Origin of the sequence: Paenibacillus silvestris, assembly GCF_009882985.1 — a bacterium.
In the GTDB taxonomy this organism is placed as follows: domain Bacteria; phylum Bacillota; class Bacilli; order Paenibacillales; family NBRC-103111; genus Paenibacillus_E; species Paenibacillus_E silvestris.
Window position 1 is genome coordinate 115,343 of the sequence record NZ_WTUZ01000040.1, and the last position, 230,686, is coordinate 346,028.

Sequence of the window (230,686 nt, forward strand, 5' to 3'; positions counted from 1 at the left end):
TGCAGCTTTTGCACGAAACGACGCTAGCCCAAGTTGCCTTTTTTCCATATGGAGAGGAAGCCCGGTTTATCCCGGAAATACCGAAGACGGAAGCAGATCTCTTTTATGAAAAATGGATATTTGGCGAAATCTTTCGACTACCTGATGTAAAAAGCAAGCTCGCTCATCGCCCTATTCTAGCACTTGAGCGCATGTTTGCGGATCTACTTTTGTACGGAGATCAAGAGTTGAGCGAATTTCAGATTCTTGCGTTAGACCGCTTCGCAACGGCCATTGCCCAAGAAATGATGCGCACGACCTACATAGAGGAGAAGAAACGGTACAAGCAGGATCTTTGGGTCATGGATTGGCTGAGCGGAAAGCATAACCAGCAAGTCATTCGAGACTATATGCTTGCCCTGAAACCCCATGTGAAGCTTGATCAAGCCGTTGTGTGCGTGTTTGAAAGCAGATCTGTTCGGGAAGACGCAAACGATCATGAAGCACACCTCCTGCAAAAACAGATGGTAGCGCGCTCCATTTTCGAAGGTGAAGGCTTCTACATGGTCCCTGCCTTTACCAATTCTCATTTTGTTTTCATCCTGCTTGATCAGCTTGGGGCAGCACCCTTTCAAGATCGAATGATAAGGGCCATCCAGCGCTTGCTTAAGACAGAAAACTTGCAAGAAACTGCGCTTTTCTCACCTTTTCTAGGAATTGGCAAAAGAATCAGTGATCCCTCTCTCCTTCAGATAAGCTATCAAACCGCACTCGATACGATTGAAGTTCAGAAAGACATCGGTGTACTGACCAAACCTTTCTACGATGAGCTTCACGTGGGCAAAGTCATTCTGACGATGAAACAAAGCGGTTCGCTAACCTCCTTTATTGAAGAATACCTTGGGCGTATCCTCCTCTATGATCGGGAGAAAAACGGCCAACTTTTGAAAACACTGAAAATGTATTTAGCTTTAAGCGGGTCGAAGCAGGAAACAGCGAAAGAGCTTTTCATCGTAAGGCAAACCTTATATCACCGTCTGGACAAAATCGCCCTACTATTAGGCGAAGACTACATGCGCCCTGACAAAAGGATGGCCATAGAGCTAGCGCTGCATGGTTACGAATATATGCATGGCATCATAGCTTAGAGCTGTTCCTGACCTTGCCGAATGAGCAGCGTGGCATAATACTTCCTCGCATTCGCTGTCTTCAGATGGAGAGTCGCTGTTTCACCACCGGGGTGTTCGAATTGCAGCCATGCGCCGCTCAAATCTTCTTTCACCCCAACGATCTTAAATTTCTGCGCAACGAAACCATCCAGCTTTTGCTTCTCCAGTATAAATTGTGCATGCTCAGACATGTGTTGCACCCCTTTGATCTACGGTAACTTGCTTAATTGAAACCTGTAGAGATTCGGATGGATAGGTATGCCGTTTCACAAACTGACCAACACCAGGCGTGCCCACGAATTGTTTATTCTGAATCACATACTCCCCTCTCGATAGCACAGTAACTGGCTCTCCAGTGATTTCAATTCCTTCAAACGGATTATAATCCACGTTCATATGATGCGTATCGGAGGAAATAACGCGAGTTACATTCGGATCAAAGATAACAATATCGGCATCGCAGCCCACGGCGATTGTTCCTTTCTGCGGGAATAAACCAAACAATTTGGCACTTCGCGTAGACACGATATCTACGAAATGGTTGAGCGTTATCCGCCCTTTCAGGACGCCTTCTGAGAAAAGAATCGAGAACCGATCTTCGATACAAGGTCCACCATTCGGGATTTTGCTAAAATCACCTAGCCCCAGCTCCTTCTGACCTTTGAAGTTAAAGGAGCAATGATCGGAACCCAACGTTTGAAGCTGTCCGTTCTTAAGTGCAGTCCACAGCGCATCTTGATGCTCTTGCGGGCGTAGCGGTGGCGACCACACGTATTTTGCACCTTCAAAGTTTGGTTTCTCTAAATACGTTTGATCTAACATTAAGTATTGCGGACAAGTCTCGCCCCAAATATCAACCCCCTGACTACGCGCTTGGGCAATCTGCTGAACAGCTTCCTCGCAAGTCACATGAACGACATACAGCTGAGAATTGGCTAATGCGGTTAGTTTGGCTGCGCGCCCCGTAGCTTCCCCTTCAATCAAGGATGGACGTGTCAGCGCATGATAGATCGGCTCCGTGTTCCCTGCTTCCAGCGCTTCCTTGATCAAATAATCAATCACGTCGCCATTCTCAGCGTGCACCATTACTAATGCTCCATGCCGCTTAGCTTCGAGCAAAGTTCGATAAAGCGTACCGTCGTCGGCTTGAAAAACATTTTTGTATGCCATGAATACTTTGAGCGATGTGATCCCTTCGTCATGTATCATTTTCGGTAGCTCAGCCAGCACCTCGTCGTTAATTTCTGCAATCATGAGATGGAAGCTGTAGTCAATTACAGCCTTGCCCTGCGCTTTGTTATGCCAGGTTTGAACGGATTGGCTCAGCGGTACGCCTTTATTCGTCAGACAGAAATCAATGATCGTGGTCGTTCCTCCGAACGCTGCAGCCTTCGTTCCTGTCTCGAAATTGTCTGCTGTAACTGTCCCCCCAAAAGGCATATCCAAATGCGTATGCGGATCAATGCCGCCAGGGAAAACATAAAGTCCATGCGCATCGATGATTTCAGCGCCTTCTACCTCGATATTAAGCCCAATCTGCGCAATGATGCCATTCTCGATTAGAACGTCCGCTTGATAGTGGTCAGCAGCTGTCACAACCGTGCCATTCCTAATAAGTTTGGCCATCGTTATACAGCCTCCTTTTTGTTGGAGTTTCCTTCGGACAGCTTAGCAATCGCCTCTTGTCTTTGGTTCCATGTCATGGGAGATTCAGTGCTAGCCATCTCAACCATTGTGATCGCACCTTCTACAGGACAAACAATAGCGCATAAGTTACACCCTACACAGTCTTCTTCTCGCACTTGCAAATAAGACTGTCCCTCATCGCTGGTCAGCATATCAATGCATTGATGAGAGGTATCCTCACAAGCAATATGGCACTTATTGCAGTTAATGCAAGTGTCGTTATCAATTTTGGCGACAACCGCGTAGTTAAGATCCAAATTTCCCCAATCTGAGTAACGGGGAACGGATTTTCCGATCAAGTCCGTAACGCTGGCGAGACCTTTTTCATCCAAATAATTGTTTAATCCGTCAATCATATCCTCCACGATTCGGAAGCCATGATGCATGGCAGCTGTACATATCTGCACCCCTGTAGCACCCATCAGCATGAATTCAACGGCATCGCGCCAGTTAGAGATACCGCCAATTCCAGAGATTGGAATGCCAACCTCGGAATTTCGCGCACAATCGGCGACCATGTGCAGCGCAATCGGTTTCACAGCCGGACCGCAGTAGCCGCCATGTGAGCCCTTTCCTCCGACATGAGGAATCGTATTCCATGTATCAATATCAACGCCAGCCAGCGAATTGATCGTATTGATCAAGGAAATCGCATCCGCTCCGCCTCGAACTGCCGCCTTCGCTGTGCTTGTTATGTCTGTGATATTCGGCGTCAGCTTCACGATAACCGGCGTCTTCGCCGCTTCTTTCGCCCACATCGTTTGCGCTTCCACAAGGTCGGGCTGCTGCCCGGATGCTGATCCCATACCGCGCTCCGCCATCCCGTGCGGACAGCCAAAGTTCAGCTCAAGACCGTCCACACCGACGGCTTCGACTTTCTTTACAATTTCATGCCACTTTTCACGTTTGGGTTCAACCATCAGCGATACAACAAGCGCATGATTCGGAAAGCGCTTCTTGGTCTCGTATATTTCTTGCAAATTAACCTCAAGCGGGCGGTCTGTGATCAACTCAATATTGTTAAACCCAGCAACACGTTGCCCATTGAAATGAACCGCTGCGAACCGCGAGGAGGTATTAATAATCGGGTCTCCGAGGGTTTTCCATACCGCCCCGCCCCAACCGGCTTCGAAAGCTCGTTGAACTTGGTAGCCTGTATTGGTTGGTGGTGCCGATGCCAACCAGAACGGGTTTGGTGAAGTTATGCCTGCTAGATTGATGCGTAAATCTGCCATGCAGTATCCCTCCAGTATGATGTACGATTAATGACCAGCTATTAGGCAGACTCGTTCTGAGCTATTAGCACTCCTTTGTAGATGGCGTAAGCGGCTTGTTTCCCTTGCTGAGCGGCTGAAACTACCATCGCCTCCCCTTGTCCTTCTCCGAAAATAACATCACCTGCCGCAAATATTTTGGGATTCGAAGTTTGACCTGTTTCTGGATTAACAGTTACTGTCCCTCGAATATGTGTCAGCTCGAATTGATCGATTAGAGATTCATGGCGCGTTTGTCCGATCGCTTTGATCACGACATCAACCGGTAGGACAAACTCAGATCCGGCTATTGGGAGAGGCCTCTTACGCCCAGCATCAACATCCACCAGTTCCATCCGCACGCATTCCAAGGCTGTTACGTTGCCGTTCTCATCGCCGATGATCCGTTTTGGAGCGGTAAGCCATCGGAACTCAACGCCATCCATCTTGGCAAAATCAAATTCAAAATCATACGCTGTCATTTCCGCTTGCGTTCGCCGGTACACAATTTGAACCTGATCTGCGCCAAGTCGTACTGAACAGGTAGCTGCATCAATAGCCGTATTTCCCGCGCCAATAACGGCTACACGCTTCCCGATCAGGCTCGTATCCAGATCGCCGCCTGATTTCGTAGCTTCAACGAAATCAATGGCATCGAAGACGCCTGTTAAGGCTTCGCCTTCAATACCGAGCATCGGCACTTTCGACATACCGACCGCCAGAACAATCGCGTCATAGTCGTTCAGCAGCGATTCAGCCGTAATATCCACGCCAACTCGCGTGTTCAATTTGAAATCAACACCAAGCTGGCGAATCTGCTCTACTTCCCAGAGTGAAATCTCCTGAGGCAATCGGAAAGAAACGATTCCATATGTATCTAACCCTCCTGCCTGATCTTTGGCTTCGAAAACCGTCACTTGGAAGCCGAATCGGGCAAGCTCTCGAGCTGCCGAGAGGCCCGCTGGTCCACTGCCAATGATGGCAACAGACTTCCCAATACTTGCTCCAGCTTTGAATAAGACAGGCTCATTATTCATTGCCCAATCTGTTGCATAGCGCTGCAATTGCCCTATTAGAATAGGCTTGGACGAATGATTAAGTACGCAAGCCCCTTCGCAGAGTTCCTCTGTCGGGCATACTCTAGAGCACGTGGCACCTACCGGATTGGCCTCCATAATTACGCGGGCAGAACCTTTGAGATTGCCAGAGGCGATCTTTTTAATAAAAGAAGGAATTTCAATCCCTGTCGGACAGGCGCGTACACAAGGAGCATCATAACAATACAAACATCGATTCGATTCTTCGATCGCCTCTTTGTGCTTCATGCCCGCTTTAACTTCGGCGAAATTACGTTTCAAATCATTTAGTGAAATAAATGATGTCCCCATTTGCCACACCTCCGCGCTTATAGGCTAACTATCAGGTAATCCTCATCTAGCCTGTGATCCTGGAATCTCCAAAGCAATTCGGCGCGCTGTGCGATAAAGAAGCTCTGTACCTAACGTGATGTCGTCAGGACTTGCAAACTCCTTGGGATTATGGCTGATCCCCTCCAAGCACCGTACGAAAATCATCCCGTAATCGCACACATGGGACATGGCAAGAGAATCATGAAACGGACCGCTCATGAGCTCCGGCGGAGAAAACCCCATCTCACCTGCCTCCTCACGCAAGAATTGCATGATCCAACCTGCGCAATAACGAGGTTCACTGTTCGTATCCTCGCGAATCGTATAGGTAAGCCCATGCTCCCTTGAAACGTTCTCAATCACACTCAACAATTCGGTTTCGAGCGCGTTGCGACGGGCTAAATCGATATCGCGCAGATCGATGGTGAAGGATACTTTCTCGGGAATAATGTTGCGAGAATCCGGAAAAACGGTGAGAGATCCTACTGTTCCAACGGTCGGGGCATCAGGTACTTGCTGGACAAGCTCATTGAGAGCAACGATAATCTTGGCGCAACCAAGCAAAGCATCATGTCGCATCGACATCGGGACAGAACCTGCATGACCCGCAAATCCGGTCATCTCAACTGTGAGCCATAACGGACCAGAGATGCCTGTAACGATACCGATTGGCGCATCCAACGCTTCAAGAACCGGCCCTTGTTCAATGTGCAGCTCCAGGAACGTCCCGATTCGTCCTTGCTGAAACACATAACCTTCGAAATCGGCCGGGTCACATCCGAATGCTATCAATGCTTCTCGGCGAGTAATGCCACTTTTATCCATTCGCTCGAGCTCATTGTCTTCTAGCTTGCCAGTCATTCCGCGGACACCGAACAAGCCTTTATTGAACCGGCATCCTTCTTCATCACAGAACGCCACAACTTCGATATCGCATTCAGGCGTTTGGCCTGAATCAACTAGAGTCTGTACCACCTCAATCGCGCCAAGCACGCCAATTGCCCCATCGAATCTTCCGCCGTATGGCTGGGAGTCGATGTGCGAACCAAGCATGAGGACTGGAGCATCTGGATTACGGCCTTTCAACATTCCAACGAGATTGGCGAATGGATCGATGTGAGCTTCCATCCCCGCCTCTTCCATCCACTGTTTTACAAGTTCCACGCCTTCGCGATCTTCCTTGGAGAGCGCCAAACGACATACGCCCGTTTCTCCGATTTTTCCGATTTGCGAAAGGTCATGAATATGCTGATGTAAGCGTGAAGTGTTGATTTGTATCCGAGGGGTTGTAGACAATGTCCTTCATCCTTTCTCCTAATTGGCTTCGAACACAGCAAGTAAAGTGTCTACGATAAATGAAATATCCTCATCTGTTGAAGAAAATGGCGGGCTTAGCGTAAGAATGTTTGCGTAACCTGGAACGGTATCCCCATTCTTGCCGATTAACAGCCCTTTTTGCTTGCATGCCGCAATAATGCTCATTACGCGCTCTGCCGATGCAGGCTCCTTGGTCATTACATCTTCAACGAGCTCAATACCCATCGCTGATCCAAAAATTCGAATCTCACCTATATGTGGATGTTTCTGTAGTGGCTTCAAGCCGTCTTTAAAGGCTTTTCCGATATGAGCGGAGCGTGCCACCAAATGTTCATTTTCTAGAATTTCAATGTTTTTCAAAGCGACAACACAGGAAACCGGATTGCCTCCAAACGTGTTAATATGGCGCAAATGGCTTGTGGGTTCTTGGCTGTTTTTGAATGAATCATACAATTCCGCTGAAACTGCCGTTGCTGATAGCGGAGAGTATGCGCTTGTCATGCCTTTGGCCATCGTGACAATGTCCGGCCTAACCCCATAATTCAGGTGGCCGAATTTCTCACCAGAACGTCCAAAACCGCAAATGACTTCATCTACGATGAGCAAAACGTCATACTTATCACATATGCTGCGCACCGCCTTCAAATACTCGTCCGGCGGAACAATCATGCCTCCTCCCGTAATGACTGGCTCCATAATGACACCAGCAACGGAGTCTGGACCTTCCCAAACAATGACATCCTCGATGGCTTTAGCGCATTGCAAGCTGCAGCTCCCTTGCTTTTGTCCAAAAGGACAGCGGTAGCAATAAGGTGGCGGAACGTGTTGGAATCCAACACCTAGTGGTTCATATTTCAGCTTTCGCTGTGCTTGCCCCGTTGCGCCTAATGCCCCCATCGAATTCCCATGATAGGCGCGATGCCTAGAAATGAACTTATGCTTCGTGGCCTTACCGATTTGGTGGTAATATTGCCTGGCGATTTTGAAAGCTACTTCATTGGCATCCGAACCTGAGTTAGAGAAAAAGATCCGATAATCACCATCCAGCCACTCGTTAATTTTTGCAGCAAGCTCGATGGACGGGATGTGAGATTGCACCATGGTGGCATAAGCGAGTTTCATCATTTGCGCAGCGGCGGCTTCGGCAATTTCCTTCCGTCCATGGCCTACATTCACGCACCATAACCCAGACATGCCGTCTAAGTAACGATTGCCGTCCACATCCGTCACCCAGCTCCCTTCACCGGAAGCAAGTATCATGGGGTTCTCGTTATGTGCAGACATATGGTGCCACACATATTTGCGATCTTTCTCAAGCAACTCCTCCTTGAACGACAGATCACTCATTTCTTCACTCGGCATAGACAGCCTCCTCTCCTCGTAATCCTTGCCAAAAAATCTCCTCTATTATTTCTATGTATATAAAGAGATAGACATCCCTTGGAGCCAATGTTAAATGTTTATTTCATTCCGCTTTATGAGATTGACCCTCGTACAAGCTCGTTCGAATTGCGGCGGATAACGCTTGGAACGGGTCCGAATCCCGTGTTTGAGCAGTTCGTTCCTCTCCAAAGCCGACGTGATGAATTGAATGTATACGTCCTGGATGAGCCGTCAGAATAATGACTCGATCAGACAGGAAGACGGCCTCGGAAACGCTTTGAGAAACAAAAATGATGGTTTTCTTCGTTTTTTTCTTAATCGCATACAGCTCAATTTGCAGCTTATCCTTCGTGAACTCATCCAGCGCAGAAAAGGGTTCATCCATAAATAAAATAGGCGGATCCAAAGATAGAGCACGAGCAATAGCGACTCGTTGCTGCATGCCTCCGCTCAGCTGCCAAGGGTAATAATCTTTAAACTTGGTTAAACCTACCGTGTCCAGCAGTTGATCGACCGTATGTCTATACTCCGAGCGGCTTTGGCCTAACACCTCGAGCGGAAGCTCAATATTCTCCTGTACGGTTCGCCACTCAAATAACGTTGGCTGCTGCAGCACGATTCCGAACTTTCTGCGCAAACGGACTTCCCGCGGATGCTCTTTCTCAATCAGAATTTGCCCGCTGGACGGTTGCAGCAAGTCTGCCATTATGCGCAGCAGCGTTGATTTACCACAGCCCGACGGACCAAGCAAGGATACGAATTCATTCTGGTGCACATCGAATGTGATGTCCTGGAGGACTGTCACTTGCCGCCCTTTTTTACCGAACACCTTGCATACGCCATCCAATGATATTTCCACCTTTTGCCGAGAAAGCTCTGAATTCATCCTGCTCCTCCTCAACTTGCCCTTATTAACCTGTTATAGATGTGTTATTTACAATAACTGTATATGTTATATTATATAACACCTATCAGTTATTACATTATACAAAGTGTTCCGAAATGCATGCTTCAACGTGACAGAGTGTAAAGTCTTCCCACTCGAATTCAAATAACCCTGTCTCCTAGTAGAGTCAGGGCTATTACATACATTACATAATTAATATTATGTAAACAAATTTTCATGCTACATTTTAACCGTTGGTTCAAGCACTGTAAGTGTGTTATTCGAGGTGTTGAGATCCACCATTGCTCCAATTGGAATTGCTGCCTTATAGGAACCATGCGCGGTGCTTAAATTCGTCATAAGTGGTTTGCCAAGCGGATAAATCAAACTGTTGATAATATCATCATACGAAGTTGAATACGAAACCGAACAATTCGTGCATTGACCCATAACAATCCCTTGGCAATGTTGGAATTTGCCAGCCATGATCAATTGCGTCAAATAGCGATATATCGTGTTCGTTGGTTCATGCGTCTCTTCGATAACCACGATTTTCCCTGTTGTGTTTATTTCATACGGTGTCCCCAGTGATCCTACGAAAGAGGTCAGATTTCCCCCAACAATTTGCCCACTGACATTGCCATGAACTAAACTTTTCAGCTGCATCCCAGGTGGATTTTGAATCACTCTGCTCTTGGATAATGTCGACGTCGCCGCGAAAAACTGATCAAAGTTATAAGCAGGTGTACTCGTATTAAAATCAATTAAAAGAAGGCTTTGAAAGGTAATTAAGTTTGCAAATTGGTTAAGCACGTTCAATAAAATGGTAATATCACTGTAACCAGTAATAATTTTTGGATTTCTGCTAATCAACTGATAGTCCAGATACGGTAAAATATCTCTTACTCCTGTGCCTCCCCTGGTTGGCAATATCATCTTGACCTGAGGATTTGAAATCATCTCCATAAAATCTTCAGCGCGCTGTGGAGCTGTGGAAGCTACGATCCCATCATAAGAATAGGCATATTTCCCCACTAGTACGTTAAAACCCATTCCTTCAAGCGTCTCAATTCTTGCATCAATGATACTCGCGTCAAGCGGACTTCCTAACGTAACAATGCCTATGGTGTCACCACCGCGTAAGATGGGGGGCTGTATGGCCATTTGGATGCCTCCTACCAATGCCCTTGTACGGCTAAGGTTTAATCTCTCTTTTGCCTTATGCGCCAAAAGTGAAAAATATACCATTGGTTGATCTCTTATATCCCCATCCCCGCCGGAATGAACGCTGTAACCCGATTCATTGCCTCTTGCTTCTGCTTATCCGCAACGTGCGTGTAGATTTGAGTTGTTTGTATGCTCGCATGACCCAATAATTCCTGCAAAGTTCGAATATCCGTTCCTGCTAATACCTGCATCGTAGCAAATGTATGCCGGAGCTTGTGACTGGAAATCGACTTCCCTTGCAGCTCCGCATAATGTTTCTTCAGTTCTTCAAAATGTTTCTCCGCGATTGTTTGAATCATCCGAATGCTAATCCGTCGCCCAAATTGCGAGACGAAAAATGGCTGCTCGGCTTTGCTGCGCGAATCCAACCGTTCTGTCAGTGCTTTACTAAGCACTTTCACTAACTCCTCAGGCAGTGGAATTAACCGCCATTTCCGCCCTTTGCCATATACCAGCAGTGACTTGGTCGTCAGGTTGAAATCTGATGTATTCAATCGGTGCAGCTCGCTTACCCGGAGCCCAGCGTAACTCATCAACAGAAACATAGCCACATTGCGAATTTGATATTTCCCCTCAATCGATTGCAGAAAAACAGACAGCAGCTGCTCACTTAGAAATGTAGGAATTTGATTCTTCTCTACTTTTGATTTCTTAATGTTCAGAGATGGATTGCTAGTCGCCAATTGCAGCTCGATCAAAGCGGAGAAAAAAGTCCGGATCGAAGACAAGTACCGATTACGCGCAGCATCCCCTGCTCCTCCCTGACGCATTTTCGTTAAAAAGCGCATTATATCAATGGCTTCAATGTTGTCTAGAGATTTGGTCATCGACGAAAGAAATAACCGAACATCACCTAAGTAAGCTTGCTGTGTTCTTTTGGTAAATCCCTGATCCTTCATCCAGGTATCAAAAAGCTCCAAATAGTCGTCGTCATACTCGAATCCTTGTCCCACCCTTGTTCACTCCGTCCATTAGAATCTAAGTTGCGTTAAATATAGATTTAGTGCAATTTTTTTAGTAGAAAAAAGCGGCCTAATTCGGCCGAAAAAGAGCTAATCTCTTGGGTATTCCACTTTCATAATATCCATAAAAGGTACTTTATCCAATTCCCCATTGCCGGTCTCCATATGTACTCGCCCTGTGCGTGAGTCCATCGTTTTGATAAGACCACGTACCGTTTCTACACGACCCCAAACCGTAAGGACAATCTCTGAATTTTCCATCTTCGCTTCCGATAGTTGATTCCCAATTTCCTCTAAAACAAACTCGTCGCGCGTTGGTCTTTTTGCAACTTTCGCTTTTGCCATTCTCGCTCCCCCTGCGTCCTAATCACCTAGCCGGCGATAAAATTTCTTTAACTCTACCTACTTGTCCATCGGTTAGTCTTACTTTAATGCCATGTGGATGTGTCGGTGAATTCGTTAATAAGTCTTTCACAATTCCTCTTGTTAGCTTTCCGCTCCGTTGGTCTTGTTTTAAGACAATATTGACTTCGATTCCCGGCAGGACATCTTTACGATTTTGCCCATTCATGCTGTTGGAGTCGCCTGCTTTCTTCTGAGATTGTGCTTCATTATAACATATATTTCACACATTCCCTACCCGAAGTGCCAACATAAGTAAAACCCATTACAACCGTTAAGATGACCCATACGATGATCGATATAGAAGATTTGGGTCATCTGAAGCACAATGACCTGCTCATACGTGAATAAAAACCAAAATTTCGCCCTGAAAATTAATTCATACTATTAATGATTAATGTCATTAAATATTATCATCCACATCTGACTTATACTTTTTTAGTTGAAATAATTATCTTTTTTTCATAGTTCCCATGGATGAAATATTCAGATACAATATAATTAGTTAACACCATTAAATTCGTGATAAATCAATAATAACAAGGACTTCTTACGGAGGTAATATACAAAATGCCAAGATTCATGGACTATATGATCAGTCCTTATCCACTGCGGATCATTACGCTGCCCATCGACTCCAGCAAACTAAAGCTGCAATCATTAATCATTTCCAACGTCGGACACTTGCCTGGACGCATCTCTTTCCGACATCAAGCCTCTTTCTCCAAATGGGCATTTATTTACTTGTCTGGTGGCAGTGGGTCCTATCAAGCCAATAATGGTCCTGTGCAACGTGTGGAGAGCGGCACTCTCCTCTTCTTGCGACCAGGCGTCATTTATAATTATGGCCCAGATCAGGGTGGGTATTGGGATGAGTATTATTTTACTTTTGAGGGAACTCGTATAGATGAATGGCTTAATAGTTGGTTAACGAATGTTGATGAAGCGAAGCAAGTCGGCCATGAGGATGCTACCCAACACAACCGAATTGAACGCATCTTCATGTTGATGGAGAGTGGATTACCAGATAACATTGACCGCGCGGCGCTGCTTGTGGAAACATTACTTTTTGAATTTATGCTGAAGGCGCAAGCTACGGCCCAAACGACAAAAACACAGCAAGTCATCGATATCATGGATGATCTCGGGGATTCCCTCTTCCAGCCTTTCGATGCGAAAAGTATCGCTAAGCGGCATCACATTTCAATTTCAACACTTCGTAGAGTCGTGAGTGAATATACAGGCTATCCGCTCAACGCTTATATCAACCGTTTGAAAATTGCTGAAGCGAAAAACATACTCCTGAATACGGAGGATTCTGTCAAAGAAGTGGCGGATTCGTTAGGCTTTAAAGATGTCTTTTACTTTTCACGATTATTCAAAAAGTACGTCGGCGTTGCCCCTCTTATTTACCGAAATAATATGCAGCTGTAAATTAGTTTACATAACATTAAATATGTAAACTAATTGCGTCCTTTTTTATAAAAATGAGTGCTTCGTCCTAGTACGACTTGTCATCGAGCTACATATGATAAATTAGTAGTAAATCTTCCCAATGGGGGGGTGAATCCAAATGACACTAGCACTTACAGGATGGATGCTCTACGCAATGTTTGCAGTTCTTGGTTTAATGGGCCTGAGCTTTTTGTTCAACTTATACAAATCTCTAAAAGCCGGTTCGTTCTCCAGTTCTTTATTTCTCTCTTATTTGAAAGACTTACTGTTCTACGTGTTCCCATTATTCATGCTTTCCAACATGATGGCTCTTGATCCTACAGGTTTCTTACTGTTAATCGGTTATTATCTTGGCGCACTCGGAGTCGTACTCAAATATTTGGAGAGCTTTAAAAAATAATTTGTAACCGCATTCACAAAATGCTCATGATATGGCTCATACAGAGAGCCAAAAGCAGCCATGGATTCATGGCTGCTTTTTTCATTATTATATAAATAAGCATTAAGATATTACAAGCCCGCCATCCACACCAATAATTTGTCCCGTGATCCAACCTGAGTCTCTGTCGGCCAAATTAACAACCCAACTTGCAACATCATCTGTTACGCCACGACGCCCAAGTGGAATCATCTTGCGCTCCTGTTCCTTCACTTCATTAATCTGCTCCTCGCTAAGTCCCATACGATCTCTGAGGAAAGCAGTTTCTACCGGTCCACTAGCAATGGCGTTCACACGAATCCCTTGCGGAGCGAGTTCAAGAGCCCAGCAGCGTGTCAGATGTTCTACCGCAGCTTTACTCGAAGCATAAAGAGATAAACCTGCCGCTGCTTTACTTCCGTAAGTGCTTGACATGTTGATGATGGCTCCCTTCGTTTTTTCGAGGTGCGGAATGGCAGCTGCAGCTAGCAATGTCGGACCAGTCACATTTACGGCAAAAATATCGCTAATTGATTTCGCACTTACATCTGCTAATGGTTGAATAACGCCGCCGCCTGCATTATTCACGACGATATCAATTCGTCCCCAATGTTCAAGTGCAGCTGCAACGGTTTTGTTTGCCGACTCCGGATCGCTGACGTCCGCTACAAATGCTTTAATGTTTGGATCGCTGGCAGCGATTTCTTCTAATGGGCCTATTTGCCGCCCTGTGATTAATACTTTTGCTCCTTTTGCAGAAAACATGCGAGCCGCGGCAAGCCCGATACCGCCACCGCCACCTGTAATAATGGCAACTTTATCTTTTAACATGTTCAGAACTCCTTTTGTTTAACAAATTTAAAATAGAATTTCATTAACTAACTAACAATTAATCAATTAACTATTAGGGAGACCTGTCCCTTTAAGGACAGAAGCTCTTGCTTACACCAACTTTTTCAACAACGTTGCCAACTGATTTTGTTCTTCCCGGCTAAGTTTATTACCGACATTCTGTGTAATAGTCTGTTCATATACAGGCCATACTTGTAATATGATTTCATGACCTTCTGGGGTCAAACTAACTAGAATTCTTCTCCTATTGGATGGATCGAAATTTCTTTGAATGCGTCCTGCTTTCTCCAAAGAATTTAATAAGTTGCTAATATTCGCTCTAGTAACAGCGAGATCATCGCTTATCTCCGATGGGACCATAGCCCTTCCACTTGACTTAAGAGCAACTAAGACGCACCAACGGCCCAACGTCAAATCGAACTTGGCGAGTTGCTCCTCTAATTGCTGAACCAAATGATGATTGGTTTTATATAGTGTCAAAAAGACATTGACCGGTTGAGGAGATTGTTCAAAAGGGTTCCACTTCTCTATAGGACATAACCTCCGTCTGAATAGTTAATTGGTTAACTGTTTGCCATTTAACAATACGTTTTTCATATGTACTTGTCAAGTCAACGAGTTATCCAAAATCTAACTTGTCCTGATTACAACGTCAGCGATCAAGCCGCCGCTCCTCTTTATGCCGCCTGTTACGAGATATAGGCAATTGTCTTTTCAACCAGACTACCTAATCGGCTTCGCCATTTTACCTGTAGAATTTCCTGTTATTTCACCCTTGAGCAATAAAAAAAGAGCAGCCCCTACTTGCACGGGAACTGCTGCTTCACTAGATCATGTCATAGATTCCGTTCATCTTCCCTTGTATATCAGGAAAAAGTTCGAACCGGTGATCCCGCTAAATAAGCTTTGATATCATCAACTACATCTCTATAAAAAGCCTGATAATTCGCCTCGGATACATAGCCGATATGCGGTGTAGTCAGAAGATTCGGTAACGATCTGTATTTATCAGCTTGCGGCAGCGGTTCTACCTCAAAGACATCGACTGCGGCTCCGGCGATCGAGCGGCTCTGCAGAGCTTCAGCAAGAGCTTCTTGATCAACGATCGGGGCACGGGACGTATTAATCAAATAGGCAGAAGGCCGCATATGCTTGAGTTCCGCCGCGCCGATCAGACCTCTTGATCGTTCGCTTAAAACAAGATGAATCGACACAAAGTCACTGCTTTCAAGCAGCTCTTCTTTGGAACCAGCTAATCTCACGCCAACTTCATCGGCCTTCTCTTGCGTTAGATTCTGGCTCCATGCTACGACATTCATACCGAACGCTTGACCGAACTTGGCGATCTTCGTGCCAAGGTTGCCTAAGCCTAGTACGCCAAGCGTCTTGCCGTATAAATCTGTTCCGATTGTGCTCTGCCACTGACCACCGCGAATTGCGTTATGCTCTTGCACGATGTTGCGAGCTAGTCCAAGAACCAAAGCCCAAGTGAGCTCGGCGGTTGCGTTGCCAGCGCCTCTCGTTCCACAAACGGTAATACCTTGCGAAGCGGCAGCCTCCAGATCAATGGAGGCATTCCGCATGCCCGTGGTAACTAGCAGCTTCAAGTGAGGAAGCCGCTTAAGAAGAGATGCGCGGAAAGGAGTCCGTTCGCGCATAATCACGACGATTTCGCAATCGGCGATTAGTTCGACAAGCTCATCTGGCGAATCGATATGGCGATTGATGGTTTTGACTTCCACTTGGTCCGTAATCGGTGACCAATCCGCAGCTGTTAAGGCCACTTGCTGGTAGTCGTCTAAAATTGCGCAGCGAAGCTTCATTATGTCATTGCCTCCTTCATCGTACATGTGAGTATACCAATTTCAAGTATATTCCTGTCGAGAGTGCCTTGCAAACTATTAGCTCCTATCAAGGCCTATTTTCAGGAGAATAGCCATAATAATTGCGAAAAGCTCTTGAGAACGAATAGAGACTTGGATAGCCGACACTATACGCGACCTCCGTGATTGTGCGGTCCTGCAAGGAGATCAACGCTGAAGCCTTTTCCATTTTGAGACGGTATAAGTAACGGTTAGGCGATACCCCTATCCGCTTCTTGAAGATATCAGAGAAATAGGATCTATGTACCCCCGCCTCCTCAGCAACCTCTTTGATGCTGATTCCTTCCATCGCATGCAGCTGCATAAAATCAAGCGAACGTTTCAGCCAAGGAATGTCATTTACGTTCCTATTAGGCTCATTTAAAGTCCTTCCTTCTTTCATAAGAATAGCGAAGATGCCATACAGCTTTTCCAGCAATTCCGCTGAGAATCCGATATCCTCATCTCCATCTGGCTGCTCATCTATGAACTGAAGGATAGCATATAGTTTCGCCCATACTTCCCTACTACACCTTGTACGTAAAATAGGAGAGGCTTGAGTTAGTCCTAGCGCGTGAAGCAGCGATAAAGCTTGGGGGCCTTGAAAAGCTATCCAAACAAGCTTTAATGTCTCCTCCGGTTTAAGAATGCGGTAGGAATACGATTCATCCGGGAAGAAGCAGCAGATGTCATCCGCTTGCAGAATCACCTCTCCGTCTTCGTATTGAAGAAGCAGTTGACCTTCAACTACGAAATGCAAGCTGTAGCACTCGATTCTTTTCGGACCGACCTGATAGTTCGGTTTGGCCACGTTATGCCCCATGCGGATACACCATAAGCCACTCATCTTAATAAACTCATTCGGATTCAAATAATAGTGCTGTGCATATTCATGCGCAAACTCCTGCATTGTATTTCACCTCATGATTCTTACTATACCTGACAAAATGTTAAATGAATACAAAACCGTGGTATTTCCAATTCTGCATCAAAACCTTATTCTTAATATATAAATATGATAATTGGAGGAGTCATCGGATGAAGAAACCTAATATCTTGTTAATTACAAGTGATCAGCAGCACTGGAATACGCTTGGTGCTTTTAACTCAGAAATTAAGACTCCCAATATAGATCGTTTGGTGAAAGAAGGAACGACATTTACACGTTCTTATTGTCCAAATCCCACCTGTACACCGACTAGGGCCTCCATCATTACAGGTATGTATCCAAGTCAGCACGGAGCATGGACACTGGGTACGAAGCTGTTAGAAAATGTGCATACGGTCGGTGAAGATTTTCGTGAAGCGGGTTACCATTCTGCCCTTATAGGAAAAGCTCATTTTCAACCTTTAGTTTCAACCGAACAATATCCCTCTCTCGAAGCCTATCCGATCTTGCAAGATCTTGATTTCTGGAAAAAGAATAATGGACCATTCTACGGCTTTGATCATGTTGAACTGGCACGCAATCATACGAATGAAGCACACGTTGGCCAACATTACGCCCTTTGGATGGAAGAAAAGGGTTGTATGAACTGGCGTGACTATTTCTTGCCGCCAACGGGTACGATGGATCGCTCCATTCTTCATAAATGGCCTATTCCTGAGAAATATCACTACAATACCTGGATTGCTGAAAGGACCAACGCACTTCTGGAGCAATATAAAGATGAAGATCAAAGCTTTTTCCTATGGTCCAGCTTCTTTGACCCACACCCGGATTATCTGGCTCCTGAACCTTGGGATACGATGTATGATCCGAATGATCTGACCATTCCGACCATCACTCCTGGTGAGCATGATCAGAATCCACCTCACTTTCAGTTAACGCAATTGGAAAATCCCGATTTCAAACCTTGGAAAGAGGGTGACTACGGGATACACGGCTATCATTCCCACTCAACTTTGTATGCTGAGCATGACCGTAAACAACTAGTAGCAACCTACTACGGCATGATTAGTCTGATGGACAAATACATTGGGAATATCCTGGACAAGCTCGATGAATTAGGGCTTGCAGACAATACAATCGTGGTATTTACAACGGATCACGGGCATTTCTATGGTCAACATGGCCTCCAGGCCAAAGGCGGCTTTCACTACGAAGACCTTATCAAAATTCCTTTTATTGTTCGGTATCTAGATCAAGTTCCAGCTGGCGTAACATCACCTGCCATTCAGTCATTGGTTGATTTGGCCCCTACCTTTCTCTCGCTATGCGGCATTACGATTCCTCACCATATGACAGGGTTGGATCAGTCACAAGTTTGGCGCGGTCAGAAAAGTCAAGCCCGCGACCATGCCATCTGCGAGTTTCGTCATACCCCAACGACGATTCATCAAAAAACGTATGTGGATGAAAGATATAAAATTACCGTGTATTATAACCAAACGTATGGTGAGGTTTTTGATTTACAAGAAGATCCAGGGGAAATTCGTAACTTATGGCCTCTTCCCGAATATCAAACCCTTAAATCGGAGCTTTTGTTGAAATATGCATGGGCGGAACTAGGCAAAGAGTCTATGGCGATGCCCCGAGTATGGCATGCCTAACGAGGATGAAGATATTGAATAACCTCGGAATGCATGGCCCATCTATCATCTGCCGCAGGAAGGGGACCCCCCTCCACTGAGCGTACAGTTCTTGGGGGTAAATTATTGTGAATCGGATTATTGCAATATTTGAATGCTTGCGAAGGATTCTTGAAGATTATCGATTACTTCCCCAATTTCTGGATACTAGTGTCCTCTCGCCCTTCGACGGGGTCCATCTCTCCTCATACGTTGGAGTTTCTAATAGACACCTGAATCGCTTGTTTAAAAAAGAAGTAGGAACTACCATCTATAACTATGCCGATCCCCATTATTTCTCGAACCTGTTTCGCAGCAAAATGAATGTGTGACCTAGTCACTTTCGCAATGCCCGCGAGGAATCATTTCTTCGCGGCTTTTTTTAACATATAAGATTTATAGCTTACCCCTTATTTATGTCACAAGTTATAAAATTGGGCGTTGGAGAGTGTTTTTCAACTGGTTTTTGTTCAGAGGGTCGATGAGGAGAGTCAAACTCATTGGATGAATTCCAACGAACATGCGATTTCTGACGCTTAAATGCCATTCTAGTTGGACAAAATCCAACGAAGAGATGAATTTTGTGGGGGTTCAGGGCCATTTTAGCCGACCAGGTTGGACTTCATCCAACGAAAAGTAGAATGAAAACGTCTTCACGGCGTTCTCAATGGATTTCGTCCAATGAGAGCTGGAAGCAGGCTAACTTCTAGCATGTTTAAGTGCTCATAAAAGGTGGGGTGCAGTAGATAGGTAAGGTGAGTGGGGCCATATAAGAGCAGGATCGTGTGGAAGGAGAAATAAAGAGTAAGTAAGAGACACTTATCTAATTCCTTCCCATGATCGAACATATGGGTTTAAACGAGGATCTAGCCGCAGGCCAGCTTTTTTTAACCTCGAATGGGCACTTCATTAACTCATTGGAGTAAGCTTACATGACATGTAAATTTTGATTGCTCAAATGCCTAGGATAAGGTAAAACTATTATAATAAACTTTTTTAACTATACTTGATTGCGAAGGCGGATGAGATTGTGATAGTTCAGGTCGACAACGAAACAGTTGCAAGAGAATACGTGCACGGCGTGTACGAGACAGTGGTAAGACGTAATCCTCATGAGAATGAGTTCCATCAAGCAGTGAAGGAGATTCTTGAGTCCTTGATTCCTGTTCTCTCCAAACATCCGAAATATATGAAACATGGCATCCTTGAACGGATCGTTGAGCCGGAGCGCTTAATTACTTTCCGCGTGCCTTGGGTAGATGATCAAGGGAAAACACATGTGAATCGCGGTTTTCGTGTGCAATTTAACAGTGCAATTGGACCATACAAAGGTGGTTTGCGGTTTCATCCCTCCGTTAATGCAAGCATTATCAAATTTCTTGGCTTTGAACAAACTTTCAAAAACTCCCTTACAGGCCAGCCAATTGGCGGCGGCAAAGGCGGATCTGATTTCGATCCCAAAGGCAAGTCCGATAATGAAATCATGCGTTTTACGCAAAGCTTCATGACTGAGCTTTATAAATATATGGGACCAGATACGGACGTCCCTGCTGGAGATATTGGCGTAGGTGCGAGGGAAATTGGCTTCATGTTCGGTCAATACAAGCGAATTCGCGGGGCACACGAGGCGGGTGTTTTGACTGGCAAAGGAATTATCTATGGCGGGAGTCTGGCACGTACAGAAGCGACTGGATATGGTTGCGTTTACTTTGTAAATGAGATGCTTCAAGCCAAAGGCCTTAGCTTTAACGGCAGCACTGTCGTTGTTTCCGGTTCAGGCAATGTGGCTATCTATTCCATGCAAAAGGCCACGCAGTTAGGCGCTACAGTCGTTGCTTGCAGCGACTCCAATGGCTATATTTATGATAAAAACGGGATCAACCTAGACACGGTTCGTCGCTTGAAGGAAGAGGATAGAAAGCGAATCAGCGAGTACGTCAATGAACACCCGACTGCCACTTACCACGAGGGTTGTGATGGCATTTGGACGATTCCATGCGATATCGCCCTGCCAAGCGCGACACAGAACGAGATTAATGCAGAATCGGCGAAAATTCTTGTAAGAAACGGTGTACAAGCGATTGGCGAAGGCGCGAATATGCCGTCCACGTTGGACGCGATTGACGTATTCCTACAGGCAGGCGTGCTCTTCGGACCGGCCAAGGCAGCGAATGCGGGAGGAGTTGCCGTATCAGCGCTTGAAATGTCTCAAAACAGCATGCGCTACTCCTGGCAGTTCCATGAAGTAGACGATAAGCTTCATGCGATTATGAAGAATATTTACAAAAGCGCTGTTCTGGCGGCAGACGAATACGGTCATCCGGGGAATCTTGTCGTAGGCGCCAATATTGCTGGCTTTACTAAAGTCGCTGATGCAATGATTGCCCAAGGGGTTGTCTAAAAGAATGGAGAAACAGGTTGCCACATGTGCTGGCAGCCTGTTTTTTAGTTTTCACTGAATGTCTTAATGAAATTTTTCTGATCCTTAGTAAATTTATAACCACGCTGTTCGTAGAAATGATGAGCTTGTACCCGTGATGGATGCGATAGCAGCTTAATCCCCGAGTATTCGGCATTCTTTGCCCACTGCTCAAGACTTTCAATCAACATACGGCCTATACCTTGATTGCGATATTCCTTCTTTACAACAAAACCTAGGACGTTTACTAAGGAGTCAGAAAAAAGCAGTTCATAAGGACTTCCATGAATATAGCCGATCACTTCGTTATTTTGCTCATAAATAAAGATGATATCTTTGGTTTTCGTTGTAAGGGTGACTAACTTCTCTTTCACTTTCTCTTCTGTAAATACAGATAGATTCGGATTAAAGTGTTGGTTCAAAATATAAATATCCTCATAATCTGAAATCCTAACTTCTCTGACATTGTTAGTTCCCACATTCAAACATCTCCATTCTTTACATGCTATGTCACTTTATTAGCCAAATGAGCTGCAACTCCATTTACTAGTTCGCCTTTCTTTTTCATTAACCTGCCTGGTTGTAGTCCATCCAATTCACTTTTCTTCTTGTCGTAAACTTGTCCCTTATCTTCATGATCGGTACTTCATAATACTTATGCATCAGATATGTAAAAGAAGTCATTAGAACCAGCGCAAATATCAGCAAGTACAAGCTGTGGCCGATACTAGCTGTCGTATTTTCCCGGCTGAACCAGACAAATATATTCCAGTGAAACAAATAGTAGCCATAGCTTTGGGAACTGATGAATCCAAAAACAGCACGGATTTTAGGAAAATGATCGATTCGTGGAATATGCACCTCCAAATAGGCGATCAACATCGCAATACATAAAGAAACAAAAGTAAATAAGAACGTACGGTTAAACCAGGAATGATCCATCGTTTGATTTTGTATACCAGTGTAGACCAAGTAACCGCTAAAATAGATGAGCCCTGCTAGTGCAAGGAGCAAGGAAGCTTTTCCAGCCATATATTTGTGGTAAAAATAGGTATGGAACGTTTTAATACCCGCAAGAATAACGCCAAACATGAGGCTGTCGAGCCGAAGCGGAATTTGTTTACGTACCCCGAAATCCCAAACAGGCTGACTGTGAGATACTTGATAGATGCGAAGAAGGAGCGGGATAATAAGGATTAGAGATGTCATGATGAAGAAGGCAGCGGATTTATTCCGGAATTTCCCAGTGATAAGGAGTGGCAGCGGGATTAGCAGATAGAACCACTCTTCTATCGACAAACTCCATGAGATCGGCAGGAAGGATAAGTCCTGCTCTTTAAAGTTTTGCAGGAAGATCAGGTTCGTGGCATCCATATGGTGATTAAAAAACATGTAGGTAGTGAGCAGCGCAAAATAATAGAGAGGCAGCGTCCGGAACCATCGGCGGAGATAGAAATTTTTCAATCCTGACAAAGAGCCGTTGTCAACGATGTCATGCAACAAAATCTGGCCAATTAAAAATCCGCTTAAAACGAAAAACAACTCCACCGCCAAATAGCCAGTTACATAATTGAGCGGATTAAAGTCATGATACTTCATGAAAAAGAACCCAAGTCCGTGACAGAATAAGACTAGCAAAATAGCGGTGCTGCGAACGATATCGAGTCCAGCGTTGCGTTCCATTCTCTCGTTCTCCTTCCCTAACTATAAAATAGCATCTTGTAATCGCTTACTTCCTACTATATAACAAATGAATTTTCAATATGCTAAAAATAGACCCACAGCTTCAGGCTGAGGGTCTACGTTAAATCTTGCTATAGTTAACTTAGTTCGTCTTCTGTGCGCTTCTCCCTACGAAACTCGCGTGGCGGCATCCCCGTGAATTTCTTAAACATTCTGTTGAAGGAATTAATGTTCTGGTATCCTGCATGGCTGGCGACATCTTGAATTCTAAGGTCAGTTTCCAGGAGCATCTGCTGTGCTACTCGGATTCGCACTCCGTTAATATAATCAATGAAGTTCTCCCCCGTCTTATCCTTGAAATACGTGGATAGATAACCTCCTGTAATATGAAGATGCTCAGCTACGATATCTAGCGTAATATCTTGAGAGAAATGCTTATTTACATAGTCCACTACAAAATCAATGACAGGATCTTCCTCTTTCTGATTTCCTCGAATCTCCTCACAGGCAGCAACAAGCAGCTGGCTGAAAAATTTACGATAATGACGCCCCGAATAGAAACTTTGACTCGTACTTAGTCCAGCTAAGACGGGTTGTATGGCTCGTTCATCTAAACGTAACACATGGAACGCTTTACGCACCTTTTGGACGATATCAATTAAAAACTCTTGATATTGCAGCACCGTTTCACACTTGCGTTCCATAAGAGCAAGCTGGCGATCAAGCAGATGAAGCAACTCCTGTGTATTGCCTGCAGCCAGATTACAGTCGAATTGCTGTTCTTGCGCAGGTGTAAACAAATGGACGGATTGACGACCAGCAAGCTGACGGACAATTTGGGTATCTTCGTTAAGCTTGCGCTCTTGCAGCAGCTTAACCGTCTGCTCATAGGCCTCAGTGAAATCAAACAACTGTGGAAATGCCGGTGAAATCGCTATGGTTAGGAAATAAAAGTCAGCATCATGAGCTACGACCTGCAGTAACTCTGACATATAGGAATTCATACGGGACTCGTCAATCTCATTAAAGACGGATAGCATTTGTCGACTCTCAATCTGAATGGTTAATGAAGCGGGGAAAACTTTTAACAAACTATGATTGATAAAAGTATAGATGCTGTACGTTAGGGGGCCAGGCTCTTCTTTCATTTCCTCCCAGAACCTATCCTTGTATGTAATCTCGTACACGACGAAACGATATTCCTGTGCAGAGATCATATCAAGCGCTCCTGGTGAGCCGCTGTATATTTTCTTTAGTTTATTCAAGTAACCGTAAGACAAAAGTTGGATATTCTTTTGAGCAAGATCCGATTGTATCCTTGCATTCGTCTGCAGCATATCATCCATCTTCTGGCCGATTAATTCAAACTCGCGAATATTACTTTTGAATCGAACATCCTCGCCTCTTGACGTCTGCAGGGAAGAAACCAGTTGCTTAACCGGACGGTTAAAGCGAACACTGAACAACACGGAAACAATAACACTGACTATCAATGTAAGAATAAGCACAAATAATAAGGTTAGATTCAGTTTAGAAATCTGCTTGGAAATACTAGCACTCGGTATGATATTCAGATACGTATACCCGCTGTTCTGTCCAATCTGATAAAAGTAATACGTATTGTCACGCAGCAAATAAGTTTTGTCTGTTGGAAGCTCTGGAAGCTCCTCTCGATTAGCCAAGCCTCCCGTTGAGAACAGGGGTGAACCCTGCTTGTCCAAAATAATGAAATTGGCATTCACAGAACGATGGAAAGCATCGAATAATTGATTAGCATCCATCATCGCAACCAGGTAGAAGTCATCATTTTGCCAGTGTTTAAGAACATAGGGGATGAATAGTCCTTTGGTTGTCACATCACCTGATTTGTGAAAAGAATACTCATAAAATTTGGACATGGGAAACATCTTGGCACTATACGTTTCTTGAAATTGCTTTTGCCAAAAAGAATCCGGGTAATCGGTGCTGGCATAGAACTTTTCGAACATGGATACTCTGTCATTGGTTCCAATTCTGCTTAATGTAAGAGAACCTTCCTTAAATACGATAATGGCATTGTCTACATAGATTAGAGGATTACCGACAACCTTGATAATCTCCTGCTTCACCCTATCGAGCAAAGCGAAACGAGCATTCCCGCTAGCTTTCTGAAGGCGATCGACATCATCGTTAAAATACAGTGCATACATTTGCTTTTGGACGAGTTGGAAATGTTCCTCATATCTCTCCGAGGTAAATCGAATGTTCTGCGCATTATAACGAATGATTTCATTTCGAATATTGTTCTGGAAAAACGTAAAAGACAAGTAATTAAAAGACATAAGCAACACAATGACCGTGAGGAAGCCTAGCAGCAATCGAATGAGCAAGGAAGACGTTCTAGATTGAACTTGCGTAATTAAACGTATCCTACTCCCCTCCAGACCTATTTTTATGGTCTTACCTATCTCTATGTACTTATCACATGCGATAAGTCTTACTTAAATAATACGGAAAAAAGCCTATTTTGCAAATTCACTTTTTCACGAAAACTTAACATATTTACGAATTTCAAAGAAGAATCATAGATGAGGGGAAAATTCGGAATTATTATGGATTACATTCCATACGAACGGTGCTATGCTAATTTCGAAATAACAATAACGCTTACACCAAAATGATGCTCGGCAATGACAAATGACAGCACTATCAAGTCGCACTCATGATCGGGGGGGATACACAAATGAATAAGTTAGACGCTGCTGGAGCAAGTCCGGATACTTCTTTGCCGGTCGTTCCCGGTCGAACGCGGATGATGTGGAGGAAAATCGCCAAAAGTAAAAGTTTGCTTCTCATGTTCTTACCATGCTTGCTCTATTATTTAATTTTCAAGTATTTGCCCATGTTTGGCATTGTCATTTCCTTCAAGGACTACAACTTGTACAAAGGCATATGGGCCAGTGAGTGGGTTGGACTTAAGTATTATAAGATGTTTTTCAATAGTCCGGATTTCTGGATCCTATTGCGCAATACATTTTTACTCGGCATTAATAAACTTATATTCGGATTCCCTGCCCCTATTCTATTGGCCTTGCTTCTTAATGAGGTCAAGCATATGGTATTCAAGCGCTTTGTTCAAACAGTTAGTTATTTACCCCACTTCATCTCCAATGTTGTTGTTGCTGGAATGGTCGTTATGTTCCTTTCACCTTCTCAAGGATTTATTAATCAAATGATTCATTCCCTTGGCTTTGAACCGATTCATTTTATGATTAAACCGGAGTTGTTCCGCTCGATTTATGTCAGTTCGGAAGTATGGCAGCATATTGGATGGGAGGCAATTATTTATTTAGCCGCACTTTCATCCATTGATCCTTCCCTCTATGAAGCAGCTGATATGGACGGCGCGAGCCGCTGGAGGAAACTATGGAACGTCACACTGCCGGGAATTTCCACGACAATCATCATATTGTTCATCCTTAATGTCGGTCGAGTGCTGGAAATAGGATTTGAGAAAGTGTTCCTGCTGTATAACCCTGCTACCTATTCTACCGCAGATATTCTAAGCACCTATGTGTACCGAACAGGGCTCGTTAGCGGTAACTTCAGTTACGCTGCTGCGATAGACATGTTCACTGGGATTGTATGTTTCTTCTTCATCTATAGCACGAATGCATTAAGCCGGCGTTTATCGCAAACAAGCCTGTGGTAAATCCTGATCTTGCGAGGGAGGAGGATTTTTTAAAATGATACGCTCAAAAATAACTTTATTTTCAGTCATTAATATCTTAATCCTTCTTGGAGTCGTGCTGGCTACGTTGTATCCTTTCATCTATATGGCAGCTGTTTCCCTAAGCAGTAACATTCATGTGCTCAAAGGAGACATCAGCTGGTATCCCAAAGGCTTCACTATAGACATGTATAAGGTCGTTCTAAAGGACCCGCGAATTGGCACTGCTTACTGGAATACCATTATTTATGTTGTGTTGGGCACTTCAATTTCCCTTATTATCACATCACTTGGTGCCTACGCTCTTTCCAAAAAAAATATGGTATTTGGGCATGGATTCACTATGATTATTATTTTCACCTTATTCTTCGGCGGTGGAATGATCCCCACTTTTCTTGTTGTAAAAGAACTAGGCGTAATTGATACCGTCTGGGGGATGGTGCTTCCTGGAGCTGTGAGCACATGGAATTTGCTCATTATGCGTACCTTCTTCTCCAATATTCCTCCAGAACTAGAGGAATCCGGACAAATGGACGGACTGAGTGATTTCGGAGTTTTCTTCCGGATTGTTGTCCCTTTGTCACAAGCGGTATTTGCCACAATAGGTTTGTTCTACGCGGTAGGATTATGGAACAATTTCTTGCTGCCGCTGCTATATTTGCGAGATCAGGAGCTTTTCCCCTTGCAGGTCATCTTGCGCAACATCGTGCTGGCCGGACAAACGAACCAAGCGGACATTGCTGCAGTTGGCGATGCCAATGTTGTCCTGGAGGAGCCGCTTAAGTTCGCAACTATCATGGTTTCTACGGTTCCCATCCTCTTCGCCTACCCTTTCCTACAAAAGTATTTTGTCAAAGGCGTAATGATCGGGGCGGTCAAGTCTTAGCTATACGGAACACAGTGTTTTCAAACTCAGGAAGAAGTTAGAACAATGAAAAGGAGAGGTTAACGCATGAAGAAATGGACTACGACACTTGGAACACTCTTAATCAGTGCCTCAATGTTAGTTGGCTGCTCAGGAACAGAATCCCAGCCAACAGCTTCAGACGCAAGCGGTCAGCCAAAGTCTGCTGTTACTACAGAAAAGCCCAAAAATACGTTTACCATGTTGTTAGAGGTTCACCCGAATTGGCCGTATAACAAGGACTGGGTTGTCTGGAAGTGGATTGAAGAGAAAACCGGTGCCACTTTCAATGTTCAGCTTCCATCAGGTGAACTGAAAGATACCATTAATCTGAATGTTGCCTCCGGTAATATGCCTGACATCACCTTCTTCAACCCTCGGGCAGATGCCGATAAGTTCGGACAGCAAGGAGTACTCGCCAATATCCTGGATTATAAGGATGTAATGCCGAATTTAACAGCATGGCTGAAGAAATATCCAGACATTGCGAAAGCTTCTTTAGCTGCTGACGGAAAGATGTACATGCTTCCTAATGAAGGCTTCGGTGAAACGAATCGTGTCATTTGGATGTATCGAGAAGATATTTTTAAGAAACACGGACTTAACCCTCCTTCCAATTATGAGGAACTTATTACAGTGGGCAAAAAGCTGAAGGAACTATATCCGAACAGCTATCCATTTTCCTTCAGAAGCGGAGCTAATCTTGGAATCCTTAATTTCTCCACTGCACAGTTCGGCACAATGAATGGTTTGTTCCAAGATGAGAAAACGGGCAAGGTTCGCTACGGTCCGATTGAGAACGAGTATAAGAAAATGATCGAGTTCTTCCAACGAATGCAAAAAGAAGGACTTATTCCTCCAGACTGGCTAACTTTCAACGTACAACAATGGCAAAATGCCGTATCTAATGACCAAACGTTCATGATACTCGATTATATTGGTCGTCTAGATTTGTTCAACATCCCTATGAAAAAGACGAATCCTACCTTCAATCTTGCCTTCATGCCTCCTCCTGAAGGTGTACCTGGATTCAATGTAAACCCTTATACGCACATTCTAGAAACCGGCATGACCTTCTCTTCTAAATCCAAGAAAGTCAAGGAAGCGCTCCAAGCCTTTGATTGGTTTTATAGTGAGGAAGGTAAAGAACTTTTAAGCTGGGGCAAAGGTGATGAAGTGTATACAACGGAGAATGGGAAAAAGAAATTACGCCCTGAATATCTGGATATAACGGATGTTCGTAAGAAAACCGGATTAGCGACTAACGGTACCTATACTTGGTTTGATTATGACGCTCATCTAATTCCTGCAACACAAGAACAGCGTAATGCCTATGATTTGGCACGCAAGCATGACAGTGTCTACCATGTGAGACCACAGTACATTGAAAGCGAGCTGTCCAATGTCTCCTTACTGCAAGCTGCTGTAGACAAGCACCGCAACGAGCAAATCACCAAATTCATTCTGGGCCAACGCAGCATGGATGAGTGGGATCAATATGTCTCCGAAGCTAAGAAGTTAGGCGTAGACGAACTGATGAAGATTACTCAAACCGCTTACGATCGACTTAAATAATCAAAGAACGCCCTACCGGGAGCTATCATTTCCCTGTAAGGCGTTCTGTTTGATCAAGATAAGGAGAATGGCAGATGAATCCACTTTTAAGCATGAATCACGTTTTCACATTAGACGGAGCTTGGTGCTTTTTCGCCGACCCGCGTGCGCTCTACTACCTAGGTCAGCATCGTAGAACGTATGTCGGCTGGTTGAATAGCGCAGGAGACGTATGGATTGGCTATTACGATCATCTGCTGGCTGCCTACGATTCTTTCTTGATTCGCTCGGCTCTACAGCAGGATGATCACGCCAACCCCTCGCTATATATAGACGAATCGGGACATATCACGATTTTTTATTCCGCTCATAATGGGTCCACGATGTACTATCGAACAACAAGTTTACCGGAAGACCTCTCCTCCTTCGGAGCAGAGAGACAGCTCCCCGCGAATACCGATGGGCATTACGGCTACACTTACCCTAATCCGATCTATTTATCAGAGGAAAATCAACTCTATCTGTTCTGGCGTGGAGGCAATTTCAAGCCAAATTTCAGCGTCTGCTCTGATTTGGAGCACGGCGAATGGTCATCCGTGCGGACTCTGATCATGGACAGCGGCCAACGGCCTTATATTCGTTATGCGTCAAACGGGAAAGACACGATACATTTCTCTTGTACCGACGGGCATCCGAATATTGAACCTAATAATAGTATCTACTATGCCCGTTATCGAGAAGGTGCTATTTATCGGGCAGACGGTTCGCTAATCACGCAAACGGTAGATTTGCCGCTAGAACTATCCGAAATTGATGTCGTGTTCGATGGCAAAGAAGCTAAACGGAATGCCTGGATTTGGGACGTAACCGAGGATGAACAAGGACATCCTGTCATCGCCTACGTGGTCTTTGAGTCTTTGGAGGATCATCGTTACTACTACAGCCGCTGGAATGGCGTTCGGTGGCTGACGAATGAGATCACAACTGCTGGCCGTTGGTTCCCACAAACGCCTGACGGCGTTGTAGAGACCGAGCCCTACTATTCAGGTGGAATCATTCTTGATCACTCTGATCCATCCGTAGTTTATCTTTCTCGTGAAGTGCAGGGGACGTTCGAGATCGAACGGTGGTCCACCATAGATCTTGGAGTTACTTGGGTATCAGAATCGATAACCACAAGCTCTACTTGCCATCAGATACGGCCATACTTAACTCGTGGCAACCATGACGGGCAAGCGATACTATTTTGGATGAGCGGAGATTATACGCACTATACAAATTACAGGACATCTATAAGGTACAGATTAGTTCAAAGATCCTAAGAAATAAAGCTGAGAAAAAGAGAGGCATGTCCCACGGTCATTGCGTGACCGGAGACAGCCTCTTTGTTATGGAGCTGCAAGATTAGCAGGAAAACCTCCAGTTATTTCAAAGAATATCTCTCAGAAAATACAAATAACTGGAAAAAATACAGTTAATCCACCCCTACTTTCCGTCTCTATCGTTCCCATTAACAGGATAAATTCCATTTATTCTCTCTTTGGCTGAGTTACTAAATAAATTTGCGGTAGTATTTCCCGTTAACACTTGCTGTGCAGCACATTTGTCGGTGCTCGCGGGATACATCCAGTTGGTTTGAGAGACTACAACGTAATTGATGAACAGGCAAGAAAAGAGACTCCCCGCTTCCCATTGACTATTTGTTCGCAAGCCATTGCTCCAAATGTTTCGTGACAAACGCATCATCATTCAAATGTGGATACTCTGCGTACATCCGGTCAATCTCCTCAACTTGCCCAGGAGATAATACCTCATTCGGATTCAAGCACCACGTCCCTTTGAGCAGTCCTTGACGGCGCAGTACTTCATGAATCCCCGGAATGCAGCCATCAAAATGGTGAGCGGGGTCAAAGAATGCCGCATTAGCCTCCGTTACCTCGATATTTCGAGTCAACCACTCTTTGTCGATCTCTCCCCGGTTTCTCGCCTGCTTTATTTCCTCAAGCAATTCGACAGCCTTCTGTGTCCAAACTGCCCAATGCCCTAACAGGCCACCGACGATGTTTTTCTCTACAGGAGCACCATTGACTTGAAAGCGGTAAGTCGTCAACAAATCGTTAACAATGTTATCATCATTACCCGTATACAAAGCAATTTCATCGCGTCGGCTTGAATAGCAGACGGCTCGTACAACATCAATGGTTTGGTACCGATTAAAAGGAGCCATTTTGATCGCGACAAGACCTGGAATTTCCGCAAACTGCCGCCAAAAATCAAAGCTGAATATACGCCCGCCTACTGATGGCTGTAAATAAAAGCCGATGACCGGGATCTGACCGGCCACCGCTCTAGTTCGCTCCAAAATATCCGCTTCCGTCCAATCCTTCAGACCGCCCATACTAAGAAGCCCTGCATCATACCCTAGCTTAAGCGCCAGCTCAGACTCTTCAAGTGCCTGCTTCGTAGGACCGCAAATACCCGCCACCTTAATAAAAGGGCGCTGTAAGCCCGCCTTGTCTATTTCCTCTGAAGCCATCCGCAGCACAGGTTCCAGCAGGTTGACGTCTTTATTTCGAATTTCAAATTGGGTCGAATGTACGCCAACCGCAACCCCTCCAGCGCCCGCAGCCATATAGTACCGGGTTAATGCACGCTGATGCTGTTCATCCAGCTGACGGTTTTCATCCAAGGCCAGAGGATGAGCAGGAATGACCAGCCCTTCATGCAGCGCTTGCAGCTTTGACGTAGACAAGTCTCTGCGTAAATAGGAAGGCATTAGAATTTCCCCTCTCTTTCCTGGAAATGCGTTTCTTTGTTCCACGTTGCGCCATCACCTGCCACCCATTCAGCAATCCAATCCAACATTTGGAGTAACGTCACGCGTGGATATCCGAACAATTGAAAGGCTTTAGAAGCATTGTTTAACAACGCATCCTCAGCTTCCTGTCCAATAATGACAGGCTGAGTGCCAAGGCGCTTACCGAATTCATGAGCGATCCAGCGCATGGACATCGTTTCCGGTCCTGTTACATTTAATAAATTCGGTGGACTTGTACAGATTCTTAAACTCCTAAGCGCAATTTCGTTGGCGTCTCCCTGCCATATACAATTGACATGCCCCATGGTTACATCAATTGGCTTGCCGGATTTTACTGCTTTGGCTACCTCGAGCAGCACGCCATAACGAAGATCAATCGCATAATTCAGACGATAAATGACCATGGGAATATCATATTTCCGAGAAAAATAGTCAAATATACGTTCACGCCCAAGCGTTGATTGACCGTATTCGCCTAACGGAGATGGAGCCTGCGATTCTGTTGCACCGCCTTGGAACACGGGGGTAAACGGATATATATTTCCAGATGAAAAGACAACAATGCGGGAGTTTTTAAATTTCTCCGCTACGCGTCCTGGCAGGTACGAGTTCATTGCCCAAGTAAAATGCTCGCGTCCCGTTGTGCCAAATTTATTACCGGCCATGTAAATGATATTTTTCACATCAGGAAGTTTCTGCAATTGTTCATCATCCAATAAATCGCACGCAATCGTACGGATGCCTTCCTGCTCCAACTGTTCCTTTAAGCCAACCTCAGAAAAACGTGAAACGCCCCATATTGTTTTAGTCACACCAGCTTTCTTAAGTGCATTCCTAGCAAGTCTCGCTAAGCTTGGCCCCATCTTCCCGCCAATACCGAGCAGCATGATATCCCCGTCCACCGCAGAAATATCCTGAATTAATGCTTCTGACGGCTCAGCAAGTTGGGCTTCCAGTTCGTTGATGGATTTGATCATGCGTGACCCTCTCCTCGTCTTGATACCTGTAGTGGTTGTAGAAGTCCATAGGAATCTTGATCTACAAACAAAGTGCAATCCGGATGAGTGCGCAAGATGGATGCCGGACAGGACGTAGTTATGGGTCCGCGAAGCGTCTGTTCAATAGCAGCGCGTTTGGTAGATCCTGGAACGATGCAGAATAAGTGCGCACCAGACATCATTGTCGGTATGGTCAGAGTCAATGCGTGGGTAGGAACGGCATCAAAGTCTGGAAAACAGCCGTCATTAACCTGCTGTTGCCGGCAAGCAGCATCCAGTTCAACTGGCTTAAGGATAAGACTGTCTGCAAAATCAGCCACAGGAGGATCATTAAAAGCAATATGACCGTTTTCCCCGATACCAAGGCAGATGATATCAATTGGTGCAGCCGCAATTAGTTCACTATAACGTTGGCATTCCTGTTCAATTGTTGATGAGCTCTGGATCAAGTGAAGCTCCCCCGGTTTAACCATCTTGAACAACCTGTCACATAGAAACTGGCTGAATTTTTGCGGTGCATCATCGGAAAGACCGATATATTCATCCATATGAAATGCGGTGATACGCGCCCAATCGATGCCTTCCTGTTTCACAAGTTCAGCCAAAAATTCATTCTGAGAAGGGGCAGCTGCAAACACGATTCTCACATTGTCCTTTCGCGACTGCAGTTCTTTGATCTTCGTTCCTGCTGCCACGGCAGCTGCAGCTCCCATGATCTGGCGATTCTCAAATACCTTCACATTAAGCAGCTCAGCCTTCTCTTCAGTCAACGAGGGATAGCTAAACAACTTTCTTAATCCCTCTAAGGATTGCTTGGTCCCCTCCATTTTCGTGCCGCCAGGTGGAATATAATGAGTCTCAATGACATAAAGTCCTTGGTATCCCTCTCTCTCCAAATCAAGAATTTGTTGAACGTAAGGAACTCTACCGGATCCAATAGGCACGCAGGAGGGTTTGCCGCCGCTCTCAGTAAAAGCATCCTTCAGATGCACGTGGGCTAACAAGTCTTTGACTTCGTTATAAACTTGCGGATAAGACCAGTGCACTCCCAAGGCTTCATTGCCCGGGTCCCATAAGGCTTTTAAGTTTGGAGAATTGACCTCACGAATGAGCGATGCAACTTCGAAGGCATAACCTCCATTACAGGAGGCTTCATTCTCTAACAACAACGTAACGTTGTGCTGTGCAGCAATGTCTGCAGCTTTTTTCAAATGGGTTGCTACCACATCTGCGTACGCTTCCGTTTCCCTCTCTCTCCAAAAAGAGAATATCCGAATCAGACTCGTGCCGAGCTTCTGCGCAATCTCTATCGTTCGCTGAAGCTTGGCAAAATGCGCATCAACACTCTCCTCTGCTTGCCCGAACCTATCCCCTGCTTCAACGGGCCGAGATGGATCAAGTGCACATTTAAATAGTGGCGAAGCCAATGCCGATATGTGCAGGCTTCGATTAACGACTTCCGTACGAACCCGCTCTATCTGATCATCCGTCAGGTTGGCAACATTTATTCCGTCCACCACTCGAATTTCCACGTATTTCAAACCTTCGGCTTGTATCCAATCCAGAGCTTCTATGAAATCATCGCTTACTTCATCACTAATGACGCCAAGTCGGTCCACTATCATAAGTCATACACTCCTTCAAAAATGCAGATTCTATATGTGCAGAAAATAGGCTATAGCCTTACCGTTTTTCCAGTTGCCCTGCTCTCATTAGCAGCTTCCAGGAAACGAATGATTTCTATCGTTTCTTGAGGAGCAATAGACGGAGTTCCGGATTGAAACATGGCAACAGCCGCCTCAACTAGCCCGGCATATTTCGGTTTTGGATGCTTATCGCCATCTACGAATTCCGTTTTATTCGCGCGGTGTATGACGGCACCGAATGATTTATTTCCCTGCCGGTTGCCCCGGATTGTCCCCATTCGACCATCCTGCCAAACACCAACAACCAGTTCATGGAACTCGCTCGTGCTTGCTGTTACCTGCACACAGCCTTGACCCAAAATGCGATACAACATCTCTGCAGCGTGAATACCGTACCAGAACAGGCCTGGCTGTGTTGACTGAAGCTCCGCCGGTCCGTAGCAATCAGCGCCAATAATATCATCTGTCCCCTCTGAAAGTGCATTAACCAACCCTTGTTCATAACGCAGCGAAGATGCACTCATCAACGGCACGTTATGTTCGGCAGCGAGCCGCAGCATTTCCTTGGCATCCGAAGTCGAAACAGCAAACGGTTTATCAATGAACACGGGCTTGCCAAAGGGAGCAATTCGACGAAACTGCTCCAGATGAACGCGTCCATCCACAGAAGTGAGCAGGACCGCATCGGAGTGTTCCGCTACTGCCTCGGGAGAATCAAGCAGCTGCACACCGTACTCATCCCGAATCGCACTTGTGAACCGCTCCAGCCTTGAATAACTCAGTTCAAAATCAGGGGACCCACCGGGAAAAGCATACGTGACCTTCCCCCCGCGAACATGAAACTCATTATCTTGCTCGTTTAAGAGCTTAGTAAAAGCAGTGCAGTGTGAGGTATCCAATCCGATCATTCCGATAATCAACGATTTTGGTGTCGTCATGACAGTCAGCCCTTTCTGTACTTTTTTGCTATTCTCGCGCTTGTGATACAAGTTTTCCTTCTTTATAAGTGCTCAAAATATGTAATGAGCGGTCGTCTTGATACTCAAATAACACGAGATCCGCCGGAGCATTTTGTTGAAGTCCTTTGGCTATTGGCAAGCCCATTAACTCTGACGGCCTGATAGATGCCATATCCCATGCATCGGCCAAGCTGCTTAAGCCTTTCTTCACCAGATGCTGAATGCCCCATAACAGCATTTGTGCAGACCCAGCCAGCAAGTTGGCATTCTCAGCTAGATGCAGCTTCCCATTTGGTGCTAGCACGACTTCGCCGCCAATATGCGTTGTGTAGCGTCCCGGTTCAAGTCCACTCAAAAAGACGGCATCGCTAACGAGAATTGCTTTGTCACCCTTCATCCGCATAAATACTTTCAGCACCGACTCCGGTAAATGGAAACCGTCAGCGATCATACACGCCCAGAGCTCATCTGACGCCAACTGCTCCCATATGTAATTCGGATGCCTTGGCAGCATCAAGTGGGCTGCGTTGCCGAGATGCGTGGATACCTTGGCCCCTGCGGTAATCGCTGAACGAATTTGTTCGGGCGAAGCACTGGTATGCCCAATAGATACCGTAACTCCGCTTGCTGTACAGCGCCTTATAAACCTATCAGCTTCCGGCCATTCCGGAGACATCGTCACAAAGGCAATACGGCCTTCCGCAGCTTCTTGCCAACGCTGGAATAACTCCCAATCCGGTGCTGTAATGTATGATTTACTATGAGCGCCCCGCGGTCCATCTTCCGAAGAGAGGAAGGGCCCCTCCAGATGGATTCCGCCAATGCAGCTACTAGTAAGGGAATCCTCTCGACAAGCTTCTGCAATGGCTCCAAGTGCTTGACTAATCTTATCATCACTATTCGTGATTACCGTCGGGTAATAGGTGGTGACACCTTTCTTCCAAAGATCACGCGTAAGTTCGCATACCGTTTCCTTCGCTAACGGTGCTTGATTAAAGTCCCTGCCAGCGTAGCCGTTGATTTGCAAATCGACTAGACCAGGGCCGATCCATGGCAGCTGCTCCCGATGCTCAGCCTTCAGCAAGCGAATATCCGTAATACAGCTTTCGGCTATAGTGACTTCTATTGGCTCGCCTGTCCGGTAATGTCTACCCTTAAGACTGGTGTTACCCTCAACTTGTTCGATTCTTATCATCTAGTAAGCTGCTCCCCCTCTACGTTCACCTATGACATGCTATTAGCTGAGGACGATTTCACAATAATCTCTTTCCCGCTGCGCGCCGATTCGTAAATAGCTAGAATCAAATCAACAGCTTTCCTTCCTTCTTCTCCCGATACCAACGGATCGCGATCTTCACGAATTGCATGAATTAAATCATCCACGAATATAAAATGCCCGTCATTGGTGATAGCGGTAGGATCATTCTTAGCGCTAACTCTTGGTTCAACTTTAGGCGCTTCTTCCTCACTATCAACAAATTTCCACTGCTTGAACCCTGTATCGTCAAATATGATCGTGCCTTTCTCACCATGAAGTTCAAAACGCGTCTCCTGCCCTGGGTACACAGACGTCGTTCCCTGAATCACGCCGAAGGCGCCGTTCTTGTATTTCACAACGGCAACAGCTGTATCTTCCACTTCAATTTCACGAACTAGCGCGGATGAATAAGCAAAGACAGACTCGACATCTCCCATCAGCCACTGAATCAAATCGATGCCATGCACACCTTGGTTCATCAGGGCACCTCCGCCATCGATAGCCCAAGTGCCGCGCCAGCCGGCGCTTTTGTAATACTGTGGGCTGCGATAGCTTTTCTGGTATGCATCGCCAAGCACCAGCTTACCCAGCTTGCCGGCCTCAATGGCTTTTTTCGCGACAATGGAAGCCTCCGTCACACGGCGTTGGAATACGCAGCCGAGTTTCACATTTGCCTGACGGCAAGCTTCAATCATACGAGTCATACTATCTGCTGTAATATCAAGCGGTTTTTCACATAGCACGTGTTTGCCTGCTTGCGCTGCCGCAATCACAACTTCCGCGTGATAACCGCTTGGTACCGCTACAGTAACTACATCAATATCGTCACGCTTCAGCAGCTGCTGATAGTCTTGATACACATGAGGAATCGAGAAATCTGCTGCTAGTTTTCCAGCCTTTTCTATCTCAACATCAGCAATACCAACCAACTCGGCTTGAGAATGACCTATGATGGCTTTCACATGAGATGGAGCAATAACTCCAGCTCCAATGACAGCAAATCTCGTTTTTTCACTCATATTTTAAATACCTCCTCTTTTCTTTGTTATCATTTCACTACCTGCTCGTTTCCTGTCTCACTTGAATCATATACACTCTCGATCACCGAGACGACGGTTTTGGAATAAACACCAGAGCAGTCCAACAATTTATCATTTGTAATCGCATCCATAAGATCCAGCAATTGCTTGACGAGCGGCTGCACAGTCGGCTTCAACTGTACTGGCTCATAAGTTCCGTTATGGCTTATTGATAGACCCTTACCTGTCTCCAGCTTGAGCATCCCTTTAGTAAAGATAAATTCCGTTTCATTACGGGAAACTCCTGCATAGCCAGATTGCATAATCAAGGCGGGAACACCGGAGGAGGTTTCCAGAAATATGGCCCCGCTACCTTCAACATCTCCCCGTTCTCCTTGGAAGCTTACGGACGCCTTCACCTTGGTAACCCTGCTTTGTGTCATCCATTGAATTTTATCAATCGAATGAGCCCCCAGATTCGTCATGATGCCTCCACCTGCTTGACTCTTCTCGAAGAACCACCTAGGTCGATCTGCTCGATAATAGTTGACGTGCCGCGTATCATTTATCATGACAAGATTGCCGAGCTCCCCACTTTCAATAATCCGTCTAGCCTCTATATTTTCTGGAAAATAGTGTTGGGTATGCCCCACCATTAACTTAACTTCATAGCGCTCAGCTGCAGCTATAATTTCATCGCATTCCGCTGTATTTAATGCCATCGGCTTTTCAAGTAAAAGATGCGATCCATGTTCGGCGCAGCGAATAGAAACTTCCTTGTGCAAAAAATGCGGCAGCGCAATGACGCTAATATCTGGTTTTTCTTTCTGCAGCATTTCTTGGTAATCTGTATAAGCGCGAATGCCATATTTCTTAGCCGTGTCCACGGCAAGAGATTCATTAATTTCAGCAACGGCGACTGGCTCTAATCCATCAATATGACTAGCTGCGTCTAAATGCTGTACACCTATTGCCCCTGCACCCAATACGGCCAGCTTCATACCTGCTATCCCTCCTCCTTGTCCTGTCTGTTCATGCAGCTTACGTTAATCTTTATATTAATAGCATATTTAATGAAAATAAATCCGCAGTACTACGAATCTTGCACATAATTACGAATGATTCGAATATTAGTGAATCTTCCGAAAAAGCGACTAATTAGGTTTAACGATCACTGTATCCCCGATCATGTCGACGGTACGTTGATGCAGCAAAAATAGACCCACAGCTTCGGGCTGAGGGTCTACATTTTATATATACGCTCTCGGGGTTCACGATTCCAAACCAAACTCTTTCATTACATCGTTCACTTTCACAGGGTTACCGCTTTCCATGCTTCTTTCCATTGCCGTCAAGATAGATAGCGTGTGAATGCCCTCCATCAGATCAGGCTTCGGCGTTTCGCCCTTGTCCAGGCAATCAGCAAAATATTCAATGTAGTTTTGATACTCACCCGCATGATGGCTCGTTCCCTCGAAGCGGAAATAGTACGGGAACTTTTCTTCGAACGAATGAGTCACTGGCTTCTCTGGCGGAAAATGAGTATGGTATAGCAGATTCGAATAGACTGCCCTACTCGTCCCTTTCGTCCCCCTAAGTGTACAGCTAATGCCCGGATCTATATGCTGAAGCGTAGGCTTAGTGTAGGAGCCAGCTACTTGAGCGATACGCCCTTCCTTATCTTTCATTACAAATCTCATTGTATCTGGCGTCGTTAACCCATACGCCCTATTGCTGCTACTGGAATGTCCGTAACCAAACACCTCTTCGATTTCAGGCAAATACCATTTGGCCAAATCCACGGCATGTATCATGAAATTATACAACCAACTGAAGCCCCTCTGCCTACTCCAATCTTTCTGCAAAAACCAGCGGGAATCCGCGATATAGAAAGTTTCGACCGTATCCACTTCACCATGGCGGCCGGCTAAGAAATCCTCGCGTTGATGGAGCATCGGCTCGAAAAATCGGGAGCTCTGTCCCACGAAAACGTATTTGCCTGATGCTTTCCACACGCGAAGCAGTCCATTAGCTTCTTCCAAAGAATGAAGCATCGGTTTCGTTACAATGACATGTTTGCCTGCTTCCAATGCCATTTGAATATGCCGACCGTGAAGCTGATCCGGGGTATAGATGGCAATGACATCAATCTCTGAATCTTGAAGCATCTCCTCATAGCTCAGCGTATATCGCCGAAATCCGAATTCATCCCTGCGCAGCTTGCACATCTCTTCATTAATATCGCAGACATTCACCAGATCCCAACGTTCACTTTGCAGCGCTGCCGAGATAATACTGCGTCCTTCCCCTAGCCCGATAACGCCTAGTTTGTATATGCGCTTATTCATGATGTTTGCCACTCCTTTTCGTCAAAATTCCGCTTATCAACTGCACAAATCTCAAACTTGCTAACCTTTGACCGAGCCAGAAGTCATTCCAGAAATGATATATTTCTGACCAATCAGGTAAATTACAATAACGGGTAGTGTTGTAAGCACAATATCCGCCGAAACCAAATTCCAATTCACTTGGAAACGTCCATAGAAATTATAAACAGCTAACGTCATTGGCCACTTGGTCGAAGAATTCAAATAATATAAAGGAAGCACGAAATCGTTCCAAGCGCCCATAAAATTCAAAATTGCGACTGTTACTACGACAGGTGTTAAAAGCGGAAGAACAATGGCGTAGAACAGCTTGAATGGCGGACAACCGTCCACGATTCCTGCCTCATCTAACTCTTTCGGAACAGAGCCAATGAAACCGTAGATGAGAAATACGCTGAACGGGATCGAACCGACGGCTAGTAGGATGATAATCCCAAGCTGCGTATTAATGAGATGGGTCATCTGCATAACTTTGGTTAATGTGACAAAGTTAACAGGCATCGCGATACCCATGATCACGAACAAATATAGAAAACGGTTCATACGCGTACGGTTTCTAGAGAACACATAAGCCGCAATTGAAGCGAGTGCAATACCTAGCACAGTTGAGAGACTGGCGTATAACAGGCTATTGAAGAATGATTGTATGAGTTTACCTTGTTCGATAACGACAGCATAATTGCTCCATGCTAAGCTCTTCGGAAGAGCCATACTCATCGTGTTCGCTTCCAGTTGTGTTTTAAGCGAATTGATGACGATCAGAAGCAGAGGAATAAACATGAGTAGACTGAGCACCCAAGCGAACAGGTTTCGGAGCAGCGAGATCACAGGGTTCATTCTCATGCGCTATGCTCCTCCTCTTTGGCCATCAACCGAATCACGAAGTATCCGACAATGGTCATAAACAAGAATAGAACGGTTGACAAGGCTGTTCCTACACCGTATCGACCTTGTGAAAACTCCTTGAATATCGTCGTATACAGCACATCCGTCGCGTAGCCAGGCCCGCCATTAGTCAGCACATACACAACCTCAAATACTTTGAGCCCATGCAGTAAATTGAGCACGGTGGTAACGACGAGAGCAGGCATCAGAAGAGGAACCGTCACATATTTAAACTTTTGCCAATGATTTGCACCGTCAATCTGCGCTGCTTCATAGTAGGTTTTCGAGATGGATTGCAGGCCGGCGAGCAGGATAATCATGATGTAACCTACACCCTTCCATGTATCGACGGCGATAATGGATTTGAACGCCCAGTTCACATCGACGAGCCATTTTTGAGTTAGGACATCTAACCCGATTGCTCGCAGCGATTCATTCAGTAGACCAGTAGCCGGGTTGAGCACGGATTTGAAAATAAGTCCGACAACAAGCATGGGGACAATGGCAGGCATGAAAATCATCACTCGGTGAAAGCCTTTCATCCGAATGCCCTCATTAAGAGCAATGGCAAATAATAAACCGAGGAGCGTCTTCAGAATCACCGTTGATAGCGTAAAATTCAGCGTATTGATAATAAATTTCATGTATTTCTCATCTGCTGAGAATAAGGAACTGAAATTATCAAATCCGATCAGCTGAATCTCGCTGGAATACATGTTCCAATCCGTGAATGAGTAGTAGAAGCCCATCAAGCCCGGCACGATAAAAAACACCACGTATAGCCCGAGTGTAGCCCAGCTGAAATAGGAAGGATAGATCTTATTGTTCATAGCGGTAAGCTCCCCACTCCGAATAGAATTCTAATCTCTTTATTTGGCCCAAGCTGGATCTTTGGCTACCCCTGCCATGTCTGCTCTTCGTTTATCAATGCTTTTCAACACATCGATCGGCTCCATTGATTTACTGAACATCGCTACCAAATCTTTCCCCATATCCATCCATTGCGGATTGACATAATTAACATAATCCTGGAGGTCCGTTCCTCTCTTCGGATATGCGGCAAACAGTTTCTTCTGCTCATCCGTATACTTATCCTTAAGTCCAGAGAAGTTTAGATTGGATACTGTCTTATCGTTGTCGACCATATATTGCAGATTTTCGGGTTTGGCCAAAAAGGCTAGATACTGCTTCGCCTCTTCGATATGTTTCGATCCGGAATAAACGAACTTGCTCGGTCCTCCTGGATTGATGTAATAAAATTGGTTATCCGCAAGCGGGATTGGGAAGAATCCGAAGTCTTCGGCTTTCAGCTCGGGATTAATTTTGGTGACATCACTTGGTGTGCTTTGTGTGGACAATGACATGGCATATTTACCGCTTGCTAACTTGTTAGCTGTATCGGCGCCTGTGTCAGAAAACGTGTTGTCGCCAAAAAAACCGAGATCGTACATCTCCTTCATCTGAGTCAAAGAAGTTTTCATGCTTGGATCATCCACGAATTTCTTTTTATTTGCATTCAGATCGTTATAAAGATTAGGCGTAGCTTCATCATAACGCGGTCCCGGTTCAGCGAACCAAAGCACATGATGCCAACCGTCTGCGATTGGTTCATAGATCGGCGTTATGCCTGCCTGCTTGATTTTCATAGAGGCTTGCTTCAGCTCTTCATAGGTCTTAGGTACGTTGATACCGAGTTTCTCATATATTTTCTTGTTGTATACAACGACAAAGCTGTTGCCGGTATCCCAAATCGTAAGCGCATACACTTTACCATTTAGAGAAAGCTGCTCTAGTGAAAGTTTATCTTCTCGCTTGGTCCATTCCTGATCGCTCAGGTCAACGGCATTCTTCTCTACGTTATAATTTAAGCTAATCTCACTTTTGCCGCTTTGTCCGCCGAATAGATCTGGACCTTCCTTGGCATTAAGCTTTGTTTTAAGTACATTGAAATATTGGTCTGCTGGAATGATTTGATAATCAATGCGTATGCCGGTCTCACTCTCAAACTTCTTAGCCAGCTGCATTTCCGTATCCTTGATCCATCCTTGACTGGCAATATACGTTAACGTTACGTCTTTCTTAGCGGGAGTTTTGCTCTCAGTTGCTGGTGTATCGCTCTTAACTGCTGGCGCTGCAGCGCTGCTAGTCGCACTAGGTGCGGATCCACTACTGCATCCTCCAACCAATGCAACGGTACAAATTGATACGGCCAACGTCCATAACGGCTTTTTCACAACACCACTCCCCTTGGTTTCTGACCCTCATAAATCCGCTTACATTTCGGATATGCCCTCATTATAGACGGCTAGCACGCTATCTAACATGGAGAAATCCGACTCCTTTTATGCACAAATTTGACTTGCATACGCTTTCAAGAAAAGCTTTGACAAAATGATCAGCCAGAAGGAAAATGAAAGCATCAAAGCTACACCGACCGCTTGGAGGCAGGTTATGTGGACTAAAAACCGCAACATCCGATCGATTCTTTTCTCCACCTACTCGTTAATCATTCTCATTGTGTTCACCGTACTGGTTGCTTGGTTCTACCTATGGGCCTCCGATCTATTGCGGAAGAACGCCACAGATTCATTGGAAAGCATGGGACAGTCCATGCAAGATAATATTGATTCTGAGTTTCATAAATTAAACGATGTTTCGCTGAATGTCATGTACTCCAATTTAGTGAAAAATCACTTTCAACGCTATCTTTCCCTCACAACCGACTCGCGATCGAATATAGCTGTGAACGCAAATGTGACTGGCGCTGAGAATTCGGTGCAAAACGCCAAAGAGTTAACGGACATCCTCACGGCAGCAATCGGACCGTCCCGTCCTGTTGAACAGCTGTATTTGTATGATTTCAAAAGCAAAGTATACGGCAACGGCTTTGATAATGGTGAACGAACGTATCTCCCCCAAGATAAGCCATGGTTTGATGCTGTGATGCATAATACCGCTGGGAAATACATCGCTCCTCCCGTTCCCGATGAGGAAATGTCGCGTTTCATTTCATCTAACGAGAAACAGTTTTCGATGTCCTTGTTCCGTCTTTTCTACGATAACTACAATACTCCTATGGGGATTATCGAAGTAAAGCAGTACTTCAATCGCATTTTCAAAAGTGCCATAGATTTTACAGATCGCAATCCTTACCAAGCCAAAGTCCTCGTCTACAATAATGCCAACGAAATTATCTATCCAACGAAAGCTGATAAAGAGCGATATCTGCCCTATATGACGTATAGAGGAGCGGATGGAACTGCTGGAAACCAATCCTTTTACAATCAAGATACAGGGGAAAAAGCGCTGCTATCGCTGCATTACTCCGAGTTTACTGGGCTTAGTACGGTCATTATCGTATCTGAAAGCAAATTGCTCTCGCCACTTTTCACATTTGCGAAGCGAACGGTGCTTATCGCTCTGATTATTCTGCTCCTGTCTATTTTACTTTCGTTCCTTGCGGCCAAACGAATTACAATGCCGATTCAGAAAATCCATCGTTCTATGCGAACGATGCGCCTGGAAGACTTAGGCACTGAACGTGGTGCTGCGCCTCAGCTAAATAGCGGTTTAAACGAACTAGACCAGCTGTATTGGTCGTTCGTCAAGATGAGCTCTCGGCTGAAACAATCCATGGATGATTTGTTAATGTCGCAACATCAAGAGCTGCAAGCTAAGCTGATTGCCCTCCAGACGCAAATGAATCCGCATTTTCTATATAATACACTCACGACAATTCAGGTGATGGCACAGGAGAATATGAATGCTGAAATCGTCGCCATGACAGAAAATATGTCGGACTTTCTCCGCTATTTCTCAGCAGACGGTTCCCTCGTTGCACTCAAAGAGGAAGTTCTGCATACCCGCAAGTATCTGGAAATCAATCAAATCCGCTTCGGGCGCAAGCTGCATTTCGAATTTGACATAGATGATCAACTCACCGAACTACGAATCCCGAAGCTTATTATTCAGCCATTAGTGGAGAACGCGCTCAAATTTGCTACCAAACATCAGCCGCCCTGGACGATCCGTGTAACAGGGACAATTTCAGCTAATCATTGGCAGGTTGAGGTCGCAGATACCGGTGACGGATTTAGTGAAGAAAGTTTGGCGAATCTGGATCGGAGAATCCAAGAGATTGACAAGACGAACGTACTTCCATTACTTCAACTAAACGGGATGGGACTGTTAAATATTTATATCCGCATGAAGCTGATGTACGGTAATGAAACCATTTTCCGAATTGCAAACGGACAAGGCGCAACTGTCATCATTGGCGGAACGCTTACACAAGGAGGTATCAACGAACATCATGGTCATGGAGGAACGGCAGTTAGTTAAGATCATCGTCGTAGAAGATGAGGATTTGATTCGTAATAATCTTGTAAAAAGAATCGAACTCTTCTCTGGTACAGTGAAAGTTATTGGGGCAGCGCAAGATGGCAAGGAAGCGCTTGATCTTGTCCGCCAAGATCAGCCTGACCTCATCGTGACAGATATTCGCATGCCTGTTATGGATGGGCTAGAGCTAATCAAATCGCTGGACAGTTACTTCCCTCGCATCCGCAAAATCATCGCTAGCGGCTTTGCCGATTTCGCCTATGCCAAGGAAGCTATGCAGTACAATGTGAAAGACTACCTGCTCAAGCCTGTTTCAACAGATGAGCTCCATCGCGTTCTCTCGCGGGTTATTACGCTTATTGAGAATGAGAGAGCTCAGTTCGAAGATCATTTAAGGGGATTGAACCCGCAGACAGCACAGAATCCAGAGGATATCGTTCAACTTGTGCGTGAATTTATGCGCGATAATTTCACAAAAGAATTGAACCTTGAGCAAATTGCCCGGCATTTTAACTTCACAGCTTCTTATTTAAGCAAAATCTTCATCAAATATACCTCAGAACCTCCTTCCCGCTACCTAATGACACTGCGTATTAATGAGGCCAAATACTTATTGACGCATTACCGCAATTTAACGATCAAAGAAGTTGGCGAACGTGTCGGATACCTCGATCAGTTCTACTTCAGCCGCATATTTAAGCAGATGACAGGCTTCACTCCCAAGGAATATCAAAGATAAAGGCTGCCGATCGAATCCGTAAGGGAGATCCTTTCCGAAGTCTATCAGCAGCCTATATTTAATAATTGCCCGCAAAACCGCCTGGCGGCGGCACATTACCTTCCTTATCGAAGCTGTCCATGTACACGGCACGCTTCGCCACAGTTAGCTCCGCAGCATCCAAAGCCTTCACGTTGTCGCCATGAAACAGCTCGTCAATAATCCACTTCTGACCGAATCCCGCATGAACGACCTCGTCTGCCCAATCGAAATCCTGGAACGTTGTCATCAGCGGGTCTTGGACGACATCCCGGCAGAATTCCCATTCCTCTCTTTTTCCCGGTGGATATTTCATCGCAGCTTTCTCAATGGCAATCGTTAAGTGGGTATAGGCTTCATCGTCATTAAACAATTGACTTGTCATATCATACCAGCCGGTCCAGTTCGGGATGGCGTGAACATCATAGCCTTTACTCCGCAGCGCCGCCTCTCCAAACCAGCAGTGCCTGACCTCATCCCATAAATGTCTCGCGGTATCATGGTAGAAGGACCACGGCTTCCCTTCCGTAGAGAAATGTACATAAGCAACTCCCTCGGCTGGCGACATCTCAAAGTATCGGGAAAGCATCATTTGAAGAAAACGTCCCTCATTATTGTCTTCGAATGTCATTCCCTTCATTTTGACGACTGACGTCTGGTACCGGTTATCTCTGGTGCTTGTGAAAGGAAGCTGAAAAGGTTCGGTGCTCACGATCAAACACGGATCCACTACTCCTTTATCCTCGCAACCGTCAATCCCTCCAGCTGCTTGCAGCAGCGCTTGGATATAGAGCTTCCAGCGCTCTGCGCTCACTTTCTCCTCCCTACTTGCGGATGCCATAAAGTGAGCAATCGCCTGCTCGCCCCACACCATTTGCCCTTTGCGGTCTATGAGCTGATGCTGCAAAAGATGTATCGTCGGCTCATCAACGAGCGGTTGAGCCTCAGACAGGTACCTATTCACGGCCTCGATCATCGCGGGCTTCAGCACCTCAAACAAAGCAACCAATAGGTTCAGCGTATTGGACGATTCCAATATTTTAGTCATCAATGTATCTAAAGCATCATCCGGGCACTTCTCGAAAGCTCTCACGCCCATCCGAAGCTGCTTGCAGCGGTTGCGGAACTGATTATAGAACTCGGAATCCTGCCAGGTGAAACGCGCTAATGCTCCCTTCACCTCATATTCAGGCCGAGCTGTCATATGGCCCGCTTCTAGCCTCATTGAGCGCCGATCTGCATACGCAATGCGTTGAAGACGCTTAGCCGATTCCTCGACGGACAAGCCTACTCGATCCCAATGTTCGATCCCCATAAATGGATGCAGCATGTTGAAACATCTCCTTCAAATATTTGTACTATACATTTCTTGAATACCTTCATTTTACTGGGAAAACGTTGTAAAATGAATTCACTACCTGTCGAAATGTTTGTACTTTTCTACATAAAGGGGACGCATGAGCGTGGAGTTTATTACACAAGTAGGCTTAACTAGCAATTTCGGCAAAGTCACCTGCGAGCGAACATGGAAATGGGATACCCGGCAGCAGCCACTGGAAGATTTCGATCTCTGGTATGCATGGAACGGTACAGGGACGATGCTTCGAAACAAGATGACTTATCCAGTTGGAAGCGGAACATGTTTCCTCTTCATGCCGGGAGACGCCACGGCTGCAAGTCATGATCCGCAGCAGCCACTTACGGTCACCTATATTCACTTTTCTTTGGCCGACTACAAACCATTACTGCCGTCTATGCCATCCGGTTATCACATTGTGAAGGATCGCTTCGTCTTCGAAACGTATCTGAATCGTTATGTTGAAACGATGTTGGAGAACACGAAAGATTCCGCTGTAGAAGGAAAAATGTTATTGGCATTAATGCTCATGCAGTTAAAACGTGAAGAAGATCAGCCGGCTCTGCATCCTGCTGATCATTTAACTTCGCTCATTCGCATGTTGGCTCACCGTATTCGTCAGACGCCGGGCATCCCACATTCACTTGAGTCATTGGCGGAGAATGCCAATTTATCTCCCCGTTATTTCTCTCTCAAATTCAAGGAAATTATGGGGATACCCCTGGAACGATATATCATCCAGACTCGCATTGAACGCGCCGAACAACTGCTGCGCTATAACGGGATGAATGCCTCTGAAGTCGCGGAAGCATTGGGCTACAAAGATTTGTCATTTTTCAGCAGACAGTTCAAAAAAATCTGCGGAAAAAACCCTTCCGAAATAAGGAAAGAAGGGTTTCGACGTTAGATGGCGGATTATTTCTTATAAGCATCGTACAAAGCAATTTTGGCAAACATATCCTCTAGCGTAAACCGGGCGTCCACCTCATTGTACCAACGAATGAAGCGCTCTTTCTGATAATGGACATAACGCATGTCCTGTGTTATTCGTGGTGCAGGCTTCATTTCGTAGGCATACTCGTGACTATCCAAAAGCAAACTGACCGCCGGTGAATCGCCTAGGGACCACATTTCTCCTTTTGGGAAACGCGGATTTCCGGCGGCGGTATGGTTGAAATCAACCATTTGCTCAAATAAATAGCTGCCTATTGGCCCATAAGGCCGAACCTTAAGCGCCAATTCCGCCAAGCTGACGCGAATCGTCGAATACACATTGCGAGGGACAACCCACAGTGGAACAGAGGAAGCCATAACGCTATTAGCAGCAGCGATATCATTACTTAAGTTAAATTCCCTCTCTCCTTCTGGCCATTGGCCGCCTCCGATCCAAATAGCTGTCAACCGATCGGCAATTCGCGGTTCGATCAATAGAGCGCTCGCCAAATCCGTAATAGCTCCTAGCGAGATCACATAAAGCGGCATCGCATCTTCTTTCATCGCCTCACGGATGATGAACTCAGCCCCTTCGGAGAGGGCCGGTGTCCTCTCATCTGTCATCGCCCGCTCTGCCCCCCGATAGAGAGGAACAACCTCCTTCATTTCCATCAGAGATAGGATTTTCTCGCACTCCTCATAGCTATCCTCCATCGAGGTTAGCGTTCGCTCGGTCCCAAAGTGAGCTGCAATAATGCCTTTGTTAACAAATCGGGGCGTCAGAAGCGCATGAACAATCGCAAATTGATCATCCGCTTCGTTCTTGGCATCCGTATTAATAATCAAGCGAATTCGTTTGCTTTCCGGTACCTCGTAGGGTAGAAATGTGATCATTGTAGCCTCTCCTTCTTGTCTGTTAAGTTCTGCTATTGATTTCAAAATCTAAGGTGAATCCACCTGAATCTTTCTTATACATCCTAAGCTCCGTACGGCCAAATTTTTGCATCCAGCAATCCTGGCTCCCAAGGAATGGCGCTGCAGCCTCATGCGCATTCTCATGCAAGAAGCTGTTCACAGGCAGCCATACACCACCATTCCCATACGTGCAGGAATCCCGCCATTTGTCAGCTAGCAGCCAATCTCCAATAATGACGGTCGTTCCACTTTCTGCTTTTTTTCGGACCGCGTGGAGAGTCCCTTCTGTAATTCGTGATCCCGCTACTACGATTAGTTTCGGGTCGCCAATCTGCTCAGCTTGCACGGTATTATCAAAGACGAGAACATTATGTACCGGATAAAACAAGGGATGTATAGCTTCCGTAGTTATAAAGTCTGCGCCTTGCTTTAGCGGAAACTGCTCAAATGGAACCCTCAGCTTTAGCTCATGACGCGGGAAGTTATAGCCTGGAATGTGCAGGCAGCTGCCATGGGAAGGGATCGAGCCATGGCTAAGCAGATGCCACGCTTCAAATATACTTGTTACCGCTTCCGGACGCTCCTCGCTGCGGTTACCATACAATCGCGCGTTCTGTCCGTAATTGCTGTCATCCGAATGGATGAGGACAATGTCCGGAGAAGCGTCGGAATGCCGCCATGAGATCGGATGTTTCGGAACGAAATCCTTGACGAATCGAGCCCAAATCTCGCCAAATTCGGTCTTACTGAACGAGCTGCCATCATAGGCGAGCAGGGCATCCACATTTTCCGTAAACAGATGTGTGGGGGCCATATAGTACCCCATCATCAGCGCGGATTCATATTCCTCAGGTGAATGTCCGGGAAAACCGGAGGTCCGGGTAAACCAGCTTCCGATATCAGGTCCCCATAAGTCGGCACAAATCCACATGGAACGTGCATACTGCTTCGCTGCTCCAAGTGCCGTCGACAGCTGAAGGGATTGGAACGATTCCTTCATAATTTTAGGACAAAGCGTCATTCCTGCCCTTGCCATTGTATGAAACATGATGGGGAAAACATGCTCCGAAATCAAAGGAACGGAATCCCCGTCCAAGCCGTTAACCTTCAGCAAGTCACGCACATGGTTCACTTGATCGGAAACAGCAGTAATGACGCGCTGCTCTGATTGAGACAAGCTCAGACCTTCTGTTTCCGTCCAATGAGGGAACCATCCATCCTTTCTATACTGCCCAGCATTGACTTGCAAGTGCTCTGGCTCGTCATATAATAGGCCGATTAATTTCCCGCTGTTTGCTGCTGTTATAATCGCCTCATCCGGGACATCATAGCGATTCGTCCCTTGGACAAACGGGCCATTAATGTTGCCATATTCATTTCCCAGACATACTTCAATCCCAGATCTGACCATGTCATTTAGCATTTCCGCTTGCCCAGACAAATCCGGAAACATATGATGCACATAAAACTCTGTACCTAGCTCCTTCAAGATAGCCATATACGATTCCGTGTCTGGCAAAGGGTCTTGGGATGGCGTTACCATCCCCGTTCCTGTTCGCATTAATCGGTCGGATGCTTCTTTGGCCCACGGATCCTGCCAAGCGAGGACAGGGCCTTGGAGTCCTAATTTAGGTCGGCGGCTTATGTTTTCAGTCACTTTTACACACCCCCTGTAGGTTGGACTGTCCTTTCAGGCTGGATATTCTCTGCGCTATAAAGCCAATCCATCGTATCTGCACTCACACCTTCGTGAGACACATCCCGTGCCGCTGGTCTTTGTTCACCGGCAATGATGCCTACAACCAGGTAAGCTCCTTTGCCGAAAACCAGTGTATGCCTGCCAGCTTCATACGTATAAGCATGAATATTTAGGCTTGGATAAAAATAGACCTTCATGCCGTTTTTCAATATCGGCACTAATCCACCTCGGTCATCTGCATGCGTATTCTCCTCCAAATTGGGTGCCTTCAGCCACTGGGAGTCTGGTGAATTGAAGTAAGCCACTAAGATAAGAGACTTCTCGAACAGCTCTATATCCAGATTCACACCTTCTTTCGATGCTTCCCGTTGACTGAAGCGAATACCCGTTAAACCGGCAAGCTCTTCGGCATAATTCTGAATAAATACATCACCGTCATTAAAAATATACTGCTGCTTATCAATCGTATACGTCTCAGCATTCTTGGAATGCAGCGTGAATGGTGCAGCTTTATAAGGTTCAATTTTGCCACCTGCATCTCTTAAAGCAGCCGGTAATTGGCCTATTTTTAGACGCTGTACCTGATTCGTCAAATTCTCATACTCTTGCTCATAAAGCGGCAAACAATCTCTCCAATGGCCATAGGTTTCTCCGTTCGGGAAAGGCACTTTACGCTGAGGCGTTTGCATGCTGTTGGCGTATAGATATGTTGTATCCGTCAAAGCCGTAAGCTCTCGGTAGTTCCTCAGGCTCATCTCCGCATGTGTCTGTGCGCTTTCCAGCAAGTCGGTCCTCTCCAAATAACGTCCTTCAACTGTATGCTTGTAAGTTAAGATGTTGATTGCAGCCCTAACTTTATAGGTGTAGGAGTAAGTCATAAGCCGAATAGCTTCAACGTCATTGGCAATTCGCTCGAACTCTTCCTTATTTCGGCTCACATAGCTGCTCGCATTCCGAATCGCTTGGACGGCCTTTTCCGTGTCACGCTCGACTTCGGCAATGATGTCCGCTGGCGTCTCACCCACATGTGGTTTACCTTGAATTTCTTTTAAAACGTACTCCTCCAATCGCTCTCCTTGAGGCGCTTGGCATTCCCATAACTCTTTCCAAGGCATATAACGATCTGGGTTGGTCAGTTGACTGAGGGTCATACCCAAACTCATCGTCTGCCGGTTTCCCTCGGTAATCCCGAAACGACGAAGAATTTTGGGCGCACATTCCCCCGATTCTTCGTATGCCGTAAGGATCAGCTCACCAGCTTCCTTACTACCGTAGCGCTCGGCGAGAAGATCAACCCAATAACGTCTCTCCTGTTTCGGATCTCTATCGGGATTCCAGGCATATCGAAACCAAGAGGCAAACCAAATCCAATCCCGGTCAAATTGTCGCAAGCGAGGTGTAGCTTGATCTGGCGAGTACGGCCAATCCCAGAAAAATAGCGGATACAAATGAAGACCGTTCGCGCCGAGCCTATATGTAGCGGCCTGCATACTCTTTTGAATGAAAGAAGGACTGCCCCAACGGAACGGCTCCAAATTGGCCAATATATGCACATTGATCATATGAATCGTCTCTAGCGAACTGAGATGGTTATGAATGCTCTGCCAGCGCCCCCTCGGAGTAAATGTGGTCAGGGATTCTCCATTGAATTTCGCTTCTGTATACAGGTTCGGATAATGCGGGAGCGCAGCAGCCATAACGCTTTCCGCATTAATAGCGTGTGAACGAATGATGATTGGCGGCTTTTCTTTCAGCTGCAAATCCTTCAATCCGTTATTAACGCCTTCAAGAATGGTTTCCGTCAACCACTCTGCTCCATAGAGTTGTCCTTGAAGGGCCTCTCCAAGGCAAACCATTAAGCCTACATTGGGAAATGTTCGCACAAATGCCGAAATGCTCTTTTGATAGTAATCGCTAGTAAGTGGCGTCGGTTTCGGCTGATGCAGCTCCAGACCATGCTTTTGAGCAAACGGCAGCGGAATATGAATGTTGTAAAAATTAAGAACGATCCAAATGCCGCGTTTGTTTCCTTCCTCTGCCAGCCAATGGAAGGTTTCTACGTTCAAATGAAACTCGTCTTCTGTCACTTCAAGCGCTTCCGGGTAATCGTCAAGCTTAACGAAGGAGGAGAAAGGATGCCCCGTCCAGATATAGATGACATTACAGCGCTGCTCTAAGAGCATATCAAGGAAATCAAGCCATAGCGCTTTATCATAAAACCATGGGAACCTTGCTGGTGTAACCGGATATTCATAGGTGCGTCGAGGCGGCTCTACCTTTGTTTTCTGAAGACCAAGGGCAGGTCCACGCAATACAAAAGACGGTGCATCGCCAAATGCCAACCGATCGGGAAGCGCCTGCTCTTCACGAACAATAGCTGCCAACTCCTGACATCCGTACAGGGTTCCGGTATCGCTGCCGCCGGAGATGACGGTCAAGTTGCCGGGAAGCGCAGCCAAGTAAAAGCCTTCATCAGCAGGAGCCAGCGTATGATAACAGAGGACCTCCTCTTCTTCCAATGTACGGATAAACTCGGCCTCCTGACGGTTGCCGATGAATATTTTAGTCCCCTCTTTCGCTCGATAGTTCGAGATTAACCATGGATCAGATGTTTCAACACGATAACCTTGATCTTCTAGTGCCTTGGTGAGAATTGCCGCACCAAACAGAATTCTAGGTGCTGCTTGATCTTGAATCGCCAAATAAATCGTTTTCATATCCATTCCTCCCTATTCATGCTTTCGTTACCTTCTTATTTAAAGCTGCGGATGCTTCTACTGCTGTGAAAGCAACACATTCTCCAGCATTCAGCCGCATCGCGATCAAAGTCTCCTCGGATTCCAACCTGTCTGCTCCCCGAGTAATGAGCACTTTGCCCGAGAATGGATTGACCAACCGCAGCCACTCATCCCGCTCGGCATAAACGGTTATCTCACGAACTTGACCCTGCGATTTGACACCGGAGAGTAAGAAAGCGCCTTCCGCACGTATGCCTGAAAATGCAGCCTCTTTAAACCGCTTGGAAAGCCCCGTAAATATTCGGATCGTTCCTCTCACACACTGCACATACATCTCAAGCACAGCAGCAGATGCTGCAATCGCTGCCTCCACTTGCATGACATCAGCGCCGACGAATTGCGTAAAGCCGGCATACTTCCCATTATGTGCAGTAGCGTAACCTGGCATCATGTAGATCTCTTTCAAAATATGCAGGGAGAAAAGTGCCATATCCGGTTTCCCAAATCTGTTATGAAGAATGGAAGCCCACGGCAAAGACCAGCCTGCCCAGCGGCCCATTCCTTTATCCACCCAAGAGTGATAGGCATTTAGAGCGACTTCTCGGGTATAAGCGTCCGCCATATCCATCGTGTCGAACGGATAAATGCCGGCTAGATGCGAATGATGGCGGTGACATTCCGTTAACGGCTGTCCCTCCCATAAATAGATTTCGTCGCCTGGCTTCTTGCCGAATTCTTGATATTGTCGCGGACCTGCTGTGAAGGCCGGTAATTTGCTCCGAATGTCGCGGATCATATCCATGTCAGAGTCCTTGATCCCGTAAGTTTCCGCGGTTTCGATCAACTTCTCGCAGAGAAAATGAACGTTAACTAAGAAAAAGGTGGAGTTGCGGCCCAGTCCATTAGCGGACGAACCGCCAAACTCGGGGGATACGGATATAGGCAACGCATAGGTATCGTCTTCCCATTCCATCATCGCCGCAAAAACCCGGAGCGCCCCCTTCATAAACGGGTATACTTCCTCCAGTAGAAACGTATGGTCGCCAGCATACCGTGCATATTGCCACATCAACTGGGCAACCCAAGAGGTATTGGCCTGATCAATCGTCCCCGTCCACATCCCTCCGACAGGAAGTCCGCGATCATCGACAGAGTGACCGAGCATATAGCCATTATCAATATCCACAAAACGTTTGGCATTGTCAGCTAAAAGGGGCTTCCACTGGTCAATCATCGTAAACAGCGGTTGAAGACACGGAAGCAGATTAGCTCCGTACGCAGGCCATAAGCATTCCTGCACATTAATGTTGAAATGATAATCGCAGCTCCAAGGCGGGATACGGTATTCCTCCGCCCATGGTCCCTGAAGGGTTGGCGCAATACGGCCAGGCATCGAATTGCCCAGCATTCGATAAATCCCCATGTAATACATTCGTTCAATTTCTTCGTCGGGCAGTGAAATATCGGCCGTCTGCTCCCAAAGTTGCTTCCAGCTTTGCCTTGTTTTCTCGGTAGACTTCTCATAGAACACGCCTCGTGTCGCAGCCAAATGGCTGACGGCTGCTGCTTCTGCTTCGGAAGCTGTCGCGCCGAATTCCGCAGCAATGCTCAGTACAGAATCGCTCCATTCAGCGAATACGGCACAGGCTGGGTCTGCCGGCAGTTCCTGCACCCATCCGACCGCATTTGTCGTATGAAGCGGTATATGGGGGTTAATGCCAAAATCGTCATAATACGCTTTGACCTTTGGGAAATCGTAGGATGGCCTCGGGATTAAGTCTGCTAGCAACTCTTGGTTTCCGGAAATCTGAAGGACCGGCCGATCATTTAGAATCGTCAACTTCATAACGTGCTGCTCATCGTTTAATCGGCAAACAATGGATGCTTCCGCGGTTTGAAGATGCAGCGAAGCAGACTCGATCGTGACTCCCGCCTTCAATTTCAGTTCGAATCGTCCCATCGGAAGTCGTGTAGGGCGCTTCTCTTTCCCGTTCACCAATTGAACAGGGTACAACTGTCTAGCACCTTCAAAGTCTCCCTGCGTCAGCAGTTCTTTAAGATTCGAATATGTGCAGGCATCGGTCCTTACGATACCTCCTCGATGATCCCAATAATCAGCTCGATTGATGGTTATCAGGATGGTTTGCTCTTGAAACCAGATTAAGGCGCCGTACACCCCGTTTGAAAGTGGGATTCCGTGATGGCAAAATTCTGTCTCCAACTCCCACGGGATGACGTAGTTCGGCCTGATTGCTATTGCTTTCATGTAATCGTTCTCCCTTCGAATGCCTCACTTAAGGCACGACCGTATGAAGTGATCGATGGTTGGGTTGAAGCCAACACGTCCATTCAGAAGCAGCCGAACAATGATGATTTGGCCGCTGCCCATTTTCTTCAAACCAGCTACTGCTCTCTTCTTCTTTCCTCGGTTCATGGGTTCTGTACGTGATGGCTTCTCGTAGGTATACAGCAAAGCTTCAAGCCCCTCTACCTGAAAGTAGCGCTGCGCAATCGGATCTATCCGATCTGTCTCCACGTTATAGCAGTAAGAGAAATCAAGCGGGCGTGCCTGTGTAGCATGTGCGACCATAAACAACTCCGTCATCTCAAATTCCTGGACAGGATGACCGCCAATCGACCACTCCGTCCGATCACCCTCGTCTTGCAGGAATACAGCATGCGCTCCGTGATTAATCTGTTCTTCAATTTCACTTTGGCAGCATTCAAATGCTTCAAGAGAGGAAATGATAATGTTCTGAAAAGATTGATCAGACTTGTAAGGTACGCTGCCTATACCTAGCTCGGAGAGTACGCTTTCCGCAGAAGCACCTAAAAAGACGACCTCGCCCTTTGTAGGTAAACGCTCCAAGTTTGGAAACACTTCGATTGCGAACCGTTCTTCGTTGCGAAGAGTGCCCGTTTCATCTAGTAGACACGCGTCAGCGTATACCTTACGCCGCTCGGACACTTGAGGCATCACTAGCCGAAGCGTACCCGCATGGTTCGGAGATACGGCTTTTGCCTGCGCAGTTATCTCGAAGGAGCCAAAATCGTTGTGATCATCACGGAAAGTAACACGCACTTTGCAGTTGTAGTAAGATTGCGCCATATCGTTGAGCAGCCATGCTTCCACTTCCACCTGCTCCCCGGCATAAGCTCTCCAGCGGTCGCTCCTCAGATTAACGCGGAGAGGTTCCAGGCTTCTTCGATAAGCAAAATACGCTGGCTTCGGGATGCGGTCCACACCGACTAACGTTTTCATCCAACCGGAAGGCCAAGCATCAATGAGCAGATGAATGGCGGATGAAATCATTTTATCGGAGCGCCGCCTTATGGCATCTGTCATTAGACGCGTAACTTGCGCTTGATGACTTTGGCTTTCACGGATCCAATCTTCTATCGTGTCTTGTTCAGGGAACCAATCACCATGCAGGCTGTAGGTTTGTGCATCAACAATCCGGTTAGGCATCCACGTTTCATCTAATTGAGCCGGCAGCCACTCTTTTGGATAACGGTTCAGCATGACCGCCAGATGATCCAAGCCCTCGGAGCCATACTCGCCGCAGCCTGTAAGCCAATCGGTTTTCAGCATAGGTACGTAGCCTTTGTACAAATGACCAAAGTTTAGCGCATGATTCGTGTACCACATGGTATAACAGTGAAAATCAGAAAGTCCCGTCTCGGTTGGCGGATCATAGTCACCATCCGCATTCTTCACAACACGATCTGGATTTTCAATATATATCGCATTTCGAGCCGCAGCGAAGAATGCCTCTAGTTCATCCCGGAATAAATGACGATGTCCCTTCCCCCGTTTCGCTGGTCGTGAAGGTTCGTTGATCAGGGACACCATCACAACGGAAGGATGACTGCGGACGAGTCTTTCCATCTCTGCCGATTGGCGAATCGCCTCGGAAAACTGGCTGCGACGGATGAATCCGAATGCCGGAAGATCGCACTGATTTAACATCCCGAGCATATCCATATAGTCGTAAATCTCTTCTTGCACAGGTCGTTGTGTGATCCGGTAGAAATTCAGATTCGCCAGCTTCGCAATCAAGATATCGTCGATTAACTGCTTCCAGTTCTCCTGCATAACGCACTGCTGCAGATGCCCCATTTCATTCGCTCCACGGAGAATAATCGGCTGATTATTGAAGTATAGCCTCCCTTTCGGAAGCGACAGTTCATCCATATGAAAGCTTCTCATTCCGAAGTTTCTATCTTTCTGATCGATACACTCCTCGTTGTAGGAGAGGCTCGCCCTCAATGTATAGAGGAAGGGTTGATTCAATTCCCACATCCGGTAATTCGCAAAAGTAAGCCTATAGCGGTAATTATTCATTCCCGGTCCCGCATAAGCGATTGAAAAATGCAAGTTCCGAAGACCTTCTCCTTCAAAATTCCGAGTAAATACATCTAGTGCCAGCTCCGCATGCTCAATTAAATGACTAGTTGTATTAACGACGTCAATCCATGCTTCCAAACCGTTCTCCTCAGGGATGGGTCGGATGAAGATATCTTGAACATAGAGTTCGGAGCGTTCTTCGATCATAACGTGATGATGAATTCCTCCTCCTGATGGGCAGTGATGCCAGCCATCCTTAGGATCATCCCAGCCTGGACCTGTAGCCGCATACAATTTATCACCATCGAGCAGTGTACCGTTCACGCCCATCATTGGATAATCATTGTGCACCTCAACGACAAGCGTGTTGGTCTCTTGCCAAACATCCGTTATATCGTATTCAAACGGGGCAAAGAAACCCTCATGAACGCCAACACATTTCTGATTGACATAGACAACAGCTTTATAGTCCACTCCCTGAAATAGGAGAAATAACCTTTTGCCTCTACCTGGCTTGGGAAACTGGAATTCGGTTCGATAATAGCCGGTCCAGCGGCCGTTTTCTTTCGTTGGACCGCGGAAGTCAGGAATTGCAACCTCTTCCCATGGGCCATCACCATTTAACACTCGAGAGAATAAACGATCCTGTTCCTCCCTATACCGAAAATGAAATGACTTCAATTCGAGATGGGGTCTCATTAGCTCCCTAGGTGGGACAAGATTCTGCAAATAGGGTTCGTACTTCGCTCTGAGTCTCGCTAGCTGATCATGAAAGTCGATCAGTTCACTTTCAAAGCTTGGCGGGGTTAGTCGGTTAACAGTCTGATTCCCAGCACCAAACCATCTTTTCTCATAAACGAACGGCAATGTCTCTGACATCCCCTCTTTGGCAAGCGGATGTTCCCTGCGGGCAATCTCAGCGAATGGATCAAGTATTTCATCGCATTCCGACATGCGTTACGGACCTCCTTACATAAGGCTGGAGCATGCCTCTTTTGCGGATGCATGCCCCCTGCCCATTTATCTATTTTATGGATTTTTGATAAATGGCTAACGCTTTGTCTAATCCGACTTTGTTCAGATTGGCCAAGTGATCGTTCCACACCTTGTCATCTTCGATATTCACCAGACCCATGACTGCTTTCGTCGCGAATTGGTAAACCTCGTTCCATACACCCGTCATCGTAGAATTCACCGTATTGCTGTCATCTTCCGAAAGCGTCGCATATGGCGCCAAGAACGTTGTCATCTGTTTGAATGCTGGTGCAGCTTCTGTCGTAATCGTATAGGTTGGGTCCGCTTTTTGTGCTGCATCGCTTTTCGTAATGAAGTAATCAAAACCAAACTGCTCAAGCACTTTTTTACGATCTAAATCATCTTTATACACAGGAACGCCGTCCTTCATCACGTAGGTCAGATTTTCTACACCTAACTGATTGAAAAGTTGACCTTCTGGCGTCGAGGACCAGTCTAAATACTTCAGCAATCGGTTTAACTTGTCTGGCTCATTCGCCAGTTTGTTGCTCAGAATGGAGCCGAACAGCGCGAAGTCCGGACCTTTGAACATAACGGGCTCTTTACCGCTGGCCGTGTCTTGGACATACGTGCGCGCATATTCCCAATCTGCATTCTTGTTTTGTTTCTCCAGGCTCACGATTTGGCTTACCCATTGGAAGTCGATCACATCTTTGCCGTTGATTCGATTCTGATTGAATTGATCTTCCGTGCCCGTAGCAAAATCTTTCTGGATCAATCCTGCTTTATATAACTTCGCCAGATACTTCAGCATGTCGCGCTGCTTCGACGTTGCCGGAGAGAAGACGACCTGATTGTTCATGTCTGGATCTTTCCAGAAGCTGGTCCAGCCTGTCGAGCCGGCGAAGTCTGCAGGCACACGGAACGTGTTGGCGAAGCTGTTGAGCAATGCTTTAACACCCGTATTGCCTGAGCCACCGCGTATGCCAATTCCGATGAAGCTTGGGTTCGACTCTTTAATCTTCTGTAAAGCAGCCAACAATTCGTCGGTTGTTTTCGGGAAAGCCGTGATTCCTGCTTTGTCAAACACGTCTTTTCGATAAATCCAGGCCATCGGATCGTAAGTCGTTGTAATCGACGGCAGCATATATATTTTTCCATTCACGGACGTAAAATCTTGAAGCATTTTCCATTGTTCATCCGTATAGAGCTTCCGGTAATTTGGCATTTGGTCAAAGTAGTCCCCAATAGGGAGCAAATAACCAGCGGAGGCCCACTTCTTCACGGCACTCCAATTGTTCATATTCGGAATGAAATCCGGGTAATCGCCTGATGCAAACATGACGTTATACTTATCCATGCCTGCGGAGAGAGGTATCGCTTGGTAATCCCATTTCATGTTGAATTTCTGCTCGGTTTGCTTCGTATATTCATTCGGCACCGCATTGGGCGCATATTTCGTCTGACTAACCACCTTTAAATTAACCGTTTTGTCTAGGCTATTCGGATCTGAAGCGGCTTTCGTCGTATCGGTTGAGGTTGTTGCGGCTACGTCGGTTTTATTCGCATTTGTTGAACATCCTGACAATATCGCAGTGGAAGACATGCCTACAACAACGGCGGAAACGATCCATTTCTTTTTCAACATACTCATAACCCCTTTTCATCATGAAAGTTGTTTACAATGAAGTTGCGCTCTGAAACCGCTTACCATTACTCCTTTCAAGACCTCCTCTCGATGAAATCGACGAGCTAGCCTTTTAACGAACCAATCATGATGCCCTTGACAAAATACTTCTGAATGAATGGATAAACAATCAACATCGGAATGATGGAAATAACGAGCGTAGCGTATTGCACACTTTGTGGGGTAAGACTGGATTGTACCTCGTTCGCCAGCGCTACGTTGCCGGAAGCGGCAAGCTGCTCGGCAAGCGAGTTCTGCAGCACGATATCCCTTAGAATGAGCTGTAAAGGGTACATATTGTAATTGTTCAAATACATCATGGCTGAGAAAAATGAGTTCCAATGAGCAACGGCATAAAACAAGGAAATGGTCGCCACCGCCGCTGTCGATAAGGGCAGTACGATCCGGATAAGCGCTCCGAAATCACTGCAGCCATCGATTTTCGCAGCCTCTTCAATTTCAACCGGAAATGTCCGGAAGAAAGAGATCATTATGATTAACCACCATGGGCTCATCAGGGACGGGATAATTAAAGAGGAATAGGAATTGACCATGCCAAGTGATTTTACAACCAGAAACAGCGGTATGATGCCACCACCGAAAAACATGGGGATGACGACGAAGGTAATGAAATAGCCCCGCATCACCAAATACTTTTTAGAAAGCGAATAAGCGGTGATCGTTGTAATCATCACATTCGCAATCGTACCCACCAGCGTAATAAAGATGGAATTGACGAATGATTTCGGAATATGAACATCTTCGAACAATATCGTTCGGTATGCGCTCAAATTAAAACCTTTTGGGAACAGAACCACTGAACCGTTCGAAATATTCTCCGGGGAGCTGAACGAAACTGCGATAATATTTAATACCGGAAATAACGTCACGATGACGACAATAATCATCACAAAATGAACGATGCCATCCAGCACTTTGGAACTCAATGTCCTATCTTTAACCATGCGATTCCCTCCTTTCCGATTGCTTGCCTACCACAGGCTTTCATCCGATACTTTCCTCGCCAAATAATTCGCGCTAACCAAGAAGATCACATTAATCACTGAATTAAACAAATCGACGGCGGCGCCGAAGCTGAAATTCATATCGATCAAACCTTGCCTATAAACATAAGTGGAGAAAACATCCGCTGTGTCGTAGGTTAACGGGGAGTACATTAGAATGACCTTTTCCGCACCCACACTTAGTACACCCGAGAGACTTAAAATGAGCGTTATGACGATGACTGGTTTAATAGCTGGGAGCGTGATGTGCCAAATTTGCTTGATGCGTGTTGCCCCATCCAAAACCGCCGATTCATACTGCTCCGCATCTACTTTGGACAAGGCTGCCAAGTAGATAACAGCCCCCATGCCAAGATCTTTCCAAATATGCGATGAAATGAACAATGTCCTGAACCAACTTGGCATACCGAAAAAGTAAATCGGCTCCATGCCTAATTTGACAAGGATCAAATTGACAACACCGGACTCAGGCGCAAGCATCAATTTCATCATTCCGACAATAGCTACGATGGATAGAAAATAAGGCAGATAGCTGACTGTCTGCACGAAACTTTTGTAATACCGATTGCGAAGCTCGTTTAGTAACAACGCAAAGAGGATCGGCATCGGAAATCCAAAAACGATAGAATATAACCCCAACAAAAATGTATTACGCAGCAGCATCCAAAAATAAGGACCGTGTATAAAGGTTTTGAAATGGTCTAATCCAAGAGTTCCAGCCCAAGGAGCCGTCAGGACACTGTTAAAAAAAGATTCTCCTGCATGCATTTTGAAATTTTTGAAAGCAATTAAGACACCGTACATGGGGATATAAGAAAAAACGAAGAAGTATAAGAGGCCTGGTATTAATAACAACAGCAGGATTTTCTGCTGCTTGACTCTATGCCAGAAAACGCTTCTTGCCGGCACCGGCTTGGTTGGTACATTCATCACGACAGTGGCATTATCGCTTGCATTCATAGGTATCGCCTCACCAGCTTTCTTGAATATCGGATATCTCTGGTTGTATGAGCAGCGCTTGATAGACTCAACTGTAGCTCCAAAGGGAAGCACCGTAAAGGAACAGTTCTTGTGGCAGCACACATTTCCTAATAACAAGTGCATAAATCCAAATACAGTAAGAACTCTGTGGCGACAAGTGTTTTAAGCGCTTACATATAGAGCTATTCCCCCTTCTGAGCACGGAACAATACTTTTTGATCACACACTCACCGTGGTAACGCTTACATCGCGCAAAAAAAAAGCGCCATATCAGCGCTTTACAGGTATTACTACTATGTAGGTGAATCTCGATAGGATGTCGGCTGTGTACCGAGTGTTCTCTTGAATGCCCGTCTAAAACTTTTGTCACTATTGTATCCGACCTCAAGGGCAATATCGTTGATGCTTTTCTCCGTGTCGCGGAGCAGATGACATGCTTTGTCCAAGCGTTTCTTCTCCACATATTCAGAGAAACTTGTTCCAGCATATTCCTTAAATTGCACCGAGATAAAGCTCTCCGAACATTTAAACTGATCGGCAAGGTTGGCCAGCCCGAAGTTGGCATCCAAATATCTCGCATGCACCAATTCCATCATGTCATCAGCCATTTTATGATGTTTTTGCTTCTTATTATCGTTAATATGGTGGCATACGATTTGTAGAGCAGACTTCACCGTCGCCCAGTGTTGTTCGGAATTATTTGGCATAAACTCAAGTTTGGCATTCAACTCGCTATAGGTTGCGTATCCGAATTGGAGCTGTTCCATCAATTTATATAAAGTACCTTGAATTTCACTGACCAACTGCTTCCTAGTCGTTGCGCTCAGCTGTCGTTCCGTATGATTCTGCTCCTCTAATTGGTAAAGAATTTGCTCTAAGGATTCCACATCACCATTTTTAATCGTATGAACTAATTTCATTTCCAAATCCAATGGATAATAATAAAAGATAGATCCTTGAGCGATGTCCTCATACCAGATGACAACATTTTGACCTCCAAAAACCGCATAATCCACGGCTTGCCGGGCTTCATTATGTGAGCGCCATACCTCATGCATTTGGCTGTATATGCGACCGATTCCGATGGACAGGCGGATTTCATTATTCGCGAGCACGTCATTTCGTCCTATTTTCCAATCGTATCGAATCCGTTCTACATGCGTTTCCGCTTTATAAGTTTCAAGTGAAACAACCATGTCAGCCCTGTCACCATTTACATTGATCAAATAATCGTACCCGTCAACAAGCTCGTGCAACTGCATCAGGATATAATCCTGAATCCCTTTCGCACCATTAGGTGCAATCGTATAGCCATCTCCCAATGAGATTGAAATAGCAATTGCGTAGAACCGGTCACCTTGAAGGGAGACTTTCGCCTGAGATAATGCTTCCCTACTATCCGCTTCGTTCTTGTAATACCCTCTCATTAATCGCTCAATCATCGAGAGCTGAATGAGTGGGAGCTGCTGTTCCATACGGAAGTTCAATATGCGATTACTTTCTATCAACTCGGACACCGGTTTACTGTTGCGGTAAGCCATTAGGATGGCAGCAACGATTCCCAGAATTAATGTGATGATGGTTATTATGACGATCATTCGCTTGATATAGTCCGCTTTGGCAAGGACGACACTCGTCGGAAGCGCGGCGATGTAATTCCAGCCGTTTTGATCTGAGCGCGAGTGTGAAACAAGCATCTTGTTCCCATTAATCGTTTCAAAGGAAGATCCGGAACTTGTTGCTGTCGCTTCTGCGCTTGGTGTACCTATCTTGACTTCATCCACCGAAGTAGGTGCGATCATTTGACCTTTGGTGTCGAGAATGTAAGCAAATCCTTTGTTTTTGATAACCAAACGCTGAAATAATCCGTTAATATCATTTTGATTGATGAAAACGACGATTGAACCCTGAACCTTGCCTTGGAAGCCGTTCGGCAACGGACTAACATAAGCGATCAGCTTGTAGTTCATAGCACCAATTTGTACAGCATCCAGGTTATAGTATTGCTTCTGGTCACCTCGCGTCGAGACGGAATCCATCCATTCAGCCAGCGATTGGTTGCCGATTCGGACATTATTATCTCTCAAATCAAAGGATGTTTTGGACGTGATGACGGAATGACTGTTTTTGAAGGACAAGTAGATATCGAAGAAAAATTTATTCGTGATTGTGTACTGATTCAACGTGTTACGAAGCAAAGAGAAATTGTAGAGCTGTTCTGGCGTTGGGGTAGCGCTTACATTCTGCATCAAATTTAGCACGTCATTATTCACGGAAAGTGTCGAGACGACATCGTCTACCTCTAGGAAAAGCCGATCCACGATATCCTGGCTCATTCTTAGAATCTGAAGATTCATCTCCGCTGCATCTTCGACCAGGACCTGCTGGGTCTTATAATATTGCTGTACGCCAATTAGGATTGGAATCAGCAAAATAAGGAGATAGGATAAGACAAATTTCATAAAAACTGGCTGCTTTAGCAGATTAGCGTTCTTCCAATTCCACATGTGAAGCTTTCTCCTTTCAGAGACGATTCTTGAACAAGCTTATTTCCAATACTTCTGAAAAATGTTCAGCATGTCTTGCAGCCCTGCTTTGTTGAGCTCGTTTACATATCCCTGCCAAACGCTATCCGAGGATACATCTTCAAGTCCCATCACAGATTTAGTCGCAAAGCGATAGACAACGTCTTGCACAGTCCCCATATAAATGGAAATCGTTTCCCAATCCTGGTCTGTGAAAGGCGTGTTCCTAGGCTCGACATACGGAAGTTTTTGATAAACTTGCCAAGCTTCATTCGCTTTCTTGGAGGGCTCATCCGAAGAGAGCGCTGCTGGGCTTTTGCTTAGAAACCAATCGAAGCCGTACTCCGAAGCAACCCGTTTGCGATCTTTCCCCGCCATATAATGAACCGATCCACCGTCCATTTGGTACGATACATTCTCCTTGCCCATCATATGGAAGAGTCTGCCTTCATCCGTAGCTGCCCAGTCGATATAGCTAAGAATGCGATTTAGCTTAGCTTCATCTTTGAGTAACTTGCTGCTTAGCAGCGGTCCATACAGGCTTACCGAAACAGGACGGAACTCAAGTCCCGGCTTCTCATAGGCTTGCGGATGATAACGTGAATAATCCCATACGATTCCAGGTTGATTCAGGGCCTCTTTCTGCAGATCTGCCACTTGACTCACCCACTGGAAATCGATCAAATCCTTGCCCTTCTGCCGTTTCGCGGACCACTGTTCTTCGGATAACGTCGCGAACTCCTTCTCAATCAAGCCTTCACGGTAAAGCTTGGCTAAGTAAATCAGCATATCTCTATGTTTTTGCGTAGCAGGCGCATAGACCACTCGATTCTGTTCATCCGGATCGTTCCAAAAGCCGAGCCAACCATCCACGCCGCCGAAATCAGGAGGCAACCGGAACGCATGCTGGAATCCAGCGAGCAGCGATTTGATTCCCGTTGTATTCGGGCCGCCGCGCACACCGATGCCTTCAAATGAAGGAAGAGCAGCTTTCAATTTTTTCAAATCCTCATAGAAGGCATCCGTTGTTTTGGGAAACTCTGTGATGCCAGCCCGCTCAAAAGCATCTCGTCTATAAATCCATGCCATGGGATCTTTGACATCTATTTTGGATGGAAGCATATACAGCTTGCCGTTGATGGTGGCGTAATCTTGGATATCTTTCCATTCGCTGTCATTGAATAACTTCCGGTAGTTAGGCAGACGATCGATATAATCGCCGATCTGCAGCAAATAACCGGCATCGGCCCAGTTTTTGACCGCAGAGAAATTGTTCATCGTTAGCACTAAATCTGGAATTTGTCCCGAAGCAAACATCACATTAAACTTGTCCATACCGGAAGATACCGGGATAGACATGTAATCCCACTTCATATGAAAGCGCTTTTCTATTTCTGCAACAAAGAGATTCTCCTGATGAATTGGCGCGTATTTGCTTTGATTCACGACACTTACCTGCAGGTCTGGATTGCCCGCCTGTTCTTCTGGAGAGTGGCTAAGACCTTGCTGTGACAAGGTTAATCGGCTGCATCCGGCAAGGATTGTTGCCACCACAAGAAATACCGGGATGACCTTATAACGAGTAAGGCTGATGAACATAAGCGTCCCCCTCCTGCTTCACAATCCATTATTTCTTTTATTATACTTTATTTCTAATAAGGTGAGGAGTTTAAAGTTCCTACTTGTTTCCTCGCTCATTTTCATAAAATAAAAAGAAAGACCGCCAGGGAAGTTCTTCCTGACGGTCCTTTCGTGCGTACGCATAGGGTGGAATAATAAACGAGGCAACTCGTAAAATAAGAACACAGATCGCTCTTAACTTCTTCTGCATGGCACATATGCTTTTTACTTAAACACACTAGAAAAGAGCATCCTTCTGTTTTCATTGGATGAAATGCATTGAAAACACCTTACAGACGAACTCATTCTTCTTTTGGTTGGATGAAATCCAACTACAATGGCTATAAAGCCGCTAAAATCCGTCAAAATTCATAGCTACGCTGGATTTTATCCAATCAAATAGGCATTTAGGCATCTAAAATCGCATGCTCGTTGGAATTCATCCAATGAGTTTTTAGACTCTCTTTCAATTAGTTAGACAGGATACCCTCGACTGCTGAATCTAAGGTGATTTTCACAATCGTATCTATCGATTCCACACAATCCTCGGGTAATTGAATGGAAATTCCATCTGCTTGCTGTAGAAATGGGATGGCTGTACCCGAAATCGAATGACAGGCGACTATTTGCTGCTTGATCACGGGAAGCTTCACATGCCTGAATGCTTCCGGATCAAAGATATGCAAGTAAATGAAGTTGTTCTTGTAGGTAGCACCGTAAACATCATCAAGCGGCTGAAATGGTCCCCCTCTGGTTCCGTAAACGCTTTCTCCATGGACCTTCATCCACCCGCCAATTTGTTCAAACAGCTGCACTTGATCCTCCGGGATCTTCCCGTCTTTATCCGGTGTCACATTCAGCAGCGCATTCCCGCCTCGGACAAATACGTTAAGAATTAAGTCCATCACCTTGTCAAAAGCCATCGCTTTATTCCCCGGCTGCCAAGCCCACGAACCGCCAACGCTGAAATTTTTCTCCCACGGGAATGGGATAATGCCGCCGCGAATATCATGCGGTCCTTCATCACAGCTAAAATCGCCTTCCCAACCGGAACGTTCATTAATAACAACTTTCGGACGATGCGTGCGAACCATTCGGTTCAGCTTTACAGGCTCCCATAACCAGGCGCTGCCTGCATCCGATCCTTTGTGAGAAAGCCAAGAACCGTCATACCACAAAATATCAATAGGACCGTACCGGGTCATGAGTTCCGAAACCTGATCATATAGCTGCTGCTTCATCTGCAGCGCACTCTCGTACTGTTCCACGGGATCAAAATACCCCGGGAAACGCCAATCCATCGGTGAATAATAGAGGCCCGCATGAATATCATGACGATGTGCTGCCTCTGTATATTCTTTGATAAAGTCGCGACCTGCCGCTGCCTGCATGGTGGTATAGTTTCCATAGCTGCCTGGACTGTCCCAAAGAGCAAAGCCATCATGATGACGAGATACCATAACCATATAATTCATGCCTGCATCTTTCGCGAGCATCACCCAGCTATCCGCATCGAAGGCATCTGGATGAAAGGACATAGCGATGCTTCTGTATGCTTCCGCTGGGATCTGTTCATGATGCATGACCCATTCCCCTCTTCCAATAATGGAATAGGCCCCCCAATGAATGAACATGCCAAGCTTGGCATCATGCCACCAAGCGCGGTCTTCTTCGGTCAGCTTTAAGGAAGCTTCTTTAATCCCGTCTGTGCTTTTAAATCTAACATTGCTTTTCAGCATCGAAGCAAGCTCGGCTCCACGCATCGCAGCTGGCTCACCATTCGAATAAGTTAATCCCAATTTCGCAATTTTCCTGCGGTTTATCTCATTTTGCATGAACTTTTTTACTTCTTGTAAAGAAAACCAATAAGTATCATCCTGGTTGATCAACTGAGCTTGATATTGATTAATTTTCGACCCATAGGCCTCCAATTCTTCAATAGAAAGCGCATCCATAATCTGGCGTGCCGTCTCCTGCTTTTGTTCGGGAGTTTGCCCACTTACTGTTAACTTATCGACAAGATCAAGCTCTAAGGGAGAGAGCACGGTTGTTTCCTCCTTACGATGCTGATTATAGATCCAAGGAAAAATCATTTAAAATTTGTTTCACTTTCACAGGCTGCCCCGTTGCCATGCTTCTTTCCATGGCCGTCATCAGGGCTATCGTGTGTATGCCTTCATTTAAATCTGGCTTAGGCGTAGTGCCCTGATCGAGGCATTCCGCAAAATACTCGATGTAATTTTGATATTCACCCGCATGGTGGCTTGCCCCCTCAAACCGGAAATAATAGGGGAATTTCTCTTCATACGAATGAGTAATAGGCTGCTCCGGCGGGAAATGCGTATGATACAGCAGCTTGGAGTAAACCGCTCTGCTCGTGCCCTTCGTCCCCCTTAACGTACAGCTGATCCCTGGGTCTACATGCTTGATCGTTGGTTTCGTGTAGGACCCAGACACTTGTGCGATGCGGCCTTCTGTGTCTTTCATCACGAATCTCATCGTATCAGGAACGCTTAAGCCAAATGCCTTGTTATTGCTGCTTGAATGGCCGTAACCGAACACTTCCTCGATATCAGGCAGATACCATTTCGCTAGATCAACGGCGTGAATCATAAAATTGTACATCCAGCTAAAACCCTTCTGGCGGCTCCAATCCTTTTGCAGAAACCAACGGGAATCCGAAATGTAGTAAGCTTCGACCGTATCCACCTCGCCATGGCGGCCAGCCAGATAATCGTTCCGCTGGTGAATCATCGGCTCGAAAAAACGCGAGCTTTGCCCAACAAACACATGCTTGCCCGAGGATTTCCACACAGCAAGCAGCTCGTTCGCCTCATCAAGTGAATGAAGGAGCGGCTTAGTTACAATGACATGTTTCCCCGCTTCCAGCGCCATCTTGATATGCCGGCCATGAAGCTGATCTGGTGTATAGATCGCAATTACGTCTATGTCAGGATCGCTCAGCATGTCTTCATACCGGAGTGTATACCGGGTAAGTCCGAATTCGCTACTACGCAGCTTGCACATCTCTTCATTAATGTCACAAACATTCACTAATTCCCAACGATCACTTTGCAAGGCAGCCGATAGGATGCTTCGACCTTCACCAAGCCCAATAACGCCAAGTTTGTAAGTGCGGATTGTCTTTACATGTGCAATTTTTTCTTCCAATTGTCCCGATTCGCTCATGTAGGGAACACCGATCCTTTCTTTCCTCATCTCTTTTTTAGGGAGACAACTCTTTACAGGGTCAACTTTAGTGCACAATTGCTTCTTGCGTAAAGGAACAGTTCTTTTGGACCATACGATTGATTGTCATTGCACGCATTAACAGTTTAGGGCCCTTTACTCACCCAAAAAGTAATCCGATCGCCATCATTAACGGTAGTTCCTGGAACCATGTCTTGTTTGAAAACAATGCCTTTATCAGCAGTGCTTGGTTCCAACAAAAATTGGTAGCGAAGTCCTGAGGCCAAGGCCATCTTCTCAGCATCTTCCCTCGTATGACCAACCAGATTCGGCACGATCCCCTTCTCGGCTTGTTCCGCGTCATCGCCAGTCGGGAGAGTTTCCGCAACTACAGGTTTCCCTGTCGGTGTTGGGGATGGAGTGGCAGAAGATTGCGGAGTCACTGTCGCATTGGGCGAATTCGCTGCAGTGCCAGACGTCGGAATCGGCTGGCGATTCGCATCATCCGCGTAGTCCGAGTGCGGACGCAGTGCTATCAAGAGCAGCAAAACGAGTACCCCGAAGCTGGTGGACGCCATGACTGTCCACTTGCGAACAGTCTTTTTCTTTTTAGTTATCGAAGATTCTGCATGAGAATAGGAAAGCGGCTTGCTCCTGTTGCCATCTAGTCCGAGCAGATCTCCCAGTTCCAGCTGAAATTCTTCTAGCGTACTTAACCCTTCATAAGCCTTGCAGGCTAATGCTACGGCACGTTGCTTTGTTACTTCAGCCAAATCAGCAAACAACAAACTCATCTCATACGAGTATGCACTCATAGAGGATGTAGGAATATCCGTTTTCGCTCCCAGTTGATAGAGAAGCAGAGCCAGCCCCGGTACGCCACGCCTGCCGTTCTTCCCTTGTGTCCAACTATTCAGGATTCGCAGCTGTCCGTTAGCTTCGATCCAAAGATTTTCCGCGTCAACAGCATAATCCAATAGCTGGTTACTACGTGTTTTTCGAATGGCCAGAGCCAGCTCATGAACATATGTGAGTGCTTTGTGCCCTGTTATCTCTAAATCGTTCAACCGATCGGACAAAGGCTTTCCCGATTCTACCTGCAGCGCAGCATATAAAGTTCCGTCTTCCGTGCCGAAGTCCACAATTTGCATGACATGCTTGTTAGTCATCTGAGACGCTTCTTCCATCCAACGTAAAACCTCGTGGTTTGCTGTTTCATCACTTTCTTGAGAAGTATATAAAAGGACATCTCGTTTGGAGGATACCTCCTGCCCTCTAACGATCAGCCCATTCGACATTTGCTTAAGCGGTTTAACGATCATATATCGATCAACTAAGTTACCCATGGACGCTTTCCCCCTTATAGGTATAGGTTATTCGCCAACTGTCTATTTTTTAAGTCACAATTGGTCGTAATTCCCAACAAGGGAGTGCACTTAAAGTGCGAGAGAAAGAGAAGAAAATTTTCTCATAAAATCCACTATTTTCGGGAAATGTATAGGTGATTTAAATTACATATGGAATTAAGGAGCTAATCATCATGCAAAGCTTATACACAGGTACGGTAACAGCAGTTGGAGGAAGAAGCGGAAGAGTGGTTTCTTCCGATCAAGTCATCGCACTTGATCTCAAAACGCCTACAGGGCTCGGGGGTCCAGGCGGTCATGGCACGAATCCGGAGCAGCTTTTTGCAGCGGGATATTCGGCTTGTTTCGATGGTGCACTGAATCTGGCGATTCGTCAAAAAGGCATCAAGGCAGAGGGCACACAAGTTACTGCCCACGTCACCATTAACAAAACAGACGACGGCGGTTTCCAATTATCCGCGGAACTCGATGTGACGGTTGACGGGGTGACTCCTGAAGTAGCCAGAGAACTTGCCGAAGCAGCACACCAAATATGCCCGTACTCCAAAGCAACAAGGGGCAACATTGATGTGAAGTTCAATATCGTTGAATAAAACATCAGATTGTGCATTCTCAGGGAAATAGCGGACTGTAGTTCACTAAATGCCAGAAAGACCCACAGCTCATAGCTGTGGGTTTTCGTTTTATGCTATATTCTTACCCCTTGAATACCCGGCTCACTCCATCGCTCCATAAACAACAGCCCGCAACCGCGGATGAATGAACGGCTCACGACTCGGCAGCAGCTGCTGCATGTATACGATAGAAAGCTCTTCTTTGGGGTCAATTAACAAGTACGATCCCGCCATACCCGCCCAACCGAATTCACCGATCGAACCATTGTTCCCACCAGCCGCAGGATCAAGCAAAACGCGAACGCCAAGGCCATAGCCATAACCGCTCATTTGAGACCAGTCGAAATCCCGGAGCTGCTGATCATTCAAATGATTCGTCGCCATCAATTGAACGGTTTTGCGGCTTAGGATTCGGGTCCCGTTCAATTCGCCGCCATTGGCCAGAACTTGCGCAAACTTGCTGTAATCCCCGATCGTCGAGAGCAGTCCAGCTCCTCCGCTTTCTAGCTGACAGTCTGGCTGATAACAGGAATCCAGTCTAGTGTTAGGCGACATGGTGCCATCAGCCGCACAATCATACATCGTGCAGAGACGGTCACGCTGGTCTTCTCGTATGCGGAAGGACGTGTCCTTCATTCCGAGCGGCTCAAAGATTTCCTTTTCCAGAAAATCGCCAAACTTCTGGCCTGATAGCACTTCAATCAATGCGGCAAGAACATCATGACTCATCCCGTATTTCCAGCGAGTGCCAGGCTCAAATGCAAGCGGTACGGAAGCAATCGCTTTGACCGCCGTTTGCGTATCCATGGTCTCGGTTGCTCTTTCCATTTTCGCGCGCGTCTGACGTTCGGTTTCGTTCCCATCTCCGCCATATGTAATTCCCGAGGTCATCATAAATAGATCTTTGATTCGGATCGGGGCTCCCGCTGGGACCAGTGTCTTTATTCCGAAATCGTTATACTTGTACACCTGCGGGTTCTGAAACTCCGGCAAATAATCACCCAGTGGGTCATTCAGTAGATAGAGACCCTTTTCATAAAGCATAAGAGCTGCTACACAAGTCACTACTTTGGTCATGGAATAAATCCTGTAGATCGTGTCAAGATTGATCGCTTGCTTCTTTTCCAAATCCGCATAGCCCAGAGCTTCCTGGTAGATCACTTCTCCCCGGTGCATGACGGTACAAGCGCAGCCAGCTGGCCCTTTCTCCATAAAGCTCTTCAACAGCGGAGTCAACCGCTCGCCTAATCGATCGTTTCTACCCACAGTTACAGCTCTCCTCTCGGAAACGTTTTCATCTCCTATTATAACGGAATAGCAGCGTGTTGTCCCATGTGGTTATCTATGAAGCGTTTTTTCTCTTTCAGCGATGGTCATCTCATACCTTGTAATTTTATCATCTAGCCGTTCCAACACATTCTTCATGTCTTCCATTCTGCTTCTGAGTTCTTTACGCTGTTCAACTAGGAGATCTTTCCTAGCCCCCTTGGTCTCATCCCCTTGCTGAAACAACCCTACATACTCGATCAAAACTTCAACAGGAAGACCAACGCCTCGCATACATTTAATAAATTCAACCCATCTGCAATCTTCTTCCGTATAATCCCTAATTCCGCTTTTAGTCCGATTCACCCGTGGAATGAGTCCGATTCGTTCATAATAGCGAAGTGTATCTTGTGACAAATCAAACTTTTCACTTGCTTCGGCTATGAACATGCTAATCCCCCATTATCCTTCGTATCTTCAATCAAACTGCACCAATAACAGCGTGAGGTACATACGGCTCTTCCAGCGAGGCAATTTCTTCGCGCGATAACGAGATCGATAGGGCAGCTGCTGCGTCTTCAAGATTAGACATTTTCGTAGCACCAATAATAGGCGCAGTTACTGGCTCTTTTTGCAACAACCAAGCAAGAGCGATTTGAGCTCGAGGGACACCGTGCTGTTCTGCAATTGCCGCAACACGCTCAACAATTAAGTGATCCGCATTTGCCGTCGCATCATATTTCGTTTTCTGAACTTGATCGGTTTCAGAACGATGTGTCGATTCCGACCAATCACGTGTCAATCGACCTGAAGCAAGCGGGCTATATGGAATCACACCAATTTTTTCTTCTTTACAAAGCGGCAGCATCTCCCTCTCCTCTTCACGATAGATCAGGTTCAAATGGTTCTGCATGGATACAAACCGAGTCCATCCATTTTTCTCAGCCGTATGTAAGGCCTTAAGGAATTGCCAGGCGTACATTGCAGAAGCACCAATATATCTTGCCTTCCCAGCTTTAACTACGTCATGCATAGCTTCCATCGTCTCTTCTATTGGCGTATGGTAATCCCAACGATGAATCTGGTACAGGTCAACATAATCTGTTCCCAATCGCTTAAGGCTCTTATCAATCTCACTCATGATGGCTTTTCTGGAAAGACCAGCACCATTAGGCCCTTGGTGCATACGGAAATGAACCTTGGTCGCAAGGACAATTTCATCGCGATTCGCATAATCTTTCAGAGCTCGTCCAACAATCTCCTCGCTGGTTCCATCTGAATAGACATTCGCCGTATCAAAAAAATTAATGCCGAGCTCCAGCGCTCTTTGGATAATCGGGCGACTATGCTCTTCATCAAGCACCCATGGGTGAACCCACCGTTCAGCTACACCAAAGCTCATACAGCCCAGGCAAATCCGTGATACATCCAATCCTGTATTTCCAAGCTTCACATATTCCATAGAATTGTTCCTCACTTTCAAATATCATTTCGGTTCCTGCAAAACTAGTGTACTTCTTGGAGTTAACTCCAAGTCAAGCCCATAATTTGACCCCGCTCCGTTATCTCTTCGATGAATTCCACAAAAAGACCCACAGCAAGAGGCTGAGGGTCATCTCACAAGGACTAGATATCCTCGGACGGATTAATAATAGCTAGAACCTGATGGTCTTCCCACACGCCGTTGATCTTCACATTACTGCGAGAAATACCTTCTTTGTGGAAGCCCGCCTTCTCTAGCACGCGGATTGAACCCGGATTCTTCGGGGAAGCTTCCCCGACGATCCGGTGAAGCCTCAATTCTTCGAAAGCATACCGCACCACCTGTTTCACTGCTTCCGTCATATAACCCTTGCCATTAGCCGCCTGGTCCAGATTGTATCCAATCATGCAGCTCTGAAGCGGTCCCCTTACGACATACGTCAGTCCGATGGTCCCGACAATCTGCTCATCTTCGGTTTGACATACGACGAAGGAATATTTCCGATCCTCCATGCGATCGGCCCTACTTTTGTTTATCCATTGGAGCTGCTGCTCCTCTGTGTAATAGTCATCAGAATTGCTTGGAGAAAATTTCTCGAAAAAGGCCCTATTGCGTTTGTTCATTGCAATCATCTGTGCAATGTCATTTTCTTCAGGGAAACGAACATAGACTTGTGGTTGAGACATTTGGACCATCCTCTAATACGATTATTTTGGTTGTTAGTCACTACATTTTTTTGTGAGCAGTAACGATTGGTTGGTAATAACCTGTTTCTGCGGGCATATGCCATTCGATCTCTGAAAATCCTGCCTCAATCAAAATACGGCTAAATTCCTCTCGCAGCAAAGCTCTGTATCTCGTTTTATTATGCTTAGTTTTCCATTCTCCGTCAATTTCTTGCATAATGAAGTGATTAGTCAGATAGATATTCGACGTCTCTTCCCAATCCCAAACCTGAAATATCATGCGTTTACCCTGATCAAAAATACGCGGCTCAGTCGCTTTCGGCTTTGATTTCACCAATTCATCATAATCCCTTAATGTAACTACAAGAATACCTTCATTGTGAAGTTTGGCGTACATATTGCTGGCAGCTTTCCGTAAATCTTCATCCGTGAGTAGGTGAGGGATTGCGTTATCGGCTGAAAGAACGACGTCATAAAGACCTGACACGTCTTTCGCCAATGATCGAAAATCAGCTACACCAACGTTTAATTCAATCCCGAGTGAGGCTGCCTCTTTCTTGGCTCTTGCAACGGATGCTGGACTTAGGTCTGTCGCTGTAACTTTGAACCCGTGTTTAGCCAAACCTATGGCCTGTGTGCCAATCCCGCACGAACAATCCAATAACGTCGTTGCCTCGGTAGACGGATTCGTTAATTTTGAACGAATGATACGGCTTAATGTTTCGCCTTGCCATGAGATGGCTCGCGTCCATTCCTCGAAAATAAGATGATAGTCTTCTGCAAGATGATCATAAAAGGTTAATACGGATTCCTCCATTGCGCTCACCTCAGTATTTATTTGGAAAAGGAGGCTATTCATCCTTCATCCTTCTTATCTTTCTCTCATTCTACATAATAAGAAGCATTCCTTCTGCATGCAAAAAAAGCCACCCCTAATTTCTGGCAGCCTTTACATAAGTCATATGGTGATCTATCGACAGAATTGCTTAGCCTTTCACAGAACCTGAAGTAATTCCATCGATAAATTTCCTTTGGAAAAGAATATAGATGACGATAATTGGTACAATGGCAATGGATACACCGGCTGCAATTAAAGACTGATTGGACGTGTACTCCCCGAAAAAATACATCATGCCAAGAGGCAGTGTCCGGTAAGCATCATCATATACAAAGAGCAGCGGAAGCAAGAAATCATTCCACGACCACATGAATTCAAATACCAGTAATGAGGTTAGCGCAGGTATCGTGAGCGGAAGCATAATGTGCAGATAGGATGTGAAGTTATTACATCCATCTATTTTCGAAGCATCCATCAGTTCATCCGGTAAATCTCGGAAAAACGTCCGCATCATAAAAATGGCAAATGGCATCGCAAGTCCCAAGCTTGGCAGAATTAATGCCCAATAGGTATTAATAAGATCCAATCGCTGCATCGTGTAATAAAGTGGAATGACCATCGCTTGAATAGGCACCATCATCCCAAATAAGAAGAAGAAAAACAACGCATCACGGCCTGGAAATTTTAATTTCCCGAAACCGAAGCCTGCTAATGAAGCTAAAACAAGGATAAAAAACACACGAGGAATAGCCACAATGACACTATTTACCAAATACTGTCCCATTTTCCCTACGCTCCACGCTTCCGAGAAGTTAGCGAAGGTCAAATGGTTAGGCAGCGCAAACAGATTCGTATTTAACTCATTAACTGGCTTAAGTGCAGCTAGAAGAATCCAGATGACTGGCATAATGGATATAAGCAGAAACGTGACTAGAACCAAATAGGTCAATATTTGTTTCACATAGCGAGAGGAGCTGGGGCTACTAAGAGCCGCTCCATGAATTTCGATTGTCCCCTTCATGATGTCCCCCCTCATCTCTAATCATTTCTTTCCGCAAAACGCATATAAACGATGGAACAAGAGGCAATAATGAGCGCCAAAGTTATCGAAATAGCGGCTCCATACCCCACCTCGTTTAAGCGAAAAGCGCTATCAAACATATAGGTAGAGATGACTTCCGAGGAATGAAAAGGTCCGCCTTTCGTCATCATATAAATGATATCGAACACCTTAAATGAACCGATTAGCGAATTTAAAACCAACAAAGTAATTGTGCTCTTTAATAATGGAATCGTCACTTGAACAAATGTTTGAAGGACGGAGGCTCCTTCGATTTTTGCAACTTCATAATAACTTTTATCAATCCCCTGCATCGCTGCCATAAAAATGACCATGCAAAAACCATAATACGTCCAACTCCCAGCTGTCGTAAGAGCAGGCATGACCGTGTGCTCATTGCCTAGCCAATCCAAAGCCAAGCGGCTTAACCCTATTTTTTCTAAAGTGATATTGATAAAACCAAAGCTTGGATGATAAATCCAGTTCCACACAATCCCTACTGCAATCAAGGAGATAATGGTCGGCATAAAATAGGTAACTCGAAACACAATGGCACCTCGGATACCTTTGGAAAGGACCAAAATAGCCAAGATTAATCCGATAAATAAAGGGATCGTCACCGAACAGGCAATCCAAAACAAATTGTTTCCAAGTGCTTTCCAAAAGATAGGATCATGCAGTAAGCGTACATAATTATCCAATCCAATGAAGTTCATAACAGGACTAGCGCCATCCCAATCAAATAAGCTATATTGCGCCGTCTGAAAGATGGGCACGATCAAAAACAGGACATAAAAAGTGAAAGCCGGTAAAATAAATAGCAAAGCGCTAAATGGTTTTATTCTAGTGAAGATGCTCATCTGTACACCCCCTGATTCTGTAAGCTACGGAAGGCGCAGAGAAAGGGCTAATCGCCCTATCTCCTTGCTTTTATCTAACTTCAGTAGTTTCCTTTAGCCTTCTCTTCCTCAAATGCTTTTTGCTTGTTCTTAACGACATCAGCGCCAGTTTTCTTCCCAGCTATTAACTCCTGTAGATCGTTCATCGTAACATCATTAATCTTCTGAGGCATTAGAACGTCAATATTATAGGAAAGCCCTGCTGGAGTTGCTGATAAGCTTACGACTTCTTTAAAGAGAGAATTAGCATTAATTGCATTCACATCAATAGGTAATGGCGGAATAATATTAGCCTCATACCAGATTTTCGCCGTATCCGTAGAGAACATATAATCCAGGAATTTGACGGTTTCATCAGGATGAGCTGAGCCGGAAGAGACTGCAAAGGTGCCGCCAATTCCACCAGGTGCCATAAGCGGCAAGTTAGGCTTAACCGATGGAAGCAAGAAGAAACCAACATCTTCTTTCAAGTTCTCAACCATACCGGATACCATCCAAGTACCTGTCATCCGCATAGCAGCTTTACCTGTGAAGAATTCTTTATTCCCGTCATCATAAGAGATCGCTAGCGGGCTTTTCGTTGTATAACCGTCAGTAATCAATTTCTTAAAGGTATCTAAGGCTTCAGCGAAAATAGGTTGATCAAAGCTCTTTTGACCGTTTAGCACCGCTTCGATCTCCGTTTTACCTGCAACTGCTGTATAAAACATGCTTTCGATATGGAAAGCTGGCCATTGGTCTTTGTCATCCAAGGAGATGCCGACGATGCCTTTATCTTTGGCGGCTTTACAAATAGCCAGGAATTCATCGTATGTTTTAGGCACATTGACACCTAAATCCTTGAAAATCTTTTTGTTATAGTAAACACCCAACATCTCGACTTGCGTGCCCACGCCATAAATCTTTTTGTTAAATGTATTTCGTTCCTGAATCCATGAAGGGAATCGTTTATTCCAGCCCAAGCTTTCGGATTTGGCGGTTAAATCCATCAGCAAGTTTGCTTTTGCAAGCACTCCTAGATAACCAGGACCTGCATCGTAAGCAAACAGATCCGGTCCTTCTTTACTTAGTAAGGCTGGCTTAATTAATTTACGCTGATCATCCGCTTTCATCGAAGACCTCTTAATCTTGATGTTGCTATTTTGTTTTTCAAAATTAGCTATAATGGCGTCCATAGCCTTGGATTGCGTGGGGTCTGTATAGTTATCCCAGAAATTAACGGTTACCGCCTCTCCACTTTTCACACCTTCGGCAGGTTTCGCTGCTTCCTTCACAGGAGCTTTGGTTGAACAAGCTGACAATACCAAGCTGCTAGCTAATAGTATCGGGACTATAGATTGAAAAATTTTTCTCATCTTAGATCTCTCCCTGTCATTTTGGATTAACGCTGCAAACAACTACGTAGAAACTGTAAGGTTTCTTGTAGTAACTCCCTCTTCTCCTCACCAATTCTGCACTCCATCGATAAGTAACCTTTGTAATTCAGCTTTTGCAAGGTTTGGAAAGGTGTGCGGAAATCCGTGTGAGCCTTACCGGGAAGCTGCCGGTTGCTGTCAGCCAAGTGAAAGTAGCCCAGTGAATTGTAATCGGTTTCAATGGTCTGCGAGATATCAGCCTCTTCCATATTCATGTGAAAGAAATCACCCAATACTTTTAAATGCGAACTGTTGACCTCATGGATGAGTGAAGCAGCTTGGGAAACGGTATGCAGCATATGATCCTCATAGCGGTTTAACGGTTCAATAAAAAGGTTCACTTGCAGCTTTTCAGCATGCTCTGCAATTTGCATCAGAGAATCAAGTAGTGCCCTGCGGTCATCTTGTTCTTCACGTGGCAATACTTGATGCGGTAGTGATTTCGAGAACATGCCATAGGCTGCCGGAGCGATAATCCCTTGAGCACCCAACATTGCTGCGTATCTCAGTGAGTCCTGAATATCCGCCACAGCTTGCAAACGTTTGGTTTCATCGAAATGTCCGATCCAGTTGCGATACCCACCGCAAATGGCTGTCAGCGGAATTCCTGAAGCCTGAATAGCTGTTTGAAGCTCAGCGGCAATCGAGTCATTCAATGGTTTTTGAAATAGATTCAGTTCGACTCCATCGTACCCAACCTCTTGGGCCATTTGAAATACTTCTGTATAATTCGACAACCCCGTTAACTTATCTTGAATAGCGAACTTCATGTGCATGTCACCTACGATTTCCTTTGAAATTTATGTTTTTGTCACATAGCCATCAATTTTCTTTCTATTGAGCTCTCGATAATGCGATGGTGAGGTCCCAACATACGTTTTGAACAATCGAGTGAAATTAGGGATTCCACTGAATCCTAATGATTGAGCTATTTCTGTAATGGAGAGCTGGCTCGTAGTAAGTAATGTCTTTGCTTTATGGATTTTCATTTCGCGCTGCACTTGAATAGGTGATCTCCCGTACAACTCTTTGAACCGATTGCTGACGTAAGTTGGATGCATATTCAATTCTTTAGCAAATTGTGACAATGAGAACTCTTGCTCAGGATGTTGAATAATCTTCGCCAAAATTTCCATGAAGCTGCGTGATTGGATATTGGAGCCAGCCTGCTGGTCCATATGAATAGCACTCTCGAGAACTAAGTAAATTAATTCTAGCGCTTTCGCCTTCCGCAGGATCGTTGTAGGTAAGAAGCCGGTTTGCTTTTTAAGCTCATTGTATTGAAGGAAAACCCTTTCGAATTCTTCTGAATCCTTTAACTTGAAGGTGTACGGAATTTGAAAGAGCTTTAATACATCAATAACTCCACCTATTTCGAATGTAAAATGCGACCATAAAAAGACAGATTCATCTGGATTTTCTTTGAAATGATCATGAGCTACATTCGGCGGGATTAGAATAACCGTCCCTGGTTCAATCGAAAATAACTCGTCCCCGATTCTCAGTTTAGCAATGCCTTTCTTATGATAGGACATGACATAACAGGGCCGAACTCGGTTAAAGGTCTTCATTTCTCGCCTCGTATGGATATCGAATTGGATGATATTTAGAACGGCATTTTGGAGTAATAGATCCAAATCCATCACATCTTCCGACATAGAACCACCCCCTTACGCTCAATTTCTCTATAAAAAGTTTAAAACATAACACCTAATTTAATACTTTTCTCTGGTGTTCGGTCTACATATTGCTCATAGCCTGCAGCAGCCTCCTCGAAAGGAATCACAGGATCTACGATCTCTTCACAATGCAGTTGATTCGATGCCAATAAACGCCAACATTCTTCTTGAATTCGTTTCCAGCTCCAACGTGGGTGATCCGGATTCGGCTCACTGCATGCACGTGAGAAAACAATTTTTGCATTGTTGAAATGAGCTTCCATTCCTAGATTCAAACCACCTTTAAAGGGTCTGGCCCAACCAACGAATGCGATTGTACCTCCGTATGCTAATCCTCTTAAGCACGCTTGCAGCGCATGTTCGTTCGCACTAGTCTCAATGATGACATCTACCCCCAGCTTGTTCGTCGCTTTTTTTAACGCCAGACCGACATCCTGCGTTAGAGGATCGAAGGCTTCATCGGCCCCTGCTCGGATAGCAGCTTCTCTTCGTTTCTGTATGGGATCTATAACGGCAACATAGCTCGCACCAGCTAGCTTTGCCATTTGGGCAGCAATTGCTCCAATCGCTCCTAGTCCTGATATAGCAACACGATCTCCTAGTTTTACTTGTCCATCACGAATGCCACCAAGTGCAAATTGTGCTGGGTCGAAGCACACGGCATTTTTCCATAACATATCTACCGGCATTTTCATCAGGCGCTTTGCATTAACGGTGTTCACCACTTGGGATTCACGTATGCCCCCATACCCGCAGAGCCGCTCCCCAACTTCATATCCTTGCACATCAGGTCCAAGCTCCGTTATCTGGCCGACCCATTGATTCCCGATATTCCATTTACCAAAAAGGTCCCCAACAGCTTCTGTGGAACTTCGCGTTATAAATAACTGCCATTCGTTGTCATAAACGGACTCCATTTGGTTTCTTTCTCCGCGAAAATCAGCTAGTTCCGACCCATGCTTCGGAGAAGCATATTGAACTTTAACTCGAACTTGACCTGATTCTAGAGGAACATCCTCATAGTTAAGTAATTCAGCTTTACGTGGTGCAGTTGCAACAAGTTGCTTGGGCATGACAGAAACCTCCTAGTCATTCTATCTGAAAGTGGGATGTATTAACATCATTTATCAGAAACATTTCTCTTTGTTATACGCTTACATCTTTATTATAAATGGATTTTTCTTTAATTATATGGCGCTAATAAATAGATATTTATCACTAATACAGGTTAACTTATTTTCACCCATTGCTCCGTGCGATGACTTTCCAGAATTGCATCTATGACACTCATGATTTGATTTCCATCATCAAAGTTGGCAAATGACCTAACAGCTGCTGTGGACTTAAGGCTCGGATCACGAACAACCGAATAAAAATCAATCAGCATATTTTTCAACGCATCCGGCCAACCCTCTTGATGACCACCTGGGTAATGGGCAAGCTGCGCAGCTGACTCACAAAGCAGCCTTGGATCTGAACTTAGCTCAACATTTGCTTGATCTCGATGACCGATCCACAAGGAATGAGGATTCTCTTGGTTCCAGGCCAGCGATCCTTGTTCAGCAGCTATTTCAAAAAACAGCTTGTTCTTACGCCCTGCACTTACCTGTGAAATCGTAAATACGCCTTGAATCCCGTCTTCAAAATGAACAAGCACACTGCCGTAATCCTCTGTTCTCATAGCGATCTCTTCATATTCTGGATCAGACTGCCCTTTAAGCATGCCAGCTGTTTCAGGTGGCTTTAGGCGTGTGGGATGAACGGTTTTCAAATCAGCAAATACTTTTACAATTTTTTTGCCTAACACATACTGAACCGTATCACACCAATGCGAACCAATATCTGCTAAAGCTCGTGAAGCTCCATTGTATGCTGGTTCTAATCGCCAATTGTAGTCCGTACGGTGTAACAACCAGTCCTGCAAAAAGCCGCCATAAACCAGATTTACTTGTCCATAAGTCAGCTTGCTTATTCGATGTTTCGCTTCGGCAATCAGTGGGAAATGACGATAATTGAACGCTACGCCACTTACTCCTCTGCTATTTTGAGCTAATAATGCCAGCTCTTTGGTCTGAATACTGCTAAGCCCTAACGGCTTTTCCGATAAAATATGCTTGCCCGCCAATAGGACCTCTCGATTAATTGCATAATGCAAATAATTAGGCGTACAGTTATGGACGGCCATGATGTCGTTATCTTGAATCAGCTCGCTCGCATCCCCATAAGCTTTGGGAATCCCGTATTCCTCAGCAATCTGCTGGGCTTTCTCCATGCTGCTTGCAGCAACGGCGGCTACCCTTAAATAGGGAATACGCCGAATAGCTTCCATATGCGCTTTGGCCGAAAATCCCGTACCAACGATTCCGATGTTAATGACCTTCATCTTATCTGCTCCAAAGGTTCCATTTTGCCGAATTGCAGGCGAGGTCCGTCGACAGGAGCAACCCACTTGGCAGCATTTGCAATGACTTTCCTAATTTGTGGATGATGATACGTTCGATACGTTTCATGCCGAAACTCGTTCCAAACCAATATGTTCACGGTGTTACCCTCTTTCGGAATAGCTGTATTAGGGACATGTTTCAAATTCACTTCAAACAATAAAGCCCTTACATGAATTGTACGTAAGGGCTTACGAATTATAAATGGCGCTGCTAAATAGGAATTTGGCATTTATACAGGTTTACAAGAATAAATAAAAACGTCCACTCATAGAGTGAACGCCTTCACAGAAACAATATTAATCTTTCACTGAGCCTTGCATAAGACCGGCAATAAATTGGCGGCTAAATATAGAGAAAACAATGATGAGCGGCACGGTAGCCATTAGCGTAGCAGCCATGACCATAGAATAATCCGTGCTGTATACCCCGTTCATAGAGGCAATCAACATCTGAATGGTAAACTTTTCCTGCACTGAAATAACGACAAGCGGCCATAAGTAATCGTTCCACGAGCCGAGAAAAGTGATAATCCCCAGAGTTGCAAGTGCGGGACGCAGGACTGGAAGTGCCACTCTCCAGTACAAATCGAAAGAGTTGCAGCCGTCTATACGACCTGCATTAATAAGTTCATCATGCACGACAGAGGCTGTATATTGCCGCATCCAGAAGATACCGAACGCACTGGCCGCTCCTGGCACGATGAGCGCTTTGAGATCATTGATCCAGCCAAGTTTTTGCATAATGATGAATTGTGGAATTAGTCCTAACTGCTGCGGTACCATCATCGTCGCTAACAAGAAGAAGAACAAGGGTGCTTTTGCTGGAAATTGGAACTTCGCAAAGGCAAATCCCGCTAAAGAACAGAAAAATAACACCAACAGCATATGAGTACCAGCAACGATCAGACTGTTGCCAAATGAACGGAAGAAACCAACATGATCAAGCACTTTTCCAATATTGACGAGCAACTGGTCCCCTGGCAGAAGCCGAGGTGGAAAACGGAACATATCAGCCGTTGTCGCTGTGGACATCACAAGCAGCCAGTAGAATGGAAACAAGGATAGAATCGCCCCGGTGATCATGACAACGTGGAGCCAGATTGTGCCTGGCGCTCTCGTCTTTTTCACAGAAATGCCAGTGATTACCCGTCCGAAGGCTACTTTGGAAGACGATGGCACCATCAGACTCCCTCCCCTCTTGAGACGAATTTCCAGTTCACGAATGAGAATATGCCAATAATGATAAACAGCATCCACGCAACTGCGGAAGCATAACCGAACATTTGATTACCAAATGCCTGATTATACAGATACAACACTAACGTTAGTCCGCCTTTCGTTGCTCCGCCGGTATTGCCAACCAAAATGAGCGGTTCCGTAAACAGCTGCATACCGCCAATTGTCGAGAGAATTACCGTAAAAAGAATGATTGGCTTCAGAAGCGGCAATGTAATGCTGAAGAACTGCTGCTTCCGGCTAGCTCCGTCAATTGTAGCAGCCTCGTACAAATCATGCGGAATACTCTGAAGACCTGCCAAGTAGATGATCGCGTTATAGCCGGCCCAACGCCAGATCACCATGAGTGAGATGGCAACTTTCACCCAAAACGGATCATTGATCCACTCAATGCGAGGTAGGCCTATCGCCTGCAGCAGACCGTTAATGAGACCGAATTGGCTTCCAAAAAAAGAGCCGAATATGATGGCAACCGCTACAATTGAAGTAATATTGGGCAGAAAGTACACTGCACGATAAAAGTCCTTAAACCGCATAAAAGCTGCATTAAGTAAAAAGGCAATCACGAGCGCAGCGAACAGCTGAGGCACCGTGGACAGAAACCAAATAACAAAGGTGTTGCCCACTGATGTCCAGAATTCAGGATCGTCCGTTAATAGATTGCGAAAATTGCGGAGCCCTACAAACTCCATCGGTCCGAGCCCATCCCAGGAATGAAACGCTAAGTACAGCGAGAACAGGATGGGAAACAGACTGAAAGCGATAAAGAGAATATAAAACGGTGAAATCATTACGTAGGGCGCCAGATGGGCTTTGAACCCTTTCATCGGCTCCACATCCTATCCTCATAAGATATACCTTCAGGGAGCAATTTCGCTTCCATCACCGCCATGGGCTAGTGAAACGAGATTGCCCCCTATTGGCCTTTATTTATTCTTCAACTTCGTTTTTGCCTTCTCGACGAGTGACCAGAACTCTTTATCCGGATCTTTCGTTTTATCTACAGCTACAGCTTGCATGCCATCGCCAATAATATCCGCAACTGTTTGATAGTTTGGTCCTTTACGCTGTACTTTTACGTCCTTAGCTACCTCGGAGTACAGCACACCTAGCTTCTGATTGCCCCAGAACTCATAGCCTGTTTCTGTGAAAGCCTTGTCCCCATATACGGATGGTGTTGAAGGGAAGTTACCAGATAGTTTAAATACTTCAAGCTGCTGAGGAGCAGAAATCAGCCAACTAATAGCTGTATAGGCTTCCTTCGCGTATTTCGATTCCTTCGGAATGGTTAGGAATGAACCTCCCATGTTGCCTGTACCTTCTGGAATTTTGGCTGCACGCCATTTGCCTTTTGTATCAGGAGCACGCGTCTCGACATGTCCCCGGCCCCAAGCCGCTGATATGTATGTGGCAATCTTGCCTGAGTTTAGTGCAGCGGAATACTCTTGGAGAGCATTCTTTTGATCATAGCTGCCTGCAATGCCCATATCTCTAGCCTTCTTAAAATAATCCAATGCCTTCTTCACTTGCGGATTCTTCTCAATGATGAGCTGATCGTCCTTGTCGAAGTACAATTCATCCCCCTGATCGCGAATGGCACCGAATAATTCGTTCGGATTGGATAAAATATCAGCCCCTGTTTTCTCTTTTAGCGTTTTGCCTGCAGCTAGGAAATCGTCCCATGTCTTGATTTTGGCTGCTACGTCAGCAGGCTCGGAAGGCAATCCCGCTTGTTGGAATAAGTCCTGCCGATAATAGAGCACCATCGGGCCGATATCCGTTGGAAGACCAAGCTGCTTCTCACCAACAGTGGATTGTTTCCATTTCCAATCGAGGTAATCTTTTGCCAACTCCTTGGCACCAAAAGTATTCAGATCATTAAATTTATCAGGGTATTTCAGAAACTGATCCAATTGGGAAATATCGATCATCGCAATATCCGGAGCTCCTGAGCCGGCTGACATAGCCGTTAGAAGCTTTTTATGCGAGTCTTCCCATTTGTAGATTTGCGGAATGATCTCGATGTTGGGATGTGTGCGGTTAAACTCTGGTATGATCTTTTCGAATGAAGCGCCCTGCCAGAACCACATTTGCAATTGAACTTTCTTGCCATCACTTGCTTTCGCATCCGCTTTCACTGCTTCCGGAGCTCCTCCACCACTGCTGCAAGCACTGAGAAGGAGGACAGAAGCCATTAACATACCTAAGGCCTTACCCTTCGACACGTTTTTCATCGATTAACGCTCCCTTCAAATTTCGAGCCTATTAAGAAAGCCCTTACATTTAGTATAAACAGAGGTAGACTTAGCGTATAGGTAACGCATCTTCGATTTCTTGGACTTAAGTTAGGAAAGTTCCGTCCACAGTCCGATAAGCACCTGGGGCTATCCCCTCGAATGTTTTGAAGATCCGACTGAAATATGCGGGGTCCTTGTAGCCTACTTTTTCACACACCTCATAGATCTTCAAATTCGTATCTCTTAGCCATTTCTTAGCTTCCGTTAAGCGGTGCTGCGTTAAATAGTGCGTATAAGTCATCCCCGTCTCCTGATGGAATAAATTACTTAAATAATTGGGATTGATTTGGTACTGTTGGGCAAAATCAGATAGGTTCGCCGCACCCGCATACTCTTTGTGAATATAACCGAGAAGCGCTCTGATGATTGGCGGGAACGATTCACCACCGCTTTCTTTACGCGTAATTTCCGAAAAACCAAGACTTATCATGCTGCGTATGTACATCAAGCTCAGATCCCCGATGTCCTTCGTTGCTCCCCCATACCCCGTTTTGACCTCGATTCGCAGCTTGGCTGCCATCCATTTCGATGTTTCCTGTACCTCTCTCTCCCAAGCCTCCTGATCGCATTGATTCGCAAACAATACGACAGTGACAAGTCGGTCCTCCAGACACACCGCTGCCGTCCCTAAACGACTGAATGCCTCATAAGCGCACTCTCGTATGAAATACCGCACCGAAGCTTCCCCTAATGACCTTAGGTCCTTGGTTGAGAAGGAAACTAGCATGACCTTCTGGTAGGAAGGAATCAAGCCTTCATCGAAGGTCGGAACAGGGACTCCTTGCAGCAAATCATGTAGACGTTTCTCCAACAGCGCACGTTCTCTAATGACGCTTACTTGCTTGGACTCTTGCTTGCGACGATGCTTCTCATACGATGCGATGTACACCTCTCGGAGCTTTTCCTTGGACAATGGTTTGAGCAAATAGGCATGTACGCCATGCTCCATCGCCTTTTGCGCATAATCGAATTCCGCGTGACCCGTGAGTACGTATACGTCGGTTCCAGGCGAATGTTCTCGAGCAAATTCCGCTAACTGCAGACCATCTGCTGCAGGCATGCGGATATCCGTAATGAGGAGATGGACATTCTGCTGCTCTAACATCGCCATTGCCTCAAGTCCATTTGATGCATCCAATACTTCTCCTATCCCATCGAAGCGAGAAAGTGTCCGACATACTGGCTGGCGCACATTTGCTTCATCATCCACGACTAGCACTGTAAACATCACTGTCAACCTCCCGTATTCATCTGATTGAATCGACGTACAATATCATCCCAAGTCCGATCTGGATCTGCTCCCTCTGATTCGACACGACGCAGACCATCTTTGATCATTCGTTCAATCCCTTCATATTCATAATCGCTATAAGCTGCTTTGTAACGAAGTGCGGCGTAGGAGTAAATCTGACCAACCGGTGCACCATGGAAAAAGGGGTCACGCACCTCCAGAAACTCTCTTGTCGAGTAGGATTCCGGTGTGGAAGGAAAATTCCCGCTGCCAATGAAATTGTCTAGTTGTTGCGGCGCTGCTGTAAGCCACTGTGCGAGCTCATAGGCCGCATGAGCATTCCGGCTCGTCCGTGGAACAGCCAGGCATGTCCCTGACCAATTCGACGGAAGTCCCGGGGCTCGGGCCAGATCCCAGACGCCTGCTGTAGCAGGAGCAACTTTCTTGAAAGCTCCATGAAGCCAGGATGGTGCCAGAACGACGGCAAACTTACCGTCTACAGCAGCTGCAGCCCAAGCGGTAGATTGCGAAGGGAGACCTGCATTTAACCCCAGCTTATGGAAGTGTACAGCTTGATCCCAAGCTTCTTTCACATGCGGATCGAGTTCGTGATCCATTGGTGTCAAATAATGACCGTCAAATTGGTTTAGATAACTCATAAAAATGTTGGCCAAATTATCGATTAAGAAAGCACCTGTTTTCTTCTTAATTTCCAAACCAGCTTGTTCCATTTGTCGCCAGTTGGTCAGTGCTTTCGCCACTTCCTCCCGCTCCACTGGCAGCCCTGCTTGCTGAAACAGGTCCCGGCGGTACGCCAAAGCGACAGGGCCAATATCCACGGGCATCGCAAATAAGAATCCGCCATCCTTACTTTCTGCTTGGCGCCATTTCCACTCCAGATAGTGCTCCCTCTCGTCACCATAATCATAGAGATTATAGAATTCACCTTGGAAACGCTTTACTTGATTCAATTGCGAAGTTTCAAGCAGAACCAGATCTGGCGTATCCGCCTTGGTGGCAAGGGACGTCATTAGCCCCGGCAAAACATCGTCGAATTGAAAAGTAACAATCTCCACATCCACTTCGGGATGCTCGGCCATGTATTTCTTAATAAGTCTCTCAAGCCCGCTTCCCGGCCATAGCCAAACTCGGAGTTTTTCGACTTTTGCCCGGCTTCCCTCCACATTAGGCAAAGCTGATTTTGGGACACACGAAGCCAATAATAGGAAACACATAAGCCATATAATTACGCATGCGGCATTATGACTTGCTTTTCGGTAGTTAGGCAGCACCTGTCCCTCCTTTTTTGGATAGTATCGGTGGTACTGTGACCAACTCCGAGGTGTGAATCGGCAATGACAGCATGACCTGGAGCCCCCCTAATGTACTCTTGGATAGGCTAATTCCACTGCTAGGACCGAAGAACGCCTGCAACTGCTTATGCAGATTGCTCAGTCCAATTCCCCGCCCCTGTTTCTCGAAGCTTTGTTCCTGGTGGATCGCTAATTCGAGCATCTGCAGCGCCTCTTGCGTCATCCCTACGCCATTGTCTTCTACCGAGCACTTCACCATGCCATCCTGTCGGTATATGCGTACACGGACTAGCCATCCCCCCTCATCTTGCTGTTCCAAGCCGTGATGGAAAGCATTCTCGACTAGAGGCTGAAGCACGAGTCGGATAACTCGCTGTTGTTCCAAGCCATCCTCTACCTCGATGTTTACCTGAAACTTCTCGCCATATCTTGCTCGCTGCAAAAGCAAATACCGGTTCAGCTGCTCCATATCCTCACCAAGCGTTACGAGATCCGTCGAAGGGTGGACACTATAACGGAGCAGCTCACTTAGCGCGAGAGTCATGGCTTGCGCTTGCTCGGGTCGTTCGTCTTCAATCGTCCAGTAAATCAGATTGAGCGAATTGTACAAGAAGTGAGGCCGAAACTGTGCTTTCAATGCGACCAACTGCGCCCATTGGACGGTAATTTGCTGCTCAGACAGCCGCTCAACGACTTCTTCCAGCTCCTCCACTAAGGCATTATAATTGGCATAAAGTCTAGTGATTTCACGACTTGCAAAAGGTTTATCAATCGGCTTAACCCCCTCTTTACGAAGTCGATTCATCCCATCAGCTAACAGCCGGATAGGTTTCGTTAGTGTCCATGTAAAATACGTTACAAACACTAATGCAATGAGGATGCCTGCTCCCATAGTGAGTAAGGCATGGGCCCATATTTGCGTTGCTTCGCTGTTGACGGCCTCAGGCTTGAAGTAGGCGATGGTCGTCCAACCGCTGTACGAGGATTTAGCATAAGACACGAGTACTTCACGCTGATCCTCTCTTGTTTTCCATTCAAAGAACGGCTGCGCATTCCTGCCGAATTTACTGAACAATCCTACGTCCGCAGCTGTACCGATTTCTCGTGGGACCGTAGAGTACACGATGTTGCCGATGGAATCCATCACTTGCACCTTTCGCTCAATACGTTGGCCTGTTTCACCAATAATTCGGTTGATTTTATCCACCGGAAACACGATGAACTCATCCCCGAGTGGTGTCAGACTTGTCGGGTCTTTCAGCTTCCGGGCTCCAATGATTGCCGGGATTTCCCCGTCTCGCCAGGCAGGTCCATATACCCACAGCATGTGTCCGTCAAGCGTTTGCATTTTGCTGTACCAGCTTACGGCGGCTACATCGTCCGCCATCCGCCAGAAAAGCTGCAGAGATTCATTGGAAGCGTAAGCATGACCGTTACGGTCGAACAAGTGAAGCAGCATATCACCAGCAATATAACGTATTTTCTCTGCTAAATACCGATTTAAGTCGATTGAAACTTGGGTATCAGCGCCATGTAGAGCTGCTAGCACTTTTTCGTCGAACACAACCATTTGTGAGGCCTGATCATATTGGCGCAGCAAAACATCAATTTTGGCCGACAGCTGCTCCACAGATTCTTGGGTATAGCTTGCGGTACGGTTAAGCACAATCTGAGAAGTCATACGGTAATTCAGCAAATTTGTAAGCGCAATCGCCAGAGCGGCAATCAGGAACATCCCCGCCAACAGCTGGATAAAAATAGGTACAGGGCGTCGCAGCACCGTGCTTCACCTCCCTCATTTGGTGTAAAAAAGTTTGTCAATTACCTTTTTCTACCTATGAGACCTTTCCCCTCTCTGCGCCCTCCAAAATATGTCTAACGAACTAGTTAACTGCCGAATATCGGCACATTTCGACCAGTTTTGTCGAATGAAAAAGGAGCTGCTTCTTAGCAGACTCCTTGGATAAAGCCTCAGACTAAACATTCCCCTCAGGTTATCAGAATTCCAACATAAGTGTTGCTTATGCTGAAACTATGGCTTCTGATATAACAATTCGCTCTAACTCCGACAAAGATGGTATCTTCTCATTATCTGTTTCTTTAGGAAGTTTCAAATAAATACACAGACGCCAGTTCGATCAATTGAAAAAGACACCAAAACGGTGTCTTTTTTCTCTACTATTTCCACAGAAATAATATTTTCTACTATTTTCCGAACAAACCACTCGTTATTAGAAGCTTATTGTCAATCCATGTATCTTGGAAGCAGTCTTTCGTCAAATGTTCCCCTATTCTCTCTCTTTTCCACCTAGCTCGTTATACTTTTCTGACGAACGATCACCTTAACACCCAGCCAGCCAAGACCCACAACCCCCGCCGCGATAACAAGCCATATCGGATGATGAAGATGACTAACAACATGGTGCCAGGCTTTACCAAGCTTCTGACCGAGGAATACAATAACCAGAATCCATGCCAACGCGCCAAAATACGCAATACTCATATATTTAGGCCAGCGCATTTTCGTTGCCCCCGCTATGAAAGGAGCAGCATGCCTAAGTCCAGCAACATAATAGCTTACTAAGAGTAAGATCGCGCCATGCTTAGTGAACTGTACTGCCCAACTTTCCAGTCTGCTTTCGGGAATCTTGATCCACTTCGTCACCTTGCTTATCCGTTTCAAGCCAATTCGTTGCCCAAGCAGGTAATTCACTGTCATCCCCGCACATGCGCCAAGCCAAGCGAAGCCAATGATACCGCTTATTTGTAGATCGGTTTTTACCGCGATATAACCGGCACCAAGCAGGAAAATCTCAATCGGTAACGGCAGACCAACAATGCCAATGAAGAGTGACACAAAGATACCTGCATAACCGTAATGGGTGATTAACATAATTAATGAATTATGATTCATTTCACTTCACCTGCCTTTGGAACAAGAAGATATTCCTGAATTATGCTAGTATTGCCATTCGCCTGGGTTTTCACACCATATAGACCTTGCTTTGATCTTCGATTTTTAAATTGAAGCTGACATGATTTGATGCTCCAGAATCATCATCATGTCATTTACGATGTGTGCCGCTGCTTGATTTCTCTGCAACGCTCCCATTCGAGCACGCATGTCTCTGCTTTTAGTTGGATGCTGAATGAATTGCTGAATATGTATATAAAAATCTTCCATCTTATTGGCAATTGAAGCTACGCCAAACCTGGATAAATATAAGGCATTTTCTTTCTCTTGACCCCCATTTGGTTTATACACAAAAACAGGCAATCTTGAGGCAATGGCCTCTGTCAACGTTAAGCCTCCCGCTTTCGTCACAATACATTCGGCTCTTCGCATCCATTCATGAACATTATCTACAAAACCAAGAATGGTGATCTCCTTGTACGCTGCAAACTCCACCTGAAGTCGATCCTTTAACTTCTTGTTATGACCACAAATTACGACTAGTTGACAGTCATGCAGAAGCAGCAGTGTATCCAACATTTCATCCAGATAACTACTCACTCCGTTTTCCGTAGCCATGATAAGTATGATCTTCTTTTGCAGAGACTGAGATTGCTCACGAATGCTCGCTGTTGCGAACTCTTGTTTCAGCGGAATTCCACTAACGACTATTCGATCCTTGCTATAACCTTTAAAAATAATTTGTTGCTTCAAATCTTCCGTTGCCACATAATAGCGATCGACTTTGGGATGCAGCCAACTTGCGTGCAACGCGTAATCTGTAAGTACGGTAAAATTCTTAACACCCATTGAACTACAAACAATTGGAGCGGCCCCAAAAGGAAACGTATTGACCACAACATCTGGTCGTTCTTTCTGTATAAGTTCTCTCAATTTCTTTTGACCCAAATAGGTCATTGATTTCTGAAATAGAGCGGTTTCTTTCGTTTCACGTGTCAAATAATAGCTCCAGCCATAATAGTCGATGCCAAGCTTTGAACTTTTCGTGCTTTTGCTGATCAACGAGGAAGTGATTGAATAAATCCATGGATGGCCTTCCTTCATGAGATTAACAATTTTCACTTGCTCAATACCTTGTCGGAAGAACTGCTGCTGCAGCGCTTTAGAAGCTTGAATATGTCCATTCCCGTAGCTAGCCGTAAGAATTAAGATGCGAGGATTAAAAGGCATCGCTGAAATACCACCTTTCATCACAAACTTTTATTAACGGAATCAATTACCTGCTCATTCAGTTTCATTATGCTCTAACCATAACATATGCCAATCCTTATATGAAGTAGGTGTCATGCCGCGGTTAAATAAACGGATTGCATCATAATTCCATACTAATCTATTAAATTAGCCCTCGCAGACGAGTTATTTTCGCATATCCTAAAGTATCAACGCTAGAAAGGAATGATAGAAATGACTTTATTACTCAACCACTTTTATGGGATTGTTTACCGCAGTGCCAATGGGTTCATTACCGTTTTTAATGGTCGTGTTGTTTCCAGAAATCGGAATTCCATTGTTCTCAGATTTATGAATAATCGAGGTGTCGTCGTTCTTAGAAGACTTTTCCTTATTCAAATCCTTAGATTTGTCGCCATATAATAAATAGTTACACCTTCTCTGAACGATTTATACGTGAGATACATCTTCCGCTCAGCTGCTTGTAATAATTAAAGGGAATTTCTACCGTTATTTCAAACGTACACAGCTTATAATTCCATTTAACTGGAAAAAATCCTGTTAATTTGCTCGGTGAAGGCTATTTTCTAGCACTATCGTCCCATTAGCTGGAGAAACTCCATTTATTCATTAAAAAATTACTTTATTGCATTAATTAACGGGAATATTTCCCTTTGTTCCTACGAGAAGCAATCTTATAAGTAAAATAAAAAGAGGCACCCCTTGGTCATTAAATGACTTTGGGACTGCCTCTTCTTTTTTTAATATTTGTTCTTGTTAAGAGTCATAAGCTGCATCAAACTCGATGATATTATGGTCAGGATCTAGGATATAAATCTGTGCAAATCCAGCCACACTCTCAGGTCTTGCTTCATAAGGCACGCCAATGTGTTCAAGCCATTCAATCGTGTTTTTATAGCTTTTGACCCATAAAGCAAAGTGGCCATCTACCGAATCAATGGCGCTCGTGCGGAGCGTTTCACCATTCGGGTGCTCCAGCAGATGCAGCTGCTGATTCCCAATTGCATACCATACACCATTTGATTTGAAAGGAGGCCGTTCAATCTCTTGAAAATGAAACAAGTCCGAGTAAAATTTCTTTGCTTTCTCCAAGTCTCTAACAGCTAAGCTTACATGATGGATCCGTTCAAATTCGATCATATGCGCTCATTTCCCCTCATCCGTCGTTGTCGATTAATTATTCAAAAAACAAGCATCTATTTCGGTATATACTGTTCCTAAAAGTGCGATGAGCAGTACAACTACTACAAAGTTTACCATTAATTTAGATTTGTTCACAAGAATCAATTCCCTTCCTGATGAGTTTACTTGCCTATTGTCACGGTATGATTATCGTTACTGTCGTTCCTTCACCCAGACGAGATTCGATATGAACCCCATATTCCTTGCCATAGGTAAGTTTTAAGCGTTCATCTACATTGTTGATGCCAACACCGCCTAATTTGGGCAGTGAAGAAGCTGACTCTATGTCCTTATTCCGGCTTTGGAGGTATGGATCGAAGCCCACCCCATCATCCTTCACAATGAACTTCACATGCCCATCATCCGTGTAGTCACAACTTATTTCCAAGAAACCAGATCCTTCTTTTTCCCGGATGCCGTGATATATCGCATTTTCCACAATGGGCTGCAAAATGATTTTTGGAATTACTTTAACCGCAAGCGCTGGATCGAAATCGAGTTGATAATGAAGTTTATCGCCATATCGCTCTTTTTGAATAAATAAATATTGGGCGACATGATTCATTTCATTTTCAATCGTCGTCATTTCGCTACCTCCGCTCAACGATAATTGAAAGAATTTAGCCAATGCTTTGGTCGTTGATATGACACGTTCACTTTCATTAAACTCAGCCATCCAGACGATCGTATCCAAAGTATTATATAAAAAGTGAGGATTAATTTGGCTATGCAGCACTTTTAATTCATAAGCGTGGAGCGTTTTTTCCTTCGTTTCGATTTCCTTCAGCAATCTACGAACTTCAGAAACCATCAGATTGAAATGTTGAGCAAGTCCCTGTACTTCCGTCACTCCGGATTCAGGCACGCTTACTTCCAAGGAACCTGTCCGCACTTTTTGCATCGCCTGCTCCAATCGATGAATCGGCCGCGTAATGCTCTTGGCAATAAGAAGGGACACCGTAATAATAAGGATCAACAGGCCTATTCCCACGATTGCGAAAGATCTAAGCATTTGGCCGCGTATTTGCAGCAAGCCATCCAGGGAACTAACACCAACTAATGTCCAATCGGAGTTGGCAATTTGTGTTTTGTGCACAAGTAAATTTTGTGCTTTATCGTAACCATTAGCTGACATACTGATATTTCTTAAATGCTCTTGCTTCGCTGGATCAACAAAAAAAGTTGGATCTTTGTGATAAACAATTCCGCCATGGCTATTTATGATAAAAGCAAAACCTTTGCTTCCCAGATCCAAATCCTTCAAATAATCATCAATGCCATTGTATTCGATATCCAATAAGATAACGCCAAGGTTGCGATTGTTCTCATCTTTCACTTCCTGGCTCATGGAGATCACCCATTTGTCCTTGTCCATCGCAAATTCCTGCATACGGGCTGAGGAAAGTGCAGGCGTCTTACCTTTGATTGCTTCTACATACCAAGGCTCAGTCATCATATTGGATGATCGCTGCATGTTCAGTTTCGTTTCATTCGACAACATATATCCGTCTTTACCGATGACCACAACGGACTTAATATAAGAATCCGACATCAGCACCGTCTTGATAAGCTGCATCTCATCTTTCTCCCCTTCTTTCGTTGGGGAGGCCAGCGTTTTGATAGTCTGCGGATTGTTAGCAAGCACATTGGATAAGACGAGTAGTCGATCAATATAAGCTCCAACAAAAGTCCCGCTTTTGGAAATTGCCATTTGTGATGATTGAATGGAATCGTTCATAACTACGCGAGAAATACCGACATACAAGACAGTACCGATAATTCCAATGGTTACTAGACTAATTAGCATATAAACGAATGAAATGCGAGACTGCAGAGAGCGAGGAAATCTCATCACGAGTGTTTAATCCTTTCCCGGTATTGCAGCGGGGACATCCCAAATTTCTTTTTGAACGCGGCGCTAAAGTAATTCGGGTTATCAAATCCTACCGCTGTTGAGATTTCATAAACTTTCAAATCAGACACTAGAAGCTGAAGCTTAGCACGTTCTAGTCTGGCTGCTATCAAATAGTCCTGAAATGCGATAGTAAACAATCTTTTGAAAAGGACACTCATGTAACCCGTGCTAAACCCTTTCTGATCCGCAAGATTAGCCAAAGAGAACTCTGGATTAGCGATATTCTCGTCGATAATTTTGGCTATAGATGCCTTGTTATCCGATTCATCGGATGCTTGCAGTGTCGATTTATAATCACTTACAAGACTTTGCAGTTCGGATTGCTGCTGTTCACTTTGAAGCTTACCCACTAACTTTTGCAGGACTTCATACACGTCTTCCTTAGAGACAGGCTTTAGAACGTAGTCATCGATGCCAATTTTCAAGGAAGTAACCGCGTAATCATAATAATCATAGCCTGTGATAACAGCAATCTTGACATTTGGCTTCATCTCTTTCGCTTTTCTGGCAAAGTCAAGCCCGTTCATTTTTGGAATATTAATATCCAGCAGGACGATATCGGGACGATGAGCAAGGAAAAGCTTATACGCTTCCTCACCGTTCCCCGCCTCGATAATTTCCGTTATGTTAAATTTCTCGAACGGCATTAACCGTCTAATACCATTCCTGATTAACTCTTCATCCTCCACTAGTAACAATTTGTACATCAGACTTTACCTCCAGATTTATTCAACGCTCGAACGCAGATATCCGTAACCTTCCGTTTGCATGTTGTCCTGTGGGACAAACCGGATGGAGGCACTATCGATACAATATCTTTTACCTGTCGACTCGGCAGGTCCATCGTCGAACACGTGTCCAAGATGAATGCCGCCTACACGGCTTTTGACCGCAGTACGAACCATATTATACCTAGTGTCCTTTTCATAAGTTACCACATCAGGGTCAATAGGTCTCGTAAAACTTGGCCAGCCGCAGCCGGAGTCATATTTATCACGACTAGAGAATAATGGTTCGCCAGTCGTGATATCGACGTAGATACCTGGATCATACGTATCCCAATATTCATTGGAGTAGGCTCTCTCTTCGCCTCCGAGTACGGTTACATTATACTGAAGATCCGTTAATTTCGCTTTCAACTCTTCGTTGCTAGGTTTGGTGTATTTCGTTGGGTCTACTTTAACAGGCTCATCGAGAATGGTTAAATCAACGTGACAGTAACCATCCGGGTGCTTTTCCAAATAATCCTGATGCTCTTCCTCAGCCAAGTAAAAGTTCGTCAGTGGCAGCACTTCCGTCACGATCTTTTTCTCATATTTCGTCTGCACTTTGGCTACGACTTCATTAATAACAGCGGCATCACTTTCATTGACATAATAAATCCCTGATCGATAACTGATGCCTACATCATTTCCCTGCTTGTTCACACTTGTCGGATTGATGATTTTAAAGAAAGAAGTCAATAGATCGGACAATTCAATTCTTGCCGGATCATATTTGACCTCAACCGTTTCTGCAAATTTACGATCTTCACGAACAACGTCCTTATAAGTCGGATTTTCCCCTATGCCATTAGCATAACCGGAAGTGACATCCTGTACGCCTGGAATTCGGGAAATGAAAGCCTCAACGCCCCAGAAACAGCCACCAGCCAAATAGATGGTTTGCAGCTTACTATTCGAGTAATCAATCTTATCATTAGGATTTTCGGATCTTGTCGTCGTTGGCTCATTCTTCGCTAATTTCGCTGATGAGGATCCCGCGGTTTTCGAATCACCGCTGATGCCAATTGAATTGGCACATGCTGTAGCAAATAATAGTATCAGCAAGGTACTTACATACAGAAATCTTTTCATATCATTTCCTCCTCTTTTACAATGATTAATCAAGAGATTTTCTTGAAATTTGTTATAATCGCATCATTAAAATTGTGACCTGGCACTGACTTAGCGAGAATCCCATCAGAACCAATGTAATAAGAAGAAGGATAACCTCTTACCCCAAATTTCTGAGCCCATTTTCCATCTTCATCGAGCAGCACCGTTAAGTTGCTTTTTTGCTCATCATGCAGCCCATTAAACCACTCTGTAAATTCTTTAGAGGATTGCTCTCCTTTATAATTTGGACTAACGATTGTAATTACTTTGAAACCATTGTCTTGGCCGGCTAATTCGTTCAATTCCTCCAACCCACCCAGACAGATAGAACACCAAGAAGCCCAGTACTTCACGTATACTTTCTCACCGGCTAGACTAGCCAATTCGACTTTATTCCCTTTCAGATCCTTCAGAGCAAACATCGGGGCAGCCTGACCTGAATTCAACGCGGATTGCGTTGTCTTCGTAGCGACCTTGTCTCCACAAGCAGCAAGTACAAATAGAGAAAGCACAATCACGCTGGCGAGTAACCATTTTATTTTCATCATCACACAACCTCCAACCATTCATTAGAATATAGACACAATCGAGTTCAGATTATTCGTCATAAGCAGCACGCCCATCACAATGAGCAGAATACCAGAAATAACTTTTAGTTTAGGCATGTGTTTATTGAGTGCTCTTAATCGTCCTACCAACAAATCCGAAAAGAGGGAAAGAATAAGGAACGGAATAGCAAGACCTAGCGCATAGATGAGCATGTAACCGCCGCCTTGCAGAGAAGAACCTTCACTTGCAGACAAGCTGAGCACCGCGGCTAAGATCGGGCCAATACATGGCGACCATCCGAAGCTGAATGTAAAGCCCAGTACAAATGCCGATGTGAAACCCTTTTTGCCACTCGTACTAATATGCAATCTTTTCTCACGCTGCATAAAAAGTAGATTAAATACGCCTGTTTGAATGATTCCGAATACGACAACGATGGCTCCGCAAATGATAATGAACCACGAAGTGTTAATGACATTACCGATGGCTCCAGCTCCAAAACCAAGTAAAACAAAGACGAATGAAATACCTAATATAAAAAACAACGTGTTGCCAATTAGATGAGGATGAATCTGCATCCTTCCTAATTTGACTGCTTTCGCATCACTGCCTGGCGTAACGCCACCGAGTTGAGCAATAAAGACAGGCAGCAGCGGCAAGATACACGGTGAGAAAAAAGAAAGCAATCCTGCAAGAAAGACACTTCCCGCGAAAACCTGATCTGTCAACATAACAACCGCCTCCTTTCTTAGTAATAGCTTACGACTTTCTCATCTAAATTGGCATACACGCAGATGATGACTTTCTATGAAATGATCATGTCTTCTTGTAGATCGAACATACAAATAAAACTCCCTAATCCTGAGGATAAGGGAGTTTTGGCTTGTTTTACTTTACTTACATATCATTAAAACATTACCGTCAGGGTCCTTGAAGTTAAACCAATGATCATTCTGAATTTCCGTCAGTAATTGAACTTTCTTTTCTTTCATAAATGCGTAGGCTTGAACAATATCATGTGTGCGTAATTGAAACGCAGGAACTTGATATACGTGATCAGGAGCGTAAATCTTGCTATCCAAAACAATACTCGATCCTTCCATAGGTAAAACATAAATATGCCCGAATAATATGTCTCCATCCACGGGTAAGCCTAGCATATCGCAATACCAATCACGAGCATGTTCGATGTTGCTGACTGGAATGAAAACTCCACCAATTTTATTTTGTATAGGATTCATAACATCCCTCCAACATATGTTGTGTGCTAACATTTACTAATTTGACGTCTTCAAATATTTTCCTTTTCACTTCATCTTTTTGAATAAAAATTAGCTGATATTCAATACTAAAAAGGACAAAATTGGAAAATTACAAACAAAGGGGTTTACATGTATGTCAATCGATCCATCGAACGTGCAAGAAGGTCAACAACCGAACAACATGTTGACCAATCGACAAGGACATCCCATTACGAACAACCAAAACATTAGGACCGTAGGTAATCGCGGGCCAGCAACACTTGAAAATTATGATTTTATCGAGAAAATCAGCCATTTTGATCGGGAGCGTGTCCCAGAGCGAGTTGTTCACGCCCGCGGCGCTGGAGCTCATGGCATATTTGAAGCCTATGGTACGCTTGGTGATGAACCCATCTCCAAATATACGCGCGCGAAATTGTTCCAAGAAAAAGGTAAAATAACACCGCTATTTGTTCGCTTTTCCACGGTGATACATGGAACCCACTCGCCAGAAACGCTTCGTGATCCACGCGGGTTCGCGGTAAAGTTTTATACAGAAGACGGTAACTGGGACTTAGTTGGTAATAATCTGAAAATATTTTTCATTCGTGATGCCATGAAGTTTCCCGATATGGTCCATGCCTTCAAGCCAGATCCGATCACGAACCTGCAAGATGGCGAGCGCTTCTTCGACTTTTGTTCGAATTCCCCGGAAACCTTCCATATGGTGACTTTTGTTTACTCACCATGGGGGATTCCAGCCAACTATCGCATGATGCAAGGCTCTGGTGTGAATACGTATCGTTGGGTTAACAGCGAAGGCCAAGCTGTTCTCGTGAAATATCATTGGGAACCCAAGCAAGGCATCAAGAATTTGACGCAAAAAGAAGCGAGCGAAATTCAGGCGACAAATTTCAATCACGCTACACAAGATTTGTATCAAGCCATCGAGCGGGGCGACTACCCGGAATGGGAGTTGCTTGTACAAATCATGAGTGACGAAGAGCACCTTGAATTGGATTTTGACCCGTTAGATGATACGAAGCTATGGCCGAATGATCAATTTCCATGGCTTCCAGTGGGTAAAATGACGCTCAATAGAAATCCAGAAGATTATTTTACGGAAGTGGAGCAAGCTGCATTCGGTGTAGGCGTTTTGGTTGACGGCCTTGATTTCTCAGATGATAAAATGCTTCAAGGACGCACGTTCTCGTACTCGGATACGCAGCGTCATCGTGCTGGCGCCAATTATTTGCAGCTGCCGATCAATGCGCCCAAGAAACAAGTAGCTACGAATCAAAGAGGCGGACTTATGCAATACAAAGTTGATCTTGCACCAGGTCAGAATCCCCATATTAATTATGAACCCTCCATCTTAGGCGGGCTCCAAGAGGACAAGCAGCCAGGTAAAGAGCATACGCCGTATATTCAAGGAAACTTGGTGCGCCAATCCATCGACCGGAATAACAATACGAAGCAAGCTGGTGAAACGTTCAGAAACTTCGAGGCTTGGGAAAAAGACGAATTACTTTCGAATTTAATTGGAGATCTCTCCCGCAGTGATCGTAGGATTCAAGATAAAATGATTGCCCTCGCAGAAGAAGCGGATGCGGAGTACGGTCGTAGGTTAAGGGAAGGCTTAGAGAGAGCATCCAACGAAGGATCAAGTCAAAAAAATCTTGGCAATAAAAACGGTGACAAAGCTCCTGAGCAAGCTGTAGAAAAAGGACATGAAGCAGAACCTTACTAATTCAGTTCGAATAAGTTTTCCCCAATAAGTACAAAAAAGAGGCGCTCCTGTGGTCATAAGATGACTTGGGAAAGCCTCTTTCTTATGGTTGTGAATCGAATAACGGGAAAAACTCCCTGTATTTCACGCGAAACTCCGCTAAATTCAACCAATAATTGGAAAAATTACAGTTAATTCACTCCTAGAACCCTGTATCCAAGCTCAACCGTCCGCATTAGGAGGAGGAATTCCATTTATTGGTACCTGTAGTGGGGTATCCCTCGATTTAGCGGTAGTATTTCCAGTTCATCTAAAGAGACGCTCCCAAAAGTTTAAAATTAGCTATCCCGCGGACATTTAATGGCATGCGGGGACAGCCGCTTTCTACCGAGCTATACATCTTTCAACGGAGGCAGCTTCGGCGGTTGAGGCAGCCCAAGTACACTAGACATCCATCGTAATGCAGGACCCAATTGTAACCACTGAATATATCGAAGCCGCGGGAGCTGTGGGATTGGTGGTTTCCCTGCTCTTGTAGCAAAGAAACCTGCTGAGCAAACGGCAACAGCTCGTTCCGCATATTCGGGGAATACAATGCCGTGATCAGCCATTTCCTGTCTGTAAACAGGCAATAAAATTTCGGCTGGTGGCCCTCCCTCCCCTTCCAGACTCGGAAAGAAAAAGCCAACATCGAATAGTAAAGGGCCTCTGCAGGCCAATGCCCAATCAAATAACACCAAACTTCCCTCTCTGAATCGAAGATTATCCGATCGTATGTCTTTATGGATCAATCCCCAAGGTTGGTCTGGACGCATAAGTTCCGCCTCGATAGGAATCACAACATCAATAGCCGCATCAAGCCAAGTCTCCGCTTCTTCTCTATTCTCGTCATACAGTTCAAGAAAATAATTTCTTTCTTCGCTGCTCTTTTGAATAGAAAGCCAGTTTTCTGTTACACCTCGGCCTGACATGCCTTCGACCTTATCAGCCTCGGAGAGTCCACGTACGTGAAATTGGGCTAGATCTCGCATAGCTTGAAACGCCAATGTCTCGGTCCAAGTTGGCACTTTTTTGCTTTCTTTTAAATCCTCCAGTAGTAAAAGATGCCATCCTTGCGTACTTACTGACCCATAATAGCGAGGTGAAATTGGGGCAATCGCACTCACCTCACGATACACAGCCTCCTCTATCGGAAGCACTCTCCAATTCTCTGCCAGTGAACCCTGCCCTGCTCCCTTGGCAAATAACGTTCTCCCATCTTCCAAAAAAATACGAAACGTTGCCGTAGGCCCATAACCTCCAAACACGCGAGTAGCCGTTCGAATTGAGCCCTCGACTTTCTCTTCCACTTGTTTCCGCAGTTCCATTGGAACATCTCGCCAATACGGCTTAGGTTCACGCATATCCTTGCACCTCATCTCCACGAATTACACCCATCTCAAGTTCATGGGATACTTGTTTCTAGACTGACGTTCATCTCTTCTTGCTTATATGTTAACGCAGGAAATTGAATCGTTACCGTCGTTCCGCTGCCTTGCGAATTATTCGCAATGTCAACTCGGTATCGTGTCCCGAAAAAAGCTTCGAAACGCTCTTTGACATTTCGAATCCCATACCCGCCCGTATTTCCTTCCCGCTGGGCATTCCAGTTCATCTTCAGCCCGGCGCCGTCATCCGTGATTTGGATTATCACTTCGCCTTGGGCTTCTTTTGCGCTGATAGTGATGTTACCGGTTAATCGCTCATTGAATCCATGCATAATGGCATTTTCTATAAACGGCTGCAGCGTCATTTTGGGGATGTACCATTCTTGCAGATGCTCTGCCAGATCGACAGAAACCGTCAGGCCCTCCTCCCAGCGCAGTTGCTGGATTTGCACATAACACAGCGCGTGGGTAAACTCTTCGCGAATCGTAATCAGACTCTCGCCGTTGGATAGTCCAATTCTAAACATTTTCCCCATCAGCTCAAGAATCTGACTTAATTTATCATGTCCAGCCGTCAGTGCCATCCAGTTTAATTGATCTAACGTGTTGTACAGAAAATGTGGGTTTATCATTGCTTGAAGCGCTTTGATTTCTGCTTTCTTTTGTTCTTTGTATTGGTTCTCCAAAGAAACATATAACGACTTAATCCGCTCTATTAATTTCCGATATCCTGAAAATAAAACACCAAATTCATTATGATAATCTTCTGGCAAATTCACTTTACTCGTGTTAGCCGTATAGCGCCCCATTTCGTGGAGCAATTGGCGGATCGGCGTAATAAATAGATTGGAAAAATACAGCGTAAATAATAAAGCAATCAGAATCGCCGAAGCACCAACAAGTGATAAAACTGCTGAAATATGAACACTGCCTTTTGTGATTTGATTGAGTGGCGTGAGCTGAACGAGCATACAACTGGAATTATAATGCGTTGCCCACACCATTAAGGTATTCTTTTTGGAGCTTGCCGATTCATTGCTGCCAGGAAGCCCAACTTTGATATAACCACTCTCATTATTCATGTCCAGGAGATAGGACTTAATCTTCGTCGGTAACGAGGGATCACCAATGTAAGTGATAACCCTCCCTCCTGAATCTAAGAGGATCCGATTGGACGTAGGGACTTCGCCGCTGATTTGCTTTTGAATTGATGACGCTTTCAAGTTAAGCATCATGAAGCCTTGGTATTTCCCGCTGTTCGAATAAATCTTGCGTGCGAAGCTAATGACTTCTATTCGGCCTTGATTGGAAGCAATGGCATGTTGGCCTATCCAGGCAAAGTCTGCATTTTCAACCGATTCATACCAGCTTTGATCCTTGGCTTGATTAATATCAATAAATGAAACAAGACTCTGAGATTTGGAAGGAAATGCATTCCCCGTATAGAAATCGATGGATTGAATAATAGGCGTTGAATAGGCAATATTACTCAAAAATGATTCAAGCTCTTCACGCTTCTGATAATTGGCATAGGAATCATTCGTCGTATCCGAATATTCAGTAGTTACAATATTCCTCGTGGTTGCCAATGAAATTTGTTCAATCGCTCGCATTTGAATTTCAATCTTGTTATATAATTCATTCAAATTTTCTTTTTGATAATAAGTCGTTAACCGCACCATTTCTTTGGTCGAAAGGGTATAGGTTATGAAGATGACAATCGTAAGCAAAATGAGGACAAAACTTGTTAAACCTCCAAAAAGCAAATAATCAATTCGGTATCTTTTGAACATCTTTTTCATTCGCCATTCCGCCCTTTATGTCAGTAATTCGGCAGGTGTGATACCAAAGTATTTTCGAAAAGTGGTGCTAAAATAAGGAATATTGTTGTATCCTACTTTATTTGCGACCTCATAAATTTTATATTTTCTTTCCAAAATAAGCCGTTTGGCCTCTTCCATCTTCACACTGATGATATAGTTGTTAATCGTTTCTCCTGTAGCGTTCTTAAATATCTGACTTAAATAATTCCGAGAAATATACACTTTATCAGCCAGCTCTGCAATTGTAATATCATTCGCATAGTTCTCACGGATATATTGTTTGATGAAATCGATAGCCATCTTATGCTTGAAGCTTTCTTGCCAATGCTGATTCATACAGATTCGCTGAATAATGCTGTGTAACCATGCTTCATACTGGTCAAACGTAAATATTTTATTCAATTCGCTTTCCATACTATGATCCTGAAAGATCTCCGTCAACCGGATATCCTCATCGACAAGCGCAAAGCTGAAAATTGCCCAAAATTGTGAGCCAAGCAAGCTAAATCGCGGAGGGATTGCGCTTACCCTTAAGTTAGCCATATAGCTTTCAATCATCTTCTCGGCATTCTTGCCTTGTGTTGTTTTGATGTCCTCAATGAGTTGTTGATAAAACTTGATCGGTTTAGTCGTCTTCTGGATGTGACTATATTGGGAGTGTTCTGTGCTTTCATACTCAAAGACACCTGTTGATTGCAGAACTCTGACATCAGGGACCAGTGGCTGAAAAGCCTCTTCCAATGAATCCGATAGATTGGACCAATTTTCTGTAAATCTGCCGATGCCAATCCGAATCGTAATATCAAGATAGGCTTGTACACAATCAATGATTTTTCTGGCAATAGTTCTTATATGCTCAATATGCTCCGAATAACGTGCATTCTTCTCAAAATGAAGAATTAAAGCCGCATGATAACCATGTAATTCAACATAATCATAAGATCTCTTCTCTGCTTGGAGAATTTCTTTCATAATATTGTTGATCGCAAATCGAAATAACAATCGATCTTGTGTCCGGACATCCGAAATTCTCGACGTTCTTAGAATCTCGATGCCTAGGACGATATGACTCTGATCATCTCTGGTCTTACATAGAAGCGTCATCTCATTCCAATTGCTAGCCGTCCCCGTTACCACTGTTTTCAGCTGCTCTTTCCGCACAAATGGCTCATATTCATCAATTTGACCTCTTAGTTTCTCCTGCTCATTCTTTGATTGAATATCAAACTCAATGGCCGAAATCGTTCGCAGCAGCACTTCTGTAATTGTATTCCTAGAGACCGGCTTTGATAAATAATCCTCTACTTGAAGCCTTAGTGCTTGACGAGCCACTTCAAAATCAGCGTAACCGCTATGAATAAGAATCTTACCTTCAAAGCTCTCTTTCCGTAATGTTTCTATCATGGTCATTCCACTCATAACAGGCATATAGATGTCTGTTATAACGATATCAGGCTTTTTCTCTCGAATGAGTTCTAATCCACGCTCTCCATTCAGACCTTCTCCAACCAGCTCGGCTCCAATTTCTTCCCAAGGAATGACTTGCTTCATACCTTTGAGCACCTGGCGATCATCATCAATGATTGCAACCTTCCACATCTCGTTGCCTCCTACCAAAAGGTTGTCATGTCAAAGCACCCCTTAATTATAACATCAGAATAACCTAATCAGGGTTATTATGTTAACTAAGGGGTGCTAAGTACTACTTATTTCTCATATTCAGCGGACTTTTTCTTCAATTCGTCAAACCCTTGCTCAATCTTCATTTTCCCGAACATAATCGATTCTGTTACCGCTTTGTAATCCTTCGTGTCGAAATTGTTCCAGCCTTTTGCACCTGGGTTAAACTGTTGAGCTCCTTGTGTAGCCATGTTGATCATATCGATGGTCAATTTATCAGCGGAGCTGAATTTCGGTTGTAATTGTGCAAGAATTTTACTCGAAACAGGCACTCCGCGTGTCGTTCCGGAAATTTCTCCAGCTTCTGGATTGTTGATAAACCAGTCAATGAACTTTTTGGCTTCTTCTTTGTTCTGAGAGTCTTGGCTGACGCTGAAGAAGAAGGTCGCTTTCAACCAACTTCCGCCCTGCTTATCCTTTGGCATCGCATAAACACCAATGCTGCCAGGCTTTAAGCTGTCCCATGAAGAGGCTTGCGCCGCATGTGCGGCCTTGAATATGATTTTGCCAGTAAGCATCAAATCTTGTTTCGGATCTAAATCAACATCACTGACGGATACATCTGCTGGTGGAATAATGCCCGCAGTACGGAAATCTTCCGCCATTTTCATCCATGCCAACCAGGTGTCCTTATCGAAATTAAACTTCCCATCCGGAGTGATCGGATATCCTTTACCTTTACTTAACTGATAGGACGTATACATATCACGATTTCTCGCAAAGTCCCCAATGACGTAATGATCTTTGTCGAGCTTGGACTTAATATCTTTGGCTAGCGTGAAAAAGGCATCCCACGTAATCCCTTCTGCCGGAAGCTTAATCCCGAGTTTATCTAATGAGCCTTTGTCATAAATGAGACCCCAAGCATTCCCGCCAAGCGGAACTGCGGTTTGCTTGTCCTTGTATTTCCCAGCTTCAACTAGCTTAGGATCCACGTCCTTTTCATTGACACTGCTGATATCTGCCAACTGGCCTCTTGCGTTCCAATCAGCCAACCAAGCTGCGTCCATCTGGATAATATCAGGAGCATTCTTCGCAGCGGCTTGAGTGGTTAGTTTATCAATATAACCATCAAATCCTGAGTACTCAGGCTCGAAAGTGACATTCGGATTGTTTTTTGTATAAAGATCCAGCATTTTCAAAGTCGCGTCATGACGCGGTTGAGATCCCCACCACATAATGCGCAGCTTAACGGGTTTGTTACTTGTCGTTGCATTCGTTGTGCTGCTCGGGCTCTTGCTCTCGGCTGCTTTAGGCGTTGAATCTGCTGCACCGCATCCGACTAGCGATAATCCAATTGCTGTTGTTACCATGGCGATTGTCAGTTTTCTTCTCATTGTAGCCATTTCTCATAACCCCTTTTAATTAGTAGTTTGAATTTTCAATCTTCACTAACTATAGCTCTATCAAGTGATCATGCCTATGATAGTACCCAACGATTTGTTTCAAAATACTACTGAGATTCATTCAACCTTTAATCCCTGTAGTAGCGATACCTTCTACGAAATATTTCTGTGCAAATGTAAAAATGATCACGGACGGGATAATGGACACGAGCCCCATCGCCAAAAGCTGACCCCACTGCTGAGCTGACTGCGAATCATTGAGCATTCTTAATGCCAGTCCTACTGTGTACTTATCAACCGAGTTGATATAGAGCAGATGGCCGAAAAAGTCGTCCCAATTCCATAAGAAACAGTAAATGATAACCGTCAAGAGTGCAGGTTTCGTGAGTGGCATGACGATGCGCCAGTAAATTCCGAACCAGCTGCAGCCATCCATTTTTGCCGATTCATCCAACTCTCTCGGAATACCGCGTATGAACTGAACCAGCAAGAATACGAAGAAGGTTCCTCCAGCTCCCCCAGCTAAGGAGTGAGGTACAATGAATGGTAAATAGGTATTGACCCACCCCAGATGATGAAACAGCGAATATTGGGGAATGATCGTGACTTGGCCCGGCAGCATGAGGGTTAGCATAAGAATAGCAAACCAGAAATTTCGCAGCCGAAACTGTAATCTTGCAAACCCAAAAGCGACCAAGCTGCAAGAAATGACCGTTGTAAACAAAAGTCCAATGATCAGTTCAAAGTTATTGATGTAAAAATCAGTAAACGAATGGCCAGGGATGGCATTCCAGCCTTTTGAGAAGTTGCTCCATAGGGGATGTGCTGGGAACAACCCAGGCATACTCAGCTCTTGATTGGATTTCAAGGAAGCTCCGATCCACCACAGAACTGGATATACCATAGCTATACTCAAGCAGGCTAGGATGACATGAGTGACTAGATTTCTACGAAATAAAGGGGTTCTCATCTCTGGTCCTCCTTTTCAGATTCATAGAATACCCAATACTTGGATGAAAGAAAGATAACCGAAGTCGAAAGGGCAATAATAAGTAACATAATCCATGCGAGACTGGAGGCATATCCCATTTGCAATTGACTGAAAGCGCGTTCATATAAGTATAAGGCGTAAACGTACGTTGAGTTCATAGGTCCACCCTGTGTGATTATCATTGCTGGCGTGAACATCTGGAAGGCTCCGATAATCCCCATAATGATATTGAAATAGATCGTTGGGGAAAGCATCGGCAACGTGATGTTGAAGAACTGTGTAACCTTACCCGCTCCATCTGCAGAGGAAGCTTCATAAAGATCTTGTGGAATTTGTTTCAATCCTGCCAGAAAGATAACCATGGCCGAACCGAATTGCCACACGACGAGCAGAACCAAAGTGCTCAAAGCAGTATCTGGATTGTTGATCCAGCCTATTCCTTGAATACCGAATAGCGCAAGTACTTCGTTGATGTACCCTTCTCTGCCAAAAATATTTTTCCATAACAGAGATACGGCAATGCTTCCTCCGATTAGTGAGGGAAAATAAATCATGGTCCGATAAGCCGATATCCCTTTAATGCTTCTCGCAAGCAGCATGGCTATGAATAAAGCGGCAATCAGCCTTAAAGGGACAGAACCAAGAACATAGAGGAAAGTTACTTTAACTGATTGATAGAATCTAGTGTCTACCGTGAATATTTTCTCGTAATTCCTAACCCCTACCCAATTCGCCTCTTCAAGCAGCGAAAAGTCAGTAAATGAGTAATACAGGGATTGAATCATCGGATAAAGCGTTAACAACAAGAATCCGATTAACCAAGGCGAGATAAACAAATGCCCGGTAATAAAGGAGTCCCATCGTTTTACTTTGGCAAACCGACGTTTGGATGTTGAGGTTACAATCGTTGTTTCCATCTAGCTCACCTCGTTATGGTTTTAGTTTATTATAGAAACAAACGATAGGCATTACTATAATAGTAAACTCCAATTTCTTTCAATATACTCAGAAAACTCAGAAAAAAAGCCCGCTATATAAGCGGACTCACTTCGAAATTATTGGTCATTCTGTATAATGTCGTCTATAACATGGAAGTAGTGGTCCATAATCACGACATTCGTGGTGAATAGTTGATTAAAGAGTTCCATCGTCAAACGGTCATTCTCTACATCAATACTTGTTCGATATCGAAGTTCCCCATCGTTCGCATCCATCTCGAAGTTGCCGATTACCAAATCATAATTCTCTTCGAATAAGAATTTTGCCATCTCTGTCTGCTGTTCTTCAGGAACTGCCTCTGGATAAATAGAGAACACAATGCAAATTTGCTTCTCTTCATCTGTGCGGACCAACACGATCCAGTCTCCATGCTCACCCGAGAAGGTTAAACGAGCAATCGTCTCATCTACCCATTCAAATGGCAATTCCATCTTATTGAGGTAGTCTTCCACAACTCCATTCAACGTAGACTTTGCGGAAGATGAGGCTGCATTTGAAGCTGCACTTGTGGCTGCAGACTCAGCCCATTGCGTGCGGTACCCTATTTTCAAAGTACCGTTATCCAGTGCATCTGGCAATCTCATTTGCTGCTTCACTTCTGTGATTAACCAGCTTTCACTTTGCCGCAGTGGACGCGATTCATCCGAATCCTCTACGAAGGATTGCAGCACATTTTCAACCTCTGAACCCTTGCGAAGAGCAGCTTTCATAAGGCTTTGTTTTAACATAACTTGAAGCTCGATAGGCTGATTCTCAGCGAATTTCACTTCTGAACCTCTGCTTATTGCTTGATCTAGCAACCCCATCCACTCTCCGGCTAGCAATTGCTGGTATACGCTCCATTCTACTTCTAGATAGAGCGTACATTGTGACTTTTCCTCAGATACGGAGAGGTTAATTCGTTTGGCAGCAGCCTTCAATTCGTCACCCATAAGGGTGAGAAATACGATTTCCGTGTCAAAATCCAACCGTGACTGCTCCTCGTTCCCATTAGCGCTCAGATCAACCATTTACTAATCTCCTTTACAAACTAATATCACTATAGACATTCTATTATGGTGTGACCACTGGTATCGGACCAGGTGTAGACGCTGTACTCGATGTAGGAGTTGAAACTGGTGTTGTTTGATTACTTGCCGTACTTGCTGAACTAGTAGTACCCGTGGCTCCTGTCGTTCCTACTGATGCAGTACTTGCTGTTGGCGTACTTGCAACAGGCGTTGGCGTTGGACGGTCTTGGCCACCGCCCTCAAAACCGATAAACTCATACTTCATGGATTTATCATTACGGAATTCTAATTGCCCTAGTCGCTTGGACTTCTCTACAGCAACCTTAACAATTTCTGCATCAACTTCTAACGATTTTACCTGACTAGCTGAAATTGTGATTACCCAAGGTGATGTTGGTACGCTTCTTCCATCATATTCCCTCTGGAAACCAATTTCCAGTTTAAGCGCATTGGATAATCCAATTTTATCAACTGATTCAATATCTGATGCCTCTGAATCTTGGCCAGGCAGCCAGGATCGCATGGTATCGTTAACCGTTTCATCGCCTTTGATTTTACTTGCGAAACTTGCCCCGATATCATCGAAATAATTCCCCGTATATAACGCATCCGTTCCAGCATCTACTAGACTACTACTCACTTGCTTCACTTTTTCTGCTTTAGAAGAGATCCCCTTCCTGAATAGGGCGGTTAGATTTTTACCTCCGCCGATGGCAGCAGTGACAATTTTGGATGCATACTTGGTGAAATCTCCACCCTCTTCTCCGAATTGGGAAGGGATACTTGCCGATAGCTGCAAATTCAATTCCTTGAGTTTGGTTTCGTCTCCATTCAAGAAGGAGGCAGATCCTTCAAGACCAAATGCAACTTTATCTTTGCCAAATTCGATTTCTATTTCTGTTCCCGCTTCAACCGTTGTATTGACTTCGCCTTTGCCAATGCCATTACCACTCTTCTCAGCAGTTAACCGCTCTGCCGCAGACATTATTTTACCTGTTGCATCCTTGCCCTTCGTCTCAATAATCTCCTTGTTATATTTACTAAGGCGCTTGAAGGCAAGCTCAGCAGAGAATGAGGCTACTCCTACGTTAGCTTCCATTGCCAACTTCGTGAGGAAACCAACATTAACTTCAGCATTATCATCACCCATATGCATTTCTTCAATCATCATCGCCCACTTCTCAGCTTCAATCAGGCTGTTCTCGCCAGATTTACCGCCTTTGCCCCAGAAGTATGCCTGCGCGCTTTCCGGCATCTGTCTGTATAAGCCATAAGAAAGTAAATTCATGACAGTAGCTGTATCCTTAGCTTTTCCTTCAAGGAATAACCCAAACCGTGCATTCGCATCAAAACCAAAGGTCGTAAATCCAGCACCGAAAGTTAATTGCGTATTTACGCTTAATTCATCAGCTTCCCGCTCTGCCTCACCTGCGAAACCGAACAGGAAGTAGGCATTACCGCCACCTGCTGCGGAGGCAACTGGAATTTTCAACTCAAATTCCAATGAGCTTGAGTCTCCAGGATTAGGTGTTGAAATGTCGATTAGATGACCGAATATGGTTAAACCTGAAGATAAGTCGCTTGCTTCCACCGATTTGACTAGCTTTTGAGCCAGTTTCTTGGACTTATCCTCATTTTGTACTGCATCTTTAATTTGTGTGGTTTTAGCCGCATCTGGTAAGGTCGCAGCTACAGTCCCTTCTGCTTTTGTTCCCTTCGTCAGTTTTCTAGCTTCAAGTACAGCTTTATCTTTGTTTAATTTCAGTAATTTTGCTGCACTATCTTCTGCTGCCTTAACGCTTGCAGCTCGAATTTTTTCCGGCGTTGCAGAAGCGTTTCTAGCCACTTCATAGGCAGCAGATTTGGCTGTTCTTTTGAAATCATCAATAGTAGGATCTTTAGGAATTATTCTTTCTAGAATAATTTTAGCCTCATCCCTCATTACATCGTCTACAAGGACTTTGGCTTCCTTATGGGCTATGGCTTTCGTTGCCGTTTTCAGATATTCCTTTTGCATAGGGCCAGCCGTGCTTGTCGATGCCGGTGTTGCACTAGTTGGTGTCGCACTTGTCGGCGTACTTCCTGTAGGTCCAGCACTTGTTGGCGCTGAAGTACTTGATGGATTATTAATCGCGTCATTGATCTGATCATTAACTTTAGTTCGTGCTGCCTTTTTAAGATCCTCACGATACGCATTCAACTCTGCTGATCTTCTGAAAGCTCTTCGGCCCACGCCTAATTTCGATAATACCGCTGATTTCATAGGATCAAACAACACGGTTTGATAGACGTGCTCCATATCTTTGATATCTCTTGTTGTCCCATCGGTGGTTTCTTGCTTCACCACGTTCTTGTCGACCAGATTGTCTTCAAGGCGAATCCGTTTCGTTAACTCATCCGTTCCAGCATTGCCTACAGCAATGGAGTCAAAACCTGATACACCTCCAGCTGCAGTAGGAGGAGCGAACTTCACTGCGATAGCCGTTTTGGAAGCCGTAACGGCACTTGTAAATAATGTTTTAGCGTATGTATCTAGTTTTTTCTTAGCATCAGCAGCCGCTTTTGTTTTCTGCTTTTCGAAAGCAGCATTGTTTAAACTCGCAGTAATCGGATAGGCCTTATTCGCCTCTTCCTTCATAGCGGTTTTTTTAGTATCAGCAAACTCACTTGCAGCTACTTCAATGGCATATGCTTTTAACTTGGTAATCATGATGCCATCGGCTTTTTCTTGTGCAAACTTGTAAGCATCTTCTCTTTGTTCTGGTGTACCTGTTGTCCCCATGCTCGCTTTGATTTCTTCTTTTACTTTTTTTACGACATTTTTGCGAATAGGATCTGCTTGCGAATCTGAAGTCAAATATGTATCCATATTTTTCTTCAGTTTCTCACTTATGTCAGTATAAGAACTGTCAACGAGTGATGTCACTTTCGCGTCGCGCGCAGTTACAAGATCAGCATTTCGCTGTTGCTGCTCCGGCGATACGACAGGAACAGGCGGTGCACTGGCTCCTCCCGCTCTTTGTATAACTGGATGTGAATTCCCCATCCTTTGAACCATACCCTGAACCGCCCTATTGCCCAGGGTTCTCTGCATTTGCATAATACTTGCAGGTGTCATCTGACGAGCATCCAATGTGCTTGGAACCTCAGTCTCCGACCTTCCCAGTTGAGCTTGAACCGATGTTTGGCTGCTAGTTGTCCGATTTGCGGATGTATGTTCACTCACAACTAAGCCCCCCTTTAACTACAAATAAATCCACGCATTATCTATTTTTGTAAAATAAACGCTCATGTTGTCGAATTATAGTTAGATTATACCATGACAACTACTAGGAATAGTGAAATATTTTATCGATAAAAAAACAAAAAACCGCGGAGTATCATGCTCTCGCGGTTTTTTCCCTATGATTGTTGCGTCAACCTAATATCCTACCTGAGACCCACTTATCGGCTCGCAATCTCAATCTCATCGCCAGGCGCCATAACCTTCCCTTTTAAGCCTCGTGCTTCAAGCTGCTGCACGAAGTTCTCGGCGTCCTGCTTGATGCCTGGGAACGTGCTGTGGTGAATCGGCACTGTCAGTTTCGCGTTGTACCATTCCGCGGCTTGCAGGGCATCTTCCGGCCCCATTGTGTAGAAGTCACCAATCGGCAAGAAGACGACATCGATCGGATGGCGATCACCAATCATTTTCATATCGCTGAACAAAGAGGTATCCCCAGCGTGCAAGATCGTCAACCCTTCAGCGAACACTAGGAACCCGGCAGGCATGCCCGCATACAGAATTTGTTTCGTTTCCTCGATAACAATACCTGAACTATGGAAAGCTTGGACCATTTTCGCTTTAGCGAAGCCCAAATCGAACGTGCCTCCCATGTTCATGCCAACGCTATTTTTTACACCTTGCCAAGACATATAGGTCGCAAGCTCAACAATAGACACAACAGGTGCGTCATTATTTGCGCTCGCAATTGGCGCGGCATCCAGAATATGATCCATATGTGCATGCGTCAGCAGCACGGCATCCGTTTTAATGTCCTCAGGCTTAATTTTAGCTGTAGGGTTACCACTTAAGAAAGGATCGATAACAAGAGATTTTTCCCCTGTATGAATTTGAATGCACGCATGGCCATGATAATTAATTTTCATAGAATCGTACTCCTTTATCTCTATTATTTATGTCTATTATTACATAAGATCACCTTTTTAGGAAATGTTACATCTCGAACCGCACATACTATTCATGCGTTTTTTTTGTAAATCTAACTTCCAAAGAAGCAGTCAGAAGATATCTGACCGCTTCACCCCTACATCTATGTGGTTATGCAATTAATTTCAAACCAACGGCCGCGCTCAATACCATCGCAATGAACATCATACGTTTCCAATCCTTAGATTCACCATAAAAAAGCATTCCGACGATGGCTCCGCCTACCGTGCCAATCCCTGTCCAAACAGCGTAGGAAGTACCCATGGGCAAGCTTTTCATCGCCAGGCTCAGAAGCGTGAAACTCAAAATTATTCCAATGATGAATATGCTAAACGAGCGAATATTTTTTGCCTTATTAATTTGGTTCATGCCCACGACGCCTACAACTTCGAACACACCTGCAAACATCAGGAAAATCCAACCCATTAGATTGCAGCTCCTTTCGTATTATTCTCTTTCGTAACAAATTTCAGTCCGAAAACACCGGATAAAAGGAGAATAATTAGGAATACTTTCAGAAACCTGAACGGTTCTCCAAACAGCAGCATTTCTACTAATACTGTGCCTGCTGTACCCATCCCAGTAAAGACGGCATAGACGGTACCTACTGGCAATTTCGTAGACGCGCTAATGACTAGATGAAATGAGATGTACATCGCAATGATCGTGCCTATCCATGTCCATGTGGTATCCGCATGTTTTAACCCTGTGACCCATACAACTTCAAAGAAAGCACCTATAAAAATAAAAATCCAATTCCGATTCATGGTGTGTTGTCCTCCTGTTGGTTTACTTTTTGATGCCGCGCCAATAGACGAACCAAGAAGCTTCGATTCTCTTCATCGATCTTGCGATTCCACCGAATAGCAATTCTACGAACATGCCATCAAGTACAGCTAGAAAAGCAACGGTTGCCATTTCACTGCTGACTTCTTGACTAATGTTTCCTTCAGCAATTGCTTGCTGGAATAGCGGAATTAACATCGATTCTACGGTATCTAGATAGTGATAGCCCTTCTGGACAATATGATCATAGAGATGCGCTGGCGGGAAAAAGGCTACACGCAAGAAAAACTTCGTATTATCATCCTTTTCATAACGATCTTGATATTGAAGCAAGAAACCATATAACTGCTGGTCAACTGCAAGGTCTTTATGGCTTTCCAGATAATCAAGAACAAAATTCAATTCACGTGCTAGCACATCGTCAAGCAGCGCAAGGAAAAGTTCATCCTTCCCCTTGAAATGCGTATAAATCGACTGTTTTTTGATACCTACTTCCGTTGCAATATCCGCTAATGAAGCACCTTCATATCCGTTACTCGCGAAATGCTTGAGCGCAACCTCTTTAATACGAGTAGCTGTCATCCTTCATCACCCTTCCGAACGTTCGTCAGGATTATCATATCACTTGCTCATTCTTATGGCAACTAAAAGCGGCCAATCGCAATAAATAACGTCAAAGCTAACAGAATGAATGATTGGGGAATGTCTCACGGGGCATATGAACAAGTTATATGGCAAATAAAAAGCCTCTTTTTCTCGAATAACAAAAGATATTCAATCCTGCAATTTTATAGGTTTATTTAACGAAATTCGCTAATCTCACATAGCTCAAACCCTTGATTTATCAAGCTTTTTTAGTAGTTAAATCTCGTCAAGAATAATTTTTTTAGAAGATTCTCATGGTTTTCTAATAAAGCGGGCTTGACCCTTGCCAGATCAACGTTTGCTCTTCCTCTAGCAAATTATAGGAGACTCCCAGTCTGCTATACTAGGCTCAGCTAAGAAATTAGCGCACATAACATAGAGGAGGACAATAACTATGAAATTACATCATAAATGGAGCAAGCGATTGGCTATTATGACAATTGGTGCAACCGTTGCTATCTCAGGAGGGGTAATTAGTAGTCCACAGCCTACTCAAGCTGCTACTGATACTGATATTGCTACTATCGATGCTACAATAACTTCAACGTCGAGGGCAGATAGCATTATCTCTTTAGGTAAAAGATACTTAGGCACGCCTTACAAATTCGGTGCTAAAGTTGGACAAACGCGAAACTTTGACTGCTCGACTTTGACGAAATATATTTTCGGAAAATACGGCATTACCCTGCCGCGGACTGCTGCGCAGCAATCAAAAATGGGTAGTTTTGTATCAAAAAGCAATTGGAAGAAAGGCGATCTGCTGTTCTTCTCCGTTCCTGGTAGATCAGGAGTCGGTCATGTAGGCGTTTACGTTGGAAATAACAAAATGCTGAACACTTACGGTGCTGGCGGTGTGAAAATCACGACGATTAACTCCTATTGGAATTCCCATTACATGACAGCTCGTCGTGTAATTAAATAGTCATTTCCTTCCGATAGAACAATCTGGGCAAGAACGAAGCATGAAACAAAATACATCCAAGAAGCTGTCCTTGTAGTTAACACAACTACCGGGGATAGCTTCTTTTTAATTCCCATGTGGTATGGAACTGACCAACGGCCCGTAAAGCGCAAAATAGGATGGTGTGTTTCTTTTTAAAACAGGCCATTGGTACGGTCTAAGGCAGAACTGTACCTATCCACCTTCAGAAATGATCTTATATAATCGGACATGTGCAAGTGCGGTAGCGCTTACATAACGAAGTTATTTCAACAACAAAGGAGACAAGTGAAGATGAAAAGCAGATTGCAACGCCGAAGAAAGTTATGGCTGGGATTGCTTCTCGCGATCGTAGTCATTGCGCAGATCGGCTACATCCCTCCCGGCGAGGGCAAAGTCAAAGCAGCCGACAATGGCTTGGCTCAGAAGCCTTACATGGGCTGGAGTAGCTACAGTATGCAGGTCTACGATGGTCCATCCGGCAACTGGATTTCTGAAGCAAAGATCAAGAAAATGTCTGACGCCATGCATGAGAAATTGCAGGCTCACGGATACGAATATATCAATATTGATGCCGGCTGGAACGGCAGTATGGACGAATACGGCAGACCCGTGCCAAGTACGACGCTTTATCCAGGAGGTTTCCAGAACCTCGTCGATTATGTCCATGGAAACGGACAAAAAATCGGCTTGTATTTGATTCCTGGCGTCTCACCTGAAGCAGTAACTAAGAACTTGCCTATCTATGATGCACCTGGCTGTAACATCGGTGATATTGTGGTCAAGCCCTACAAGTTCGCGGATTACTGGAACATCGGTTACAAAATTGATTTCAGCAATCCGTGCGCCCAAAAGTATATCGATTCCGTCACGGATCTGATCGCTTCGTGGGGCGTAGATTTCGTCAAATTCGATAGTGTCACGCCGGGTTCTGGGCATAACGATGTCACCATCGATGCACGTGGCGATGTCAAAGCTTGGTCAACAGCGCTTAGCAGACACCATATTTGGTTTGAGCTTTCCTGGGCACTCGATCACAACTACGTGGATTATTGGAAAAAATACGCCAACGGCTGGCGTGTCGATTGGGATGTAGAATCCTATGACCGCGAGGTCGGTATGACGCAATGGGCTAATATTGCGCGTTTGTTCCCTGATGCAGCACTATGGTGGCGTGATGCCGGACCAGGCGGCTGGAATGATTTCGACTCCTTGAATGTCGGCAACGGAGCTACTTCCGGTTTGACCAAAGACGAAAGGCAAACCGCGGCTACACTCTGGGCAGCCTCAGCCGCGCAGTTCTATACAGGTGATGACCTCTCGAATCTCGACGCCTATGGTCTTGACTTGCTGACGAATGATGAAGTCATCGCTGTGAATCAGGCAGGACGCCCCGTACATCCGGTATCCACGTCGACCAACCAGCAAGTATGGTACGCAAATAATGGGGATGGTACATACACGGTAGCCCTTTTCAATTTGGGTAACAAGGCAGCTCCTCTTACAGTGAACTGGAGCGACATCGGTCTCAGCGGACCGGCTTCCGTTCGCGATCTATGGAGCCATACTGAGCTTGGCACTTACCCTGCAAGTTATGGTCCAGTTTCGCTTGAGCCGCACGCTTCTCGCTTGTTTAAAGTAACGGCACAAAGTGGCACTTCCTTGGTCAATGACGACGACACTGGCGTAAGATACACAGGCGACTGGACAAGAAACGGTGGCAAAGAGCTTGCTCGCGACGCTCAGGATTTGAGCATTGCCGTTACAGACTCCTCTCCTGCTCTTGTTTATCAGACTGGAACTAATGCTTCTCCGCAAGCAAATACATTTGAAGCTACAGTCTCACATTCTGTCTATATTAACGATACAGATCCATGGATCCAATATATGAACAAGTGGGGTCACAGCGGCGGAAGGCCTTATGGGGACTACATGGGTGACGTTCATTACGGCGAGGCCGATAACGGATCACAACCAGAGTTCAGCTATTCCTTCACGGGTACTGGCATTGAACTATTCTCTGAGCAAGGCTCATCCAATGGACGAATGGACGTTTACATCGATGGGCAGCTGAAAGGCACTGTGGACACGGAAGGACCGCAGCAATCCGGACTCTATTCAGTCTACCGCATTGCCGATCTTCCGCAAGGCACGCATACGCTAAGAGTGGCAAGAAACGCCACCGGCCAATACTATTTCATCCTGGATGCACTAAAAGTGACGACCGAAACGCTGCTCGGCCAACCTTCTGCGAACAGTTTTGACAAAGATCAGCCTATGGACATATCGACGAGCCTAGTGCTTGGCGCAAGCTCACTAACAAGCATTCATAACGGCTCAGCATCGTTGCAGCCAAATACCGACTACACGATAAGCGGCGATAATCTGGTAACAATTCGAAAAGAATACCTGCTTCAGCAGCCATCTGGGCAACCTGTCCAACTGGCGTTCAATTTTGCCGGTGGAGATTCACAATCCCTATCCATCGCCATCACTGGAACGTCACTCAATCCTTCAACTGCTGCTTTTGACAAAAAAACATCCGCACAAGCGGACGTCTCTACTACGCTTACACTCGGAAGCAGCAATAGTCTGACAGGCATTATGAACGGAACAGAAAGCTTAACGCCTGAACAAGACTACACAGTTGTGAACGGTAGCGTGAAAATTTTCAAATCCTATTTGAACCAACAGCCTATCGGACTAACGAATTTGACCTTCACTTTCAGTTCGGGAAGCCCGAGAACCTTAGCTATCACAATCAGCAACTCTTCATCCCCTGGAAGATACACATACATCAACGACGACAACGCGGAAATCCACTATACCGGGGCTTGGAACCGCAGTACGAACCGCCCTTTTAACGATTACGGCAAAGATGTTCATTATGTTGAGCAAAATAACGATTTTTTCACTTATACCTTTAATGGCACTGGCATTACTTATATAACTGAAGTTGATCAAGGCCAAGGCGATGTAGACATCTTTATAGACGGTCAATTGCATGGCACTGCACATACGTACGGAGCGAATTCGCATAACGTCGCCCAGCAAGAAGTCTTTACGGTAATGAACTTAACACCTGGTATTCATACGTTGAAAGCGGTCAAAAAGTCAGGCCAGTTCATGCTGCTTGATGCGCTTAAAGTGCAGCAAGTCGACCTTATTGATATCTCTGCTGCTGATTTCAACAAAACGGCTGCGGCGGATGTAAGCGTTAATATCCTAGGTAATCCTGATAGTTTGCGTAGTATTTCCAACGGCACCAAAACGCTAGTCAGTCCGACTGATTATGAAGTAAGCGGCAAACAAGTGACGATTAAAAAAGACTATCTCGCTGCTCAACCTATCGGCAACTTGAAGCTTACTTTCTCTTTCACAGGCGATTATGCGGACGATGTCCATGCAACTGCCATGAACGGAGACTCCTACATCTATACCTTTACTGGTAGCGGTATCGAACTTCTCGCTCCGGCTGGGCCGGAGCTCGGTGACATCGACATCTATATCGATGGCCAGTTGAAGGAAACAATCAATGCCTTTTCCGCCATCCGGAGTGCTGGACAAAGTCTATACAAGATCTCTTCACTCACGAAAGGCGCTCATACTTTGAAAGCAGTCAAAAAATCAGGCAGCTTCCTGCTTGTAGATGCCTTTAAATTTGATATTGCCGCGAATAGCGGTACACCTTCCGTACCTCAATCTGGCGGCTCCTATGGCGGTGGCAGCATAAACACTAGCGCATATCATGTCATCCGTACGGCACAAGGAGATGGAACGAGCAAAGAAGAAGTGAAGATTTCGGCTGACAATGCCAAAATGTTGATTCAGAAGTCTCAGACTTCTGGTGCCAAATCAGCTGTCATCTCTCTTCCCGATACCAAAGATGATGTGTCCGTGACAACTGTTCAGATGAGCAAAGAGTCGCTGAGCTTGCTTGGTGACAGCGGCTTGGACATCGTCCTCGATACGGACAATGTTATCGTCCAGATATCGAACAGCTCGCTGAAAAGTTTGAAAGACGACATTTATTTCAACCTTGTTCCAGTCAAAACTTCAAATAGCGTCCAGGAATTGGAACGGCGCGCGAACGCGGCGACAGTTGTACTGAGCGTTGCTGATGGCGGGAAAGCCTCTCTAGTTGGCCGTGCGGTAGACATTGTGACTAATCTCCACAATCAAGAAGTCACTCTCTTCCTTCCGCTTCCAGAAGGTTTAACCGATGCTGAAATTCAGCAAATCGGCGTTTACGTTGAACACAGTGACGGGACTAAGGAGTTTAAAAAAGGAACTGTCACAACGATTGATGGCGCCCGCGGCGTACAATTTACGACTAGCAAATTCAGTACCTATGCATTGTTGAAAATCGATGGCGGAACATTATCCTTCTCGCATGACCCTTACATCCAAGGTTATGACAACAACTTGTTTCAGCCGGACAACCGCATTACCCGCGCAGAAATGGCCATGATTCTCTCACGCATTGCGAGTAAACCGGCAACAGGAAGCAGCAGCGAGTATGCTGACGTGAAGCAAGATCATTGGGCCTATAATGCTATTACCCAAGTGTCACGCATGGGTCTGATGCAAGGTTACGCAGACGGCAACTTCCAGCCAGATCAACCGATTACCAGGGCGGAAATGGCAGCTCTTGCAGCCCGGTTCGCGGTGAGTACTTCTGGAACTGGCGCTGGCTTTACAGATACGTCCGGCCTTTGGGCCGAAGATGCGATCAAATCTGCCCAAGGTGCTGGCTACTTGAACGGGTATGCAGATGGTACTTTTGGCCCTGCCAACCCACTCACGCGCGCAGAGGCCGTTACCGTGATCAATCGTGTACTCGGTCGAGGACCCCTTCACGGCATTATGCATTCGCCATGGACAGATGTCCCAGACGATCATTGGGCTGTGAATGACATTGAGGAAGCTTCGGTCCTCCATTCGTTTGAACCGCTGGCATCCGGTGGAGAAAAGATTGTAAAGTAATCTCGGCATCCGAGATTATGGATAAAAGGCTGTCCCGAAGTCATTTGATGACCAAGGGGCAGCCTTTTTTGATTGTTTTTTGAGCAACCAAAAGGTCCCCCTCTGTTTATGCTCAAGAATGAAATAACAGCAATTTCTATAGTTAATTATGTCGCTGTGTGAGAATAAGTTTGTTGCCTTATAAATATTCCTTGACAGGAATATTCCTAAGAAGGTATATTCAATATAGAAATTCACGATAAACAAGGAGGCTAAACAGCAATGAAAAAAATTACGATTCCTTACTGGATTTTTACCGTTTTAGTGGTGTTATTTATGGGTGTTGGTGCAATTGCTGATACTGTCAAAGCAACCGCTGCGGTTGATCTCTTCAAGCATCTCGGTTATCCCGAATATCTTCTCCCCTTCCTCGGAATTGCCAAGATAATAGGAGTTATAGTCATTCTTATCCCCGGTTTTCCACGAATCAAGGAATGGGCGTATGCCGGTTTGATCTTCGATTTAACTGGTGCTGTCTTTTCAACCATCGTTGTGGATGGCTTTTTGCCCGGGCTGGGTTTTCTTCCAGGCTACATCATTATTGCAGGTTCTTATATTTACTATCATAAAAGACTGAAATCTCGCTTGGTTTAAAATGAAAAAAGAGCGGCTGGAAGTACAGCCGTTCTTTTGATAATTGAAGCCGTCATTATCCTTCATTTATAAGTTCTTAAGCTTTTGCTCCTAATTTTGCAAGGTTGGCAAAACTAATCTCCAAGCTTTCAAATGGATTCCGGTCATAACAATCGTCCTGCTCGACCGCTGCCCACTCCACACCAATGTCTTCACAGGCTTGAAGAATTCTTCTGAAATTCATGTTGCCTTCTCCAACCTCGGCGAAACGCTGTTTCCGATCCGGAGTCACAATCATATCTTTGAAATGCACAACTTTCATTCGTCCATCCATTTTACGTATCCACTGTACGGGATCTGCTCCGCCTGCTTGTACCCAATATACATCCAGCTCAAAATCAACACTATCAGGGTCCGACATTTCAAATAAAATGTCCATGCCTGACTTCCCATCATACTTGGCGAACTCAAAGTCATGATTATGATAGATAAACTGTAGCCCGGCATCCTTCAGCTGTTTTCCGAATTCCGAAGCTTGTTTGGCAAATGTCGCATAGCCTCGGCTATTCTCCCGGAACTCTGACGGGAGACCGCCTAAACCGACATATTTGCAATCCCATGCTTGATGCTTCTTAATGACACCATCCATATCGGTCAACAAGTCGTTATATCCGATATGAGTGGCACAGATCGTCAATCCTTCTTGGTCTGCAAGCGCTTTAAATTCTTGAATGTCGATGGGTCCTACACCGGATGCTTGTACAGCCTGATACCCTATTTGCTTTACTTTTTTCAAGCTTTCGCTAATCTCAGCGGGTGTTTTCAGAAAGTTGCGAAGCGTATACAGTTGCGCGGCGATTCTCATTCCTATCACTCCATTCATCAAATTTGGGTCATTTCATATATAACATAGATAGTGGTGTCTGAGCCACAAATTTCTTCCATAAATAAAAGCTGCCGTTCCTAAACACGGCAGCTTCGTTGGTAAATTAGAGTTCAATGGTTTTAGTTGCAACGTTCTGACAAAATTCCCGGTCATGCTCCACAAACAGAATGGTCGGTGCATACTCGAGCAGCAACTCTTCAATCTGCATGCGAGAAATCACATCGATGAAGTTGAGCGGTTCATCCCAAATATGCAAATGTACCTGCTCGCTAAGGCTTTTGGCAATTAACACTTTTTTCTTCTGTCCGCCGCTAAACGATGCAATGTCTTTTTCAAATTGAATTCTGGAAAAATCCAGCTTTCTTAATATCGATTTAAAGAGACTTTCATCGATCCCACAGTCGGCAGCATAGTCAGATAAATTGCCATGAAGATGCGAGGTGTCCTGGGACACGTAAGATATTTTCAACTGGCTGTCCTTCCGGATACTGCCTGTATATGTCAGATCTTCGCCGCAAATCAGCTTGATAATGCTTGATTTTCCTGAGCCATTTGGACCCGAAAGCGCAATACGCTCACCTTGCTCAATAGCAAAGCTTATCTCTGAGCATACGGTCTTTTCGCCATAATAAATGGAAACATGATCAAGTTCAACAAGCTGGTTTTTGTGATAGGCAAGCTGTGTTATCTCTAAACTTTCTGAGCTCTCGATATTTTTGAGCAGTTTCGACTTTTCATTGATAGCCGTATGCTGCCTTTGCTCAATAGCTTTAGACCGTTTCATCATTTTGGCGGCTTTGTGGCCAATATAACCTTTATCTACCTTGGACCCGGAATTTCTTGTACCGTTTTTTGTCTTTTCCACTTCGTGCGACCAGTTGCCTGTTCGTTTAGCAGAATCTGATAACCGTTTGATGTCTTTTCTAAGTTTTTCGTTCTCAGCCAGCTCAAAGTGATCTTGCCGCGATTTATTTTCCCACCAACTTGAGAAATTGCCTTTTTGAATCTCTATGTTGGTCTTATTGATAGAAAGAATATGGTCTACACAGTTATCCAGAAATGATCGGTCATGGGATACCAAGATAAATCCACTTTTGGACTTGAGATAGTCACTGACCAGTTTTCTTGCTTTCATATCAAGGTGGTTGGTCGGTTCATCAATTAACAGGAAACTATTCTCTTTGATGAACAAGGTAGCCAGCAGCACTTTCGTTTGTTCTCCGTTTGACAAAGAGTCAAATGGCCGGTATAAGACATCTTCTGAAACTTTTAAGAGGGAAAGCTCGCGCATCAGCTGCCAGTGAAGATAATCTGGATAAATATCGCTGATTACATCGATGGTATCATTACTTTTGTTCGCAACAGGAAACGGGAAATATTCAAAGCTGACATTAGCCGAAATATGTCCACTGTATTCAAATTTACCAAGCAATAGATTGAGAAATGTCGTCTTCCCTCTGCCGTTTCTTCCTGTAAAGCCTAATTTCCAATCGGTATCAACTTGAAAGTTGACATTTTCAAATATGTTATCGTAACTTCCTTCATAGGCAAACGTCAGGTTTGTAACATTGATTAATGACATCGTAAAAAAATCCTCCTGTATGAAAAAATAAAAAGCTACAAGAAAGTTACATTCTTGTAGCTCAAATAAATACAGTTAATCAACCCCTGCACGGAGTTAAATAAGGATATCGTTTGAGTGAAAGATCATGTAACTTTCTTGCATACGAAATAAAACATGCGAAAATCGCTCTAATGTTTTATCGTCAGCAAGAAAACCTACATTATTCTTTCAACTCCAGTCGTCAAATTTAATGTTATTATATCAGGCTATTTTTTAAAAATCAATGAATAAAGCCATATGATAAACTGAAGCACCCATCGGGAATGATCCCCCAGCTATCAAATCTACAGCTTGCCGTTAGAACGTGTTGCGGTAGTCAGAAGGCGTCACCCCATATTGCTTCTTAAAACTCTCTCTAAAATAATCCTGATCTGTATATCCAATCCTGTCGCAGATTTCATAGATTTTAATGGCTGGATCCTTCAGAAGCCTTGCTGCCTCTTCCATACGAAGACGAATAAGTGCATGGTTAATTGTCATTCCCGTTACTTCTTTGAAAAGTAGGTTCAAATATTTATCGCTTAATCCAACAGCACCCGCTACATCGGACAGTGATAGCTCCTTTCGCATATAACTCTCTATGATAAATTGAGCCGCCTGATCAACCAGCTTCTTCTTTTTTAAATTCCCGCTCCACGCCACGTGATACATGGTTTCCACCAAATTCGGAAGTGTCTCTTCGGCAGTTTTCTCCGCGCTCTTCACAGCGAGACGTGCTTCGCGTTCCTTGTGCAGCAGATCAACAGCATTCGCAAGCACTTTCTCTATGGCCTCCGGATCAATCGGTTTCAGTACATAATCCAGTACTTGCAGCTTAATCGCCTGCCTGGCATGCTCAAATTCATTCAAACCTGATAAAATGATACAACGGATATTAAGATTACGGGATTTGATGATCTCCATTAATTCCAAGCCATTCATTTGGGGCATACCGATATCTGTTAATAGAAGATCCGGTTCTTCGCGATCTAACCAATCTAACACCTCTTGCCCATTCTCAACGGCTCCAAGAAGCTGGATTCCGAGTTTCTCCCAATGAATGGCCTTTACCAACGTATCACGTACAATCTTCACATCTTCCGCAATCAGCAGCTTAAACAAGTGGCGCCTCCTTCCTGGCTAACGCTCGTTCTGGACGAAAAGGCATAACAACTTCAACGCTGGTACCCATACCCTCCGCTACTTTCACATAGCGCAAACCATAACCGTCCCCATTATGCAGCTGGACTCTCCTGTGAACATTCATCGTTCCATAGCCGCTTCCTGCTTCGTGCGATAAACCATCCTCTCGGACAGGCTGCTGCCTGAGATTACGGTTCATCTGATCCGCATCGCAACCAAGGCCGTTATCATCTACCTTGAGCACGAGGTCTCCCAGCTCTAATCTAGCCGAAATGGCAATTCGACAGCCGCTCTTCCGTTCTGCGAACCCATGAATGATAGCGTTTTCTGCTAACGGTTGCAAAATGAGATGAACGATGGTTGCCGACAAAAGCTCGCTCGGTATTTGGATATCGAAAGTCAAATCATCGATCATCATTTTCTGAATATGAAGATAGGCTTCAACTTGTTTAATCTCCTCTTCTAGCAGGATCCAGGTATGCCCGCGATTCAGACCGTACCGAAATACGCTCGCTAGCGAGCGTACGATTTGACTCGTTTCCCTATCCCCTATCAGGATAGCCCGACAGTTAATTAAATCCAAAGTGTTGTATAGGAAATGGGGATTAATCTGGGCATGCAGCAGCTCCAATTGCAGCTGCCGGCGTTCAATTTCTTCGGTAAATGATTTTTCGATTAGACGATGAATCGTTACAAGCATTGCCGCGAACTTCTGGTTCAGTTCATCGACCTCATAGATCCCCGTTCTTTGCGTAGGAAGCGGCTCTTTAAATTCTACAACCTCCGGGCGCTGTATGGCAGTTACCAATCTAGTGATGGGTACAGTGACCCGTACGACGATTCGTCGAAGCCAAATACCTGCAATGAGCAAAGCCGCTGCTGCCGTGGCAGCACCAATTGCCGAAATTGCGAAGGTGTACCTGCTGAAATGGCTGTTAGGAGCTACAGCGAGAAGCTTCCATCCATTCTTCAGCGTCTCGAACATGACCCGATAGGTTTCGCCGTCGATTTTCGTTTCGAGCGAGCCCTTGGTGCCCGTTAAATGTTGAACGTAGGGCAACTGACTGGTATCAGCGAGAAAGTCGAAGCGCTCACTGTAAATGACACGATTGTTTTCATCAAGCAGCAGATGAAAACCTTGATCTAGAGGCGCATTGTCGAACACGCCTTTCATGCTGCGGGAATCCGCACCGACGATCACGGTACCTATGCTTCGGCCGTCTTTGAGGCTTGCTTTTTTCCTCGCCGAATAGATCATTGAAGCACTTGAATCCGTCTTTTGCCCCCACCACGCATTCTGCTGCTTCCCGCTGCTCAAGCTTTGGAACCATGCTTGATTTTGCAAATCACCATTTTTAAAAATACCCGTTGTCGGGTAGAAATGATCAGGAGCCATCGCATATAGCCCGCTCTCCGGTTCCAATACGACAGATACAACGTAGGATTGCTGCGCGATGTTACCTGAACCGAAGTCGTTCAGAAGTGATAACAAAGATAAATTCTGCAAGTTGGTCTGTAAGGTATAGTAGTCGTCAGCCGCTTCGTAAGGCTCTTGATAGGTATTCATTAGCAAGTTTTCGATTGATTGATTGCTTAATACAAAAGCCGCTACGTTATTCATCGTATCAAATTGATATTCAATATTTCTATAAACGAATTTCATGGACTGTTCCGCCATTTTGACGGAATGATCGCTCTGAACACGGATAAGGATATAACTGGCTGCAGCCGCAAATAGTGCGATGAACGTGACAATCAATGCAAAAATAGGAAGACTGAGCCTAGACAATAATCCTGAGCTGCCACTGTGTTTTCGTATACGAATCGCCATCTAAACCTACCCTTTTCACATTTTTCACCGACGTTATCGCAGAAGCCCCATCCGTATTAATCTACAGAGGGGCTCCAACAATTCTACTGCAATTTACTATACACTAATCATACACCTGATTTTTTCTTAAAAGAAGCCTCAAGTTCCGTAAGAATTTGTGCTCCGCCTTGCGATTTCCATTTCTCCACGAATTCATCAAACTTCTTACCATCAGCACCCATAATAATCTGCGTAAAGACAGAATCACGCATCGTGTTCAGTTCCACAAGCTTCGCGATTTTCGTAGGTGAATCTAGATAATTAGAGGCATCCGTAATTTGGAACTTATTATTGATGGCTACGTCCAATGCCTGCGCTTGTCTAAGCGGCAGCGACTCTAGATAACGAGGCCAGCCTTTCAAACCTGGCGCAAACAGATAGCTTTGAACACCGCGGAAATTTCCGTTCTTATCCTGCTGCGTCTTAGGATCGAGTAGATCGGTAACAAGCTTCATCTTGCCGCCTTCGATCTTGTAATCTTCCCCTTCCATCCCCCATACGGTTAGCATTTGATTCTCCAATGACAGGGAGTTTTCGATGATGGACAGCACCTTTTTCGGATCTTTTGTTTTGGCGCTAATCGCATGCATTTGTCCGAATGGCGCGCCTGCTGGAGCTACGGCTTTACCATCTGAGCCGACGATGGAATCCGTCAAAGTCAAATATTTGAGTGGTTGAACGGATTGATCGGGTAGTTTCCCGTCTGATGCGAGTTTGCCGCTTTTCTTGAGCTCATTGGTTTCCACTTGGGTATCGTAATCGTTAGGCGTGGACCACCAGCCCATCCAGGAAAACAGTTTGCCACTGAATAGCTTCGCCCGCAGCTGCTCTTCTTTAATGGTTGCAAATTCCTTATCGATGAGTCCTTCAGCATACATTTTTTGCAAATAAAGCAGAGCTTCTTTCATTTTGGGATCGATATCATAATTGCTGAATTTACCGTCTTTCTCTGTGAAATAGCCCGGTGTTACACCAAATGCCCCAAAAATATGGTCAAAAGAATTATTGGCATACTTCTGCTGACCAATCTGCGCCGTATAGCCGCCTAACGGGATGATATCCGGTTTATCTGCCTTGATTTTCTTTAGTAAATTGTCATACTCCTCTAATGTTTTGGGTACCTGAGCGCCTGCCTTATCCAAATAATCCTTACGCAACACCAGATTCCAGCGGTACCCTGCCCCTGGACCCCCTTGATAAGGTATTCCATAAATTTTGCCGTTTACTTTGGCCTGCTCGAATACTTCTTTCGGAACTTCCTTAAGAATATTTGGGGTATCTTTTTCATTAATTAGATTCGTGAGGTCGAAAAAAGCACCTTGCTGGGCATATTTCTGAAAATCATCGGCAAAATCAATCCGTACCACGTCGGGGATTTCTCCGCTCGACATCTTCAGATTCAGCTTCGTTTTATACTGCTGGACATCCACCATCTCTGGAACGATTTTGATATTCAGCTTCTTCTCCACTGTATGCATAACAATATCTTTCGATGGATCATAGGGCTTGGATATATCCTGCGCTTTTAGCCATTTCAGTTCATAAGGCTCATCGCTTTTCGGTGCCGCAGAGCCAGCAACTTCAGTTGGCGATGATGTAGCAGCAGCCGGATCGACTGTTTTGCTGCATCCTGTAAGCGTTACGGTCCCTGCCAATATAGCTGCAATTGCACTGTACGACCAAACTTTAGCTTGATTTGACATGTTGAAATGACCTCCTAGTATTTTCTTTATCATGTAACTCAATTAAGATGTGCTCTTTGAGTAAAGCTTCTATCCTTTCACTGAACCAATGAGCATCCCCTGTTCAAAGTGCTTTTGGATAAACGGATAAATGACTAGCATCGGCATCGCCACAATTACAATTGCAGCCATTTGAATGCCAATTGTTGGCGGTGGTGTGGATCCGGCAGCCTCCAATAATTCAGGTGGAAGGCTGGAACTGGCAATAATGGTGCGTAAGACGAGCTGAACTGGAGCTTTGTGCCAATCCGTAACATATAACATTGCTTGGAAGAAATCGTTCCAGTAGACCACCAGATAGAGCAGTCCAATCGTGGCGATAACCGGTTTGGATAAAGGCAGGACGATCTGCCAAAGAATTCTGAACTCGGATGCGCCATCGATGGAAGCGGATTCCCGCAAGCTTTCAGGAATACCTTCAAAGAAGGATTTCATTATGATCATGTTGAAAGCGCTGTACGCCATAACCAGAATAAGCACATAACTTGTGTTGAGCAATCCCAACTGTTTAATGGTGATATAGGTGGGGATCATCCCCCCTTTAAACAACATGGTGAAGATGAAGTAGAGCATGAATAATCTGCGTCCAGGCAATCTTTTTTCAGCAAGTGCGTAAGCCGATGTTGTCGTAAGGAATAAAGCGAGGAGTACGCCTCCTGCTGAATTGCGGATCGTATTGCCATAAGCCACGAAGATTAGCGAGCCCTCTTTCAGCAAATACGTATAGTACTCCAAACTGAACGAAGTTGGAAACAAAATCAAACCATTTTTTTCGCTAAAAATGTGATAAGGTGTCACGGAAACGGATATAACATACCAGAAAGGAATTACAATGACGATGGTTATGACCGTTAGTATCAAATAATTTGTGGCGACAAAGATATTCTCGCCTTTCGTTAGCTTCATCGGTACTCTTCCCCTTTTGTCAGAAAATGCCGGAATCATTTATCCGTTTGGCTAACTGATTGGCGATAAGCATCAGGACAAGTCCGATAGCTCCCTTGATAACATCTGCCGCAGCAGCAAGGCTAAGGTTAAACTGCTCGATGCCAACACGGTAAATGTACGTATCCAGAATATCCCCGACTTCAAACACCATCGGATTGTACAAATTGATGACCTGATCAAGCCCGGCACTCATGACGTACCCAACCCGAAGGATGAAGATGACGATAATTGTTCCTTTAATTCCTGGCAAGGTGACGTGAGTCATGCGCTGAAACCGCGACGCTCCGTCCATAATAGCCGCTTCATAGACTTCCGGATTGAGTCCTGCGATCGCGGCAATGTAGATGATAGCTGCCCAGCCCATCTCTTTCATAGCATCTGTGACAACTAGGATCGTGCGAAAATACGCTGGTTCAACGAGCAAATAAGCAGGATCACCACCGAAAAACGCAATGATTTTATTAATCACACCAGTTTCCGGTGAGAGGAGCAGCGTGATAATTCCTCCATAAACGACCCAGGATACGAACCTTGGAAGGTAGACGGCCGTTTGGAGTGACTTTTTGAACCATACGACACGTATTTCATTTAGTGCAAGCGCTAGCAAAATAGGACATAGGAATCCGCTTATCATTTTGTACAAACTAATGAGCAAGGTATTCTTGAACGCATTCAGAAACATATCGGACTCGAACAGCATCTGGAAATATTTGAATCCTACCCAATGGCTGCCCGAAAATCCTTGTATGGCGTTGTAATCCATAAAGGCAATGCTGACACCGTAAAGCGGAAGATAATCAAATAGGAGCACCCATAAGAATGCTGGAACTAGCAGGACATACAACAGCTTATATTTCCAAATCCTCCTTATCTGCCTGTGTAACGGCTTTTCTTTTGTATTTGTCATGCTGGCGGTCATCAGTTCCATTTCAATTCCCTCCTGTCCGACCTCTATCTCTAACTTTTCTAGCCAAGAAAGTGTTTATAGAATAAGCTTATCGGAAATCAAAGGAGTGGAAAACCTGAGTGAAGGACAAAAATACGGGGTAAAAGTCTTTTTTTGATGACTATTTAGCTTGGTAAAAGCTTGTACATACAAAAAATTGCTTTGCTGACGAACATGTGTTAAGATACAAATATAAATCGACTTCGCATAAATTCACATATTGAAAAGGTGATCATTTGTGTAATGGTAACTTTTTCAATGTGTGATTTTTTTTGTCGAAAAATACATGTTAAATAACTTTTTGGAGGTAACACATTATGGAAACAGGTACAGTGAAATGGTTTAACGCAGAGAAAGGCTTTGGCTTTATCGAAATGGAAGGCGGAAATGACGTATTCGTACATTTCTCCGCAATTCAAGGCGACGGATTCAAATCTTTGGACGAAGGTCAACGCGTTCAATTTAACGTAGCTCAAGGCAACCGCGGTCCACAAGCCGAGAACGTTGTTAAACTGTAATACACAGATACACAAGAAACTGTCCTTAACATGTGTTAAGGGCAGTTTTTTTATCTAAGGAGGAGTACACGATGTATTTTCGAAGAAAATCAATCGAGGAGATCCCTCAGGAGATCACCAAAATCTGGGCCTGCAAGAAGGACGATTGTAATGGTTGGATTCGAGATAATTTTGCCTTTGAATACGCCCCAACTTGTCACCAGTGCCTCTCTCCCATGATTAGCAGTGTAAAAATGCTTCCGATTCTTTCCAATCCCAACACCGATATGAAGTCCCTTATTAAAGGAAGACAGATTTCGTAACAATCTTTTCCTTGATCAGGTACACCAAAAGAGGCTGCGCAGTATTTATGCGACGGCCTTTTTTTCATATATTTATATAGAAAATGCAGCGGTAACCCCTGCTTCATCCATTAGCCTGGATAGGTCTCTTTTAGAAATTGTATCGACTCTTTAATTAACGTCCTCAAGACTTGAACATCGATGTCATCTACTTTGTTAATGTAGACACAAGCTTTGCCAGTCGTATGCTTTCCGAACTTCTGCAAGAGTGACTCCCGCTGCGAGTCGCCTATTACAAAATATAAACTAATCTTGCCTTTCCTTGGCGAAAAGCCAACTAGAGGTGCATCACCTTCATGGCCGGTGGCATATTTGTAATGATAAGATCCAAATCCTATAATACTAGGTCCCCACATCTTCGCAGGGTATCCGGATGTTTCCGTAAAGATATCCAGAAGCTTATAGGCATCTTCCCGCTTCTTGGGGCTATCGACATCTTCAATAAACGCGTTAACACTCGTGTCGTTTTCCTTCGTCTTTTGTTCATACATGGGATACAATCACTCGCTTCCATTAGATGTACCGACTTGAAAAGTAACGTATCATGAGTCGCTACAGCTTGTCAAAACAGCATCTTACAATCTTCAACTGATAAAAAATAATTATAATGATCTCTCCATGATGTCAAGAAGGTTGTCTGTATGATATTCTGATAATAATTGAAACGAACGGAGGGGTTACGTGTGATAGATTTTATCCGAGTTAGATCTTTGCGCCGCTAATTGAATAGCGCTCAAGATTCTGTCTGTGTACAGAGGACTCAGGATAAGTTTGTCCATTTATAACCCTGAATTGTTGCACCTATCGGTGATCAAGAAGCTCAGTTGTAGGAAGGTGACCTCATCTTCTCGACCAACTGTTGTTTGTTTTCTTGTGTTCACTACGATAGTCAACGTCCTCTCAACCACTGACAACACAAGCCCTGCTTGTGTTGTTTCTTTTTACCTCCTAATTTGAAAGGATGATGACCTATGGAACAACAGAAAGAGAAAGCGATTATTATCGGTGTCAATCCACCAAACCGACCTGATTTTGCCTATTCGATGGAAGAATTGAGCAACCTGGCTGAAGCCTGTCACATTGAAGTGGTTGGCGAGCTTTCGCAGAAAGTGACTCGTGTGAGTCCCTCCCACTACATGGGAACAGGAAAAATACAAGAGTTATCTGCCTTAATCACAGAGAAGGAAGCTTCAGTCATTATCTGTAACGATGAGCTAACCCCCTCTCAGATTCGAAACTTGGAATCTTCTCTTGACTGCAAAGTCATTGACAGGACGATCTTGATTCTAGACATTTTTGGGGAGCGTGCTCAAACAAGGGAAGCCCAGCTGCAAGTTGAGGTCGCACAGCTCCACTACATGCTCCCAAGACTCGTCGGATTGAGAGAGTCCTTAGGACGCCAAGGAGGCGGAGCAGGCTTGAAAAACCGGGGATCAGGTGAAACGAAGCTTGAACTCGACCGCCGCAAAATCGAGGATCGCATCGCGGCCTTGCAGTCAGAGTTAGAGAAACTTGTAGGCCGGCGTCAAACACAGCGAAAGCAGCGGCGCAAAAACGAGGTACCCGTTATTTGTCTAGTAGGCTATACGAACGCGGGCAAATCCAGTCTCATGAATGCCATGATTGAACAGTATAACCCGCGAGCACTTAAACAAGTTTTTACCAAAGACATGTTGTTCGCCACATTGGAGACTTCTGTTCGAAACATTACCCTGCCTGACCGTAAAACGTTTCTGCTAACAGACACGGTAGGGTTCGTAAGCCAGCTCCCCCACCATTTAGTCAAAGCATTTCGCTCTACTTTGGAAGAAGTCGCGGAGGCAGATCTGTTGATTCAAGTCGTGGATGCCTCTAACCCCGAATATGAAAAGCACATTCAGGTAACTAATGACACGTTGAAAGAACTTGGCGCAGATCATATTCCAATGATTTTTGCTTATAATAAATCGGATTTAACGGATCTTGTCTACCCTCGACTAGAAGAGGATCTTGTTTACCTTTCAGCAAAGCAGAATAGCGGAATCGAAGAGCTGACTCAGCTGATTCGCGAACATATTTTCCAGAATTACATGGCCTGCGAAATTTTGATTCCTTATGAGCAAGGTCGATTGGTCGCTTATTTCAATGAACATGCTCATATTCAGTCAACCATCTATGAGCCGGATGGAACACGTCTTAAGCTGGAATGCCGTGTATCCGACTTTCAACAGTTCCGCGATGAATTTCAGCAGCTCTAAGGTATAACATAAAAAACAGCGCATCTGAAAAGATGCGCTGTTTGAATATACAATATAATTCTTAGAATTGCTTTGCTACTTCTTTCGCTTTTACAATTGCATTTGCTTTAATTTCTGCAGCTTTATCAGGTGCAGCAGCCATGCCTTCAACGAAGATGCCTTCGAAGCTAGGTACGCCAGTGAACATCATGATTTTTTTCAAGTAGCTGTGTCCTGACTCGAAGCCCACTGCTGGACCTTCTGTGTAAACACCGCCAGAAGCTTGGATATGAACTGCTTTCTTGTTGTTAAGCAAACCAACAGGACCTTCAGCTGTGTATTTGAATGTTTTACCAGCTGCACAGATCGCATCGATGTATGCTTTCATAACTGGAGGGAAAGAGAAGTTCCACATTGGGGATACATACACGTATTTGTCTGCGGATATGTATTGATCCACGATTTCACCAAGACGTGCAATTTTAGCTTGCTCATCTGCTGTTAGTGCGCTGAATTCAGTACCTGCGCCAAGTTTTCCCCAACCGCTCAATACGTCGCCATCGATTTGTGGAACATTCGTTTTGAACAAATCGATATGGATAACTTCGTCACCAGGATTTGTTTCACGGTAAGTTTCGATAAATTCTTTACCAACCGCCATGCTATAAGAAGCTTGGTGATCATTTGGGTTTGCTGTAATGTAAAGTACAGTTGCCATGGTTTCACTCTCTCATTCTGTAATTTAATTTGTTACAATTTTTATTATAACTTATTTTTAATAAGTTGCAAGCAAAATGTTATTTATCTACTTTCAGAGTATAACACAGTTAAAATAAGCGCGATATGGATAAGAAAAAGACTGCACAAGGCAGCCTTTTTAGGTCTAAACGGTAAACGCGTGATTACCAATCGTAATCTTCGTCATTCTTTTTTTGCTCCAAGCTGCTTTGGCAATGACAGGATTGTAAAAATAAAGGGCACCTGTTGTTGGATCCGCACCATTCAAAGCGGCTATTGCCGCGCGGTAAGCTGTTTCATTAGGCTTGAGAGCGAACTGGCCATCATCAATAGATGAGAATTGACCAGGCTGATGAATAACCTCTGTGATGGAATCTGGAAATTGTTCGGATTGAACGCGATTCAGAACGACAGCGCCCACGGCAACTTGTCCTTCAAAAGATTCCCCGCGAGCTTCGGAATGAATGATTCGTGCCAGCTCGTCCAGCACCGACTGTTTGGGAGAAATGGTCTTCTTCAGCTTGGACAATGTCTGGGAATCGGCTTCACCATCAGCTGTCAACCCGTAGCTGGATTGGAATTTCTTAACCGCACTCTTCGTTTGACTACCATAATAGCCAGTAATGCCAGCATGAAAGTACCCGAGAGCGCTTAATCTTTCTTGCAAATCCAACACTTGGTCACTTTGCGCGCCCTGGGATAAAGATTGCGCGCTGACCGGAGCAGCTATCCCCATAATACCAAGGGAACATACGCAGATTAGAGCCTGTACTTTTTTCTTCATGTTTCAAGATAACCTCCTCTTCCTTTTACGCGCTGCATGTGGCAACAACATACAGCATTACAAATTTAGGGGTGTTGATCCGACTCAAGATGTCGCCATACACGCTCTATTAATAAGAACCAGCCTCAAGCTGTATCTATACACTTCGCAAGCTAACCCCTTTAAAGGTCGCAAACAAAAGAACCTGAGGTAGAAGTCCCCAGGTTCTTGCTGTTTACAGCTCTTTATTTAGCATCATTTCGAGAACCAATTTATCCATCTCGGACGTTGCTTCATTCCCAATTCGACAGAAGTTATCGATTGTCTTCTCTGCATCATTTTCAATAAATCCATTGGTTGAGGATATGGATTTCCCTTTAGAAGCCAGAAGCGCGGATTGTACCGCTGCGCTCGTACAAGTCGCAACTTTCATGGCGCAGCCGCCTTTGGCTCCATCGCACATCATGCCGGTCACATTACCGAGCATGTTCTGGATGGCAGCCCTGATCTCGGGTTTCCCTCCGCCAAGCAGGTAGGTAATCCCGCAGCTTGCCCCCGTACCCGATACGGTCACGCCACATAACGCGGATAATCGCCCAAATTTCGATTTAATATGAATCGTAACCAAGTGGCTTAGAGCTACCGCGCGAATGAGTTGCTCCTCTGAAGCGCCAAGCCTTTCGGCAGCCGCCACGACAGGATTAGTGGCGGCAATGCCTTGATTGCCGCTGCCCGAATTCGCCATGACGGGCAGGGTTGAGCCAGCCATGCGGGCATCCGATCCTGCTGCAGCAAGTGCCATGGCATGGGAGATTAAATCATCGGATAAAATACCCCGCTGCACATTCTCTTTTATCGTCTTCCCAACTTCAAGACCATACGAATGTGTCAGGCCATCTAGTCCTGCCTTGCGATTCAATTCGATGCTTTGCTTGACCAAATGCAGCTCTCCAAGATCGACGGTATGCACGAAGTCAACAATTGAGTCGATCGTCAGCGCGCTCCGCTCCTCTTTGGAGCTCTTGAAGCTTGCGTTGGCACAGCCTCCGGTATCCACAATCTTCCCGTCGACTTCTATCAACGTTATATTCGTGTGGTTGTCTGTAATAACAACCTTCGCGTACCTTTGCTGGGCTTCAATCATGACTTCAATATATAATTTAATGGCTGTTTCAGCGAGATGTACAACAGCAATACCCTGCTCGACCATTGCCCGAGCCTCTGCAATAGCTGATGGATTAATGTCAGCGAGAACTTCTAGCTGCTTCTCCGCATTACCGGCAATTGCCCCTAATGCAGCGACAAAATCGATCCCCGTCTGGCCCGTACCGGGTATGCCAACGGCTAAGGCATTTTTGATGATACCTGCGCTTGCACGAACGGTAATTTTGTCAATTTTACCGTCAACATAGGTCCTTGCTTTAGCCGCTGCTAAAGCAATCGCGACTGGCTCCGTACAGCCAAGCGCAACAACAAGTTCATCGCTAAGAATGCTAATGAATGTTTCCGTTTTCATGATGTACCCTCCTGACACCGAAAGGTACAATGACCTTTTGAATGATGAATAAAATATACTATAACTGCTTCATTTCGTTCAACTCACTAATATTGGGTACGCTTCAATTCCGCTTATCCTTCAACGGTTTCACGAATGACTGGCTGCCGAACGTCCACAGACTTTTGTTTGGCAAAGAACAAGGTCAGAATACCGCTTATTATTGTAAGGATGGCGAGTGTTATTAAAAATGTGGAGATCCCAAACAAATCCAAACATGCACCCGTTGCCAGCAACGCAACCTGGAACATGATTCGATCAACCATGCCTCGAAATGAGAAAAAGCGGCCCTGCACGTCTTGTGGCACTTTGATCTGGAAAAGTGTTGATACCATTGGAAAGAAGAAAGCGACGGCACAGCCGAATAAAACAAAGGAGCCAAGTACAGCAGCTGTGTTCTCACTAAAGGACATTCCAGCAAATGAAATGGCAAATAGCAACATAAAGAGTGTAGAGCTGGTTACCAGATTTCGCTTGCCAATCAGACGTTTTGCAAATATACCGACGATTAAAATGCTCGTTCCTTCAATGGAATAGATCCAACCCATCAACTCAGGCTTATGTTGGACTTGGCTAAATTTAAGCACGAGCAAATTGAAACCACCCAAGAACAACGTGATAATGCCGCTATTGATAAGTGCTATAAGGATAGCCGGCTCATGGCGAATGAGCGGAAACAACTCTGAGAAGCGGATTTTCTCCTTCTTTTTAACAGCAGTAGGATCTGTGATATTTGTAAACTTCAATTGCGTAATTAACAGGACTAAGATCACGTAAAATACAAGCGACAAGGCATACACGGTGTATAAATTCATGACCGAAACCAGAATGCCCGCTGCTGCTGTACCGCCAATTCTGGCTATCGTGATCACATTGAAATTAACGGTATTTGCTTTCAGCAGATCGGAAGCTGGTACGACGGATGGCAGCGCGGCTTGTACAGTAGGCATATATACCGTCGCGGCTAACTGCATAATGACGACAGACAGTAACATGATCGCTACAGATTGATAGTGTAAAGCTGCAAACATACAAATCGGAGCAAGGCAGCGGACGATCCCTGAAATCAGCAAGATTTTTTTCTTATCAAAACGGTCTGCCCACACGCCGGCTTGCGGAGAAATGAGTACGCCCAGAAATAACCCGCACATCAGGATCAAGCTTTTGCCTAAATCCGAAGGAACGTGGCTTTGCATGAATTGCAAATTGGCAATGATACTAGTCCAAATACCTGCGCCTTGGATAGCTTCACCTATCATCAAAAATATAAACGTACGATTTCGAAACAAAGAAGAATTCATTACTTATCTCCAGTCCAATATTTAATCACTCGTTATTCTTTAACCTAAGGAAATGAGTATGAGCAGCCGAATCCGTATGGATGGAAAAACCTATTGAACGATAAAATAGATCAGCTTGAGGGTTATCCGTTTTTAGCACAAGCATGTGATAGCTTTTTCCCGCTTCTGCAATTACCACATCCATTAACCTTCGTCCAATTCCAAATCTACGTACGCTTGGCAACACATAAAGCCGTCGAACGCGGGCAGTATCCGCACGATTAGAGTTGGGATCTCGGTTCAGTCCGCAGACCCCTACAATATCTTGGTCCAGATAGGCAATGAAAAGAGCTTCGCCATCTTGCTCAAACTGATTAATCCCAGCCGCATACTCGTTGATTAATCGGTCCAGGTGACGAAAGCCTTCACGGGCACTCTCTTCTGCCAAAGGCACTAATAATTTCGTATCTAGGTCAGCAACTCTACGGATACGGATATTGCTCACTCCCACCATCTCCCTAATTCCCCAACGTAAGATTTAACGAGGTTTCTGCGACTTCCTTGCCATTCACGAGTAAAACAATTCGATGCTCACCAGGGTAATGCCGGCGTGTCGTAAGATCCGCCCATCGATGCGTCCTAGCTGCGGAAAGTCGTGAGCCTCCAGTAACGGTCTTGTCGGACAGTAGAAATAATTTCCGGGAATGCTTACCCCCTGCTTTGACAAAATCAATCCCGTATTCGATACGCAGATGCACAGGTTCGCCTTGCCTCACATGTACATCATATCGAAGCTCACAGTTCTCGCCGATCGTTAGTTCAGTCGGCTGGGCTAGGAGCTCCGCAAAGTCAGTGATCGGATCGTCATCCCGCGATACCGCATAGCCGAACAAGGCGAGCACCTCCGGAGTCGCTTGGCGAATCAAGGTCCTGCAGCCGTGCCTCACGATCCAGTCCGTATCTGGATTAGCCCCTTTCCAACGTGCGGCCGTCTCCAGAACGATAGCTGGATGATCCTTCGCAATGTCGTTCAGATTGTTAGCGACACTCTTACGGACGTATAACGATGGATCAGCCTTTAGCTTCTCCAGGATGCCAAGCACCGGCACAGGGTCCTGCTTGAAGATCCCCAGCGCTTGTCCCCAAGGAAGTCGCGGACGGCATCCTTCACTTGAAAGCCTGCGTACATGCTCATTCGGATGATCGGCCCAATTGGACATCTGCCACATCATTCGTTCGGGATCACGCAGAATGAACGGCCGAACAGCAAACTCGGCGGAAGACCTTGCCGTGAATCTTTGCAATGCTTCCATGGATAACTCCCAATGTTCGCTGCTTAGCCCATAGACTTCCACAAAATCTGGAAAAAACAAATAAGGAAAGCCGTTGCATGTGTCTTCAATTGCATATAAAATGGCCAACGCCTCGCTAAAAGAAGGCGGTAGATGCTCGCCGAGCGTGAGGGTAATTCTTCTCATCCTTTGTTTTAAAGCTAGATCTTCCCAGTCACCTTGCATGACCTTCTCCACGAACGATTTCTCGTCGAATGGTTTATAAGCACTATGAACTTTCGTAGCAAATCCCTGTAGGAATGCTTGATTGTACATGTCTTTTAATGCGTCTGCCATCTTCGTTATGCCTCCGTATCCTTATCAATTGAACTTATTCAGCATAGCATAGTAAAGCTGACAACAGTACGTCATATTTACCGAAGGTCGAATAAAATCTTGAACAAGTTACGGGGAATAGCGCCAGGCTTATTTCCAATACGAAGAGGCTGTCCCATAAGCCATTTAATGGCCGAGGGGCAGCTTCTTTTTAATTTTTTGGAGCTTCTCTTTGGGTAAACAGGAAAAACTACCGCTAAATCACTGGTTAACCCACCGAATGAGGAAATAAATGGAATTTCTCCAGTTCATGCGGACGATTGAGTTAGGGTACAGGCTGAAAGCGGTGAAATAGCAGGAGTTTTTCCAGTTATTAGGTGTATCTAGCGGAGATTGCTTGAAATATAAGGAGTTTTTCCAGCTATTTAGATCCATAAAAAAGAGGCTTCCCACAGTCATCCAATGACCGAGGGAAGGCCTCTTTTGATGAACCTATTAGGACAGCCTTTTCGTAGATATTCTAGGATTTCCGGTCTTTTAAGCGATACGGAATCGAGCCAGGATTTGCTGCAACTCCTCAGCCATCTCCGATAAGGATTGTGCTGCGACTCTCACTTCACCCGTAGTCTCAAGCTGATTAACAGCGGAGGTTGACACATCCTGGGAAGAGTCAGCGGTTTTCTTAGCGATAGAAGCAACCTGTTGAACAGATGCCGTAATCTCTTGTGCGCCTGCCGACATTTGTTCAGAGGTTGCAGCCATCTCTTGAATTTGCGAAGCCACTAGATTAGTGGACTGCAAGATTTCACCAAAGTTTTGCTCCGTTTTCTGAACAAGCTCGATACCCGTTTGAACTTCATTTTTCACTTGACTCAGCGCATCGCCAGAATCATGTACGGTTGTTTGAATCTCACTGAGCAAAGCCGAGATTTCACCAGAAAATTGCCCGGATTGCTCAGCCAACTTGCGAACTTCAGAAGCTACGACTGCAAAACCGCGCCCCTGCTCACCTGCTCTTGCTGCTTCAATCGCTGCATTAAGAGCCAGAAGATTCGTTTGCTGCGAAATATCCTGAATCGCTTGCAGGATATGTCCGATCTCTTGCGATTTTCTCTCCAGCAAAGACATGACTTGATCTGTCTGATGGACAGATTCGTGAATGGATTCCATCTGCTGCACAGTGTTCTGAACGTATGTACCGCCCGCTTCTGCCTGTTGTTTGGTCCATTCAATCGACTCAGCGATCGACGAAGCACTTTCGGCCATCCGATAAATGCCGCCGCCCACTTCTTCCATGGAACGCGAAGTTTCTTCCATCGTGAGCGTTTGTTGATCCGCTCCTGTAGCCACTTCTTTCACCGTCTGGGTGATATGATTGGACACTTCCTGCATATCAATGGAGCTAATGCGAAGTTGCTCAGCAGAGGAAGCAACGCTTTGCGCATGTCCATTCACAGCTTCGATCATACTTCTCATATGCTCCGTCATTTGAGCAAAAGAGGCACTAAGATCTCCGATTTCATCCTTTTGTTTCAAAGCGATATAGCTTACGGAGAGATCTCCTTCGGAGATGCGTCTTGCAGCTGCGCTCATGGACGTGATCGGCTTGGAGACGTGACGAGCGATCAAGAACGATATGACCAAACCTAGAATGATAGCCAAGATACTGAGTGTCGTATTCCACTGAATCCCAGCTTGATAAGAATGCTCTACCTCTGCTGCCCATCCTTCCGCATTTTCTTGAATGCGTTTGGTGAACATTTCAATTAGCAGAGAACAGCTTCCCAAATTACTATCTGCTACCTGAATTAACGCCAGACCTTCAGCACCATGTTTCTGCGCAGCTGCGAGCGTAGAAGGAAAAACAGTCGCGTATTGCGTCCACTGCTCTTTGAACACTTTGAGCATTTGGAGATCTTTCTCATCCTGGAAAGCCCCATCCAGAAGATTGACTTTCTTTTCGATATCATTAAATAAAGTTTGAGCTCTTTCAGCAGGAGTAGTAGCGGCCTCTTCTTCTAACATGCCAGTTCCGCTTAAGTTTTGCTTTGTCTTATCCTCCATATTGAATTGAATACGCAGGATTTGATCATCAAGACTTTTCAAATCATAGTTCAAATTGCCCAATAAGATGACAGAAGGAAGTCCTTTATCCGTCGTTTGTTTCGCGGTATCACCCATCGATTTCATTCGCACTTGAGACGTAATACTGATTGTCGTAAGTAGCACTAATACGATGACAAAGCTACAAAGCAGTTTCTTGTACAGCGTGAGTTTCATTCTGACAGCCTCCGAAGTTTCTCTTTTTGTTGTAAGGGGTCATGTTTTCCCTCTTTGCAGGATAAATTGTCCTATGTATAATTTCGGCGAAACACGTCGATTTTTTTATACCTAAATTAAATAAGCATGAATTTCATGGATTTAGTGCCTATTCTGGCAACGAAAAAGGCCACCGAGACTCTATCCTCGACAGCCTATTAGGTATTTATTCCGATGCCTGCTACTCTATCAATCCAGACTTCTGTAAGATTTTTTGGGTACTAACAGCTACTTCTGCACTCGCTTTATATGCCTTGGGATCTAGTCGTGAATGGCCCACTTTTCTATACAATAATATCTGACATGATTATCGGATGCAGTTGCCCCTTATAGGCAAATGAAGTTTGACCGGTCTCTTCGGATACAACCAAAGCCAAAGCATCTGTCCGTTCCGTTATGCCAATGGCTGCACGGTGCCTCGTACCCAGCTTTTTATTTTCTACAATCATTGCCGACAAAGGCAGCACATTCGCTGCAGAAATGATTTGATCATAACTAATGTATACGGCGCCATCGTGCAACGGGTTCCCTGGGTAAAAGATGGATTCGAGCAAGGAATACGATACTTTGGCCCCTACGGGAATGCCATTATGGAGGTGTTCACTGATAGAATCGCTGCGCTGAATCACAATCAACGCACCGTGGCGGCGTTTCGACAAATGATCAACGGCAATAGTAAGATCTGAGTACTGAATGGAGAAAGCTGACAAATAACATTGCATATAAAAGGAAGCGGCGATCGATTCAACTCTTCTAAACCTTTCTTGAATCGCCTCTAAATCACTTAACAAACAGTGATTCTCATTATCTATAACTTGCAAACTATGGTGAAGCGCATCAGAAATTTCTTGTATATGTAGTTTCAGCTGCTCTTTCATTGGGGATTCATCACATCGGATTTGATTCAACGCGTACACCTCTGGATTCCATATTACTTAGTATCATTCCCAGTTTTGAAAAGATCATCAAAATAACGATATGACCATTCAAAGCTCCTCCCTTGTTCTTAAACATGCTGGCAGCTGAATAACTATAACAAAATTGCCGATATTCGGTCAGGGGGCTGATCCCTTTGTTTATTTATACGGTTAAATCTGGCGACTCTCTCTATGCCATTTCCAGAAAATATCAAGTGCCGCTTGATACCATCCGCTCAGTGAATGGGTTAATTGAAGCCGATCTGGTGCCAGGTCAAGCGCTTATCATGTCGACGACGACTTACATCGTTCAACCAGGTGACACTCTTTCCTCTATCGCCAGCATCAGCTATATTCCTCTGCAACTGCTGAAAACTGCTAATGGTTTGCAAAGTGATGCGTTGACGGTCGGGATGCGACTAACCTTGCCGGCTATACCCAAATACTTGGAGGAAGGCCTTAGCTACATTTTGCCTAGTTCGCCAGCACAGATTCAGACAACAGTCAAAAACTTCGCAAATTTGAATACATACTTTGGTGTTTTCGAATATCATATTACCCCTGACGGTAATCTGAGTGAGCTGGCTTATGATGATGTCGTGATAAAAGCCGCACGCGAACACCTTGTAGCCCCTCTTGCTACGATAACCAATTTAACGCCAGGCGGGTTCAGCTCTGAAATAACGAAACGTTTGCTGCAGTCTCCAGAGCTGCGAAACCGTTTGATTAACAACATATATTCACTGCTTCAGACGAAAAATTACGCAGGCGTCAATGTCGACTTCGAGCGTCTTAGAGTAGATGAACGCGACTTGTATTCCGGGTTTTTAAGAGCTTTGAATGAGAAGTTAAAACCAGATGGCTATTACACGTCCGTAGCGGTACCCGTAAAAAGGTCGGAACGTGACCATCCCGGATATGATTATGGGGGCATCGGTAGTGCTGTCAACTTCGTATTTATTATGGCCTATGATTTTCATGAAGCACACTCTGGACCTGGCCCTGTTGCCCCTATCGATGAAATTAGAAAAACACTTGATTATGCCATTCAACACATTCCTCGCAATAAAATAATTCTTGGTGTCCCGCGGTATGGTTTCGACTGGACCATGGAGGGGAATGTCCCCATATCAGCCAAAGCGGTCTCCGTAAAGTCAGCGACAGATACAGCTATTAGGTATGAAGCAAATATTCAATATTCAGAGCAGCACCAACAGCCGTATTTTGGTTATTGGGATGAGCAAGGACGCAGACATATCGTCTGGTTCGAGGATGCGCGGGCGCGGGCAGCGAAATGTGAGCTGGTAATCGACTATAAGCTTCTGGGAATTGGTGCGTGGCAGCTCGGCTTGATTTTCCCCCAATCCGCCTATCTGATTATGCACTTTTTCAGGCAGCGAAGAGTTATTTAGTCTGCTATTTGAATAACTACTTTTCCTTTCGCGTGACCTTCTCCCAAATACTGAAGAGCGTCTGGGACCTCAGATAACGAAAAGCGTTTATCAATAATTGGTATAATTTGGCCTGCTTCAACAAGTCTCTCCAAATCCTTCTGATCCTGTTGGTTTGGCTTGTGGATTAAGATACCCATGTTCTTATTCTCAGTCATAGAAATCCATGGTCCCAGACACATAACTTGAAAAATCCGAGCCATAGGACCTCCGACCATAACATAGGTACCTGATGGACTTAGGGATTTTTTGTAATCGATAATCGATCGATTCCCGACGACATCAAGAATCAAATCATATTGTTGTCCGTTTTGGGTGAAATCTTTAGTGGCGTAGTCAATAACCTCGTCTGCGCCGAGACCTGTGAGCATTTCCAATTTTACAGCGCTATCAACAGCAACGACTTCCGCTCCAATCGCTTTGGCAAACTGTACGGCGAACGTACCTACTCCCCCACCTGCGCCATTGACAAGAATTTTCATTCCTCTCCGAATCTTTCCTTTATCGCGGAGTCCTTGTAAGGCAAGGACTCCCGCTTGCGGGAGAGCAGCTGCTTCATCGAAGGTCATATGTGAAGGTTTGAGAGTTATTGTGTCTTCGCGAACGGAAACATACTCCGCGAATCCGCCCCAACCAGAGCCAGAGATGTCCCCAAACACCTCGTCGCCAGGGTGAAACTGCTTGACCTTACTCCCCACGGCTTCAACCGTCCCAGCAATGTCAGCTCCAAGAATCTTGAATTTCGGCTTTAGAATCCCTCCAAGACGAACCATAAAAGGTATGCCTCGCAAAAGATCCCAATCCCATGAATTGACAGATGCCGCATGTATACGAATCAGGACTTCATTGTCTTTGGGTGCAGGTTTTTCTAACTCGACGAGGTTAAGAACGTCCTTGGTTCCGTATTTCGTATAGACCATTGCCTTCATTATCATACCTCCATCGAGAACCCTATAATGCTTGATATTATCATTGTACGGCCGGATTTATGTCATTATTTTTCTAATTCAACTATTGATGGCTATACTCAACAGGAACTGAGTCCTCTATTTTGAGAAAAACGAGCTGTTTCTCTTATTAGCGGAACTACAGTCCTTTATTTCTCCTCCATGGCAGTTTTTCAAACGAAATCAGCAGAATAGCGGCTCGTAGTTCCCTCTCCAGTGGAAACATACGGTTTTTCTTGGAAATAGCGGACTCTAGTTCCCTCTTAAACTCATCCCATAACAAAATAAAAAAGCCTGAAGGAAATTCCCCTCAGGCATCTATATGTCTCCAGACTCGCTCATTCCTACCTAATGGGAAGGAATCCAGCCTACAATTTGTAATACCGTTAATACTACTTCTATGACAATTAAAATTACAACGATCCACTCAACGAACAATCCTCGGATGGAATGACTGATATTGGAGAAACCCTCAAGGATGTGATACAAAATATCTGTTTTACTTTTCAAAATTTTATATCGGTCATTCAATTCAAAGAAATCCATCATGCCGTCATAAAATTGACTAGCTGTGCTATTCGTCCATGTTAAATCTGGTTTATCCAGAATCATGATGTAAGCAAGCGTATTATACTCATGACGCACGATTTTGGCTGTGGTTCTCGCCAACTCTTTATTGCCTACGCGAAGTTTCCCTTTCTCTAATCGATCAATCATCCCTTCGAGGCCATCATGAATATCGCCAAGTTGCTCCTCGATCTTCTCTAGAGCTACTGATTTCGCAAGCACTGTGGAGATGAGTTCAGGGTAGAAGAATTCATACTCGGGAACAATCACATACTTGTCAGTCAACTCCATGCTCTCGATTTCCTCGATATGCAGACTGTAATCGTCCATGTATTTGTCCACATGCTGCAGCTCGATATCAGGTTTGAAGGTCTGGATAAATTTCAAGAAGGTCGTCATCTCATCCTTATTTTTGTGATTAACAAAAACAACACTGCCGAATGAGAACACCAGCACTTGTTGTAAGGAATCCGTTTCTTTTTGAAGGATGGAGGATAAAATATCACCCCGCAGGATTAACGGTTGTTCCCACGTGTATTTTTTTGGAATGTCACAATGTATCGCGATTTTGTTTAAATCAATTTCATTCGTGACAGCCATAGCTCTGAAAGTAATATCTTTCATGTTCACCACTCATCTGCTAGAAAAGTTATGCTAACTAGTCTTGACAGAATAAGATGGCTTCAATCCTATAAGAACTCTGTATTTTCTACTTTTTAACTTCTTGGGACTGGCTCATTCCCTGCTTTTCCCCTTGGAATCAAGTATTTAAATGCCAGCCTCAGAAGCGGAGGTACCGCGAAAAAGATGAACCAGGTTCGAAATATTTGGTAGCAAGTGACAATGGCAATATCTGCATGAACCTCTTTGGCCATGATCCCCATCTGATCCATGCCTCCAGGCGCCATGGCTAAGAAGGCCGTCGCCGAAGAAACGCCATGCATGCTAGAGAGCATCAAGCTTAATCCAAGCGATCCCAGGATTAGCACGAACCCGCTTATGATCGCGAGGCCGATGATGCGAACTTTGTGCGTCAGGCTCTCCGGACGAAGCAGCAAGCCAACGTATGTGCCGATTAATAATTGCGAAACGTCAAGAAGACCAGATGGCAGTGCTGGACCTGATACGCCGGAAAGATGAAGAACGGCTGTAGCAATCATTGGCCCTAGCAAAAAGGCTGATGGAAAGCGGATCTTTTTGGCCAGTACAGCGCACACCACACAGACTATAGCAAACAAGAAGATAGTAGGGAAAAGATCACTCCAATGAGCACTCACTCCTACTAGATCCTCTATGGCCGATCGGTCGCCACCAAACAACGGACTAAAAATAAGCAGCGGGACGCAGAAAATAATGATCATCAGCCGTGATACTTGGAGAAATGTCATCACAGTGAGATCGATGCCTTCCGTATCCTCCGCGAGGATGATCATCTGCGACAATCCGCCAGGGATGCTTCCCATCAACACCGTCGGCAGCGGCAAGCCCGATACTTTGGAAATGCAATAAGCGATGAGTGCGCTGAAAACCAGCAGCAAAACCGTCATAAGAATCATACTTGGTAATTGCTGCCCCATCTCTTGCAGTGTGTTCATCGTGAATGTTAACCCTATGGAATAACCAATAATAATCAGAGCTGTGTCACGTAAATAACTTGGCCATAGCGGCCTTACCTTTTTCAAGAAACGAGCTCCCAAGAATGCAAACATCATCGGTCCTAATAGCCAGGGTAAGGGAGAATGAATGAACGAGAACAGCGTTCCCCCTATCAGTGACAATGCGAGTGTGACGATAAAACGAATCACGACTGTTCAGTCAATGCGGCTATTCGTTTATTCACATCACCTTGCACGTGCCCGCCGTGATAACAGATTACGGTCTCGATGTCGAAAGCTAATAGCTTCTTCAATGATTTCAGTGCCTGTTCCATATCGGGTGTAACGGCTGCTCTCGGCCCCTTTAATTCGCCATCTTCGACGACCATGGCATCACCGGCAATCAGCGTTTTGCTCGTGTGATGGTACAAACAGACATGTCCTGGCGTATGGCCAGGCGTGTGAATGACGGTTAGGCCGCCTGCGATTGGCAGCTTTTCCCCATCTGCTATCGTGCTCTCCACATTAGGATTCGATGGATCTAGAAAAGTCTGCTCGAATTGGTTGCGAGTAACGACCGGCAGCTGCTCTAAGAGTGAAGCCAGCCTCTCCGGGCTTACCTTGATCATCGGTTTCGCACCATTAATGACGTCTTTGTCGTCTTCATGGGCATAGATAATTGGAGATTCGTCTTCAGCCGCCAGAAACTCAGGTAATCCACCAACATGATCAAGATCCTGATGTGTCAAAATAATAGCGCTCAGCGGTACGCTCCCTGCCCCTGCTTGCTTCGCTAACTCCCGAATCGCAGAAGCGGATCCTGGCATGCCTGTATCGATTAAGATCCAGGATTCTTTGTCAAATAGGATGGTCGGATGAATCGTCATAGGTCCCAAATTCAGGGATAACATGTCAATGCCTTCAGCTATTCTCATATGATTGCCGACGCCAAACCTCATATCATTCTACAAGGCGAGGTCTCGGCCACCTCCTTCTATTCAAGGTTAAAACCAATGAGTTCATTATAGAACTCGATAGTTTTATCGTCAATGAGAAACATTGACGTTCCCCTTGACTCATGTCAATATAGGGGGGGGGAGGGATAACGATGGTAGACTCAAAAAAAGACAAAATCCTGAATACAGCCATCGAGCTGTTCCGATCCAAAGGGTACAGCGCCGCATCCATGCAGGATATCGCTGAGGCTTGCGGTATGGCCAAAGCTAGCATCTACAAATTTTTTGCGACCAAAGAAGAATTATTTACTGCGGCTTTCGTCGCATGTCATCAGATATTGTTAGATCAAGCAGCAGCGCTCGATCGTGGCGGGGCTAATCTTAGCCTGACTCCGAAAGAGAAGCTTCGGCGGAAGATCGAATTCCAGTTGGAATATACGGTCGAGAATCACCTGTTCATGATCGACTTCCGAGAATTGCCAATTACAACGAATGAACAATTCATCGCCGCATGGAAACGAAAGAAAAACGCGCTGCACACTTGGCGCCGCGAACTGCTAATCGAGACCTATGGGAAACAGATAGAGCCCTATATTTGGGATATTGTTGCCATTTTCCGAGGCATTCATGTCGAATACTTAACTTATGTCAAGCAGAAGGTGATCGCCTTACCTATGTCCGAGCTCGCTGCATTCATTGTAGACCGCTTGGATGCTTTAATCGAGGATTTCATCCGGACAGCACCGAAACCCGTAATCGCTGAAAGCAATACGCATTTCAATTATTTGAATCCTAGCGATTCCCCTGCCCGCCAAGCGACAATTGAGCAGTTGATTGCCCTAATGACTGTCAAGATCGACGAGCTGTCTAAGCCAAGCGAAGTGCGTGAGGAACTTAAGAAGGTCACGGCAATGTTAGATGAAGCCTGCACTCATCAAGCCTCCAATCCCACTCTCATCAAAGTGTTCATCTCCTATCTCGATGTCATTCCTGAGTTAAGGCCCCATCTCAGACAGCTTAACTATCTCCTGTCTTAACTGCAACAGCTCATCCAAAAATGAAATAGGAACCCCGCAATTCTGAACAGAATTGCGGGGTTCTTGGCTTTCGTAGAGGTTCTACCCCGCCTTAAGTCCGGTTCCATAAACCGTCATAGGTCCGTTTTCGCAGAACCCTGCAAGAGCTACAATAAAGACATGAAAACGAAACAATAACATTTAACATATCGCAAATTGGAGAGGAGCAATACACAGGATGAACAAATTATTCCGTTCTAGAACAGACAGTAAATTAACAGGACTTTGCGGAGGACTAGCTGAATGGCTTGGTTTAAATGCAACCATGATTCGCTTATTGGTCATTATCGCGGCTTTGTGCAGCTTCGGAACCGTCGTACTTATCTATATGATTGGTTGCCTGCTTGTCCCTAAAGCGCCGCAAAGTCATTACGATTTCACACCTCCCTTTCACCAATAATGTGCAAGGCATGTAAAACGTCAGTGAAAACTGGCGTTTTTTCTTGTTTAACCATATCTGAAAAGGTTGCGATGTTCATATCATGTAAAGATCTATCTAATCATGACTTGAAGCGGCAGGAGGACTGCATATGCCTGTATGGAGCGAAGTGAATGAGGAAATTCGCCGCATGCGCGTGAGACTCGAACAATGGCAGCAACAAGACGGCTCTTGGCGATTTTGCTTTGAAAATAGTCTATTGACCGACGCTTATATGATTGTCGTCCTCCGAACATTGGAAGACCCGCAGGAGGAGCTAATCAAACGATTGCATGATCGTATTGCGGCTGAACAGGAACTGAGTGGCGCCTGGAAAGTTTATCACGATGAAGCGGATGGAAATTTAGATGCAACCGTAAATGCTTACTTTGCGCTTCTATATTCGGGCTACAGCAAAAAAACGGACGAAACGATGATGAAAGCTGCGCGCTTCATCTCTTCCAAAGGAGGCGTCAAGCAAGTAAAAACCTTGCTTACGAAGGTATTCCTAGCAACCGCAGGACAATATCCATGGCCCTCCTCAATGATGATTCCACTTGAATTTCTGCTGTTGCCGTCGACCTCTCCGATTAACTTTTTTGACTTCTCTGGCTTCGCCCGCGTTCACTTTGCACCTATCTTGATTATGGCTGACCTCAAATTTGTTAAGACAAACGCGGCTACACCGGACCTATCGGATCTGACTCAGCCGGTCCGCAAGAATTCTGAGTCATCGCGCGGCTTCCAAGAACTATTGAACGAAGTTCATAGCGGTATCAAGCAGCTAACTAGCCTGCCCCAGCAGCTGCACAAGCGAGCTGTTCGATATGCGCAAACCTACATGCTTGAACGTATTGAAGCGGATGGAACACTGTACAGCTACTCGACGTGCACCCTTCTGATGATCTTGTCCTTGTTAGCGCTAGGTTATGACAAGAACCACCCTACAATTACTGCCGCTCTAAAAGGTCTCTATTCAATGCTGTGGAACATAGATGGAAGGGTTCATCTCCAGAACTCACCTTCCACGGTTTGGGATACCGCGCTGCTTGCCGCGGCTCTGCAGCAAGCTGGAACTTCACCAGAGCATCCTTCTATTGCGAAAGCAGTCCGCTATTTGCGCAGTATGCAGCAGTCCAAATTAGGAGACTGGAGCCTTCATGTTGCGCATCCAGTACCCGGCGGCTGGGGCTTCTCCGAATCGAATACGATAAACCCCGACGTGGACGATACTACGGCAGCTTTGCGGGCCATACACGCAACAACACAGCGTAATCCTGAGTACCAAGACGCATGGAACCGTGGGTTAAACTGGATATTGTCCATGCAGAATAAAGATGGCGGCTGGCCCGCTTTCGAGAGAGGAGTTACGAACAAGCTGCTGACGCTGGTCCCTGTTGACGGCGCCTCCGCAGCTGCCATTGACCCGTCCACAGCGGATCTAACCGGAAGGACCTTGGAATTCCTAGGGGCGACAGCTGGCCTAGACGTCCATCAAACCTTCGTGCGCAGAGGGGCAGATTGGTTATTCTCGAATCAAGAAGCCGATGGTTCTTGGTATGGCCGCTGGGGGATTTGCTACATTTATGGCACATGGGCTGCTTTGACAGGGCTAATCGCTGTTCGAACGAAACCTGATCATCCCGCGGTTCAAAAAGCTGTCGATTGGCTGCTAAGCATCCAAAACGAAGACGGCGGCTGGGGTGAATCCTGCGCCAGCGATAGTGTCAAACATTACGTACCGCTCGGCGCCAGCACGCCATCCCAAACCGCTTGGGCGCTCGATGCCCTTATCGCGGTATGTGAAGTTCCTGTGCCTGCCATTCACAAAGGCATGCGACAATTGCTGCAGCTGATGCACAAGGATGACTGGACTACGCAGTATCCAACCGGAGCAGGGCTGCCCGGCAGCTTTTATTCCCATTATCACAGTTACCGGTATATTTGGCCCTTAATCACGCTTAGTAATTACAAGAAGAAGTATGAGAACTTGTAAAATGAACAATACACGGCATGCTTACGTCAAATCCAAGGCAACTTGCTATACGAAGGAGAATAAACATGAGGAAATTTTTCAAATCCCTATTTCATAAGCGGTCATTTGCTGAACAGCTGGAAACTTATCTCGAGGCAACCCTTTTAAAATGGAAAAAACGCATTAGCCCTATAACGAACAGAATCGGATTTGGCATTTACTTTTACAAGAACATCACCATTAACCTCAATCGCTTGAACAAAGAAATACTAGAAATTGCTCAGGATCGTTCAAAGCTCTCACCCTTCAACAAATCCGCATTTCCCAGCTTCATATCTGTCGTTGACGGCATTCACACAAGGATGTTCACACACCTGCCGAATCACGTCATTTTACAAATTACATCTTTAGTACAAATGTTGCCAGGTTTCAAAGAGCTGCAATCGATATCACGAACTTATGGGTACATATGTGAACTTCAATACAATCAAGGAAGAGTATTTTTCGGCTCCTTACAGATTCATTTTATTAAAATGGAAAGATTGGCTGTACCTTTATAAGCGAAGCCAAAATGACAAAAGACTGCGATCACCCCAGCTTATTCAGGTGATAACAGTCTTTTCTTGCTTGCCAGCAATGGCAATTATATGGTTATCATTTAATGTGACGCGTGACTGGCGTCCTGCCTTTTTTGGATGGCATGCATACCCATCACGACGGCCACAAGTTCGTAGCTATCCAACTCAGCACATTGATTTCTCAGTGTAAAAGCTCCCGAAGAAAACCATCCGTTTACTTTCTCGAAATTTGCGACAAGCGCGCCAGATGAATCCGATACTTCATACTCTTTTGAAAATGCCGGGGATGTGATGTCGTAGCTGCCTCTCCCTATCGTTTCATAGGTGAATTTCTTGGCGAACAACATAAATCTGCTTCGCAGCACGCCGACCAGGCTTCCGTCCGGATTCGAAATCTCCCACTTGCCTGAAAAAAACGGAAAACCTCCTTTGTAGAGCAGTTGATCATTTACGTCATATATATCAATGGCTGAACCAAATGAACTCTTCAAATCCAAATAACCTATGCGCTTTTCCTGATCATCCAAAATCTCTGTAACGCCAGAATTAAAAAAGTTATCACGAAAATAGAAATCCAAATTTCTCTCCTCCTTAAGTGGAATCACCTAACATGATGCGGAAAGGAAGTTTGCGAGTATGAGACAACTGACTTTGGCAATCCCTAGAGCTGCTGTTCGGGGTACATCGCTGGGTGTTATCTTCATGGCGTTATTCGGTACGCTCTGGGCTGGAATCGGAATTGGCGGGCTGCAAGGTTGGGGTTCAACTGGGCTAGTCATCGCGGCTGTACTAATTGGTATGCTATTGCTATCTGGCGGCATTTCGCTCTTTGCCGCCTCCAAGCGTTTATCTGAACCTGCCGAGTTCGATACACACCGCTGGAAACGCGTTTGGATTTGGTTCGGCATGATCTTCACGATAGAAGGTGTTGCAATTGGAGTCGCAAGCGCCATATGTACCGCTACAAACCATTTTAATCTCCTTTTTCCCATAATGGCGATCATCGTTGGTGTTCATTTCATTCCGTTAGCACCGCTGTTTCGGACCAAATCTCACTATGTAACCGGAACGCTCCAGACCTTACTTGCGATTGTTACACTTCTATTTGTACCTGAACATGCTACGCTTGGCGGTCATCCAGTAATCGCGTGGTGGCTCGTTGTTGGTTTTGGCTCCGCTTTAATCCTCTGGGCTACTGGAGTAAAGGTATGGCTTATAGGCAGAAGATGGATGATTACTCGCTAATCAACAAATAGCAATAGCGTTCACCTATACGTAAAGTGAACGCTATCCTTTTCTACATATAAGTTAATACTTGCTCCGCGTTGCGCTGCATATCTGCCGTTCGCTCTCTGAAAGCACAATAAGCGATATGGTCTAGGCCTATATGTAGGAGACAACAACGAAGCCGCAGCTCCAATTGAAGGGGTCGGCCCCCGTTCTTGTCCCAATGACGCTCCAGAATTCCCCTCAAGTCAACCATCTGCCACTGCGGATACCAAGACCACCAGTACAGGAACCAAGCATTGTCGTAAAGAGGATCGCCATAGAAAGCATTTCCCCAGTCGATTACCCCCGTCAGTCTTCCACCGTCCACGAGCACATTCCGGTTCAAGAGATCGTTGTGCACGATTCCACGGCATTCTGGTAATTGAGGTACGAGTTGACGCAGCGTCTCTACACCTGCGTCGAACACTTGTGCTTCCCGAGGCGAAGCGTCCAGCCGCTCGCGCCAGCCTGCTAGCCGATCCCTCGGCTCAGCCACAGAGAGAAGTTCAGCCCCCCAAGAAGGTCCAACTCCATCAGGCCGCCAGAGACCGATCCCTTGCGTACTTGTGAGATCATGCTTCTGAAGTTCATAAAGCGCGTCCAGCAATTGCGGCAGCACTTGCCGAATCTCATTTCCATCAAGATCATCGAGATGCTTCCCTGTTACACGTTCTGATATGGCATAGAATCCATTCTCCGTCTCTCCAACCTCTAATACCCTCGGAATTGGAAGAATCTCTGAATGGTAAGTACTCATCACTCGATCTTTCTCAAAATCTGCGACATAATTTCCGAAGCGGATAACCGCTTCATGCCCGTCAAGCAGGAGAGAATATGCACTTGACCAGTCACCTGCGGCAAGCGGCTGAAGATTCTGAGCACGCTCACCGAAGCGGGCTTTCACAAAATGATTTGCAGATTGCTTGAAATCCTCCACCGTGATTCCTCCTAGTTTCCCACAACCATGAAAAACTACGGCTTCTAATTAACCAAACACGCGCTTCATAAAAGCCAAGCTTTCACGCTGTTCTACCTCCGGATCTCTGACTGTGCATTCCGCGGAAATCATCCCCTCGTAACCGGCTGTTTGCAACGCGGCAACGAATTGATCATAGGGATATTGGCCTGTCCCTGGCGAGAATCTCCCTGTATCAGCTAAATGTATGTGATGCAGCCAACTTTTATTATCGATTAACGTATGTAGTGATTCTTTCTCCTCATCCATGTGATAAAAATCAGCTAAAACTCGAACAGACGGGTGATTAACTTGTTTCGCAAAGCTAACAGCTTCTGAGACACTGTTAATTAAGTTTGACTCTTTTTTATTTAACGGTTCAATCACCAGTGTCACGCCGGTCCCGGCAAATTCTTCTCCAATATGGGACAGCAGCTGAACAAACTGTTCCTCTGAGCGGCTTCGTTCCCAGCCATCGGGAATATTTCTCGATCTCCCGCTCCCCAGAACGACAGTTTTGGCTCCAATCTGATTTAACGCTTTAGCAGCTTTGTGGATGTAGCGCTGAAGGCGTTCCAGATCAACCTCTGGGCCAACAACTTTTATATCACCAGGGAAAAAGATATTAAATGCGCTAACAGGGAGCGGGCTATCCATAAACAAAGGTAATTTTGCCGCATATTCCTCTTCATTTTCCAAATTTAAGGAAACTAACGCACATTCTATGTAATCAAAACCCAAACCCTTCAATCTCTCTGCCTGCTGAATGTCACTGCACCAACCAAATGTGTACATCGTCTTCCATCCCTCTCACGTTCGATTTTTAATGAAATGAACTGATGATAGCGCATACAAACACATGCTAATTAAGACGCTTTGAACCGAAAAAAGTTTCTATCCTCTTTCCGGTTCGCATGAACTCAAGACCAGACGCGATGAAACCAATCGTATGCCACATTGCCTGATATCTCATGTGTGCCTTCAAAAAGATCTAATGCCAACTTCTCCTCTGATGCTAAGTTCTGATAGATGCTCCGAATCTGTTCATATGCTTCAAGCGTTCCCTGCACAGGAAAAATAGGATCGGCTTTTCCAGCTTCGATAAGAAGGGGTCTAGGGGCAATCAAACCGATTAGATCCGGCATCTCAGCTACTAATGACAGCCCGGGTATATAATTGTCAATGCAGTGATGAATGGATAGTATACTAGCTTGAAAAGTGTTGGTATAACCGCTAACAACCGCAGCCGATATCCGATTATCAATGGCTGCAGCGAACGAGCAGACGAGTCCGCCTCCTGATATTCCCATACAGCCTATTCTTGTGGCATCTACATCATCACGTGTGAGTAGATAATCTACGCATCGCAGCGTTTCGAATACACGATATCCAGCCATGGTTTGACCCATTGCCAATAGAAATGTAGAGAGACTTTGACAAGAATTCGACTCCTGAGTTTCCTCGCTCAATTTACGATCACCAAAACCTAAAAGCTCCGGCGCAACAACGATATAGCCTCTATTTACGAGCTCAACAGCAAAATCTTTCTGGTAACCTTTATCACCCGTTTTTTCCTCACCATCTATCGTTAAACCAACAATATCTTTACTTCCATATCCATGACCATGACAGGCAATAACAGCTCCTGCACGCTCTTCGCGCTCCTTTGGAATAAGTAGATAAATGGGCATGTAGAGGCCAGGATACGTCTGAATTTGAATTCTTTCACGCGTATAAGTGCCGCAATCCACACATTCTAAAAGAACGGGATCAAGTACGGGAATCTTCGCTGGATAACCACCAAGCAACTCAACGAAACGCGTTCGTAAACGCTCATTCCAGTTCACACATTCCTCTTGTGAACTCGCTTGAAATCTCTCGGATGGCGTTACACGCTCATACAGATGTTTAAAATACGGATCTGGACTCCACATGTCGGTCAGCACCTCGTTTTTAATTTTTTCGATAGAAGCGTTCTCTAATCACTGATCTCAACTGATCTTTCTCCTCTTCAGGAATCCAATCCTTCAGTCTAGCTGCAGCAATGGGCATCAACCATTGATCGATCTCGTCAAATCGCAGATGGGATTGAGTCAGATAATGGTTGATGTACACATCCCCCATCTGTTTTCTCACTCCTTCCAGTTGCTCCTTCACATGATCCGGAGCAGCATCTGGCAGGGTACCATAGCGGAGCAGAAGCAGTGTACGTGCAACGTCGCCTGCAGGATTGCCAATCATACCATCCGTCCAATCAAGGATCCATCGCTTTTCCCCGATCAAGACATTATCCGGATGAAAATCGCCATGGCAGACGCGGTTGCCGTTCGGCAGCTCCTCAAGATATTGAAGAATCGCATTCTTCTCATCAGGCGAGAGCTGATCAACTTGATGAATGTTAGAAGCCAACACTTCTTTTTGTTTACGAAAATGGTTGACTCCCTCATCTGCCGGGACTTCAAAACGATGAAGCATGACATGAATGTCAGCTAGCATGACAGCAAAATCATCCAGCTCTAGAGGATGCTCAACCATTTTCTGAAGAAGCGGCTTGCCATCTAGGTATTCAAAAATAATGCCAACCCTTTCCTCAATTTCCACTAGCCCATAAACTTGTGGCACAGGGATGCCAAGTGAAGCAACTCGCTTCGTTATTTCATATTCGTAAGAGATGGCTTCCTTTGGGAATCCGCTTCGGTAAAGCTTGATCACGCTTTCATGACTTTGCTGAAAAATTTCTGCTGTTCTACCCTCTGCTATTCGTTTCATCAAGCCTTCCTCTCTGCGTGACGTATTTCCTTATTTTAACATAGGTTCAACGCTTAGATCGATATAAAAAAATATGATGAATTTGACCGAAAAACGCGGCATGGTGTTCAAATAAGAGCCTGTAGTTCCGCTCCGAACGGAAAAAGCTCGTTCTTCTTCATATAGCGGACTGTAGTTCCGCTCAAGTAAAAATCTTAGCTAGAATCTCGCTAAGTTTTTTTGAAGTTTGTTATTGTGAGGTGAAAATTGGCTGTAGGTGAATAACGTGATGGGAATTTGTCAGGTTGGTATGGTAGCGTCGCCCGATTAGCCAATTTTCTGTAACGGACTCCGGCGCCGTTATTCTGCTATATTCAGCTGCATTTGAGATGCTATCGGACTGAGCGGGCATTAACTATGGATTTCGCAGCTGTTTCAGCCATTTCCATGGCCAATAGCGACTCCTGGGTCCGTTAGGCTCTAACGCTTATCCAAAAACAGCAAATAGCGTCATCTCAGTCCGTTAGACGACAGCCAATGCTCACACGTGCTAAATTAGCGGGTTGAACACCGCCATAGCAGCATTACCCACCACTTCCTCAAGTTGCCCTTTCAAAGTACCATCACCCTCATCAACAGCACTCTTCCACCAGTCCCCAAGTTCCGCTCACAATGTTCGACAAACCTAAAAAAAACCGTCAGGGTCCCAAGGTCCCTGACGGTTTTTTATCTTTTATTGAAACATCGCTCTTGCGATCACCGCAAGATCCGTAATATCAATGACACCGTCATTGTTGAAGTCTAATTTTTTGACCAAATTCCAATCTGGACTTGTCGTCGTTTTGCCATAGCTAGCTGCTGCAATGGCGATATCACCGACTGTTACTTTGCCATCCGAGTTAACATCTCCTGAAGGACTAGTATTTACGGAATTCGTAAATGCTTGCAAAGCTTGATTCAAGGTACTTGTTGCTTGATCGATTTCTGCTTGCGTAACCGCGTTTGCGGCTGCTGCAATAGCTGCATTGATCGCTGCTTGCAATGTAGCTTTGGATCCAGTTGGGTACTGCCCTGGTTCATGACCCTCAACAGCTGCTTGCAAAGTAGCCTGCGACTCAGCAATGAGTGCATTCAACGCTTCTTTGTTTAGTTCAACAGTGCCAGTGACCTGTACGTTATGCGTGACAGGGTTCAAGGAGCTCTCCACACCCGCAGAGTTGGCAAGTTGCACAGAAGAAAGCTGAATACTTGCGCTAGTTGTCTGTTTAAGTGCCTTCCATGTTAATTTAAGCAGTGCACCATCCGTGGAGACGGCATGATCAGCACCTAGGCTTGCCAACAGAATACGAACTTTGCCAGGCACATCCTTATTTACGCTGACTACTTCAAGACCACCCTTTAGTGATTCTGCCTTAACAAAAAGGAAGGTATCCGCGTCATAGTTGAACGTTAAATCCTGAGCGTAGATGGCATCCGATGGGTTCGTCGAGACATGCGCCAGTCCATAGTTCACATCGAAGTTATTTCCTACTGCGCTCTGAGTTGCTCCTGTGAGAGTTCCTGAAAACTCCGTTGGTTCAGTTGGCTCAGTCACATTAGGAACATCAGCTTTGTACAGTGTTAAATAATCTAAATTGACATTACCGATGCTGCTTTCATCAATGCGGTAGCTGATTACATTTTTCCCCGCTTGCAAGGTCAAACGTTCAGAAGCTGTAAACCATTCATCCCAGCTGATCGCTGTTTTGTCAGGTGCAATTGTTTTGGCATGTTTTCCATTGACATAGACATTGATTTTCGCTCTTGCAGGCAATTGAACCGTAGGATTCGTAGTAGATTCCCCATTCACTTGTTCCCCATAAGCATATCTTACGCCAACGATATAATCCCCAGCTTCAGCTGAATTAACAACAAAATTCGCTTCAGCACCTGCTTTTTTGGGCAAATTGATATACCCTGTTCCTTGAAAATTCAAATGGCTGTGATCTTTTGTAATATCACCTAACAGAAGTGCATCTTCGGCTTGATACATATCCCCTTGTCCCAAATCTCCTGAAGGCAGTTCCTGCCACACGTTTGGTGCAACAGGTGTCCCAAAATTAGGCGTTCCATCTGCATTCCAACCGAATTTTTTGATATTCACCTGACGCCACCAGTTACGTCCTGTATCTTGATACACCCGTGAATGATAGATCATCCAATCTTCCGTACCATCTACTGATTTTACAAATCCTGCTCGGGCTGGACCTGATACGTCACTAGTCGATACGAAAACATCATTCTTGCGCGTCCAAGAATTCGGGTTCAAGAAATCCCCGTCCGTATTCATAAAATAGGATAAGCGGTAACCGTCTGATGCATAGTCACCCTCTGACATCGTGATGAACACTTTGCCATCCCGTTGCAGGACACGAGGACCTTCCCCGCCTCCGCCTGGCAAGAAGGAGCGATCTACGCTAATTGTGTAAGGATTATCCATCGGAGCAATCGCAGGACCGATTGGTTCTCCATTTCCTAGAGTGCCCCAAACGGCATAGAGCTTCCCTTTATTTTCAAAAACCGTAAAATCGTTTGCTTGCTTATACACACCATTTTCTCCAGCATACAAAGCACCTTTGTCTACATAAGCCCCTTGAGGATCATCCGTTACGGATTCCAGAACAGTCGCCATATGCTTGTAATCATAAGCTTTCAAATCGGCACAGTAATAAATATACCATTTGCCATCAAAGAAGAAGATTTCTGGAGCGAATATCCGTGTTTGTGTACCTTGTGAATCAAAAACCAATTTCTTTTCCCCTTGGTCTGTCAAGGTTCGGGATTTGGATACATACACCTTATTCTCAGAGTCTAAGTTACTAGAAGAAACGAAGTAATAGAAACCGTCTTTGTAAGTGACAAATGGGTCCTGCCCTTGATAGAGCGGATTGTTAAATTTATTGTATACGGAAGAACTTGTCACACCCATCGCTTTCATAAATTCGGTACGGGATATGGATACGTTTTCAATTCCTTGGATTAAGGCTTCAACCTTATCTCTATCACTCATTTCCGCACCATCAATCGTACTAAGCAGCTCAGCAGCTGTTTGTTTAGATGCTTGGAGTTTGCTGCGATCACTTTCTGTTACTTTATCTGCAAAATTGTCTGCTAAATAATCTAACTTCTGAATTTCTGCGGTTAAATCACTTTTCTTCGTTACCAGCGTACGATCTGCTGGCAAATAAAGCGCTGATTCCGGAACGATCTGTCTTTGCTGACTTGCACTTTCCCATTCCATCTTGAGCCAAGTGCCGCCCCAGCCTTGCAAATATTCAACTTTAATATCGTAGTGTTTACCTGCTTCTAGAGAGATAGGCGTGCTTACCTGTGGTTTTTCCCAAGTTTGCTGCCAGAAGTCAATGATCAACTGACCATTAATCCATAGCCGGAAGCCATCATCTCCAACCATATGGAAGGTGTAGTCTTCTGTGTATGTAGGAACAATAGTACCTGTAAAACGAGCTGTATTATAATCAGGCGTTCCAGAGAACTGATTAAAAATACTGCCAAATGAATCCCCATTCAGATTGCCAATCGCTCGTGATCCACGTTTATCATCGAATTTGAATACGGTGATATCGGTACGATTATCTGGATTAGGCACACATTTAAAGAAATCCCCCATTAATCCATGTCCATCCAAAATGGGATCAGCAGCACGAGCATTAGGCATATTCATCGTGCATGCAAATAAGATAAAAGCCAAAAGAATCCCTATTACTTTTTTCATCGGTAATCTCCTATTCTCATATTCGTTTCTACTCCGTGGATATTCTGCTAACGCTCCGAGTGATTACAAGAAACAAAGCCAGCAGCCTCGTTGCCTAATGGCACAAACCGTGTTGCCTCCTTCCCCTGTCTTGCTGCGTGTTTTTAACTTACCATATTTCCAAAAATATAGATTTGCAATATCCCGCGCTTTTTTACAATAATCTTGCCTTTTTAATATAAAACAAAAAAGCCGACGCCGATTTCGTTCCGGCGACAGCTTTATTCCCTCTAAATCCTAAAGCGTCATGGCTTGACCATACCTGGCCAAGAACTCTTCTTTTTCCTTGTAATCTGGCATCATGCTGCCAACTCGTCGCCAGAAGGAGCGATCATGATTCATATGGGTGAGATGACATAATTCATGGATGATTACATAGTCAATCACCTCAATTGGCGCCATGGCTAAGCGATAATTAAAGGTTAATTTTTTGTCCGAGGAGCAGCTTCCCCACTTGGTTTTGGACTCCTCAATTTCAATCACTTTCGGTTTTACCTTTAATTGTGTTTGGTAGATCTTGATGCGATCGGCTATGACTTTCTTGCAGCTGGAGAAGTAGAATTTCTTCAGATTCATTTTCAATTCCTCTTCACTTAGCCCTGCAGTTTCAATTAATTCATGGAGTGAATAATACTTCCCAAGATGAAGGAATTTCCCTTCCTCTTGATACTCTTTTGCTCCTGCGGTCTGTTTCGCATTTTCGATGAGTTGTAATTTCTCTGCGATCTGTTTCCCATGCTGCTTTACAACAGTCATAATCGTCTCCTGGCTTGTATCGTTAGGAGCTTTAACTGTGATGTATCCCGTTGTTTCGATTTGAATCGATATCTTTTTTCTAACTCCATAGACAACATGAAATTCTATCGTCTTATCATCAAACTCAATCTTCATCTTGATCATCGTTCCTTTACTATCACTACAGTATTTCTATCATTTTACCTTTCTCATTAAAAAAAGACCAATCCCCTTGTTAAGGATTGGCCATCTACTCACTCGCCTTTTCGCTTCTCTGTGGTGGTATCTTCTTCTAATAACCCCTTCGTTCCTTGTCTAAACTCCTTGATCGTCGTGCCGAATGCGCGACCTAACTGAGGAAGCTTCGTTGGACCAAATAACAATAACGCAACTACAGCAATAATGATAACACCTGAAACACCAATGCCTGAAAGCATGATAAGCACCTACCTTCTATCTTTCTTATATTAGAATTTTACCATAAGAGCTGTGATGTACATAATTAGAATGCCAGCTGTTAATCCTCCAAAATTAAGCCAAGAGACGGGTGACAGGTTTCGCTTCGCAGATTCTTTAAGAATCATTTTGGAAATCACATAAATGACTTGAAGAATAGCACCAGCACCGATCCCGAAAAATAATGCGGCTAAAGTATCATTGAATATGAATCCACCGGCCCAAGTTCCGATGATGGCTGGACCGCCTGCTATTAATGCTAATGTAACAAAGGTTCTCAAGTTAGGACGATCCTTCAGGAGTGGTGCAGCGATTCCGACGCCTTCTGTAATGTTATGAAGCGTAAAACCAATGATCAGGAAAGTCCCTAACGCTGCCTCTCCGACAGCAAATGCTGAACCAATGGCAAGACCTTCGCCAAAATTATGCAAACCGATACCTGTGGCGATTTTCCGGGATACTCGGCTTCCCTCAAGCGTTCTGCTGCTTAATTTGCGATCATTAGACTGGTCAACAGCGATCAAGAATAGGCAGCTGAGAAGCGCGCCAAACCATACTAGACCAGTTCCCTGGAACACACCAGGAGCTTCCGCAGCCATTTCGAACCCTTCCTCGAAAGTATCAATGACAAGGAAAAATAACAATCCTATCGTCAAGGAAAGAATGACATGCATGCCTTTTACCGAAAACCGGCGCAAGAAGGGATACCATAACAGACCTAACCCCACAGGAATGACCCCAACATAAAACCCAATTAAGGCATATTGAGCAAAAAGCTTGCCTGTAGGCGTTGGCGTGGCAGCAGCTGCTGCAACCTCACCTGTGAAAATCAATCCATTGGACGTGATTAGTTTGACTTCATGCGGATCCCCTTGGACCCACGGATAAGGAATATTTATTGTGCCTCTTTCGAATCGTTTCAAGGAGTCACTTGGTGTGAATTCTGCGTTCCAGAAAGCTCCGTCAACGACGACCTGAGCAATCGTTATTTCTTCAGGACCAGAGTTCAGAACCTTCACTTGAATGCCGTCATCACTCAGCGTAATCTTCTCTACGTTCAGTACTTCAATTGGCGCAGCAGGCTCATTCTCAATCCCCGTACCTACTTTGGCAATTGTAGCAATAATTGCAATTAACAAAATAAGCGGAAGAATTCCCCATAAGATGGCCTTGACATTAATGGATGACGCCTTGGTTTCCTTTTGATCTGCGTAACTCATTGTACGATTACCTCCCTTCTTATTCGGCTATGAAGAAACCCATCCAGCCAAGCTCCGCGAATTCACTTTGGTGGGCATGGAACATATATTTCCCAGCGGATGGAAACACGATTTCCATAATACCTCGTTCACCTTGGCATTGCATAATTGTATCTGTAAATTGAGGACGAGCTTCCGGGTCCGCGCCTGTTGCATAATAGTTGAAAAAGTTCGCATGAAGGTGAAAAGAATTGATGAGATCAAATTCCGTCAGATTGCTGAGGTAAATGCGTACAAGTTCTCCGACCTTCACTTTGATTGGTTCTTGCTGATAGGCAAATGCGTATCCGTTTACGGTGTAAATTTCATTCTCACCATCGAGATCCAAATCAAATCCATTCATGACCATGCTCAACTCTTTGGCCGCTGCTCTTGGTTTCTTCGGATCAATGATGAAATTCCCATATAGTCCTTTATGAATATGTCTGGCTAGGGGAGCAACATGGCAGTGATACACATGCATGCCGGCAGGTTTTGCTTCAAATTCATAAGTAAACTTATCTCCAGAATTTACGGCCTCAAGCCCATCCATATTCGTAGGGTGCATCCCATGAAAGTGAATAGAGTGCGGGTGACTCGTTGCATTGCCGAAATGAATGCGAAGGACATCTCCTTCGGTACAACGAATGGTCGGTCCCGGAATTGTACCGTTAAATGTCCATCCTGGGAACTTAATTCCTTTGGCGATCTGTACTTCATTCTCATACGCTGTAATTTCATACTCACGCAGTGTTCTTCCATCAGGAAGTGTGCTTACTTTCCCATAATCAAATGCAGTAAGTGCTTTCTGTGCCGCTTTAAAACCCTCGGTAGCATCATTACTTGGCACATAACCATGCTTCATTCCATCATGCAGCTGCCCTTTCATTGCCTTATGAATGTCATGCTTATCTGCTACTAATGTCGACTTACCAAATAAAGTAGATGGATTCAATAAAGCAGCTCCAATAACGGCAAAAGCTCCAGCACCTCCCATCTTTAAAAGCTTGCGTCTAGACATCTTATCACCCGAGTTACGCAACATTGTTGTATCCTCCCCTATTTATATTGCTTGTTTACAATTTTTTTGCATCAAGGAAACTTTTTGGGTAAAAATTTTGTTTCCAGTGGGACAAAAAGTTTGCCCAAGGAAACACTTTGACTTAAATATATGCCTAAACGTGCTATTTGTAAACCATTTTTTTATTCGAAAAAAATTATATTTTAAAGTGCCGTTACAACTTGTACGCCTCTATACCGCCCTATCTATCTCGTTGTCCAATCAAATTAGAACCGTACATCATCTAGTATATTAATATCACCTCAGGGGAGGGAATGGCATTGAAATTATATGAAATAAAAGGTTCCTACGACGCAATTGTAAGTTTAGGCAGCGCTTGTAATCCTTCTCTGCAATTAAAACGTCACCATTTAAGACCGTTTTCAGGGCCGCTGGATTGGCATGTCTCTCTATCTCTTTCAGATGTCAACCGATTATTGAAAAATAAGTTCGATAACTTTATGAATCTGAGTAACATGATTCTGATAGACGGGGTTGCTCATTTATTAGATGATGGAGACCCTATTCAGTCTGTACAGTCGCACTTTGTAAAGGACACCTACTACAATATTCTATCTGTTCATGATTTTCCGATTATGCCAAATCAACACTGGACGACCGTATACCCCACCTACCGCGAGAAAATGAAACGTCGCATCGATCGATTAATGGATAAAATGCAAACTAGCCGAACCATCCTATTTGTGAGATGGGCCGCCACTTATGATCAAGCAGTTGAGCTGCAATCGGTGTTATCCGAAACGGTAAATGGTCAATTTAGCGTTCTAATCCTATGTCCGGCAGAGATCACCCCTGTGGTTTCACTATTGGATTGGGATCTTGAAAGAGTATGTGCACTTGAAGTTCCTGCTGATCCTAATCGGAATGCAACCTGGGATTATGTGTTTCAAGGGGTCAAGATGAATTAGAAAAAGGAGTTAAGCATAGGCTGCTTAACTCCTTTTCGTTATTTTGCATGGAAACTGCTCACTATGCTCCCTGCCGTTATTTTTTATACACCTTGTTATATGCATCCTGATAGATCTGGATGAATTGATCCATACCGGAATCTTTCAGACCTTTCACGTATGCATCCCAATCCTTGTCAATGCTTTTGGCTCCCATAATGAACTGAAGCATGGATTGTTTCACATAATCGGTAATGATCGGTTTTAATTGCTTCACCTGATTCGCTTGCTCATTCGTTAAGAAAATGTCGGTCGGGAACTCTTCCTTCGGCTGATGCCCTTCGTACAATTCCTTCGTGGCTTTGTACAAACGTGTCTCCAGACCATCCATCGTGTAGATGTCCTGGCTCGCTGCATACGACGTTTCCCGATATTCGGCTGAACGAAGGTTCGGTCCCATTTGGTTCCAATGGTCGTTCTGTACCTGGCCGACGCCGTATGAAGTTTCTTTCACTTTGAACTTAGCCGCAGTTCCACGCGTATTTTTATCATTCGCTTCTGCTTTCACCCAGTTGCGGTTTTCTTCTCCAAAGTTGGACAAGGTTGTGCCTTCATCCGAATAGAGATAATCCGCCAAACGAATGGCTGCTTCCGGATTTTTATTTTTGTTCGTAATGGCAAAGACGGAATTCCCAATGCCGATGTAATGTGCGGTGAATGAAGCTCCATCTGGTCCCGTTAACGGAGCAATCGGATCGTAGTCTTTGTGACGAGTAGCGGTCGGCGATGCATCTGTGAACTCACCGAACCAACCTGCCGGTATTGCACCTGCAATGGCTACGTCAGGGCTATTCCCTTTTTGTGACAGCGCATCGGATTTCTGCGTAAATGCTTCCTTATCGATCAAGCCTTCGGCATACAATTTATTCAAATATTGCAACCCTTTTTTGAACCCTGGTTGATCAACTGACGTTCCCAGCTTGCCGCCATTTAACACGAAATAGTTATTATCTGCATTGAAATAAACGAACGAGTTCATGACGAAGGTTTCAATATCCGTATGCCATCCCGTTGGCGAACCCGTAAAGGCGATTTCATCGGCTTTGCCGTTGCCGTTCGGATCTTTTTCCTTAAAGGCTTTCAACATATTGTAGAAATCATCTGTCGTCTTCGGCGCGCTTAGGCCCAGCTTTTGCAGCCATTTCGAGTTCACCCACATTTTGGCGGAAAATTGGCAGTGATAGCATTCATTCACCGAAGGAATCGCATAGATGTTGCCATCCGGCGCCGTAATCGCTTTCTCCAGATAAGAAATATCTTTGAATGCCTTTTTAATATTCGGCGCATATTGATCGATCAGCTTATTAAGCGGCAGCAGAACGCCTTGTTGACCGTATAACAACTGCTCTTCTTTCGTAAGATCCCCTGACATGAAAATATCAGGATAGTCGCCACTTGCCAGCAGTAATTGCTTTTTCTCTTTCAAGGCTGCTGCTTCGCCTGGTACAAGCTGCCAGTTCAAATGAACATTCGTCTTCTCTTCCAAATATTTGGTAAACCAGTTCGTATTCAGATCAGCAATGTTCGCCGATTGCGGTGCGAAAGCACTCATGGTTATTTTATTTTTGGCGATCGGAAAGCCCGTTACATTCACGTTGCTTCCCCCGTCTGCACTTCCGCCTGCGCTGGGAGTAGCGCTGTTCGGGTCGTCGCCGCCCGATGTGCAGCCGACTACAAACGTAGTAATGAATACGATTAGGGCGACCGATTTCCATGTTCTACTGGTTCTTTTAATCCCCATACTCAAACCCTCCTTGTTTGTTTTCGCCAATCCATCTACGTGGGGGCAAACCTAAGCTATCCAGTGCCTCGCATCCCGCCTCTCATTCTTTCTCCAGCGTCAGCCTTTTAGAGAACCAATTAATAGACCCTTCACAAAATGCTTTTGTACAAAAGGATAAAGAATAAGAACAGGCGCACTTGCAACGACAATCAGTGAATATTTAAGCAGCTCCTTCAAGCCCTGTCTCTCGGCAAGCTCCCTCACGTCTTTAATCATCGTGGGATCAATCGAGTTCAGGATTAATATGTTGCGTAAAATAAGCTGCAGCGGATATAAGTTTGCGGTTTTCAAGAAGATTAAGGCTTCAAAATAAGAATTCCAGTAGCCAATCGCATACATGAGCACTAGTACGGCAATGATCGGCTTAGAAAGCGGGATAACGATTCGTGTTAAAAATTTGAAGTCACTGCATCCGTCCAAATGTGCGGCCTCCGTTAGCTCGGACGGAATCGATGTCTGGAAAAACGTCCTTGCGAGAATGACTTGCCAGACAGAAATTGCGCCGGGAATAATCATCGCCCATCTCGTGTCGAGCATCCCCAGTCCTTTTACCGTCAAATAATAAGGAATTAAGCCCCCGCTGAATAGCATCGTGAAAACAAACAAAGCTGTAATCACGTTGCGTCCATAAAAGTTTTTACGAGAAAGCGGATAAGCAGCAGTAATCGTTAACGATACGCTAATCAGCGTACCTACGACCAGATAGAACAACGAGTTGCCATACCCCTTCAAAATTTGCGGGTTCTGAAACACAGCTTGATAGCCTCGTAGTGTTGGCTCAACAGGTAGAAGCCACACTTTTCCAGAGATAACAGCCGATGATGAGCTAAAGGATGAGCTTATGATATAAATTAAGGGATACGCTACAACGATTAAGCAAATGATCAAAAACAGATAGACGAAGAAGAGATACACGCGATCTATGCTGCTTTCAACGATGCGGGTCGTTGATTTAGGTGATTTTAACGAAATGGCTTGCTCGGGATTCATCATCTTCTCTACCTCCTACCACAAACTCGTCTCGGAATTTTTCCTTGCCACATAATTGACCACGATCAGCAGCAGCAAATTGACGACGGCATTAAATAGTCCGACCGCTGCGGAGAAACTAAAGTTCGCTCCGACTAACCCCATTTTGTACACATAAGTGGAAATCACTTCGGAAGCCCCAACGTTGATGGCATTCTGCATCAAATAAACTTTCTCAAATCCTACGTTCATGATTTGCCCTGCATTGAGAATAAGCAAGATCACTGCCGTCGGCATAAGACTCGGCAAATCAATATGGATCATACGCTGGAAGCGCGATGCGCCGTCCACTTTGGCTGCTTCATATAAATGTGGATCTACTCCAGCAAGAGCTGCAATATAGATGACCGAGGCATATCCCGTAAACTGCCAAACATCAGATAGGACATAGACCGTCTTGAAATATTCCGGCTTTGACATAATATTTTCGGCTGGAAATCCGAACTTATCGGCCAAGAGATGGACAAATCCAAGCTGAGGAGAAAGGAAAAGCATGATGATCGACACCATGATGACGGTGGAAATGAAATAAGGTGCGAATGTAACTAGCTGTACGGCTCGCTTAAACACACCATTTCTCAACTCGTTTAATGCTAACGCAAGAATGATAGGGGCTGGAAAACCTACAACGAGCGAATATAGGCTTAATAGAGCCGTATTTTTGATAATGCGCCAGAAAATCGGCAGTCGAAAAAAATCAATGAAGTGTTTAAAGCCAATCCAATCGCTTCCCCAAATCCCTTTGGTCACTACATAATTTTTGAAAGCAATTTGCACGCCAGCCATCGGTACATATTTAAAAATAAGTAAATACAGAAGTGACGGCAGGATAATCAGATAGAGCTGCCAATTTTTCTTCACCATTCTAAAAGCTATATTCATGGTAACTCTCCCTCCAAGCTGCATGAAATTTACTCCGATTTTTAAGCGCTTACAAGGACTATCATAATGGACTGTCGAACAAATTTATAGGGATCATTTTTAAGCTGAACTGTCCATTCATAAGGTGGTGTGCCTCATTCCAAAGAAGCTTGCTTTCAACTATCAGAACTTGTCTATTGTTAAAAAAATGGCAATCGGCTACATCGTGATCATTTTCATTCCGATCATCTCGTTCGGCCTGTTCCTGTATAATCAGAACTATAACAGCTTCCTGGAGGAATACGCGCAAGGCAGACAGAAAATCGTGAATCAAGTGTTAAATAATATCAGTATTAGCACCGTGCAGATCGAATCAGCCTATCAACTATTCCAAAATAATTCGAATACAATCTCCTATTTAAGCGGAAATTACCGGACCGATTTTGATCAAATTTCTAACTTTTTGACCTATATTCGCCCTTTGTTTTCCTATATCCTGTCGTCCAATCGAATGATTGATGGCATGACCATTTATATGGAACAGCAAAACGGGATGATTTTCCGACCGGAGATGGCCAAAATGGACGAGTTCAAGCTCGAAGAAAGCATCAAGAAGCTTCCGCTTGGTGTAGGGAAATGGGTAACGTCAACCAACGTATCCGATCCAACCATCAACCTCCATTATGTTCACAAAATAGGGAATCGGAATTTTGAGCAGGACATCGGTCTACTCGATATTAAAGTTACGTCCAAGTTGATTAAACCCTTGTTTGAATCTTTAAATTTGAATAGCAAAAGCAATTTGTATGTGCTTGATCAGGATCACCAAGTCATCTCGCGCATTGAGAAAATCCCATTCAATAAGGAGGCAGAAAAAGCGATATTGGACGATGCCTTCCAAGCCAAAACGAAGTACTTTTATCAAACTGTAGGCGGAGACAAGATGCTCATTGAAACTTTTTATGCCGACAGTTTGAAGCTGCATTTTGTTATGATGGAGCAAGTTGATGATGTGTTTAGTGGGATCAAAAAGAACAAATATGTGCTTGTGATGATCGTAACCATCCTATTATTGACACTCTCTGGTATGTACTATTTGATCGCTAGTTCAATTACGAAGCGGATTTTGAAACTCTCCAAGCATATGCGGCGAGTCGATGAGAACCATTTTCCACTCTATGTTGGAGAAATTAATAAAGACGAAGTCGGACATCTGACCTCCTCTTACAATGCGATGATCCGGCGAATGGACGAGCTGGTGAATACCGTGCACCGCTCTGAAATGCTGCGGAAAGAGTCCGCTTACCAAATGATGCAAGCCCAAATCAAACCTCATTTCCTTTACAATACGCTTGAATCCATACGCATGATCGCTGAAGCAAACGATGATCCGGAAGCTGCTGAGATGTCCTATACCCTAGGCAAGCTATTCCGCTATAGTTTATCGGGATCAAAGAGTGAAACGACCTTAAAAGATGAGGTTGAAAATGTCAAAGACTATATCAAAATTCAGCAAATCAGGCTTGGTGACCGGCTGCAAGTAAGTTTCATGATTGACGCTGGTATTGATAACTTCATCTGTCCCCATTATATTCTGCAGCCAATGATTGAAAATAGTATCGTCCATGGAATTGCAACCGTTAGAAAACAAGTTACTCTCTCCATTCGGATTTGGGAAGATGCCCAGTTCATGTTCATAGTCGTTAGTGACTCGGGGGCAGGTATTGAAGCAGATCGATTGGCCTTAATTCAAGGGGTTTTACATGGTAAAATAGAGGCATCACATCTGCAAAACGGCGGCGGCGGACTGGGCATCGTGAATGTCAGTGAACGGATAAAAATGTTCTTTGGCGAAGGTTCAGGTGCCCAGATAACAAGTAAACTTCATGAGGGAACGACTTGTGTGCTCAAATTAGGCAAGGGGGCAGGGCAATGAAGCTAATGGTTGTCGATGACGAACCCATCATATTGAATGGCATCATCCGTATCATTCAGAAAGCGAACACTTCTTTTAGCGAGATCGTCGGAGCTTGCGACGGCATTGATGCACTCCACAAACTGGCATCCTTTCAGCCCGATTTGATCCTAACCGATATTCATATGCCTGAGATGGACGGGCTCGCCCTAATTAAGGAAATACAAACCCAAAACCTTAGTAGTCGCTTCGTGATCATTACCGGCTATGACGATTTTGCGTATGCCAGGCAGGCGCTGCGATTCCAAGTAGTAGATTACTTATTAAAACCAATTAATAAGGTTGAACTGCTAGGCGTGTTAGAGAAGGTCGAGCACACCATTCGGGCAGAACAGCATCAAGTAAGAGAACATGACCTGCTGATGCTGAAAGAACATATTCTTTATGACACGCCATTTGAAGACATGCCTCTCAAGCCAGAGCAGCTGCCCACCCTTCTTCCTGATCCGTTTACAACAATGCTAGTATTTCAAACCTATGAAAACACGCCGCTGCTATCGAACGAACGCCTTGCGCATCTATGTAGCTCCCTATCCGAAATGAATTTCAAGGCTTATTCGTTTCAATCGCGATTTTTACGGCAAGCAGTGCTTATTATTAACGGTTTGCATGTGCCAACGGATTCCGAACTTCAACTTGCCTGTGGGGATCTGTTTTACACACAAAATACGCCAAGCAGCGGGCTGCCTATTGGTGGCAGCGGCAGGATGTGCGAGATAGATAAGCTGCGGGAGTTGTACACGGAAGCCGTCGCTTCCATGTTATTCAACCGGCACTTCGTGAGCAGCAGCATGACGGTATATCGACAAGCGTCAAAAACCATTGGCGGTGGCGCCCAAGCGAGCGAGCTATCACTTGACGAGACTCTAGAAAACATTGAAAAGGACATGCAGTCTCTGCACCTTTGCTTCACGGGCAGCGATCACGATCACAGCAAACTTCGCGAGCTGTTTTTCAGCCTTGTGAACGAACATTGCCTTAGCATTGGCATTGACACAACGCAGGAAGCCGTTCACGATTCGAAAAGATCGGGGCAGATCCTCCCCTTTGATCGGCGCCTAGAGCACCACCAGCCTTCCAATCAGTCAATTGACAAAATTGTTTCCTTTGTAGAACAAAATTACAAATTGGATCTATCCCTCGATGTTGTTGCCGATCATGTGCAGATGCATCCGAATTACATCAGCATGCTGTTTCGTAAAGAGATGGACCTTACTTTCCTTCACTACTTGCATACGTTTCGGCTTACCAAAGCCAAGCAATTCATGCAGGACCACCCTGACTGGCCGATCCATACCATTGCTGAGCTTGTTGGTTATGAAAATCCGCGCCATTTTTTCAAAGTGTTTAAAAAATTTGAAAACACGACGCCAGGCCAATATCGGCTCGGAAGTTCATCGATTTAACGTAAAAGAAGCAATCGGCAGCCCATATTCGCTCCGATTGCTTCTTTTTTCGTTTTACTTGAGAATCGAACTAGCCTGCTCAATGATCTCCGCTATAAGATTCCCAGCTTTCTCCCCGTCCGTAAGCATTCTTGTCCCTTGCCCTGCCCATAAAGACATATATTCCGCATTACGTTTATCTGCTGAAGCATTTCGTATATCTCTTGTGATCGTATTTTGTGTAGGAAATGGAAGCGGCTCAACACCACTTTCGTCCCACTGTCGAATGAACGTGTTCACAATGCCTCTGGCTGGGCGACCCGAGAATGCCTTCGTGATGACTGTGCTTTCCTCTGTGCTTTTCAAGAGTGCTTCCTTATACGCCACATTCGCCCCTGATTCAAAAGCTGTAAGAAAGCGGGTTCCCATCTGCACGCCTTGGGCGCCAAGGGCCAGCGCAGCAACAAGCCCCCTCCCGTCCATAATGCCTCCAGCGGCAATAACCGGAATCTGTACTTGATCTACAATTTGCGGAACTAAAGCGATAGTGCCAATATTAGCCCCATTCGGGTGGCTCGAGATGTCAAAAGTACCCCGATGTCCCCCCGCTTCACTGCCTTGTGCAACAATCGCATCACAACCAGCTTGCTCCGCCATGATAGCTTCCTTCACTGTTGTTACCATTGTCACGACACGCAAGCCAAGTGATTTTGCCTTTTGCATGTAAGACTCAGAAAGGACGCCGAATGCAGTGCTAATGACTGGAACCTTCTCTTCCAGCAAAACAGCGAGTTGCTCTTCGAAATAATCGGGGGTGCTGACGCTCTCCCCTGTGGCCGCCGTGATTCCAAGTTGGCCGCGCACCTTATTAAGCTCGTCTTGAACAACTTGTATTCTCGTGTTGTTGTCAGGGACTCGAAGCGTAAACAGGTTCACGCCGAAGGGCGCATCCGTCAGCTGCCTTAGTTCCTGAATGGCTGTTCGTATCGCTTCTGGTTGCATATAAGCGCCCCCTATGGTGCCAAGACCACCTGCATTGGAAACTGCTGCAGCCAGATTCACAGTGCCTGGAACTCCAGCCATGCCTGCTAGAAATATCGGGTGTTTGATCTGAAATATACGACAAATATCCGTTGTTAGTTGAAGGCTCATTGTTCTTTATTCTCCTTTGATAACGCACTACCTATCCGCGAGCGCTCGTGCGATGATTGTTTTTGCTTCCTCGGCAACTTCAGCATCTTTGTCATCAATGGCCTGCATCCAGATCAGCATAGGAATATAGACGGCGATTAGTCGAGCTAATCGCTTCGTCTCTTCATCCACGTTCCCGTACGCGGCAAAAAAACTCGCGCGGGCATCCGGGGGCAGAAAGCTATACACAACATTGAGATCGCAGGCGGGATGACCGATATTCATATCTCCCCAATCAATGATGCCAGAGACGATCCCCTGCTCGTTTACTAACATATTTTTGAAATGCAGATCACCATGCAGGAAAATGTGTCTTGGTTGAACGGGTTCTATGTTAAGCTGATCCAAATAATTAGCAATTGCCAGGTGATCCTCTTCGCTGATATGAGCGCTGAGATCAGATAAGAAGCTTAGCATTTTTTCTTTCCGCGACGCTAGGTCTGTTAGATTTCTATGGTCATGTTGGATTCCGTTCTCATTTGCAATATCAATAGGAAATGCATGCAGCCTTTTTAGGAATTGCGCAAGTATGGGAACTGATCCGGTACGTTGTTCATCCGTCAATCCTATTGGAAACTTCCCTGTTAAGTAAGGATAACCAAGAAATGGTGCTGGATATTCAAGGCTTGCTTCGCCAAAATATAACGGTTTGGAATATGGAAGGGGCATATACGTCTCAAGTTGAGGTAATAGCTTGCCCTCCATGTGTAATAAGTCAATGGCAACTTTTCTTCTTGGAAAGCGGAAAACGATCTCATCTCCAACGAGATAAACGGTATTGTCCCAGCCGTAGCCTACCTGTTGGATCGTTAAATGCGCTAGCTGAGGAAACTGGGCAGCGATTAATTTTCCAGCTAATTCCCCAGAAACCTCCCACTCAGCATCCCAAAGATTCGAACTACCCAAATTTCTCTACCGCCTCTATATCAAATTCCTCTTAAAAAAAGAAAACCGCGCAGTGCGCGGGTGATGAAAAACTTGATTGTTCCCTGCATAATTGGAATATATACTCCAAATTCATACTAATATGGCTTTCCAAGAAGCCTCTATCGTTTGTTGAATTTTGATATCCGTTAACTCAAACTTCTTCACATAGTAGCCTTTGACAATGGATGAAACAATGCCATACGTGATGGAATTGCAAAAATTCACATCATATTCCCGAATGACGCCATTTTTCTGCCCTTCTTTAATCAGAGCCAATATTGCTTCACGAGAAACGCTGTCATCTTCCAATTTGCGTAGTTCAGGTTTGATGCAAGGCGAATAGGAATACGCATCGATGAATCGGAAATGTTTAGGAAATTCCACCGCGAAACGAATCCTATTGGTATGAAGGCATTTAAAACGCTCATATAAGCTTAATTCAGCGTCGTAACCCATCATCAGGTGATCCCCAAGCAGGATTCGACATGCCCGATACAGCTCATTGATCAGTTCTTCCTTATTACTGAAATAATTAAAAACGGTACCCGAGCCTACATTCGCTCTTTTCATAATTTTTGCAAAAGTAACGGCCTGTAGTCCTTCTTCATCTATTAAATCCAACGTAGCATTCAATATATCTTCTCGTTTACTCATTATACACACCTCATTAACTCAACTTTAGTATTTACAACGGGGATCGTCAAGTATTCGGAATGCATATTCTGTAATTTCATGGATTTTTCACGTTTAAAGCTGCAAAAAGACGGTTATTTCTCAGTACCATTCATTTCTTTGGAATGTTTACTCCAAAAATGTGTTGACTTCTTCTTTCTCAGGGATTATGATGTTTTGGAACAAACACTCCAAAGATGAAAGGGAGATTACACACATGTCTTCATCCTCGACCGCATTAAACGGACGATCGGTCACCTCACCTATTGTTCTAGCCATTATACTTGCATGCCAACTAATGATTATTTTGGACGGATCGATAGTCATCACTTCGCTGCCTGAGATCGGACGCAACTTGCACCTGTCAGCAACAGACTTATCCTGGGTGCAAAATGCTTACTCGTTAACCTTCGGCGGGCTGCTGCTGCTTGGAGCGAGAGCCGGAGACTTATTAGGACGCCGCCGTGTCTTCATGGCAGGTATCGCCTTATTCACCCTGGCTTCGTTAATCGCCGGATTCGCCAATTCTGCTGAGAGCTTGCTAATCGCTAGATCCATTCAAGGCTTCGCTGCTGCTTTTGCCGCTCCATCAACTCTTGCTCTTCTGATGGTTAGCTTCGCTGAGGGCAAAGAACGCACGCGTGCCATTTCCTTATACAGCGCCGTGTCCGGTGCTGGCGGAAGCGTCGGTCTTGTGCTCGGCGGGATTCTAACTGACCTCATTTCTTGGCGCTTAGGCATGTTCATTAATGTGCCTATTGGTATCGCGCTTCTTATCTTAGCTCCTCGTTACTTAAAAGAAACGCCGCGGCTGAGTGGTCGATTCGATATCTTAGGCGCCGTTACATCAACTGTTGGGATGACTTCTCTCGTTTATGGCTTTGTTCGCGCAGCCTCTGAGGGTTGGAGTAACAATGGGACAATCGCATCCTTCCTTGTAGGAATTGTCCTGTTAGCCGTTTTTATCCGTATCGAAAAGAAAGCTGATCAGCCGATTACGCCGCTTCGATTATTTGCAAGCCGTGAACGCACGGGTGCTTATTTGGCGCGGCTGCTGTTTGTCGGCGGTATGTCTGCCATGTTCTTTTTTCTAACGCAATTCTTGCAAGGTGTAACAAACTTTAATGCACTTGTTGCAGGTATTGCTTTTCTACCGATGACTGGCGTAATGTTCAGTATGGTTTATGCCGTACCAGGCCTGTTGTCCCGTTTTGGAAGCACTAGATTAATGATCGGTGGTGTCTTCCTTGCTTTGATAGGTATGTTCTGGTTAAGCCGAATCACCGTAGATACTTCCTATTTTCCAAATATCGCGATTCCATTAGTAATCCTGGGCATTGGTGCTGGGGTCGTCTTTATCCCCCTCACATCATCCGGGATCGCCGGTGTTGAACGCAGCGATGCTGGTGCAGCTTCCGGCGTTGTGAATGTCGCACACCAAACAGGAGCATCCTTGGGGCTTGCGATCTTAATTACCGTGTTTGGTTCTGCGAGCCGCGAGGCCGTTACGCATCCACTTGCAGGGGCAGCACAGCAGGATCAAGCTCGATATGTTCTCGCTCACGCCTCAGCAGCATCCATTACGGGATCTGTCATTTTTATGGCGCTATCGCTTATTGCCATTATTGTGCTCATTCAAAAGAAACGCTCGCCAAAAGAAGTCATGCCTACTCAAGTTGAAATCAGTGAGGTTAGTGCGCATTAAGCGAAAATAGATGGAAAAACTAACGTTAACCTGCACGGTTAAGCAGCATAGAACGAAATAGCGGTAGTACCTCCAGCTAATTTCTCCTTATCGACCCGAAATTCACTGAACTTGGTGGAATTACCGGTAGAAATTCCATTTAATTACACATAATCAGATCAATTTTTGAATAATAGCTGGAAGAATCGGCGTTAATTACCACATACCGCTGATTAACTTCAAAAAGAGGCTTCTCCCACGGTCATTACATGACCTTCGGGAAAAGCCTCTTTTCTACGCTTATTCGCTCGGAACAGACACTATATGCTTCGCAAGCGAGCCATCAAAAGGAAACAGGTTGCTCAGAACCCGTTCCTTTAAAGCCTCTAATTCTTGACGAGCTTGGTGAATCAGCGTTTCTGGATAAGCAAATTTAATCGCGTTGCTCGCAAACTCATCTTCATCAACAACCATCCATTCGCCGTTGATCCAGATGTAATCCAGGTCTAAGTCTACGAAAGATACGGTCTGACCATCAATCTTAGCTGGTTGGTTAATATTGCAGTAATATTGCTTGATCTCGCCACCGACGATATCTGCACTTACCGTAAACCATGAATCAAATGAAAAATATTCAATCGTCCAAGTCTCCATCGTAAAAACCTTTTGCTTCGTGTAATGATGCAGCTGTCTTCCCTTTGGGCCCAAGACAAAAATGTAAGAATCCGTCTTTTCCAGCAAGGTCGTGTTCCACTCATAATGAAGGAGATTTCCATATTTCAAAGCTTGAATGGTTATTTGTTTATCCATTGTGACATCCCCATCGTTCTACTTTTCGATCTTAGGTTCCACAATAAGTCCGGTAAGGACGCCCAGTTCCCGCTGGTAATACGGCATATTCCGATTGTTCCACCGTATGCGCAAACGGGTCTGAAAGAACCTGAAGAAGTCGCTCCATCACACTATAGTCTCCATGTTCCACGGCTGCCGCCAGAGCTTCTTCAACTCGATGATTACGAGGGATGATTGCCGGATTGCTGCTGCGCATCAATTGTTGCGACAACTCCTTGGTCTCCTGCTGTCTGCCTAATCTTGCCTGCCACTGCTCATTCCACTGAGCAAATTCCGCTGTACCGTATAGGAACGTCTCTTCTGGTTTATCAAACGTTAACGCACGGAATGTATTCGTGAAGTCTTCCCCGTATTGCTGCATCATATTAAGCAGGTCTTCTATTAGCGTCACGTCTTGCACTTCTTCGTTAACAATCCCCAATTTCGCTCTCATGCCTGACAGCCAATTCCGGTGATACAATTCCGAAAAGCTAGCAAGCGCATTTTCAGCTATTTTAATCGCTTCTTCTTCATTCTCACTCAATAGAGGCAATAAAGTTTCAGCAAATCTTGCGAGATTCCAAGCGGCAATGCGCGGCTGATTGCCATAGGCATAACGGCCTTGTGAATCAATGGAACTGAACACCGTAGCCGGGTCATACACATCCATGAATGCGCAAGGACCATAATCAATGGTTTCACCGCTTAGCGCCATATTGTCTGTGTTCATTACACCGTGAATAAACCCAACAAGCTGCCATTTGGTAATAAGGTTAGCCTGACGTTTGATTACTTCAAGAAGCAGCGACAGGTACCGGTTCTCATCCGCTTCAACTTCTGGGTAATGCCTCTGTAAGGTGTAATCGGCCATGGCTTTAAGATCCTCAGGCGTGCCGAATTTTGCTGCAAATTGAAAAGTACCAACGCGGATATGACTAGCCGCAATCCGGGTAACTATTGCACCTTGCTGCTCCGTTTCGCGATACACGGTATCCCCCGTTGTGACAACTGCTAAGCTGCGTGTTGTAGGTATACCTAGAGCGCTCATGGCTTCACTTATGATATATTCACGCAGCATCGGTCCAAGTGCCGCTCGCCCATCCCCACCACGTGAGTATGTTGTACTGCCAGCTCCCTTCAGTTGAATATCAACGCGGGTGCCTTGTGGTGTAATATGTTCACCGAGCAGATTCGCCCGACCATCTCCTAGCATATTAAAATACCCGAATTGATGCCCCGCATAAGCTTGCGCAAGAGGAGATGCTCCCTCAGGTATTTGGTTGCCTGCGAAAATCGCCGCGCCTTCCGTACTTTTAAGCTCTTGGATATTTAACCCTAGTGAAGCTGCAAGCGCATCGTTAAAAACAACGATTTCTGGTGAGCTAACAGGCGTCGGGTTGAGTCGGCTATAAAATATTTTAGGCAGACGAACGTAGCTGTTGTCGAAATTCCAGCCTAGTCCCTTTTCATCCTCTTGTTTGGATAACTCAGCCTGCCATGCACGCATTCCGCCATCGACAGTAACAGCATCAAATCCCTTCTCACGCAGCAGAATCGCACAATTCGTCCCTGAGTTTCCTCCTGAACAAGTGACGTACACTCTTCTGCCTGCGGCTGCTTTGTGAAGTTCAGCTGCTGTGCTTTCTGACCAATTGTTAATTTCACCTTTTTCAATATGGATACGATGAAGATTGCTATGTTCCGGTGTATATTCAGAAGCGGTTTCCTTGCTGCGAACATCAAGCAACAGGACATCTTCTGTTTCTAGTTTTTTAAACAACTCAGGAATTGATATTTTGTCCACGGTAGCCTCCTATACGAAAATAAACAAGTTGAACTAATTTACTAATCATATCACCCGCCAACTTCTCCAGCAAATCAGAACCTCATTTTTCGACTTTCTCATGTATGAAAACGGGATATAGGAGGAAGATAGGGGTAACAGTTTGAGGAGTTCGAGGATGGAGATGTATACGAACATGAGTAAACCATCATTGCTGCAAGACCCAGCAAAACGTAAATTACTTTTCAGCGCGGGAATAAGCTGGTTATTCGATGCCATGGATGTAGGGATTATTTCCTTTATCGTTGCCGCTCTGGCTGTTGATTGGAAATTGGGTGCACAACAAGTTGGCCTACTCGCAGCCATCAATTCAATAGGAATGGCTGTTGGAGCAGCCATTGCCGGTGCGAGCGCAGATCGTTATGGTCGGAGATCCGTGCTGTTAATTACACTTCTGATATTTTCGGTTGCCAGCGGACTCTCGGCATTAGCAACAGGTTTCATTATGTTATGTACACTGCGTTTCATTACTGGATTTGGTCTTGGCGGGGAGCTTCCCGTTGCATCTACACTTGTTTCGGAATCGTTTTCTGCTACGGAGAGGGGACGAGCTGTTGTGCTGCTCGAAAGCTTCTGGGCTTGCGGGTGGATTATCGCGGCTTTAATTTCCTATTTTGTCATTCCTACCTATGGTTGGAGAGCAGCCTTTCTCATTGGCGCCTTACCAGCTCTATATGCCTTATATTTAAGAAGAGCGATTCAAGATTCACCAAGATTTAACGCACAGCGAAGCCGCCGATTAACGCTCAAAGTGCGCGTCACTTCCGTCTGGTCTGCAAATTTCCGCAAATCAACGATAACACTCTGGATTCTCTGGTTTACCGTGGTTTTCTCTTATTACGGGATATTTCTGTGGCTTCCATCTGTCATGGTTCTTAAGGGTTTCAGTCTTGTAAAAGGGTTTCAATATGTGTTAATCATGACGCTAGCACAGCTTCCAGGTTATTTTACAGCTGCTTATTTTATTGAGAAATTCGGCCGTAAGTTTGTTCTCGTCACTTACTTGCTGTTAACAGCTTTTAGCGCGATTTGGTTCAGCTCTGCTAGCACAGAAGCCATGCTAATAATAGCAGGGATCAGCCTCTCCTTCTTCAATCTTGGTGCTTGGGGAGCCATGTATGCCTACACACCCGAGCTCTACCCTACTAGCGTCCGCTCGACAGGCGTTGGACTTGCCGCATCCTTTGGACGCGTTGGAGGTATTATCGGCCCTTATCTTGTAGGCTTATTGGTGTCTCGACATCACAGCATTACCTCGATATTTACCATCTTTTTCATTGCGATCGTGTTCGGAGCGCTGGTTCTGCTGTTCTTTGGCAAAGAAACGAAAGGAACCGACCCCGATCAAGCGGCTAGCAGCTAACATTAGTTGCCATAGGCAACAACCAATCAAACCGCCAGACACATTTAGAATAAGATCATCCACATCAAAACTGCCGATTAAAAATAAAACTTCCAAGCATTCCAAGCTCAAACTTAAGCCAAAGGAGCGAATACCTACTCCAATCCATGACATCCTTGATTTTTTCGATAATAGCATCAGGAAAATACCAAATGGTATGAATATCAGAATATTTCCATACAAATTGATCACTTCGTAACTGGATAGACTATGGATATTTTGAGATATGGTCACGAATGGATGGAAATTCGCTGTTTGCAAGCGATGATGGACATTGCTCGGATTCCCTAGACTTCTCTGAAGCTGCTGCCATAGGAAGAGGAAGTCCATCGAACCGAACTTAAATAAGATAACTTTAAACACCACGTACATATAGAGGGCAAATAGTGCAGACATCGCTGCTTCATAGATGAATTTCATTTGTTTCATTTGGCGTCCTCACCTTCCAGAGATTTCGAATCCATGCATTAAAATACGGTCACAATGATGCCATCCATGTTGTTGCCGGACAGCAGAAATTTACGATTACTTGGCACTTGAATGGTTGTATCTTTCGAAATCGGATGATACGAAATTTCATAGTTCACACCCTGAATCGTGGTTGTTAACGTCTTCTGTTGCTTTAGAAATTCCAAATACTGTTCAAGCGTTAAATTCTTTTGCTGCATGATTAGACTATGGGGTAAACCAACATATCGAAAATGCCAAGGTTCATACTGAATGCCAGTAATCGCCGTTTTATCCTTGGGATAACGTAAAATGAATCCGTAGGTCGCAGCATTCTTCTTGAGCCAAGTTCCTTCCGGAGCTTGGCTCATTTCCGATTGCGTAGAACCAATATCAAGAGAAATCCCCAAGTTATGCTCGCTATTTCCTGCCGGCAGAGCATAATCTGGACCCATATCTTTATAAAGCTTGCTTTGCTCGCTGTTATCCCGGTAGCCGCTGTTTATCATAAAATGATGAATCCCCTCTTTATCGGCAGCTTTGACCATCGTTGTAAAACTTTTCACAATGCTTCGAGACAAACGAACTGTGTTGTCTAATAAAACATAACCATCAACCAATTCTTTATGTTGAAAAAGATTGACCACATCCGTGAGAATGCCTGCTTGGTGGATTGGATAATCCTTATTAACTAAGACTAAATTGCCTTGGTATATTTGGTCTTTCATGATCTTAAGCGTTTGTTCGCTCTTCGTGGGAATGGACTCTCGAATCTCAAATTTCTCTATCCCTTGGTTCTCGTTTACGCGTTCCGGTTTCTGGTGCATGGCTTCATATCCGAGTAGGGCAAGTATGACAAGCCAAAAAACCCACTTCTTCATTCTTCGTTACCTCCTTCTTCTTACTACATATAAGAATAGGGAAAACTTTTTAAGAAAGAAGTGGGATAAACTTAAAGTTTTTCTTAAATTTCATTCATGAAAGCGGTAAACGAACCTCAAATAACGTACGAATCAAGTTGCTTTGTGCAGAAATCGTACCCTGATGCTGTTCCACGATATTTTTGGCAATGAAGAGACCGAGTCCAGTACTCCCGCCTTGATGCGTCCGAGCCCGATCACCTGTGTAAAACATGTCAAAAATATGCGGCAGCTCCTCCGGTGGAATACTGTCGCCATAATTAACGACTTGGACCACAACTTCATCTGCTTGAAGCTGACAGTTGATATCCACGAACTGGCCGTCTTTTCCATAGCGATTCGCATTCGTTAATAAATTCTCAAAAACGCGCGCCAACAGCTCGCCATCGCCCCAAATTTGCAAATGAGGCTCAATATTTAATCTAGCTTGCAGATGACTTTTCTCAAAAACAGGGAACAACTCTTCGTTAAGCTGAATGAGAAGATCACTTAGATCGATCTGCTTTTTCTCAATTGAAAGCATGCCATAATTCATTCTTGTGAGCTCAAACAGCTCGTCAATAAGCTTCTCTAAACGTTTCGACTTGGTAAAAGCGATTGTTGTATAATGCTTAATTTGCTCCGACGTCAACTGATTGTCCTGAAGCAGCAAATCTAAATAACCCAAAACTGACGTTAATGGCGTTCGCAGATCGTGAGCTAAATTCAAGACCAGCTGATCTTTGCTGCTTTCCGCAAAATCGCCTCGCTCTACCGCTTTTTGCAGCATCTCACTTGCCATATTGATGTCTTCCGCTATATCCCTGAACTCATCATTCGAAGAAATATGAACACGGCTTGCGAAATCCCCATTAGCTAGACGGTGAATCCCCGTGGAGATCTCATGAAAATAAGCGGCGTAAGGTTTAGTAAGGAAAAAGAAACACACAATCGCCAGAGGAATGAAAATGATTAAGAAGAAATTAAAATCTCCGATGTTGGCAATCACATGGCGAAATTTCGCCAAAGGATTTTCAAGCCGAACACCGCTGTAGTATAGCTGAAGGACTTTGTAAAGAATGAACGTGAAAATTCCAGATAAAAGCATGCTCATCCCTAATAAAACGATCATTTGGAAACGGAAACTTCGTATCATTTTAGCCATTGAATGTATATCCCACACCCCAAACGGTTTTGATCCATTTGTTTTTATTGTTCTCATCTTCACCTAGTTTTTTGCGCAGCGTACGGATATGTACCATGACGGTGTTGCCACTTTCATAGAAGGCTTCGCCCCATACCTGCTGGAAAATATTTTCCACGCTGAAAACTTTCTTGGAATGAGCCGCCAGCAGATATAGAATATCAAATTCCTTCGGCGTTAATTCAATATTTTCACCATATAGATTTACTGTCCGTTTGTCAGGATCAATCATTAATCCGCCTGTTTCAAGTAGGTTATGGTCAATTTTGGGTTGGCTTAATTGCATGGACCGACGTAGATGTGCGTTCACTCGGGCGACTAGTTCCATAGGATTGAACGGCTTGGTCATGTAATCATCGGCCCCAATCACCAATCCCGTTATCTTATCCAAGTCAGATGATTTGGCGCTCAGAAAAATGATCGGCATTTGGTACTTTTCACGAATTTGCCGCGTCACCTCATGTCCATCCAATCTAGGCATCATGATATCTAAAATAGCCAAATCAATCGAATGCGTTTGTATCGCCTGGACAGCCTCTTTTCCATCTGCTGCTTTGATAATTTGGTAGCCTTCTTTCTCTAAATGCAGCGCAATCAGATCGGCAATCTCCGCCTCGTCATCTGCGACCAATATGGTAATTCTCTTCATCCGTATCCCTCTTCTATGTAAATTATGTCATTCTTATTCTATCCGAATTTCGTACTTTTGCCCATTTTTGGCGTAAAAAACAAAAAAAGAGTCTACGAAAGACTCTTTTCTCATATCCCCTGCTCATTCGCTGCCTCATGGTACTGGTTCATCAGATCCGCCAACTTGCGAGCGGCGTCATCAGAAAAGCAAAGCTTCAGATTCGCATCAGACACCTCAGCTGAAATGGACGAGTACGCGTACATCTTCTTCTCGTATGCTTGAACTGCCTTGTTCAAGTCTGTGTGTTGAACGATGGACAAGGCCAACTCTGCAGCATCTAACATCGCTAAATTCACGCCTTCGCCAGCAAATGGGGACATCAGATGCGCGGCGTCTCCAATCAGCGTGACGCCTGGTTTATGCGTCCATTGGAGCCCGACGGGGAGGCTGTAGATGCGTCTTGGCACTATAGCCCCATCTGCGGAACGGATATAGCTCGTCAGCGACTCATCCCAATCGCGAAACTGCTCCAGCAGCAGCCGCTTCGCCTCTTCAGGCTGATCAAAAGGGATGCCGCATGTATCCAGCCATTCTTGTTCAACTTCAAACGCCGCGTATACGCAAAGTCGGTCATCCCCGTTTAACTGCCCCAAGATGCCTTTATGATCTCCAAAGGCGAACATTTTGCCGCGTCGATTAAATGCAGCCAATTCCGGATGAGTGGTAGCCACATTATCAACATAAAGTTCAACCATACTTAATCCGCTATATACGGGAATTGATTCTGTAAGAAGAGGACGTATACGGGAAAATGCACCGTCTGCCGCTACAACAAGATTCGCAGTATCCACATGCCCGTTCTCGAAATGCAGTTCGTGCCTTCCATCTTCCAAAGGAATCGCCTGAACGAGGTCGTGCCCCCATTGAATTGTGTCAAGGTCGATGGAGTCTAACAACAGATCGCGCAGTGTCCCGCGATCGATCTCAGGTCTATCCCCTTCATGGGGTTCTGCCACCTCATCCATGTACAGGTTGCCGAATTTGTCTAGAAGTCGGAAATCTTGTCCTTCATATCTGGCGAGCGCCTCAAATTGTTCGATTAATCCCGCTTCTTTCAGCGCTTTCTGTCCAGAATCGGAATGGATATCTAACGAGCCGCCTTGTTTGCGACTTGCGGGGGATGCTTCACGTTCATAAACGGTCGATTTAATCCCATGCTGCTGTAAAATTCGGGCCAACGTCAGTCCTCCTGGGCCTGCGCCTATGATAGCAATGTGTTGCTGTTCTTTGGTTGTATTCATACGTATCGACACCTCGGCGTTAGATTTTATTTATCAACTGGTCCAAGTATATGACGACTTTTTAAACTGAAAATAAACGGGTCGTTCTTGAGAAAGAATAATGAGGAAAGTCATGATTCGTGTCACGTTTCTACAACTTTTACGTAAATAATCGTTTACAATAAAACAATCACCATCAAGCAAATCCTGCAGCCGATGTAGAATCTATCTAGGAGAGTTCTCATGAAAAAAAATCATATTGGCATAGCACTTACACTACTGTTCTTTGCTGGAGCTGTTGTTGGATTGGGCTTAGTTGAATATCATAGCGAGACATATAGGGTCGTCACAACGAAAACAAATGAAATGCCGAACAATAAATTTTATGGATTTACCTTTTATGAGGAGCCTGCCTCCTTTGTATCCTATCAAAAATAACCGAGCGCGCCTGCTCGCTAACGCAGCCTTTTTAGCCGTCTCACATGTTCTCTACATCTTTCAAAGCTCGGAGACGGCCTTTTTCATCCTCTCACGCAGGCCATCTACACGTTTGGCTGTCCGTTCAATTTGAGAAGGCCTTAGCGGCACGCTCACACTGACATTCTCTTCTTTCGCTCTTTCGAATCAGCCTTTCTGAATCTCTCACACAGTTCACAGTAAAGAGCCCAAAGATGAAAATCCATCTTGGGCTCTTCTCCATATAGGCGAATTACTCATTCTCAAATTGTGCTGGATAGCTGGCGCCAAAGGGAGCATCGGGTCTTTCAAATTCTCCCATGAGATAACGGCGAGTCGGTGTTGTACGCTGCAGAAATTCTGGATTGTTCTCGAATCGATCAGAGCATCGCACCCAAGGCGGACTATAAATATAGTGCATCGTGTAACGGTCATAGTCCCCATCATGCGCATAAGTGCGGTGCCAGACTGCGTTGTGGAAAAATAAGACCGACCCTGCAGGAGCACATATGACATGGCTGACCGGCACGCTCTCTCTGCTCGATCTAATCGAGTCCGGCAGCGGAACCTGACTTCGATGGCTTCCTGGAATGAGCTCCATATTGCCAGTTCGCGGAACCGTCTGATCGGTCAACAAAAAGGAAGCTCTCAGTTGAAGCAAGGGAATCGGATAGCCGAGCTTACGAAAGTCGTAAGCTCCTGATCCATCTTGATGCCATCCACCTACCCCGCCAAAAGCCGGCTGCTTCGTACACCAGCCGGACTGCATAATAAACCGATCACCGTAAAGCGCCCTGACTTTGGGCAGAATAGCTGGATGATCGATCAATCGCTCTAAGGATATTTCAGTTTCATATCCTCTTCCCACTTGTGCCCAGCCCGTAGTGCCTGCTGATTGATGTAATCTGACGGAAGCCTCCAGACATTCGTTTACTTCTTCTTCTGAGAGGACACTCGGAATCAATAGATAGCCCCAAGATTCAAACATGAATCGATCTAACTCCGTAAACTCTCCTGGACTAGAGATGGGATTCATTCAATAACTCCTCCTTGTTCATATCCGCACTTATACCTTCGCCGCTAACTTGCCCGAGGACTCGCCTGCAACTAAAGCTGACTTCACAATCCATTTCATAGGTTCGCTCAACTTCTCTTTGTTAGCAAGCTGTTGAAGAAGCAGTTCAACTGATTTCGAGCCTATTTCCTGCTCATGCTGATCAATGTGGGTGAATGCACGATGGTCAGTAAGCTCTGAGTACGGATTATCATAAGTAATAATAGATAGATCTTGCGGGACCTTCATCCCCAAATGTTTGATAAGTCCAGCCATAAATAAGCCCAACTGCATGTTCAAAGTAATGTATGCGGTTGCAGTTCGATTCTTTATGTACGCATATAGCGGGTGTTTTTCAATAGAACTCCTATCGTTCACCTCAAAATCAGTCACGATCAACGCTGGATTAATCATCGAGCCTTTTTGCTTCAGAGCTTCCATATAACCACGAATCCGTTCATCAACGGTCATAGTTCCGATTGAAATATCCGAGCATATCGCGATGTCCCTATGTCCTAGCTCCCACAAATGGTTAACAGCCAACTGTGCGCTCGCCATATTATCCGAACAGACACAATGTGTTTCAAACCCTGGCAAGTAACGGTCGACCAGCACGAATGGGAATTTATTCATTTTCAAAATCAAAATTTCTTCATTGTACGTCTCTGCATCAATCGGAAAAATGATAAGCCCAGCCGCTCCGTTAAGCATCAACTCCTGGATCGCTTCCTTCTCCCTCTCCTGCTGGTTGTGCGAAAGCACGATGGATAAATAATAGCCGGTATCTTCCAGAGCGGTCTGAATACCTCTTATAAGTCGGATGGCAAAGAAATCTTCCAAAAAGGGAAGAACCAAACCAATCATTTTGCGCGTCGAAGTAGGTCTGTTTAACTCCCTTGATTGCTTACCAGTAGTTGATTGATTGTTCTCCGAATCGTCTTCCGAATGGCTATCTGCATTCTCCTCATACCCTGAGCTGACGAAGCTGCCCCGCCCTGGAATTCGGTAGATCCAGCCGTCCTTCGCGAGCTGCGTAAGCGCATTAGAGACTGTCATCCTGCTAACCTGAAATTGTTCAATCAGCTGCTTTTCCGTCGGAAACTTGCTATTCACTTCCAGTTCTCCTGAAAGAATTCTTTGTTTAAAATGCTCCTGAATTTGCAAGTAAAGCGGCTGCCGTTCATCCCTTTTGGCTGATACCCGGATTCTGCTCATATAGCTCCTCCTCAGAAGGGCTCACTGTGATACTTTGCCATGCCTGATCCAAATCACGAATTAAATCATCCGGATCTTCAGCACCGATGTAGAGTCGAACGAGCGTACCTATTTGTGGATCGTTGGCACTCATAACATGCAAAGCATTCACATTGATCAAACTTTCAAAGCCGCCCCAACTCGCGCCAATACGGAAATATTGCATTTGATCTGCCCAGGCTCTTAATTTGTCGACGGATTCACGTGATTCAAAGGAAAATAAACCACCCGTGCCAGACATCTGGGAGCCTCCGAGTTCATACTGAGGGTGATTCGCCAGTCCGGGATGGTTCATTTTCACGGCATAACTCTGTTTGCTTACATAGTCTGCAACTTTAAGACCGCTTGATTCATGGCGCTGCATCCGTAAGGGCAGTGTTCGGAGTCCTCGCGTTACCAACCCGGCTGTTTGCGGTGTCATGACACCACCGAATAACATATATTCGGTTGACATTAACGGGTCCATCAACCGCTTGGAACCAACCACGACGCCTCCCAAGCAATCACTGTGACCGGAAATATATTTCGTTATGGAATGGACGACAAGACCGACTCCAAATAGGAGCGGATTTTGGAAACACGGTGTCGCCCACGAGTTGTCGAGGATCGTTTCAGCTCCAATGGAATCAGCCAACTCCGTACAACTACGGATGTCCTGCAGCTGAAAAAACATACTCGTGGGGCTCTCCAAATACAGCAGCCTCGTATTTGATCTCACCGCATTTTTCCAGTTATCCAGCGTACTGCCATCAACAAAAGTCGTTTCAACGCCGAACTTTCGAAGATAATTGCCGAGAAATTCCCTTGTAGGGCCATACGCTTGATGCGTGCAAATCACATGATCGCTTGTCTTGACGATCGACATAATTGCTGCCGAAATGGCCGCCATTCCGGATGAGAAGCACTTGGCCCGCTCCCCCTGCTCCAACTGGGCAAGCTTGTCTTCCAGGAATCTTACAGTTGGATTGTTCCCCCTTGAGTACACGTAATTTTCTTGCTCATCTACTCTTGCCAAATTATATTGATCATACGTATCGAAGGAAAAGAGACTTGTCTGGTAAATTGGCACATTGATGGAGCCATGGTGCTGGTCATCATGTTCATCATGCGCAACGATGGAGAACATTTTCTCATTTGCCGTCATTAGCCTTTCACCGCCCCTTGTGTTAATCCCTCCACAATAAACCGCTGTGCGAGAGCGAACAACAGAATTGTTGGCAAGACAGAAATCACTGTTCCAGCGGACATAGAGCCCCAATCGACATTAAATTTGAGAATAAAAGAATTCATGGCTACTGGGAGCGTTTTTAGTGATTCATTATCAATAAACATAACGGCCAGGAACAGCTCATTCCAATTTTGAACGAAAGCAAATATAAACATGGAGGAGATCCCTGGCATCATTATTGGAATGATGACTCGAATTAAAGCTGACAACTGGGAACAACCGTCGATCATCGCTGCTTCCTCTAAGTTGGACGGAATTCGTTGGAAAAAGCCCCGCAGCATAATCGTCGAAAAAGGGATTAGAATGACCGTATACATTAAAATTAATGAGATCCGTTGATTAAGCAGATGCATATTCGACATCATCATATAAAGAGGCGCCAAAGAGATGAACCCTGGCAGCATTTGCGTTAAGAAGAATCCGAGCATAATTTGTTTATGACCACGAAACCGGAATCGCGCCAGCACATAAGCACTGCATACAGCAATCACGATAACGATCAACGCAGAAGTGATAGAGACAAGCAGACTGTTGGCGATATACACGTTGAACTTTGACACTTTGAAAATGTTAATGTAATTCTGAAATGTGAACTCCTGCGGCCAATAATGAATCGGAAAACTGAAGATTTCCTTTTGTGGTTTCAAAGAGGTAATAACGATCCAGTATAATGGAAACACCATCAAGACGAAGTAAAAAGAAAGAAAGACGACCTTGATCAGCCGATACCCGAATTTTTGTTTCATTAGAAGTCACCTACCTTCTCGGACTTCGTTACCAATAAATAAAATACGGTGTATAGAAACAGCATCGCGATCATCATCACACCTACGGCTGAAGCTGACCCATAATCCCCATCATAGATGATTTTGTTGAGCATTAAGGAAGACAAAATGTGTGTAGCGCCTCCCGGCCCACCATTCGTCATCCCATAGATGAGCGTTGGATCGTTGAAAATCCATATGACTCGCAGCAAGGTAGTAGCAATGATGGTTGGCATAATGTACGGAATTGTCACATCAAGCAGCTTTCGGTAGCCGTTCGCACCGTCAATGCTAGCTGCTTCGTAGAGCTCTGAAGGAATCGATTGCAAGGCAGCCAGCAGCATAATTGTGAAGAAAGCTATGCCATACCATACATTCGCAACAATGACGGAAGACATGGCCCATTTGGGATCCGACAAGAAGCCAATCCGATCTTCAATGATGCCAAATCGCAGCAAAAGATCATTGATGACGCCAATTTGCGAGTTAAACAGCCATTTCCAAATCAGACCGATCAGAAAACCGGATAACGCCCATGGGTAAAAAATAAATCCTTGGTAAACGCCTCTTCCCCAAAATTTCTTATTCAAAAACAGCGCCAGGATGAATCCCAAAAGAAATTGCAAAATTAACGAGAAGAACACCCAATACAGGCTATTTTTGAGCGCTCCGAGGAATTGATGGTCACGGAATGCATTAACAAAGTTTTGCATGCCGACGAAATGTACCTGCTTCAGATTGAACAGCTTGTAGTCTTGAAAAGCCATAACTACCCCCTTGAGAAAGGGGTAATAAGTAAAAATCATCACTAGAATCAGTGCGGGCAGCAAGCTGGAGAGTATGAATTTTTGCCGAGCACTCACATCGAACACCTCCCCGGTAAGACAGCAGCGGCAGGCGATGAGCGCCCGCCGCTTTCTGTTACTTTCCTTATTTTTTCAAACCCGCCTGCTGATCCAACCAGAATTTATCCCATTCCTTCAATAAATCGTCAGAGGATTTCTTATCCAGCAAATAGGACTGCTGTCCCTTCATGCTTAGCTCGCCCCAGCTGCCATTCCCCGGATATTTAAAAGGCGGCGTAAAGTTGACGAAAGTATCCGCTTTGGCCGTCATGTCCAGGAGCGTTTTATAGGGACCCGTTTGGAAGAATGTGTCCGCTGTTGCCGACGTGTGGATCGGAATTGTGCCAATTTGTTTAGAGAATTCCGTATTTTCTTTTGGACTTGAGAGATATGATATCAATTTCCATGCTTCATTTTTATTTTTGGAATTGGCCGTTATCCCCCATCCTGCCGCCCCTGTGCTGACCAAGGACTTGCCGTTAGGTCCGAGAGGCATAGGAGCTGTCTCCAGTGTTTTGGGGTCCATTTTGTCCTGAAGCACCTTAATTACGTCTGGATCCTGAAGCAAAATGCCGGTTACGCCAGAGGTAAAGGCTTGAACCTGATCTTGGAAGCCCCAGTTGATGGAATCCGGCGGCGACGCCTCTTTATACAGCTTTTTATACAATTCTAGGGCTTGCTTGGCTTCGGCTGTGCTGTACACTGTCTTGCTGTCCTTCGTAAAAGGGGCATTGTCTATATTCATGACTTTGTCATTATAATCATAAATCATATGATCGAAGTTCCCATTCGCTCCCGAGCCTCCCCGGAATGAGAAGCCGTAACGATTCTGCTTCGGATCGGTCAGCTTTTTGGCAGAATCCACCAGTTCCTCCCATGTTTTGGGCGCCGTCAATCCTTTGGCCTCAAACCAGTCTTTCCGATAAAACATTTGTCTTTGATACAGCGCATTGGCGATAAAATAAAGTTTGCCGCCCGTTGAGCCTACAACTTTGGACGTGCCCGAAAGTGTTTTACTATCCGCCCAGCTTGATGCGTACGTATCTAAGGGCTCAAGATAGCCGTTATTGACATACTCAGCAATGTTCAGATCTCTAACCTCAAGAATATCGAGGTCTTGCTTGGCAGCCAGCATCGTTCTAATCTTATTGTCTGCTTGATCGAAAGGAGGCGAAATGAGCTCTACTTTAATGTTGGGATTGTCCTTCTGAAATCGTCCAATAGCGTCTTGAAGCAGCTTCGTACGCTCCGGGCTCGTTAAACTTTCGATCATCTGAAGCGTTACTTGTTTAGCAGCAGGTTCCGTACTCTTCGGCGTATCCGTAGCTGCTGGCGAGCTCTCGCCAGGTGCAGGCGAACTGCTCGTACCCCCGCTTCCGCTGCACGCTGCTAAGCTGCCCAATAACATGACTCCCGCTAGCATAGTTGTCCATCCTTTTATTGCTACTGCCCCCATATCTCACGGCCTCCCCAAATTTGTTATATTCAACTATATTGTCTTAATTCAATAGATATGTCTTACCTAATCATTAAAAATAAACAAGCCGGCCTCTGTTAACCAGAGAACGGCTTGTTTATGACAATGTCTTATTCAGTGGCAATCGGCACCACCATGTTCCATGTATGAGTAGCTTTGGTGAATCCTCCTGCTCCATCTGCTGTTGCCGCAAATAAATGCGTTGGTTTGCCATCTTGGAAAAGAATAAAAGGTCGCTCGAAGCTGCCCATAACCGTCTCCGTGCCGTCATCCCAACGGATTTTCCTGGAGTATGCCTTAGGATTGTTGGATACATGCCAGGTTAATCCATCCATGGAGTGAGCTTGTATGCCTGCATGCAGCTCCCCGCATATGTGACCATCCATATCTTTGGCAATAAGCTCGTATCGCTCACCCGTGTGCCAAATAAATGGATCTTCCAGATGAAATTTAGCAGGTGGAAATACCGGATCTTCACTGGCTACGTGGTAGGGACCATCATAATGGTCAGCACGCGCCGCACCGATCATCATATTCCCATGTACATTTCCTTCGTATTGACGTGCTTTATAGATGAGCATGACAGAGCCGTCCTCATGAATGCAAGGTGCAGGATTCGAGGTCAGGAAGCTGTCAAAATGCCCTGGTCTTGTCGGTAAAATCGGAGCGTCCCGCCGTTCCCAAGGACCGAACACGCTAGTAGATGTGGCTATGCCTATACGCTTATTCGCACGAGCAACGATACAACGCGGGTCTGTTAGGCCGAATTCTTCTCCAGGCAAGACATCAGCCAGAGGGTTTGTTGAGCCCATATAATATAGCACGTACGTGTCCCCGTGTTTCGTAATATGCGGGTTATGCGTACTGCGGCCATCCCAATATTCAGCTCCCCGTGCAGGAAGCACGATCTCCTCGAACGCATACGGCCCTTCCGGCGTATCAGAGACCGCTCGCACAACTTCCGAGTGAACAAGCCAGCCCGGGTGCATCGGCAGATGCTTGGGCCACCGGGATGCAAACATGTGAAAGCGACCATCTTCCCCTTTTATCACGGAGCCGCACCACACCCAATACCCCTCCATCCGAAATCCACCGTTCTTAGGTGCTGGTTTCAACCTGTCGTACAAGCTTTTCGTTTGTATAGTCATATATACCCTCCATTATCATTTCAAAATGTTAGTCGCAATTGACAGCTGATTGTAAGCGGTTTATCCTAAGAAAAATGCGTAAAATGGCAGCATTCATACTATTTCGCAGTCTTGAGGTGTTAACCAATGACGGAATTAACTTCTATCGTCTCCATCCAACCATCCATTCGGGCAGCACATTATCATGCGTATTCCGGCAGAGTAAAAGAAAAAAACAGATTTGGCTACTGCTTTGCTTTTCATTTTATTTATAAAGGGACTGGCACTGTGCAGATGAACGGACGAAGCTATCCTTTAAAGAAAGGCACGCTTGTATTCATACCACCAGGCCTTAAACATACTTTTCATATGAATGAATCGCAGCCAATTTCTTCCTATGATATGTACTGTGATTTTTTCACGAAAAAAAATACGATTCAGCATCTTTATTTCGATCCACAGCTCGATTTCGAACCTGGTCTTCTGACAGAAAGCAAACCATGCAGCGAATTGGAACAATTAACCGGAATTACGCAGCTTAGCCGGTATCCAGAGCTTATTCAAACCTTCATTCAGATTGTCCGTATGAACCGATTGGATATTCAATATAAAGCCGAGATCGTAAACAGCTTGCTTTACAGTTGGATTTTACAGCTAGTCAATTTAAATCTGTCCGACAATATCCCGGATTACCGGATTCAGAAGATCATCGATCTCATGGAACAGTATCCTGGGATGAATCCGCCTTATGAGCAGTGGCTGGACATGTGCCAATTAAAGAAATCGCAGTTCTATAGCATGTTTAAAAAAATGACCGGACTGACGCCAAAAGAGTGTTTTTTTCGGATTAAAATGCAGCGAGCTTATGCGACAATCCATGAAAGTAAACGCTCAATCACATCGATTGCAGAAGATCTGGGGTTTTCTTCGGTCCATTATTTCTCCCTGCAATTTTCCAAATATTTTGGTCTACCTCCCTCTGAACTCAGGAAACAGACGAAGGTAGCGAGCGTGTCCTATTCCATAAAGGACGAGCATTAGCCGAGACAGCTACTAATTTCCAACATCCGTTGTATCAAGCTCTTCAAAAGTTTCTTTCAGCCCTCGATGGGTTGACAATGGAATTATACTTTGTCATCTTGATGAGGTCCTCCAAGTAGTTTTACTACATTATGCCGTCCGACAACTGATTTGTATTTAGATGAATTTCCGATCATTTAGACAAATTTCCAGTGTTGTAAGCCTCATTTTCTTGTGGAACATCGTTCATCATTAATGCCTACAAAACGACAACGTGTTTCGAGCGACATTTTATATGACATCTAGTAATCTATGATTAATACTATGAAAAAAAGGAGGACCCATCATCGTGGCACATAAAGTGATCAGTGATGAAGAGCTATTGCTGCTGCTGTCCCCTAATTGCGATAATCAAGAAACAAATTTACCCGAGAAGCCGAAACTAACGATGAAACTGCTGTATGAGCTGATCAAAAAGCTAAAACAAGAAAATGTGATCCTCTCTAATCGGATTGCTGAATATGAGCGCAGATTGGATTTACTGATGGAAAGCAAAGCCCAAGTCGCCAGTACCGCAGAGATGACTGTCCTTATAGAACCCATACGTACAACGGAAGTAAAGCATGAGCTTAGCTTGGTGCTTCCCTCCAGCCATTTAACGCCACGCTCCACGCGGCATCCGTCTCCAAAGAAAAAGTCGATCTCGATCCTTTTCTTAAAGGCTCTGACGAGATTGTTCGTTAGGCGCCGCAGATTCCATCCTTTAAGACACTAAAAAGCCGTCTCCAAAGTAGCCCGTGACTTTGGAGACGGCTTTTTGTTGTCGCAATTTGTCCGCTCAATTGACGCTCTCAATTACTCTCTCAAAGTGTGATCTCAATCACTTCGAGTCCTTGCAGAATGAGCTACAATAAAAACAGATACAAAAGAAGATGGATTTCATAGAGAGAATACGAAAGGGGATATGAAACATGTTCTATTACTGGTTTACAGGCATTATCTGTTTAGTAGCCTTAGTTTCCACACTATATTTAGGATTCTCCCACAAAAATCAGGTAGCAAGTGAGTCATACACCAAACATACAGCAAAAAATCTGAATAGCCTATTGATCCTGAATGTCTTGTTCATCGTTCTTTTCAGTCTAATTTTAATGTATTGGATTTCTACTAAATAAATCATCCTAGAAGAAACAGGCTGTCCCGAAAGTCATTTAATGACTTGGGGCAGCCTTTTTAAACTTTTGGGAGCGCCGCTTTACATGAACGGGAAATACTAACGCTAAATCGCCAAATAACACACTACAGGCATGAATAGATGGAATTTCTCCCGTTATTGGACCGCTTGCTTGTCCTTTTTGATATGTTTAGCCAAACGCTGGGCAGCATCTGCTGCTTCCTGATCAGCCTTTTGCATAATCTCATCAGGATTCAAGACTGACGTGCCTTGGACACGAATGATTTGATAATCCTCAAGTCCCATGAAATTAAACATTGCTTTGAGATATTTATGCGAAAACTCTACTTCTGTATACCAATCATTATTGGTGTAAATACCGCCGCTGCCTTGAATAACAACGATGCTGCGCCCATCTTTCAGTAAACCTACTGAGCCATTTTCCGTATATTTGAACGTTTCGCGCGCAATAAGGATGTTGTCCATGTAATCTTTTAACTTGGAGGGTACGTTAAAATTATGGAGCGGCATTGCGATGACATACTTATCTGCGCTCTTGAACTGTGCCAGCACTGCCGTCATTCTACTCGTAATTCTCAGTTCCTCACTCGACAATTGCTCACCTTTCGCTAGTTTGTCCCAGGCCGCAAGAACCGTGCTGTCGACTAGCGGCACCTCGTCCTCATACAGATTAATTTGTTCGATCGTCTCGCCTTGCATTTGATTTTCTTTATATACTTTCATGAATTGGTCCAGCACTCGCAAGCTAAAGGAAGCGCTTGATGCCACTTTTGGATGAGCATTAATGACTAATAGTTTTCCCACATTCTCCACACTCCCCGATGACTCATATTATGACCTTTGAATGATAATCCGCTAACCTCTCTCCTTCTATTTTTTAATTTCTATAGCTTTTTTATGCAAAAGGAACTGGAGTCCACGCTGTAGTTACCCTCAAAACAAAAAAGGCTATCCATATCGGATAGCCCTGCAGCTTACATATACCTACATTATCGTATTTTACAAGTATTACGTCCAAGCATCTGATTAATTGCACATTTCTGCGCAAATCCTGTAATCAAAAGCGGAAACGAAACTAATCCGAATAATTTCCAATATCCAGGCAAGAAGTAGAACAACGACAACAGGATAATTCCTAATACAATACGGATAAAGCGATCAGTTCCACCAACATTTTTCATGATTTATTCCCTCCATCAAGGTTTGTTTTGTCTTCATGTGATGATTATAGCAAAGACAAATTCCACAAACCGTGACTTAGTCACTAACCTTTCACTTCAAATGCTGTCCCCATCTCCCCTTCGAATTTAATGAAGCCATCCTTATCCGAGACAATTAGTTCAATCCTTCCTCCTTGCCGATTCACGATCACATCCAACTCACGCCCACACACATGTACGGAGCGAAGGGCCATATGATCCCAAGCTTCAGGTAATCTAGGCTTACAAATAAAACTGCTTAATCCCTTAGGCTGGATTCCAAAAATACCTTCCGTAATAACCCGGCCATATAAAGCGCTTTCAGCAGAAAGATGCCGCTGGTTGCCTTCTGGATAAGCCTCAACCGCATAAGGGACATGATTGCCTAGTAGTCTTCGCCGCGAATATGAAAGCAAATAAGAGATTGCTTCCTCCGTTGCCCCTACAACAAATAACCCCCGTAACGCATATAGTGTGGAACGGTCCCAGAATGTAGTGTCTCCAGCTTGCGTTACTAATCCATCTTCTGACCACAGCCTTGGGGAAAGCAATGCAGCGATCGTTCCCGGTTTACGCACTTCAATACCCATAACTAACGGCGAACAAATCCACGACCTTAAGAGGTCATTTCCGTCGTAATATCGGTACGTATCGAAGCCTTCTACTCTTGCACCGAAGTATCGCTCTATGGCCTCATACAGGTCCTGCGCCGATGACACATATTGCTTGGCAATAGCCTCCTCACCTAGTTCGCAAGCTAAACGTGATCCATATACATAAGCGGCATAAGCCAGACAAGAAGTTGAAAGATTCGCCGAACCGCTTGGGAATCTCCCCTCTAACTCGTCGGAATCTGATGCGATAACCCCATCTTTATTTTTCTGCTTTTCGCAATAGTTCAAGCACCACACGATAGCTGGCCATAGTTCTATCGCGATATCCATGTCACCTGATGCAAGCGCAAAAAGCGCCGCGCCATAGGCATACATCGCCGCATCCCCGCGGTCTCCTGCCCCCTCCCAGATATCACTCCCTTCCGCTATGATGGAGCTTGGAATCGGTTGATAGTCAGGTCCCATGAACGCTGTATACAAGCGTAGCGCATTATGTGTTGCCTCATTGCCAAACGCATATCCTAGATACGGGAAAAAGGGTCCGGCATACTCGATTTGGTCATTCGTCCATATAGCCGCATAGTATCGCCCGCCGCCAGGTCCATGCATAGGACCACTTTTCGTTTCAAAAATGCTTTCCGCAGCTCTTAATTTAGCAAATGCAAACATTTGATTGAGAACCCCATCGGGCGTTTCTAAACGTAGATTTTGATTCATCAGCCTTACAAAATCAATCCTTTGTTCTTCTTCCTGTCGAACATCCATAATTTGATCCTGCTCTTGCAAATGCCTTGCGCTTATGCGAACACTCAATTGACATGACGCCAGAGGTCCAAGCAAGTACTCATTTGCAGCATCATGTGAAACTTCGATGAAATAGATTCCGGCAACGCCTTTTACGGATTTACGGGACAGGTTGGCATTTATTTGAATAGAAACCGTTTGATCAGATGGATTGGTCAGCACGATTTTCTCCCAAACACTTCTCGAACTCACCGAAGGAAAGAGGGTCCTCTCGATGATAACCCCGTTATCCGCTAAACTTCGAATATGCAGCAATCCATTGAATTGAAAGGTTATCGGCCTTTCATTTACGCTGCGAACCCCATTGATCCATAAGGTCGGCATCGACTCCAGCTCAAAATCAACCATCAAGCTCCCATGGGTATCATTAGGAATCGTTCGAAGCGTAGGCCAGACGACTTTACGTGAAAGAGCCAGTTTCCCCTCCTGATTCACACCATAACTGACAATGACAGACACCTTTTTGCCGCTCATTTCAAGATGATCTTCGTGGGGATCTACGCGGTCTTGTGTAAGGTTCCATTGGATGCCATGATCTTGCAAACTCCATCTTTCGAGATGATTGGACACTTCTTCCCCTCCCAGTTGAACCGTAGATATGGTTGGCCGGCCCTATACTAAGCGTATTCTTGCTGATTGAGCTTATGTAAGAAAAAAAGACCCGCGCTAAGCGCGGATCTCTACGATTAATCCTATATGAATTATTCCACGTTATGATAAACCTGTTGAACATCTTCTAGATCTTCCAGCGCATCGATCAACTTATCGAATAGGACTTGTCCCTCTTCGGATAAAGTGACATTGTTTTGTGCGAGCATCGTCAATTCAGCAACAGCAAACTCGCTAATGCCAACTTGCTTGAATGCTTCTTGAACAGCGTGGAATTGATCGGGGTCTGCATAAACCATGACCATTTCGTCTTCTTCCACGATGTCACGAATGTCAACATCCGCTTCGAGCAGAACTTCCATGACTTCATCCATGCTTTTGCCTTCAAGGCCGATAACCGCTGTCGCGTCAAACATGTAGGCTACAGAGCCGCTTACGCCCATATTACCGCCATTTTTATTAAAGGCTGAACGAACGTCTGGCGCCGTGCGGTTCACGTTATTCGTCAGTGCGTCCACAATGATCATCGCCCCATTTGGCCCAAAGCCCTCATAGCGAAGCTCTTCATAAATTTCATCGGAGCTGCCTTTTGCTTTATCCAGAGCGCGATCAATAATCGCTTTCGGTACATTGTAAGTTTTTGCCCGCTCGAGCACGACTTTCAATGCGCGATTTGCTTCAGGATCCGGTTCACCTTTGCGTGCAGCTACATAAATTTCTAGTCCGAATTTCGCATAAATTCGACTTGTGTTTGCGTCTTTTGAGGCTTTCTTTTCTTTAATGTTATTCCACTTACGGCCCACGTTTGTTCCCACTTTCTGTTTTTATCTCATTTAACATAATAACCTATTTTCATTCCAAAAGTAAAAATAAAATCGCTAAAACTAACCAATCTCCTCAAGCTCATAGAGCGATGCTTCCCTATTGCGAATGATTCTTCTCAAGAGGGCGGCCATGTCACGCGTAATATCTCCACGCTCATAAAACCACTGCACAGCATCCCGCTCCGCCTGTATAGCGATCCAATGCAGCTCACGCCTGCTATCGTTGAAGGTTGAATCTTTGCGTCGTGAACCGAACGCGAATCTGCGCAGCCTGTCCACCATTTGCTGATAATAATCCAGCACTCCCTCTGTTGCCTCATCACTTTGATAGGCACAGCGTTTGGAGAACTCCTCGACAACAGCTTGACTGCATTGCATTTTCAGTGTCCGAATCTCCGCCATATCGGGTTCTACAATATTCGAAGCAAATCGAGGTTGCGTGAGGAAAGCAAAAATAAGTTTCAAGCGGCGCCAGATATTTTTAACGATTACTTTGCCTACATCAAGTTTATTCGCCAGAATAAGTTCTACTTGTTCCAGCATGTTTAAATAATACGTGGCTTGTTCACGGCTCACTTGACCGCTTTCTAATCGATCATTCACATACTTGCGTTCAATATCCAGCGCCAGCAGCCGCATCTCTGCTTCTTCCTGTTGGAATCGAGGCAGACGTCTCAATTTGCCTTCTTTTTGATCAAGCTGCTGCATCATTAATTTGTAATCGCCTATCACGGTATCCACAGCTGCCTCATGCTTCTCGTTGCTAGTGTTCTCTAGAGCCCGAACCGCAGCAGCCATAACCTCCAACTGCCACTCACGCTCCATTCTTTCCTTTTCGGCATCCCCTTCTGTGCTTTTCTTCTTGGCTATCAGCGGTAAGACAATGCTTGCCGTCAGAAGTGAGAACAGAATAATGGACGAGGCAAGGAAAATGATCAGATCCCTTTGCGGAAACGGAGCGCCGTTTTGCAGAATAAGTGGTATGGAGAATGCGCCAGCCAGAGTTATCGCCCCACGTACACCCGATATCGCCGTCAACGTCAGAATACGCAAGCTTGGTACTTCTTGATTCGCGTTCCCGAACCAGCGCCCTCCTCTTGCAAAGATTAGCGTCCAAACGAAACGCAGGAGTAAGAGTAAGACGAAAATGAGAATGGCATAGCCAATCACCTTGAAATTATCGAAATGAGGATCTCTGAGAATCGTCCTCGACACACCCGGAATTTGCAGCCCCAGCAGCACAAAGACCAAGCCGTTAAGCACAAACAAAATGACAGACCATGTGGCATTAGAGACATTACGGAGCTTCGGCATCGTAAACGCCAAACGCTCATTCTCGATCGCATGCACTAGTCCACCTGCTACCGCCGCCAAAATGCCCGATACACCTATCTCCTCGGCAATCAAATAGAGCATAAAAGGCGTCAATATTTGCAGCAGCATATGCATCGTCTCATCCTCAAGTCCTGCTCGGCGCAGCAGCTGACGAATGCCGATAATTAAAAAGGCGACTAGCGCGCCAACCAGCAAGCCCCCGATCGAGATGACAAGAAAGCTTAGACTTGCTTTCGGGAACGAAAACACACCGGTAACCGCCGCGGCGATGGCGAACTTGAACGCAACGAGGCCTGACGCATCGTTCATTAAAGCTTCTCCTTCAAGGAGCCTCATCAAGCTTTTCGGTAAATGAATACGACCGGCTAAGGCGCTGACGGACACGGCATCCGTAGGCGAAAGAATGGCTGCTAACCCGAATGCCGCCGCCAGAGGGATAGAAGGAATCAACCAATGGACAACATATCCGACGACACACACCGTTATGAAAACAAGGCCCACTGCAAGCAGCAAAATCGGTGCTCGCAGTTTCCACAGCTCATCTCGCGGCGTATGCTTCCCGTCGTGATACAACAATGGAGCAATGAACAGCAAGAAGAACAATTCCGGTTCAAGTTCCAAATGAATACCTAGCGGTACAATCACCAGAACGGCCCCCAAGGCAATTTGGATCAGAGGGATCGGAATAAAAGGTACAAAGCGGTTCACGACATTGGAAACACCAATAAGAACCAATAAGATTAGAATAATGATAAATACATGCAAGATCGTCTATCTCCTTCCCCGATAAGCACTATGTACGAATATTAGTGAAGACTTCCGAATGGCGTACTTGTGTAGTATTTCAATATTTTCCCTAAAGAATCCTTCTCGTTATCAACAAAAACGACATCCGATCGATTAGACCGAATGCCGTTTTTATTCATGTATGCAATTACTGTTTCGTAGTCAACATTTTCACAGTTTCATCGATCATAAGTGAGTAAGCCGTCGGTCCAAAGCCTTGGAACCACAAGTCGTAGTCGACGGGATGAACTTGGTTCTTCTTCACAGCTGTTAACTGACTCCATATGGCCGTTTTCTTCAGTTCCTCCAGCTTCTCATTGCTTTCATTCAGGATCAGAATGTGATCCGGATTGATTTCCGGCAGCTTTTCCATGGAAATAGGAGCGAATGTTGCCTTATTATCCGGGAATAACGGTGGTGCCTTCAGACCTAGATCCTTGTAAAGAATATCGTAATTCTTTGCACCATAATAGCGAAGTTCCTTGGACGTTACACGCAGAAACATAACGGTTTCGTTGCCAATAGAAGCTGCAATCTTCTCTTTTGCTTGCTTCGCTTTTTCATCATAAGCAGCAATCGCCTTCTTCGCTTCTTCGTCTTTTTCAAGAACTCCAGCTAAAACCGTAACTGTTTTACGCCAATCCTTGGCTCCGTCTGTTTCTTCTGGCTTCAAAACAACGGTAGGCGCAATTTTGCTTAATTGATCGAAACCTTTCCCCATCCCGTCGTTAGCGAGAATAAGATCAGGTGCAGCTGATAGAATCGACTCGAAATTCGTTTCCGACTGCCAGCCTAAATTCGTTACACCAGCCATTTTATCTTTCAAATACCAGGAGAAATCTTTCGTCTCCGGTCCAGCTTGAACAGATGAGCTCGGTTTCACACCTAAGGCCAACATTAAATCAATTAGCCATGGGTTAAGCGCAGCAATCTTTTGGGGTTTTCCAGTGATCACTGTCTCACCCGCAAAATGCTTGATCGTACGAGGTTTTGCTGATTCTTGGGCTGGAGTAGCAGATGGGCTGCTTGATAAGGTTGGTTGCGATTTACCGCAAGCGGTCATAAGTAACGCTGTAGTAAGTACAAGAGCCAAGATTGGTGCGGATTTGCGTATGATTTGTTTCATTATTGAACACAGCCCTCTCTAGTTGTCTTTCCAAATACTTGCGTTTTCTCTTCGGCCGTCGTGCGCGGTCTTTTGGGTTCAGGGATTTGATCTTCCTCAAAAAATCCAAGATGCAGCATACCCGTTACTTTCTCCCCTGGCTGTACGCCTAATAGCGACCTGACCGCTGGATTCCAGTTATGGTCATTCGTTTTCCAAACGACTCCAAGTTTGCGTTCCCAAGCTAGTAGTTGGAAGTTTTGGATTAGCGCCGCTGAGGCCATGAGATCTTCTTCCCACTGCTTCGGACGCGGATCTTCCGGCATGATGACGATTAAGAAAGCCGAACCTTGCGCATGGAGATACTTTCGCATTTTCTCATGCTGCTCTAACGCGAACCCAGGCAATATATGCTCAATGAACGCTTCCTTCTGCTCCGATGGTACAAAAAGAAATCTCCACGGCTCCCTGAGACCGTGATTGGGTGCCCACACGGCGTCGTTCAATAAGGCCATGACAAGCTCTTCGGAGACGGGTTCATCCGTAAAAGCCCGCATTGTCCTGCGCGACCGAACCGTCAAGGCTACATCTCCTGGACCAGCCTCTTGTCGTATATACGGCTGTTTCATTACTAACCACCTCTAAATTATGAAATTGATAATCATTATCACAAGGTAATCGTAAGCGAAACAACCACTCCGTTCAATGGATAAAATCTTTCAAGCACATGGATAAAATTCAGTTTCCATGAAGAGGATCAGGACGACAGCAGAGAATTAACCGCCATATCTATAGCTAAACTATGCTGGATAGGAGCATGACTATTGAACCAGCTTGGTACCTCATTTAATCTGCCATTTTGAACAGCACGCAGAGTGTTCCAAGCCGGACTGCTCTTTAATTGTTCAGTTAATCGAGCATCGGAATTAGAGTTGCAGGTGGTAAGGAAAATATGGTCCGGATTCATTCGAACCAGGTCCGCCTCTGAGATTACCGTGTAGTGCGTTTGCGGCTTAACGCCGATCGGTGGAGTCAGCTTTAACTCCTTGTACAAAATATCTCCAAGCTGTCGTTTCCCCCCATATACGCGCCATTCCTTGCCGGCATCTACTAGCAGCATAACCGTCTGCTCTTGACCGAAGCTTGATCTTAAACGTGATCTAGCGTCTGCCGCTTTGTGATCATACTGCTTCAGCCATGCGGCGTACTGCTCTTTTTTTCCGAAAAGGGTAGCCAATTCAAGCAAAGTATCGCGCCAATTATCCTTATTGAAGAGCGTAATCGTCGGAGCAACATTCCGATACGTGTCGGTTGTTAAACTTGCCCAATTAACGCCAAGAATCAGCTCAGGATCTGCACGCAGCACAGACTCTCGATCCGGACGATCCCAGCGACCGACAATCTTGGTCTCCATCAGTTCATCTGCGATATGTGGCAGCAGCCCGCGGATTTGGTCGTTACCTGCATACGAAAGCGTTGCGAAGGGCTTAAGATCCAGCGCTAGCAAATAGTCATTTAACAACGGAAATACCGTCATGATTTTGGAATTGACATGATTCTTCATATATATCGTTGGTGAAACACCTACAACCTTCTTGAATGTCCGGCTAAAATAGAGCTCATCACGGAATCCTACTTTAGATGCTACCGTTTTGAGGTTCTGCTGCGACCTTAACCATGTTTTGGCATGTTCCATGCGCAGACGGGTCAAATAGTCAATGGGTCGCACTCCGATATGCTTTTTGAAAATACCAGCAAAATTGCTCGCACTAATCCCATGGCGTTGTGCCAGCGTGCTGAGCGAAATATCCTCATGATAATACATATCCATGAAATCTTTGGCCTTCTCGATGGCAAACCGTGTGCCACCCTGCTGCTTATCTGATTGCTGATCAGACACGATTGTGAACAGCAATTCTTGAAAAACTATTTGCCGCTTCCAAGATGATAATGGATTTGATGTGCTCCCTAGCTCATGAAGCTGCTCAAATCCTCGCAGGATTGTAGTTGGGTCATTTAAGGCTAACAACCCTTCCTCGTCGAAGATCTCGGTGCCCACCGCATTTTTCCATTTGTATGTAAAAGATTGCATCATAAATTGAATAGGTTGTTCTCCGTCTACAACGGCTTCCACCAAGCTCTTAGGTTGCAGTAGGAATAACGAGCCAGGACCTGCCTCATATTCCGTTCCATTAATAGACATTGTGCCGCGGCCTTCCTGAATCTGCACAAGGTGATAGTAGGTAATGAACCTGCGTCTTACACGTTTACCTGCTGGATATCGTTTACGTACCGGATGACACAGACTGAAGCTAATGTCTCCCATTTGATTCCAAAAGTTATCATTAATCATAGTTAGTTGAACTTCCTTTCAATCCTACTCCGTACAAGTACAATGATAATCATTCTCAACAAATCCGTCCAGTGATTTTCTTCTCCATGTTCACCCAATGTTCACGAATTTGAAATATTTTCAAATATAATTTTGTGTCCATTAGGTGTACAATATGTAAATACGGTTTATATCCAATTGTGCGTGTTGCTACACATTTTCTTATGTGAAAAATGTTACAACCATCTGGGAAACATACGTTTCACCCGTGCACATTGTGACAGTACCCGATTTTTTTCATCGCAAAGGAGGATTTTCATATGTCACAGACATCTGCTGTTCAAGAAGTAGCAGCAACGGCTGCTGCGGAACCAAAATCGTTAGACGTACTTGACCAATTGCTAAAGCCTGAGGTGCAACAATCTCTGACTGTCCTGGTCGATAACCTGCCTAAACTGGCAGAAATGGTGACTGTTTTAACGAAAGCTTATGATTTTGCACAAAGCGTAGCTACAGACAAAGTATTGATTAACGATTTTGCCCAAGGTATTGGTGAGTTTGTTAAACCCGTACAGGAAAAAGCAAAAGACATTGCATCCGCGGCAATTGAAGCTGGCGAGCGCTCACAGGCTGAAGCAGGATCAACAATCGGTCTCTTCGGCATACTAAAAATGTTAAAAGATCCTGAAGTGCAGAAAACTCTTCGTTTTGCACAAGCATTCTTGAACGTACTATCAGAACGTAAAAATTAATACGGACTAGGGATGATAACGATGGCTAAACAAATACTTATTCTTGGCGGCGGATATGGCGGCCTATTAACCGCATTGACAGCACGTAAACATCTGACAGCTTCAGAAGCGAACATTACAATCATTAATCGCTTCCCAACACATCAAATTATTACGGAATTGCACCGTCTTGCTGGCGGTACAATTAAAGAGCAAGCTGTAGCACTACCTTTGCAAAAACTGCTAGGCGACAAACAAGTTAATATCGTGGTTGATACAATTAAAGAAATTAAACCAGATGATAAAAAAGTCGTAACAAGTAGTGGCGCAGTACATACTTACGATGCGCTAGTCGTTGCTCTTGGCAGCGAAACGAACTACTTCGGCATTCCAGGATTGGAAGAGAACAGCATGGTTCTCAAATCAGCTTCTGATGCTAACCGTATTCGTGAGCATGTTGAAGCACGTCTGGACGCTTACAAAGCATCTGGCAACAAAGCTGACGCAACGATTGTAGTTGGCGGCGGCGGTCTAACAGGCGTTGAGCTTGTAGGCGAATTCGCTGATAAACTGCCTGAAATCTGCCATAGCAAAGGTATCGATTTCAGCGATATCTCCATCTATTGCGTAGAAGCTGGCCCTGCAATCCTTCCAGTATTCCCGAAAGTATTGATCGAGCGTGCAGTAACTAGCCTTGAGAAGCGCGGTGTTACATTCTTAACAGGCGTTGCAATTACAGAAGCTACGAAGAACACGGTATCTCTCAAAAGTGGACAAACAATTGAGTCCAACACAATTATTTGGACTGGCGGCGTGAAAGGCAATCCGGTTGTTGGAAGCTGTGGAATCGCAGAAGACCGCGGTCGTGCGACCGTAACTTCAACGCTCCAATCCACTTCCCACTCCGATGTATTCCTTGCAGGCGACTGCGCGGTTGTATTCCCTGAAGGAAGTGAAAGACCGTATCCTCCGACTGCACAACTTGCTTGGCAGATGGGCGAAACAGTTGGCTACAATCTGTCCGTTCAGATCAAAGGCGGCGCGATGGATAAATTCACACCTGTATTCTCCGGAACACTTGGCAGCTTAGGCCGCAAAGACGGTATCGGTACAATCGGCGGAAACAGCACACAGTTGAAAGGCTTACCTGCTTCCCTAATGAAAGAAGCAAGTAACGTTCGCTACTTGTCACATATCCACGGTCTTTTCGCTTTAGCCTACTAATACAGAAAAAAGGATGCCCTCAGCCTCACGGGGCTGTTAGGACATCCTTTTTTTTATTTTTATGAGTTATCGTATCCGCTTACAATAATGATTGAAACGAATGTCGGATAACATCTCCCCTACTGATTATTCCAACCAGTACGCCTCGGTGGACCACGGGAAGTTTCTTGATTCGTTTTTTACCTAATATGGCAGCGATTTGCTCAATATCCTCTTCCGCGTCAACGGCAATCACTTTCTTTTGAGCGATCGTCATCACACATCTTGGAAGCAATCTGCGAACTCTTTCATCAAACTCTTCGTCATCCCCCTTGATCACAGCCGTGTACATATAAGTTCCGAACACATGGTCATCATGCTTGCCGATATAACGCATAATATCTCCATCACTAATGTAGGCAACCACTTCATTCCTCTCGTTAACGACAGGAAGCCCACTAATTCTGTATTTGATAAATTTCTCGATCACATCGCGAACAGGGTCGTTTTCTTTTACTTTGTAGACTTGTCGCACCATAATTTCTTTGGCTTTCATGACGATCCCCCCCATATAAATTGCTTTCTGATGGTTCTAGCTGTATAATGCAACTATATATTTGTATTATACAACTATGTACAAGGAAGTTCAATTGTAATTCGTACCTATGCAGAAACATATGCCAAACAAATCTTGTATGTTACGATAAAGTTATGGGTTCTATATTACATTATAAATGAGGTATTCCATGACTGAAAAGATCCTTCATCCTGCCGAAACGATTGAACTCGAACTCGCCATTCTAATGCGTCGATTCCTTGCCGTAACGACCACGAAAAAGATTGGCACACTGGACCGATCCGCTTATCTATTACTGCATCAGATTTCTTCGAACGGCTCGTCTGGTGTGAAAGCCTTGGCGGAAGAGTTCCAGCTCGATATCTCGACAATCAGCCGTCAGACGGCTTCGCTGGAGCAGAAAGGCCTCGTCTATCGGATCCCCGATCCTCAGGATGGTCGCGCCTATTCCCTCCAAATTACGGAGATCGGCGCCGCGGAACTGGCCTCGAACAAACAGGCTCGATACGAACGTGTTAGGGAGCTGCTCCAAGATTGGTCGACGGAAGATCAGCAAAAGTTCGGTGAACTCCTAAGTAAGTTTAATCGAATCATTGTTTAAGACATTTTCACTTGAGAAGATGATCGGCTCTAGCGAAAATACGTAAAGCCTTAGCCAGAATCCGGCTAAGGCTTTTTTATTCATTCAGAGGAACTGCAGTTCCCTCCGTTTAGTTTAGACTAATCTCCTGAGGTATCATCGCTTAGCACTATATGCCAATAGACTTATCCACGATTCCATAGTAACATACAAAAGGTAAGCGAGAGAGACAACCATCACTCCTTGCTAGTCATCTTAAATGAAAGAAGGAATTTACAGTGTCAACAGTCCTTTATATCTCAGCTCACCCTATGCAAGGTGAAGCATCTTATAGCACGGCTGTAGGGAACCAATTTATCCAATCTTACCGCGAGGCTAATCCGAACGATGAAGTCATTTACCTTGACCTTTTTCAAATGGACATTCCACGAATTGACGCTGATGTACTCAGCGCTTGGGGGAAATTAGGCTCTGGCACAGCATTTGATCAATTATCAAGCTCCGAGCAGCATAAAGTTAGCCGTCTAACTGAGCTTGTTGACCAATTCGTTGCCGCGGATAAATATGTGTTCGTTAATCCGGTGTGGAACTTCTCCTATCCGCCAGTTCTCAAAGATTATATCGATGCGATCTGTGTGGCAGGCAAAACCTTCAAATACGTAGCTGGCGTAGGTCCTGTTGGTCAGTTAACAGAGAAAAAGGCCCTTCACATTCAAGCAAGCGGCAGCGTCTTGTCACCGGGATCAGCTTACGCTGATTTTGAAATGAGTCACCGTCATCTGGACACGATTATGAAATTCTTAGGCGTACCAAGCTTTGATGCTATTTTTGTAGAAGGCATGGCTGCAACTGCGGATCAAGCTCCAGCAATCAAAGATAAGGCTGCTCAAGAAGCTCGCACACTCGCATTAACATTCTAATTGGTATCTTCCAAATCAAAAAAACCAGCTCCTCGTGAATGTGGCGAGAAGCTGGTTTTTTTTACATCTGCATACTGAATTATTTTTTATCCAATGATAAAAGCAATGATAAAATGTAGACGAACTTGTTGATGCTGCTTTAAGCTAACCTTTATGATCCCATGCCTCTGCAAGCAGTTCACTATTAATGCCAACTGCCGCTAAAGAACCTAACGAAGCGGCTGCAATCGCTTGATACATTTCCGAGGCTGCATCCCCAGCACTATAAACTCCTGGCAAATTCGTTTTTCCAAAAGCATCTACCACAATGGTACCTGCTTCCGTCATCTGGCAGCCCAGGGTTTGCGGTATATCAGATCCGGCAGCAAGCTTCGGTGCAAAGAAAATACCCGTGCAAGGAACAATTGTACCGTCCTCTAGAAGGATCTTCTGCACCATGCCATTATCCGATTCAATCCGCAAGATAGGTGATTCATAGACGGACACGTGATGCTGCTTGAGTTCTTCACGTTGTTCATCCGTTAATTCGTCAGGGCCGTTGGTGCAAACGACATATTGCTCGGTCCAGCCTGCCAGAATTTTGGCCATGTGCAGCGCCCTTGCCCCTTTTGTAAGGATAACGAGAGATTGGTCCCGCAGCTCCCATCCATCGCAATAGGGACAAACAAACGCACTTTTACCATACACATCAGCTAAGCCGTCAATATCGACCGGAAGGTCTTTCATGCCTACTGCGAATAGCAGCTTCTTTGTCCGATACGTGTTACCTTGTGCAGTCGTTATCAGAAAGTTACCATCCACACCTGTTATCGTAACAGCTGCCTCATCAACAAATTGAACCGATGGATAAGCTAGTATCTGTTCTCTCGCAATCCGCCGAAACTCCCCTGGAGCAACGCCATCACGCGTTAGAAAACCATGCGTCTCCCGTGTTACTCGATTGCGAGGCCGAGCTTCGTCGATAACAACGACGTTTTTTCTAGCCCTCCCAAGCACTAGTGCTGCGTTCAATCCTGCTGGTCCGCCACCAATAATCCCAACATCCATTAACTGTTTCATATTTGCCACCTTTCTAGATCTCTAATATCCATAATATAAGTGCAAGAAGCTAATAGCTCCTTGATTACTGCTTATTTCGTACATTTTTTCGATGCAGCTGAATCAAGCACTCCTTGAATCGTATGTTGCTGTAAGTAGTGAACCATCTGCTGCTCAGCACCATCCATCACTTTTTTGACCAAACATTCGCAGTTCTGACCCTCATGATGTTCAGAGGGATCTGAGGCCTGAGCTTCTGACTCAAAAAATAACTGATGCTGCAGTGAATCCATGTTGAAACATTCATACATCGTCTGACGGCCCTCAACAACCTGAATGACATCAAAAAACGTAATTAATTTAGCTGATTTAGCAAGCTCGTACCCTCCACTCGCACCTGTCATTGCACGTACAATGCCATCCTGCCGCAGCTTCGACATGATCTTGGACAAGTAGCTCTCGGAGACACCCAGAAGCGCAGCTAATTCCTTAATGCCTACATGATGACCTCTTTCAGCCCGGGCTAAATGAATGATGGCATGCAGAGCGTAGCCTGTGCTTTTGGAGAATTGCATGAGTAACACCTTCCAGCGATTAAAATATAGTTTCATCTTTATGGACCTATAATATCCATAATAGTCGACTTACTAGAATTTTTCAAGCAAATGATGATCTGACATTTAATTTTCGGCCGGGTTAACCCTTTTACCAGCCCCCTGATACCACAATAACATACCAATCGAAGCCAGGCCAATCAGCAGCAATAAACCATACACGTGTTGGTAGGACAGCGCGAGACTCGTATGGTTCTGGACCTCGAGCAAAATGCCGCACACCGCGACCGAGATAGATCCGCCGCAAAACTGGATCAACTGCATCAGCCCCATCCCTGATCCGATGAGCGTTTTGGGTAGAATGCGTGAAGTCTCATTGTTTAAGGAAGAAAGTGTTGCTGAGAATGCTGGCGAAAAGAAGATATACCCAACGAGCACAACGATGGAGGATGCACCTACTATGGAGTAAAAAAGCAGCATGACGACTGAAATTACGATGTGTCCGATGAGCAGAAAACGTAGATTCCCGTATTTGTCAATCCAGCGACCGACGAAGCGTGTCATGAACGCCGAAAAAATAGCGCCAGGCGCAATCGTCAAGCCGATTTCCATCGCTGAGCGATGAAACAGATTTGCCAGGACTAGCGGCATCAGGAATAAGTTCCCCAGATTTAAAACCAGAATACAAAATCCAATGACAATCAGCTTACGAAAATCATGGTTTCTCAAGAGGCTTGGGTTGATGAATGTCTCTTTCCCCCGCCTCAAATGCCAAGCATGCAGCAAGAAGGATACAACGCTTATGCCGATCCAAATGATGGATAATTGCGTCACAGCTAAAAGCACCGTGGCAGCGTTGATAACGGTTAAGATAGCTCCGAGCACATCGAAACGGAATGGCTGAGGGTCCTCTTTCGGAAGCAAGCGTAGCAGCACAGGCAGGATGACCAAGACGAGACAAGTGATCGCGAATAGCCCATTCCAGCCGAAGTATTCACTGATCAACCCACCTACTATTGGGCCTAATCCGAATGCCATCGCACTGCCAGCTGAAATCATAGCGATTGCGGAGCCGCGCCTCTCCATAGGCACGTATCGGCTCGCCAGTACCAAGCCAAGTCCTGCCATTACGCCAGCACCAGCGGACTGAAGGATACGAGCTGCAAGCAAAGCATTGAAGCTGTGAGCAAAAATCCCGTATACAGATGATAGGCCAAGTACCAGCAGGCCCACCAACAGCAATCTTCTTAGCGGCACAATGTCCGTTAACCTGCTATAAATGACCGTGGATAAAGCATATCCGATGGAGTAGCTCGAGATGACCCATGCCCCTAGATCCGCAGATATATGAAGATCTCCAATGATACTTGGGATGGAAACATTAAACATGGTCGTATTCATGATAACGATAAATAAGCCGACCGTCCAAACCGGCAGCACAACTTTGTCATTCAAAACCTTCACCTCAAAACATGTTTGTTGTATGTAGCATGCCATCTTCTGTCAATTTCTAAACTTATTGTATCATACAAGTAGTATTGTTGTTAACTTGTGATAGAAAAAACCGCGCTAAGCGCGGTTCTCGTCTCCCTCTTTTCAGCACGGGCTTACTTCTCAGTTCCTTGTAAACCCACATGCATGACCGTACGGCTTCCACCCCACGTGGAGATGAAATCGACTTGCTTCCAGCAGGAGCGGCTCTCATAATTGGCATGACCCGTTTTATCCTGCGCGGTTCCTTTCCCTGGGCTATGGATATTATCCAGAAAATCGACTTTACCGACCGAGCTGCCATAGGCAAGCCCGAAATCACGCCACTCATCATGTGCGGTCTTCAAATCTTGAGCCGAATACGATCCGCCGATTTCCAAATACCCCGTTGCACCAGCATTCGCTTTCGTGCTAGCCCATACCGCTTGTGTCAGTGGGCTGCTGCCAGTAATGGCATACGACTTCTCTGCTGCTAGAATAGCACCATCGATCTTCGCTTGTTTTTTGGCCGTTTCTAGCTCTTCAGCAACTCTGACTTCATGCGCATGAACCAACGCGGTTAACGCCAGCTGTATCTTTTCTTTGGCCGCTTTGATTCTTTGATTCAAAGATAAGGTTTTTTCTCTTTCGAGGTCCACGTTATTCTCTTTCTCCCATAACGCTGCGTGCCGTTCTTTGTCCCCCTCAACGAGATCAAAAGCTAGAGATTTGTCCAGACTAAGAATCCGATTAAAGTCAAAGACGCCTTGGGTTTGCTTACTTGAAATATCTGCAGCTAAGAGATCATTTGTTTCGACATAAGTTCCCATATCGTAGCTTTTGAAGGAGATCGCTTTCTTCGCAGTAAGGTAGGTGAAAATCCCTCTAATATTCCCCAGGCTATCATCTTGCGAGAAACCTTGCTCATCAAACTGAGCGCCCGAGCATTTATCCCTCAGCGTTTTCCATTCAGAGTGACTAAGCTCTTTGGGGATATTTTCGAATTGTTTAGACGAACTACACCATTCGTAGAATGCCCTCACGTCCGAAGTGTCTAAATCGCTCCAATTTTCTCCGAGTTGGCTAATTAATTTGGGTTGTTGCTTAGAGGCAGGCCATCTCATAGCTTGTATCAGCGGCGATCCGACGACCATCTGCTGAACAGCCCTATTCCCGATCGTTCGTTGTAATTGTAATAAGGATGAATAGGGGTTATTCGACACATTCTGTTGTGCACTCGACCTGCTTGAATTCCCTCCTTGGGACTGTTGTTTGGCAGTTTGACTCCAGTTCCTTGCGTACATTGGTCTCCCCCCTGCAAATCTACATCAAAATGGTTAGGATACTAATTCGACAATATCTTATCACAATTGTCACATCTTGGATATATATGTCACAAACAAAAAACCTTACCTAAACAGCAGGATGCTGATTAGATAAGGTTCTCGAACCATCTATTTTTTCCACTAAAAATAATTTCTTAAATGCGCTGCAGCTTTCACGATACCCTCTCGTTCTTTCTCCAGTGTCCCCCAGAAACGATGATCCTCCAGTTCAATGGAAATCGCTCCCTGATAGCCCAGCCGGTCTAATCGCACAGCGACTTTGCTCCACTCTACATCCCCTTGACCAGGAATCGTATACCGCCAAGAACCTTCTGAGAAGCCGTATTTCGCCCCAAAGGTTGCAGGCAAGATGCCGCACTCATATAACTCGTCATGCAGGATTTCAGTATCTTTGCCATGGCAATGATTAATTCTTTCACCGAATTCCGTCAATGCGCGTAAGTAGTCGATACCAAGCCGCACCATGTGAGATGGATCATAATTCAGGCCAAAATGCTTGGACGGGAGCGCTTCAAACATGGCTCGCCACATTTCCGGCGTACAGCCGATCGTCGGGTAATGAGGTGCTGGACCTGGCCAACCCTCAATGGCTATGTAGACGCCTTCGCGTTCAGCATGACCGACAATTTCCGGGAATGTATCCTTCCAAATAGCGAAACTCTCCTGGCGCGTTTGCGAATGATCTTCCGGAACGAGGCACATGAACATCACTTTCGCACCAAGAGCAGCCACTTCCGTAATCTGCTTCTTGACTGCTTCGGCAGCGTTTTCCCTGCGAACATCCTCTTTGCTTAAAAGCGTTCCACCCATTTGAACCGCATCCACGGAGCCAATGCCCATTCCCGCTGCATCGCAAATTTGTTTAACTTCAGGGTTCAAATGAGGGACATCAAGCACATCCAAGCCAGCCTGGGCGGCCCATGCGGCAGTTAATGCCAACCCTTCGGAGCCAATTCTAGGCGGGATTCGCATGCCTATTTGTAATTTCATAACCTTCTCTCCTTATGTCAACTTTGCCTTAATAGGGTTTATATCCACCTGCTTGATAGATCATCTCCGTAAACTTAACGACTTTCAGGGCAAAAGTTCCTGGAACCTTGACTTCATGCCGTCCTAGAATGGCGTCGATAAAGCTCTTATCTTGATTGGTCGTCGGTTTAGGCAGTTCAGGAACGACTGGTTTTTCGCCAAAGCGCTGAATCGTAATTTTACCATTATCGTAGAAGATACCCCCGTCTTCCCCGCAAAATACGTAGGTTTCATGCCAGCATGGCGCAAAACCAATAATACTTAATCCAGCTACGGCCCCTTCTTCGAACCGGATAGAAGTAAAGGAATCGATCTCTACGGGTGCTCCTTGCGTGTGCAGGTTCGTCTTCACTTCAGCCGGTGTGAGTCCAGTCGTCCATAGGAGCACATCGATGATATGGCTGCCAGAATCCATCAGCATACCGCCGCCAGACAGCTCAGGCACTTGTCTCCACAAGCCAGTAGTGAACTGCTTCCACTCCTGATACAACGATGCTGTAATCGAGGTTAACTTGCCAATCTCGCCTCTAGCAATCGCATCCCGAATGAACAGGAACTCCGGTTGGAAATGGCGTTGGTAGGAGACCTGCATCACTTTCCCAGCCTTCTCTGCTGTGGCAATCAAGAGCTCCGCTTCTTCTGAGGAGCAGGTCATCGGCTTCTCGATAAGAACATGTAGTCCGTTGTTCAGCGCATCAGTCGCTTGCTCGAAGTGCAGTGTATGCGGAGAGCATATCACGACAGCATCCAATTCGCACTCATTCAACATCGCTTTATAGTCCGTAAAATGCTTGACAGCTTCAAGTTCAAACTTAGCAGCAAACTTCTCTCTGTTCTCCGAGCTTGTATCGGAAAGCGCAACAATGTCCACTTCCTCTAACTCCAGCAGCTGACGGCCATGTACTTGGGAGATGCCTCCCGTTCCAATCATACCAATACGAATTTTGCTCATTGGACTGTAGCCTCCTATTTAATACCTGAGAAAGTAATTCCTCGAATAAATGCTCTTTGTACAAAAAAGTAAAGCAAGATAATCGGCAAGGTAATCATGACCAGGGTAGCCATCATCATCTGCCACTCGGCACCATGCTGCGATTTGAACGACTGCATACCAAGCATCAACGTGTACTGGCTTTCGTCCGACAAATAAATGAGCGGCCCCTGATAATCCGTCCAGCTGCCCATGAACTGGAACAGCGCGATCGTCAGCAATGCAGGACGGCATAGCGGAAGAATAATTTGCCAATAAATGCGAAGTTCAGAAGCCCCGTCAATGCGCGCAGCGTCTTCGAGCTCCTTAGGCAGCCCCATAAAGAATTGACGCAGCAAGAAAATGAAGAAAGGTGCACCGAAAAAAGCGGGAAGCCAAAGCGGGATACTGGTCCCGACCCAGCCGAAATTTTTGAAGGCAATGAAGATAGGAATCATCGTGACTTGATAAGGCAGCATCATGACGATGAGTGTCACGGCAAAAAGCGGCTTCGCCCCCCTCCAGGGAATCCTTGCCAAGCTATACGCGACAAGCGGACAAGATAATAGAACAGCGAATGTCGCTAGGCCTGCAATTGTCATCGTATTCTTCAAGTATTTGAAAAACGGAATGTAATCTAACGCTGCCGGATAGTTGCCCCACTCCATGACATGCGGGATCCATACCGGCGGCCACATGAACAATTCGTCGTTTGCTTTGAGTGAAGTAGAAACCATCCATAGAAATGGCGATAGAAAAAAGGCGCCCACGATAACTAACATTAGATGCGAAAATATTTTGCGAACAGGACTTAGTTCGGTGCTTCCCATAATGATCTCTCCTCCCTATTCTTTTCCTTGATAGTGGACCCAGCGCTTCTGAGTCACGAAGATCAGCGCTGTTAAACCAACCACAATCAAGAACAGAATCCAGGCCATGGCAGAAGCATAACCCATTTTCAAATAAGCGAATCCGTTCGTATACAGATACATCACGTAGAACATCATGGAGTTAGCTGGCGTCCCCTGACCATTCGTGAGCGTAAAGGGTAGAACGAAATTTTGCAAAGCGCCGATGGTGCCCATAATTAAATTGAAGAAGATAACAGGCGTTAATAATGGTAACGTAATCGTTTTGGTCCGCTGCCAAGCACTTGCACCATCCACGCTGGCGGCATCGTAGTAATCTTGGGGAATATCCTGCAGGCCTGCCAAATAAATAACAACCGCTTGCCCCGTACCCCATAAGCTCATCAGGATTAAGGAAGGCTTTGACCATGCTTCGCTACCAATCCATGGCGGCCCTGATATACCTATTTTATCTAACCAGTAATTCACGAGACCGAATTGCGGGTTGAGCAGCCACAACCAGATGATTGTCGTAGCGACTGGAGGCACCAAACTAGGAATAAAAAACAGTGTTCGGTAAATGCCTTGACCACGTATTTTTAAATTTAGAAGCAGAGCGAGACACACACCAAACGCTATGCTTAACGGAACGAAAATCACCGTATAGTACAAGGTATTATAAATACTGATCCAGAATACCCGATCTTTAAAAAGATTTGCATAATTATCAAAACCTACGAATTCCCCTGGTTCGAGAATACTGTAGGTGGTTAGGCTGTAGTAAGCTGACATAATAAGCGGATAGGCATGAAAGAGAAGCAAACCGATAATCCAAGGCATTGCGAAGATCAATCCGAATAAGGAAATCTTTCTTTCGAAGCGTGTTTTCTTCGTTTTTACGAGATTTGCGGAAGCTGACAAATTATTAATGGAAGTCTCAGTCTCGGCCAATTTCAATCCGTTCCCCTCCTTTTCAAGTAAAAGAGGCAGGGCAATGCAGAATGCCCTGCCTCCTATTGTTTAAAAGTTAATTACCTACTTTAGCTAATTCGGTATCCACATTCTTCTTCACTTCATCGAGCAATGTTTTGGCATCACCTTTGCCGTGAATCGCCAAGTCTTGTACCCTTAGAGCTTCATTCCACAAGAAAGCGCCTACTGGGGATACCGGTCTTGTGTACGCTGTTGGCATTAAGTCCAAGAATACCTTCAAGTTCGGGTTATCGGACAGCTTCAATTCCTCGTTTACTTTCGGCATTGCCGTGATATCAAACCCAGCTTTCGGACGTTTCGCCCAGAGCAATGTACCTTCTTTGTGAGATACGAACTTCACGAACTCCCAAGCCTCTTTCTCATGTTTGGAGCCTTTCGGAATGACATAGGACCAACCTCCTGCCCATGTCGTCGATTTGCCGCTTTCTGCTGCAGGCATCGGAGCAACGCCCCAATCGAAGTTAAGCTTATATTTCGACAAATCGTTCAGAATCCAGTTGCCATCAACTTCAAACCCAACCTTACCCGTCCAGAACGGATTCATACCGGTTTGACCCATAGCATCAGAGAAACTGGTCAAGTTCCCGATATCATACTTTTTAGCATAGTCAGCCATCCATGCAAGCGCTTTTACATTTTGCGGATCGTTAGGCGTCAAGTTATGATTGGCATCTTCCCACTTCCCGCCAAAGTTCCAGGCATGCGTATATAGGAAGCCTTGATTCATCCATGGAATAAAACCGATTTGCGAGTATTTACCATTACTGCCCTTCTTGAAAACTTTCTCCGCCATTTGATCTAACTCTGCAATCGTTGTAGGCGGCTTGTTCGGATCAAGGCCCGCTTCTTTCAACAATGTTTTGTTGTAGAACAACCCGCGATTGTCAGTCCCCCACGGAAGTGCGTAAACCTTGTCTTTATAAACCGTTTCGGCCCAAAGCCCTTTATAATAATCATCTGGAGAAATGCCGCTGCTCTTCACATAGCCCGATAAGTCTGTCAATGAACCTTTAGCCGCCCAGGAACCGATCAAGAATCGGTCGAACAAAGCGACATCTGGTGGGTTTCCACCTGCAATGGCAGTTAGCAATTTATCTGAAGCTTGTGTTTGGCCTGTTGTCTCCACGAATGTCATTTTCACTTTTATGTTTGGATGCTGCTTCTCAAAAACGTCTACGACGTTTGTTTTAAAATCCTTCTGATAGTCTCCGCCCCACGGAAACCAAAAATCAATGGTTACAGGTTCGCCAGAGCTTGTTGCGGCTTTAGGTGTACTAGCGTCAGTGCTCTTTACCTCTGTTGCTTTGGTGTTTGGACTGCTCGATGCGGTGTTAGTCGAACTGCAGCCAGCTGCTGTAAGAGTAATTGCCAGTGCTGCTGAGAGAGGGAGTGCAATCAACTTTTTGCTTTGCCAATTGATACTTTTTTTTCTATTGTTCATATTGATCCTCCTTTTAATGTCTCACTCGCTTATGAGCGTACTTTTATTGTAATCGCTTTCACCGCTTATTTTAAACGTGGGAACTTTTGTTTTTAGTGTATTATTTTTGTTCATTCTTGAATTTCGTCATAATCGAAGTGGCAGCACTAGCTTCACTTTCGTTCCTATTCCCGGCGTACTTTCTATAGACAGACCATACTCTTTGCCATAGGTTAACTGAATTTGCGAATGAATATTTCTCAAAGCGAAGTTATGCTCTCCCTCCCATTCATCACTTGCCATCATGGCTGTAAGCTCCGCCATTTTATCCGGATGAATCCCAATTCCGTCATCTTCGACCTCGAAATGAAGAATTTGACCGTCCATTTTCCAGCTGATATCCAGACGCCCTTTGCCTCGCTTATTCTCAAGCCCATGATAAATGGCATTCTCTACAAGCGGTTGAAAGACGAACTTCAGCACTTTGTGGTTCAGCATGGCGGAATCTATGTACATATTCACTGTAAATTTGTCTTGATATCTGACTTTTTGAATCGATAAATAACTTTCCAGCAATTCAGCACTTTCCTGGACGGTTACAAAATCATTACCTTCACTTAAGCTGATGCGAAGATATTTGGATAAACCGAAAATCATCGTACTGATCTCATCGACCTTATAAATGCGGGAGATCCAATGAATGGAATCCAATGTGTTATACAGAAAATGGGCGTTAATCTGCGATGCCATCATTTTCAACTGTGTTTCTTTTTTCAGCAGCTTCTGAATATACACTTCATCAATTAAATCTTTGATGCGCGTTACCATCGTATTAAAACTGTGATACAGCATGCCGAATTCATCATTGCGCTCATCCGTAATTTGGATATCGAAATCGCCTTCTCTGGCCCTGCGCATGGACCATAGAAGCATTCTGACCGGCTTATGCATTTGCTTGGCAAATAAGAAGGCTAAGGCGATCGCCACAACACTAAATCCAATGACAAGGTAGACCGTGTAATAGGCGATTTTTCTTGAATCGCTGACCAAATTTTGAATCGGCGCCATGCCAACTAGCTTCCAATCATTGATTTTCAATTGATCGTAGACCACCATGAGATCTTTACCATCAACCTTGTCTGTCAAATATCCGCTTGGCGTTGGGGGAAGTTTGAGGCCTGCTGGACGCATGCTTAGTGAACCGTTCGAATCCGCAACAACCGTGTCATTTTCATTTACAATATACGTTGTGCCTTGCGCTTGAAAATCAACTTCAGACAAAAATTGCTGGATCAACTCTGGATTAAACTCCATGATGAGTACGCCGAGTGTTTGATTCAGATTGTCGAAATTTTTGAGCGATCGCCCCATCACAAAGACGGGCTTATTGTCTTGATCAATCGTTGATTTCACAAGCGGTGAACGAATGCCATACCAAACTACCTGACCGTTGGCAGCTTTGATTTGCTTGTACCAATCCTCTTCGGCTTCCACTTTGCTAATCATCGGGAGCTCCGTAAAACCTGTATTCGTGAACCGATAGGAGGCGCTGCGCTCCCCCAAAATATAGATGTTCAACGTATCATTCTTGACATTCACCAAGTTGGACAGAAACTTGCCAATCTGTTGATTGTTATAGCTCTGGTCATAGCTATCCCTGTATTCACCAAGAATACCTTTTTGAATCTCCTTATTTCCAAAAATGAGTAAAGACCTGTTATCATACTCGTTCATAATCAGCTCTAATCGTCTGTTTGCTTGCTGAACCGTTTGCCAGGCAACTTGCGAAACTTTGGAGGAGATGATCTCATTCGCTTTATGATAGGATAAATACCCCATGAGCATGATGGAGATCGTAATACTTGCAAAAAATAAGATGAATAATTTATAGCCTACTGAACGCCATTTGAGATGTGTAAGAAGCTTCAAGTATTGGTCCCCTCCAAATTAGGCCTTAGACGCCAATATCGCGATACTGAGCGGGGGTCATTCCCTCCTGCTCCTTAAACAGTTTCACAAAATGCCGGAAGTCCTGGTAACCTACCTGCTCCGCCACCTCATATATTTTAAGCGTCGAATCTTTGAGAAGCTCCTTGGCCCTATTGACCCGTAGACGAATTAAGTATTTACTGAACGTATCGCCCATTTTTTCATGAAATATTTTGCTGAAATAAGAAGGGTTTAAAAACAAATGTTCAGCTACTCGGTTCATGGTAAGCGGTTCTGTATAATGCTTTTCCATATAGTCGACAGCCAGCTCGATAAATCTTTTGCGATTTCCCGAGGTATTATCGCCTGGCTGGAATTGGAGCAGGATCGTGAGCAGCACATCCTTTAAATCTGACAACGCAAAGTAGGGAAGGACAAAGCTCTTATTAGCCTCTTTCAAATCAGAAGGATAAGTAATCTCTAATTTCATCTCCACTTCACTGAAAAGAGAGGTTAAGCCCTTTCTCAATGCGTGTGGCGAACACTTCTGTTTATGCATTTGTAAATGTGCGAAAAGCTCATCGATTAATGCACGAAGCGCAGCTTCGTCGCTAAGCTTCACAGCATGTACAAACCTTGTCACCCATCCATTCGGTTGCGTGTATTTAGGGAGTTGATGTGATTGAGGCACTTCCATCATATCCGCATCATAAACCTTCCCATATCCTTCGTAGAACGCGTATGCAGAGATTTGCACGGCTTCCTGGAATGAAGCATGAAGGTCTGTAATCTGACTTTGTTTACTAATCCCAATGTTGATGCCGATGCCCAAGTACCGCCAACAAGCTGCAATTAGCGTTTCCCAAGTCGCCTGCTCATGGCCAAGATCATTCTCCTTGTATGGGGAAACTAGAATGACTAGATCTGTATCTATGTCGTCATGGAGAGGACAAGTGATCATCTTCACCACGTGTTTTCCGGTTTCTTTGGCTAGATTGCCGATTGCATGGCGGAGTAAATAATGCTCCTTCGGGTTGTGCTCATGCACGCCCCAATCATAAACCTTGATCATGATAACTTTGATCTGGTTCGGATCTAATTGCATATTGAGACGGTCCCACACCGTACGTGAGAATTGATGTGAAGCGCTTCCATTATTCAGGAGTGTTTCAACGTAACGCTGCCGCGCGAGCGGTAAACTTTCACGAACGCGTTCGGACATCTGCACGAATTCATCATGATCTTCTCTTTCACGTTTTATTTGCTCAATGCACTTTCGCACAACTTCCAGTATGAGAGTTTCCTCAATAGGCTTCAGTACATAATCGACGGCTCCGAGACGCATTGCCTTTTGTGCATAGCTAAACTCGCTGTATCCGCTGATAATAATGACTTTGGAGGGCACATTGGCGTTTTTGAGTGATTCAATGAACGCTAGTCCATCCATACGCGGCATTTTGATATCGGTGATAATGATATCCGGTATCTGATCTTGAATGAAGGTTAACGCATCTTCACCATCCTCCATTTCTCCTATCACTTCAATGCCTTCTGCTAGCCAATCAATGGTTGTAACTAATCCTTGACGAACCCACCTTTCATCATCCACGATTAATAAAGAATACATCAATCATTCTCCTCTCGTTTTAAAAGGTTAGTTACCATCCAAAAACGCTTATCGCTTAGATGTCTTTTCCATACTTTACATGAATTTGATAGATCTGAAAAGTGGGTATATGAATAGAAAATTTATACGAACATACAAAAACCGCCTTGGAGGCGGCTTTTCTTGTGGATTCGTATAAATATTAATTCTTGCTATGCACATTCGATTCATTGCGCTGGCCTGTTTAAATAGGACGCGGACTAGTGAAGTGCCTCTGTACCTATCAAGCGAGAATCCGTGCACCCCCTCTCCCCTTTGCTGTATTAGCGGGAAAATCTACCGTTAATCTGGTTCGCACCGCTAATCTTTATTCTCAGACTTCCGCCGCTTCATGACGTTGTTCACCAAGTTTTGGGTCGCATCTTGCGTGGATTCAAACACATTCTCAATGGCATTCTGGACATAATTTGTCGCTGACTGCCCCATGTTATTAAACAGACTCGGTTTGTTTTCAACGATGTTCTTCTGGCCTTTAGTATGATCAGGCATTGTACTTTCCTCCCATTTCGATTGGTTGACATTCGGTCTAATGTCCCAATTATGGATGAATCTTATTCACGTCGTGGATGATGAAATAAAAAACGAGACTGCCAAGTACCCGAGGCAGTCTCGCAATTCATTACTCTAAAAGCCCGCTGAGCTCAGATTCTTTCTCAGCATTCGTTTTATTTCCAGGCATTAAGCCAAGTCTCTGGGTCATCTGCTGGCTAATGTCCCCGAGTCGTTTCGTGTGCTCCGTAGCTGATTGAATGATTGTCCGATTGGATTGTTCGAATAGATCCAAAGCACTGAAGAGATCATTCATTCCACGCTCGATCGAGTCCATTTGTAAACCTGAGTTTCCAAGCAACTCATTCGTTTTCTGCGTCGTTTCTTTCAGCAAACGAGAGTTGTCCTCAAACATTTTATTAAGCGTCGCATTCGCCGAATTTACAGCATCAATGGTTTGTACTTGATCCTCGATAGCCATGGAAATCATCGCAGATACAGTAAGCAGATTCTGAGTTTTATCAATTGTCGCATCAACGGCATCTATGAGTTTATCATTATTGTCATTGATGATATCCGTACCAGCAATTGCCTGCTGATAGAGAATAACCATTTCCTGAAAGGACTGTATCCGCGTCACGACTTTACGAAGACCTCTTTCGAGATGAACTTTACGTTCTTCATTTTCCGGTTTGCTGATTTCCTCTTCAAATAACTGCCTTAAATTCTCGCCCATCGCGATCCGCATTTGAAGATTGTAGACAGACTCTATGGAGTTTTTCTTCAATGTCTTCATGTAGGCCATATTTTCTTCAAGTGTTTCCTTGCCATTGCGAAGCGATTGGACGATTGCATTCACGTTGGTTTTCACAGACTGATATTTGTATACATAATTTTTCAGTGGTGTCTTTTTCATGATTTTCTCAAAAAAGCCAAGCTGCTTACTTTTACTCAAAGAATCAATTTCATGACGGAGTTTCAATATATTGTTTTGAACCTCTGAGCGTTTGCCAGACATCAACTCATTCACAGGACGCTCCAACATGGCTAAAGATTGACCAGCTTGCTCCATCGTTTTGGCACCCATACGACCGATAGAATCCATTAATACTTCTAGTTCCATATCATCCGTAGTAGATACTTTTTGGAGCATTTGTTTCGCTTCTTGTTCAACTCTCTCTAAATCTGCCGACTTTAATTTCACTAATTGGGTTGTCATCGTTAGTTCCTCCTTTAATCTTCAGAGCGATAGCGTTGTTGGATGAGTTCCATTCGAGTTTGCAATTCAATGAGATCTTTTTGTTCAATTGTCTCCACATAAGCAGAAAGTTTGGAGTTAATATCCTTGATCCCAGTAAGCAGAAGACGACGATTTAACCGTTTCGCTTCTCCTCCTAATTTAAGAAAAGGGTTAATTGCGCCATTCAGGTCCTTGAAAATCAACCGTTGTATATTATGATTCATGTTTGCATCATTCAGCTCTTTCAGCTGCGGAATTAACCTGCCAACCCTTGCAAGCAGGCTAAGCGTTTTTTCTACGATTTCATTATCGAGCGTGTTCTTCTGACCCTCTGAGATCATCGTCTCTTCAATTACATGAATGTACTCCGAAATCGGCCCCCAGAATGGATCATTGTCGTCTTTCGATTCCAGTTCACTGCTAGGAGTAGTAGTAGTACTGCTTGTACGCGCCACATTTGGTAATGATTCACTAGCTGGGTTCGGTGCATTTAACCTTTTTACTTCCATGGAATGATTGCGGCTAAGTATGATAAGACTGCCTAATGAAAAAGTAGTTGGCACTAATAAGTTAACTGCGCCAGGCAGGAAGCGGGCAGTTATGAGACTTACGACATAACCCAGAATGGATATGCCTAAAGCGACTTTAAACTTCGATTGCACAGTACATCCCCCTTTGTTCACCTAGTTGTTAAATAATCTATAGGACTATTATACATTCAAAATCCAGATTCACACAAAGATCGCTGACATTTCTTGTCGTCTTCTCTTATTTTTCGATAAGAACCGTTCATTTTGCAGAAAAAAAATAGTTGAGCAGGATAAGAATCCCGCCCAACTATTCACTTCAAATCGTTGATTAAGCTTTAACGAAGACCGTTTTTATATCCGTATAAAATTCAATCGCAGCTTGCCCCTGCTCCCGAGAGCCTGAACTGGACTGCTTCACGCCGCCAAATGGTGCTTGCAGTTCCACACCAGCACTCTCCGCATTGATCCGAACCATGCCGGCATCAATATCATTCATGAACGTCAGCATGGTCGAAATATCTCGTGTAAAAATCGACGCGCTGAGCCCGAATTTCACGTCATTCGCGATGTGGATCGCCTCCTCCAGCGAATCCACCTTAATGAGGGCAAGCACTGGCCCGAAAATCTCTTCCTGCGCGATCGTCATCGAGCTGGAGATGTTCTCAAAAACGGTAGGTTCAATGAAGTAGCCAGCTTCCAACTCCTGTCCCTTACCTTGCCCGCCACCGTATAGCAAAGTACCGCCTTCTTCTATTCCTTTTGCGATGTAGGAGAGCACAGTACGGAACTGATTTTCACTTGCAAGTGGGCCCATCCATGTTTCAGCCTCTAATCCAGAGCCTAGACGGATATTCTGAACTTTCTGCAGCAGCTTGTTCTTAAAAGCCTCGTAAATCTCATGATGGACGATAACACGGCTCGTCGCTGTGCATTTCTGCCCAGAGGATTTCAGGCCCCCGCTAATCGTTGCATCCACGGCTAGGTCTAGGTCCGCATCCTGTGCTACGATAACGGGGTTCTTCCCTCCCATTTCGAGCTGGTACTTGGCTCCTCTTGCGAGAGCGCTTTGCCCGACCCTTTTCCCAACTAGGTTCGAGCCTGTAAACGTGATGCCTTGGATGTGCGGATGATCGGACATAGCCTGTCCTATGACGCTACCATCACCCGTCACCATATTGATGACACCTGCAGGAAGACCTGCTGCATGGAAACACTCCATGAGTAAAGCAGCGGTAATCGCTGTTTCTTGCGCTGGCTTGAACACTACGGTGTTACCGTAGATTAAAGCTGGAGCCATTTTCCAGATGGGAATCGCAACTGGGAAATTCCACGGCGTGATGACGCCGACGACACCAAGCGGCACGCGTGACGTGAACATCAATGCAGCGCTATCCGTAGAAGGAATCACGTCACCAACACTGCGCATGCCTTCGCCTGCGTAATAGCGCAAAATCGCCACACCGCGGGCGGTTTCGCCTTTCGCTTCTGGAAGCGTTTTCCCCATTTCGCGGGTCATCATTTCCGCAATTTCATCCAAACGCTGCTCTACGTGGTTGGCGACCCTAAACAAAAACTCACCCCGTGCCGCTCCTGATAATTTGCGCCAGCCCATCTTGGCCTCTCTAGCTGCACCTACAGCCTCATTCAGATCATCCAGCGTAGATTTCTGGATGTAGCCCACCGTTTCATGGCGGTTAGCCGGGTTCATACTTGCCTCAACCAAGCTGCTTGAAGCGGCTTTCCACTCACCACCTATATAATTGAGATACGTTTTAGATTCAGCCACTCTTTAGTCCCTCCCGCCTCTAAATTCAGTTAACGCCGCAAGCAGCGCTTTCACATAACCGATCGAATAAGCCCAGCCCACCCAACCCATGCCGGATTTCGAAGGATTATGCGGTGCACGGTCCATTTCAAGTGAAGTAATGTGATCCGGGTTGATACAACCGTTATAGCCGACCTGATGCAAGGCTAATAAAATTTTCGCCATATTCATATGACCATCGTCGAGCAGCGCCTCTTCAAATGCACCCGCAGTCGCTAAACTGCCCCGAATATTACGGAAATGAACCAACAGTATCCGATCCTTGCGCCCGTATTGATAAATCTCATCAAGAACTAAGGGTGTGCCGCCTGCTTCCCCGCGAGTCCCAACGCAGTAAACCAATCCAACATTTCTGCTAGGAAAAGAATCGATGACGCGGTGAAAACCAAGCCCGCCGAATGGGGTATTATGATGCGGTGTATCAGATGGATGTACAGCCAGATTAACGTTGTATTCTTCTGCCAACGGCACCAATCTACCGAAGACGAGGTCAAAACGTTTCCACCACGCGTTCAATTGTTCTACGCTAGGAGGCTGCTTGTCTGGGTTCAGTTGAATAGATTCTCCCCGTACCAACGCGCCTCCGCGGTGCACAACTGTGTATTCCTCTGACATATATGGAAAAACATCGCCTGCAAACCGTTGACGAACCAGCGTGATCCCCGCTTCGCCAAATGTTTTGATGGCATTGCTCACATGCTCCAATTGAACTTCTGAACCAGGTTCCTCTGACATAAAACTGTTTGATATATCTGGAAGCGTCACACGGTTGATGTCCATCCCATGTGAACGGATTCTTCGTTTTAGCTTAATTAACTGATCGAGATCTGGATAACCGAGTTCCTTCACGCCTGGAAAAGAAGAACCCCGCGTAAAATCTATACAATCGACGCCAAGTTGGCACATTTGTTTCAAATCGCTATCGGACAGCTCACAAGTTGGAACTTGAATCGACACCTTC

At 45.0% G+C, this 230,686-nt stretch carries 195 protein-coding genes and 1 pseudogene (2 of these 196 cut by a window edge); 38 read left to right on the plus strand and 158 right to left on the minus strand.

Annotation, left to right across the window (positions count from 1 at the left end; translation table 11 throughout):
* Nucleotides 1-1,127 carry the 3' portion of a PucR family transcriptional regulator gene (locus GQF01_RS32565; RefSeq protein WP_161411281.1) on the plus strand. Its footprint begins 487 nt before the window's first position, so 1,127 of the gene's 1,614 nt are visible here — the last part of the coding sequence; the start codon falls outside the window, past its left edge; it ends in the stop codon at nt 1,125-1,127.
* Here the strand turns inward: GQF01_RS32565 and GQF01_RS32570 are convergent.
* The 11 genes from GQF01_RS32570 to GQF01_RS32620 all read right to left on the minus strand — a co-directional run bounded on the left by GQF01_RS32570 (nt 1,124) and on the right by GQF01_RS32620 (nt 11,842).
* Nucleotides 1,124-1,339 carry a hypothetical protein gene (locus tag GQF01_RS32570; RefSeq protein ID WP_161411283.1) on the minus strand — a complete coding sequence of 72 codons (216 nt, stop codon included), beginning with the start codon at nt 1,337-1,339 and terminating at the stop codon, nt 1,124-1,126. The two genes, GQF01_RS32565 and GQF01_RS32570, sit on opposite strands and share 4 nt — an antisense overlap.
* Entirely contained in the window at nt 1,332-2,774 is a 1,443-nt protein-coding gene (hydA, locus tag GQF01_RS32575) for a dihydropyrimidinase (protein WP_161411285.1), read from the minus strand. The genes GQF01_RS32570 and hydA overlap by 8 nt, the downstream gene beginning before the upstream one ends.
* Before the next feature lie 2 nt (nt 2,775-2,776).
* Nucleotides 2,777-4,069 (minus strand): NAD-dependent dihydropyrimidine dehydrogenase subunit PreA, encoded by a 1,293-nt coding sequence (gene preA, locus GQF01_RS32580; RefSeq protein ID WP_161411286.1) that lies wholly within the window; start codon nt 4,067-4,069, stop codon nt 2,777-2,779.
* Nucleotides 4,070-4,110: 41 nt separating this feature from the next.
* Nucleotides 4,111-5,475, minus strand: a complete 1,365-nt coding sequence (locus GQF01_RS32585) for an NAD(P)-dependent oxidoreductase (protein WP_161411289.1) — start codon at nt 5,473-5,475, stop codon at nt 4,111-4,113.
* 42 nt (nt 5,476-5,517) lie between these two features.
* A complete protein-coding gene (locus tag GQF01_RS32590; RefSeq protein ID WP_161411290.1) occupies nt 5,518-6,792 on the minus strand; it encodes a M20 family metallo-hydrolase in 1,275 nt (424 codons plus the stop codon).
* An 18-nt stretch (nt 6,793-6,810) separates the two neighbouring features.
* On the minus strand, nt 6,811-8,175 hold the full coding sequence (locus GQF01_RS32595) for an aspartate aminotransferase family protein (RefSeq protein WP_235960777.1): 1,365 nt from the start codon (nt 8,173-8,175) through the stop codon (nt 6,811-6,813).
* Nucleotides 8,176-8,278: 103 nt separating this feature from the next.
* Complete coding sequence (locus GQF01_RS32600; protein ID WP_161411292.1) at nt 8,279-9,082, minus strand: ABC transporter ATP-binding protein; 804 nt, start codon at nt 9,080-9,082, stop codon at nt 8,279-8,281.
* 240 nt (nt 9,083-9,322) lie between these two features.
* Complete coding sequence (locus GQF01_RS32605; RefSeq protein ID WP_161411294.1) at nt 9,323-10,246, minus strand: S66 peptidase family protein; 924 nt, start codon at nt 10,244-10,246, stop codon at nt 9,323-9,325.
* A 95-nt stretch (nt 10,247-10,341) separates the two neighbouring features.
* Entirely contained in the window at nt 10,342-11,262 is a 921-nt protein-coding gene (locus GQF01_RS32610) for a tyrosine-type recombinase/integrase (protein ID WP_328803578.1), read from the minus strand.
* A 99-nt stretch (nt 11,263-11,361) separates the two neighbouring features.
* Nucleotides 11,362-11,616, minus strand: a complete 255-nt coding sequence (locus tag GQF01_RS32615; RefSeq protein WP_161411296.1) for a YolD-like family protein — start codon at nt 11,614-11,616, stop codon at nt 11,362-11,364.
* 22 nt (nt 11,617-11,638) lie between these two features.
* On the minus strand, nt 11,639-11,842 hold the full coding sequence (locus GQF01_RS32620; RefSeq protein ID WP_145663343.1) for a YwbE family protein: 204 nt from the start codon (nt 11,840-11,842) through the stop codon (nt 11,639-11,641).
* Nucleotides 11,843-12,243: 401 nt separating this feature from the next.
* Here GQF01_RS32620 and GQF01_RS32625 point away from each other — a divergent pair, with 401 nt between their 5' ends.
* Nucleotides 12,244-13,107: an AraC family transcriptional regulator gene (locus GQF01_RS32625; RefSeq protein ID WP_235960779.1), complete on the plus strand. Its 864-nt coding sequence runs from the start codon at nt 12,244-12,246 to the stop codon at nt 13,105-13,107.
* A gap of 139 nt (nt 13,108-13,246) precedes the next feature.
* A complete protein-coding gene (locus tag GQF01_RS32630) occupies nt 13,247-13,528 on the plus strand; it encodes a hypothetical protein (protein WP_161411297.1) in 282 nt (93 codons plus the stop codon).
* 102 nt (nt 13,529-13,630) lie between these two features.
* Here GQF01_RS32630 and GQF01_RS32635 read toward each other — a convergent pair whose 3' ends face one another.
* The 4 genes from GQF01_RS32635 to GQF01_RS32650 form a co-directional block, all read right to left on the minus strand.
* Nucleotides 13,631-14,377 (minus strand): SDR family NAD(P)-dependent oxidoreductase, encoded by a 747-nt coding sequence (locus GQF01_RS32635; RefSeq protein ID WP_161411300.1) that lies wholly within the window; start codon nt 14,375-14,377, stop codon nt 13,631-13,633.
* Between the two features lie 111 nt (nt 14,378-14,488).
* Complete coding sequence (locus tag GQF01_RS32640) at nt 14,489-14,878, minus strand: MarR family winged helix-turn-helix transcriptional regulator (protein ID WP_161411302.1); 390 nt, start codon at nt 14,876-14,878, stop codon at nt 14,489-14,491.
* A 386-nt stretch (nt 14,879-15,264) separates the two neighbouring features.
* Complete coding sequence (locus GQF01_RS32645; RefSeq protein WP_161411305.1) at nt 15,265-16,221, minus strand: D-2-hydroxyacid dehydrogenase family protein; 957 nt, start codon at nt 16,219-16,221, stop codon at nt 15,265-15,267.
* Between the two features lie 88 nt (nt 16,222-16,309).
* The gene (locus GQF01_RS32650; RefSeq protein ID WP_161411308.1) at nt 16,310-17,170 is read right to left on the minus strand and encodes an AraC family transcriptional regulator; all 861 of its coding nucleotides are present in this window, start codon (nt 17,168-17,170) and stop codon (nt 16,310-16,312) included.
* Between the two features lie 128 nt (nt 17,171-17,298).
* On the opposite strand from GQF01_RS32650, the gene GQF01_RS32655 reads away from it, so the two are divergent.
* Nucleotides 17,299-18,813, plus strand: a complete 1,515-nt coding sequence (locus GQF01_RS32655; protein WP_161411310.1) for a sulfatase family protein — start codon at nt 17,299-17,301, stop codon at nt 18,811-18,813.
* Between the two features lie 1,048 nt (nt 18,814-19,861).
* The gene (gdhA, locus tag GQF01_RS32660) at nt 19,862-21,232 is read left to right on the plus strand and encodes an NADP-specific glutamate dehydrogenase (RefSeq protein ID WP_407945447.1); all 1,371 of its coding nucleotides are present in this window, start codon (nt 19,862-19,864) and stop codon (nt 21,230-21,232) included.
* Between the two features lie 44 nt (nt 21,233-21,276).
* Here gdhA and GQF01_RS32665 read toward each other — a convergent pair whose 3' ends face one another.
* The 3 genes from GQF01_RS32665 to GQF01_RS32675 form a co-directional block, all read right to left on the minus strand.
* The gene (locus GQF01_RS32665; RefSeq protein WP_161411312.1) at nt 21,277-21,729 is read right to left on the minus strand and encodes a GNAT family N-acetyltransferase; all 453 of its coding nucleotides are present in this window, start codon (nt 21,727-21,729) and stop codon (nt 21,277-21,279) included.
* A gap of 88 nt (nt 21,730-21,817) precedes the next feature.
* Entirely contained in the window at nt 21,818-22,933 is a 1,116-nt protein-coding gene (locus GQF01_RS32670; RefSeq protein WP_161411314.1) for an acyltransferase family protein, read from the minus strand.
* Between the two features lie 137 nt (nt 22,934-23,070).
* Nucleotides 23,071-25,302, minus strand: coding sequence for a helix-turn-helix domain-containing protein (locus tag GQF01_RS32675; RefSeq protein ID WP_161411316.1), 2,232 nt, complete (start codon nt 25,300-25,302; stop codon nt 23,071-23,073).
* A gap of 422 nt (nt 25,303-25,724) precedes the next feature.
* Between GQF01_RS32675 and GQF01_RS32680 the strand changes: the two genes are divergently transcribed.
* From GQF01_RS32680 to GQF01_RS32695, 4 genes are all read left to right on the plus strand, one after another.
* Entirely contained in the window at nt 25,725-26,624 is a 900-nt protein-coding gene (locus GQF01_RS32680; RefSeq protein WP_161412086.1) for an ABC transporter permease, read from the plus strand.
* 37 nt (nt 26,625-26,661) lie between these two features.
* Nucleotides 26,662-27,528 carry a carbohydrate ABC transporter permease gene (locus GQF01_RS32685; RefSeq protein ID WP_407945448.1) on the plus strand — a complete coding sequence of 289 codons (867 nt, stop codon included), beginning with the start codon at nt 26,662-26,664 and terminating at the stop codon, nt 27,526-27,528.
* Between the two features lie 66 nt (nt 27,529-27,594).
* Complete coding sequence (locus tag GQF01_RS32690) at nt 27,595-29,121, plus strand: extracellular solute-binding protein (protein WP_161411321.1); 1,527 nt, start codon at nt 27,595-27,597, stop codon at nt 29,119-29,121.
* 74 nt (nt 29,122-29,195) lie between these two features.
* Nucleotides 29,196-30,422, plus strand: a complete 1,227-nt coding sequence (locus GQF01_RS32695) for a BNR-4 repeat-containing protein (RefSeq protein ID WP_161411323.1) — start codon at nt 29,196-29,198, stop codon at nt 30,420-30,422.
* Between the two features lie 374 nt (nt 30,423-30,796).
* Here GQF01_RS32695 and GQF01_RS32700 read toward each other — a convergent pair whose 3' ends face one another.
* From GQF01_RS32700 to GQF01_RS32750, 11 genes are all read right to left on the minus strand, one after another.
* A complete protein-coding gene (locus GQF01_RS32700) occupies nt 30,797-31,876 on the minus strand; it encodes a dihydrodipicolinate synthase family protein (RefSeq protein ID WP_161411324.1) in 1,080 nt (359 codons plus the stop codon).
* Nucleotides 31,876-32,892 (minus strand): NAD-dependent epimerase/dehydratase family protein, encoded by a 1,017-nt coding sequence (locus tag GQF01_RS32705; RefSeq protein ID WP_161412087.1) that lies wholly within the window; start codon nt 32,890-32,892, stop codon nt 31,876-31,878. The genes GQF01_RS32700 and GQF01_RS32705 overlap by 1 nt, the downstream gene beginning before the upstream one ends.
* Complete coding sequence (locus GQF01_RS36990; protein WP_328803579.1) at nt 32,892-34,541, minus strand: TIM barrel protein; 1,650 nt, start codon at nt 34,539-34,541, stop codon at nt 32,892-32,894. The genes GQF01_RS32705 and GQF01_RS36990 overlap by 1 nt, the downstream gene beginning before the upstream one ends.
* Nucleotides 34,542-34,591: 50 nt before the next feature.
* The gene (locus tag GQF01_RS32715) at nt 34,592-35,500 is read right to left on the minus strand and encodes a Gfo/Idh/MocA family protein (RefSeq protein WP_161411326.1); all 909 of its coding nucleotides are present in this window, start codon (nt 35,498-35,500) and stop codon (nt 34,592-34,594) included.
* A 28-nt stretch (nt 35,501-35,528) separates the two neighbouring features.
* A complete protein-coding gene (locus GQF01_RS32720; RefSeq protein WP_161411328.1) occupies nt 35,529-36,716 on the minus strand; it encodes an N-acetylglucosamine-6-phosphate deacetylase in 1,188 nt (395 codons plus the stop codon).
* Nucleotides 36,717-36,745: 29 nt separating this feature from the next.
* Nucleotides 36,746-37,798: a Gfo/Idh/MocA family protein gene (locus tag GQF01_RS32725; protein ID WP_161411330.1), complete on the minus strand. Its 1,053-nt coding sequence runs from the start codon at nt 37,796-37,798 to the stop codon at nt 36,746-36,748.
* A gap of 29 nt (nt 37,799-37,827) precedes the next feature.
* Nucleotides 37,828-38,799, minus strand: a complete 972-nt coding sequence (locus GQF01_RS32730; RefSeq protein ID WP_161411332.1) for a Gfo/Idh/MocA family protein — start codon at nt 38,797-38,799, stop codon at nt 37,828-37,830.
* Nucleotides 38,800-39,069: 270 nt separating this feature from the next.
* On the minus strand, nt 39,070-40,146 hold the full coding sequence (locus GQF01_RS32735) for a Gfo/Idh/MocA family protein (RefSeq protein ID WP_161411334.1): 1,077 nt from the start codon (nt 40,144-40,146) through the stop codon (nt 39,070-39,072).
* A 60-nt stretch (nt 40,147-40,206) separates the two neighbouring features.
* Nucleotides 40,207-41,028: a carbohydrate ABC transporter permease gene (locus GQF01_RS32740; protein ID WP_161411336.1), complete on the minus strand. Its 822-nt coding sequence runs from the start codon at nt 41,026-41,028 to the stop codon at nt 40,207-40,209.
* Nucleotides 41,025-41,900, minus strand: coding sequence for a carbohydrate ABC transporter permease (locus GQF01_RS32745; protein WP_161411337.1), 876 nt, complete (start codon nt 41,898-41,900; stop codon nt 41,025-41,027). The genes GQF01_RS32740 and GQF01_RS32745 overlap by 4 nt, the downstream gene beginning before the upstream one ends.
* A 39-nt stretch (nt 41,901-41,939) precedes the next feature.
* Entirely contained in the window at nt 41,940-43,304 is a 1,365-nt protein-coding gene (locus tag GQF01_RS32750; RefSeq protein ID WP_161411340.1) for an ABC transporter substrate-binding protein, read from the minus strand.
* Between the two features lie 217 nt (nt 43,305-43,521).
* Between GQF01_RS32750 and GQF01_RS32755 the strand changes: the two genes are divergently transcribed.
* Both GQF01_RS32755 and GQF01_RS32760 read left to right on the plus strand, forming a co-directional pair.
* Entirely contained in the window at nt 43,522-45,411 is a 1,890-nt protein-coding gene (locus GQF01_RS32755; protein WP_161411342.1) for a sensor histidine kinase, read from the plus strand.
* Nucleotides 45,383-46,150, plus strand: coding sequence for a response regulator transcription factor (locus GQF01_RS32760; protein WP_161411344.1), 768 nt, complete (start codon nt 45,383-45,385; stop codon nt 46,148-46,150). Before GQF01_RS32755 ends, GQF01_RS32760 begins: the two co-directional genes overlap by 29 nt.
* A 58-nt stretch (nt 46,151-46,208) precedes the next feature.
* On the opposite strand, the gene GQF01_RS32765 is transcribed toward GQF01_RS32760, so the two are convergent.
* Complete coding sequence (locus GQF01_RS32765; protein ID WP_161411346.1) at nt 46,209-47,498, minus strand: hypothetical protein; 1,290 nt, start codon at nt 47,496-47,498, stop codon at nt 46,209-46,211.
* 133 nt (nt 47,499-47,631) lie between these two features.
* On the opposite strand from GQF01_RS32765, the gene GQF01_RS32770 reads away from it, so the two are divergent.
* Complete coding sequence (locus GQF01_RS32770; protein WP_328803580.1) at nt 47,632-48,432, plus strand: AraC family transcriptional regulator; 801 nt, start codon at nt 47,632-47,634, stop codon at nt 48,430-48,432.
* 8 nt (nt 48,433-48,440) lie between these two features.
* On the opposite strand, the gene GQF01_RS32775 is transcribed toward GQF01_RS32770, so the two are convergent.
* From GQF01_RS32775 to GQF01_RS32835, 13 genes are all read right to left on the minus strand, one after another.
* Nucleotides 48,441-49,352, minus strand: a complete 912-nt coding sequence (locus tag GQF01_RS32775) for a nucleoside hydrolase (protein ID WP_161411349.1) — start codon at nt 49,350-49,352, stop codon at nt 48,441-48,443.
* Between the two features lie 22 nt (nt 49,353-49,374).
* Nucleotides 49,375-51,030 carry a hypothetical protein gene (locus GQF01_RS32780; protein ID WP_328803581.1) on the minus strand — a complete coding sequence of 552 codons (1,656 nt, stop codon included), beginning with the start codon at nt 51,028-51,030 and terminating at the stop codon, nt 49,375-49,377.
* 2 nt (nt 51,031-51,032) lie between these two features.
* A complete protein-coding gene (locus tag GQF01_RS32785; protein ID WP_161411351.1) occupies nt 51,033-53,789 on the minus strand; it encodes a hypothetical protein in 2,757 nt (918 codons plus the stop codon).
* A 16-nt stretch (nt 53,790-53,805) separates the two neighbouring features.
* Complete coding sequence (locus GQF01_RS32790; protein ID WP_161411353.1) at nt 53,806-56,076, minus strand: glycosyl hydrolase family 95 catalytic domain-containing protein; 2,271 nt, start codon at nt 56,074-56,076, stop codon at nt 53,806-53,808.
* A 24-nt stretch (nt 56,077-56,100) separates the two neighbouring features.
* A complete protein-coding gene (locus GQF01_RS32795; protein WP_161411354.1) occupies nt 56,101-59,112 on the minus strand; it encodes a glycosyl hydrolase 2 galactose-binding domain-containing protein in 3,012 nt (1,003 codons plus the stop codon).
* 70 nt (nt 59,113-59,182) lie between these two features.
* Nucleotides 59,183-60,781: an extracellular solute-binding protein gene (locus GQF01_RS32800; protein ID WP_161411356.1), complete on the minus strand. Its 1,599-nt coding sequence runs from the start codon at nt 60,779-60,781 to the stop codon at nt 59,183-59,185.
* A 104-nt stretch (nt 60,782-60,885) separates the two neighbouring features.
* Complete coding sequence (locus GQF01_RS32805; protein ID WP_161411358.1) at nt 60,886-61,785, minus strand: carbohydrate ABC transporter permease; 900 nt, start codon at nt 61,783-61,785, stop codon at nt 60,886-60,888.
* Nucleotides 61,786-61,812: 27 nt separating this feature from the next.
* A complete protein-coding gene (locus GQF01_RS32810; protein WP_202556823.1) occupies nt 61,813-62,805 on the minus strand; it encodes an ABC transporter permease in 993 nt (330 codons plus the stop codon).
* Nucleotides 62,806-63,119: 314 nt separating this feature from the next.
* Nucleotides 63,120-65,333, minus strand: a complete 2,214-nt coding sequence (locus tag GQF01_RS32815; RefSeq protein ID WP_161411359.1) for a helix-turn-helix domain-containing protein — start codon at nt 65,331-65,333, stop codon at nt 63,120-63,122.
* 39 nt (nt 65,334-65,372) lie between these two features.
* Nucleotides 65,373-66,950, minus strand: coding sequence for an extracellular solute-binding protein (locus tag GQF01_RS32820; RefSeq protein ID WP_161411361.1), 1,578 nt, complete (start codon nt 66,948-66,950; stop codon nt 65,373-65,375).
* A gap of 491 nt (nt 66,951-67,441) precedes the next feature.
* Nucleotides 67,442-69,064 (minus strand): alpha-L-fucosidase, encoded by a 1,623-nt coding sequence (locus tag GQF01_RS32825; protein WP_161411363.1) that lies wholly within the window; start codon nt 69,062-69,064, stop codon nt 67,442-67,444.
* The gene (locus GQF01_RS32830; protein ID WP_161411365.1) at nt 69,042-70,160 is read right to left on the minus strand and encodes a Gfo/Idh/MocA family protein; all 1,119 of its coding nucleotides are present in this window, start codon (nt 70,158-70,160) and stop codon (nt 69,042-69,044) included. Before GQF01_RS32830 ends, GQF01_RS32825 begins: the two co-directional genes overlap by 23 nt.
* Nucleotides 70,161-70,306: 146 nt before the next feature.
* Nucleotides 70,307-71,506, minus strand: a complete 1,200-nt coding sequence (locus GQF01_RS32835) for a PASTA domain-containing protein (RefSeq protein ID WP_161411366.1) — start codon at nt 71,504-71,506, stop codon at nt 70,307-70,309.
* 194 nt (nt 71,507-71,700) lie between these two features.
* Here GQF01_RS32835 and GQF01_RS32840 point away from each other — a divergent pair, with 194 nt between their 5' ends.
* Entirely contained in the window at nt 71,701-72,120 is a 420-nt protein-coding gene (locus GQF01_RS32840) for an organic hydroperoxide resistance protein (RefSeq protein ID WP_161411367.1), read from the plus strand.
* 123 nt (nt 72,121-72,243) lie between these two features.
* On the opposite strand, the gene GQF01_RS32845 is transcribed toward GQF01_RS32840, so the two are convergent.
* From GQF01_RS32845 to GQF01_RS32980, 28 genes are all read right to left on the minus strand, one after another.
* Nucleotides 72,244-73,407 (minus strand): serine hydrolase domain-containing protein, encoded by a 1,164-nt coding sequence (locus GQF01_RS32845; protein WP_407945442.1) that lies wholly within the window; start codon nt 73,405-73,407, stop codon nt 72,244-72,246.
* Nucleotides 73,408-73,479: 72 nt separating this feature from the next.
* The gene (locus GQF01_RS32850) at nt 73,480-73,857 is read right to left on the minus strand and encodes a MerR family transcriptional regulator (protein WP_161411369.1); all 378 of its coding nucleotides are present in this window, start codon (nt 73,855-73,857) and stop codon (nt 73,480-73,482) included.
* A 31-nt stretch (nt 73,858-73,888) separates the two neighbouring features.
* A complete protein-coding gene (locus tag GQF01_RS32855) occupies nt 73,889-74,869 on the minus strand; it encodes an aldo/keto reductase (RefSeq protein WP_161411371.1) in 981 nt (326 codons plus the stop codon).
* A 164-nt stretch (nt 74,870-75,033) separates the two neighbouring features.
* The gene (locus tag GQF01_RS32860; RefSeq protein ID WP_161411373.1) at nt 75,034-75,576 is read right to left on the minus strand and encodes a GNAT family N-acetyltransferase; all 543 of its coding nucleotides are present in this window, start codon (nt 75,574-75,576) and stop codon (nt 75,034-75,036) included.
* Nucleotides 75,577-75,616: 40 nt separating this feature from the next.
* Nucleotides 75,617-76,393 (minus strand): class I SAM-dependent methyltransferase, encoded by a 777-nt coding sequence (locus GQF01_RS32865; protein WP_161412092.1) that lies wholly within the window; start codon nt 76,391-76,393, stop codon nt 75,617-75,619.
* A gap of 169 nt (nt 76,394-76,562) precedes the next feature.
* Entirely contained in the window at nt 76,563-77,435 is an 873-nt protein-coding gene (locus GQF01_RS32870; RefSeq protein WP_161411375.1) for a carbohydrate ABC transporter permease, read from the minus strand.
* Between the two features lie 17 nt (nt 77,436-77,452).
* On the minus strand, nt 77,453-78,334 hold the full coding sequence (locus tag GQF01_RS32875) for a carbohydrate ABC transporter permease (protein ID WP_161411377.1): 882 nt from the start codon (nt 78,332-78,334) through the stop codon (nt 77,453-77,455).
* Between the two features lie 80 nt (nt 78,335-78,414).
* Nucleotides 78,415-79,728 carry an ABC transporter substrate-binding protein gene (locus tag GQF01_RS32880; protein WP_161411378.1) on the minus strand — a complete coding sequence of 438 codons (1,314 nt, stop codon included), beginning with the start codon at nt 79,726-79,728 and terminating at the stop codon, nt 78,415-78,417.
* Nucleotides 79,729-79,754: 26 nt separating this feature from the next.
* Nucleotides 79,755-80,558: a sugar phosphate isomerase/epimerase family protein gene (locus GQF01_RS32885; protein ID WP_161411379.1), complete on the minus strand. Its 804-nt coding sequence runs from the start codon at nt 80,556-80,558 to the stop codon at nt 79,755-79,757.
* Nucleotides 80,559-80,588: 30 nt separating this feature from the next.
* Nucleotides 80,589-81,446: a helix-turn-helix domain-containing protein gene (locus GQF01_RS32890; RefSeq protein WP_161411380.1), complete on the minus strand. Its 858-nt coding sequence runs from the start codon at nt 81,444-81,446 to the stop codon at nt 80,589-80,591.
* A gap of 38 nt (nt 81,447-81,484) precedes the next feature.
* On the minus strand, nt 81,485-82,540 hold the full coding sequence (locus GQF01_RS32895; protein WP_161411381.1) for a zinc-dependent alcohol dehydrogenase: 1,056 nt from the start codon (nt 82,538-82,540) through the stop codon (nt 81,485-81,487).
* Nucleotides 82,541-82,695: 155 nt separating this feature from the next.
* Nucleotides 82,696-83,850: a Gfo/Idh/MocA family protein gene (locus GQF01_RS32900; protein WP_161411382.1), complete on the minus strand. Its 1,155-nt coding sequence runs from the start codon at nt 83,848-83,850 to the stop codon at nt 82,696-82,698.
* Nucleotides 83,847-84,008 carry a hypothetical protein gene (locus GQF01_RS32905; protein ID WP_161411383.1) on the minus strand — a complete coding sequence of 54 codons (162 nt, stop codon included), beginning with the start codon at nt 84,006-84,008 and terminating at the stop codon, nt 83,847-83,849. Before GQF01_RS32905 ends, GQF01_RS32900 begins: the two co-directional genes overlap by 4 nt.
* Nucleotides 84,009-84,207: 199 nt before the next feature.
* Nucleotides 84,208-84,993, minus strand: coding sequence for a carbohydrate ABC transporter permease (locus GQF01_RS32910; protein WP_235960855.1), 786 nt, complete (start codon nt 84,991-84,993; stop codon nt 84,208-84,210).
* Nucleotides 84,994-85,091: 98 nt separating this feature from the next.
* Nucleotides 85,092-85,973, minus strand: coding sequence for a carbohydrate ABC transporter permease (locus tag GQF01_RS32915; protein WP_161411385.1), 882 nt, complete (start codon nt 85,971-85,973; stop codon nt 85,092-85,094).
* Nucleotides 85,974-86,072: 99 nt separating this feature from the next.
* Nucleotides 86,073-87,380: an ABC transporter substrate-binding protein gene (locus GQF01_RS32920; RefSeq protein ID WP_161411386.1), complete on the minus strand. Its 1,308-nt coding sequence runs from the start codon at nt 87,378-87,380 to the stop codon at nt 86,073-86,075.
* A 106-nt stretch (nt 87,381-87,486) separates the two neighbouring features.
* Nucleotides 87,487-88,671, minus strand: a complete 1,185-nt coding sequence (locus GQF01_RS32925; RefSeq protein WP_161411387.1) for a response regulator transcription factor — start codon at nt 88,669-88,671, stop codon at nt 87,487-87,489.
* 5 nt (nt 88,672-88,676) lie between these two features.
* Entirely contained in the window at nt 88,677-89,909 is a 1,233-nt protein-coding gene (locus GQF01_RS32930) for an ABC transporter substrate-binding protein (RefSeq protein WP_161411388.1), read from the minus strand.
* 46 nt (nt 89,910-89,955) lie between these two features.
* Entirely contained in the window at nt 89,956-91,767 is a 1,812-nt protein-coding gene (locus GQF01_RS32935) for a sensor histidine kinase (protein ID WP_328803582.1), read from the minus strand.
* A gap of 528 nt (nt 91,768-92,295) precedes the next feature.
* The gene (locus GQF01_RS32940) at nt 92,296-92,901 is read right to left on the minus strand and encodes a DedA family protein (protein WP_161411389.1); all 606 of its coding nucleotides are present in this window, start codon (nt 92,899-92,901) and stop codon (nt 92,296-92,298) included.
* 105 nt (nt 92,902-93,006) lie between these two features.
* Nucleotides 93,007-94,131 (minus strand): MGDG synthase family glycosyltransferase, encoded by a 1,125-nt coding sequence (locus GQF01_RS32945; protein WP_161411391.1) that lies wholly within the window; start codon nt 94,129-94,131, stop codon nt 93,007-93,009.
* 777 nt (nt 94,132-94,908) lie between these two features.
* The gene (locus tag GQF01_RS32950; protein ID WP_161411393.1) at nt 94,909-95,292 is read right to left on the minus strand and encodes a VOC family protein; all 384 of its coding nucleotides are present in this window, start codon (nt 95,290-95,292) and stop codon (nt 94,909-94,911) included.
* Between the two features lie 178 nt (nt 95,293-95,470).
* Complete coding sequence (locus GQF01_RS32955; RefSeq protein WP_202556824.1) at nt 95,471-97,186, minus strand: cache domain-containing sensor histidine kinase; 1,716 nt, start codon at nt 97,184-97,186, stop codon at nt 95,471-95,473.
* Entirely contained in the window at nt 97,186-97,956 is a 771-nt protein-coding gene (locus tag GQF01_RS32960; RefSeq protein ID WP_161411397.1) for a response regulator transcription factor, read from the minus strand. Before GQF01_RS32960 ends, GQF01_RS32955 begins: the two co-directional genes overlap by 1 nt.
* Before the next feature lie 18 nt (nt 97,957-97,974).
* Entirely contained in the window at nt 97,975-99,105 is a 1,131-nt protein-coding gene (gene msrB, locus GQF01_RS32965) for a peptide-methionine (R)-S-oxide reductase MsrB (protein WP_161411398.1), read from the minus strand.
* Nucleotides 99,106-99,134: 29 nt separating this feature from the next.
* On the minus strand, nt 99,135-99,674 hold the full coding sequence (locus GQF01_RS32970; RefSeq protein WP_235960782.1) for a redoxin domain-containing protein: 540 nt from the start codon (nt 99,672-99,674) through the stop codon (nt 99,135-99,137).
* Between the two features lie 21 nt (nt 99,675-99,695).
* Nucleotides 99,696-100,406 carry a cytochrome c biogenesis CcdA family protein gene (locus GQF01_RS32975; protein WP_161411400.1) on the minus strand — a complete coding sequence of 237 codons (711 nt, stop codon included), beginning with the start codon at nt 100,404-100,406 and terminating at the stop codon, nt 99,696-99,698.
* A gap of 162 nt (nt 100,407-100,568) precedes the next feature.
* On the minus strand, nt 100,569-100,916 hold the full coding sequence (locus tag GQF01_RS32980) for a VOC family protein (protein ID WP_161411402.1): 348 nt from the start codon (nt 100,914-100,916) through the stop codon (nt 100,569-100,571).
* Between the two features lie 154 nt (nt 100,917-101,070).
* Between GQF01_RS32980 and GQF01_RS32985 the strand changes: the two genes are divergently transcribed.
* On the plus strand, nt 101,071-102,666 hold the full coding sequence (locus GQF01_RS32985; protein WP_161411404.1) for a catalase: 1,596 nt from the start codon (nt 101,071-101,073) through the stop codon (nt 102,664-102,666).
* A gap of 371 nt (nt 102,667-103,037) precedes the next feature.
* On the opposite strand, the gene GQF01_RS32990 is transcribed toward GQF01_RS32985, so the two are convergent.
* The 12 genes from GQF01_RS32990 to GQF01_RS33045 all read right to left on the minus strand — a co-directional run bounded on the left by GQF01_RS32990 (nt 103,038) and on the right by GQF01_RS33045 (nt 117,499).
* Nucleotides 103,038-104,048, minus strand: a complete 1,011-nt coding sequence (locus GQF01_RS32990) for an aminoglycoside phosphotransferase family protein (protein ID WP_161411405.1) — start codon at nt 104,046-104,048, stop codon at nt 103,038-103,040.
* A gap of 41 nt (nt 104,049-104,089) precedes the next feature.
* Entirely contained in the window at nt 104,090-105,874 is a 1,785-nt protein-coding gene (locus GQF01_RS32995; RefSeq protein WP_161411407.1) for a cache domain-containing sensor histidine kinase, read from the minus strand.
* Between the two features lie 15 nt (nt 105,875-105,889).
* Nucleotides 105,890-107,494 (minus strand): response regulator transcription factor, encoded by a 1,605-nt coding sequence (locus GQF01_RS33000; RefSeq protein WP_161411408.1) that lies wholly within the window; start codon nt 107,492-107,494, stop codon nt 105,890-105,892.
* 107 nt (nt 107,495-107,601) lie between these two features.
* Nucleotides 107,602-108,921 carry an ABC transporter substrate-binding protein gene (locus GQF01_RS33005; protein WP_161411410.1) on the minus strand — a complete coding sequence of 440 codons (1,320 nt, stop codon included), beginning with the start codon at nt 108,919-108,921 and terminating at the stop codon, nt 107,602-107,604.
* Between the two features lie 121 nt (nt 108,922-109,042).
* The gene (locus GQF01_RS33010) at nt 109,043-109,891 is read right to left on the minus strand and encodes a carbohydrate ABC transporter permease (protein WP_161411412.1); all 849 of its coding nucleotides are present in this window, start codon (nt 109,889-109,891) and stop codon (nt 109,043-109,045) included.
* On the minus strand, nt 109,888-110,829 hold the full coding sequence (locus GQF01_RS33015) for a carbohydrate ABC transporter permease (RefSeq protein ID WP_161411414.1): 942 nt from the start codon (nt 110,827-110,829) through the stop codon (nt 109,888-109,890). Before GQF01_RS33015 ends, GQF01_RS33010 begins: the two co-directional genes overlap by 4 nt.
* Before the next feature lie 138 nt (nt 110,830-110,967).
* Nucleotides 110,968-111,921: a YbjN domain-containing protein gene (locus tag GQF01_RS33020; protein ID WP_161411416.1), complete on the minus strand. Its 954-nt coding sequence runs from the start codon at nt 111,919-111,921 to the stop codon at nt 110,968-110,970.
* Nucleotides 111,922-111,964: 43 nt separating this feature from the next.
* The gene (locus GQF01_RS33025; RefSeq protein ID WP_161411418.1) at nt 111,965-115,147 is read right to left on the minus strand and encodes a hypothetical protein; all 3,183 of its coding nucleotides are present in this window, start codon (nt 115,145-115,147) and stop codon (nt 111,965-111,967) included.
* 218 nt (nt 115,148-115,365) lie between these two features.
* Nucleotides 115,366-116,070 carry a metal-dependent hydrolase gene (locus GQF01_RS33030; protein WP_161411420.1) on the minus strand — a complete coding sequence of 235 codons (705 nt, stop codon included), beginning with the start codon at nt 116,068-116,070 and terminating at the stop codon, nt 115,366-115,368.
* A gap of 172 nt (nt 116,071-116,242) precedes the next feature.
* Complete coding sequence (locus tag GQF01_RS33035) at nt 116,243-116,557, minus strand: DMT family transporter (protein WP_161411424.1); 315 nt, start codon at nt 116,555-116,557, stop codon at nt 116,243-116,245.
* Nucleotides 116,557-116,898 (minus strand): DMT family transporter, encoded by a 342-nt coding sequence (locus tag GQF01_RS33040; protein WP_161411426.1) that lies wholly within the window; start codon nt 116,896-116,898, stop codon nt 116,557-116,559. The genes GQF01_RS33035 and GQF01_RS33040 overlap by 1 nt, the downstream gene beginning before the upstream one ends.
* 22 nt (nt 116,899-116,920) lie before the next feature.
* Nucleotides 116,921-117,499, minus strand: coding sequence for a TetR/AcrR family transcriptional regulator (locus GQF01_RS33045; protein WP_161411428.1), 579 nt, complete (start codon nt 117,497-117,499; stop codon nt 116,921-116,923).
* Nucleotides 117,500-117,956: 457 nt separating this feature from the next.
* Between GQF01_RS33045 and GQF01_RS33050 the strand changes: the two genes are divergently transcribed.
* The 3 genes from GQF01_RS33050 to GQF01_RS33060 all read left to right on the plus strand — a co-directional run bounded on the left by GQF01_RS33050 (nt 117,957) and on the right by GQF01_RS33060 (nt 124,121).
* Entirely contained in the window at nt 117,957-118,484 is a 528-nt protein-coding gene (locus GQF01_RS33050; protein ID WP_161411430.1) for a C40 family peptidase, read from the plus strand.
* A 312-nt stretch (nt 118,485-118,796) separates the two neighbouring features.
* Entirely contained in the window at nt 118,797-123,488 is a 4,692-nt protein-coding gene (locus GQF01_RS33055; RefSeq protein WP_161411431.1) for a X2-like carbohydrate binding domain-containing protein, read from the plus strand.
* 261 nt (nt 123,489-123,749) lie between these two features.
* A complete protein-coding gene (locus tag GQF01_RS33060; protein ID WP_161411432.1) occupies nt 123,750-124,121 on the plus strand; it encodes a DoxX family protein in 372 nt (123 codons plus the stop codon).
* 76 nt (nt 124,122-124,197) lie between these two features.
* Here the strand turns inward: GQF01_RS33060 and GQF01_RS33065 are convergent, their stop codons facing one another.
* The 7 genes from GQF01_RS33065 to GQF01_RS33095 form a co-directional block, all read right to left on the minus strand.
* Nucleotides 124,198-124,965 carry a sugar phosphate isomerase/epimerase family protein gene (locus tag GQF01_RS33065; protein WP_235960784.1) on the minus strand — a complete coding sequence of 256 codons (768 nt, stop codon included), beginning with the start codon at nt 124,963-124,965 and terminating at the stop codon, nt 124,198-124,200.
* Nucleotides 124,966-125,089: 124 nt separating this feature from the next.
* Nucleotides 125,090-126,568 carry an Lsa family ABC-F type ribosomal protection protein gene (locus tag GQF01_RS33070; protein ID WP_161411434.1) on the minus strand — a complete coding sequence of 493 codons (1,479 nt, stop codon included), beginning with the start codon at nt 126,566-126,568 and terminating at the stop codon, nt 125,090-125,092.
* Nucleotides 126,569-126,907: 339 nt separating this feature from the next.
* Nucleotides 126,908-127,711: a response regulator transcription factor gene (locus GQF01_RS33075; protein WP_161411435.1), complete on the minus strand. Its 804-nt coding sequence runs from the start codon at nt 127,709-127,711 to the stop codon at nt 126,908-126,910.
* Nucleotides 127,704-129,563, minus strand: coding sequence for a cache domain-containing sensor histidine kinase (locus GQF01_RS33080; RefSeq protein WP_161411436.1), 1,860 nt, complete (start codon nt 129,561-129,563; stop codon nt 127,704-127,706). Before GQF01_RS33080 ends, GQF01_RS33075 begins: the two co-directional genes overlap by 8 nt.
* 107 nt (nt 129,564-129,670) lie before the next feature.
* Nucleotides 129,671-131,305 (minus strand): extracellular solute-binding protein, encoded by a 1,635-nt coding sequence (locus tag GQF01_RS33085; RefSeq protein WP_161411437.1) that lies wholly within the window; start codon nt 131,303-131,305, stop codon nt 129,671-129,673.
* Nucleotides 131,306-131,374: 69 nt separating this feature from the next.
* Complete coding sequence (locus GQF01_RS33090; protein ID WP_161411438.1) at nt 131,375-132,250, minus strand: carbohydrate ABC transporter permease; 876 nt, start codon at nt 132,248-132,250, stop codon at nt 131,375-131,377.
* Between the two features lie 19 nt (nt 132,251-132,269).
* A complete protein-coding gene (locus tag GQF01_RS33095) occupies nt 132,270-133,220 on the minus strand; it encodes an ABC transporter permease (RefSeq protein WP_161411439.1) in 951 nt (316 codons plus the stop codon).
* A 335-nt stretch (nt 133,221-133,555) separates the two neighbouring features.
* Here GQF01_RS33095 and GQF01_RS33100 point away from each other — a divergent pair, with 335 nt between their 5' ends.
* Nucleotides 133,556-133,756: a cold-shock protein gene (locus GQF01_RS33100; RefSeq protein WP_029194307.1), complete on the plus strand. Its 201-nt coding sequence runs from the start codon at nt 133,556-133,558 to the stop codon at nt 133,754-133,756.
* A gap of 71 nt (nt 133,757-133,827) precedes the next feature.
* Nucleotides 133,828-134,058 (plus strand): cold-shock protein, encoded by a 231-nt coding sequence (locus tag GQF01_RS33105; protein ID WP_161411441.1) that lies wholly within the window; start codon nt 133,828-133,830, stop codon nt 134,056-134,058.
* 110 nt (nt 134,059-134,168) lie between these two features.
* Here the strand turns inward: GQF01_RS33105 and GQF01_RS33110 are convergent, their stop codons facing one another.
* Nucleotides 134,169-134,588 carry a DUF1801 domain-containing protein gene (locus GQF01_RS33110; protein ID WP_161411443.1) on the minus strand — a complete coding sequence of 140 codons (420 nt, stop codon included), beginning with the start codon at nt 134,586-134,588 and terminating at the stop codon, nt 134,169-134,171.
* 480 nt (nt 134,589-135,068) lie between these two features.
* Between GQF01_RS33110 and hflX the strand changes: the two genes are divergently transcribed.
* Nucleotides 135,069-136,334 carry a GTPase HflX gene (gene hflX / locus GQF01_RS33115; protein WP_161411445.1) on the plus strand — a complete coding sequence of 422 codons (1,266 nt, stop codon included), beginning with the start codon at nt 135,069-135,071 and terminating at the stop codon, nt 136,332-136,334.
* Between the two features lie 61 nt (nt 136,335-136,395).
* Here hflX and GQF01_RS33120 read toward each other — a convergent pair whose 3' ends face one another.
* From GQF01_RS33120 to cdaS, 8 genes are all read right to left on the minus strand, one after another.
* Nucleotides 136,396-137,031 carry an FMN-dependent NADH-azoreductase gene (locus tag GQF01_RS33120; protein ID WP_161411447.1) on the minus strand — a complete coding sequence of 212 codons (636 nt, stop codon included), beginning with the start codon at nt 137,029-137,031 and terminating at the stop codon, nt 136,396-136,398.
* A gap of 165 nt (nt 137,032-137,196) precedes the next feature.
* Nucleotides 137,197-137,835, minus strand: a complete 639-nt coding sequence (locus GQF01_RS33125; RefSeq protein ID WP_161411449.1) for a cell wall hydrolase — start codon at nt 137,833-137,835, stop codon at nt 137,197-137,199.
* A 214-nt stretch (nt 137,836-138,049) separates the two neighbouring features.
* Nucleotides 138,050-139,330, minus strand: coding sequence for an L-cysteine desulfidase family protein (locus GQF01_RS33130; RefSeq protein ID WP_161411450.1), 1,281 nt, complete (start codon nt 139,328-139,330; stop codon nt 138,050-138,052).
* Nucleotides 139,331-139,443: 113 nt separating this feature from the next.
* A complete protein-coding gene (locus tag GQF01_RS33135; RefSeq protein ID WP_161411452.1) occupies nt 139,444-140,670 on the minus strand; it encodes an MFS transporter in 1,227 nt (408 codons plus the stop codon).
* Nucleotides 140,671-140,695: 25 nt separating this feature from the next.
* Complete coding sequence (locus tag GQF01_RS33140; RefSeq protein ID WP_328803583.1) at nt 140,696-141,154, minus strand: GNAT family N-acetyltransferase; 459 nt, start codon at nt 141,152-141,154, stop codon at nt 140,696-140,698.
* Nucleotides 141,155-141,167: 13 nt separating this feature from the next.
* Nucleotides 141,168-142,277: a hypothetical protein gene (locus GQF01_RS33145; protein WP_161411457.1), complete on the minus strand. Its 1,110-nt coding sequence runs from the start codon at nt 142,275-142,277 to the stop codon at nt 141,168-141,170.
* Nucleotides 142,278-142,793: 516 nt separating this feature from the next.
* Complete coding sequence (locus GQF01_RS33150) at nt 142,794-144,536, minus strand: methyl-accepting chemotaxis protein (RefSeq protein ID WP_161411459.1); 1,743 nt, start codon at nt 144,534-144,536, stop codon at nt 142,794-142,796.
* A 323-nt stretch (nt 144,537-144,859) separates the two neighbouring features.
* Complete coding sequence (gene cdaS, locus GQF01_RS33155; protein ID WP_161411461.1) at nt 144,860-145,483, minus strand: sporulation-specific diadenylate cyclase CdaS; 624 nt, start codon at nt 145,481-145,483, stop codon at nt 144,860-144,862.
* Between the two features lie 164 nt (nt 145,484-145,647).
* On the opposite strand from cdaS, the gene GQF01_RS33160 reads away from it, so the two are divergent.
* Nucleotides 145,648-146,904, plus strand: a complete 1,257-nt coding sequence (locus GQF01_RS33160) for a glycosyl hydrolase family 18 protein (RefSeq protein WP_161411462.1) — start codon at nt 145,648-145,650, stop codon at nt 146,902-146,904.
* Here GQF01_RS33160 and GQF01_RS33165 read toward each other — a convergent pair.
* The 4 genes from GQF01_RS33165 to GQF01_RS33180 form a co-directional block, all read right to left on the minus strand.
* On the minus strand, nt 146,901-147,872 hold the full coding sequence (locus GQF01_RS33165) for an NAD(P)-dependent alcohol dehydrogenase (protein WP_161411466.1): 972 nt from the start codon (nt 147,870-147,872) through the stop codon (nt 146,901-146,903). The genes GQF01_RS33160 and GQF01_RS33165 overlap by 4 nt on opposite strands.
* A 366-nt stretch (nt 147,873-148,238) precedes the next feature.
* Nucleotides 148,239-149,081: an RMD1 family protein gene (locus GQF01_RS33170; protein WP_161411467.1), complete on the minus strand. Its 843-nt coding sequence runs from the start codon at nt 149,079-149,081 to the stop codon at nt 148,239-148,241.
* Between the two features lie 92 nt (nt 149,082-149,173).
* The gene (locus GQF01_RS33175) at nt 149,174-150,262 is read right to left on the minus strand and encodes an AbrB family transcriptional regulator (RefSeq protein ID WP_161411469.1); all 1,089 of its coding nucleotides are present in this window, start codon (nt 150,260-150,262) and stop codon (nt 149,174-149,176) included.
* Nucleotides 150,259-150,987: an MBL fold metallo-hydrolase gene (locus tag GQF01_RS33180; protein ID WP_161411471.1), complete on the minus strand. Its 729-nt coding sequence runs from the start codon at nt 150,985-150,987 to the stop codon at nt 150,259-150,261. Before GQF01_RS33180 ends, GQF01_RS33175 begins: the two co-directional genes overlap by 4 nt.
* Nucleotides 150,988-151,160: 173 nt before the next feature.
* On the opposite strand from GQF01_RS33180, the gene GQF01_RS33185 reads away from it, so the two are divergent.
* The 4 genes from GQF01_RS33185 (at nt 151,161) to GQF01_RS33200 (ending at nt 155,037) form a co-directional block, all read left to right on the plus strand.
* Nucleotides 151,161-152,045, plus strand: coding sequence for a TetR/AcrR family transcriptional regulator (locus GQF01_RS33185; protein ID WP_161411473.1), 885 nt, complete (start codon nt 151,161-151,163; stop codon nt 152,043-152,045).
* A 217-nt stretch (nt 152,046-152,262) separates the two neighbouring features.
* Entirely contained in the window at nt 152,263-152,484 is a 222-nt protein-coding gene (locus GQF01_RS33190; RefSeq protein WP_161411475.1) for a PspC domain-containing protein, read from the plus strand.
* 130 nt (nt 152,485-152,614) lie between these two features.
* Nucleotides 152,615-154,498, plus strand: coding sequence for a squalene--hopene cyclase (gene shc / locus GQF01_RS33195; RefSeq protein WP_161411478.1), 1,884 nt, complete (start codon nt 152,615-152,617; stop codon nt 154,496-154,498).
* Between the two features lie 65 nt (nt 154,499-154,563).
* On the plus strand, nt 154,564-155,037 hold the full coding sequence (locus tag GQF01_RS33200) for a hypothetical protein (protein ID WP_161411479.1): 474 nt from the start codon (nt 154,564-154,566) through the stop codon (nt 155,035-155,037).
* 98 nt (nt 155,038-155,135) lie between these two features.
* Here GQF01_RS33200 and GQF01_RS33205 read toward each other — a convergent pair whose 3' ends face one another.
* The gene (locus tag GQF01_RS33205) at nt 155,136-155,633 is read right to left on the minus strand and encodes a hypothetical protein (protein WP_161411481.1); all 498 of its coding nucleotides are present in this window, start codon (nt 155,631-155,633) and stop codon (nt 155,136-155,138) included.
* Between the two features lie 58 nt (nt 155,634-155,691).
* Here GQF01_RS33205 and GQF01_RS33210 point away from each other — a divergent pair, with 58 nt between their 5' ends.
* Nucleotides 155,692-156,300: a hypothetical protein gene (locus tag GQF01_RS33210; protein WP_161411482.1), complete on the plus strand. Its 609-nt coding sequence runs from the start codon at nt 155,692-155,694 to the stop codon at nt 156,298-156,300.
* A 52-nt stretch (nt 156,301-156,352) separates the two neighbouring features.
* Here GQF01_RS33210 and GQF01_RS33215 read toward each other — a convergent pair whose 3' ends face one another.
* The 9 genes from GQF01_RS33215 to GQF01_RS33255 form a co-directional block, all read right to left on the minus strand.
* Nucleotides 156,353-157,261, minus strand: a complete 909-nt coding sequence (locus tag GQF01_RS33215) for a phosphotransferase family protein (RefSeq protein ID WP_161411484.1) — start codon at nt 157,259-157,261, stop codon at nt 156,353-156,355.
* A gap of 48 nt (nt 157,262-157,309) precedes the next feature.
* On the minus strand, nt 157,310-158,074 hold the full coding sequence (locus tag GQF01_RS33220; RefSeq protein WP_268894419.1) for a sugar phosphate isomerase/epimerase family protein: 765 nt from the start codon (nt 158,072-158,074) through the stop codon (nt 157,310-157,312).
* Between the two features lie 125 nt (nt 158,075-158,199).
* Entirely contained in the window at nt 158,200-159,213 is a 1,014-nt protein-coding gene (locus tag GQF01_RS33225; RefSeq protein WP_161411488.1) for an alpha/beta hydrolase family protein, read from the minus strand.
* Between the two features lie 19 nt (nt 159,214-159,232).
* Entirely contained in the window at nt 159,233-160,048 is an 816-nt protein-coding gene (locus GQF01_RS33230) for a phosphotransferase family protein (protein WP_161411490.1), read from the minus strand.
* 712 nt (nt 160,049-160,760) lie between these two features.
* The gene (locus GQF01_RS33235; RefSeq protein WP_161411492.1) at nt 160,761-163,799 is read right to left on the minus strand and encodes a family 43 glycosylhydrolase; all 3,039 of its coding nucleotides are present in this window, start codon (nt 163,797-163,799) and stop codon (nt 160,761-160,763) included.
* A gap of 276 nt (nt 163,800-164,075) precedes the next feature.
* Complete coding sequence (locus GQF01_RS33240) at nt 164,076-164,729, minus strand: M48 family metallopeptidase (protein ID WP_161412095.1); 654 nt, start codon at nt 164,727-164,729, stop codon at nt 164,076-164,078.
* Nucleotides 164,730-164,827: 98 nt separating this feature from the next.
* Complete coding sequence (locus GQF01_RS33245) at nt 164,828-165,010, minus strand: twin-arginine translocase TatA/TatE family subunit (protein ID WP_161411494.1); 183 nt, start codon at nt 165,008-165,010, stop codon at nt 164,828-164,830.
* A gap of 30 nt (nt 165,011-165,040) precedes the next feature.
* Nucleotides 165,041-166,249, minus strand: coding sequence for a ZIP family metal transporter (locus GQF01_RS33250; RefSeq protein ID WP_161411496.1), 1,209 nt, complete (start codon nt 166,247-166,249; stop codon nt 165,041-165,043).
* 19 nt (nt 166,250-166,268) lie between these two features.
* Nucleotides 166,269-167,312 (minus strand): multicopper oxidase domain-containing protein, encoded by a 1,044-nt coding sequence (locus GQF01_RS33255; protein WP_161411498.1) that lies wholly within the window; start codon nt 167,310-167,312, stop codon nt 166,269-166,271.
* Nucleotides 167,313-167,608: 296 nt separating this feature from the next.
* Between GQF01_RS33255 and GQF01_RS33260 the strand changes: the two genes are divergently transcribed.
* Nucleotides 167,609-168,256 (plus strand): DUF1796 family putative cysteine peptidase, encoded by a 648-nt coding sequence (locus tag GQF01_RS33260; protein WP_161411500.1) that lies wholly within the window; start codon nt 167,609-167,611, stop codon nt 168,254-168,256.
* A gap of 76 nt (nt 168,257-168,332) precedes the next feature.
* On the opposite strand, the gene GQF01_RS33265 is transcribed toward GQF01_RS33260, so the two are convergent.
* From GQF01_RS33265 to GQF01_RS33275, 3 genes are all read right to left on the minus strand, one after another.
* Nucleotides 168,333-170,036 (minus strand): ABC transporter substrate-binding protein, encoded by a 1,704-nt coding sequence (locus GQF01_RS33265; protein ID WP_161411502.1) that lies wholly within the window; start codon nt 170,034-170,036, stop codon nt 168,333-168,335.
* A 99-nt stretch (nt 170,037-170,135) separates the two neighbouring features.
* The gene (locus GQF01_RS33270) at nt 170,136-171,071 is read right to left on the minus strand and encodes a carbohydrate ABC transporter permease (protein ID WP_407945443.1); all 936 of its coding nucleotides are present in this window, start codon (nt 171,069-171,071) and stop codon (nt 170,136-170,138) included.
* 12 nt (nt 171,072-171,083) lie between these two features.
* The gene (locus GQF01_RS33275; RefSeq protein WP_161411504.1) at nt 171,084-171,989 is read right to left on the minus strand and encodes an ABC transporter permease; all 906 of its coding nucleotides are present in this window, start codon (nt 171,987-171,989) and stop codon (nt 171,084-171,086) included.
* Nucleotides 171,990-172,176: 187 nt separating this feature from the next.
* Between GQF01_RS33275 and GQF01_RS33280 the strand changes: the two genes are divergently transcribed.
* Together GQF01_RS33280 and GQF01_RS33285 are read left to right on the plus strand one after the other, a co-directional pair.
* A complete protein-coding gene (locus tag GQF01_RS33280) occupies nt 172,177-173,904 on the plus strand; it encodes a sensor histidine kinase (RefSeq protein ID WP_161411506.1) in 1,728 nt (575 codons plus the stop codon).
* Nucleotides 173,901-175,349, plus strand: coding sequence for a response regulator (locus GQF01_RS33285; RefSeq protein ID WP_161411508.1), 1,449 nt, complete (start codon nt 173,901-173,903; stop codon nt 175,347-175,349). Before GQF01_RS33280 ends, GQF01_RS33285 begins: the two co-directional genes overlap by 4 nt.
* A gap of 54 nt (nt 175,350-175,403) precedes the next feature.
* On the opposite strand, the gene GQF01_RS33290 is transcribed toward GQF01_RS33285, so the two are convergent.
* The 3 genes from GQF01_RS33290 to GQF01_RS33300 all read right to left on the minus strand — a co-directional run bounded on the left by GQF01_RS33290 (nt 175,404) and on the right by GQF01_RS33300 (nt 178,100).
* Nucleotides 175,404-176,480, minus strand: a complete 1,077-nt coding sequence (locus GQF01_RS33290; protein WP_161411510.1) for an NAD(P)H-dependent flavin oxidoreductase — start codon at nt 176,478-176,480, stop codon at nt 175,404-175,406.
* A 27-nt stretch (nt 176,481-176,507) separates the two neighbouring features.
* A complete protein-coding gene (locus GQF01_RS33295) occupies nt 176,508-177,425 on the minus strand; it encodes a phosphotransferase (protein WP_161411512.1) in 918 nt (305 codons plus the stop codon).
* Between the two features lie 111 nt (nt 177,426-177,536).
* Complete coding sequence (locus GQF01_RS33300; protein ID WP_161411514.1) at nt 177,537-178,100, minus strand: TetR/AcrR family transcriptional regulator; 564 nt, start codon at nt 178,098-178,100, stop codon at nt 177,537-177,539.
* A gap of 235 nt (nt 178,101-178,335) precedes the next feature.
* Here GQF01_RS33300 and GQF01_RS33305 point away from each other — a divergent pair, with 235 nt between their 5' ends.
* Nucleotides 178,336-179,823 carry an MFS transporter gene (locus GQF01_RS33305; protein ID WP_161411516.1) on the plus strand — a complete coding sequence of 496 codons (1,488 nt, stop codon included), beginning with the start codon at nt 178,336-178,338 and terminating at the stop codon, nt 179,821-179,823.
* A gap of 279 nt (nt 179,824-180,102) precedes the next feature.
* Here GQF01_RS33305 and GQF01_RS33310 read toward each other — a convergent pair whose 3' ends face one another.
* Both GQF01_RS33310 and GQF01_RS33315 read right to left on the minus strand, forming a co-directional pair.
* On the minus strand, nt 180,103-180,612 hold the full coding sequence (locus GQF01_RS33310) for a DUF402 domain-containing protein (RefSeq protein ID WP_161411518.1): 510 nt from the start codon (nt 180,610-180,612) through the stop codon (nt 180,103-180,105).
* Nucleotides 180,613-180,643: 31 nt separating this feature from the next.
* The gene (locus GQF01_RS33315) at nt 180,644-182,437 is read right to left on the minus strand and encodes a protein adenylyltransferase SelO family protein (RefSeq protein WP_161411520.1); all 1,794 of its coding nucleotides are present in this window, start codon (nt 182,435-182,437) and stop codon (nt 180,644-180,646) included.
* A 175-nt stretch (nt 182,438-182,612) separates the two neighbouring features.
* On the opposite strand from GQF01_RS33315, the gene GQF01_RS33320 reads away from it, so the two are divergent.
* Nucleotides 182,613-183,839: an MFS transporter gene (locus tag GQF01_RS33320; RefSeq protein WP_161411522.1), complete on the plus strand. Its 1,227-nt coding sequence runs from the start codon at nt 182,613-182,615 to the stop codon at nt 183,837-183,839.
* 12 nt (nt 183,840-183,851) lie between these two features.
* On the opposite strand, the pseudogene GQF01_RS33325 reads toward GQF01_RS33320, so the two are convergent.
* The 5 genes and pseudogenes from GQF01_RS33325 to GQF01_RS33345 all read right to left on the minus strand — a co-directional run.
* Nucleotides 183,852-184,307, minus strand: a pseudogene (locus GQF01_RS33325) (VanZ family protein); the annotation flags it as partial.
* A 38-nt stretch (nt 184,308-184,345) separates the two neighbouring features.
* The gene (locus GQF01_RS33330; protein WP_161411524.1) at nt 184,346-185,206 is read right to left on the minus strand and encodes a M15 family metallopeptidase; all 861 of its coding nucleotides are present in this window, start codon (nt 185,204-185,206) and stop codon (nt 184,346-184,348) included.
* 94 nt (nt 185,207-185,300) lie between these two features.
* On the minus strand, nt 185,301-186,389 hold the full coding sequence (locus tag GQF01_RS33335) for a HAMP domain-containing sensor histidine kinase (RefSeq protein WP_161411526.1): 1,089 nt from the start codon (nt 186,387-186,389) through the stop codon (nt 185,301-185,303).
* Nucleotides 186,382-187,077, minus strand: coding sequence for a response regulator transcription factor (locus GQF01_RS33340; protein WP_161411528.1), 696 nt, complete (start codon nt 187,075-187,077; stop codon nt 186,382-186,384). Before GQF01_RS33340 ends, GQF01_RS33335 begins: the two co-directional genes overlap by 8 nt.
* Nucleotides 187,078-187,187: 110 nt before the next feature.
* Entirely contained in the window at nt 187,188-188,360 is a 1,173-nt protein-coding gene (locus tag GQF01_RS33345) for an FAD-dependent oxidoreductase (RefSeq protein ID WP_161411530.1), read from the minus strand.
* Between the two features lie 222 nt (nt 188,361-188,582).
* On the opposite strand from GQF01_RS33345, the gene GQF01_RS33350 reads away from it, so the two are divergent.
* Complete coding sequence (locus GQF01_RS33350) at nt 188,583-188,777, plus strand: hypothetical protein (protein ID WP_161411532.1); 195 nt, start codon at nt 188,583-188,585, stop codon at nt 188,775-188,777.
* A gap of 271 nt (nt 188,778-189,048) precedes the next feature.
* Here the strand turns inward: GQF01_RS33350 and GQF01_RS33355 are convergent, their stop codons facing one another.
* From GQF01_RS33355 to GQF01_RS33385, 7 genes are all read right to left on the minus strand, one after another.
* A complete protein-coding gene (locus GQF01_RS33355; protein WP_161411534.1) occupies nt 189,049-189,831 on the minus strand; it encodes a phytanoyl-CoA dioxygenase family protein in 783 nt (260 codons plus the stop codon).
* A 30-nt stretch (nt 189,832-189,861) separates the two neighbouring features.
* On the minus strand, nt 189,862-191,064 hold the full coding sequence (locus GQF01_RS33360) for a GntR family transcriptional regulator (RefSeq protein ID WP_161411537.1): 1,203 nt from the start codon (nt 191,062-191,064) through the stop codon (nt 189,862-189,864).
* A complete protein-coding gene (locus GQF01_RS33365; RefSeq protein WP_161411539.1) occupies nt 191,030-192,247 on the minus strand; it encodes a trans-sulfuration enzyme family protein in 1,218 nt (405 codons plus the stop codon). Before GQF01_RS33365 ends, GQF01_RS33360 begins: the two co-directional genes overlap by 35 nt.
* The gene (locus tag GQF01_RS33370) at nt 192,247-193,077 is read right to left on the minus strand and encodes a carbohydrate ABC transporter permease (RefSeq protein WP_161411541.1); all 831 of its coding nucleotides are present in this window, start codon (nt 193,075-193,077) and stop codon (nt 192,247-192,249) included. Before GQF01_RS33370 ends, GQF01_RS33365 begins: the two co-directional genes overlap by 1 nt.
* Complete coding sequence (locus tag GQF01_RS33375; protein ID WP_328803585.1) at nt 193,077-193,958, minus strand: carbohydrate ABC transporter permease; 882 nt, start codon at nt 193,956-193,958, stop codon at nt 193,077-193,079. The genes GQF01_RS33370 and GQF01_RS33375 overlap by 1 nt, the downstream gene beginning before the upstream one ends.
* 67 nt (nt 193,959-194,025) lie before the next feature.
* Complete coding sequence (locus tag GQF01_RS33380) at nt 194,026-195,396, minus strand: ABC transporter substrate-binding protein (protein ID WP_235960788.1); 1,371 nt, start codon at nt 195,394-195,396, stop codon at nt 194,026-194,028.
* Between the two features lie 131 nt (nt 195,397-195,527).
* On the minus strand, nt 195,528-196,565 hold the full coding sequence (locus GQF01_RS33385) for a glycoside hydrolase family protein (RefSeq protein ID WP_161411543.1): 1,038 nt from the start codon (nt 196,563-196,565) through the stop codon (nt 195,528-195,530).
* Between the two features lie 126 nt (nt 196,566-196,691).
* On the opposite strand from GQF01_RS33385, the gene GQF01_RS33390 reads away from it, so the two are divergent.
* On the plus strand, nt 196,692-197,585 hold the full coding sequence (locus GQF01_RS33390) for an AraC family transcriptional regulator (protein ID WP_161411545.1): 894 nt from the start codon (nt 196,692-196,694) through the stop codon (nt 197,583-197,585).
* A gap of 328 nt (nt 197,586-197,913) precedes the next feature.
* Nucleotides 197,914-198,339 (plus strand): hypothetical protein, encoded by a 426-nt coding sequence (locus GQF01_RS33395; RefSeq protein ID WP_161411547.1) that lies wholly within the window; start codon nt 197,914-197,916, stop codon nt 198,337-198,339.
* 555 nt (nt 198,340-198,894) lie between these two features.
* On the opposite strand, the gene GQF01_RS33400 is transcribed toward GQF01_RS33395, so the two are convergent.
* The 8 genes from GQF01_RS33400 to GQF01_RS33435 all read right to left on the minus strand — a co-directional run bounded on the left by GQF01_RS33400 (nt 198,895) and on the right by GQF01_RS33435 (nt 208,388).
* Nucleotides 198,895-199,563, minus strand: coding sequence for an FMN-dependent NADH-azoreductase (locus tag GQF01_RS33400; RefSeq protein WP_161411548.1), 669 nt, complete (start codon nt 199,561-199,563; stop codon nt 198,895-198,897).
* A 185-nt stretch (nt 199,564-199,748) separates the two neighbouring features.
* A complete protein-coding gene (locus GQF01_RS33405) occupies nt 199,749-199,940 on the minus strand; it encodes a YgaP family membrane protein (protein ID WP_145654721.1) in 192 nt (63 codons plus the stop codon).
* Nucleotides 199,941-200,023: 83 nt separating this feature from the next.
* On the minus strand, nt 200,024-201,946 hold the full coding sequence (locus tag GQF01_RS36995) for a glycosyl hydrolase family 65 protein (protein ID WP_202556825.1): 1,923 nt from the start codon (nt 201,944-201,946) through the stop codon (nt 200,024-200,026).
* A gap of 131 nt (nt 201,947-202,077) precedes the next feature.
* On the minus strand, nt 202,078-202,788 hold the full coding sequence (locus GQF01_RS33415) for a YebC/PmpR family DNA-binding transcriptional regulator (protein ID WP_161411550.1): 711 nt from the start codon (nt 202,786-202,788) through the stop codon (nt 202,078-202,080).
* Nucleotides 202,789-202,869: 81 nt separating this feature from the next.
* A complete protein-coding gene (locus GQF01_RS33420; RefSeq protein WP_161411552.1) occupies nt 202,870-204,909 on the minus strand; it encodes a Na+/H+ antiporter in 2,040 nt (679 codons plus the stop codon).
* Nucleotides 204,910-205,078: 169 nt separating this feature from the next.
* Nucleotides 205,079-206,056: an ABC transporter substrate-binding protein gene (locus GQF01_RS33425; RefSeq protein ID WP_161411554.1), complete on the minus strand. Its 978-nt coding sequence runs from the start codon at nt 206,054-206,056 to the stop codon at nt 205,079-205,081.
* The gene (locus tag GQF01_RS33430; protein WP_407945449.1) at nt 206,056-206,592 is read right to left on the minus strand and encodes a nitroreductase family protein; all 537 of its coding nucleotides are present in this window, start codon (nt 206,590-206,592) and stop codon (nt 206,056-206,058) included. The genes GQF01_RS33425 and GQF01_RS33430 overlap by 1 nt, the downstream gene beginning before the upstream one ends.
* A 200-nt stretch (nt 206,593-206,792) precedes the next feature.
* Nucleotides 206,793-208,388 (minus strand): ABC transporter substrate-binding protein, encoded by a 1,596-nt coding sequence (locus tag GQF01_RS33435; RefSeq protein WP_161411558.1) that lies wholly within the window; start codon nt 208,386-208,388, stop codon nt 206,793-206,795.
* 299 nt (nt 208,389-208,687) lie between these two features.
* Here GQF01_RS33435 and GQF01_RS33440 point away from each other — a divergent pair, with 299 nt between their 5' ends.
* The gene (locus GQF01_RS33440; RefSeq protein WP_145654728.1) at nt 208,688-209,119 is read left to right on the plus strand and encodes a DUF1641 domain-containing protein; all 432 of its coding nucleotides are present in this window, start codon (nt 208,688-208,690) and stop codon (nt 209,117-209,119) included.
* Nucleotides 209,120-209,140: 21 nt separating this feature from the next.
* Nucleotides 209,141-210,322, plus strand: coding sequence for an NAD(P)/FAD-dependent oxidoreductase (locus GQF01_RS33445; RefSeq protein WP_161411560.1), 1,182 nt, complete (start codon nt 209,141-209,143; stop codon nt 210,320-210,322).
* Between the two features lie 79 nt (nt 210,323-210,401).
* On the opposite strand, the gene GQF01_RS33450 is transcribed toward GQF01_RS33445, so the two are convergent.
* A complete protein-coding gene (locus GQF01_RS33450) occupies nt 210,402-210,857 on the minus strand; it encodes a CBS domain-containing protein (RefSeq protein ID WP_161411562.1) in 456 nt (151 codons plus the stop codon).
* A gap of 190 nt (nt 210,858-211,047) precedes the next feature.
* Between GQF01_RS33450 and GQF01_RS33455 the strand changes: the two genes are divergently transcribed.
* Nucleotides 211,048-211,479 carry a MarR family winged helix-turn-helix transcriptional regulator gene (locus GQF01_RS33455; RefSeq protein ID WP_161411564.1) on the plus strand — a complete coding sequence of 144 codons (432 nt, stop codon included), beginning with the start codon at nt 211,048-211,050 and terminating at the stop codon, nt 211,477-211,479.
* 257 nt (nt 211,480-211,736) lie between these two features.
* Nucleotides 211,737-212,378: an NAD(P)H-dependent oxidoreductase gene (locus GQF01_RS33460; protein WP_161411566.1), complete on the plus strand. Its 642-nt coding sequence runs from the start codon at nt 211,737-211,739 to the stop codon at nt 212,376-212,378.
* Between the two features lie 144 nt (nt 212,379-212,522).
* On the opposite strand, the gene GQF01_RS33465 is transcribed toward GQF01_RS33460, so the two are convergent.
* From GQF01_RS33465 to GQF01_RS33540, 16 genes are all read right to left on the minus strand, one after another.
* The gene (locus GQF01_RS33465) at nt 212,523-213,437 is read right to left on the minus strand and encodes an NAD(P)/FAD-dependent oxidoreductase (RefSeq protein ID WP_161411568.1); all 915 of its coding nucleotides are present in this window, start codon (nt 213,435-213,437) and stop codon (nt 212,523-212,525) included.
* 71 nt (nt 213,438-213,508) lie between these two features.
* A complete protein-coding gene (locus GQF01_RS33470) occupies nt 213,509-213,991 on the minus strand; it encodes an RrF2 family transcriptional regulator (protein ID WP_161411570.1) in 483 nt (160 codons plus the stop codon).
* Between the two features lie 105 nt (nt 213,992-214,096).
* Nucleotides 214,097-215,425 (minus strand): MFS transporter, encoded by a 1,329-nt coding sequence (locus GQF01_RS33475; RefSeq protein WP_161412100.1) that lies wholly within the window; start codon nt 215,423-215,425, stop codon nt 214,097-214,099.
* A gap of 152 nt (nt 215,426-215,577) precedes the next feature.
* The gene (locus tag GQF01_RS33480; RefSeq protein ID WP_161411572.1) at nt 215,578-216,744 is read right to left on the minus strand and encodes a hypothetical protein; all 1,167 of its coding nucleotides are present in this window, start codon (nt 216,742-216,744) and stop codon (nt 215,578-215,580) included.
* 162 nt (nt 216,745-216,906) lie between these two features.
* A complete protein-coding gene (locus GQF01_RS33485; protein WP_161411574.1) occupies nt 216,907-217,776 on the minus strand; it encodes a sugar phosphate isomerase/epimerase family protein in 870 nt (289 codons plus the stop codon).
* A gap of 28 nt (nt 217,777-217,804) precedes the next feature.
* On the minus strand, nt 217,805-218,767 hold the full coding sequence (locus tag GQF01_RS33490) for a Gfo/Idh/MocA family protein (RefSeq protein WP_161411576.1): 963 nt from the start codon (nt 218,765-218,767) through the stop codon (nt 217,805-217,807).
* Between the two features lie 14 nt (nt 218,768-218,781).
* A complete protein-coding gene (locus GQF01_RS33495; protein ID WP_161411578.1) occupies nt 218,782-219,615 on the minus strand; it encodes a carbohydrate ABC transporter permease in 834 nt (277 codons plus the stop codon).
* Between the two features lie 15 nt (nt 219,616-219,630).
* Nucleotides 219,631-220,590 (minus strand): carbohydrate ABC transporter permease, encoded by a 960-nt coding sequence (locus GQF01_RS33500; RefSeq protein WP_328803586.1) that lies wholly within the window; start codon nt 220,588-220,590, stop codon nt 219,631-219,633.
* 70 nt (nt 220,591-220,660) lie between these two features.
* Nucleotides 220,661-222,067 (minus strand): ABC transporter substrate-binding protein, encoded by a 1,407-nt coding sequence (locus GQF01_RS33505; RefSeq protein ID WP_161411580.1) that lies wholly within the window; start codon nt 222,065-222,067, stop codon nt 220,661-220,663.
* Between the two features lie 126 nt (nt 222,068-222,193).
* Nucleotides 222,194-223,975, minus strand: a complete 1,782-nt coding sequence (locus GQF01_RS33510) for a cache domain-containing sensor histidine kinase (protein ID WP_161411582.1) — start codon at nt 223,973-223,975, stop codon at nt 222,194-222,196.
* 25 nt (nt 223,976-224,000) lie between these two features.
* Nucleotides 224,001-225,602: a response regulator gene (locus GQF01_RS33515; protein ID WP_161411585.1), complete on the minus strand. Its 1,602-nt coding sequence runs from the start codon at nt 225,600-225,602 to the stop codon at nt 224,001-224,003.
* A gap of 339 nt (nt 225,603-225,941) precedes the next feature.
* Nucleotides 225,942-226,130, minus strand: a complete 189-nt coding sequence (locus GQF01_RS33520) for a hypothetical protein (protein ID WP_161411587.1) — start codon at nt 226,128-226,130, stop codon at nt 225,942-225,944.
* A gap of 130 nt (nt 226,131-226,260) precedes the next feature.
* Nucleotides 226,261-227,349 (minus strand): toxic anion resistance protein, encoded by a 1,089-nt coding sequence (locus GQF01_RS33525; RefSeq protein ID WP_161411589.1) that lies wholly within the window; start codon nt 227,347-227,349, stop codon nt 226,261-226,263.
* A 14-nt stretch (nt 227,350-227,363) separates the two neighbouring features.
* Complete coding sequence (locus tag GQF01_RS33530) at nt 227,364-228,032, minus strand: hypothetical protein (RefSeq protein WP_161411592.1); 669 nt, start codon at nt 228,030-228,032, stop codon at nt 227,364-227,366.
* 196 nt (nt 228,033-228,228) lie between these two features.
* Complete coding sequence (gucD, locus tag GQF01_RS33535; protein WP_328803587.1) at nt 228,229-229,686, minus strand: alpha-ketoglutaric semialdehyde dehydrogenase GucD; 1,458 nt, start codon at nt 229,684-229,686, stop codon at nt 228,229-228,231.
* Between the two features lie 3 nt (nt 229,687-229,689).
* A protein-coding gene (locus tag GQF01_RS33540; RefSeq protein ID WP_161411594.1) for a mannonate dehydratase crosses the window boundary here: on the minus strand, nt 229,690-230,686 show its 3' portion. 5 nt of this gene lie beyond the right edge of the window; only the last 997 of its 1,002 coding nucleotides appear in the window; its start codon lies beyond the right edge, outside the window — the gene reads right to left on this strand; it ends in the stop codon at nt 229,690-229,692.

What these genes read in the sequence shown, in the direction of transcription:
- GQF01_RS32570 (WP_161411283.1), bottom strand. Translation starts at nt 1,339, where the DNA reads ATGTCTGAGCATGCACAATTTATACTGGAGAAGCAAAAGCTGGATGGT.
- hydA (WP_161411285.1), bottom strand. Translation starts at nt 2,774, where the DNA reads ATGGCCAAACTTATTAGGAATGGCACGGTTGTGACAGCTGCTGACCAC.
- preA (WP_161411286.1), bottom strand. Translation starts at nt 4,069, where the DNA reads ATGGCAGATTTACGCATCAATCTAGCAGGCATAACTTCACCAAACCCG.
- GQF01_RS32585 (WP_161411289.1), bottom strand. Translation starts at nt 5,475, where the DNA reads ATGGGGACATCATTTATTTCACTAAATGATTTGAAACGTAATTTCGCC.
- GQF01_RS32595 (WP_235960777.1), bottom strand. Translation starts at nt 8,175, where the DNA reads ATGCCGAGTGAAGAAATGAGTGATCTGTCGTTCAAGGAGGAGTTGCTT.
- GQF01_RS32600 (WP_161411292.1), bottom strand. Translation starts at nt 9,082, where the DNA reads ATGAATTCAGAGCTTTCTCGGCAAAAGGTGGAAATATCATTGGATGGC.
- GQF01_RS32605 (WP_161411294.1), bottom strand. Translation starts at nt 10,246, where the DNA reads ATGGCCATACAGCCCCCCATCTTACGCGGTGGTGACACCATAGGCATT.
- GQF01_RS32615 (WP_161411296.1), bottom strand. Translation starts at nt 11,616, where the DNA reads ATGGCAAAAGCGAAAGTTGCAAAAAGACCAACGCGCGACGAGTTTGTT.
- GQF01_RS32620 (WP_145663343.1), bottom strand. Translation starts at nt 11,842, where the DNA reads ATGAATGGGCAAAATCGTAAAGATGTCCTGCCGGGAATCGAAGTCAAT.
- GQF01_RS32625 (WP_235960779.1), top strand. Translation starts at nt 12,244, where the DNA reads ATGCCAAGATTCATGGACTATATGATCAGTCCTTATCCACTGCGGATC.
- GQF01_RS32630 (WP_161411297.1), top strand. Translation starts at nt 13,247, where the DNA reads ATGACACTAGCACTTACAGGATGGATGCTCTACGCAATGTTTGCAGTT.
- GQF01_RS32635 (WP_161411300.1), bottom strand. Translation starts at nt 14,377, where the DNA reads ATGTTAAAAGATAAAGTTGCCATTATTACAGGTGGCGGTGGCGGTATC.
- GQF01_RS32645 (WP_161411305.1), bottom strand. Translation starts at nt 16,221, where the DNA reads ATGAAGCTTCGCTGCGCAATTTTAGACGACTACCAGCAAGTGGCCTTA.
- GQF01_RS32650 (WP_161411308.1), bottom strand. Translation starts at nt 17,170, where the DNA reads ATGCAGGAGTTTGCGCATGAATATGCACAGCACTATTATTTGAATCCG.
- GQF01_RS32655 (WP_161411310.1), top strand. Translation starts at nt 17,299, where the DNA reads ATGAAGAAACCTAATATCTTGTTAATTACAAGTGATCAGCAGCACTGG.
- GQF01_RS32670 (WP_161411314.1), bottom strand. Translation starts at nt 22,933, where the DNA reads ATGGAACGCAACGCTGGACTCGATATCGTTCGCAGCACCGCTATTTTG.
- GQF01_RS32680 (WP_161412086.1), top strand. Translation starts at nt 25,725, where the DNA reads ATGATGTGGAGGAAAATCGCCAAAAGTAAAAGTTTGCTTCTCATGTTC.
- GQF01_RS32690 (WP_161411321.1), top strand. Translation starts at nt 27,595, where the DNA reads ATGAAGAAATGGACTACGACACTTGGAACACTCTTAATCAGTGCCTCA.
- GQF01_RS32695 (WP_161411323.1), top strand. Translation starts at nt 29,196, where the DNA reads ATGAATCCACTTTTAAGCATGAATCACGTTTTCACATTAGACGGAGCT.
- GQF01_RS32700 (WP_161411324.1), bottom strand. Translation starts at nt 31,876, where the DNA reads ATGCCTTCCTATTTACGCAGAGACTTGTCTACGTCAAAGCTGCAAGCG.
- GQF01_RS36990 (WP_328803579.1), bottom strand. Translation starts at nt 34,541, where the DNA reads ATGATAGTGGACCGACTTGGCGTCATTAGTGATGAAGTAAGCGATGAT.
- GQF01_RS32715 (WP_161411326.1), bottom strand. Translation starts at nt 35,500, where the DNA reads ATGACGACACCAAAATCGTTGATTATCGGAATGATCGGATTGGATACC.
- GQF01_RS32720 (WP_161411328.1), bottom strand. Translation starts at nt 36,716, where the DNA reads ATGATAAGAATCGAACAAGTTGAGGGTAACACCAGTCTTAAGGGTAGA.
- GQF01_RS32725 (WP_161411330.1), bottom strand. Translation starts at nt 37,798, where the DNA reads ATGAGTGAAAAAACGAGATTTGCTGTCATTGGAGCTGGAGTTATTGCT.
- GQF01_RS32730 (WP_161411332.1), bottom strand. Translation starts at nt 38,799, where the DNA reads ATGAAGCTGGCCGTATTGGGTGCAGGGGCAATAGGTGTACAGCATTTA.
- GQF01_RS32735 (WP_161411334.1), bottom strand. Translation starts at nt 40,146, where the DNA reads ATGAATAAGCGCATATACAAACTAGGCGTTATCGGGCTAGGGGAAGGA.
- GQF01_RS32740 (WP_161411336.1), bottom strand. Translation starts at nt 41,028, where the DNA reads ATGAGAATGAACCCTGTGATCTCGCTGCTCCGAAACCTGTTCGCTTGG.
- GQF01_RS32745 (WP_161411337.1), bottom strand. Translation starts at nt 41,900, where the DNA reads ATGAACAATAAGATCTATCCTTCCTATTTCAGCTGGGCTACACTCGGG.
- GQF01_RS32755 (WP_161411342.1), top strand. Translation starts at nt 43,522, where the DNA reads ATGTGGACTAAAAACCGCAACATCCGATCGATTCTTTTCTCCACCTAC.
- GQF01_RS32760 (WP_161411344.1), top strand. Translation starts at nt 45,383, where the DNA reads ATGGTCATGGAGGAACGGCAGTTAGTTAAGATCATCGTCGTAGAAGAT.
- GQF01_RS32765 (WP_161411346.1), bottom strand. Translation starts at nt 47,498, where the DNA reads ATGCTGCATCCATTTATGGGGATCGAACATTGGGATCGAGTAGGCTTG.
- GQF01_RS32775 (WP_161411349.1), bottom strand. Translation starts at nt 49,352, where the DNA reads ATGATCACATTTCTACCCTACGAGGTACCGGAAAGCAAACGAATTCGC.
- GQF01_RS32785 (WP_161411351.1), bottom strand. Translation starts at nt 53,789, where the DNA reads ATGAAAACGATTTATTTGGCGATTCAAGATCAAGCAGCACCTAGAATT.
- GQF01_RS32790 (WP_161411353.1), bottom strand. Translation starts at nt 56,076, where the DNA reads ATGAAAGCAATAGCAATCAGGCCGAACTACGTCATCCCGTGGGAGTTG.
- GQF01_RS32795 (WP_161411354.1), bottom strand. Translation starts at nt 59,112, where the DNA reads ATGTCGGAATGCGATGAAATACTTGATCCATTCGCTGAGATTGCCCGC.
- GQF01_RS32800 (WP_161411356.1), bottom strand. Translation starts at nt 60,781, where the DNA reads ATGTTGAAAAAGAAATGGATCGTTTCCGCCGTTGTTGTAGGCATGTCT.
- GQF01_RS32805 (WP_161411358.1), bottom strand. Translation starts at nt 61,785, where the DNA reads ATGGTTAAAGATAGGACATTGAGTTCCAAAGTGCTGGATGGCATCGTT.
- GQF01_RS32810 (WP_202556823.1), bottom strand. Translation starts at nt 62,805, where the DNA reads ATGAATGCAAGCGATAATGCCACTGTCGTGATGAATGTACCAACCAAG.
- GQF01_RS32815 (WP_161411359.1), bottom strand. Translation starts at nt 65,333, where the DNA reads ATGTGGAATTGGAAGAACGCTAATCTGCTAAAGCAGCCAGTTTTTATG.
- GQF01_RS32820 (WP_161411361.1), bottom strand. Translation starts at nt 66,950, where the DNA reads ATGTTCATCAGCCTTACTCGTTATAAGGTCATCCCGGTATTTCTTGTG.
- GQF01_RS32825 (WP_161411363.1), bottom strand. Translation starts at nt 69,064, where the DNA reads ATGATTTTTCCTTGGATCTATAATCAGCATCGTAAGGAGGAAACAACC.
- GQF01_RS32830 (WP_161411365.1), bottom strand. Translation starts at nt 70,160, where the DNA reads ATGAGCGAATCGGGACAATTGGAAGAAAAAATTGCACATGTAAAGACA.
- GQF01_RS32835 (WP_161411366.1), bottom strand. Translation starts at nt 71,506, where the DNA reads ATGGGTAACTTAGTTGATCGATATATGATCGTTAAACCGCTTAAGCAA.
- GQF01_RS32840 (WP_161411367.1), top strand. Translation starts at nt 71,701, where the DNA reads ATGCAAAGCTTATACACAGGTACGGTAACAGCAGTTGGAGGAAGAAGC.
- GQF01_RS32850 (WP_161411369.1), bottom strand. Translation starts at nt 73,857, where the DNA reads ATGTTCATAGCCGAAGCAAGTGAAAAGTTTGATTTGTCACAAGATACA.
- GQF01_RS32855 (WP_161411371.1), bottom strand. Translation starts at nt 74,869, where the DNA reads ATGGAATATGTGAAGCTTGGAAATACAGGATTGGATGTATCACGGATT.
- GQF01_RS32860 (WP_161411373.1), bottom strand. Translation starts at nt 75,576, where the DNA reads ATGTCTCAACCACAAGTCTATGTTCGTTTCCCTGAAGAAAATGACATT.
- GQF01_RS32865 (WP_161412092.1), bottom strand. Translation starts at nt 76,393, where the DNA reads ATGGAGGAATCCGTATTAACCTTTTATGATCATCTTGCAGAAGACTAT.
- GQF01_RS32870 (WP_161411375.1), bottom strand. Translation starts at nt 77,435, where the DNA reads ATGAAGGGGACAATCGAAATTCATGGAGCGGCTCTTAGTAGCCCCAGC.
- GQF01_RS32875 (WP_161411377.1), bottom strand. Translation starts at nt 78,334, where the DNA reads ATGAGCATCTTCACTAGAATAAAACCATTTAGCGCTTTGCTATTTATT.
- GQF01_RS32880 (WP_161411378.1), bottom strand. Translation starts at nt 79,728, where the DNA reads ATGAGAAAAATTTTTCAATCTATAGTCCCGATACTATTAGCTAGCAGC.
- GQF01_RS32885 (WP_161411379.1), bottom strand. Translation starts at nt 80,558, where the DNA reads ATGAAGTTCGCTATTCAAGATAAGTTAACGGGGTTGTCGAATTATACA.
- GQF01_RS32890 (WP_161411380.1), bottom strand. Translation starts at nt 81,446, where the DNA reads ATGTCGGAAGATGTGATGGATTTGGATCTATTACTCCAAAATGCCGTT.
- GQF01_RS32895 (WP_161411381.1), bottom strand. Translation starts at nt 82,540, where the DNA reads ATGCCCAAGCAACTTGTTGCAACTGCACCACGTAAAGCTGAATTACTT.
- GQF01_RS32900 (WP_161411382.1), bottom strand. Translation starts at nt 83,850, where the DNA reads ATGAAGGTCATTAACATCGGAATCGTTGGTACGGGATTTTCGGCCAAA.
- GQF01_RS32910 (WP_235960855.1), bottom strand. Translation starts at nt 84,993, where the DNA reads ATGATCACCGGGGCGATTCTATCCTTGTTTCCATTCTACTGGCTGCTT.
- GQF01_RS32915 (WP_161411385.1), bottom strand. Translation starts at nt 85,973, where the DNA reads ATGAAAGGGTTCAAAGCCCATCTGGCGCCCTACGTAATGATTTCACCG.
- GQF01_RS32920 (WP_161411386.1), bottom strand. Translation starts at nt 87,380, where the DNA reads ATGAAAAACGTGTCGAAGGGTAAGGCCTTAGGTATGTTAATGGCTTCT.
- GQF01_RS32925 (WP_161411387.1), bottom strand. Translation starts at nt 88,671, where the DNA reads ATGTTTACAGTGCTAGTCGTGGATGATGAAGCAAATGTGCGCCAGCCA.
- GQF01_RS32930 (WP_161411388.1), bottom strand. Translation starts at nt 89,909, where the DNA reads ATGTGTTTCCTATTATTGGCTTCGTGTGTCCCAAAATCAGCTTTGCCT.
- GQF01_RS32940 (WP_161411389.1), bottom strand. Translation starts at nt 92,901, where the DNA reads ATGAATCATAATTCATTAATTATGTTAATCACCCATTACGGTTATGCA.
- GQF01_RS32945 (WP_161411391.1), bottom strand. Translation starts at nt 94,131, where the DNA reads ATGCCTTTTAATCCTCGCATCTTAATTCTTACGGCTAGCTACGGGAAT.
- GQF01_RS32950 (WP_161411393.1), bottom strand. Translation starts at nt 95,292, where the DNA reads ATGATCGAATTTGAACGGATCCATCATGTAAGCTTAGCTGTTAGAGAC.
- GQF01_RS32955 (WP_202556824.1), bottom strand. Translation starts at nt 97,186, where the DNA reads ATGAGATTTCCTCGCTCTCTGCAGTCTCGCATTTCATTCGTTTATATG.
- GQF01_RS32960 (WP_161411397.1), bottom strand. Translation starts at nt 97,956, where the DNA reads ATGTACAAATTGTTACTAGTGGAGGATGAAGAGTTAATCAGGAATGGT.
- msrB (WP_161411398.1), bottom strand. Translation starts at nt 99,105, where the DNA reads ATGAAAAGATTTCTGTATGTAAGTACCTTGCTGATACTATTATTTGCT.
- GQF01_RS32970 (WP_235960782.1), bottom strand. Translation starts at nt 99,674, where the DNA reads ATGATGAAAATAAAATGGTTACTCGCCAGCGTGATTGTGCTTTCTCTA.
- GQF01_RS32975 (WP_161411400.1), bottom strand. Translation starts at nt 100,406, where the DNA reads ATGTTGACAGATCAGGTTTTCGCGGGAAGTGTCTTTCTTGCAGGATTG.
- GQF01_RS32980 (WP_161411402.1), bottom strand. Translation starts at nt 100,916, where the DNA reads ATGAATCCTATACAAAATAAAATTGGTGGAGTTTTCATTCCAGTCAGC.
- GQF01_RS32985 (WP_161411404.1), top strand. Translation starts at nt 101,071, where the DNA reads ATGTCAATCGATCCATCGAACGTGCAAGAAGGTCAACAACCGAACAAC.
- GQF01_RS32990 (WP_161411405.1), bottom strand. Translation starts at nt 104,048, where the DNA reads ATGCGTGAACCTAAGCCGTATTGGCGAGATGTTCCAATGGAACTGCGG.
- GQF01_RS32995 (WP_161411407.1), bottom strand. Translation starts at nt 105,874, where the DNA reads ATGAAAAAGATGTTCAAAAGATACCGAATTGATTATTTGCTTTTTGGA.
- GQF01_RS33000 (WP_161411408.1), bottom strand. Translation starts at nt 107,494, where the DNA reads ATGTGGAAGGTTGCAATCATTGATGATGATCGCCAGGTGCTCAAAGGT.
- GQF01_RS33005 (WP_161411410.1), bottom strand. Translation starts at nt 108,921, where the DNA reads ATGGCTACAATGAGAAGAAAACTGACAATCGCCATGGTAACAACAGCA.
- GQF01_RS33010 (WP_161411412.1), bottom strand. Translation starts at nt 109,891, where the DNA reads ATGAGAACCCCTTTATTTCGTAGAAATCTAGTCACTCATGTCATCCTA.
- GQF01_RS33015 (WP_161411414.1), bottom strand. Translation starts at nt 110,829, where the DNA reads ATGGAAACAACGATTGTAACCTCAACATCCAAACGTCGGTTTGCCAAA.
- GQF01_RS33020 (WP_161411416.1), bottom strand. Translation starts at nt 111,921, where the DNA reads ATGGTTGATCTGAGCGCTAATGGGAACGAGGAGCAGTCACGGTTGGAT.
- GQF01_RS33030 (WP_161411420.1), bottom strand. Translation starts at nt 116,070, where the DNA reads ATGAAAATTAATTATCATGGCCATGCGTGCATTCAAATTCATACAGGG.
- GQF01_RS33035 (WP_161411424.1), bottom strand. Translation starts at nt 116,557, where the DNA reads ATGGGTTGGATTTTCCTGATGTTTGCAGGTGTGTTCGAAGTTGTAGGC.
- GQF01_RS33040 (WP_161411426.1), bottom strand. Translation starts at nt 116,898, where the DNA reads ATGAATCGGAATTGGATTTTTATTTTTATAGGTGCTTTCTTTGAAGTT.
- GQF01_RS33045 (WP_161411428.1), bottom strand. Translation starts at nt 117,499, where the DNA reads ATGACAGCTACTCGTATTAAAGAGGTTGCGCTCAAGCATTTCGCGAGT.
- GQF01_RS33050 (WP_161411430.1), top strand. Translation starts at nt 117,957, where the DNA reads ATGAAATTACATCATAAATGGAGCAAGCGATTGGCTATTATGACAATT.
- GQF01_RS33055 (WP_161411431.1), top strand. Translation starts at nt 118,797, where the DNA reads ATGAAAAGCAGATTGCAACGCCGAAGAAAGTTATGGCTGGGATTGCTT.
- GQF01_RS33060 (WP_161411432.1), top strand. Translation starts at nt 123,750, where the DNA reads ATGAAAAAAATTACGATTCCTTACTGGATTTTTACCGTTTTAGTGGTG.
- GQF01_RS33065 (WP_235960784.1), bottom strand. Translation starts at nt 124,965, where the DNA reads ATGAGAATCGCCGCGCAACTGTATACGCTTCGCAACTTTCTGAAAACA.
- GQF01_RS33070 (WP_161411434.1), bottom strand. Translation starts at nt 126,568, where the DNA reads ATGTCATTAATCAATGTTACAAACCTGACGTTTGCCTATGAAGGAAGT.
- GQF01_RS33080 (WP_161411436.1), bottom strand. Translation starts at nt 129,563, where the DNA reads ATGGCGATTCGTATACGAAAACACAGTGGCAGCTCAGGATTATTGTCT.
- GQF01_RS33085 (WP_161411437.1), bottom strand. Translation starts at nt 131,305, where the DNA reads ATGTCAAATCAAGCTAAAGTTTGGTCGTACAGTGCAATTGCAGCTATA.
- GQF01_RS33090 (WP_161411438.1), bottom strand. Translation starts at nt 132,250, where the DNA reads ATGAAGCTAACGAAAGGCGAGAATATCTTTGTCGCCACAAATTATTTG.
- GQF01_RS33095 (WP_161411439.1), bottom strand. Translation starts at nt 133,220, where the DNA reads ATGGAACTGATGACCGCCAGCATGACAAATACAAAAGAAAAGCCGTTA.
- GQF01_RS33100 (WP_029194307.1), top strand. Translation starts at nt 133,556, where the DNA reads ATGGAAACAGGTACAGTGAAATGGTTTAACGCAGAGAAAGGCTTTGGC.
- GQF01_RS33105 (WP_161411441.1), top strand. Translation starts at nt 133,828, where the DNA reads ATGTATTTTCGAAGAAAATCAATCGAGGAGATCCCTCAGGAGATCACC.
- GQF01_RS33110 (WP_161411443.1), bottom strand. Translation starts at nt 134,588, where the DNA reads ATGTATGAACAAAAGACGAAGGAAAACGACACGAGTGTTAACGCGTTT.
- hflX (WP_161411445.1), top strand. Translation starts at nt 135,069, where the DNA reads ATGGAACAACAGAAAGAGAAAGCGATTATTATCGGTGTCAATCCACCA.
- GQF01_RS33120 (WP_161411447.1), bottom strand. Translation starts at nt 137,031, where the DNA reads ATGGCAACTGTACTTTACATTACAGCAAACCCAAATGATCACCAAGCT.
- GQF01_RS33125 (WP_161411449.1), bottom strand. Translation starts at nt 137,835, where the DNA reads ATGAAGAAAAAAGTACAGGCTCTAATCTGCGTATGTTCCCTTGGTATT.
- GQF01_RS33130 (WP_161411450.1), bottom strand. Translation starts at nt 139,330, where the DNA reads ATGAAAACGGAAACATTCATTAGCATTCTTAGCGATGAACTTGTTGTT.
- GQF01_RS33135 (WP_161411452.1), bottom strand. Translation starts at nt 140,670, where the DNA reads ATGAATTCTTCTTTGTTTCGAAATCGTACGTTTATATTTTTGATGATA.
- GQF01_RS33145 (WP_161411457.1), bottom strand. Translation starts at nt 142,277, where the DNA reads ATGGCAGACGCATTAAAAGACATGTACAATCAAGCATTCCTACAGGGA.
- GQF01_RS33150 (WP_161411459.1), bottom strand. Translation starts at nt 144,536, where the DNA reads ATGAAACTCACGCTGTACAAGAAACTGCTTTGTAGCTTTGTCATCGTA.
- GQF01_RS33165 (WP_161411466.1), bottom strand. Translation starts at nt 147,872, where the DNA reads ATGAAGGCAATGGTCTATACGAAATACGGAACCAAGGACGTTCTTAAC.
- GQF01_RS33170 (WP_161411467.1), bottom strand. Translation starts at nt 149,081, where the DNA reads ATGAAAGATATTACTTTCAGAGCTATGGCTGTCACGAATGAAATTGAT.
- GQF01_RS33180 (WP_161411471.1), bottom strand. Translation starts at nt 150,987, where the DNA reads ATGAGAATAGCTGAAGGCATTGACATGTTATCCCTGAATTTGGGACCT.
- GQF01_RS33185 (WP_161411473.1), top strand. Translation starts at nt 151,161, where the DNA reads ATGGTAGACTCAAAAAAAGACAAAATCCTGAATACAGCCATCGAGCTG.
- GQF01_RS33190 (WP_161411475.1), top strand. Translation starts at nt 152,263, where the DNA reads ATGAACAAATTATTCCGTTCTAGAACAGACAGTAAATTAACAGGACTT.
- shc (WP_161411478.1), top strand. Translation starts at nt 152,615, where the DNA reads ATGCCTGTATGGAGCGAAGTGAATGAGGAAATTCGCCGCATGCGCGTG.
- GQF01_RS33200 (WP_161411479.1), top strand. Translation starts at nt 154,564, where the DNA reads ATGAGGAAATTTTTCAAATCCCTATTTCATAAGCGGTCATTTGCTGAA.
- GQF01_RS33210 (WP_161411482.1), top strand. Translation starts at nt 155,692, where the DNA reads ATGAGACAACTGACTTTGGCAATCCCTAGAGCTGCTGTTCGGGGTACA.
- GQF01_RS33220 (WP_268894419.1), bottom strand. Translation starts at nt 158,074, where the DNA reads ATGTACACATTTGGTTGGTGCAGTGACATTCAGCAGGCAGAGAGATTG.
- GQF01_RS33225 (WP_161411488.1), bottom strand. Translation starts at nt 159,213, where the DNA reads ATGTGGAGTCCAGATCCGTATTTTAAACATCTGTATGAGCGTGTAACG.
- GQF01_RS33230 (WP_161411490.1), bottom strand. Translation starts at nt 160,048, where the DNA reads ATGAAACGAATAGCAGAGGGTAGAACAGCAGAAATTTTTCAGCAAAGT.
- GQF01_RS33235 (WP_161411492.1), bottom strand. Translation starts at nt 163,799, where the DNA reads ATGAAAAAAGTAATAGGGATTCTTTTGGCTTTTATCTTATTTGCATGC.
- GQF01_RS33240 (WP_161412095.1), bottom strand. Translation starts at nt 164,729, where the DNA reads ATGAAGATTGAGTTTGATGATAAGACGATAGAATTTCATGTTGTCTAT.
- GQF01_RS33245 (WP_161411494.1), bottom strand. Translation starts at nt 165,010, where the DNA reads ATGCTTTCAGGCATTGGTGTTTCAGGTGTTATCATTATTGCTGTAGTT.
- GQF01_RS33250 (WP_161411496.1), bottom strand. Translation starts at nt 166,249, where the DNA reads ATGAGTTACGCAGATCAAAAGGAAACCAAGGCGTCATCCATTAATGTC.
- GQF01_RS33255 (WP_161411498.1), bottom strand. Translation starts at nt 167,312, where the DNA reads ATGTTGCGTAACTCGGGTGATAAGATGTCTAGACGCAAGCTTTTAAAG.
- GQF01_RS33265 (WP_161411502.1), bottom strand. Translation starts at nt 170,036, where the DNA reads ATGGGGATTAAAAGAACCAGTAGAACATGGAAATCGGTCGCCCTAATC.
- GQF01_RS33270 (WP_407945443.1), bottom strand. Translation starts at nt 171,071, where the DNA reads ATGATGAATCCCGAGCAAGCCATTTCGTTAAAATCACCTAAATCAACG.
- GQF01_RS33275 (WP_161411504.1), bottom strand. Translation starts at nt 171,989, where the DNA reads ATGAATATAGCTTTTAGAATGGTGAAGAAAAATTGGCAGCTCTATCTG.
- GQF01_RS33280 (WP_161411506.1), top strand. Translation starts at nt 172,177, where the DNA reads ATGGCAATCGGCTACATCGTGATCATTTTCATTCCGATCATCTCGTTC.
- GQF01_RS33285 (WP_161411508.1), top strand. Translation starts at nt 173,901, where the DNA reads ATGAAGCTAATGGTTGTCGATGACGAACCCATCATATTGAATGGCATC.
- GQF01_RS33290 (WP_161411510.1), bottom strand. Translation starts at nt 176,480, where the DNA reads ATGAGCCTTCAACTAACAACGGATATTTGTCGTATATTTCAGATCAAA.
- GQF01_RS33300 (WP_161411514.1), bottom strand. Translation starts at nt 178,100, where the DNA reads ATGAGTAAACGAGAAGATATATTGAATGCTACGTTGGATTTAATAGAT.
- GQF01_RS33305 (WP_161411516.1), top strand. Translation starts at nt 178,336, where the DNA reads ATGTCTTCATCCTCGACCGCATTAAACGGACGATCGGTCACCTCACCT.
- GQF01_RS33310 (WP_161411518.1), bottom strand. Translation starts at nt 180,612, where the DNA reads ATGGATAAACAAATAACCATTCAAGCTTTGAAATATGGAAATCTCCTT.
- GQF01_RS33320 (WP_161411522.1), top strand. Translation starts at nt 182,613, where the DNA reads ATGAGTAAACCATCATTGCTGCAAGACCCAGCAAAACGTAAATTACTT.
- GQF01_RS33330 (WP_161411524.1), bottom strand. Translation starts at nt 185,206, where the DNA reads ATGAAGAAGTGGGTTTTTTGGCTTGTCATACTTGCCCTACTCGGATAT.
- GQF01_RS33335 (WP_161411526.1), bottom strand. Translation starts at nt 186,389, where the DNA reads ATGGCTAAAATGATACGAAGTTTCCGTTTCCAAATGATCGTTTTATTA.
- GQF01_RS33340 (WP_161411528.1), bottom strand. Translation starts at nt 187,077, where the DNA reads ATGAAGAGAATTACCATATTGGTCGCAGATGACGAGGCGGAGATTGCC.
- GQF01_RS33345 (WP_161411530.1), bottom strand. Translation starts at nt 188,360, where the DNA reads ATGAATACAACCAAAGAACAGCAACACATTGCTATCATAGGCGCAGGC.
- GQF01_RS33350 (WP_161411532.1), top strand. Translation starts at nt 188,583, where the DNA reads ATGAAAAAAAATCATATTGGCATAGCACTTACACTACTGTTCTTTGCT.
- GQF01_RS33355 (WP_161411534.1), bottom strand. Translation starts at nt 189,831, where the DNA reads ATGAATCCCATCTCTAGTCCAGGAGAGTTTACGGAGTTAGATCGATTC.
- GQF01_RS33360 (WP_161411537.1), bottom strand. Translation starts at nt 191,064, where the DNA reads ATGAGCAGAATCCGGGTATCAGCCAAAAGGGATGAACGGCAGCCGCTT.
- GQF01_RS33365 (WP_161411539.1), bottom strand. Translation starts at nt 192,247, where the DNA reads ATGACGGCAAATGAGAAAATGTTCTCCATCGTTGCGCATGATGAACAT.
- GQF01_RS33370 (WP_161411541.1), bottom strand. Translation starts at nt 193,077, where the DNA reads ATGAAACAAAAATTCGGGTATCGGCTGATCAAGGTCGTCTTTCTTTCT.
- GQF01_RS33380 (WP_235960788.1), bottom strand. Translation starts at nt 195,396, where the DNA reads ATGGGGGCAGTAGCAATAAAAGGATGGACAACTATGCTAGCGGGAGTC.
- GQF01_RS33385 (WP_161411543.1), bottom strand. Translation starts at nt 196,565, where the DNA reads ATGACTATACAAACGAAAAGCTTGTACGACAGGTTGAAACCAGCACCT.
- GQF01_RS33390 (WP_161411545.1), top strand. Translation starts at nt 196,692, where the DNA reads ATGACGGAATTAACTTCTATCGTCTCCATCCAACCATCCATTCGGGCA.
- GQF01_RS33405 (WP_145654721.1), bottom strand. Translation starts at nt 199,940, where the DNA reads ATGAAAAATGTTGGTGGAACTGATCGCTTTATCCGTATTGTATTAGGA.
- GQF01_RS33425 (WP_161411554.1), bottom strand. Translation starts at nt 206,056, where the DNA reads ATGAAACAAATCATACGCAAATCCGCACCAATCTTGGCTCTTGTACTT.
- GQF01_RS33430 (WP_407945449.1), bottom strand. Translation starts at nt 206,592, where the DNA reads ATGCGGGCTTTTACGGATGAACCCGTCTCCGAAGAGCTTGTCATGGCC.
- GQF01_RS33435 (WP_161411558.1), bottom strand. Translation starts at nt 208,388, where the DNA reads ATGATTAATGATAACTTTTGGAATCAAATGGGAGACATTAGCTTCAGT.
- GQF01_RS33440 (WP_145654728.1), top strand. Translation starts at nt 208,688, where the DNA reads ATGTCACAGACATCTGCTGTTCAAGAAGTAGCAGCAACGGCTGCTGCG.
- GQF01_RS33445 (WP_161411560.1), top strand. Translation starts at nt 209,141, where the DNA reads ATGGCTAAACAAATACTTATTCTTGGCGGCGGATATGGCGGCCTATTA.
- GQF01_RS33450 (WP_161411562.1), bottom strand. Translation starts at nt 210,857, where the DNA reads ATGAAAGCCAAAGAAATTATGGTGCGACAAGTCTACAAAGTAAAAGAA.
- GQF01_RS33455 (WP_161411564.1), top strand. Translation starts at nt 211,048, where the DNA reads ATGACTGAAAAGATCCTTCATCCTGCCGAAACGATTGAACTCGAACTC.
- GQF01_RS33465 (WP_161411568.1), bottom strand. Translation starts at nt 213,437, where the DNA reads ATGAAACAGTTAATGGATGTTGGGATTATTGGTGGCGGACCAGCAGGA.
- GQF01_RS33470 (WP_161411570.1), bottom strand. Translation starts at nt 213,991, where the DNA reads ATGCAATTCTCCAAAAGCACAGGCTACGCTCTGCATGCCATCATTCAT.
- GQF01_RS33480 (WP_161411572.1), bottom strand. Translation starts at nt 216,744, where the DNA reads ATGTACGCAAGGAACTGGAGTCAAACTGCCAAACAACAGTCCCAAGGA.
- GQF01_RS33485 (WP_161411574.1), bottom strand. Translation starts at nt 217,776, where the DNA reads ATGAAATTACAAATAGGCATGCGAATCCCGCCTAGAATTGGCTCCGAA.
- GQF01_RS33490 (WP_161411576.1), bottom strand. Translation starts at nt 218,767, where the DNA reads ATGAGCAAAATTCGTATTGGTATGATTGGAACGGGAGGCATCTCCCAA.
- GQF01_RS33495 (WP_161411578.1), bottom strand. Translation starts at nt 219,615, where the DNA reads ATGGGAAGCACCGAACTAAGTCCTGTTCGCAAAATATTTTCGCATCTA.
- GQF01_RS33505 (WP_161411580.1), bottom strand. Translation starts at nt 222,067, where the DNA reads ATGAACAATAGAAAAAAAAGTATCAATTGGCAAAGCAAAAAGTTGATT.
- GQF01_RS33515 (WP_161411585.1), bottom strand. Translation starts at nt 225,602, where the DNA reads ATGTATTCTTTATTAATCGTGGATGATGAAAGGTGGGTTCGTCAAGGA.
- GQF01_RS33520 (WP_161411587.1), bottom strand. Translation starts at nt 226,130, where the DNA reads ATGCCTGATCATACTAAAGGCCAGAAGAACATCGTTGAAAACAAACCG.
- GQF01_RS33525 (WP_161411589.1), bottom strand. Translation starts at nt 227,349, where the DNA reads ATGACAACCCAATTAGTGAAATTAAAGTCGGCAGATTTAGAGAGAGTT.